This is a genomic window from Saccharopolyspora sp. NPDC045839 (assembly GCF_056431645.1).
The window spans coordinates 1-183337 of the sequence record NZ_JBWKKH010000009.1 but is presented as its reverse complement, the minus strand read 5'-3'; the positions used below and the strand labels follow the sequence as shown (position 1 = coordinate 183337).

Below are 183337 nucleotides of genomic sequence, written 5' to 3'. Positions count from 1 at the left end.
CTGCCCTTTCTCCCTTTGTTTATGGAGAGGGGGGGCGGAACCCACACCGCAACCCCCCCTTTTTTCTTTTTCTCCCCCCTCCCCCCCCCCCTCTCCCCCCCCCCCCCCCCCCCCCCCCCCCGGTGCCGAGGCCGGCCGGGGGTCGTGGCGGTCAGGAACGCTCAGGCCGCCTGTTCCCGGATCCGGCCGCGGTCAGCCGATGGGGGTTGAAGTGCAGGCGTTGCCGTTCTTGCCGCCATATTTGGTGAAGGAGCCGTTGGCGTTCTTCCCCCAGAAGGTCACGCAGAGCAGCGAGCCGCGCGGGAAGTTCGCGGTGATCTTGAAGGTGTGGTCCTGGTCCCGGTTGGTGGGACCGGTCACCTTGTAAGTACCCGGTCCGAAGATCTCGAAGAATCCGATCTCCGCTGTCACATTCGTGTTCCGCCAAGCCACGATCTCATTGACGCTGTTGCCGGTGCCGTAGGTGGTGTTGCACAGCGTTTGCCCCATGGCGCAGACGCCTTCCTTCGCAGTGACGCCGCTCGTGCTCGCCGCGGCAGGCGCGGCCAGCACCAACGCGGTGGCGGCGACAGCGACTACGCCTCGCGCTGCCCGTCCGGTGATACTCATGAGCATTCCCCTTCACAGACTGCCGGGGTCCGGCCGATCCGGACCCGCCATCCACACACGCCCGGCGCGGCGACACCGTTGGCCACCAACACCCACATCCACCCAACGGAGTGACAGACTTGCGCCACGGCCGACTGGCACACGCGACGAGGCCGAACCCTGACTAATGCTGATCAGCCGATATAGGGCTCAACACGCTGCTGCAAGCCGTGTTCGATGCGGAGGCGGTTGGCCTGGCCGATGTTGAGCGCGGCGATGTCGGCGGGGGCAATCCAGTGGACCTCTGTGCTTTCGCTGCTGGTGCGGGGTGTTCCGCCGACGGGGCGGGCGCGGAAGCAGAGGGAGAACTCCTGGCGGACTTCTCCGTCGTCGTAGGCGATGACGTGGCCGGGGTCGGAGTAGACGCCGATCAGCCCGGTGATCGCGATGTCGATGCCGGTTTCTTCCGCCGTCTCGCGGACCGCTGCCTGCGCCACCGGAGCGCCGGGGTCGTTGTAGTAGTCGCGTTTCGGCACGTCAGCGTGTCTACCACCGCGACGGAAGCCACTCCTGCGCGTCGTGGCTGATCCAGGCTGGCGCGGGGCCATCGACACCCCCGTTCACCACCAGCAGCGACCACAGTGGACTGCGGGTCAGCGGCCGGGTGCTTCGCAGGCCTGCTTCAGGGCGGCGGCCTCGGACTCGACGAACCGGCGGATGCGGCCCGCCACCACCGGCGTGAGCAGCCAGGCGAAACCGCCGGTGAAGTCGATCCGCAACCGCACCTCGCTGCCCGAGTCGGTGGCCTCGATCCGGTGCGCGGCGACCATCCGCCCACCCCCGAACCGGGTCGCCCAGTCGAACGAAACCCCCGGCTCTACCGCGACGACGTCCCAACGGCCGCTATCCCACCGATCCGGCAAAACCTCGCCGCGAGATCAGGAGAGCTCGCAAAGCAGCGCCGCGGCTGGCTGAGCAGAGGGCGCAGCTGGCCAGGGGCGGCGCCTGGCGCTACGCGTCGATCCGTGTCGGATCCTTGCCTGCGATCCGGATTGCGGTCAAGCCGCCGCCCTCCCTCTGGTAGCACACGTACAACGTGTACTGGCCAGCTTCGGCAACGTTGTCTTGTGCCCACGCAATTGCTTGGTGCACGTCGCACCCTGTGAGCTCATAGGAGTAGTTCCACCAGCCGACCCGTTCCGGAGGAACGTGGACATTGGGGAAGGGCTGCGACCACAGGTGCACCCGAAAGACAGGATGATCATCCTCGCTCGTCACATCCCGCTCATCTACGGGCCTAATCTCCATGATCGCAGCCTCCCTGCGTTAGGGCGTGGTCACGGGCACCAGCGGGGTGTCCCCGTTGCCGATCGGCCCCTGAATCGGAGCGACGAAACCCGCTTCATATCCACCTGTGTACCAGCCAGAACCCAACACAGGCGGTTGCCCTTGCGCCGGCGTGTAATAAGTTGCCTCCCCGGGTACCGGAACCCGTTGGGTCTGGCTGGACACCGAACGCGGTTCAACTGGCCCGGGCGGGGGTGGCGGCCCGGCCGGATCTCCAGGCACGAACCCGAGGACGCCGTTGACGTGAACGTCCGGGGGCGCTCCTTGCCCATCGCATTTCACCCGAACCTTGAACAGCACACTCCCCGCCCGAGGCGGCGGAGAGTAGTGCGGGTATTCGAGACTGCTGCTGCATGCGACATCGGCCGTTCCGCTGGTGTCGCCGACGACGGACACCAAGTGGCCATCCGCATCGTAGGTTCGTAGCACGTACGTGGTGGTGTCCTGGTCTGCTGACGCGATCCCGCTGGATAGCAGCAGCCCGACTCCGGCGGCCAGCGCGGCACGACGAATCTTTGTGAACATGCCACAGGAAATTAGCGATCTTCGCTAGAAATTCACTAAACGCATTGCGTGCTACCGCCGCAGGACGCTTAAAGCGATCGACGCTCGGCGGTGGTCGCGGGGGTTGGTTGTGCTGAATCCGGACGCGCTGTTGTTCCACCAGATCACGGTCCAGCCCGATGTCAGCACCGGCACCTACGGTGATCAGCACAGCCCACCGATCACCGTCCGACCGCAGGTCGAAGACGCTGGCGTGGAGGCGCACGACGTGCGGAAGATCGCCGGTCGCGCGTCACTGACCACAACTCAGCGGTACCTGCACACCAGCCACGAGTCGGTCACGGACGCCAGCGCTTTGCTGCCGAAGCACCTCCGGCGGTCCACAGATGGTCCACAACTCTGCGCAGCCCGAGTCACTGGCCAAGCCGTCCGCAGAACGACCAAAAGGCCGATTACCTGGAATTTCTCCCCGGTAACCGGCCCTCTGAATTGGGTGGAGCTGACGGGATTCGAACCCGTGACCCCTTGACTGCCAGTCAAGTGCGCTACCAGCTGCGCCACAGCCCCTTGTTCTGTTTTTCCGAGGTGTTCGGTTCGTTTCCGCCCCGCTCATCTCGTGTGTCATAACAGTACAACAGGCTCCGGAGGGGTTTTCAGGGGGGTCCCCCCTGTTGGATCTACCCACGGGCTCGGTCGAGCTGCTACACCGTGGGTCGTGGCGACAGCACAGCGCGTGCATCCTCCGCTGGTGGCTCCCGAGGCCGAGGGTGTGACCCCCGAGCAACGCCGTGAGCTGCAGGAACGACGGTTGCGGCAGTTGGTCGACCGCCTGTTGGCCGCCGGGGGCCTGCAGGCCGGGCGGCTTCGGGAGCGCGGCGTCTCGGCCGGCTCCGACGTGCGGCTCGAAGACCTGCACCGGTTGCCGCTCGTCTCGAAGCAGGACTTCTGGGATCAATACCCGTTCGGGCTTCGCGCGGCGGCCGAGGACGACATCGTCTGCGTGCACGGCACGTCCGGCACGATGGGCCGCCCGACTCTGGTGCCCTACACGGCGCATGACATCGAGGTGTGGACGCAGGTCATGGCTCGGGCACTGGGCGGCGCCGGCGTGACGCGGCGCAGCGTCGTGCACTGCGCGTACGGGTACGGCCTGTTCACCGGCGGACTCGGCGTGCATCACGGGGCGACGCGGCTGGGCGCGACGGTGCTCCCGGTGTCCAGCGGCGCGACCGATCGGCAGCTGCGGTTGTTGCTCGATCTGCGTCCTGATGTGCTGTGCTGCACACCGTCGTACGCGACCTACCTCGGCGAGGCGCTCGCGTCGACCGGGATCACCGCCGATCAGTTGTCGCTGCGGGTGGGCTTGTTCGGTGCCGAGCCCTGGACCGAGGAGATGCGGCAGGGCATCGAGGGGCTCCTGGGGTTGCGTGCGCTCAACGTCTACGGGCTCGCCGAGGTGATCGGGCCGGGCGTCGCCTGCGAGTCGATGGACTCCGGGGGCTTGCTGAACATCGCCGAGGACCACTTCTTCCCCGAGGTCGTCGGCCCGGACGGGGAGCCGCTGCCCGACGGCGAGGTCGGCGAGCTGGTGTTCACGACGTTGACGAAGTCCGGCACCCCGCTGCTGCGCTACCGGACCGGTGATGTGGCGTCGCTGAGCGGGCCCGCCCCCGGTTCGCCGCGGACGCTGCGCCGGATGAGCCGGGTGCTGGGGCGCACCGACGACATGGTGGTCATCCGCGGTGTCAACGTGTTCCCGTCGGAGATCGAGGCCGTGCTGCTGGCCGATCGGCGGGTGGCGCCGCACTACCTGATCGTCGAGGACCGCCGGGACCGGTCGCGCCCGGAGCTGCGGGTCGCGGTCGAGCCGCGGGATCCGAACGGCGACACCGAGCTCCTGGCGATCGAGCTGGCGGCCGCGCTGCTCGCCCGGCTCGACATCGCGTGCATCGTCCGGGTGCTCGACCACGTGCCGCGGGTCGCCACCGGCAAGGCGCAACGCCTGGTTCGGTGGGAGCACGGGGTCAGCCCGCTACCCGGCATCGAGTGAGCGCAGGGTCCGTGCCGCCACCCGCAGGTCCGCGACGAACCCCTGGTACATCGCCTCCCTGTCGTCGGAGCGGAGGATCGCCGACGGGTGGATCGTGGCGAGCACGTGGGCGTCGCGGTCCGGGAGGTCCAGCACGGTGCCGCGATCCTTCGTGATGCGGAACGAGGTGCCCAGCATCGCCTGCGCGGCGGTCGCCCCGAGGCAGATCACCAGCCGAGGCGCGACGACCCGCAGTTCGGCATCCAGCCACGGGCGGCACGCGTTGACCTCGGTCTGGGACGGCTTCCGGTGGATTCGCCGCTTCCCGCTGGTGCGCTCGAACTTGAAGTGCTTGGTGGTGTTGGTGACGTAGACGTCGTCGCGCCGGATGCCGGCCTCCGCCAGCGCGCGGTCCAGCATCCCGCCCGCAGGCCCGACGAACGGCACGCCCCGCCGGTCTTCCTGATCACCGGGTTGCTCGCCGATCACCACGACCTCCGCCGTCTCCGGGCCGGCGCCGAACACGGCCTGGGTCGCGTCGCGGTAGAGGCCGCAGCCCTGGCAGTCCTGAACCGCTTTCCGTAGGCCGGGCAACCGGGCCCGGGACGGGACGAACTCCTCGGCGCCGGGCACGGGGTCAGACGGCGTGGCCGTGGGGTTTCGGCAGGCCGCGGGTGTTGGCCGCCTTGACGAACTCGGCGCGGGGATCGTGCAGTTCGCCGAGCGCGACGACCTGGCGGCGGAACGGCAGTTCCAGCAGCCAGTCGCCGAGGATGCGCGCCTTGTGGGACGCGGTCGGCATCTTCGCGAGGTGGTAGGTGCGGTGCAGCAACCACGCCGGGAAGCCCTTGAGCTTGACCCCGTGGACCTCGGCGGCGCCCTGGAACAGGCCGAGCCCGGCCACCGATCCCGCGTACTTGTGCTTGTAGTTGACGAGTGGTTCGCCGCGCAGCATCGCGAGGAGGTTGTCCGCCAGCACCTTGGCCTGGCGGACCGCGTGCTGCGCCGACGGGCTGCACAGGACGTCCGGGTCGCTGCTGGTCAGGTCCGGCACCGCGGCGCAATCACCGGCCGAGAACACGTTGTGGGTGCCGCGGACCTGCAGCTTCGCCGTGCATTCGAGGCGGCCCTTGGCGTCCCTCGGCAGGTCGCTGTCCTCCAGCATCGGGTGCGGCTTGACGCCCGCCGTCCACACCAGGGTGTCGGTGTCGAACTCGTCTCCGTCGGAGAGCACCGCATGTCCGTCCACGAAGGACTTCGCGGTGGTGTTCAGCTTCACCTCGATGCCGCGTTCTTCCAGCCGCTGCCTGGTGTACTCGCTCATCGGCGGGCTGACCTCGGGCATGATCCGGCCCATCGCCTCCACCAGCACCCAGCGCATGTCGCCCGCCGAGACCTGCGGGTAGCTGCGGATCGCGTAGCGGGCCATGCTCTCCAGCTCGGCCATCGCCTCGATGCCCGCGTAGCCGCCGCCGACGAACATGAACGTCAGCAGCCGCCGGCGGAGCCGCTCGTCGGTCGTGCTCGCGGCGATGTCCAATCTGGACAGCACGTGGTTGCGGAGGAAGATCGCCTCGCCGATGGTCTTGAACCCGACGCCCTGCTCGGCCAGGCCGGGTATGGGCAGCGCCCGCGAGATCGACCCCGGGACCACCACCAGCATGTCGTAGCCGAAGCGCTCGACGGTGCCGTCGCCGAGGGTCGCGGTCAGCTGCTGGGTGGCGTGATCGATGGCGGAGACCTGCGCGGTCAGCACCTCGCACCGGCGCAGCGCCTCCCGCAGCGGCACCACGACGTGCCGCGGTTCGAGCGAGCCGGCCGCGGCCTCGGGCAGGAACGGCTGGTAGGTCATGTGCGGCTGGGTGTCGATCACCGTGACCTTGGCCTCGCCGGGCTTCATCTTCCGCTGCAGGCGCAGCGCGAGCGTCAGGCCGACGTGTCCGCCGCCGACGATCACGACACGTGGTTCAGGCATTTTGCGGCTCTCCTCTCGCACCGGATCGGGTGCGGCGGGGATCCACCTCGCGCTCCGGGTGCCGCCGCAGGTACTCCTGTTCGAGCTCGAAGGTGCGCGCCGTGTGCTCCCGCAACGAGTCCGGCGAGCCGTGCAGGAAGGTGTCGTTGCGGGTCGTGTGCAGGTGGCGGAGCTCCTGCAGCAGCAGTTCCTCGCTCAGCTCGAAGCCGGGGATTCCGGTTGTCGTGCTCATGTCGTCCTCCCGCATCGCAGGCACGCACGGATCACGACGCCGCGGGATCGACGTCACTGCCGGGATACCCATCGGTCCGCGGCCGGACACCTGCCCCATCGTTCCCCCAGCCTGCGGCGCGGCAGAGCGTTCGGCGACTCGAACCCGAGCGGGTGGCGGCGGCGTTTTCGCGCGAAACCGTCACCGGCCACGCCTGGCGCGCGCCGGTTTCGCGCGAAAACGCCGCGCAGAGCCGGCGGCTACGCCGCGTCGGCGGCCGGGGCGGGACGGGGCGCGGCGGACGGGCGGGTTTCGGGGGCGCCGATCCAGGCCACCAGGCCGAGGACCGCGGTGAAGCCGGTGACGGCGAACGCCGCCTGGTAGGACACCGTGTCGGCGAGGACTCCGGCGATCAGCGGGCCGAGGATCGCGCCGAAGTCGGCGGACATCTGGAACGCGGCCAGCACCGGCCCGCCCTTGCCCTTCGCACCGACGATGTCGGCGACCGCCGCGTTCTGCGCCGGGTTGAGGATTCCGGCGCCCATGCCCGCGATCAGCGAGGCGGCGAGGAACCACGGGACGGAGTCGGTGAAGCCCAGCGACGCGGTGGCCAGGCCGGATACCAGGAGCCCGACGAGCACCAGCGGTTTGCGGCCGCGCTTGTCGGCCATCCGGCCCGACAGCAGCAGCACCGCGGCGTTTCCGACGGCGAACACGGAAAGCGCGACGCCGGCCATCGACTGGGTGGAGCGCAGCGCCTCGACCACGAACAGCGGCACGAGCGCGATGCGGACGCCGTAAACGGCCCAGCCGTTGCTGAAGTTCGACAGCATGGCCGCCCGGTAGGCACGCTGGCCCAGCGCCTGGCGGACCGTCATCGACGGTGCTCCGTTGTCGGGCTGCGGTGCGGCGAGCGTCGACTTCCGCAGCAGCAGCCAGCCGATGAACGCCGCGATGAACAACGCGATCCCGTAGGTGATGAACGGCAGGCGCAGCGAGTAGCCGACCATGACGCCGCCGATGATCGGCCCGGAGACGTTGCCCAGCAGGAAGCTCGTCGCCCACACGCCGGAAGCGCGGCCGCGCAGGTGCGGCGGGGCGAGGCGGACCAGCAGCGCCACGGCCGACACCGTGAACATCGTCGAACCGGTGCCGCCGAGCGCGCGGAAGATCAGCAGCTGCCAGTAGGAACCCGCGAACGCGCAGGCGGCGGTGCTGATGCCGACGATGGTGATGCCCCACACGTAGATCGAGCGCTCGCCGAAGAACGACACCAGGCGGCCGCTGACCGGCGCGAAGGCCAGCCGCATCAGGGCGAACGCACTGATCACGAAGGAGGCGGCGGTGACGCCGACGTCGAAGCTGGTGGCGAACGTCGGCAGCGCGGGCGCGACGATGCCCATGCCGACGGCGACGATGAAGCTGCCGACGACGAGGATCCAGATCTCGCGAGGTAAGGAGCTGATGCCGGCGTCGCCGCTGTCGACGGATTCGGTGGTCTCGTCCGCCGTGACCGGGCTGCTCGACACCGTTCCTCCCAAGTGTTTAGGCAAACTAAGGGAAGCAGCGCACTGCGGCGCGGTCAATCGAGTTACCGCGCCGCAGCCACTGTTTCGTCAGTGTTAACGCCTGCCCCGCACCGCTATTCCGGGTGAGCGGCGCACATCACAGGAGTTCGTCGACCCGGCGCGCGTAGGCGGTCACGCCGTAGACCACCTCGAAACCGCAGGCCTCGGCGAACCGCTCGGCCGTGCCGCCTTCTTCGGTGTGCGCCGCGACCAGCAGCGATCCCCGCTCGCGCAGCTCGTCGACGACGTCGGCGACCAGCTCCCGGCCCACGCCGCGGCGCCGGCGACCGGGTCGCACGATCACCTGCTCGACCAGGCCGATGCCGCGCTCGATGAAACCCTGCGCGAACCCGGCGATGCGGTCGGCGCCGGGATCGTCGACGACGCGCAGCACGCAGCGCGGGTCGTCGATCCGGTGCCCGAGGTTGCGCAGCAGCTGGCGCTCGCCCGCCTCGGAGAGCTCGGCGTCGTCGGCGATCAGGTCCACGATCGCGGGCAGATCGCGATCTTCGGCCGGGCGCGCTTCGCCCCTGGCGTACTGGCGAACCCGGTGCAGCATCGCCACGAGTTCTTCCACCGCACGCCATCCGGCGTCGTCGGCGATGCCCTCGATCTCCGCGACGGTGGTCGGCGATGCGTAGACGACGGCCTCGTCGCGGCCCGCCTCGGCGAAGACCTGCTCCAGTTCCAGCAGGGTTCCGGCGACCTCGGCGAGCGTTCCCCACAGCGCGCACGCGTGGTTGGCGGTCGGCAGCGGGTTGTCCTGGTTGAGCACCACGGTCGCGGCGCCCACTCGTGTGCGCAGGCCGTACCGCACGATGGCCGAGGCCAGCCTCGCGGTCTCGACGAGCCCGGCGAGATCGCGGGCCTGGCGCGGGTCGAGCAGAGCTTCGTCGTCAGGGTCGTGCAACGGATCCACGCATTCATTGTCCCCGCTCCATTCGACGCAGCGCGCAGTCGGACCGTTGAGGCAGGATGGAGTGCTGTGAGCACGCCCACCGAACTCGCCGACGAGCTGCTGTCCGTCATGTTCGACGCCGACCCGGTCAGCGCGACGCTTTACGGGATCCGGGACCGCGACGACCGGCTGCCGAGCATTTCCGCGGAAGCCGAGCTGGCACTGCGCACGCGCGCCGAGGACATCCGCGTGCGCGCGATGGCCGTCGACACCTCGCACGCCGACCTGGAGCAACGGCTGACGATCGCGGTGGTCGTGCAGCAGGCTCAGGCGCTGGTCGACGAGTTCGACGCCCGCCCCGCCGAGTACACCGTGATCGGGAACCTGTTCGCGCCGGTCGCGGGCCTGCTGTTCCACCTGGGCCAGGTGCCGGTGGCCGACGCCGGGCAGGGCGAGGACTTCCTGCGGCGGTTGCGGCGGATCCCCGAGTTCACCGCATCCGCAGCGCAACGGCTCCGCGACGGGATCGCCGCCGGACGCGTCCCGGTGCGGCCGCTCGTGGACAACGCGATCGAGCACCTCGACGACTACCTCGCCACGCCCGAAGCCGATCCGCTGCTGACCCCGAAGCTGCCCGAACCGGCCCTCGAAGCCGAGCGCAAGCGCCTGCTCGCCGATGCGGTGCACCCGGCGCTGCGGCAGTACCGGAACGTGCTCGCCGAGGAGATCGCCCCGCACGCCCGCCCCGCCGACGAGCCCGGGCTGTGCTGGATCAACGGCGGCCGCGAGACCTACCGGCGGCTGGTGCACGCCCAGACCACCACCGATCGCACCCCGCAGGAGCTCCACGAGACCGGACGGGCCCACCTCGCGTCGTTGCGCGGCGAGGTCAGCGAGCTCGGCGCGAGGATCTGGGGCGAAGCCGAATTCGACGCGGTGTTGCGCCGCCTGCAATCCGATCCGGAGCTGTACTGGCGCGACGGCGAGGAGATGCTGGCCGCGGCGCGCGAGGCGATCAGCCGGGCCGAAGCCGTTGCGCCGCAGTGGTTCGGGCTGCTGGCGAGCCAGCCGTGCGAGGTGCGGCCGGTGCCGGGCACCGCGTCGGACAGCACGCCGATCGGCTTCTACATCTCGCCCGCGCTCGACGGGTCGCGGCCGGGCGTGTACTTCGCGAACACCCAGGGGGCCGAGCAGCGGCCCCGCTTCGCCGCCGAGGTGATCGCCTTCCACGAGGTCGTGCCCGGCCACCACCTGCAGCTCGGCCTGGCCCAGGAACGCACCGATCTCCCGCTGCTGCGCAGGCTGGTCGGCATCACCGCCTACAGCGAGGGCTGGGGCCTCTACACCGAGCGGCTGGCCGACGAGATGGGGCTGTACTCCGGCGACCTGGCGCGGCTGGGCATGGTCGTGCAGGACCTGCTGCGGGCCGCCCGGCTGGTGGTCGACACCGGGCTGCACGAGTTCGGCTGGAGCCAGCAGCAGGCGCTCGACTTCATGCTCTCGCACACCACGTCGTCCCCGCTGGAAGCCGCGTCCGAGGTCGACCGCTACATCAGCATTCCCGGCCAGGCGCTGTCGTACCTGGTCGGGCGGTTGGAGATCGAGCGGATCCGGGACGCCGCCCGCGACCGGCTCGGCGACGCCTTCGACATCCGCCGCTTCCACGACGCGATCCTGCGGCACGGCGCGCTTCCGCTGTCCACGCTGGACGTTCTGGTCCGCGAGGAGCTCGCCTGACGGCTCCTGCGACATCCAGGTGATCCCGCCCGAGGGCGCCCGAAAACGACACGCAACGCATTAATGTCGATACCGAGCGTGCTCTTACCGTGGTCGACCCTCGGCGGCTCCGGCCGCCGACCGGGGGCGGGTTTCCCATCGGATGCCGGAGGCGTCATGAGCGACGATCTCGATTTCCGCGCTCGTGCCGGCCGTCCGGCCGTGGGTGCCCCGCGAGATTTGGAGGCGCCGTGACCGGGACCTTCCACCACCGCCAGGAGAGACTGCGCCGCGAGGCCGAGGCGGAACTGCGCGACAGGCTCCTGCCGACCTGGCAGAACCGGGTGCTGCAGCGGTTCGCGGTGGAGCGCGACAACGGCTGGTACCCGCTGCTCAACCAGTTCGCGCCGCACACCCCGGCCAATCGCCCCGATGCCGTGCTGGTCGGGCCGACCGGGGTGCTGGTGATCCTGCTGCGCGAGGCCGAACCGGGCTGGGAGGACTCGCGGGCGGCGTTCCTGTGGATCGCGGAACTGCTGGCCGGGGCGTCGATCGGGCCGGGTGTGCTGACCGAGTCCGCGGCCCGGACGGTGGTCGTGCATCCCGTCGACCACCAGGGCCGCCGCGGGCACACCGGCGAGCACCTCGCGATCACCGAGGCCGAGCTGGACCGGATCCTGGGGCGCGGCGACGAGGTGCTCACGGCCGCGGATGCGCTGGCGATCGCCCGGCACCTGGACAGCCGCACCTTCGACCTGACGCCGATCATGTGGAACCCGAAGCGGATCCCGCAGCAGCGCGGGCCGGGCCAAACGGGCTCCGCGGGCCTGTTCGACGTGCGGGACCTGCGTCGCGAGCGCGTCGAGCACGCCCTGGACCGGCCGTTCCGGGACTGGCGGATCTTCCTGGACGACGCCCAGCACGGCGCGGTGCGCCGGCACTACTCCGGTCCGGCGCGGATCACCGGCCCGGCGGGCACCGGCAAGTCCGTGCTGGCCCTGCACCGGTTGGCCTACCTGGCGCGGCGGAGCACCGGGCCGCTGCTGTTCACCACGCACCTGAGCAACCTGCCGAAGATCGCCGAGACGCAGTTCCGGTCGCTGGCCCCGCACCTCGCGTCGCGCATCGAGTTCACCCACCTGCACGCCTGGGCACGGGATTTCCTGGAGGAACGCGGCCGGGCCGCCGACGTCGACGAACCGCAGGTGGAGCAGGCCCTGGAAGCGGTGTGGCAGCGGGCCGAGCTGGCCACTCCGCTGCGGAACTTCCGGGCCGCGCGCGGCTACTGGAAGGACGAGATCGACCGGGTGATCAAGGGCCGCGGCATCCGGTCGCTGGAGGCCTACCGGGCGGTGCCGCGCAAGGGCCGCGGCGCGAACCTGCCCGCCGAATTCCGGGCCCACGTCTGGCAGTTCTACTGCGAGTACGAGCGCGCGCTGGGCGAGCGGGGCGTGTCCGACCACAACGACGTGCTGATGCGGGCGCTGGCAGAGCTCGAACGCAGCCCGCTGCCCCGGCAGTACACCGCGGTGGTCGTCGACGAGGTCCAGGACCTGACCCTGATCGGGCTGCGGCTGGTGCACGCGATCAGCGGCGACGGGCCGAACCAGCTGCTGCTCGTCGGCGACGGCCAGCAGCAGGTGTACGCCGGCGGCTGGCGGCTGTCCGAGGCCGGGATCTCGTTGCAGGGGCGCGGCGAGATCCTGCGGCGCAACTACCGCAACCGCACCGCGATCGTCGAGCAGGCCGGGGAGCTCGACGCGGTCAACCGGTTCGACGACCTCGACGGCGGCCCGACCGTCCCGCTGCGCTCAGCGCTGCCGGTGCTGCGCGGCGGGCGGGTCGTCGAGTGGCGGGGCGACGACCAGGACGATGCGCTGGTGTCCGCGCTCCGGCGGCTCGACGACGACACCGCCGCGGCCGTGCTCACCCGCACCAACGGCGCCGCCGAGCACTGGGAACGGGTGTTGCGCGCGGCGGGTTTCGCGGTCCGGCCGCTGGACCGCTGGGACGGCCGGGAGTCCGGGCCGATCCACGTCGGCACCGTGCACCGCGCCAAGGGCACCGAGTTCCGCAGCGTGTTCCTGCCCGACGAGCGGTCGCTGTCCGGCGGCTACCGGGAGGAGCGCGAGGCGCTGGACCGGCAACGCCTGGTCGCCCTGACACGAGCCCGCGACTTCCTGTGGATCGGCACCGTCGCGTCGTGAGTGCCGAGTCCGGTTCTTACCGGTTTCAGCGCTCGCGATCGGCTTGCGCCAGGCGCACGATCGCCGCGGCGGCCGACGACGGCAGGGTGCCCCAGCGCTCGGCGGCGTGGCCGGTGAAGGCCTCGCGGAGCTCGTCGCCCAGGGCTTTGCCCTCGTCGGTCAGGCTCAGCCGGCTGATCCGGCGGTCGCTGCGATCCGCCACGCGCGTCAGCAGGCTGCGCCGCTCCAGCCGGTCGACCATGCCGGTGATGTTGGTCTTGTCGCAGCCGAGCAGGGCCGCGAGCTCGCCGAAGGACGGCGTGCGGTCCTTGAGCAGGCACAGCAGCTCGACCTGTTGCGGTGTCAGCCCGAAGCGGCGAGCGATGGCCGCGTAGAGCCCGCGCAATTCGCGGTGCAGGGCCATCAGGGCGCGCGAGAAGTCCGGGTCCATCCGCGCAGATTATCCCGAAATGTTGACAAGATCGACAAATTTAGTTAATGATCTCGACTAACGACTATCTCTACCAATGGAGGAGAACGTGGACGGGGTAGCCCTGGTCACCGGGAGCTCGCGCGGCATCGGCCGGGCCATCGCCGAACGGCTCGGCGCCGACGGCATGGGCGTGGTCGTCAACTACCGGTCCGACCGGGCCGCCGCCGCCGAGGTCGTCGCCAAGATCGAAGCCGCCGGCGGGCGGGCGACGGCGGCCCAGGCCGACGTCACCGACCCGGCCCAGCTGCGCGCCCTCTTCGACGCCGCGGAACAGCACTTCGGCGGCCTCGACGTCCTGGTGAACAACGTCGGCACCGCCCGCTTCTCGCCCATCGCCGAGGCGACCGACGACGACTTCGACGTGCTGTTCGGCACCAACGCCCGCGCCACCTTCATCGCCCTGCGGGAGGCGGCGAACCGGCTGCGCGACGGCGGCCGGATCGTGGTGATCTCCAGCGGCGTCACCGCGGTGAACCGGCCCGGCACCGGCCTCTACGGCGCCGCCAAGGCGGCCGGCGACCAGCTGGTCCGGGTGCTGGCGAAGGAACTGGGGCCGCGCCGGATCACCGTGAACAGCGTGTGCCCCGGCGCGACCCGAACGGATGCGCTGGCCGCGATCCAGCCCGAGTCGGCCATCGAGAGGATGGCGGCGGAAACGCCGCTGGGCCGCATCGCCGAGCCCGGCGACATCGCCGACATCGCGGCGTTCCTGGCCTCCGACGACAGCCGCTGGGTCACGGGCCAGGTGATCCACGCGGGCGGCGGCACCTTCTGAGCCGTCCAGCCGTGCGGGTCGTGGCCGCTCGCTCACGACGTCAGCGCAGGTTTCCGGCGCCCATCGGGGAGAACTCGCGCAGCGCCCGGTCCACCCGGGTCAGGGTGTCGGCGTGCAGGCCGATCCGGGCCGCTTCGAGGTTCTCGGTGATGTGCGCGGGCGTCCGCGATCCGGGAATCGGCACCACGGCCGGATCCTGGTGCAGCAGCCAGGAAAGCGCGAGCTGACCGGGCGAGATGCCCAGTTCCGCGGCCAGCGATCGGATCGGCGCGTAGCGGTCGTTGTTGGCGGCCAGGTGCGCCGCGTCGAAGCGCGGGATGTTGCGCCGGAAGTCGCCCTCGGAGACCTCCCGGACCGTGCCGGCGAGGAACCCGCTGCCCAGCGGGCTCCACGCCACCACGCCCACCCCCAGCTCGCGGGCGGTGGCGAGCAGGTCCGCGTCGATCGGCTGCCACATCGACCACTGGGTCTGCACCGCGGCGACCGGGTGCACGGCGTGCGCCCGGCGCAGCTGATCCGCATCCACATTGGACAGACCGAGGTGCCGGACCAGCCCGTCCCGGATCAGCTCGGCGACCGCGCCCACGGTGTCCTCGATCGGCACGACCGGATCCGGGAAGTGCGGGTAGTACAGGTCGATCCGGTCGGTACCGAGGTTGGCGAGGCTCTGCTCGGCGTAGCCGCGGACGTGCTTCGGCTCGGCGTTCACCGCCAGCTCGCCGAAGGCGTAGTTCACCGGGAACCGGTGCGACTCCGCGCCCTCCGGGATCCGGAAGCCGAACTTCGTCGCGATCACGACGTCGTCGCGGCGGCCGCGCACGGTCTCGCCGATGATGCGCTCGTTGTGCCCGTCCGCGCCGTAGCCGTCGCTGGTGTCGATGAACGTGGTGCCCGCGTCAAGGGCGTGACGCAGCGCCCGGACCGCCCGGTCGTCGTCGATCTCGCCGTACATGCCGGGCGACAGCACCATCGCGCCGAATCCGATGGCCGAAACGTCGAGGCCGCCCAGGGTCCGGGCGGGAAGTTCTCCAGTCATGGCAACGATCTTCCGGCCGATCCGGCACGATGTCGAAGATCCGCTGCTATAACCGATCGTTATGGACGCCCACCTGCGCCACCTGCGGTACTTCCTGGCGGTGGCCGAGGAACTGCACTTCACCCGGGCCGCGCAACGGCTCTTCGTCTCGCAGCCCGCGCTGTCGAAGCAGATCCGGGTGCTCGAACGCGAGCTCGGCTTCGACCTCTTCGAGCGCCGATCGCGCGACGTGGTGCTCACCCCGCAAGGCGAAGCGCTGCTGCCCGGAGCCACCGCGACGGTCGCCGAGTGGGAACGCGCGCAGCAAGCCGCACGAGAAGCCGCGGAGCAGCGCGAACTGGTCGTCGGCATGCAGACCGCCGTCGGTCGCGGCCTGCAGCGCCGGGCGATGCGCCGGTTCGGCGAGCAGATGCCGGACTGCCGCGTGGTGCTGCGGCTCGTGGACTGGACGGACCCGACCGCGGGACTCGCGGACGGCAGCTCCGACGTCGCGTTCGTCTGGCGGCCGGTGCAACCGCGCGACATCAGCACCCGGACGTTGTTCAGCGAGCGGCGGGTGATCGCCCTGCCGGACGACCACGCGCTGGCGGGCAAGGCGGAAATCCCGTTCGCCGACCTGCTCGACGAACCGTTCGTCGCGCTCCCTCCGGAAGCGGCCGAGCTCCGCGACTTCTGGCTGGCCACCGATGCCCGGCAGGGCCGCGCGCCGGTGATCGGCGCGGTCGCGGAGGCGGCGGACGAGGTGTTCGAGGCCATCGCGGCGGGGCTGGGCGTGGTGCTCCTCGCGGAGGGCAACGCGGAGCTCTACGCCCGCCCCGGCATCACCACGCGGCCGGTCGCCGGGTTGTCCCCGGCGGAACTCGCCATCGCCTGGCGCGCCGAAGACACGCGCCCGGTGGTCCGGGCGTTCCTCGCGGCCCTGGCAGATGAGCCGCCGCGCTCGGATTCCTCGCAATTTTAGGCGAAATCGGAAACCACAGAGCAGCCCCGACTCCGGCAGCGTTGTCCGATTTTGCCTAAAACTGGGAGTTTTTCGCGCCCACTGGGTGGGATCGCGGGCCGCGGCAGGAACTGTCCGGCGCCGGGCGACGTCTCCCAGAACGTCGATCCTCGCTTAGGAGAACTGGTGACCTCTGCCCCGCCGGCCCCGCAGGCCCAGGCGACCGACAAGCCCCAGCCCGGGCGCCTGTCACGCAACGCCGCGTTCTGGACCCTCGCCGCCACGCTGCTCGCCTTCATGTGCGCCGCCGCGGCCCCGTCCCCGCTCTACTCCGTCTACCAAGCCGAATGGCACTTCTCCGCGATCACGCTCACCGTGGTCTTCGCGGTCTACGCGATCGCGCTCCTCGCTGCGCTCGTCACCGTCGGCGCCCTGTCCGACCACATCGGTCGCCGCCCGACGCTGCTCGCCGCGCTCGCCATCCAGGCCGTCGCCATGCTCGCGTTCATCACCGCCGACAGCAGCGGCTGGCTGCTCGCGGCACGCGTCTTGCAGGGCCTCGCAACGGGTTTGGCGACCGGCGCGACCAGCGCCTGCCTGGTCGACCTCCGCCCGAAGCCGGCCCCGCTGATCAACACCGCCACCCCGGGCATCGGCCTCGGCGCCGGCGCGATCGGTTCGGGCCTGCTCGTCGAGTACGCGCCCGCCCCGACCACGCTGGTCTACGTGCTGCTCCTCGCGGCGTGCGCGGTGGCCGCCGTCGGCATCGCGCTGATGCCCGAGACGTCGCCGCGACGGCCCGGTGCGCTGGCTTCGCTGCGGCCCAGGATCGGCGTGCCCGCCGACGCGCGCGGCCGGTTCCTCACCGTGGTGCCGATCCTGATCACCACCTGGTCGATGACCGGTTTCTACATGTCGCTGGGCCCGTCCCTGGCCATCGAACTGCTGGGCATCACCAACCATCTGGTGGGCGGCTTCGTGGTCTGCTGCCTGATGGGCACGAGCGCGATCGGATCGGTCGTCTTCCGCAGCGTCGCCCCGCGCACCGCGATCATCGCCGGCGTGCCGACGCTGCTGGTGGGTCTGGCCGGCACCCTCGCCGCGCTGGCCACGATCTCGGCGCCGTTGTTCTTCGGCAGCACGGTGATCACCGGATTCGGCTTCGGCGCCGCGTTCCTCGGCGCGTTCGGCGGCGTGTCCCGGCTGGCTGCGCCGGACAGCCGCGCGGCCCTGTTCGCGACGGTGTACACGGTCAACTACTCGGCTTTCAGCCTCCCGGCGGTGGCGGCGGGCATCGCCGTGACGTGGGTCGGGCTGGGCGTGACCGCCAACGCGTACGCGATCGCAGTCGCGGTGGTGGCCGCCATCGGCCTGCTCGCCGCTCTGCGGACCGAGCGCTGACCGGGGGATCTTCCAGGCGGGGGCTTGATGCCCGGGAACCCCGGCGCCGCACCGGTTGGGCGGCGAAGGAGAAGCTGCCGACCGCCTCGAACCGCGTCTTAGCCGCGGGGGTGGCCGCGCCGCTGATCGACATCGCGATCGGCCTGGCCCTCGGCTTCCCCTCCGCGCTGTGCCGGCTCGTCGTCCTGACCGCCCGCCTCATCGCCCGGCGCCGGCAGCTCCGGCCTCAGCTCGCCGGCAGCCGGTTGGCGTAGATCGCGATGCTGCCGATCAGCAGCAGGACGACCATCGAGAGCAGGCCCACCACCGTGCTCCCGGTGGCGTCCTTGACGAAGCCGATCAGCGTCGGGCTGATGAACCCGCCGAGCAGACCGATGCTGTTGATCAGCGCGATCCCGCCGGCCGCCGCCGTGCCCTTCAGGTAGGTCGACGGCATCGCCCAGAACACCGTGTACGACGCCCACATGCACGCCGTGGCGACGATGATGGCGATCAGCGAAACGACGAAGCTGCTGGCCGTGAAGGCCGCGACAGCGAGCGCGATCGCGCTGATCAGCGCGGTGATCGAGCTGTGCAGCCGGCGCTCGCCGGTGCGATCCGAACGCCGCCCCAGCACGATCATCAGCACGATCGCGAACGCGTACGGCAGCGCCGAGTAGAGGCCGATCGTGACGGTGTCGGTGAGCCCGTTCTCCTTGAGGATCGTCGGCAGCCAGAAGCTCACCGCGTACAGGCCGCTGATCAGGCAGAAGTAGCCGACCGCCAGGGCGTAGACGCGCGGATCGCGCAGCACCTGCCGGAAGCTGTGCGTCCCCTTGTCCCGGTCCACCGCGAGGTCCCGGCGCAGCAGTTCCTTCTCCTCGGCGCTGAGCCACGTCGCCTGGTCCGGGGTATCGACCAGCGTCAGCCAGACGACGACCGCGAGCACCACGCACGGCAGGCCTTCCAGCAGGAACATCCACTGCCAACCGTGCAATCCGGCGACGCCCTCGAAGTGGGTGATCAGCCACGAGGAGACCGGGCCGCCGAGCATCGAGCCGATCGGGCCGGGCAGCATCAGCAGCCCCATCGCCGCCGCCATCCGCGCCGGCGGGTACCAGTAGGTGAGGTAGAAGATGATGCCGGGCGCGAAGCCGGCCTCGAACACGCCGAGCAGGAAGCGCAAGACGTAGAACGACGTCGCGTCGCTGACGAACATCATCGCCGCCGAGGTGAGCCCCCAGAGGACCATGATGCGGAAGATCGTCTTGCGGGTGCCGATCTTCGCCAGCAGCAGGTTGCTGGGCACCTCGAAGATCACGTAGCCGAGGAAGAAGATCCCGGCTGCCAGCCCGTAGACCGACTCGCTGATCCCGACGTCCTCCTGCATCTGCAGCTTGGCGAACCCGATGTTGACGCGGTCCAGGTAGGCGAACGTGTAGCAGAGGATGAGCAGCGGCAGGATCCGCCAGCCCACCCGCCGGTACAGGGCGTCGGGCGCCACGGCGGTGTTGGTCATGGTTGCTCCGTGCGGTTGCGGTGGCGACCGAAGACCGGTTCGCCGGGTAGACGGTCGAGTTGGATCTGCTCGTCGCGGACCACGAAGGTGCCGCCCACGAGCACGTGGTCGATCCCGGTGGAGGGCCGGACCTGGGTTGCGGTGGCGCCGCTGGCGATCGCGCCGGGGTCGAACACCACGATGTCGGCGTCGGCGCCGACCTGGATCCGGCCCTTGCGCTTCATCGCGGGCGCCGCGGCTTCGAGGATCTGCGCCGGCAGCAGGGTGCAGCGCCGGACGGCTTCGGCCAGCGACAGCACGCCGAGCTCGCGGACCAGCCAGCCGAAGGTCCGCGCGTAGCAGCCGACGCTGCGCGGATGCGTGAAGACGTCGTCGGCGACCGGCCAGGTGTCACCGGCCCGCCCCGCCAACGGCACCGCGTCCGAAGCGATCGCGGTGTCGGCGAACAGCAACGAGCGCTGCAGCGTCGCCAGGTCCGCCGGATCGGTTTCGTCGAGCCAGTCGAAGAGGATCAGCGCGCCGGGATCGGATTCCCGCAGCTCCGCCAGCCGCGCGGCGTCCGCGACGCGCTCCCCCGTGGCCAGGCAGAGGATGTTCTTCGGCACCATCCCGAGCCGGTGCAGCAGCTCGGGCGCCAGGAACGCCGCACCGATCACCGTCGACGCCGAGCCGTACGGGTAGGCCTCGGTGGTGACCTGCAGGCCGTATCCCCTGGCGCGGTCCACCGCGCCCGCGATGTCGTCGATCATCCGGTTCGACGTGCTGTTGATGTGGCACATGTGCATGTGCGCGCCGGTCCCGGCCGCCGCCGCGATCACCTCCAGCGCGCCTTCCAGCGAGGTCCCGGGCTCCTCGGTGGAGATGAACCGGGTGTGGGTGAACGTCGGCACGCCGAGCCGCGCGGCCAGCGAGGCCACCGCGAAGTACTCGTCGCGGCCCGAGTCGGGCGCGTAGCCGACGAGCACCCCGATGCCGAGGGCGCCGTCGTGGATCTGCTCCTCCAGCAGGTCCAGCACCCGCGCCACATCGCGGGCACCGGCGGGCCGACGCCAGTTCGGCGCGCCCTGGTGCTTCGAGAACATGCCGAACGACGTGCCCAGCGCAGCGTCGTCGAGCAGCCGCATCCGGGCCAGCGCCCAGCCCGCGGAGTAGCCGAAGTTGATCGGCCGCCCTTCGGCGGTCGCCTCGGCGTAGGCGGTCCGGACCGGCAGCGCACCGGCTTCCAGCTCCAGCGCCGTGGTCACGCCGTCGAGGGCCTGCAACCGCAGCCCGGTGACCGTCTGCGCGTGGCTGTGCATGTCGATGAAGCCCGGCGCGAGCACGCGGCCGGAGACGTCGACGACCGCATCGCCGGTCAGCCGGGACGCCGAGACCGCCGCAATCCGGCCGCCGCTGATGCCGACGTCGCGCACCTCGTCCAGGCCGGTCTCCGGGTCGATCACCCGCGCACCCGCCAGGACCAGTTCGAATCGCTGCTCGCCGCTCACCATGCGATGCAGCGTGGGGAAACCTCGTCACAACAACCGCAGAACGATGGATATCTCCGTGAGGTGCGGCTTGAATGTCGGAAAACGACGCCGCCGTCATCCGGCTGTCACGCGCGAGGAGGTCGCCCGGTGCTGGACGAAGTGGATCTCGCGCTGGTGGACGCCCTGCAGATCAACCCGCGAGCGAGCTGGACCGCGCTGGCGGAGGTGCTGGAGCTGGCGCCGATCACGCTGGCGCGCCGCTGGCAGCGGCTCACCGACGCCGGCGCCGCCTGGATCACCGTGGCGCTGGGCAACAGCTCGGCGAAGGGCGCGACCATCGAGTTCGCCTGCGCGCCCGGCACCGAGCTGCGGGTCGCCGAGCAGCTCGCCGAACTGCCGCACGCGATCACGGTCGGCGTGACCACCGGCGAGTACCAGGTCTTCGCGCTCGTCATGGCGCCGACGCTGGGCGCGATCTCCAACGTGCTGCTGCGGACCCTGCCGGTGCCGGCGGAGGTCACCAAGGTCCGCAGCCACGTCTTCGGCAGCACCTTCGGCGGCATCATCTGGCGGCTCGGCGTGATGAACCGGAGCCAGGCCGAGCAGGTCCGCGAAGCGGTCGGGCCGAGGCCGCGCGAGATCCGGCCGTTCGGCGCCGCCGACCGGGCCCTGTTCCTGGCGCTCGGCCACGACGGCAGGCGCAGCTACGCGAGCCTGGCGGCAGAGCTGAACACCTCGCCGCAGGCGGTGAAGCGCCGCCTCGACCGGCTCCGCCGCCACGGCGACATCGCGTTCCGCTGCGACGTGGCCCGGCCGCTGGCGGGCTGGCACGCGATGGCGCTGCTGTGGCTGGCGGTTCCGGACACGGAGGTGCAGCGCATCGGCAAGTCCCTCGGCGGCTGGCCGGAAACCCGGCACTGCGCGGCGGTCGCGAGCCCGGCGAACATGGGCCTGATCGTGGGCCTGCGCTCGCTGAACCACCTGGACGACCTGCTGATCCGGATCGCCCACGACCACCCCGACGCCAAGGTGGTGGACCGGAAGCTGGTCCTGCGCACGACCAAGGTCCACGGCCGGATCCTCGACGACGAGGGCCGGAGCACCAGGGTCGTCCCGGTGGACCCCTGGGCGGCCCTCCCGACCTGACGGGGCCGTGAGTCCTTTGGGCGGCTATGGCAACCCAAAAGACTCACGGGTCGACCGACAGCGTCAACCCGTGCTCATGCGCGTAGATGACCGCGTGCACCCGGGTTCGCAGACCGAGCTTGGCGAGGATCCGCGCGACGTGCGTTTTGACCGTGCCCTCCTCGATCCACAACGCTCGGGCGATCTCGCCGTTGCTCGACCCGCGCGCGACCTGCAGCAGCACTTCGCGTTCCCGTGCGGTCAGCCGGGCGAGATCCGGGCTGGCCGGCTGCGGGGAAAGCCGCGCGAAGCGGCGGACCAGCCGCCCGGTGACCTGCGGATCGATCAGGCCCTGGCCGCGGGCGGCAGCGCGCACGGCGTCGACGAGCAGCTGCGGATTGTTGTCCTTGAGCAGGAATCCGGTGGCGCCGACCCGCAACGCCTCGAAGAGGTACTCGTCCAGGTCGAAGGTCGTCAGCGCGATGACCGCCGGAACGTGCGCGGCATCCGGCGCGGTGAGCGTCCGGATGACGGCGATCCCGTCCAGCCTGGGCATCCGGATGTCGACAACGGCGACGTCGGGTCGGCGGGATCGCGCCTGCCGGATCGCCTCGGCGCCATCGGCGGCCTCGGCGACCACCCGCACACCCGGCGTCGTGTCGAGGACGAGCCGCAGCGCGGACCGCACCGCCGCCTGGTCATCGGCGATCAGCACCCGAATCGTCACCGCGTCGCCCTCTCCGTCGGCAGCGTCGCCCGAACCAGCCAACCGTGCGGCTGCCGGAGCGTGATCAGCAGGCTGCCACCGAGCAGGTGCGCGCGTTCCCGCATGCCGCGAATGCCGTGTCCCTCGGCCGCGAGGTCACGCGACGGGCCATCGTCCCCGACCGCGATCGTGACCTCCTCGGCCGCGTACCCGATCTCCACCCTGATCCCGTCGGCGCGGGCATGCCGGACGGCGTTGGTCAGCGCTTCCTGGGCCAGCCGGTAGCCACCGTGCTCGACCAGCGGCGGCAGTGCGGTGACCGCGCCGTGCCGGACAACGGTGATCGGGCACTCCGATGTGGACAACCGATCGGCCAACGCCTCGACGTCGTCCAGGGCGGAGCCACTGGGGTTGTCCTCGCGCAGCGTCTCCAACAGCTCGCGAACCTCCCCCAAAGCGGCTGCGGCGAGGGAATCGACCGTGTCGAAAGCGGTGCCCGCGGCGGGCGGGAGGTCGCGCAGTGCGTAGACCGCGGAACCGACCTGCATCCGGATGGCCGTCAGGTGGTGCCCCACCGCGTCGTGCACCTCGCGGGCGATCCGGCCGCGCTCCTCGGCCATCGCCCGGCTCGCTTCCGCTCGATGCAGCCGGGCCGCCTGCTCGGCGCGTTCCCCGTGCAACCGCATCGCGTAGCCGACCGCCACCGGAGCGATCCCGGTGATCACCGCTTCGGCGAACAACTCAGTGCCGAACTGCCCGGCGGGCAGCACCGACGCGCACATCAACAGCCAGCCCACGGACGTCGCGAACACCGGCGCAACGCGCTGCGGACGGTTGTAGGCGGCCGAGCAGAACGCGATCATCGCCACGGGCTTCCCGGACCAACCCGGCAACGACGATCCGGCCAGCACGACGACAGCTGCGACGACGGCGACGGACAGCGGCAGCCTGCGGCGCAATGCCAGCGGTGCCGCCACAGCGAGGCTGAAACCAGCAACCTCGAACACCGGCGCCGTGCCCTGCCACATCGCCGCAGCGGCCACGACCACGGCAGCTACGCCGGCCAGCACGGTGTCTTGCGTCGTCGGGCCGAGACGACGCCACAAACGCCCTGGGGGCGAGGCCGACAGCCCCGCCCCCGACATGCGCACGCTCATCGGACGTTTGTAGCCGATCAAGCGGCCGAGCAGTGCGCGTCTGGAGGCGGCAGCTCACCGGCGGTCAGGTAGCGGTGCACGTGGTCCCGTACGCACCGGTTCCCGCTCAGGTAGAGCGCGTGGTTCCCTTCCGCGGGGAGGTACCGGGCACCAGGCAGCTGCGATGCCACGAGCCGGCCGTGTTCTGGCGGGGCGCCACCATCGTTGCTGCCGTTGGCGATCAGGACCGGTGGCAAGCCCGGTGCCGGCTGAAGCGGGTGCGGCGGGAAGCTGCCGGTGCGCGGCAGCCCGGCGCACCTGCCGACAGTTGTCCAGAGCATGCCCCAACCCAACCGCGGTGCCACCTCGGCGCGAAGCCTGGCCTCGGCGCGCTTCATCTCGCCGTAGCCGGTGGGGTATGCGAGATCCGCGCACGACGCGATCCCCATCAACGCCGCCCCGGGCACGTCGGGTTGCGGAGGCGGCGCCGATGGCGGAGCGAACGCGGTCGCATCGCCGGCGTCCGCAGCGGCCAGGGCGGTCGCCAACGCGGGCCAGTTGTCCTCCCGACGCACCTTCTCCCCGGTCGACGCGACGATCCGTTCGGCACCGACGACGACGTCCGGGCCGGCCCCGGGAGCGGGGATCGGCTCCCGCCCGGCCTCGGCGAGCAGGGTGTCCCATGTGGACAGAACATCCCGGTCCGCCAGCGCGCAGCCGGATTCCGCCTGGCACCAATCGGCGAACCGCCGCAGGTTGTTCTCGAGCGTCGCAGCCTTGGGCGCGACCCAGTCGTACAGCTCGCGGCTGATGTGCTCGCCCACGCTGTCCAGGTACATCCGCCCGACGTGCCCGCCGAACAGCTCCGCATACGCCTGGCCGTACATGGTGCCGTAGGAGTTGCCGAAGTAGTTGAGCTCGGGCTCGCCCAACGCCACGCGGATGGCGTCCAGATCGTGGGCCACCTGCCAGGAGTTGAGGTTGTCGCGCAGCGGGCCCATCGCGGGTTCGCAGGCCTCGGCGAAGCGGCGGTCGGCCAGCGCGTACTCCCCGTAAGCCTCGCGGTCCGGGGGCGGCAACTCCGCCGCGAACGGCATCGGCTCCGGGCACGTCACACCGCTGCTCTCCCCCATGCCCCGGGGATCGAAGAGCACCACATCGAACCAGGCGGTCAACTCGTCGAGCTGGCGTTGCACGGCAGGCAAGGCGAAGAGCACCGGGTTCGGCCCGCCGGGGTTGACCACCAGCGTGCCGAGCTTGGTCGCCTGATCGCGGGCGGGAAGCTTCCCCAACCCGATCTCGATCTGCGCTCCCCCGGGCTGCGACCAATCCGCGGGAACGGCGATCTCGCCGCACCGCAGACCGTCGAAGCAGTCCCGCCAGGCGACGGAATCCCCGCTCGCAGGTGGCGGCTGCGCCGACGCCGAACCCACCACCAGCCCGCCGAGCACGGCGACGGCACCGAGCAAACTCGCGATCTTCGTCTTCATGCCGCTCAGCCTGGTCGCCCGAGCCGCGGCCGGTCGTCAGCCTTCCGGCAGATCTTCCTCCCCGCCAATGGCTTCCGCCTGGACAGACCCTCGGCCAGCCGGCTCAGGTCTCGTCGGCGACGCCAAGTTCGTAGGCGTGCAGGGTGTCGATGAACATCCGCCGCTGCTCCGGCGTCAGCGGTGCGAGCGCGTTGTGCCATGCCGCGGCGCCGCGGGCCAGCCAGCCGTCGATCGCGGGCAGCATCTCGTCGGTGATGCTGACGATCCGGCGTCGCCGGTCCGCCTCGTCCTCCCGCCGCTCCAGGACGCCTTTGCGGCTCAGCTCGCCGACCATCAGGCTCACCGTCGTCGGCGCCACTTCCAGCCTGGTCGCCAGCTCGTTCACCGTCATCGGCCCGTCGAAGAGCAGGTAGGACAGCAGCGAGAGGTGCCGCGGCGCAAGCGCGAGCGACTGGAGCTCGTCGGGGATCCGCAGCCTCTTGGCGCGCCCGACCAGCCGCGGCATGAGCAGCAGCAGCGCCCGGATCGCATCGTCGACACCCGGATCACGGTCCTTCGTTGACATCAACCACGTCCAACCAATACCTTTGTCTACAAAGAAGCTTTGTTTTCAAAGCAAATCTTCTCCTCCGTCGATGCTACGACGACCGAAGAGGCCGACCATGCCGCACTTCACCGTGAAACTGCACGAAGAGATGCTCGACGAGAGCACCGAGCGCAAGCTCATCGAAGCCCTGACCAATGCGGCGACCGAGGTGTACGGGGAGAACTTCCGGCCGCTGGTGGTCGTGGAACTGTTCGGAATCCCCCGCCACCGCTGGGGTTCCGGCGGAGCGCCGGCGACGCGGGAGGCGGCGCAGATCACCCTGAACATGCGCGAAGCGGGCCTGACCCGCCTCGACCCGGCGATGCTGATCACGTCGATAACGGACGCGGCAACGGAGGTGTTCGGCGCCCAGATCCGGGAAGACGTGACCGTCCACCTGGTCGGCGTCCCCCCAGAACGCTCGGGAGCCGACGGCGAGGTCGCCTGACGGCGGCCATATCGGCGCTGCGATCCATCTCCGCACACCTTCGACTGCGGCCGGAGCAAACGACGACCACCCCGCCCAGTAGACGCGCGGAGCCGTCCCCAAGACCAGCCCCCGGACACACCGGATGTCCCGAACTACGCAGCCCGAACGGCCTCGAATCCGGTCAGCATGGCGTCGAGCTGGAGGCGAGTACGCAAAAGTGATCACCGGCAACCAGACCGGAAACGCTCCACGCTGGTCGGTGACCAGACCGGAAACGCACCACGGGCGCAACTCCACTGAACGGCCGAGACAGAACGCCGACGCCCAACCAAACAGGGAACACCCCAAAGACACGACCCCACCAAAAGGGCAAGACAGGGAGCTGGTCGGGGACCAGGCCGGGAACGCTCCCTCCGCAAGGAGCCCTCGAAAGACGCCCCTCGCACCGTGGGGGGCTTGGGGGGCTCGGCCCCCCAAAATGATCCGAAAACGAGGAGAGGCGAGCGCTCCACGCGAGCACTCGCCTCCCACCGAAGTGGAGGTGCCGGGAATCGAACCCGGGTCCTCCGTCGCCTCACCAAGACTTCTCCGTGCGCAGTCCGCTGTGTCTCTGCTCGGCTTCACCGGTCCCGCGAACTAGCCGGTGTGACAAGCCCAGTCGCTGTTCGATGTCCCACCAGGTCCCGCGACCGGACCTGGCGGTTAGAGCCTCCTAGCTGATGCCGGATCCCGGGTCGGAGGCAATCCCGGTCCGACAGAGTCGCTCCTCGCTCAGGCGGCGAGGGCGAACTCGCGCTGACTCTTGTCGGCGCTTATTCGATTGCGGCGACGCTCACGGTGGCCTCCCGCCTACACCGGCACGCTTCCCTTGGATCAACGTACGGAGTCGAAACCGTTCACCCCCTTGCAGCCGGCTCGTCTTTCGAACCGGTGTACACCAGCATAACGCCTCGCGCCCCGGCGATCATTCCCATATCCCTTAAACGATCAAGTCCCGAGCCCGAGCAGCCGGGACGGCGTGCCGTAGAGCACGGCGCGCAGGAAGTCCGCGCCGAGGCGATCGTCGGCTTCGGCCCAGCTCGCGATGGCCGCGAGCTGTTCGGCGTACGGGTACGGGATGTTCGGGAAGTCGGTGCCCAGCACGATCCGGTCGGGGTGGGCGGCCAGCCTCGCCGGCCAGTCCGCGGGCAACGGCGCGATCCGTTCGGTGAAGGCGACGCCGATCATCGTGGTGTCGAGGTGCACGCCCGGATAGCGGTCCACGAGGTCCAGCGCCACCCCGTAGTCGGGCATGCCCGCGTGCGCCAGCACCGCGAGCAGCCGCGGGTGGCGCCGCAGCACGCCTTCGAACACGTCGAGCCCGGTGTGCTCGCCCTTCAGCGGGCCGTCGCCGCAGTGCACCACGGCCGGCACGCCCGCATCGGCGAGCAGTCCCCACGCCGCATCGAGCAACTCGTCGCGCGGGTCGAAGGCACCGACCTGGACGTGCACCTTCACGCACCGCGCCCCCGCGTCGAGCGCTTTGGCCAGGTAGTCCGCGACGTCGGGTTCCGGGAAGATCGTCGCCGTCGGCACCGCGTCGGGCGTGCGCCCGGCGAAGTCGATCGCCCAGTCGGTCAGCCAGGCCGCCATGTCCGACCGGTGCGCGTAGACCAGCGGCGCGAAGGTCGTCACCCCGAGATCGCGGAGCGCCTGGATCCGGGCCTCCTCCGCGTACCGGTAGTGGATCGGCCATTCGAAGCCGTAGTTCGTGCGCGCCTCGTCGAAGTAGGCCCAGACCTTGCTCAGGACCCGTTCCGGCAGGAAGTGCGTGTGGATGTCGACCAGCCCGGGCAGCCCCAGCTCGGCCACCCAGGCGGGCACATCCGCGTCGCTGCGCGGCGGCACTACCGCATGCCCTTGCGAGCTCGACCGATCGCCTTCTGCATCTCGCGATCCGCGTCGCGCTTGGCCAGGTCCTGCCGCTTGTCGTGGGCCTTCTTGCCTCGTGCGAGGGCGAGTTCGACCTTCGCCTTCCCGTCGCTGAAGTACAGCGTCATCGGGATCAGGCTCAGCCCGCTCTCCTTGATCTTGCCGATCAGCCGGAGGATCTCGTGCTTGTGCAGCAGCAGCTTGCGGGACCGGCGCGGCTCGTGGTTGGTCCACGTGCCCTCGGTGTACTCCGGGATGTGCACGTTGCGCAGCCAGACCTCGCCGTCGTCGACGGTGGCGAAGCCGTCGACGAGCTGCGCCTTGCCCTGCCGCAGGCTCTTGACCTCGGTGCCGGTCAGCACGATGCCGGTTTCGTAGGTGTCCAGCACCGCCCAGTCGTGCCGCGCCTTGCGGTTCTGCGCGATGACCTTGCGGCCGCGTTCCTTCACCATACGAACAACTCTAGCTTTCGTGTCACGTGACTTTCGGTGCCGCAGCCTGCAACGCAGGCCGCGGCACCGGTAATCCCGCTACAGCCGGACGTACAGGCGGAGCGTCACGTAGCCGGTGATGGCCGAGACGGCCGCCGCGACGAGGAGCAGGATCGGCGAGATCAGCGCGATGTCGCCCCACTCGACGTTGGGGATGATGCCCGTGCCGAACACCGGCGACATGACCCGGTCGATGAAGGCGGCCTTGGAGATCAGCAGGCCGCCGATGGCCAGGACCGCGCCGATGAGGCCGGAGACCACGGCCTCCAGGAGGAACGGCAGCTGCGTGTACCAGCGGGTGGCGCCGACGAGGCGCATGATGCCGGTCTCGGTGCGCCGGGTGAACGCCGACAGCTGGATGGTGTTGGAGATCAGCAGCAGCGCGGCGAGCGCCTGCACCAGCGCGATCGAGAACGTCGCGTTGCGGATCCCGTTGAGCACATCGAACAGCCGGTTCAGGTACTCGGCCTGGTCGACGACGCTGTCCACGCCGGGCCGCCCGCTGAACTGCTGCTGCAGCGCCGGGAAGCGCTCCTGGTCGGACAGCTTGACGCGCAGCGAGGCGGGCATCGCCTCGGCGCGGGCCACGTCGCGCAGTTCGGGCTGCGACTCGAAGACCTTGTTGAAGTTCTCGAACGCCTTCTGCCGGTCCTCGTACTTCACCGACTCGACGCCCGGGACGCGATTGAGGTCGGCCATGATGTTCGCGCACGGCTGCTGGCTGCAGTCCTTGTCGTTGGCGCTGACGTCATCGGTCATGAACACCACGACCTCGACGCGGTCCTGGTAGGTCTCCTGCATCTTGTCGATCATCCGGACCACGAGGAGACCACCGCCGAGCAGGCCGACCGAGATGGCGGTCGTCAGGATCATCGCGATGGTCATCGTCACGTTGCGCCGAAGGCCGTTGACGACCTCGCTGAATACGAAGCTCGCGCGCATCTTGTGTCAGCTTTCCTGCCGGTCGGGGGTGGTGTCCTCAGGTGCGGGTCGACCGCCGTCTGGGCTAAGTCGTGTTTTGTGAGCGGCGGTAGCCGCTTGCGGTGTGGGACTCAACTCGCACCGCCGCGGGTTCTCAGATGCCTCCTCGCGAGGACAGCCCCGACGTGGTGAATTGGCATTCATGATGTCGGGGATCCCACAGCGAGGGGGCATCTGAGGTTCCGCCACCCGCACCGCTACGCAAACCAATTTCGAAACACTCTCTAGCGGCCGACGCCGTAAACGCCGCGGGCGTCGTCGCGGATGACCCGGCCGAGGCTGAGCTCGACGACGCGGCGTCGCATCGAGTCGACGATGGAGTGGTCGTGGGTGGCCATGACGACCGTGGTGCCGGTGCGGTTGATCCGCTCCAGCAGCAGCATGATGTCCTGGCTGGTGTCGGGGTCGAGGTTCCCGGTGGGCTCGTCGCAGAGCAGCACCAGCGGCCGGTTGACGAACGCCCGCGCGATCGCCACGCGCTGCTGCTCACCACCGGAGAGTTCGTGGGGCATCCGGTCGGCCTTGCCCTCGAGCCCCACCAGCTGCAGCACCTGCGGCACCACGCGGCGGATGTCGTTGCGGGGCTTGCCGATCACTTCCAGCGCGAAGGCGACGTTCTCCGCGACGGTCTTGTTGTTCAGCAGCCGGAAGTCCTGGAACACGCAGCCGATGCGCTGGCGCAGCCGCGGGACGCGGCGCCGCGGCAGCTTGGCGACGTTCCAGTCGGCGACGAAGACCTGACCGCGGGTGGGCACGTCCTCGCGCAGCAGCAGTCGCATGAACGTCGACTTGCCGGACCCGGAGGGCCCGATGAGGAACACGAACTCGCCCTTTTCGATGCCCACCGAGACATCGTCGAGAGCGGGCCTGGTCGACGTCTTGTACGTCTTGGACACGTGCTCAAGGCGGATCACGGGGCGTGAGTTTACCTGCGACCGTTAGGGGGACATCACTCACCCGGACCGGCGGCGGAACCGCCGGTCACCTGCGACTTCGTCGCCGGTCAGGGCATTGGCGCGCGGTGCAGGTCAGGCCACGCTCTGCTGCTGGCGGCGCCAGCGGATGCCGGCCTCCAGGAACCCGTCGATGTCGCCGTCGAGCACCGCGTCGGGGTTGCCGACCTCGTGCTCGGTGCGCAGGTCCTTGACCATCTGGTACGGGTGCAGCACGTAGGACCGCATCTGGTTGCCCCAGCTCGACCCGCTGTCCTTGAGGGCGTCCAGCTCGGCGCGCTCCTCTTCCTTCTTGCGGGCCAGCAGCTTGGACTGGAGCACGCGCATCGCGGCGGCCTTGTTCTGCAGCTGCGACTTCTCGTTCTGGCAGGACACCACGATGCCGGTCGGGATGTGCGTGATGCGCACGGCGGAGTCGGTGGTGTTCACGCTCTGGCCGCCGGGGCCGGAGGAGCGGAAGACGTCGACGCGGATGTCCTTCTCCGGAATGTCGACGTGGTCGGTCTCCTCCACGACCGGCAGCACCTCGACGCCGGCGAAGGAGGTCTGCCGGCGCCCCTGGTTGTCGAACGGCGAGATGCGCACCAGCCGGTGCGTGCCCTGCTCGACGGAGAGCGTGCCGTAGGCGTAGGGGGCGTTGACCCGGAACGTCGCCGACTTCAGTCCGGCCTCTTCGGCGTAGGAGGTGTCGTAGACCTCGGCCGGGTAGGAGTGCCGCTCGGCCCATCGCAGGTACATGCGCATCAGCATCTCGGCGAAGTCGGCCGCGTCGACGCCGCCGGCCTCGGCGCGGATGGTCACCATCGCCTCGCGCGGGTCGTACTCGCCGGAGAGCAGGGTGCGCACCTCGAGGGCTTCGAGGTCCTTCCGGAGGCGGTCCTGCTCGTCGTCGGCCTCGGACAGCCCGGCCGGGTCGCCTTCGTCCTCGCTGAGCTCGTAGAGCACTTCGAGGTCTTCGACGCGCTGCCGCAGTTCGGTGATCTTGCGCAGTTCGGCCTGCCGGTGCACCAGCTGGCTGCTGACCCGCTGCGCGTGCTCGACGTCGTCCCACAGATCCGGCTTGGCGGCCTCGGCCTCGAGCTCGGCGATTTTGGCGCGCAGGGCGTCCAGATCCATCACGCTCTCGATGCCTTCGAGGGTGTTGGACAGTTCCTTGAGCGAGGCAGCGACGTCGGGATTCACAGTGCTCAGCGTACTTCACCGGACACGGGCCGCCCACGAGGACGGCCCGTGTCCGGTCATGAGCGGTTTTGGCCGTTGTGGCGACCGCCACCGCTCAGGACTGTTCTGTCCCGGGTGGTTCAGTCCGGAATCGAGTCCAGCAGCTTGATGATCGCCCGGTTGTAGGACACGGTGAAGTCCGCGGCGGCCTTCTCGTACGGGTCGGTCGCGGCCTTGGCGGCGTTCTTCGCCTCGTCCATCTTCACCGCGTACTGGGCACGGGCCGCCTCGACCAGCCCGGAGCGCTGCTTCGGGGTCAGGGAACCCGAGTAGACCAGGCGGAGAATCAGCGGGCTGCGGACGTTGTCCGGCCCGGGCTCGGTGTTCAGCCACGACTTGAAGGCGCGCTTGCCGGCGGCCGTGATCGCGTACTGCTGGCTGGAGCGCGGACCCTGCTTGCCGAGGCGCAGCAGGCCGGCGTCGGTCAGCGCGGGCAGCTCGCGGTAAACCTGGCTGCGGGTCACGCTGAAGAACCCTCCGAAGCGCTCGGTAGCGGCCGCAACCAGCTGGCCACCGGTCTTCGGACCTTCGTGCAGTAGTCCCAACAGGGCAGCGGATGTCGCATTCAGCTCGGTCACATCTGCCACGGTGCCATGCCACCGCTTCGCTGTCCACAGTGGTCCCCAGTTCTGTCCACAGTGGTTGCAGTGGACTGGTCCAAGTGGACGAACGGTTGCGCCATTGGCGCGCGCTCCGGACGACTGGCGAAGCGGCGGCCTCGGACACGGGGCGCACACGCGGGCGGCCGAGCGTCCGCACACATTGCGACGAGCATTCCCCGGGTTCGCCTGGATGGGGGGTCTTCCTGGCGCAATGAGGTGCTATCACGCTCTGGAGCTGCCCAACTACGACAGGTGACACGCACCCTGCACTTGGCCGACCAGTCGGCGGCCGATGAGGGGCCCGTTCAGGAGGTGCGGAGCGTGCATCGCAGTTGGTTGCGTACCAAGGTCAACGAGAGCAAGACCAGGGTGACCAACAAGGTCACCGAGCAAGCGAAGCGAGCCAAGGCACTGGTGCCCATGCAGAGAGAGGGCGAAGCCGACGCCTGCATCGTCTGCGGCCGAGCGATGCGCCCGACGAACACGGTCCGGGGAGATGGCCGGGTCTGCTCCCCGGCGTGCGCCCGCCAATGGGCCAAAGGCCTCTCATAGGAGAAACGACCCGACCAAAACGGAAAGCCCCCGACCGAAGTCGGGGGCTTTCCGTTCGAATAGTAGCGGGGACAGGATTCGAACCTGCGACCTCTGGGTTATGAGCCCAGCGAGCTACCGAGCTGCTCCACCCCGCGCCGTGTGCGTTTTTCTGTTGTACGGAGTACTTTACACACCCCGAAAAAGCCCCGAACAAGGGGGGTCCCCAAACCCCAAAACCCCCACCCCACCAGCCAAAACCCCAAAAACCCCAGCAGCGCGACAGCGGAGAGCCAGCAGAGGACCAACGACCACCGAACACCCCCAACCGCCGAGCCTCAACGCAACGCAGAGCCCCAACGCAAGAGCCCCAGCCCATGTCTCCACCCCCAGCCCCGCACCAGAACCAAAGGGCTGGTCCGGAATCCAGGCCGGGAACGCTCCCCGAGCAAGGAGCCGACGAAAAGCGACCACCGCACCGTGGGGGCCTACGGGGGCTCGGCCCCCGTATGGGAATTAAGACAACGAAAAAGAAGCCCCCCGACGAAGTCGGAGGGCTTCTGACCATTCGAATGGTAGCGGGGACAGGATTCGAACCTGCGACCTCTGGGTTATGAGCCCAGCGAGCTACCGAGCTGCTCCACCCCGCGTCGTTGTGTCACCAACTTTACGGGGTGATGAACCGTAGTGCAAATCCCCTGGGCTCAGAAGTGACGCACGTCATTTGCACTCGATCGGACGCCGGAAAAACGACGGGCGGGGACCGCCTGCGCGATCCCCGCCCCTGGTTGCCGTTGCCGATCAGCCGCCGGTGCCCTGCGCCTGCTCGAAGCGCTTGATCGCGTCGTCGAGCTGCTGGTAGGCCGAGCCGAGGTCGGCGAAGTTGCCGGACTGCTGGGCCGCGCGGACGTGCTCCAGGGCCGCCCGGATGTCGGTGACCGCCTGGGACAGCTGGGGGCTGCCGGGAGTCTCCGGCGGGGGCTGCTGGTTCTGGCCCGACGGCGGCTGCTGGCCGTTCTGACCCGGGTTCGTGGCCTGCCCGGCACCCGAACCGAACACCTGCTCCAGCGCCCCGGCCAGGGTCTCGGAGAAGCCGACCTTGCCGCCGAAGGACACCAGCACTCGGGCCAGCTGCGGATAGGAGTTCTGCTCGTTGCGCTGGATGTAGATCGGTTCGACGTACAGCAGGCCGCCGGCGACCGGGAGGGTCAGCAGGTTGCCGAAGATCGCGGTCACGTTCGGGTTGTTGAACAGCGTCCGGTTCTCGGTGACCGCCGGGGTCGACTCCATCTGGTTCTGGACCTGGTTCGGGCCCGGTGTCGAGTTGTTGGTCGGCAGCCGCAGCACCGTGAGCTTGCCGTAGTTGTCCTGTTCGGAGGACGCCGACACCCACGCCGCCAGGTTCTCGCGGCGCAGCGCGGTGAGGGCGCTGGTCAGCTGGAACTGCGGCTGGCCCTGCTCACCGACCTGGGCGAGCACGTAGTACGGGGGCTGCTGCCCCTCGGCGTTGGCGGCGCTGCCGCGGCCGGTCGGGTCGGACGGCACCTGCCAGAAGGTCTGGTTCGAGAAGAAGTCGCCCGGGTTGTCGACGTGGTACTGGGTGAGCAGCGTGCGCTGCACCTTGAAGATGTCCTCCGGGTACCGGAAGTGGTCGCGCAGCTCAGGGGTGATCTCGCTGGCTGGCTTGACCACGCCGGGGAAGACGCCTTCCCAGGCCTTGAGCACCGGGTCCTTGTCGTCGACCGAGTAGAGGTCCACGGAGCCGTCGTAGGCGTCGACGGTCGCCTTCACCGAGTTGCGGATGTAGTTGATCTGCTGGTTGGGCTGCCGCTCGACGCCGGTGAGGGTGTCGTTGGTGGCCTCGCCGAGCTCGGTCAGCTCCGCGTACGGGTAGTTGTTCAGCGTGGTGTAGCCGTCGACGATCCACTTGATCTTGCCGCCGACCACGGCCGGGTACGGGTCGCCATCGAGCTTGAGCCACGGCGCGACCTTCTGCACCCGCTCCCGCGGGTTCCGCTCGTAGATGATCTTCGAGTCATCGCCGATCGCGCCGCTGAACAGGAAGTTCCGCTCGCCGTAGTAGGCGGCGAACACCAGGCGCTGGAACAGGTTGCCGACCGGGACACCGCCCGTGCCGGTGTAGGTGTACTGCTGCTGGTCGGTGTCGTACTCGCGGGGCGCCTCGCCCGGGTTGCCACCGACGATCGCGTAGTCGTTGCGGCCCACCAGCTCGCCGTAGTACACGCGCGGCTGCTCGACCGGGATCGCGCCCTGGCCGTTGTTGGCCACGTCGCTGATCTGGAACACCGGGTAGCCGCCCTGGGTGGCGCCTTCCTTGAACGTGGAGTCGACCCGGTCGGCCGGCGCGGCGACGAAACCGTTGCCGTGCGTGTAGACGGTGTGCCGGTTGATCCAGTTCTGCTGGTTCACGGCCAGGCCGTCGGTGTTGATCTCGCGCAACGCCACCAGGTAGTCGCGCAGCTGGCCGTTGGCGTCCCGGTACCGGTCGACGTCCAGCTTGTCGGTGAACCCGTAGAAGTTGTACTGCTGGGTCAGCTGGGTGAACGTCGGGGCCAGCACGTTCGGGTCGAGCAACCGGATGTTCGGGATGGTGCCCTTGTCCGCGGCGACCTCGGCCGGCTGCAGCTGGGTGCGGCCCGGGTAGTCGACGAACTGGACGTTGGGCTCGCCGATGTTGAAGGCCGCCTTCGTCGCCTCGAGGTTGCGCTCGATCGACTGCGCCTCCCGCTCGTTCGCGTTGGGGCGCACCGAGAACTGCTCCATCAGCGCCGGCCACACCGCGCCGACCACCACGCTGGAGAGCACCAGCAGCACCGTGGCCAGGGCCGGGATCTGCAGGTTCTTCAGGAAGATCACCGCGAAGAACGCGATCGCGCAGAACACCGCGATGCACATCAGGATCAGCTTCGCCGGCATCACCGCGTTCAGGTCGGTGTAGCTGGCACCGGTGAACAGCGGGTTGCGCTGCGACAGCAGCAGGTCGTAGCGGTCCAGGAAGTAGTCGACCGCCTTCAACAGCACGAACAGGCCCGCCAGCACGGCCAGCTGGACCCGCGCCGGCATGGACAGCTGCCCGGAGCGGCCGGCCAGCCGGATGCCGCCGAAGATGTAGTGCGTGATCAGCGCGCCGATGAAGGACACGGTGATCGCGATGAACGCCCACGACAGCAGGAAGCGCCAGAACGGCAGCTCGAAGGTGTAGAAGCTGATGTCCTTGCCGAACTCGGGGTCGACCTGCCCGAACGGCACGCTGTTGAGGAACAGCTGGAGGGTCTGCCAGTCGGCCTGCGCGGCGAGCCCGCCGATCACGCCCACCACGATCGGCAGCCCGAGCCCGAAGAGCCGGGAGCGCTCGGTGGCCACGGTGCGGTACCGGGCCAGCGGGTCGTCGGGACCGCTGACCGGCACGAACACCGGCCGGTTGCGGAAGGCCAGCCACAGGTTCAGGGCCAGCACGCCACCGAGGAAGACCGCCGCGGCCACCCCCAGTCCGGCGCGGGACAGCAGCTGGGTGGTGAAGACCTGCCGGTAGTTGACCTCACCGAACCACAGCCAGTCCACGTAGGTGCCCAGCATTCGCGATCCGGCGATCAGGGCGACCAGCACGATGCCGCCGAGGATCAGCAGGATCCGGCTTCTCCGGGACAGTTTCGGCATTCCTACCGGGGGCCGCATGGCCACAACGCACGCTCCTGGTGACGATCAGCAGGCCTGGACGGTACCGGTGGTTCGGCCGCCCTCGTGATGTTCAACTCTACGACCCCTTCGTGAAGTTCCTGGAAGCGGCTTCGCGAACTGGATTAAGCGGACATCTTTCGCAGGTCATCGGATCGGCCGGCGGCGGCCGCCCGGCCCGGCGGTGCGACCATGGCGGCATGCCACCGGAGACCCCCGAGGACCTGGCCGCGGCGCTGCCGTCGGCCGCTCGCGAGATCGAGGAGTTCGTCCACGCCGCGGGCTGGGACCAGCCCAGCCAGGTGTTCGCCCTCGTACCCACCAACCAGCTGCTGGCCGCCGAACCCGGGCTGGCCGACCAGCTCGACCCGGCCGCGGCGCTGACCCCGATCGCGCAGGAAGCGCTGCCCGCCGAAGACCTCGCCGAGGCGTTGAGCGGCATCGCGTGGCCGGAGCAGGTGGCCGGCTGCGCGGTGGTGCAGGAGATCGTGGTGCTGCCGCCGGAGGCGGAGGCCGAGCTGCCCGGCGACAGCGAGCGGGACCGGCAGATCGCCGCCGAACACCCGGACCGCCACGAGGCCCGGCTGGTCGCGGCGGTGCTGCGCGACGGTGGCGAGGCATGCGTGATGCGCCTGCGCGTGTCCGATCCGGAGGCCGGTGGCGAGCTCATCCAGGACCCGTCGCTGGCCCCGAACCTGCTCACCGCGCTCCACGCCACCTTCGCGGACTGACCGGTTCGCGGTGGAGGTCGGCGTGCCGGTCTCCACCGCGAACGCCGCCGCGGATCAGCAGCTGGCGGGGACCTGGCCGCCGCGCAGGGCGTCGAGGGCCTTGGTCGCGTCGTCGAGGTTCGCGATCTTGGCGAGCTGCAGCCCCTCCGGCGCCTGGGTCTTGGCCTCGGCGCAATTGCCGGCCGGAACGAGGAAGGTCGTCGCGCCCGCTTCGCGGGCCTTGACCATCTTGAACGGGATGCCGCCGATCGGGCCCACCTCGCCGGTCGGGCTGATCTCGCCGGTGCCCGCGATGAACTGACCGCCGTTGAGCTCGCCCGGCGTCAGCTTGTCGATGATCGCCAGGGTGAACATCAGCCCCGCGGACGGGCCGCCCACATCGGCCAGGCTGATCTTGATGTCGAAGTTGACGTCCGGCCGCTCGATCGCGGCCACGCCCAGGAAGCCCTGCGGGTCGGTGCCCGGGTTCGGGCCCAGCTGCACGCTCGCGACCTGCTCGGGCTGGTCGGTGTGGCGGAACCGGATCTCCACCCGGTCGCCGGGCTTGGTGCCTACCAGCGCCGCCTTTAACGAGGCCGGATCGGTGACCGGCTTGCCGTTGGCGGCCAGCAGGTGATCGCCGGGCTCCAGGACGCCGTCCGCCGGGCTGCCCTTGACGATCTCGCCGACCAGGACCTTCATCGGGTAGCCGAGGTAGCGCAGGGCCGCGGTCTCGGCGGTGGTCTGCGAATCGCTGAAGGCCTTGGTGTTCTCCTGCTCGATCTCCTGCTCGGATTTGTCCGGCGGGAAGTACAGCTCGCGCGGCGCCAGCGCGTACCGGCCGCTCACCCACAGCCCCAACGCGCCGAACAGGGACAGCTGATCGGTCACCGACACCGTCGTCATGTTCAGGTGCCCGCCGGTCGGGAAGGTCTGCTGCCCGTCGATGCCGATCACGGGGACGTTCCCGTCCATCCCGAGGGTGTCGTAGGTCGGCCCCGGCCCGAGCGCCACGTACGGCACCCGGACGAACGCGCCGAGCAGACCGAAGGCGACTACCAGTACGACACTTGTCAGCAGCGTCCACGTACGGCGGTTCACGAGGTGACAGCGTACGTGTTCGCGTCCAGCGAGCTCCGGACACCTTCTGTGAGGTGGCGAAGGCCGCGTACCGTGGAACTATGACCAACTTGCCGTTCGGGTTCAGCTCGCAGGACCCCGACGATCCCGACAAGGGCGACTCGTCGCAAGGCCGCTCTGAGGGCGGCGCCGGTGGCTCCGGGGACCTTCCCGGTTTCGGCTTCGGCGGCATGCCCGGACCGGGCGGCATGCCGAATTTCGACATCGGCCAGCTCGGCCAGATGTTGACCCAACTCGGCCAGGCGCTCAGCCACTCCGGCAGTGGCGGCTCCGGGCCGGTGAACTACGAGCTCGCCAAGCAACTCGCGGTGCAGCAGCTGCACAACAACCAGCGCACCGAGCGCCCGAGCCAGGACCAGGTCAAGGCGATCGAGGACGCGGTCCGGCTGGCCGAGCTGTGGCTGGACGCCACCACCTCGCTGCCCGCCGGCGTCCGGTCGGTGCAGACCTGGTCGTCGGTGGACTGGGTGGAGAAGACCCTGCCCACCTGGCAACGGCTGTGCGACCCGGTCGCGCAGCGGATGTCCAGCGCCTGGCTGGAGGCGCTGCCGGAGGAGGCGAAGCAGGCCGCGGGCCCGCTGCTGTCGATGCTCGGCCAGATGGGCGGGATGACCTTCGGCTCGCAGCTCGGCAACGGCCTCGCCCAGCTCGGCGGCGAGGTGCTGACCTCCACCGACGTCGGCCTGCCGCTCGCCCCGGCCGGTACCGCGGCGCTGCTGCCCGCGAACATCGAGCGCTTCATCGAGGGCCTGGACCGGCCCATCAGCGAGGCGACCGTGTTCCTCGCCGCCCGCGAGGCCGCGCACCACCGGCTGTTCAGCCACGTCCCGTGGCTCGGCCAGCGGCTGCTGGCGACCGTGGAGGAGTACGCCCGCGGCATCCACATCGACACCTCGGCGCTGGAGGACCTGGCAGGCAAGGTCGATCCGACCAACCCGAGCTCGATGCAGGAGCTGATGGGCTCCGGGATGCTCGAGCCCAAGACCACTCCCGAGCAGCAGGTCGCGCTGAACCGGCTGGAGACGCTGCTCGCGCTGGTCGAGGGCTGGGTCGACGTGGTCGTCGCCGACGCCGTCGGCGACCGGCTGCCGGGCGCCGGCGCGCTGGGCGAAACCGTCCGGCGGCGGCGCGCGACCGGCGGGCCTGCGGAGCAGACCTTCGCCACGCTCATCGGCCTGGAGCTGCGGCCCCGCCGGATGCGGGACGCCGCGAACCTGTGGCGGCTGATGACCGAGCGGCACGGCGTCGAGAGCCGGGACCGGATCTGGGACCACCCCGACCTGCTGCCGGACAGCTCGGACCTGGACGAGCCGCTGGACTTCGCCGACCGCTGGGGCTCGGGCTCCGCGGACCTGGACGACCCGATCGCCGCGATCCGCCGCGCCGAGGCCGACGAGGCGACGAAGTCCGACGACGAGGGCGACGACTCGCCGAAGCGCGACGAGAACTGACCGAGCGCGGACGGGGCACTTCCGGACTCCCGGAGGTGCCCCTCGTCATGTGCGGGCTTCGGCCTCTTCCGCGTCGTCGTCCAGCCCGATGCCGAGCTGGGCGGCCGCGGACACCCCCTCCAGGTAGCCGATGGCCCGCTCGGTCTTCGGGTAGCGGCGCACCCACTTCCAGAAGTCGGCCCCGTGGCCGGGCACCAGCAGGTGCGCGAGCTCGTGCACGAGCACGTAATCGAGCACCCAACCGGGTACATCTCGGAGCCGCTGACTCACCCGAATGGTGGCATCGCTGGGCGTGCAGGAAGCCCACCTCGTGCGCATCGGTGGCACCCACCGAACGCCCTGCGGTTGCGCCCTGCCGTCGAGGTACTTCGCGGACAGCTCGCGGCACCGCTGGAGCAGTGCTTCGTCGGATTCCCGCGCGGGCGAGCGCCGACGCGTCTCGCTGCGTTGCAGGCGGCTGAGCATGTCCGCCACCCAGCGCTTTTCCTCCGCGCGGGTCATCCGCGCCGGGAGAAGCACCACGATCTTGTCACCGTCGCGATAGGCGCTCACCGTCTGTCGGCGGCGCTTGCTGCGGCGCACCTCGACCTGGGGTTCAGCCACGGGAGTGGACCTTAGCGAGTGCTCCCGACAAACGGCCCGCGCTGTGAGCCGGACCTCAGCGCCTACGCATCGTGATCCCCTTAGGGATTACTCCATTAAGTCGAACATGCGATGCTCGTAATGCATGCATGTCGAATGGCCCACATGTACCGTTCCCCCAGCCGCCCGGAGGTGGGCAGAAGAGCCAGCAACGACGCTGGATCACGACATGAAGGAGGGGAGCCGTGGCCGAGACGTACAACGGCTACTGCGTGAAGTGCCGGGAGAAGCGCGACTTTTCCGGTGAGGTCTCGGAGACCAACGGTCGCCGAATGGCGAAGGGCACCTGCCCGGTCTGCGGCACCAAGATGACCCGCATCCTCGGCAAGGCGTGACCGGGCACGGGTGGGCCGCCGCTCGGGCCGCCCACCCGCCCGCATCTCCGACGCATCGCTCCGGCGTTCGACATCGCACCCGCCGCGCCGGAGCGTAGGGGGATACATCCGTGCTCAGCTCGGCCCGGAGGGCTGACGAGCAGGCTTGTTCGCCCTTGTCCGGCGGAACCGCGAATGCGACCGGTGGCGCAACCCTGACGTCCAACACGTCGATCACACCCCAAGGCGCCGCAGGGAACCTCTAGCATGTGACTGGGTTTCTCGATTTCGAAAACGTCTTCGGACATCGAGAGGGTTTTCCTGCGCGCACCAAGGAGAATTCGTGGCCGACATTCCCCGCCGGGCGGCACACCGCACCGCGAAGCTCGCCAGCCTGCCGCTCGGTGTCGCCGGACGCCTGGCCGCCGGGTGGGGGAAGCGGCTCACCGGGCAGAATCCGGCAGAGATCAGCGCCGAGGTGTCGGCCAAGACCGCGGAGCAGGTGTTCGCGGTCCTAGGCCAGCTCAAGGGCGGCGCGATGAAGTTCGGCCAGGCGCTGAGCGTGTTCGAGGCCGCCGTGCCGGACGAGATGGCCGGCCCGTACCGCGAGGCGCTGACGAAGCTGCAATCCGCCGCGCCGCCGATGCCCGCGAGCAGCGTGCACCGGGTGCTCACCGAGCAGCTGGGCTCCGCCTGGCGGAAGCGGTTCGCCGAGTTCGACGACGTCCCCGCCGCGGCGGCGAGCATCGGGCAGGTGCACCGGGCGACCTGGCACGACGGCCGCGAGGTCGCGGTCAAGGTCCAGTACCCGGGCGCGGACGAGGCGCTGCGCTCAGACCTGCGCCAGCTGATCCGCTTCTCCCGCCTCTTCCAGTCGCTGGCCCCCGGCGCCGAGGTCAAGCCGCTGCTCGCGGAACTCCAGGACCGGATGGTCGAGGAGCTCGACTACCGCACCGAGGCCGACAACCAGCGGGCTTTCGCCAAGGCGTTCCGGGACGACGATGCCGTCCTGATTCCGGCTGTGATCGCCAGCGCCCCGAAGGTGGTCGTCACGGAGTGGGTGACGGGCAAGGCGTACGCCCAGATCATCGCCGACGGGGAACAGGAGGAGCGCGACGCGGCGGGGCGGCTGCTCGCCGAGTTCCACTACTCCGCACCCGCCCGGGCCGGCCTGCTGCACGCCGACCCGCATCCCGGCAACTTCATGCTGATGCCGGACGGCAGGCTCTGCGTGATCGACTTCGGCGCGGTCTCCCGGCTGCCCGACGGCGTGCCCGCGACGTTCGGCCGCATGGTCCGGCTCGCCCTGGAGGACAAGTCCGCCGAGCTGCTGGAATTGCTGCGCGCGGAGCGGTTCGTGCAGGGCGACCGGGAGATCCAGGCCGAGGACGTGCTGGCCTACCTGGCGCCGTTCGTGGACCCGGTCCGCGCGCCGACGTTCCACTTCACCCGGCGCTGGTTGCAGCGCCAGGCCGAGCGGGTCGGCGACCTGCGCAGCCCGGACTTCCGGACGGGGCGGTCGCTGAACCTCCCGCCGGACTACCTGCTGATCCACCGGGTCACGCTGGGTGCCACCGGGATCCTCTGCCAGCTCGACGCCGAGGTCGGCGCCCGCGACATCATCGCCCGGTGGCAGCCGGGCTTCTCCGACTGATCGCCCACCGGCGGCCCGCGGCCCGGATGGGCCTCAGCTCGCCGGCCGGGTGCCGAGGTGGACCGTGTTCGCCGTCAGGTAGTACACGTCGTCGCGGTTTCCGGCGTAGTGCTCGCCGGATTCGTCGAGCAGCTCGTCCAGCGCCGCCAGGTCTTGCGGCCCGACGCGGTTCTCCGCGTCCCTGCGGAGGAACTGCAACCGGCGGAGCACCGCCTGCAGGGCGACTCCGGACACCGGAGCCGGGCGGTCCACGAGGTAGCTCCACGACCGCACGTCGGCCAGGCCCGCCTCGGACAGTGCCTTGCCCCACCCCATCGGCATCCGGACCGTGCCGGTCATCTCCGCCCGCATCTGCCGGAACCAGTCCTGGCGGGCGGCGGTCAACCGGGCTTCCAGCCCCGGCTCGGCGAGGCCGACGTCCGGCGGCAGCACCTTCGTTTCGAGCCCGAACTCGACGATCGCCAGCCGCCCGCCCGGGCGTACCAGGTTCGCCAATCGGCGCACGCCGGCCAGCTGGTCGGGCAGGTGGTGCACGACGAACGCCGCGACGACCACGTCGGCCTGCGCGGAAGCCCCCGCCTTCTCGATGGCCTCCGCGAGCGAGTCGTCGGCGGCGTCCGCCTGGACGGCGTGGACCTCGACCCGGTCGGAGACCTGCTTGACGCGGGCTTCCGCCGCCGCGAGCAGTTGCGGCGCCGTGTCCACGACGGTCAGCGCTCCGCCGGCATCCGCCAGCTCCGCCGCGAACGCCGCCGCCGTTCCGCCCGCTCCGGCACCGACCTCGATCACGGTGCGATCGGTCGGGCGCAGCAGCTTCGCGGCGAGTTCGGCGATCTCCGGCGCGTTCAGCTCATCGCCGTCCCGGAGCCGCTGCAGGTGCTCGTCCCAGTCGATGTTGTCGTGCGAGTGTCCAGCCACGAGGCATCACGATACGGGCAATGCCCCGGCCGGTGCTCTGTGTTGTCAAGGTGCGCGAGCGCTCGAGCGCATCGAGTCTCGTCCTGCGCAAGGGATTCCGGTCGCCGGGGCCGCGGACTTCCCGACCGGCGGACGCGGCCGGGAAGCCCGCATGGGACGGCCCCTGGAATCTGTTGCGGTGCAAGGTGGTTCAGCACCGCCATCGAGTACTACCGAGCCGATCCCGGGCGGCTCACGGACATCGGGACGCCTGCTGCGCGCGGCGACCGGCGTAGTCGGCGAGCCAGCGCCACCAGCGACCGGCCGTGATCTCCCGGGCCAACCGATGTCGGTGCGCTTCGTCGATCAGCTCGTTACTTCGTATCCGGGACAGGTCCTCGGGCATGAACATCCTTACCTCGCTCTTGATCCGGTTTCCGGTGATGGGGTCGATGGTTCGGTGGTACGTCATGCCGCTCGCTCCTGACCTCGCCGTGCGGGCCGGCCCGCGGCCGGGGTGTCTGCGGGCAGCGGGTGCTTGCGCGGACGGCCGCGCGGACGCTTGCGGGCGACCACCGCGCCGCGCTCGAAGATCTCGCCACCCCAGACGCCCCACGGCTCGCCGCGGGACAGCGCGCCGGCCAGGCACTCGGCCTTGATCGGGCAGTCGGCGCACAGCGACTTGGCCTGGTCCAGCTCCCGCGGGTTCTCGGCGAACCACAGGTCGGGGTCCTGGCGGCAGGGCAGTCGGCTTTCGAGCGTCGCGGGGCTGCCGAACAGGCCGGCCACGGTGTCCTCGTCTGCCAGCAAGCCCTCGCTCGAGCTGGATATCGGCACACTCGCGGTCAACATGAAACTTCCTCCAGTAGTCGATCGACGGCAGGTTGTGAATGAAGGAAAAACGGGAACGACAAGAAGGCCGCGGACCCGTTGCGGGTCCGCGGCCTTCGAGAAGCCTGAGAGACGTTCCTAGATCAGTGGATCGAGGAATCGCCTACGAACGGACCGGCATGGGTCGACAACGGTCTGCGGAACCGCACGGAACCAACGCGGCTTGAACTCACGACCATTGCCAGCTTCGTACTCGGCAGCAGCTGGGATTGGCGCGAAAGTGCCGCGGGACAGCGCGATGGCCCCGGCCATGAGGTGGCGCGGGGTGCTCGACATCAGAATCGTGGACACCAAGGCCACCTCCCTTCGGGGTTCAGGGCCGTGGTTTCTTCCAACCACGGCTCGCGCTCTTGCAGATTATTGGCACCACCGTGCCGGTCGCAACGTATTTTTCGAAGAATCCGCTCGATCGTCTGAAAAACCCGTACGACCAGGCATTTCAGCGCATGTCGCGGCGGTCACCCTGGGTCAGCGCGAGCACGTCGGAGCCGAACTTCTGCAGCTTCGAGGCCCCGATCCCGGAGATGCCGACCAACGCGGTCTCGTCCAGCGGCCGCTGCTCGGCGATCGCGGTCAGCGTCGCGTCGGTGAACACCACGTACGCGGGCACCTTCAGCTGCCGGGCCCGCTCGCTGCGCCACGCCTTCAACTGCGACAGCAGATCTTCGTCCACATCAGACGGGCAGTCCGCGCAGCGACCGAGCTTGATGTCCATCGTGCCCGTCAGGACGACGTTGCAGATGCGGCAATGCGGCTTCGCGGCCTTCGCGGGTCGTGACAGCAGCTCGCGCTGCTTGACCTTGTTGGGCAGCGCCGCCGGATGTTCGTCCGGCACCAGGCTGTACAGGAAGCGGCTGCGCCGGCGGTAGCGGCGGCCACCGGCGCGTGCCAGCGCCCACGACAGGGAGAGGTGCTCGCGGGCGCGGGTGACCCCGACGTAGAGCAGGCGGCGTTCCTCCTCGACGGCCGCGTCGGTGTCGGCGTGCATGATCGGCAGGGTTCCCTCGACCAGACCCACCAGGAACACCGCGTCCCATTCGAGGCCCTTCGCCGCGTGCAGCGAGGCCAGGGTGACGCCCTCGACGGTCGGCGGATGCTGGGACTCGGCACGCGCGTCGAGCTCCGCGACGTAGCGCGCCAGCCCGGCGTCGGGCTCCGCGGCGGCCAACTCCTCTGCGAGCTCCACCAGCGCGATCAGCGACTCCCACCGCTCGCGCGCGGCACCACCGGCAGGAGGCTCGTCGGTCAGGCCGACTTCGCGGAGCACGGAACGGACGGTCGCGGGCAGGTCCTCCTCATCGGCGCCGTGCGCGATCGCGGTGCGCAGCGTGGCCATCGCCTGCCGCACCTCCGCCCGCGCGAAGAACCGTTCGCCACCGCGCACCTGGTAGGGGATCTCGGCGTCGGACAGCGCCTTCTCGTAGACCTCCGACTGCGCGTTGACCCGGAACAGCACCGCGATCTCCGACAGCGCGATGCCTCGCTTGGCCAGCTGAGCGATCTTGCGCGCGATCGCCTCGGCCTCGTCGGTCTCGTCGTCGTACTCGGCGAAATCCGGCCGGGGACCGTCCGGGCGTTGTCCGACCAGCTTCAGCCGGGTGCCTGCCGGCCGTTCCCGCGCCGCGCCGATTACCTGGTTGGCCAGGCCCACCACCTGCGGCGTCGACCGGTAGTCCCGCTCCAGGCGCACCACGGTCGCCTCCGGGTACTTGCGCGGGAAGCCGATCAGCCACTTCGGCGACGCGCCGGCGAACGAGTAGATCGTCTGGTTCGCGTCGCCCACCACCGTGAGGTCGTCGCGGTTGCCCACCCACGAGTCGAGCACCCGCTGCTGCAGCGGGTTGACGTCCTGGTACTCGTCCACGACGAACGACCGGTACCGGCCGCGGAACTCCTCGGCGATCTCCGGCTGGTCCTCCAGGATCGCCGCGATGTGCAGCAACAGGTCGTCGAAGTCCAGCATCTGCGCCCTGTTCTTGACCTGCTCGTAGGTCGCGAAGGCCTTGCTGAGCTGCTCCGGCAGGACCGGCACCTCCCGACCGGCGGCGGCCGCGGCGGCCGGGTACTGCTCGGGACCGATCAGCGACGACTTGGCCCACTCGATCTCGCCTGCCAGGTCCCGGACGTCCTCCCGCTCGGTGGACATCCCGAGCTTGTTCGCCGCCTGCATGACCAGCCGGAACTTGTTGTCCGCCAGCTGCCACATCTGCGTCTCGTGCACCCGCGGCCAGAAGTAGCGCAGCTGCCGGAAGGCCGCTGCGTGGAAGGTCTGCGCCTGCACGCCGGCCGCGCCGAGCGCGCGCAGCCGGGTGCGCATCTCCCCCGCCGCCCGGGCTGTGAAGGTCACCGCGAGCACCTGCTGCGGCGCGACGAGGCCGCGCTGCACGAGGTAGGCGATGCGATGGGTGATCGTGCGCGTCTTCCCGGTGCCCGCGCCCGCCAGGACGCACACGGGGCCGCGTGGTGCGACGACCGCCTGCCGCTGCTCCGGATCCAAACCTTCCAGGAGTCGCGGCTGCTCGGTCATGCCCGGCATCTTCGCAGACCTGCTCCCCCGTTCGGGGCCACACCCCGGCACCCGCAACCGCGTGTCGGGCGTGATCCGCCGGGGAGAACCGGGCCCGCAACCATGCTGAACTGCGGCGAAAGGCTGCTCAAAAGGACGTGCGGAGCCGGCCGGGAAGGCCCCGGCCGGCTCCTCGCGTCAGTCCTGCCAGGTGGCCCAGCCCTTGATCATGCGGTAGGCGATCGACACGCCCGGCGGCAGGCGCAGGCCGTCGACCGCTGCGCCCTCGGACTCCAGGGCCGCCCGAACCGTGTCGCGGTGCACCCAGCGGGCGTCCTCGATCTCCCCGTCCGCCGGGGTAAGCGGCGCCGACGGGTCCGCGATCGCGGCGAAGCCCAGCATCAGCGACCGCGGGAACGGCCACGGCTGGCTGCCGAGGTAGCGGACGTCCGAGACCTCCACTCCGACCTCCTCCGCGATCTCGCGCGAGACGCAGGCCTCCAGCGACTCACCGGCCTCGACGAAACCGGCGAGCACCGAGTACCGCTCCGGCGGCCAGATCGGCTGGCGGGCCAGCAGGACGCGGTCCGCGCCGTCGTGCACCAGGCAGATGACAGCCGGATCGGTGCGCGGGTACTCCTCGCGGTCGCAGCCCGTGCAACGCCGGGCCCACCCCGCGCGGACCCGCGTCGTCGCCGCGCCGCACACCGCGCAGTAGCGGGCGTTGTCATGCCAGCCGAGGAGGCCGACAGCGGTGGTGAACAGCCCGGCGTCGGTGTCGTTGAGCAGACCGCCGCCGGTGCGCAGGTCCCGCCAGTCGTCCTGGGCTCCGTCGTGCTCGCTGCGCAACGCCCAGTAGCTGATCTCGTCCTCGACGCCGAGCAGGACGGCGTTGGGGACCGGGCCTGCACCGAAGTCCGTCGCGGGATGCACCACGAGCCGCGAATCCTGGCCGATCCGGGTGCGCCCCTTGGCGTCCACCAGCACGACCCGTCCGGTCGCCCACAGCTGGGCGCCGCCGTCCGGGGCGTCCCGCAGCGTCTCCCTGCGGTCCACTGTGGACCTGGAGAGCAGGGGCGCGGAATCCAGCTGGAAACCCGCCCCCGCCAACACCTCGGTAGTCATCTGCCCGCCTCACCATCTAACCGAGTCATGGCAGCACCACTCCCCCGAGCAGCCGCAGCTGGTCGGCGAGCTTGTCCGCGTCGCCGACGACCACTCCGGTGAAGGACGTGGGCGCGAACAACCGGGCCGCCTCGGCCACCTGCTCGACGGTGACCGCCCGCAACCGCTCGGGGTGCGCGACCAGCCAATCCTGCGCCAGCCCCGCCGTGGCCAGCGCGGCGAGTGTGGACGCCATCCCGGCCTGCGAAGCGGTGGAGGTGAGCAGGCTGCCGATGGCGTACTGCCGGGCAGACTCCACCTCCGACTCGGTCGGCGGCACCAGCGCCAGCCTCGCCAGCTCGTACCGGGTCTCCAGCAGCGCGGCCGCGGTGACCTCGCTGGCGGTGTCGGCGTCGACGAGGACCGTGCCGTTGCCCCGGGTGAACTCGAACGACGAGTGCGCGCCGTAGGTGTAGCCCTTGTCCTCGCGGATGTTCTCCACCAACCGCGAGGAGAAGTAGCCGCCGAAGACCAGGTTCGCGACCTGCAGCGCCGGGTACTGCGGGTCCGTGCGCGGCAGCGCCTGCGCGGAGAAGCGCAGCTGCGACTGCACCGCGCCGGGCCGGTGCACCAGCCGCACGTCACCACCGTGGACCACGGGCAACGACGGGAGTTCGCGCGCGCTGTCCTCGGACTGCCAGTCCGCCAGGTTGCGCGCGACGGCCGCCACCGCCTGATCCGGGTCGATGTCGCCGACCAGCACCAGCACCGAGCCGCGCGGCAGCACCGACTCGCGGTGCAAGGCCCGGACCTCCTCGGCGGTGACCTCGGCGACGTCCTCGGCCGCCGGCACCTCGCGGACGAACGGGTGGTCGCCGTAGCGGTGTCGCTGCAGCTCCTCGCGGGCGATCACCCGCGGCTGCGATCGCGCGACGGCGATCCGCTCGACCAGCCGGGCGCGCTCCCCCTCGACCTCCTCGTCGCGGTACACCGCGCCGGTCAGCGCGTCGGCGAGCACGTCGAGCAGGGTGTCCAGCCCGGTGGCCAGCGCGTCACCGGTGATGCTGAGCCGCTCCGGGTCGACGACCGAGCTCAGGTCGGCGCCCACCGCGGCCAGGTCGGTGTCCACCTGCACCCGGTTGCGGCGCTCCGTGCCGGTCAGCAGCGTCTCGGCCAGCAGCTCGGCGCGGGCCGGGTGCTTCTGGTCCTCGCCGGCGAACGGGATCCGCAGGCGCAGTTCGACCATCGGGACCACGCCGTGCCGGGCGGCGATCACCCGCAGGCCGTTGTCCAGCACGGTGTCCACGACGGCCGGTGCGCGGCCGGTGCGGGGCTCGCCGAGCGGCGGCAGCGGGCGCGGGCCGAGCTCGGTGCGGCCGATCTCCTCGGCGCTGCGGTGCGTTGCGCGGGTCATGCCGCACCTCCTGTCGCGTTCTCGTCACCTGCGGGTTCGATCTCCAGCACCGCTCGCGCGTCCGACCGCAACGCCTTCGCAGCCGCCGCGACGTCCTCCGTGCGGACCTCGCCGATCCGCTTCGGCAGCTCGGAGATCAGCTCCGCGCGGCCGTGCAGCAACTCGGCGCTGCCCAGGTCGAGGGTCCGGGTGACCACCCGGTCGTGCCCCCGGTACAGGCTGGCGGCCCAGCGCGCCGTGACGCGGGACAGCTCGTCCTCGGTGGGGCCGTCGGCGGCCAGCTTCTCCAGCTCCTCGTCGACCGCTCCGATCACCCGGTCGAGGCCGACCTCCGGCGTGTGGATCGCGGTCACGGTGAAGGTGTCCGGATCGCGGGCGTCCAGCGGGGAGCCCATCAGACCGCAGCCGGCGTGCACGTCCACCACCAGCGAGTCCTGGTAGACCAGGCGCTGCTGCAGGCGGGCGGCGTCGCCGTCGGACAAGATCGCCGCGAGCACCACGTTCGCCAGGTAGGCGTCGAGCTCGCCGACCGGGTCGGGCAGGCGGTAGCCCAGCGCGACGGCGGGCAGCGGCGCGTGCGGGTCGGTGTGCTTGCCGCGCAGCTCGCCCGACGGGAACGGCTCGCCGAACGACGGCCGCGGCGCGACGTCGCGCGCCGGCACGTCGCCGAAGTGCTTGTTGATCAGATCGATGGTGTGCTCGACGTCGAGGTCTCCGCTGACGGTCAGCACCGCGTTGCCCGGCGCGTAGTACGTGTCGAAGAACGCGGCGCAGTCCTCGACGGTCGCCTGTTCCAGGTCGGTGAAGTCGCCGTAGCCGTTGTGGGCGTTGGCGAAGGTCGAGTACAGCACCGGCGGCAGCAAGATCCACGGGAAGCCGCCGTAGGGGCGGTTGAGGACGTTGAGGCGGATCTCCTCCTTGACCACGTCCACCTGGTTGCGCAGGTTCTCCTCGGTGATCTTCGGCGCCCGCATCCGGTCCGCTTCGAGGAACAACGCCCGCTCCAGGGCCGCCGACGGCAGCACCTGGTAGTAGTCGGTGTAGTCCTGGTGCGTCGAACCGTTGAAGGTGCCGCCGGAGCCCTGCACGTGCCGGAAGTGCGCGAGCTTCTCCAAGCTCTCGCTGCCTTGGAACATCAAATGCTCGAAGAGGTGGGCGAAACCGGTGCGCCCTTCCGGTTCCGAGCGGAAGCCCACGTCGTAGTGCACGCTGACACCGACCACAGGGGCCTGGCCCGACGACGCTTGGCCCGCCGCCGAGTCCGGTGCCAACACCACGCGCAGCCCATTGGGCAAAGTAACGCGATGTAGCTGGGGTTCGACCATGCCATGCAGCCTACGTGCGGACTGTCAAGCCGTGGGCGCCCCCTTCGCCACTCTTCGGCGTGTCGTGATCACCCGGCGTAGGTGGCGAAATCCCGGCGCGCAGCATCCAGCAGCGGTCGAGCGGTCCCCGCCTGTTCGGGCGCGGTCAGCGGACCTGGGCGATGAGGGAATCGATCTCGGCGCCGATCGTGCGCGCGTCGGCCGGCAGGATCGCGAAGACCTGCCCGCCGGAGCTGCCGCGCTCGACCCGGTTCAGGTAGCGGCCGTCCGGCTCGTTGTCGAACCAGGACACCACCTGGGAACGCTTCCGGCGGCCGTACTGGTCGCGCGTGCTCGCCGAGATCTGGCCGATGCGCGCGTGCGGCGCCTTCCCGATCGCCTCGTAGAGCGCGACCTGCTGGTCGCCGCTGCTGCCGCGGTTCGGGGTGGCCGACTGCATCATGCTGCTCTGGTCGAAGTCGTCGGGCGGAGCCTGCTGCACCAGCGAGCTCTGCGGGACGCGAACCGGCCCCTGACCGCCCGGCTTGGTGGGCGGCAACGTGGCCAGCAGGACCTGCGGCAGCGGGGCTTTCTCGTGAACCTCGACGGTCAGCATGCCGCCGCGCTGCGGATCCTCGCTCGGCGTCTGCACGCCGAGCACGACCCGGTTGCCTTCGGTGAACACCGCGAGCGCCCGCCAGCAGTGATCGGAGCCGACCTGCGGGAACCACAGCGAGTCGACCCACAAGAACGGGTTGGCCAGCGTCTTGAGCGCGGCGACCAGCGGCGGCGCGACCTCGTCGTTGATCACGACGCCGGCGGCGGCCATCCGGTCCAGCTCACCGATCGCGATCTGGCTGAACTGATCGGCGGTGTAACCGAAAGAACGGCTGCTCAACGGCAGGGTCAAGCCGTCGATCTTCAAGTACTTGAGCACGATGTCCAAGTGCACCGGCTGAAGCTGCCACCGCCCCAACACGCCCACTGTCGTTTCTCCCCTTGTGAATTCGCCCGCTGCAAACGTGACCGACCGGTGGTGCCGAGCCCGGCACCACCGGTCAGCACCGGATCATTCGCCGAGCACCGGCGGGGCGGTCTTCGGCATGTCGTTCATCCAGATGTCGTCCTGCTCCTCGAGCCAGGACGGACGCTCGTGCTCCTGGTCCTCGCTGCCCTGGCCGCGCTGACCGGCACCACCCATGCCGCCCATCGCGCCTCGTCCGGCACCGGCACCTCGAGCACCTGCTCCACCGGCCGCACCCGCGCCGGCACCGGCCCCGGCGCCGAGTCCACCGACACCGGCCCGGCCACCAGCGGCCATGCCACCGGCGCCTGCACCACCGGCACCCATGCCGCCGACCATGCCGACACCGCCCGCGCCGCCGCCGGGGAGACCACCACCGGCGCCACCGCCGGGGAGCCCGGTTCCGCCACCGCCGGGAAGGCCGGGCTGACCGGCCCACTGGCTGCCGGTTCCGGACGGCGTGGTGTAGCCGCCACCGGGGATACCGCTACCGATGCCACCGGAGTCGTATCCACTGCCGATCCCGCCGCCGGGGATGCCACCGCCGGGGATCCCGGTTCCACTGCCGGGGATCTTGCCGGGCCCACCGCCCGGCATCCCGCCGCCGGGCCCACCACCGGGACCACCGCCGCCCGGGCCACCGCCCCAGTCCGTGGGCGGCGGCGGGGGCACCGGCGGAGGCTCCTTGGTGTTGCCGTCGGGGCCCTTGTACTGCGGCATCTTGGCGTCGACCTGGGTGAGCGTGGGGCTGTAGACGCGCGCCATCGTCTCCTGCGCGGCCTTCTCAGCCTCCTCCTGCTCTTCCATCTGGCTGAGCGCGTTGATGCCACCGCCGGCGACCCCGAACGGAATCGAAGCGGAAGCGGCCTCACCCCAGCTGAAGCCCTGGGGCTTCTCGACCATCTTGCTGGCCTGACCGGCGGCCTCACCCGCGGCGTGCAGGTTGTTCCCGGTCATCTCGAAGGCATCGGCACTGGCCTTCATCCAGTCGGAAGCAGGCTTGCCGACCTCACGAGCGTTGCCCGCGGCCTCGCCTTCCCAACCCCCGTCAACGATCTTGGCCAGGTCCGTGGCGTAGTTGTTCCCGCGCTCGCGCAGGCCAGTGGCGAGCTTCTTCCACGCCTCGGCGACCTCACCGACCTTGCCCTGGTCGATCGACTCCTGGTTGGTCTTGTAGATCTGCCCATGGCTGAAGCCAGACCAGTTGAGGCACTGCGTGATCGCCGGCGAGTCGTAGCTGTTGACGTTGAGGCCGGAGTTCTGCTGCGCCAGCTGGCTCTGCTGCTGCTGGGCAACGCGGTTGGCCTCTTCGCCGTGCTTCTTGCGCTCCTCTTCCGCAGCGCTCTCCCAGCCGAAGACCCGGGAACCCGCGTTGTCGAGGGTACTGAGAAGTCCCATCACTCCCCCTGCCTGATCACTTCGGAAGTCTCGACGAGATCTGCTCAGCGACCTTCCGGGACTCGCCGCACGCATCGACGGAGTCCCGATCCTCACCTGTCACAGTGACGGTGATCGTGCCCTGAGCGGCGTCAAGGAACGTCGAGCAGATTCCTTGTCCTTGAGAACCCGTCGTGACACCGGTCGCCGCTTTCCGGCCACTGATCTCGAAGGGCGTGATTTCAGCGAAATTGCCCTGCGCTGTGTACTTGTCGAACGTCGTGTCCGGAACCTTGTAAAGCGTGAGGTCCATCTTCGTACCCTTGTAGTTGCACCCCGGCTCGGACTTCAGGGTGTTGTCCGGCTCGCCCGGACCTGCAACTCCTGCGGCTGAGAGGTCGCCAGGCGTGAAGAAGTTGCAGACATCAAAGCTCTCAAGCCCCGGAGCCGCTGCAGCGGAGGTCGTTGGCTCGCCATCACCCGTTCGACCCGGCGATCCGCCAGAACAAGCGGTAAGGCTGAGAAGCGCGACTCCGGCTGCCGTGACGACAACGGTTCGGGAGAGAGTGCTCACTGAATACCTCGCTGGAAGTCCGCGGAGATCTGCTCGTCGGTTGCACGGTAGTCCTTCGCCGCAGCTCGAAACGCGTCCGCCTGCTTCTGGATCTCATCCATGAGCTGCCGGATCAAAGCGGCCGCACCGGCGCTGCCATCGGCTGCCTTGTCAACGAACCGCTGGGCCAGCTGCTGACCGTCCGGATAGTTCCCAAGGCCCTGCAGACGGGTCATCTGGTCAGTCTGCCGCAGCAACTTCTGCAGCTCGTCCTTCTCCTCGTCGCAGCGCTTGGCAGCTTTTTCGGCCACCTCTGGGTCTAGCGACAGCTTGCCCGCGCCGACCTGCTGGTTGATCCACTGCGTCTGGCCGCTGATCGCCTTCAGCCCTTCTTTGGCTGCGGCGAACCCACTTGCGTCTGCGCTTGTCATCCCAGACCCCTCTGGACTCTGCGATCTCCCCCGGAAACGATGAACACTCTAACCTGACGCAGGGGCGTCCGTAACGGTTCCCGACAAACCTGACGCAGCTCCGGCATCACTCGTTCAACCGCAGGTCACGGGGTTGTCACGATCCGGCACCGAGCGATTGCAGACAGCGATCGCACGAAGCATTCAGGCCGAGCCCGGAACCGCATGCGACTTTCGACCTGTTGATCATTCCGGCAGCCGCGAAGCCGATGGGCCGACGATCTTCTCTGCTTCGCCACACGCATCGACCGAGTCGGCGAGGCGCCCGGAGACCCCATAGATCACGACTCCGCCTCCAGCGTCGACAAGCACGTTGCAACCGCCCGTGCTCCCGCCGCCAGGAACGTTCGCCACGGCGGCAGAACGCCCGCCGATCGTCTTCTTGTCGTGCCGCTCCCAGTTTCCGCCCTTTTCAAAGGACGTCACGGTCTGGTCCACGTTCTTCTGGAAAGTGAGCGACATCTGCTGGCCCGGCCAACGACACCCCGGCTCGAAGCTCACCGGCGAGAACTCCTTGCCTTGCGTCAGCAGGCCCCACGAACTCAGCTCCGCAGCGCAGCACACCGGAAGCCGGCGAGGCTTGACCGTCGCGCGGGTCGTGGCCGCCGGCGAGCGGGCGTGGTGTGCCGAGTACGTCGGTCGGCACAGGTTACGCGAGTGAGTTAGCGCTTGACGGTTTCGTTCAGCTTCTCCACCAGTACCGGGAAGTTTTGCCGGAAGTTCTGGAGGTTGGGGGTTTCGTTCGGGGTTCCGTACCAGTAGAGGCTCTGGGTTCCGTCTGCTCCCGGGTTCAGTTCCGCGAACTCCGCTAGCCAGCGGTCCGTTTCTTCCAGGACCACCGCGTACGGCAGCGATCGGGAGAACACCGTCTCGCGGTCCTGCTCCGGCAGGGACTCCGCCGCGGCCTCGTGCAGGTAGCCGCGCAGGCCTCTCACCTGCACCACGAGCGCGCTGCCTCGTCGCGTTCGCGCCGGCATCAGGCGTGCGCTGAACATCATCGCGATGCCGCCGATCAGCACGGCGATCCCCAGCAGTGCTGCTGAGGTCGTCAGCGCCAGTACCGCCGTCAGCGCCGCTCCGCCGATGATCACGCCGAGGCCCGTCCACCAGAAGCGGTTCCGGTCGGCGTCCGGGCGTCGCGCGAACCACTCCTTCTCCACGACCTCCGCGTACAGCGCCGCGCGGACCTCGCTCGCGTCGAGGTCTCGCAATTGGGACAGCCGCACCTCTTGCGCCTGCCCCACGAGGAGGTCGTAGACCGCTCGCTCGAACGGCCGCAGCGAGTCGTCGGCCGGGTTCAGCCGGACGATTCGCCAGTCCTGGCCGGGGAGTTCCTCGATCCACAGGTAGTTGCGGACCGCCAGGTCGATGATCGTCGCCGTCACGTCGACCGGGTCCACCCGCTCGTCGATGACCGTGCCGATCTGGCCCGGCAGCACGCCGTCCGGGGACGCGAACGCGACCGCACCTTGGGAATCGGTCATCAGCACCTCGACCTGGCCCACGTCCGCCGCGAACGCGTGCACGTCCCGGCCGCGGGCGAACCAGACGAGACCGAGGCCGCCGATCAGCAGCAGGCCGATCGCGGCCAGGCCGGCCGCCGTCGCCGGCGTCAGCGAGAACGCCCGCGCCAGGCTGAAGTACTGCTCGGTCACGGCGTTCGCCGGCACCGTGCCCGCCGGGACCTTGAACGTGAGGTCCATCCGGTCACCGGGCTGCAGGCCGTAGGTCACCGCGTGCATCGACTGGGTGTGGGTGATCTCGAACTGGGCGCAGCGGTTCGCGCTGCCCAACGGGCCCGCCAAGCACATGATCTCCTGCGGCACCTTCGGCGACAGCAGCGACACCTCGACGCGGTCCACCGGCACGTTCCAGCCACCGGACACCTGCCAGCGGACGTCCTGCCGGTCACCGGCGTCGGCCACGGCACCGCGAACCGAGTACGTCAGCGTCGAAACCCCGGGCTGCAGCGTCAGATGCAGCTTGTCGGCCTCGGCCTGGATCGCGCCGCCACCGTCGACTAATGCGTCGGAGACCGTGAAGACCCGGTCCGCCCCAGGCCCCGCGGACTGCCGCAGCGGCATCGTGCGCTCGACTTGTTGACCTGCGGGAACGTTGATCCGCTCGGTGACCGAGACCAGGCCGTCGCGCTGCAGCTTGAGATTCACGCTGCTGGAAACCGTGCCGGGCAGCGCATCCACCGGTTGCTCCTGCGCCGCCGCCGTGCTCGGTGCGCCCAACAGCAGTCCGGTCAGGGCGACCACCAGCCCCCGTTTGGTCAACACGGCCCGAACGATAGTCGCCCGTGGCTAAGCTCTGGTCCGCAACGGTGCGATTGATGGTGAGGAAGTCGGGGGGAAATGACTGCTCGGTGGCGGCCAGCCGAACCTGGACCAACAGTCCACATTCGACACTCCGCGAGGAAGACCGCATGACGCAGCCGCCCCCGCCACCACGCGGCCCGCAGCCACCCCGCCAGCCCTGGCCACCGCAGGGCCCGCGCGGCGGGCAACAGCGTCCGGCTCCCCGGCCGCCACAAGGTCCGAGTCCCCAACCGCCACATGGTCGGGGTCCCCGGCCGCCACAAGGCCCGGTCCCCCGGCCGCAGCCGCCGCAACGCCGTCCCCCGCTACCTCCGCCCGGCACGCAACCCCTGCGCCCGCAGCAGGGAGTGCCGATCTTCGACCAGCCGACCCGCCGGATCGCACCACCGCCGGCCGCGCGCCCGTTGCCGCCGCAGACGACCGTGCGGTTGGCACCGCAACGCCCGCCGCAGCCGGTGCCGCACATGCGGCCGCCGCAGCGCAAGAGCAACACCGGTGTCATCGTCGCGCTGGTGCTGGTCGGCGTGGCCCTGCTCGGCGTCGGCACCGTCGGCGCGATGGCCGCCTCGATCACCTCGAGCCGGGCTTCGGACTACAGCAGCACCAGCAGCCGCTCGACGGCGACGAATTCCAGCGAGACCGAGACCTCCACCGGCACGACGACCAGCAGCAGCGAGGAATCCGAGACGTCCACGTCGACCAGCGGCAACGACGACGAGGTCAAACCGGTCTCGGCGCTGGGCGACCACCCGCTCAACATCCCGGGCAACGGCGCGATGAACACCTCGTGCAACCTGCCCCGCTTCAGCACGGACGTCACCTCGCAGGACCGCTTCTACCAGGCCGCGCTGCCCTGCCTGATGGAGGCGTGGGCCCCGGCGCTGGAGAACGCCGACCTGCCGGTCCGGACGCCCACCGTGATCACCACCGGGGACAACATCGAAACGCCCTGCGGGACGCGGCGGTGGAACCAGACCGCGATGTACTGCCCCGGCAACCACACGATCTACATGACCGCGCGCTACTACGCCCAGGTCGAGCAGCGCACCAACGCCGGCGTGTACCTCGGCCAGTTCGCGCACGAGTTCGGCCACGCGCTGCAGGGCATGACCGGGATCAACAGCGCCTACGGCGACGCGTCCTACGACGCGGGCGGCAGCTCCACGTCGGCCGGGCTGGAACTGACCCGGCGCTCCGAGCTGCAGGCGACCTGCTTCGAGGGCATGACGCTGGCGGCGTTGCAGAACGGCGGTGTCAGCAACGACTTCATCTTCCCCGCGCTGGAGGACTCCTCCGATCGCGGCGACGAGCACACCAACGTGCGCGACCACGGCAGCACGTCGACCAACGCCGCTTGGGTGGAGCAGGGGTTCCGGAAGAACCGGATCACGGAGTGCAACACCTGGCTGGCGGCGGCCTCCGACGTCGACTGACGGGGCTCAGTACCGGCGGAGCATCAGCCCGTAGCCGCCGCCGGCGACCGCGGCGAGGGTCAGCAGGATCCAGTTGGCGCGCTGCACCTGGCCTTTCAGCTCGGAGTCGGTCGATCGCGCCGGGCGGACCACGAAGTCCTCGCCCGGGTCGGCGGGCACCTGCACCGGCAGCTGCTGGCCGGGGGCGTGGCCGCAGCCGTCGAACGGCGCTCGCCGCACCACGCCGTCGATCCGGACCTCGACTAGGTCTCGCGCCGACGCGGCGCCGCACGGGCGCGACTCGATGACCGTCGCCGTCGCCGACCGCACCGCCTGCCCGGCCTCCGTCACCAACGGCCACAGCGTCACCGCCGCCACCGCGACCCCGAGCGTTCCGAGGACAAGCAGGATCGGCGCCACCGACGCCGAACCTCGTTGCCTTCCCACGACACCGATATTGGCAGAAAGCCGCACGGTGCCGACCGTCACTCGGGGCAATCGCGGGATCACGCCCGGTTCGCCGGGTTCGGTGCCGCGTCGGGCCCGGCGATTTCGCGCGAAATCGCCGGGTCGCTAGGCGTCCGCGGGTGTCACCTTCTTGACGTAGAGCAGCCGGTCACCGGCCTCGATCGCGTCGGCTTCCGGGGCGTCCACCCGGTAGAGCTGTCCGTCGCGCACCACGCCGAGCACGATGTCCGGGAGGTGCCGCGGCGAGCCGCCGACCTCCTGCGGTTCGACCTCCCGCTCGGCGATCGCCAGGCCCACGTCCGGCGTCAGCAGGTCCTCGAACATCTCCACCACCGACGGCGTCGAGGTCGCCATGCCCAGCAGGCGGCCCGCCGTCTCGCTGGAAACCACCACCGAGTCCGCGCCGGACTGGCGCAGCAGGTGCACGTTCTCGGCCTCCCGCACCGCCGCGACTATCTGCGCCTTCGGCGCGAGCTCCCGCGCGGTCAGGGTGACCAGCACGGCCGTGTCGTCGCGGGCCGGGGCGACCACGATGGCCCGCGCCCGCGGCACGCCCGCCACGCGCAGCACGTCCGAGCGGGTGCCCGAGCCGTTGACGGTGACCAGGCCTTGCGCGGACGCGGTTTCCAGCGATCGCTGGTCGGTGTCGACGACCACGATGCGCCCGGGCTCCGCGCCGTCGCCGAGCAGTGCGGTGACCGCCGAACGGCCCTTGGTTCCGTATCCGATGACGACCACGTGGTCGCGCACCCTGGACCTCCAGCGTTGGATCTTGAAAGCCTGCCGAGAGCGCTCGGTGAGCACTTCCAGTGTGGTACCGACCAGCACGATCAGGAACAGCACCCGCAGCGGCGTGATGACCAGCACGTTCACCAGCCTGGCCTGCGAGGTGACCGGGGTGATGTCGCCGTAGCCGGTGGTGGACAGCGACACCGTCGCGTAGTAGACGGCGTCCAGCAGGTCCAGCTCGCCGCCCGCGGAATCCCGGTAGCCGTCCCGGCCGAAGTACACGATGAGCACCGTGGCGGTCAGCGCGAGCATCGCGCCGATGATCCGGCGGATGATGGAGCGGACCGGGCTGATCGTGCTGCCCGGCATCCGGATCACGCCCACCAGCGCGTGGTCGGGCCGGCTGGTCAGCTCCTCCTCGTCGGTGCGGCCACCGATGAAGGGGTGCGCCAGCCGCTTGGGACTGCGCCGCGTCATGACCCGTGCCCTCCGGCTCCTGCCACGCGACTCGGAAGCGCGTTCTCACCACTCACGGCGCAGAACAGTAACCCTTGACCGCACGCCGGGTGCGATCCGGCACCGGCAGTTCGGCGACGAGTTCTCCTGCAGGCCGGAAGACCTGGTCTGGACTTCACGGTGCCGCGGCTTACCATGCAGCGGTGCAGCAGCTTCAGCACGCGGCGCGCGCCCTGGGATGGGACGGCCAGCTGATCACGGACGTCGAGGTCCTCGGTGCGCGGTTCGCCGCCGTGGCGCGGATCAGGCGCGACGTCCACGAGTGGCGCAGTCTTCACGGCTGGGGGCCGGAGCTCAACCCGGCCTGGTTCCGGTCCTGGTCCGAGCCCTGCACGCACGACCAGGTGCCGGTGGCCGCGGTCGATCTACTCGGGCTGCTGGTGCCGGTGTCCCGCGCCCGCCATGCGCTGCGGGCGTGCGGGACGTTGCTGACGTTGGCGCCGTGCGCAGTCGTGCTGCCCCAGGGCTCCAAGTACAAGCCGTTGCGGATGCTGGAGCTGGACTACTACGGCGTGGGCGTGGTCAACGCCGGTTTCGAGGGCCCGGCCGAGCTGGTGGTCACGCCGGAGGACCGGACCGCGGAGTTCGGTTCGTCGATGTTCGGCCGTTGGCTGCTGGAGGTCCTCTACTCGCGGCTCCTCGAACTCCCCCAGCTCACCGAGAACGCCTGAGCGCAGACGTCAGGCAAGCGGCGGTAGCCGCTTTCTCCTCTCACCATGCCAACGGCGCCGCCGCGGGCTCTCAGACGCCTCCTCCGCACGGGGACTCCGCTAGCCCCTAAGGCGCCAGCCCGGATCGGGTGAAGCCGGCGTTTTCGCGCGAAAACGGCGCTCCGCACGCGTGGCGGGCGCCGGTTTCGCGCGAAAACGGCACCGGAACCACTCCTACGTGGCGGCCCTCGGCCAAATGCCGCGAACCTACGCCAGGACGTATTCGTGCCAGTTGAGCTGCTGCGGGTTCCAGCGCATGCCGCGGCCTTCCTTCAGGGCGCGCAGGGCCTGCATCGTGTGCGGCCAGCGGCGGATCACGTTCGCCAGCGCGACCGGCGTCATCAAGTCGGCCGAGCGCCGGTGGTCGCCCGGGCCCAGCAGCGCGATGCCACCGGGTGTGGAGATGATGTCGGTCAGCGGCGCCTGGCCGGACAGGGCGGCCTGCTCGACGCTGAGGATGCTGTGCGGCTGCAGTTCGCTCGGCCAGCTGTTGCGGTCGATGTCGGCGGCGACCGGCTGGTCGCAGCTGCCGCACTCGCACTTGAACTCGCTGGCCCAGCCGTGCTGCTTCCACGACCACACCGCAGCACCACCGGTGTCCAAATCGGACAGTGCGGCGACGTGCGGCCAGGCCCCGACGACGGCGCTGAGCATCGTCTTCTTCGACGGCCGCGGGTTGCGGCCCGGGCCGTCGAAGGACCAGGTGCCTTCGTCGTTCCGGTGCACCCGCACCAGCGGGGCGCGCATCGCCAGGACGTCGGCGTCGACGTTCACTTCGGATTCCGGTGGCGTGTTGAGCTTCCAGTCCGTGTTCATCGCGGGCATAGTCATCCGCCGCGAACCGCGATCTCAAGCTCCGCCACCCGAACGTGTACTGATCCGGGCGCCGGGCGCGACCCCGGTGACGCCGACATCTCCGCAGGTCAGTGCACGTGAGCATTTTGGGCTGCTATAGCGACACAAAGTGCGCACGGGCCCTGACCAGGCCGAACGGTCACTGCGCCGAGGGCACCGAGGTGATGAGGTTCCGGAGGCCGTTGGCGTCGAGGAGGTCGGCGGGGCGGAGCGTGTAGTCGTGGCGGACGTAGTGGAACGCCGCGCGGACCTTCGACAGCGGCGTGCCGGAGAGCTCCGCCCAGGCCAGCCGGTACGCCGCGAGCTGCACCGACAGCGCCGGGATCTGGTCGCCGCCCGGCACCGCGCCGGTCTTCCAGTCCAGCACCGTCCAGCCGCCGTCGGCGTCGGCGAACACCGCGTCCATCCGGCCGCGCAGCACCACGCCCTCGACCTGGGTCTCGAAGGGCACCTCGACGCGGTGCGGCGTGCGGTCGGCCCAGGAGCCGGCCAGGAACGCCTGCTGCAGGTCGGCGAGCTCCTCGTGCACCGGCGCGGATTCGTCGGCGGCGCCGGGCAGTTCGTCGAAGTCCAGCAGCGCGGTCGAGGTGAACCGGTGCTCCAGCCAGGCGTGGAACGCGGTGCCCCGGCGGGTCATCGGGTTCGGCGGGAACGGCAGCGGGCGGCGCAGCCGCCGGGCTAGGGTGTCGGAATCCTTGGCGAGTTCGACGAGTTGGCTCACCGACAGGTGGTCCGGCAGCCGCACCTGCTCCCGCCGCTGTGCGGCCGCGGCGCGCTCGGCCAGCAGCACGTCGACGTCCCGCGCCCAGCCGTCCTCGTCGTCCTCCGGCTCTGAATCATCCGCAGTGGACATCGCGGCCCGCACGAGCTCCGCGCCTTCGGCCACCGCGACGCGGCGCGGCCCCAGCGGATCGACCGGCCACTCCGCGCAGCGCACGGCGTCGGCGAGCGGGTTCGTCGCGCCCTCATCGGGTTCCGGCGTCCACAGGTCGACGACCCCGGCCCCGGCCTCGCCCAGCACCTCGGCCAGCTGCCGCAGGAAGTCCGACGGCCCCTTCGGCCGGTCGCCGTTCTCGCCCCACCAGTGCCCGGACAGCAGCAACGTCCGCTCCGAACGCGTCACCGCGACGTAGAGCAGCCGCCGCTCCTCGGCGAGCCGGCGCTCCTCGAACTCCTCGTCGTGGATGCCGAGCGCCTCGGTGACCTCCTTGCGGTCCAGCCCGAACAGCCGCTCGACGTCCAGCCGGGGCAGGTCCTGGGCATCGCCGCGGAGTTCGGCGGGCAGTTCGGTGGCCGACCGCAGCCACGACGAGGACTTCCGCTTGCCGGGGAAGACGTCGTTTACCAGGTGCGGCACGGCGACGACCTGCCACTCCAGGCCCTTGGCGGCGTGCACGGTGAGCACCTGGACCCGGTCCTCGGCGACTTCGACCTCGCCGGGTTCCAGGCCGTCCTCGGCTCGTTCGGCCGCTTCCAGGTAGTCCAGCAGCGCGTGCAGCGTGGCCGACGGGCTAGCGGTCGCGAAATCGGTGACGGCGTCGGCGAACGCGTCGAGGTGGATGCGGCCCGCGCCGACGGGTCGCGCCATGCTCTCGATGTCCAGCAACAGCGTCCGCTCGACGTCGGCGACGAGCTCCGGCAACGGCTGGTCCAGGCGGCGCCGCAACGCGGCGAGTTCGCCGCCCAGGCGCCGGATGCGCCGGTAGCCGTCGCCGGAGTAGGGCTTCGCGGCACCGGGATCGTCGAGCGCGTCGACGAGGCCGGCCTGCTCGGCGTTCTCACCCGGCAACGCCGCGGTGACCACAGCGGACGGGTCGGAGGATTCGGGCTCCCCGAACGCCTGCGTCCCGAGCTCCCTCGCGCGGTCCCACAGCGCTGCGATATCGGCCGCTCCCAGGCGCCAGCGCGAGCCGGTGAGCAGCCGCATCGCGGCCGTCCCGGCGAGCGGGTCGACCAGCAGCCGCAGGGCGCTCACGAGGTCGCGGACCTCGGGCTCGTCGAGCAGCCCGCCGAGCCCGACGACCTCGACCGGCAGGCCGCGTTCCCGCAGCGCCGCCGCGATGTCGGACATGTCGGCGCGGCGTCTCACCAGCACCGCAGCGGTCGGCGGCCGGCCCGTTTCGTCCAGCGCCGCCTGCCACTGCGCGGTGACCTGGTCGGCGACCCAGTCGCGTTCGGCCCGCACGTGTTCGCTCAGCGCCAACCGGATGTCGCCGGGATCGGCGCCGTCCCTGGCGCGCAGTTCGTCGACTTCCAGCCCGGTCTTGCGCAGCGGTTCCGAGACCGCGTTGGCGACGTGCAGGACCTCTGCCGGGTTGCGGAAGCTCGTCAGCAGCCCGTACCGGTGCGCCGGGGCCTTGCGGCCGTCGTCGATGCGCGGGAAGTCGGTGGTGAAGCGCGGGAGGTTCGCCGCGCTCGCGCCGCGCCAGCCGTAGATGGCCTGCGCCGGGTCGCCGACGGCCGTGACCGGCAACGGGCGGTCACGGCCGAACAGCGAGCGCAGCAGCACCCGTTGTGCGTGGCCGGTGTCCTGGTACTCGTCCAGCAGGACGGCGCCGTAGCGGGCGCGTTCCCCGTCGACGACTTCGGGATGCTCGGCGGCGAGCAGTGCGGCCAGCGACATCTGGTCGGCGAAGTCCATCGCGCCTTCGCGCCGCTTGCGCTGCGCGTACTCCTCGACCAGCGGCAGCATCGCCACCCGCAAGCGTTGCGCGGCAACGACTTTCACCAGGTCCTGCGGCAGGTTCGCGCGCTGGCCCTTGGCGCGCGGCGCGTTCTCCACCGCGTGGCAGACCTTCTCGGCGTGCGCCCGCAGGTCGTCCGGGCGCACCAGGTGCTCGGCGAGCTCACCGGCCAGCGAAAGCAGGTAGCCGGTGACCGTGGACGGGACCTTGTCGGTGTCGATGTCCTCGGTCCAGGTCGCGACCACGCTGTGCGCGAGCTGCCAGGACGCGGTCTCGGTCAGCAGCCGCGCGCCCGGCTCGACCGGCACCCGCAGGCCGTGCTCGCCGACGAGCCGCCCCGCGTAGGCGTGGTAGGTCAGCACCGTGGGCTCTTCGGTGAGCACCGTGGAGCGCAGCTGCCCGCCCGGATCGACCTCGTCGAGCAGTCCCGATCCGGCGAGCCGGCGCAGCCGGGCGCGCACCCGGTCGGCGAGCTGCCGCGCGGCCTTGCGGGTGAACGTCAGGCCGAGGACGCGTTCCGGCGTAACCAGCCGGTTGGCGACCAGCCACACCACGCGGGCGGCCATCGTCTCGGTCTTCCCCGCGCCCGCACCCGCCACGACCAGTGCCGGTTCGGCGGGCGCAGCGATCACCGCGGCCTGCTCCGGGGTCGGCGGGTGCAACCCGAGCGCCTGCGCGATCCGATGTGGACTGATGGCCGCGGGCCCCGGCTGGTTCGCGGGTGGCCGGCCGTTCATGCGCGGCCCCCGTAGAAGCAGTACCCGATCACTGCGCGACCTGTCTTCCGGCCGGGTGGACGGGACAGCAGGTGCGCGCCGGGCACCGCGCGCAGTCGGAGTTCTCGCTGGCCACGTAGGCCGGCCCCAGGCTGGACGCGGCGGCGTTGTGCACCACGTCGAGCCACACCTCGATCCGCTCGGCGTCCAGGGCCGGCTGGGCGCGTTCGGTGGCCGCGCCCTTCCGGTCGGCCTTCGCGACGTACAGCAGCCGCGCCCCGCCGGGCCCGTCGTTGTCCCCGAACGCGCCCAGCGCGGCGGCCAGCTGGTACACCGCCAGCTGCGGGTGTTCCTCGGCATCGCCCTTGCTGACCGGCGTCTTCCCGGTCTTGACGTCGACCACCACGGGGCGGCCGCCGGCATCGACCTCCAGCCGGTCCACGCGGCCGCGCAACCGCAGCCACGGCCCGCTCTCCCGGCCCGGGACCGTCACGTCCAGGTCCTTCTCCACGCCGATCTGGGTGAGCTCGGCCCGCGATTCCACCAGCCACGTCACGAACGCGTCGAGCATCTTCTCCACGCGCGTGCGCTCCTTGCGAGAGAACCACGGTGCGCCGGCGTCCACGGATTCCCAGGCGTCGTCCAGGGCTTTGTGCAGCTGCGCGGTGTCCGCGCCGTCCGCCGCGGCCTGCACGAGCGCGTGCACGAGGGTGCCGGTGACGGCGGCGAGCTCGGCGGTGTCCTGGCCGCCGTGCCGCTCGACCAGCCAGCGCAGCGGGCACTTGGCCAGGATCTCCACAGTGGACGGTGACACCTTGACCGGATCGTCGCCGGTCACCAGCGGCTCCGCGGTGGAGCTCTCCGGCAGCCCGTACCAGGCGTCCGGGCTGGCGCCCGGCACCCCGGCGTTGGCCAGCCGCGCGAGCTGCGCCGCCGCCCGCTGCCGCCGCGCCGGCTCCGCTTCCGCGTCGCACACCACCCGGCGCAGCTCGCCGACGAGGTCGCCGAGCGCCAAGCCGCGCTCCGGGCGGGCGATCGGTCGCTCCACCGCGTCCGGGTCGCTGACCACGCCCTCCAGCTCGTCGAGGAACCGCGACGGCTGCTCGTCTTCGCCGCGCACGGCGCTGACCAGCAGGTTCCGCCGCGCCCGGCTCGCCGCCACCAGCAGCAGCCGCCGTTCCTCGGCCAGCAGCGGGGCTGTCGCCGACACCCGCTCGGCGTCCACTCCGGACAGCACGTCGACCAGCCGCTCCACGCCGAGCAGCGAGCCGCGCAGCCGCAGGTCGGGCCAAATCCCTTCCTGCACACCGGGAATCGCCACGACCTCCCACTCCCGGCCGCTCGCGGCGTGCGCGGTCAGCACCGACACCGCGTTGTCCCGGGGCGCGGTCGGCGCCAGCGAGCTGCCCGCGATCTGCTGGCTGGTCAGGTAATCCGCGAAACCGGCGACGTCCGCGCCCGGCAGCCGGTCGACGAACTGGGCGGCAGCGTCGAACAACGACACCACGGCGTCGAGGTCGCGATCGGCCTGCGCGCCGGCCGCGCCGTGCCGCTCGGCCTGCGCCACCCACCGCTTCTCCAGGCCGCTGGCCTTCCACACTCGCCACAACGTGTCCTCGACGGTGTGCCCGGCGGCGACGGAGTCGGCCGCGGTGCGCAGCAGTCCCGCGAGGCGGCGGGCCGGTGCCGCGGCGGAGTCTTCGAGCGCGGCGAGCCGGTCGTCGTCCTGCAGCACCTCCACCAGCAGCTCACCGCTGGCCCGGCTACCTCCGGCGGCGAGCTCCAGGCGGCGGAGCCCGCGACGCAGCCGCCGCAGCGCGAGCGGGTCGGCGCCGCCGAGCGGCGAGGCGAGCAGCTCAGCGGCAGCGTCCGGGTCGAGCGCCTGGGGGCGCGCAGCGCAGCGCAGCAGCGTCAGCAGCGGGCGGACCGCGGTGCGCTGCGCCAGCGGCAGGTCGTCGATCGGCAGCGCGATCGGCACGCCGGCCGCCAGCAAGGCGCGGCGCAGCACCGGGAGCGACAGGCCGGTCGAGCGGACCACGACGGCCATGTCCGACCAGGCGATCTCGTCGAGCAGGTGCGCCCGGCGGAGCTGGTCGGCCACCCACGCGGCCTCCTGGGCCTCCGTGGCCAGCAACCGCACCTGGACCGAACCGCTGCGACCGTTCTCGGGCTCCACGAGTTCGCGCTGCGGGCCCGCGCCGGGCAGCCGCGCGGCCAGCCGCTGCACGGCCTCCCGGACGGCCTTGGACATCCGGTGGTCGACGGTGAGCACCTCGGTGTTCGTGCCGTCCGGGTCGGCGTCCAGCAGGCAGCGCGGATCGGCGCCCCGGAAGGAGTACACCGCCTGGTCCGGGTCTCCGGCCAGCACGAACTCGACGGCCGTGTCGCCGAGCCGCCGGGTCAGCCAGTACTGCTGCGGGTCGAGGTGCTGCGCGTCGTCGACGAGGACGTAGCGCACGCGGTCCTGCTCGGCCGCCAGCAGCCCGGGATCGGTGTCGAACGCCAGCAGCGCCGAGCCGACCAGCTCCGCGGCGTCCAGCGCGGGAGCCTGCGCGCCGCCCGCTCCGCGCAGCAGCGTGACCTGCTCGTACTGCCGGGCGAACCGGCCGGCGGCGATCCACTCGGGACGGTTGTGCCGCCGGCCGAGGTTCACCAGCCGCTCGGGGCCCACGCCGCGCTCGGCGGCCCGCAGCAGCAGATCGCGCAGTTCCTCGGCGAACCCGGGAACGGTCAGCGCCGGGCGCAGCGTCTCGGGCCAGTCCCGGGCGCCGCCCTCGACGTCCCCGGCCAGCAGGTCGCGCACCAGCGCGTCCTGGTCCGGGCCGTTGAGCAGCTGCGGGGGCGGTAGCTGCTCGCGCACGGCCTGCAGCCGCAGCACCGCGAATGCGTACGAGTGGACGGTCCGCACCAGCGGTTCGGGCGCGGTCCGCAGGTCGTCCGTGGAACCGGTTAGCAGCCGGGTGATCTCGGTGCGCATCCAGGCCGCCGCGCGCCGGCTGCCGGTCAGCACCAGGACGTTCTCCGGCGACACCCCGCGGTCGCGGATGCGCTCGGCGGCGAGCTGCGCGATCAGCGTGCTCTTGCCGGTCCCGGGCCCGCCCAGGATCCGCAGGAGGCCGTCGCGGTGCGCCAGCGCCCGCTGCCCGGCGGTGTCCCAGACCGTCCGCCGCCGAGCGGGTTCGGCTCGGCGCACGAGTACGGGCGCGGTCGGGGATGGCACGCATCGATGGAATCACGCGCCGACGACAAGGTCGCGCAGGGCTCGCTGGTAGGCGCAGCTCAACGAGGAATTAACAGAACCTTTTGGTGGTATGAACCAATTTCGCCCTCTGGCAGTGTGCTGATCGTCACAGCGCCTCCCCGGCTGTGACCTGCGAAAGCGCGCCCCGAGCGCGATCAACTCCCCCGAAGGAGGAACCGTGAGCAAAGTCCGCAAAGCCCTGCTCGGCTGCGCCGCGGTCGCCGGTGCTCTGACCATCGGCGCGGCGCCCGCACTCAGCGCGGAGACCTCGGCCCCGGCCTCGACCAGCGCAGCGGCACCGGTCGCCGCATCGCCCTACCTCTACATGGGCTGGGGCAACCCGCCCAAGCCCAGCGAGGTGATGAGCGCTACCGGGATCAAGGACTTCACCTTGGCCTTCATCCTCTCCGACGGCGGCTGCAACCCGGCCTGGGACGGCAACCGCCCGCTCGACGCCGACAAGGCCGTCATCGACGAGATCCGGGCCGCCGGCGGCGACGTCGTCCCGTCCATCGGCGGCTGGGCCGGCAACAAGCTCGGCGAGTTCTGCCAGGACGCCCAGTCGCTGGCCGGCGCCTACCAGAAGGTGATCGACGCCTTCGGGCTCAAGGCCATCGACGTCGACATCGAGGCCAGCGAGTTCGAGACCCCGGCCGTGCAGGACCGGGTGCTGGAGGCGCTGAAGATCGTCAAGGAGACCAACCCCGGCGTGCAGACGGTGGTCACCTTCCCGACGCTGGCCAGCGGCCCGAACGACGTGGGCAAGCGAATGATCGGCAAGGCCAACGAGATCGGCGCGAACGTCGACGTGTGGACGCAGATGCCGTTCAACTTCGGCGGTTCGGACATGGCGGCCGACACGATCCAGTCCACCGAGGGCCTGAAGGAGGTGCTCAAGAGCACCTTCGGCTACAGCGACGCGGAGGCCTACGCGCACGCGGGCATCTCGTCGATGAACGGCAAGACCGACGTCGGCGAGACCGTCGACCAGGCCGCGTTCCAGAAGATGGCCGACTACGCCAAGGAGAAGGGCCTCGGCCGCTTCACCTTCTGGGCGCTCAACCGGGACCGCCCGTGCAACGGCGGCGGGCCCTCGGACTCCTGCGGCGGCATCGACCAGCAGCCGTGGGACTTCACCAAGATCGTCGCCGGCTTCCAGGGCTGATACCGGAGCTGAGGCACCGTTCTCGCTGATCAGGTCTCGTGAGCGTTTTGGAGTGCTCTAGCGCTCCAAAGCGCTCACGAGCATCTACCAGCGGAAACGGTGCCTCAGCGCGTTCGGTGTGCGGGTGTTCCGCGGCAGTGCGCTTGGAGTACCTTCTGGCTCGTGGACGAGGAGACCGTGGAGCAGGTGCGGGCCGTGGTGGCGTCGATCCCGCCCGGATCGGTGCTGTCCTACGGAGACGTCGCCGAACTCGCCGGCCTCCGCTCGGCGCGCCTGGTGGGCCGCATCCTCGCCGAGGACGGCGGCGACCTGCCGTGGCACCGCGTCCTGCGCTCCAACGGCACGGTCGCCGACCACCTGCGCCGCCGGCAGCTGGAACTCCTGCGGGCCGAAGGCGTCCTCGCCGACGGAGCCCGCATCGACATGCGCCGATACCGCTGGGGCGCCTGACGAATCCAGCCGGCCTCTCGCGATTCCGGAGCCGGCAACCGCCCGCCCACCGAGACGGCCCCTGTGGATGGTCAGCGCGCGGCGCGCCTCGGGAGTTCGTCCGCGACGAGCCGCACCAGCGATGCGGTGCGGGCGCGGTCCGGCATCGCGTACGGCAGGCCCGCCGCGTCGATCGGCGCCGCCGTGACCGGACCGACGCAGGCGACGAACACCTTGTCGCGCAACGCTTCCCGGAACTCCTCGCCGTGCCCGGTGCGGTCCGCGCGGGCCAGCAGGTTGGTGGCGGCCGGCGCGCTGGTGAACGGCAGCGCATCCACCTCGCCCCGCAGCACCGCGTCGATCAACCGGTCCAATGCGGGCAGGTCCACCGGATCCGTCCACCGGTAGACGGTCACCGGCACGACCTCCGCCCCTGCCGCCTGCAACGCTTCGCGGAACCGCAGCATCGGATCGCCGTGCACCTGGAGCACGACCCGCTTCCCGGCGAGATCGCGCGCCAGCAGGTGCTCCAAGACCTCCGCGGACTCCTCCGACGGCGATGTCCAGGACTCGACCAACCCGGCACCGCGCACCGCGCCGCGACCCTTCGCACCCCGCGCCAGGACCTCGGCCGAACGCAGGTGCGCCAGCAGCCGGTCACCGATGCCGGTGTGCTGCGCCGCCTCGATCCAGCCCCGGAACCCGACACCGGTGACCGCCACCGCGTAGTCGACCGGCGCCGCGAGGACTTCCTCGGTCGCCACGGTCAGCTCGCCGTCCTCGGGCAGCGGCACCGTGTGCATCGCCGCCCCGAAGAGCACGCGAGCACCGCGGCGGCTGAACAACGACCCGATCTCGGCGGCCTTGCGTTCCGCCGTCACGCCGACGGTGAAGCCGCTCAACACTCCCTGCACCGCCCAATCGTCACACAACCCCGGCGCCGGGCAGGGCAACCGGTCAGAGGACTTCGAGGACCATCTGGGAAGCGCGTTCCAGGCCCGTCAGGGTCTGCGACGACGAGCGCGGGTGCAGCGCGTGCACCGAGAGCCGGAACAGCAGGGCCCGCAGCAGGGCCTGCGGCCACTCCGAAAGGTGCGACCAGCGCTCCACGATGGCCGGATCGGCCCCGCCCCACGCCAGGGCGTCGATCACCGCCACCGCCGCGGCCCACTCGGCGGGCCGCCAGTACGGGTTGAAGTCGATGATGCCGGGCGCCACGTCCTCGGCGAACAGCACGTTGCCGAACAGGTCGCCGTGCACCACCTGCGGGCGGAGGTCGACCTCCCGCCGCGACCCGGCGAGCACGTCGTAGAGCCGACCGCCCTTCTCCTGCGGCAGCACGTACTCCTCTTCGCCCCAGGCCATCCGGTCGGCCAGCGCGTAGATGTCCTGCCGCGCCTGCAAGAACCGCGGCCGGGCCAGGAACCGGCTCGCCGAGTGCAGCCGCAGCGACATGGCCACGACGTCGTCGTGCCGCGGCTCGGCCTGGCCTTCGAGGTTCCGGCTGGCCGACCAGCCGGACACCACCCAGCGACCGTCGGTGGAGCGCACCGGGCGGGATACCCGCACGTCGTCGGGTTCCAGCAGGTCCAGCGTCTGCGCCACCCAAGCGGCCTCGGCGGTGTTGGCGGCCGGCTTGAGCACTATCTCGCCGCACCGCCAGGCGACCGCGCCGTCCAGCGGCTCGGGTTCTTCGACGCGCGCGCCGAAGGCCGCGCGCACGTGCGGCGGTGGCGGCTCCGGCGTATGGGTCACGGGCGAGACGCTACCTAAGTGATCGCGATTTCCGTAGCAGGCTCTCCGCGCGCCGCATCCGATCCCGCGATTTCGCGACTACCGTGGTGTCTTTTCGGACGACGAACCCGCCCCGCACCTCGGTGCGGAGCGGGTTCGGGGTTCGACCTAGTACGTCGGCAGGCTCGGGTCGACCTGGTTGGCCCAGCCGAGCACACCGCCGCCGACGTGCACCGCGTCGGAGAATCCCGCCTTGTGCAGCGCCGCCAGCGCCTCCGCCGAACGCCCGCCGGACTTGCAGTGCAGGACGATCTTGCGGTCCTGCGGCAGCTCGGACAGCGCCTCGCCGGAGAGGATGCGGTCCTTCGGGATCAGCTTCGAGCCCTCGATCTTGACGATCTCGTACTCGTGCGGCTCCCGGACGTCGATCAGCTCGAACTTCTCGCCCCGGTCGAACATGTCCTTGAGCTCGCGCGGGGTGATCGTGCTGTTCACCGCCGCCTGCTGGGCGTCGCCGGAGAGCACGCCGCAGAACGCCTCGTAGTCGATCAGCTCGGTGATCGGCGTGGCGTTCGGGTCCTTGCGGATCTTGACCGTGCGGTAGCTCATCTCCAGCGCGTCGTAGATCATCAGGCGGCCCAGCAGGGTCTCGCCGATGCCGGTGATCAGCTTGATGGCCTCGTTGACCATGATCGAGCCGATCGACGCGCACAGCACGCCCAGCACGCCGCCCTCGGCGCAGGACGGCACCATGCCGGGCGGCGGCGGCTCGGGGTACAGGTCGCGGTAGTTCGGGCCGCGCTCCGCCCAGAAGACGCTGGCCTGGCCCTCGAAGCGGAAGATCGACCCCCACACGTACGGCTTGCCGAGCAGCACCGCGGCGTCGTTAACCAGGTAGCGGGTGGCGAAGTTGTCCGTGCCGTCCAGGATCAGGTCGTAGTCGCGGAAGATGTCGAGCGCGTTCTCCGACGTCAGGTGCGTCTGGTGCAGGTTCACCTTGACGAACGGGTTGATCTCGGCGATCGAGTCGCGGGCCGATTCCGCCTTGGGCCGCCCGAGGTCGGACTGCCCGTGGATGACCTGGCGGTGCAGGTTCGACTCGTCGACCTCGTCGAACTCCACGATGCCGAGCGTGCCGACCCCGGCCGCGGCCAGGTACAGCAGCGCCGGGCTGCCGAGTCCGCCGGCGCCGACCACCAGCACCTTGGCGTTCTTCAGCCGCTTCTGCCCGTCCATCCCCACGTCCGGGATGATCAGGTGGCGGCTGTAGCGCGCGACCTCTTCCTTGGTCAGCTCCGACGCCGGTTCGACCAGCGGCGGCAGCGACGATGCGCCGGACATTCCCAGCTCCTCCTCAATGGTCGGTGCCCGCTGCTCTCGGAGCTTGGCAGCGGCACCTCGAGCGTCCCCGAAGGGCACCCGAACAGGGCCTCACGGAATCTGCAACGCAAGACTCCCCGATGGGCTTCCGCAACCCAAACTACTCCCACGATCCGGGACGAAAAGGCCCGCGAAGATCAGCTCAGGCACCGGCGGTCGGGAACGGCCAGGCGTTGTACTTGCAGACGAAGCCGTCGGCGGGGATCTCGGTGCCCTGGTCGGCGATCCTGTTCAGCTCGTGCAGCTCGTTGTTGGACACGCTGAACGACTGCTGCATCATCACCGGCGCCAGCCCGCCCTGCGCCGGGCAGCCGACGTGCTTGTTGCCGAAGACGTGCCCGACCTCGTGGTTGATCGCGTAGCGCTGGTAGTTGCCGATGTCGCCCTCGAACGACACCGCGCCGCGCACCCAGCGGGCGGCGTTGAGGTAGACCATGTCGCCCTTGCGGCAGGAGCTGTCGTAGGGCACGCCGTTGCTGTAGTCGCAGGCCTCGCGCGCGGTCTGCTGGCTGACCAGGATGACCCGGAAGTCCGGCCGCGGGCCGCCGGCGTCCACGCGCTGCAGCGAGATCCCGCCGCCCTGCGGGTTGGTCCAGCTGCGCGGATCGGACAGCGTGGCCTGCACCAGGTTGCCGAACTCGACGTTCGGGTTGCCGATCTGGACGCCGACCTCGATCTCGACGCTGTACCGGTAGAGCCGGCCCGCCCCGATCACCTCGGACGTCCCGGGCAGCACCTGGAACGTGCGTGCGCCGGTCTCCGGGATCGGCCCGCCGGGCGGCAGGTCGGCGGAGAACAGCGCGGGGTTGAAGGTCTGGCCCGGTGGCGCCTCGGTGACGATCGGCTCGGCCGGTTCGTCCGAGGCGATCGGGTCGAGCAGCTCGGTGGCCGAACCGTCCCCGGAGGGCCGGACGGTCTGGAACACGACGAGCGCGCTGATCGCGATCAGCAGCGGCAGCGCGTAGACCCTCCAGCCGTAACGCGCGTGGACTCCCGGGCGGCGCCGCCGGGAGCGCACGTCATCGTCGCGCTCGTCCGCGTCGTCGAAGTCCTCGGGCTCCGGCGCCGGCTCGGAGACGGGATTCCAGGAGGCGGCCAGCGGCTCGCCGCGGCGACGTTCCCCAGAGCCCGTGCGAGTGCTCGTCCGCCCCGCCGGTCGGCGGTCGGACGCGGAGGCACGAGATCGCTGCGGCGGACGATTCACGCTCTAAGCGTGCCACAGGCCCTCCGGCACCTTGAGCAACCACCGGCCACTCCGAGTGACCGCAACATCTGAGGCCACTCGGAGCAATGCGAACCGGTCACCACCGGGAGCCGGCCTGCACCAACCCGAGGAACGCGCGGGCGACCACGCGCGGCCGCTCCATCTGGGCAACGTGGCCCGTTCGTGGCAGCACGAGGAGCCTGCCGCGCGGCAGCAGCATCGCGGTTCGCGGCGCCTTGCGAACGGTCACGACCCGGTCGGCGCTACCCCACACGACCAGCGACGGAGCGACGACCTCGGGCAGCCGTCGCCACAGCGACCGCGCGGGCGGGACGAGCCAGGAGCGCAGCAGCTCCACGGTGGTCCGGCCCAGCGCCGGGCCGGACCACGACAGCCGGCTGCGCTCCTCGAACTCCGCGACCGCCTCGGCGAGCCGGTGCGGCGGCACCGCGTCCGGCTCGGCGAAGCACAGCCGCAGCAGCTGCTCGGCCCGGGCCGCCGGCGGCACCATCGCCAGCTCGCGACGCGTGCGGTTGCCGAGGACCGGCACCATCGCCACCGCGATCCGCGGATCGGAGAGCCGCCGCGGATCCAGCCGCAGGTCGGGCATGGCCGGCGAGATCAGCACCAGCGACGCGACCAGGTCCGGCCGCAGCGCCGCCACCTCGATGGCCACCGCGGCGCCGAAGGAGTTCCCGGACAGGTGCACCGGCCCGGCGTCGAGCTGCTCCAGGAACCGGATCACCACGTCCGCGTTCGCCTGGCGGGTGAAGGCGTACCCCGGCGGCGGCTCGGAATGCCCGAAACCGGGCAGGTCCAGCGCGATGCTGCGCATCCGGCCGGCGAGCAGGCCGGCCAGATCGGTCCAGTTCGTCGACGAGCCGGCCAGCCCGTGCAGGTGCACCGCCGTCGGTGCCAGCGGCGACGGCCCCGGCGTCTCCCGCAGGTGCAGCCGCAGCGGGCCCGAGCGGGTGGTCAGCTCGGCGTGCCGCCCCGGCGGCGGTTTCGCCGCAAGGTCGATCGGCGGCACGCCATCGGCCACCAGCGGTACCCACGTCAGGTCTGATCGGCCTAGCCGGGAACGCCGGCGCGGCGGAGCGGCGGACGTAGTCGTGGTCACACCCACAGCATGGCTGCCCGCCTGAGCCCGGATTTCGCTACCTGCCTCTACCGGCGAGTAGAGTCATGCCCCACTGGGGGCCGGAGGGCCGCCGAGCGCGAGTGGAAGGAATCGGGTGGAGGCGAGGATGACCGAGACCGCGCAGCCGAGCCGAGGTGTCCGGTTGCCCCGCGACGCACGCCGGGCACAGCTGCTCGAGGCGGCTCAGCACGTTTTCGTGCACAACGGCTACCACGCGGCGGCGATGGACGACATCGCGGAGCGCGCGGGAGTCAGCAAACCGGTCCTCTACCAGCACTTCCCGGGCAAGCTGGAGCTCTACCTGGCGCTGCTGGAGACGCACGGCAACGAGCTGGTGCGCCGGGTCCGCGAGGCCATCGCGTCCACGTCGGACAACAAGCTGCGGGTGCGGGCCGCGATCGGCGCGCTGTACGAGTTCGTGGCCGGCGAGGGACAGGCGTTCCGGCTGGTCTTCGAGTCGGACCTGCGCGGCGAGCCGGCCGTGGAGAAGGCCGTGGAGGGCGCCCTGTCCGGGTGCATCGACGCGATCACCGAAGCGGTGACGGCGGACGCCGGGCTGGACGCGGAGCGCGCGCGGCTGCTGGCGGTGGGCCTGGTCGGCCTGAGCCAGGTGACGGCGCGCTACTGGCTGGACGCCCGGGAGACGATCTCCCGCGACGAAGCGGTGAACCTGATGTCCACCCTGGCCTGGAAGGGCCTCGCGGGTTTCCCCCTCCAGAACCCCTGAACCGCAATTTCAATGGAAATCAGAGGTCCGATTTCCATTGAAATTGCGGAGGTTGTCCACAGCCATCGGCGTGTCGCACCCTGACACGCCGATGGCCCGCAAGTTCCATGGAAATCGAAGGTTCGATTTCCATGGAACTTGCGGACGGCCGGGTCAGCGGAGCGTGCGGGTGACGAGGTCCGCGATGCGGGCGGTGACCTCGTCGGCCCTTTCCAGCGGCAGCATGTGCCCGGCGCCGGCGTAGATCAGCAGTTTGGCGTCCGGCAGGGCGTCCGCGATGCGCCGAGCGTGCGAGTGCGGCGTCAGGCGGTCGGCAAGCCCGGACAGCACGACCGTCGGGACCGACCGCAACGCCGCGAGCGCGCCGTGCCGCTCGTGCTCGGCCAGGGCCTGCCGGTAGGCGGCCATGTTCGCCGGGTGACAGCCCGCGACCCAGTCCGCGGTGGCGGCCACGTCGGCGGCCTCGGGGCTCCGGCCGAACAGCAGCCAGCGCATCCCCGGTCGCAGCCAGGACGACTGCGGGACCAGCCGCTTCCCGCGCGAGGCCGCGAGCCGCTTGCGGAACGCCTGCTCGCCCCGGTTGGCGACGGCCGCGACCGGCCGGGGCAGGCCGAGGGTCGGCGCCACCAGGTCGCCGGCCGAGGTCGCCACCAGCGCGACCGCGGCGATCCGCTGCGCGAAGAGCTCCGGGTGCTGCTCGGCGAACGCCATGATCGTCATGCCGCCCATCGAGTGCCCGGCGAGCACGACCGGCCCCTCCGGGACCCGCTCCGCGATCAGCTCCGCCAGGTCGTCCGCGCACTGCCGGATGCTCGCGCTCCCCGGCTGCGCCGGGTCGCTCTCGCCGTGCCCCCGCAGGTCGAACCGCAGGATCCGCAGCTGCGTCCCGGCCGCCTTCGGCAGGCCGTCCGCCACCCGGTCCCAGGTGTGCTTGGTCAGGGCCCACCCGTGCACCAGGACGACGGTGACCGGCGCGTCGGCGGGGCCTTCGTCGACCATCCGCAGCCGGGTTCCGTCGCTGGTCGTGAACTCTTCGGCGGTCATCGTGCGCAAGGTTTCGCCCTTCATCGGATCAGGTTCGCCTTCTTCCACCAGCGCATGCCCGGCTTGCCGACCAGTCCGGCCTCGTCCAGGAACGCCATGATCTTCTCGCCACCCCAGTGCAGGGTGTCCAGGAAGCCGGGGTTGGCCCAGGCCGCCTGGTAGCCGTCGCGCGGCCGGATCCCGACCGCCTTGTAGACGTGCGGATTGATGAGGCTGAGGCAGATGCAGTACGAGACGAGCGCGGTCCAGTACTGGTGGTAGGCGCGCTCGGCGGCGTTGCACTCGGCCATCCGGCGGACGACCTCTTCGCGGGCGAAGGTGACGTGCCGGGCCTCTTCGAGCACGTGGATGCGGTTGACCATGCGGACCAGCGGCTGGACGTCCTCGTCGTACATCTGGTCACGCTGGAAGCGGTCCAGGATCTCTTCCGCCACCAGGATCGACGCGTAGGCGGAGGGGCCGCGCAGCACGGCGGGCAGGATCCGGCCGCCGCGGTGCAGCAGCGGCAGCGGCCCGTAGGCGGGCGCGCCGATGCGGTCGACGGCCTTGGCGAACATGGTGGAGTGCCGGCATTCGTCGGCGACCTCGGTGAGCGCGTACTGGGCGTGGTTGGTGCGCGGGTCGGAGTTGTAGAACTCCTTGAGCAGCATCTGCATGAGCAGCACCTCGAACCACAGGCCGTTCGAGGCGATGCTGGCGAACTCGTGCTTGGTCAGCTCGATGCGCTGTTCCTCGCTGAGCCGGTCCCAGAGGTGCGTGCCGTAGAGCGAGCTGCGCTTGAACGGGATGTAGGGCTTGCCGTCGGCCAGCGGCGCGTCCCAGTCGACGTCGACCTCGGGGTCGTAGCTGTTCCGGGCGGACGAATTCAGCAGCCGTGCGGCCGTCTTCTCGCGGTCGTTGACCTGCAGGGCCCTGCTCATCCGGCGATCACCCTCTCGGCATCGAGATTGCATGTTACTTCCAGTAACAGTTACCTTGGGTAGCGTGAGCCACATCTCTCGCCCTGTCAAGGCGGTCACACCGGAGAAGGCCCGCGGCGACGCGCGCCGGGAGCGCTGGCGCGAGCACCGCCAGGCCCGCCGCGCCGAGTTCGTCGAAGCCGCGGTGCGCGCCATCAGCAAGCACGGCGCCGAGGTCGGAATGGACGAGATCGCCGCCGAGGCCGGCGTCAGCAAGCCGGTGCTCTACCGGCACTTCAGCGACAAGAGCGACCTCTACGTCGCGGTCGGCGAATGGGGCACCGAGCTGCTGATGCAGCGGCTGCGGCCGCTGTTCCACGAGGGAGGCACGCCCAACCAGCGCATCCGCCGCCTGCTCGACGCCTACCTCGGCACCATCGAGCAGTACCCGGAGCTGTACCGGTTCGTCGTGCAGCGCACCTTCGCGGACCGGCCGGTGCGCTCCGACCCGGTGTCGGCGGAGAAGACGGTGATCGCGAACTCGCTGTCCCGCATCCTCGGCGAATACCTGCGGGCGCTGGGCCTGGACTCCGGTGGCGTCGAGCCCTGGAGCCACGGCCTGGTGGGCATGGTGCAGGCCAGCGGCGACTGGTGGCTGGAGCGGCAGTCGATGAGCCGCAGCGACCTCACCGACTACCTGGCGCAGATCATCTGGTTCGCCATCGACGGCGTGCTGCGCTCGGCCGGCCTGGTGATCGACCCCGACGAACCGCTGGACCTCGGCAACGACCTGCGCCTGGTGCCCGGCGAACACGAAACGCCCGAAGACGAGGAGGACGTGGACCATGGCTGACCACGAGCACGACGAGGACGACTACCGCGGCCCGGCCACGCTCCTGGCCGACGAGCGGGAGCTGGCGGTCGAGGTGGTCCTGCGCGGGCACTTCCAGCCCATCGACGGCCGCTTCCACTGGTACGGGCGCCTGTCCGCACACCAGGACGTGGACGAGTTCGCCGACCGCCGCAAGAAGAATGTGGTGTTGCGCACACCGGCGGGCGAGGCGACGGGCACCCTCTCCGACCAGGATCCCTGGGGCCGCTACCGGATCACCGGCACCGGCCGCCCGCCCTTCGAGATCCCCGCCGAACTGGACTGACGCAAAGCGCGAGGGGCACCTCGGCCGAGTTCGGCCGGGGTGCCCCTCGCGCGAAAAACCCAGGTCAGCTCACGCCGAAGCCGACGCGCGGCGGCGTCGCCGGGCCGATCTCCACGTAGGCGACCTTGGTCGACGGGACGATGATCCGCCGCCCCTTCTCATCGGTCAGCGCCAGCACGCCTTCTGCGTTCTTCAGCGCGTCGGCGACCAGCGACTCGACCTCTTCCGGGGACTGTCCGCTGACGACCGTGAGCTCGCGCGGGCTGTCCACGACGCCGATCTTGACCTCCACGCCGAACCTCCGTTGGCCACTCGAATCCGTTGGGATGTGGCAAGGCTATCCCAGGTCCCGCCTTGATCGGCGGATCCTCGCGACCCCACCGAACGAGGTCCTGCACGGAAACCTGTTTTCGCCTTTGCACCGGCGAAGCCGCTCAGCCCACCTGCGCAGCTCGCACCGCCACGGGTTCTCAGGCGTCGCCTGGCGACGACAGCCCCGACACGTCGTATCGGCCATCCGTCCGCCACCCGAAACGAGCCCGGGAACGGGTCATCAGCCCAGGCCCAGGCGGGCCATCCGCTTGGTGTGGTTGTTCTGCAGCCTCCGGAACATCGCCGCGATGCCGGTGAGGTCGCCCGAGCCCTTGATGATCAGTTCCGCCAGCGCGTCGCGCTCGGCGACCACCCGCTGCGCCTGCGTCATCGCCTCGCCCAGCAGTCGCCGCCCCCACAGCGTCAGCTTGTCCCGCAGCTTGCGGTCGTCCTCGCAGGCCGCCTGCACCTCGCGTTCGGCGAACGCCGAGTGGCCGGTGTCGGCGAGCACGGTCAGCACCAGCTCCCGCGTGGCGGGGTCCAGCCACTCCGCGACCTCGCGGTAGAAATCGGCCGCCAGCCCGTCGCCGACGTAGGCCTTGACCAGTGATTCCAGCCACGAATGCGGCGCGGTGGACTCGTTGAACGCCTCGAACGGAGCCACGAACGGCTGCATGACCTCGTCGACCGCCACCCCGCGGCCTGCCAGGTGCTCCTCCAGCTGCCGGTAGTGGCCGATCTCCGCGGCCGCCATGCTGGCCAGCGCCGCGCGGCCGGTCAGCGTGGGTGCGGTGCGCGCGTCCTCGGCGAGCCGGTCGAAGGCCGACAGCTCTCCGAAGGCCAGCGCCGCGAGCAGATCCACGACACCCTCGGAGTAACGCTCGTCACTTTCACCGCGCTGGTCAGCCTCGTTCATGGCTGCGAGCCTAACCGGCGGCACGCCCGAGTTATACGCGCCACGGTGAGAACGGCCGACCAACAGGTATCCTCGGACATCGGAGGAGCATCGGCGTCCGACGGCACAGTCGGCGGCACAGCCGGCGGCCCGGTCGTGAAGACCGCGGTGCCGGCTCCCCGAACGTCACGGTCTGGGCGACTCCCGTCCGAGCGGGACGGGCCCCGGGACCACAGCCTGCGTGTACGCGGCCCGAGCGAAATCGCTCGTCGGCCTTGGCGCACGCGACGCCGAGAAGAACGAACCAACAGCGGCTCAGCCGCTGAGCGAACAAGGGCGCGCACCATCACGTCGGTGACCACGAGCACGAAGAGCGGCCGCAAGCAGCGAGCCGCCGTGCCGGGAGGACGTCGCCACGGATCGGCCCGAACCGGGACGCATGCGCGCAGGTACCGAGAGAGGCGATCATTCTGACGTTCACCAACAGCCAGGCCCCCGACGGCCTCGAAGATCGCAATGGGGGCGCCAGCCCCACCATCGCGGACGACACGCAGCTCGAGCACCGCGAGTCCGGTGCACCCGAAGCCGCGGATGCCCCGCACCTGAAAGCCGGCAACCCGGACGCTCCGACCTTCGCCGAGCTCGATGTGCACCCGGACATCGTCCGCGCGCTGCACGAAGCCGGCATCGAGCGCACCTTCGCCATCCAGGAACTGACCCTGCCGCTGGCGATGCAGGGCGAGGACCTGATCGGTCAAGCCCGCACCGGCACCGGCAAGACCCTCGGCTTCGGCGTCCCGCTGCTGCACCGCCTGCAGGTGCCCGGCGACGGCACCCCGCAGGTGCTCGTCGTGGTGCCGACCCGCGAGCTGTGCCTGCAGGTCACCCGCGACCTCACCGACGCGGGCAAGCACCTGGGCGTGCGCACCGTCGCCGTCTACGGCGGCCGCCCCTACGAGGAGCAGATCTCCGCACTCCGCAAGGGCGTCGACGTGGTCATCGGCACCCCGGGCCGCCTGCTCGACCTGGCCGAACAGCGCCACCTGGTGCTCGGCAAGGTCCGCGGGCTGGTGCTCGACGAGGCCGACGAGATGCTCGACCTCGGCTTCCTGCCGGACATCGAGCGCATCTTGCGCATGGTTCCCGAGCAGCGGCAGACGATGCTGTTCTCGGCCACCATGCCGGGCCCGATCCTGACCCTGGCCCGCACGTTCATGACGCAGCCGACCCACATCCGGGCCGAGCAGGCCGACGAGAGCGCGGTGCACGAGCGCACCCGGCAGTTCATCTACCGGGCGCACGCGATGGACAAGGGCGAACTGATCGCGAAGGCCCTGCAGGCCACCGACCGCGGCCTGGCGATGATCTTCAGCCGGACCAAGCGGACGGCGCAGAAGCTCGCCGACGAGCTCACCGAGCGCGGCTTCGCGGCCGGCGCGGTGCACGGCGACCTCGGGCAGGGCGCGCGCGAGAAGGCGCTGCGCGCGTTCCGCTCCGGCAAGGTCGACATCCTGGTGGCCACCGACGTCGCGGCCCGCGGCATCGACGTCGCCGGCGTGACCCACGTGATCAACCTGCAGTGCCCGGACGACGAGAAGACCTACGTGCACCGCATCGGCCGCACCGGCCGGGCCGGTCGCGAAGGCGTCGCGATCACCCTCGTCGACTGGGACGAAGAGCCCCGCTGGAAGCTGATCAGCGAAACGCTGGGCCTGGGCAAGCCGGAGCCGGTCGAGACCTACTCGACCTCGCCGCACCTGTTCACCGACCTCGACATCCCGACGGACGTCACCGGTCGGCTGCCGCTGTCCAAGCGCACCCGCGCCGGACTGGATGCCGAGCCCGAGGCGCAGGGCGAGACGCAGGGCGAGGCCAAGCGGCCGCGCCGCAACCGGCGGCGCACCCGCGGCGGCGCGGACCAGCACCAGGGCGAAGCCGAGAGCGGTGCCCGCCAGGACAGCGACGCCGAGACCCGGCCCGCCCGACGCCGGCAGCGCCGGCGTACCCGCAGCGGTGCCGAAACCGCGGTGCAGCAGCCGGAAGCGCCCGCCGCGGGAGGCGAAACCGACGCCGGTGAGCGGCCGCGCCGTCGGCGCCGCAGGCGTCACTCGGGCGAGCCGGCCGGCGAAGCCGGCGACACGGCGCGCAGCGGCAACGCCGAAGGCGGCGCCGCGTAGCAGCAGGCGAGACCCGTGAGCCGGGAGGCTCGCGGGTCGAACTCCAGGCGGTGTCCGCAACTCCTGCAGGGGCCGCCACCCGCACCGCCACGCAAGGCGAGTCCGGCGACAGGCTCTAAGCTCGGCGCAGGAACAGCCAGGCGATCGAGGAGTGACTGTGGTCCGGCCGGAGCGGCGCACGAGAACCGACCTCGCCGTGGTGGCGCTGATCGTCGTGGCCGTGCTCGCCGGTAGCGTCGTGCTCTGGTTCAACAGCGACGCACGCGCCACCGTGTCCGAACCCGCCGCCCAGCCGATTCCGGAACTTCCCGCAGCCACCGCCGTGCCGGAGACGCTGTCCGAGGCGTGGCGCGCGACCAGCCCGGTCACTCCGGTGCCGGTCGTCGCCGGGGCCGGGGTGGTCACCGGGGCGGGCAACGAGGTGAGCGGCCACGACCCGCTGACCGGTCAGGTCGCCTGGCGCTACGCCCGCGACATTCCACTGTGCACGGTCGGCGCGGAGTGGAACCGCGCGATCGCGGTCTACCGCAAGTCCGAGAACTGCAGCGAGGTCACCTCGCTGCGCGGGGCCACCGGGGTGCGCGGGCCGCAGCGCAATGCCGACGCCGAGTTCGGCACCCAACTGCTCGGCGACGGCACCTACCTGACGGCCACCGGGAAGCGCTCCTTCGAGTCCTGGCGCTCGGACCTGGTGCGCACCCAGCAGTTCGGCATGCCGCCCGCGGTGAAGAACCCGGACAACAACATGAAGCGCCCGGACTGCACCTACTCCTCGATCGCGGTGGGAGGCGAGCGGGTGGGGGCCGTCGAGGCGTGCCCCCGCGAGCAGGGCCGGATCACTGTCCTGAAGGCCCACCCCGAGGATGACGAGAAGCCGGAGGAGATCTTCAGCGTCGTCCTCGGCAGCGAGTCGGCGGGGGTCATCGCGGTCAACGACAAGCACGTCGCGGTGGTCCTCCGGGACCGCTCCGAGGTCGTGGTCTACAACAACGACGGCGCGGTGGAGAACACCTTCCCGGTGCGCGTCGGCACTCCCGACCTCCGGGCGAACGTGCAGGTCGAGTCGACCTCGAAGGGCCACCGGATCTACTGGCACACCGGCACCGACACGGTCGCGCTGGACCCGGAAACCCTCGCTCCACTGTGGACTACGCCGGACACGCTCGGCCCGGGCGTCGGATTCGGCGGGAAGCTGCTGGTACCGGTGCCCGAGGGCCTGGCGGTCCTGGACGCACCGACCGGCAACCGCGAGCGGGTGATCCCGGTGGACCGCGCCGGCTACACCGGCCCGGTCCAGCTCAACGCGGTGGGCCCGGTTCTCCTGGAACAGCGCGGCGACGCGCTCGTCGCCCTGCGCTGAACCGACGGCGCGAAAAGTCCTTGTCCCCCAACGGAGACACGAACGCCCGTCAGGCCCACCACCAGAACCACAACGAGCCGAACACGACCACGAGGACGCCGCAGGCCGCCAAGCCGCCGCGCGCGTCGTTGCGCCGGTCCGCGATCGCCTGCAGCACCAGGCCGATCAGCGACGCCACCAGTTGAGCGATCACCGCGGCCGGCCCGGGGCCTTCCTGCCCCTGGTTCGTCGCCCAGAACTGCACCGCCACCAGCACGAGTGCGAGCAGCAGGAAGCCGGCCGCCAACGCGCCGGTGAGGCCGCGGAGCGCGGAACCGGCCCGGCTGGGCGGCGTCGGCCGGCTCAGGGAATGCCGACCGCGCGGTCGCTGCGGCGGCAGCTCGTCGGATCCTGGCAGGCGCCGCGTACGGGGCGGCCGCGGTCGTTGCGAAGCGGGTGTGCGCATCGGCCCGTCCTCAGGTCGCATGCTCGTCAATCCCCCAGCAAAGCCCACGGCGGCAGGCTCGGCGCCGCCTGCCTGCCCTCCTCGCAATGCGCCCGGAAGTCGCACCACGAGCAGTGCGGTCCGGTTCGCACCGGGAACATCGCCTGCGGATCGGCACCGAGCTCGAACGCGTCGGTCGCGGCCTGGAGTTCCCCCGCGAGCTGCTCGGCGCGATCCTGCAGCGCGGCGAGCGATTCCGCGGTGTGATCCCAACCCGCGACGGTCCCGGTCGGCAAGTGGTGCAACTCGACCCGCCGGCACGGCCGGCGCAGCGTCTTGCGCGCTGCCAACGCGTACAGCCCGAGCGCCAGCGACTGCCGCGCATCGTCGACTCGCAGTCCGTGCCGCCCGGTCTTGTAGTCGACGACGACGATTTCGCCGTGCCGGTCGTCGATCCGGTCCACCCGGCCCTCGGCGATGATCGACCCCATCGGCGCGGACACCCAACGCTCCACCGCGAGCGGCACGACGTCGGGCGCCAGCTGCTCGACGTACGAGCCGACCCACTCCTGCGCCCGGCGCCGGTAGTCGCCCGCCTGCTCCGGGTTCGCGAAGCCGTCGGATTTCCAGTACTCGCGCACCAACACGGCGGCGCGCTCCGGGCTGCGCTGATCCGCTCGCAGCTCGAAGTACGCGCGCAGAGCGTTGTGCACGACGGCGCCCAGCGTGGCGTTCGCCCAAGCACCGGCGCGCGACGGCGCCGGCCGGTCCAGGTACGTCATGCGGTACTTCCGGGGGCACTTCGCCCAGGTCGCGAGCCTGGCCGGCGTGACCCGCACCAGCTTGCTGGGAATTCCTTCTAGACCGAGCTGCCCCTGCACGCCCCCACAGTACGCAGTTTCCCCGCTACCCGGCCGTTCCGCCCCGATCAGCCGATGACCTTGCTGCCGCTGCACCGCTCCACCAGCCGATCCAACGAGTCGGGCGGAGTCGTCTCCTGGCCGATCCGGATCGTCTTGTTCGTGCCGTGGTAGTCGCTGCTGCCGGTGGGGATCAGAGCCAGCTCGGCGGCCAGCCCGCGCAGCCGCGTCCGGGTCTCGGCGTCGTGGTCGGGGTGGTCGATCTCGATCCCGGCGAGCCCGCGCCCGGCGAGCTCGGCCACGATGTCGGCGGTCACGATCGGCCCCCGCGCGGTCGCGAAGGGGTGCGCCAGCACCGTCGCGCCGCCGGCCTCGGCGATCATCTCGATCGCGCGGTGCACGGGCGTGTCGGTGCGCGGGAGGTAGTAGCTGCCGCGGCCACCGAGGTACTTGGCGAAGGCCTCGTCGACGCTGGCGACCGTCCCGGCGTTGACGAGCGCGCGGGCCAGGTGCGGGCGCCCGCCCGGCGAGTCGGGCGGCAGGCCGGCCATGAGCTCGTCCGGGTCGACCGGGAAACCGTCGGCGGCCATGTGCTGCGCCATCTGGTAGAGCCGCTCCCGGCGCTCAGCGCGCAGCCGCGACTGCTCCCGCACGAGCGCGGTGGAGTTCGGGTCGAACAGGTACGCCAGCAGGTGCACGGTGATGTTCCGGCCGTCCTCGCCCGGACACGAGCAGGACAGCTCGGCGCCCGGAACCAGCCGGAACCGGCCGGGCTCCGCGAGATCGCGCACGGCCCGCTCGGCCGCCGCCCATCCCGCGGTGGTGTCGTGGTCGGTGATCGCGATCGCGTCCAGGCCGGCGGCGAGCGCCGTCGCCACCAGCTCTGCCGGCGTATCGGTCCCGTCGGACTCGGTGGAATGCGTGTGCAGGTCGATTCGCACACCCACCAGTGTGACCGATGGTCCGACCGCAGGCCGAACCAACACCCGTCCGGCCGACCCGGGCGCCGCCGCGCCGGGCCGACCGGATCGGTCAGAGCTTCGCCGCTTTCCGCTTGCCCACCGCGGCGCGCCGCGCCTTGAGCATGGAGAAGCGGTCCTGCTGCTGGCCCTTCTTGTCACCGAAGACGAGCGCCGAGATCGCGTCCTCGACCTCGGTCGGGTTCGGCACGTAGTCGATGCGGTTCAGGGCCTGGATCTGACCGGCCGACTCGACCACGAGAGTGCCGTACCCGAAGAGGCGGCCCATCAGCGTGCGAGCGAACGTCAGGTCCGTGACCTTGGTGATCGGCATCATCGCCACGTTGGTGGTGAAGATGCCGGTGGTGATCAGGAACCGCTTGTCGGTCACGACGATGCGTTCCACGTACCAGTCCAGCACCTGGTACGCGAAGCGGATCAAGATGATCAGCCCCACGTACCAGAGGATGTTCTGGACCAGCCCACCGCTGCCCTCGGGCACCAGGTAGGACACCATCACCAGACCCACCAGCAAGCCGGTCGCCTCGAAGAGGTCCCACACCAGGACCGCCCAGTGACGCCGAACGCGGATCACCCGGCGTTCACTGTCCAGCAGGTATTCGTCGGGGTCCCTAGGAGCGAACACGGCACCCGCCTCCTGCGGCTCGCGCTTTACTGGAAGAGGTTCTGCATGAAGGTGATGACGGCCTCAGCTGCTCCCCGGAGACTGCCCAGGATGCCGTTGATGACACCACTGGCTTCCACTGGCGCGGAAAACAGGAAGAACAGGAGGAATGCAACTCCGGCCCACGTGAGGATTTTCTTCATGTTCACTGTGACGCACCCCGTCCGAAATGCCCTTGAGTAGCGCAGGCGCCTGCTGATCCGTTGTACCGCACTCCGCCGCTTTACGGCAGCTTTGTACCGCACTTGGGTCAGTCGTTTCCGGGCAGCCCCGGATCAACTACCCTCCGTGGCGATGATCGTATCGGAGAATCCTGTGATCCGCTGCGTCGGCGCGATAATTCACCACCCGGACGGCCGGTTGCTGCTGGTCAAACGTGCACATGAACCCGGGAAGGGGAAGTGGTCCCTACCGGGTGGCCGAGTCGAGCCCGGCGAGACCGACCATTCGGCGGTACAGCGCGAAGTCCGCGAAGAAACGGGACTCTCCGTCACCGTCGGTGAGCTCGTCGGCCGAATCTTCCGGCCCGCGGCGCACGGCGCCTACGAGATCCTGGATTACTCCTGCCGGAGTAATGAACAGGAGCTTTCCGCTGGTGACGACGCCGCCGATGCGATCTGGGCGGACAGTGCGACTTTCGCCACACTGGACCGCGACGGAGCCCTGACCGAAGGCCTCGCCGAGATCCTGCGCTCCTGGAATAGTTTACCCCGCAACGAGTGACGGCTGAAATACGACCGGGGAACGCCGCCGCGGTCCCGTCACGACCCGCCGAGAGGCGAGGTTCGGGTCGAACACGGATCCGGATGCGATTCACTCAATCCGCCCAATTCACCCGTTTCATGCATTGCGGTTCCGGCGGGTTGTGACCTCGAATGCGAGCCGTTGCCATCGGTCCACTCGGACGGAGTATCGTGTCGGGTTGGCTGACTCATGACCACCACGTCGGTGGATGACCTTCTGGAGGTGAGGGATCGTGGACAGCAGTGCCGATAGCGCGCTTCCGTGCAGTACCAACAGCATCCCCGCCGGAAGGGCCAGCCGCTAGGCCTTCGCCCGTCAGGGCCGGCAGGGATGCGCGAGCAGCGGGCGGAGCCCGCGAAGCACGCCACCCACGCAGCTCTCACCCGGAGCCCCGTCCGCCGGGGAGCTGCGCCCGGACCTTGGAGGTCGCCGTGCCCAACCTGCCCTCGCTCGGCCTGCGCAACCGGAACAACCGCGCGCCCCAGCCGCTCATCCGCAGCGCCGCCCCCGTCTCCGCGTACGTCGTCGACTGCGCGATCTACGACGAGGGACGCCGCGTCGAAGGTTCGTGGAACCACTCCGACGCCATCGAGGAGGTGCGGCGGCGCGGTTCCGGCTTCGTCTGGATCGGGCTGCACGAGCCCACCGAAGAGCAGATCAACGGCATCGCCGAGACCTTCGGCCTGCACGAGCTGGCCGTCGAGGACGCCGTGCACGCGCACCAGCGCCCGAAGCTGGAGCGCTACGACAACACGTTGTTCATGGTGCTGAAGACGGTCCGCTACACCGACACCGAGACGCGGTCGGCGACCAGCGAGATCGTCGACACCGGCGAGCTGATGGTGTTCCTGGGCCGCGACTTCGTCATCACGGTGCGGCACGGCAAGCACGCGGGGCTGGCCGAGGTGCGCAGCCAGCTGGAGGCCGACCCGGAGCAGCTCGCGCTGGGCCCATCGGCGGTGCTGCACGGCGTCGCCGACCACGTGGTGGACACGTACCTGGAGGTCACCGAGGCCATCCAGGACGACATCGACGAGATCGAGGCCGAGGTCTTCGAGCCGGGCACCAAGATCGACGCCGAGCACATCTACCTGATGAAGCGCGAAGTCATGGAGCTGCGCCGCGCGGTGCAGCCGCTGACCAAGCCGATGCAGCGGCTCGCCGAGGGCTACACGCCGATGGTCGCCGACGAGGTGCGGTCCTACTTCCGCAACGTCGAGGACCACCTGGCGAGGGTGTCCGAGATGGTGGGGGCCTTCGACGAGCTGCTGACCACCCTGGTGGACGCGACCCTGGCCAAGATCACGCTCCAGCAGAACACCGACATGCGCAAGATCTCGGCGTGGGTCGCGATCGTCTCGACGCCGACCATGATCGCTGGGATCTACGGCATGAACTTCGACTTCATGCCCGAGACGAACTGGACCTTCGGGTATCCCCTGGCCCTCATGGTGATGCTCGGCGCCTGCATGGTCCTCTTCAAGATCTTCCGGCGGAACAAGTGGCTGTGATCGCATTTCGTAACGAATTCCGCGCCGCCGGCGATATGCCGTGCGGGGTCACTTCGCGTCCCGTCATCGCCGACTGGACGCCGTTCCGCTTGTCTTTCACCACCGTCCGTTCTCATCGGTCGGCGCGAGCGCGTGAGGAGGTTGTCATGCACCGTCTTCCGCAGCACCAGGGGCGGGTCCGGCATCGGCTCCTCACCGGCCCGGTCCCCCGGCGAAATCCCGTGTCGCGTCGGGAGATCGCCGAGAAGTTGTTCCGGCACACTGCTTGGGTGCAGCGAAAACCCGGCGCGATGTGGGACGCGGTTCCCGCCGCGCCGCGCGCCGTCGCGCGCTGACGCCTGCCGGGACCACCGCGGGCCGCATCGTGAAAAACGAATCTCCGTCAGATCTTCGTTTCTTTCACGTTGGGAGGCACCGCCATGACTCGCTTGGCCGCCAACAAGCTGACCCTCCTGGTCGCCCTGATCATGGGGTGGATCGTCACCCTGTTCGTGCTCATCGCAAGCCAGGTCTAACGCCCCGTGCCCGGCCATCCACTATGGACTGAATCCGGCACGCCCGGCCGGTAACCGGATTCGGCGAAATGATCCGGCGGCGTCGTCGCGCCGCGGTTACAACACTCCCACCCATCGTCGCGATGCTGGGAGTGATCGCAGATGTCGCTGGTCGAACGGATGTTGTCGTGCGGGGCCGCCGTCCCGCTTCTCCTGCTCTGCGCTGGGCCGCCGCTGCAGGCGGCCCAGCGGACGCCGGCGGAGCAGCGAATACTCGAACTCACCAATGCCGAACGGGCCCGGGCCGGATGCCCGCCGGTGCGCCTGAACGGCGACCTGACCCGGGCGGCCGCCGGGCACAGCACGGACATGGCGCACCGGAACTTCTTCGGGCACACCGGAAGCGACGGCCGCAGCCCGGTGGATCGCACCCGGTCCGAGGGGTTCCCGGGCGGCTACGTCGGCGAGAACATCGCGGCCGGCCGCGAGACCGCCGACGGCGCCTTCCGCCAGTGGATGGAAGCCGTCCCGCATCGGGACAACATCCTCGACTGCACGTTCACCGACCTCGGCGTGGGCCACGCGGCGACCGGGCACAGCCGCTACCACCACTACTGGACCCAAGAGCTCGGCAGTCCCTGACCTCCCTGCCGCAATTTCAATGGAAATCGAAGGTCTGATTTCCATTGAAATTGCGGCAAAACCAACCCCGTCGGGTGACGCACCTCGGTCGGGTGGGGTCGGGTGGGGTCAGGTGAGGGTTCGGCCTGTGGCCGGGTCGAAGAGGTGGATCTTGTCCGGGTCGAACCAGACCGTCAGGGGCCGGCTCTCCCTCGCCGCCGATTCGACCGAGAGGCGGGTGACCACCTGGCCCTCGGCCGTGGGCACCTCGGTGCTGCCGCTGTCGGCCGCCAGCTCGTCCAGCTCCGCCGTGCTCGCCCGTCCACCGTGGAGGGTGAAGTACACGTACTTGTCCGAGCCCATCTCCTCCACCACGTCCACCTCGCCGGTGAACGTCCCGCCCGCTGCGCGGGCCGAGTCGTCGAGCAGCGCCGCGTCCTCGAAGTGCTCCGGGCGAATGCCCAGCACCAGTTCGCGCGGTGCGTCCGCGGACTCCAGCGCGGTGCGGATCCGGTCGCTCAGCGGGATGTCGCCCAGCGGGCCGCGCAGCACGCCGTCGGCCACCTCGACCGGCACGAAGTTCATCGCGGGCGAGCCGATGAAGCCCGCGACGAACAGGTTCGCCGGGTGCTCGTAGAGGTTTTGCGGCGCGCCGACCTGCTGCACCACGCCGCCGCGCAGGACCACGACCCGGTCGCCGAGGGTCATCGCCTCGGTCTGGTCGTGCGTGACGTAGACCGTCGTGGTGCCCAGCCGCTTCTGCAGCTTCGACACCGAGGTCCGCATCTGCACCCGCAGCTTCGCGTCCAAATTGGACAGTGGCTCGTCCATCAGGAACGCCTTGGGGCTGCGCACGATCGCCCGCCCCATCGCGACCCGCTGCCGCTGCCCGCCGGAGAGGTTCGCGGGCTTGCGGTCCAGGTGCTTGGTGAGATCGAGGATCTTGGCGGCCTCCTCGACCTTCTGCCGCACCGTCGCCGAATCCACCTTGGCCAGCCGCAGCGGGAACGCCATGTTCTCGAACACCGTCATGTGCGGGTACAGCGCGTAGGACTGGAACACCATGGCGATGTCGCGGTCCTTGGGCGCGCGCTCGTTCATCCGCTCCCCGCCGATGCGCAGTTCGCCGCCGCTGATGTCCTCCAGCCCCGCGATCATGTTCAGCGTGGTGGACTTCCCGCAGCCGGAGGGGCCGACCAGGATCACGAACTCGCCGTCCGCGATCTCCAGGTTCACCTCGTTGACCGCCAGCGCCCCGTCCGGGTAGCGCTTGGTCACCTTGTCCAGCACGATCTCGGCCACTTGGTTACCCCTTCACTGCGCCGGAGGTCAGTCCGGACACGATGCGACGCTGGAAGAACAGCACGAACACGATGATCGGAATGGTGATCACCACCGCGGCCGCGGAGATCGACCCCGTCGGGTCCTCGAACTGCGAGTCGCCGGTGAAGAACTGCAGCGCCACCGGCGCGGTGCGGGAGTTCTCCGTCGAGGTCAGCGAGATCGCGAACAGGAAGTCGTTCCAGCAGAAGATGAACACCAGGATGGCGGTGGTGAACACGCCTGGCGCGGCCAGCGGCGCGATCACCTTCGCGAAGGCCTGCCCCGGCGTGGCGCCGTCCATCTTGGCCGCCTTCTCCAGCTCCCACGGGATCTCCCGGAAGAACGCCGACAGCGTGTAGATGGCCAGCGGCAGCGAGAAGGTGATGTACGGCAGGATCAGCCCCGGCCAGGTGTCGAACAGGCCCAGCGCCCGCTCGATCTCGAACAGCGGCGACACCAGCGACACCTGCGGGAACATCGCGATCAGCAGCGAGGCGCCGACCAGCACCCGCTTGCCGGGGAAGTCCAGCCGGGCGATCGCGTAGGCGGCCATGGTGCCCAGCACCACGGCGATGGCGGTCGCGATCAGCGCGATGCCGATCGAGTTCAGCAGCGCGCGGGTGAACTCGCTGGTGGCGAAGATCGCCGCGTAGTTCTCCAGGGTCCACTCGCGCGGGATCAGGTTGCCGTCGGAGAGCGTCGCCGGCGTCTTGAACGACAGCGACAGGATCCACAGCACCGGCACCAGCGCGTACACCAGCACGATGATGTTGAGCAGCCCCCACTTGGTCTTCCGCGCGGGGGTCTCGGCCCCGCCGACGCCGGCCATCAGCGCCTCCCCTTGTCGTCGCTACCGGGCGCGGCCGCGCCGAAGAGCTTCACGAACATCCACGCGATGATCGCGACCGCGATGAAGATCAGGACCGACATGGTCGAGCCGATGCCCAGGTTCAGGCCCTTGATCAGGTTGTTGTAGGCGAGCACGGACACCGACGAGGTGTCTTGCGCACCGGAGGTGAGCACCACGATGTTGTCGAAGACGCGGAACGCGTCGAGGGTGCGGAACAGCAGCGCGACCAGGATGGCCGGCTTCATCACCGGCAGCATCACCTTCACGAACCGCTGCCACGGCCCGGCGCCGTCCATCGCCGCCGCCTTGAGCAGGTCGTCGGGCACCAGTGCCAGACCCGCCATCAGCAGCAGCGCCATGAACGGCGTGGTCTTCCAGATCTCCGCCAGGATCACGATGGCCAGCGCGCTGGCGTGCTCGGTCAGCGGCGCGCCGCCCGGCGTGATCGCGTTGGCCAGGTAGCCGGTGTCGGGCGTCCACGCGTAGCGCCAGCTGAAGGCCGCGACGACGGTGACGATGCCGTACGGGATGAGGGTCACGGTGCGCACCAGGCCGCGGCCGACCAGCGCCCGGTGCATGACCAGCGCGAGCCCCATGCCGAGGGCGAACTCGATCGCCACCGAGACGACGGTGACCAGGATCGTCACCCAGAACGCGCTCCACCAGTAGCCGTTGCCGAGCACCGTGATGTAGTTGTCCAGCCCGACGAACTCGCGCTGGTCCGGGTACTTGAGGTCGAAGCGCTGGAACGACAGCCACAGCGCGTAGAGGATCGGCCAGCCGGTGACGGCGAGCATCACCAGCGCGGCCGGGGCGCACAGCAGCCAGCCGAGCTTGCGTTCGGCCTTCTTGCCCTCGCTGATCGCTCCCTTGCCGCTGGACACCGCGACGGGGTCCTTTTGACTCGTCTGCGCCATCACGGCATCACTCCCTTGGAATCCAAGGCGTTCTGCACCTCGGCGCGCATCCGATCCGCGGTGCTCCGCGGGTCGATCTCCGCGATCGGGGCGAGCATGTTGGACAACACCGTGGAGACGTTCTGCGCGGCCGGCGTCACCGGTCGCACGCCCGGGTCCTTGAGCGCTTCCAGGATGGTGTCCCGCATCGGGTATTCGGCGGCGACCTCGGGATCCGAGTAGACGGACTCGATCGTGGGCGGCACGCCGTCGTTGATGGCGGAGAACTTCTGGTTCTCCGGGCTGCGCAGGCACTTCGTCGCCTCGAAGGCCAGGTCCGGCTTGGTCGAGTAGCTGCTGACCGCGTAGTTGGCGCCGCCGATGGTGGACTTGCTCGGCACCCCCGGCTGCAGGCCGGGCAGTCGCGCCCAGCCGACGTTGCCCGCCAGCTCGGGCTTGTTCTCCTGCATCGACGGGTAGACGAACGGCCAGTTCAGCTGGAAGGCGGCCTGGCCGGTCTCGAACTCCTGCCGGGCGTCGTCCTCCTTGGCGTTGTTCATCGACGGGCTGGTGACGCCCGCCGTGCCGAGGTCGCGCAGCGCCTGCAACGCCTGCACCGCGCCCTCGTCGATCACGGCGCGCTTGCCGTCATCGGAGATGATGTGCCCGCCCGCCGACTGCACGAGCGTGTTGAAGTGCACGTACAGGCCCTCGTACTGCGCGCCGGTGAGCGAGATCCAGTGCGGCTTGCCCTCCTGCTTCAGGCGCTGGGCGGTCGAGATCATCTCGCCCCACGTCTTCGGCGGCTCGGGCACCAGGTCCTTGCGGTACCAGAGCAGCTGCACGTTGGTGTTCTTCGGCGCCGCGTAGAGCTTGCCCTCCCAGGTGGCCGTCTCCAGCGGCCCCCGCAGCGTGTCGCGCTCGGCTTCCGCCTTGTTCTGGCCGGTCCACTCCCGGATCCACTTGGCCTCGGCGAACTCGCCGGTCCAGGAGACGTCCAGGTAGAGGATGTCCATGCCGGTGTCGCCGGCGGCCAGCCGGCGCACCATCTGCTCGCGCTGGCCATCGGCGTCGCGGGGCAGCTTGTGGTAGACGATCTGGTACCGCCCGCCTGACTCGGCGTTGCAGCGGTCCACGTTCTGCTGCAGGTTCTCCTCGGGCGCGCTGTAGAGGTTCACGGTGTTCGCGCCGGAGGCCGGTGCGCAGGCGGTCAGCGCGGACGCGCACACCAGCGACGCGCCCAGCACTGCCGCTGCACGGGTGCGGCGAACTCTCACGGTCGGTCCTTCCAGTTGCCGGTCGCAGCCGCGACCCGGCACTGGGGTGCCCACGCTTCGTCGCCTGCCACCACCGGCGGTGAGCCGGTGTTGGCAAGCTAGGCGTCTTGATCAGTCAAGGCAAGGGCAGCGTGCCCCTTGTTGCTAATACGTGAATGTGGGCAAAAAGGGACGTCGGAGCGCTGCGCCAAAGGCCACATCCCAATGCGGTAATCGTAGGCAGTCGTCTGGCCCGAACGCTGGCATCGCCGCCTCAACGGCTGGTGCGCAGCCATCGAGCCCTGGCGAACCCAGTGGTCGCGATGGCCCACGCGACCACCCAGACCGCTCCGACCGCGAGCGCCGCGTACGTGGACCAACCGGCCGCGGGCGGCCCGAGGGCCGGCACGATGCCGAAGGCGCGCAGCGAGAACCCGATCACGCCCGCTGCCATCACCGCGACGCCGAGCCACGACACCGCGACGAGCATCCAACGGACGACCGCGGCCTTCGCGAGGGTGCGCCATGCGAGCAGCAGGGCGCAGATCGCGGTGACCAGCCCGACGGCCGCATTGCCCAACTGCGCGAGCGCGATCTGCTCGGGTTGCCAAGCGATGTACGACGGCGGCGGGGCGGGGAACCCGTGGATGCCGAGTTCCGCGCGAATCGCGAGAACGACTTTCGAGGCGGTGTACGCGAGAGCGCCCGCACATGCGATCAGGGCTGCGGCGGTCTGTCGTTTCATGCCTCGAATGCTCGCGATGCGCGCCTCGCCGATCTTCCCGCCGAGGAACGAACCGCCTCCCTCCGGAGAGGGAAGTCCCCGAAAGAGGCGGACCCCAGGCCCCTCACGGGTCCTGGGGTCCGCCGGAAGTCGTGAGCGGCCCTGCCAGACCACTCACGATCACTGCGTCGATGGCGGGCGCATGGCGAGTTTGGCGAGCAGGTCCCGGCCCTGTTCCGCGTGCCGCGGCTGGGCCAGCACGTCGTAGCGGCCCGCGACCAGCTGGCTGGCCGAGGAGAAGTCCCGGCGACCGCGGGTCGAGGCGTAGCCGACCGCCGCGGAGACCAGCCCGAACACGATACCCGCGCCCAGACCGACCAGCACCGGGCCGAACCAGCTGCCCTGCGGCGTGAACAGGCCCAGGATCAGGCCGACGAACAGGCCGAACCAGGCTCCGGAGGCCGCGCCCCCGCCCAGCACCCGACCCCAGGTGAGCCGGCCGGTGACGCGCTCGACGAGCATCAGGTCGACGCCGACGATGGTCACCTCCTGGACCGGGAAGTCGCTGTCCGCCAGGTGGTCGACGGCGCGCTGCGCCTCTTCGTAGGTGCCGTAGGAACCGATCGGCCAGCCGCTCGGCGGGGTGGGCAGGTTGGGTGTGCCCGGCGCCGACCGGCCGGAGCCGGTGAACGGATTGGACACCGCTGACACCTCCGTTGGATTGCTGCCATGACGGGGACCGCGGGAGCCGGGCGAGCCCGATTCCGGCGTATTGTCCCCTCCCCCATCAGGCTACCCCGTGGAGTCTCCCGGAGATCATGTCCATCCGAGCGGTTCCGCGCATCCGCAGACCGGTCACCGGGCCGCCTCCCGCCGGACGACCGCGAACGTCAGCGCCGCGCACCCCAGCGCGGCCAGCGCCAGGAGCACGAGGCCCCAGGTGTAGTCGCCCGCCGTGCCGTAGATCGCGCCCATCACCAGCGGCGGGAAGAATCCGCCCAGGCCGCCCGCGGCACCCACCAGGCCGGTCACCGCGCCGACCTCGTCGGGCGGCGCCAGCTTGGCGACCAGCGCGAACACCGCACCCGCGCCGGCCCCGAGCACCGCGGCCAGCCCGAGGAAGGCGATCGTGCCGAACGGGACCAGCGGCAGTTCGAAGGCCGCCAGGGCCGCGAACGCCACGGCGAGCGAGCAGGCGGTGCCGAGCACGTCGGCCGGGTGCACGCGGTCGCAGAGCCAGCCGCCGATCGGCCGGGCCACCACGGCCAGCACCACGAATCCCGCCGTGCGCATCGAGGCGTCGCTCGCGCTGAGGTCGTAGGCGGACTTGAGGTAGGTGGGCAGGTAGACGCTGAACGCCACGAACCCGCCGAAGGTCAGCGCGTACAGCACCGACAGCTCCCAGGTCGCCGCCAGCCGCAGGGTTTCCACGGTGCGGTGGAACGCCGAACCCGGCGGCACCACTCGACCGGCCGGATCGCCGAGCAGCGTCCACGCCAGCACCGCCACCACGACCAGCGCCACCGACACGACCAGGAACGGCGCCAGCTGCCCGAACGCGGCGGTCAGCGGCAGCGTGGTGAACGAGGCGATCGCCGTGCCACCGGTGCCGACGCCGAAGACGCCGAGCGCCATGCCGCGGTTCTGGGGCGGGAACCAGGCGTTGACCGCCGGGACGCCGACGGCGAAGGTGGTGCCGCCGAGGCCGAGCAGCACGCCGCCGATCATCAGCACCGGCAGCGAATCGGGGAACAGCCCGACCAGCAGCACCGGGATGATCGTCAGCAGGCTGATCAGGGTGAACATCGGCCGGGCGCCGTGGCGGTCGGTGAGCGAGCCGACCGGGATGCGGCCGACGGAGCCGATGATCACCGGCAGCGCCACCAGGATCGCCTGGGTGAACGGCGCCAGCCCCAGCCGCTGGCCGATGCCCGGCGCCAGCGGGCTGAGCAGCGCCCACGCCCAGAAGTTGATCATGAAGGCGAGCGTCGAGACCGCCAGGACGACCCACTTCCTCGCCGACGCGACCGCGAACCCGGCGAAGGCCGGCGCGGGATGACTGACCACGGCTGACACCTCCGCTCGCCTGCGCCGATCGGATGCGTCCCGCCGAGTTGCACATCCCTCCGATCGGCCCAATCGTCGAGTTTGCGTGTCTCGACCACGGGCTGCGACTCGAAACGCGCAGCCACCTCGGCCACCGACGACAGCCCCGCGAAGGAGCCAGCCGATGGCGAACCGCCCGGATGCGGGCACCGATGGACCGGTGTCCGACCTCCTGCTGAGAACCCGCAAGCTGCTGTCCCCCGGCAAGGTCTCGGCCGATCTGCGCAGCATCGAGCTCGTCGGCGGGCGCGACGGCGACGTCTTCTACCGGGACCGCTGGAGCCACGACAAGGTGGTCCGCTCCACGCACGGCGTGAACTGCACCGGCTCGTGCTCGTGGCAGGTCTACGTCAAGGACGGGATCATCACCTGGGAGGCGCAGCAGACCGACTACCCCTCCGCCGGCCCGGATTCGCCGGAGTACGAGCCGCGCGGCTGCCCGCGCGGGGCGGCGTTCTCCTGGTACACCTACTCGCCCACCCGGCTGCGCTACCCGTACGTGCGCGGGGTGCTGCTGGAGCTGTACCGGCGGGCCAAGGCCGCCACCGGCGACCCGGTGCTCGCCTGGCAGTCCATCATGGACGATCCGGAGGCGCGGCGGAGCTACCAGCGGGCGCGCGGCAAGGGCGGGCTGGTGCGGGCCGACTGGGACGAGGTCGTGGAGCTCGTCGCCGCCGCGCACGTGCACACCATCCGCAGGCACGGCCCGGACCGGATCGCCGGGTTCTCCCCGATCCCGGCGATGTCGATGGTCTCGCACGCCGCGGGCGCTCGGTTCATCTCGCTGATCGGCGGCACCATGCTGTCGTTCTACGACTGGTACGCCGACCTGCCGGTCGCCTCGCCGCAGGTGTTCGGCGACCAGACCGACGTGCCCGAGTCCGCGGACTGGTGGAACTCCGCGTACCTGATGATGTGGGGTTCCAACGTCCCGGTGACCCGCACCCCGGACGCGCACTTCATGACCGAGGCGCGGTACCGCGGCCAGAAGGTCGTGGTGGTGTCGCCGGACTACGCCGACAACGTGAAGTTCGCCGACACCTGGCTGTCGCCGCAGCCGGGCACCGACGGCGCGCTGGCGATGGCCATGGGGCACGTGATCCTGCGGGACTTCTTCGTGCAGCGGCAGGCACCGCGCTTCGCCGACTACGTGCGCCGCTACACCGACCTGCCGTTCCTGGTTTCGTTGCGGGACAACGGCGCGGCGCTGGTGCCGGACAAGTTCCTCACCGCGGCCGATCTCGGCGCGCCCGGCGATCACGACCGGTTCAAGCCGGTGCTCGTCGACGAGCGCACCGGCCGCGAGCACGTGCCCGGCGGAAGCCTGGGATTCCGCTTCGGCGAAGGGGAAACCGGCCGCTGGAACCTGGATCTCGGCGAGGTGCGACCGCAGCTGAGCCTGCTCGGCCACGCCGCCGCCGAGCCGGTCGCGGTGGAGCTGCCGAGGTTCGACGTGCCCGACGAGCGCGGGGCCCGGCTGCGCCGCGGCGTCCCGGCGATCCGCGTCGGGGACCGCCTGGTGACCACGGTGTTCGACCTGGTGCTGGCCAACTACGGGGTGGCCCGGCCGGGACTGCCCGGGGACTGGCCGAGCGGCCTCGACGACCCGAAGCCGCACACCCCGGCGTGGCAGGAGGAGATCACCGGGGTGCCCGCCGCGCAGGTGACCCGGGTGGCCCGCGAATTCGCCCGCAACGCCGAGGAATCCGGCGGCCGGTCGATGATCCTGATGGGCGCGGGCACCAACCACTGGTTCCACTCCGACACGATCTACCGGGCGTTCCTGGCGCTGGTGACGCTGACCGGTTGCCAGGGGGTCAACGGCGGCGGCTGGGCGCACTACGTCGGCCAGGAGAAGTGCCGCCCGGTCACCGGTTGGGCGCAGCTGGCCGGGGCGCTGGACTGGGCGCGGCCACCGCGCCAGATGATCGGCACCGCGTTCTGGTACCTCGCCACCGACCAGTGGCGCTACGACGCGCTGGGCGCCGACGAGCTGATCCACCCGCTCGGCCCGGGCCGGTTGTGGGGCGCGGCGATGGCCGACTGCATCGCCCGGTCGGCGCGGATGGGCTGGATGCCGTCGTACCCGACGTTCGACCGCAACCCGCTCGACCTGGTGGATTCGGCCCGCGCGGCCGGGATGGAGCCCGCCGACCACGTGATCGACGAGCTGCGCGCCGGGCGGCTGCGCTTCGCCTGCACCGACCCGGACGCCGAGCAGAACTGGCCGCGGATCGTCACGGTGTGGCGGGCGAACCTGCTGGGCTCGTCGGCGAAGGGCAACGAGTACTTCCTGAAGCACCTGCTCGGCACCGATTCCGCGCTGCGGGCCGAGGAAGCCCCGCCGAACCGGCGGCCGCACGACGTCCGGTGGCATCCGAAGGCGCCGGAGGGAAAGCTGGACCTGCTGGTATCGCTGGACTTCCGGATGACCAGCACCGGCCTGTGCAGCGACGTGCTGCTGCCCGCCGCCACCTGGTACGAGAAGCACGACCTGTCCTCGACGGACATGCACCCGTTCGTCCACGCGTTCACCCCGGCGATCGCGCCGCCGTGGCAGACCCGCAGCGACTTCGCCGCATTCCACGCCGTGGCCCGCAAGTTCTCCGAGCTCGCCGCGACGCACCTGGGCATCCGCGAGGACCTGGTCGCCGCGCCGCTGCTGCACGACACCCCGGACGAGCTCGCGACGCCCGGCGGCGTGGTGCGGGACTGGGGCCGCGACGAGGTGGACCCGGTTCCGGGCGTCACGATGCCGAAGCTGATCGTGGTGCGGCGCGACTACCCGGCGGTGGCGGAGAAGATGGCCGCCCTCGGGCCGCTGGTGGACCGGCTCGGCGTGGGCAACAAGGGCTGGACGGTCATCCCGGACCAGGAGGTCGAGCGGCTGCGGCGCAGCAACGGCACCGTGCAGGACGGGGTCGCCGCCGGGCGGCCGTCGCTGGCGCGGGACGTGGACGCGTGCGAGGCGATCCTCGCGCTGTCCGGCACGACCAACGGCCGGATCGCGGTCGCCGGCTTCCGGGTGCTGGAGGAGCGCACCGGCGTCCGGCTGGCCGACCTGGCGCTGGACAACGAGGGCAAGCAGGTCACCTTCGCCGACACGCAGGCGCGCCCGGTGCCGGTGATCACCTCGCCCGAATGGAGCGGCAGCGAGCACGGCGGCCGCCGCTACACCGCATTCGCGATCAACGTCGAACGCCTCAAGCCCTGGCACACCCTGACCGGCCGCCAGCACTTCTACCTGGACCACGACTGGATGCAGGAGCTCGGCGAGGCGCTGCCGGTGTACCGGCCGCCGCTGAACATGCACCGGTTGTTCGGCGAGCCCGAGGAAGCCGGCGGTACCGCGGTCTCGGTGCGCTACCTGACGCCGCACTCGAAGTGGTCGATCCACTCCGAGTACCAGGACAACCTGCTGATGCTCGCGCTGTCGCGCGGCGGACCGGACCTGTGGATGAGCCCGGCCGACGCGGAGCTGATCGGGGTGCGCGACAACGACTGGATCGAGGCGGTCAACCGCAACGGCGTGGTCGTCGCGCGGGCCGTGGTGTCGCAGAAGATGCCGCGGGGAACGGTGTACATGTACCACGCCAAGGACCGGGTGGTGGACGTGCCGAAGTCCGAGATCTCCGGGCTGCGCGGCGGGATCCACAACTCGCTGACCCGGCTGCTGCTCAAGCCCACCCACCTCATCGGCGGCTACGCCCAGCTGTCCTTCGCGTTCAACTACCTGGGCCCGACCGGGAACCAGCGCGACGAGGTCACGGTCATCCGCCGCCGGAGCCAGACGGTGGAGTACTGACGCGGAGCGTCGAGGAGGAGTACTGATGCGCGTGATGGCACAGCTGGCGATGGTGATGAACCTGGACAAGTGCATCGGCTGCCACACCTGCTCGGTCACCTGCAAGCAGGCGTGGACCAACCGCGGCGGCGTCGAGTACGTCTGGTTCAACAACGTGGAAACCCGCCCCGGGCAGGGATATCCGCGCACCTACGAGGACCAGCAGCGGTGGCGCGGCGGGTGGCGGCTGACCCGCGGCGGCCGGTTGAAGCTGCGCGGCGGCGGGCGGTTCAAGCGGCTGCTGTCGCTGTTCGCCAACCCGAAGCTGCCCGCCATCCAGGACTACTACGAGCCCTGGACCTACGACTACGACAACCTGATCTCCGCGCCGCTGAGCGACCAGACGCCGGTGGCCCGGCCCCGGTCGCTGATCTCCGGCGAGCCGACGAAGATCTCCTGGAGCGCCAACTGGGACGACAGCCTGGCCGGCTCGCCGGAGCTCACGCGGCAGGACCCGGTGCTGCGCAAGCTCTCCGACGAGGTCAAGCAGTCCTTCGAAGAGACCTTCATGTTCTTCCTGCCGCGGATCTGCGAGCACTGCCTCAACCCGTCCTGCGTCGCGTCCTGCCCGTCGGGCGCGATGTACAAGCGGTCCGAGGACGGCATCGTGCTCGTCGACCAGGAGCAGTGCCGGGGCTGGCGGATGTGCGTCACCGGCTGCCCGTACAAGAAGGTGTACTTCAACCACCGCACCGGCAAGGCCGAGAAGTGCACGCTCTGCTACCCGCGGATGGAGGTCGGGCTCCCTACGGTGTGCTCGGAGACCTGCGTGGGCCGCCTGCGCTACCTCGGGGTGGTGCTCTACGACGCCGACCGCGTGCTCGAAGCGGCGTCGGTGGACGACGAGCACCAGCTGTACCCGGCGCACCTGGAGGTGCTGCTCGACCCGAACGACCCGGAGGTGCTCACCGCGGCGCGCCGCGCCGGCATCCCGCCGGACTGGATCGACGCCGCGCAACGCTCCCCGGTCCACGCGCTCATCAAGGACTTCCGGGTGGCGCTGCCGCTGCATCCGGAGTTCCGCACCATGCCGATGGTCTGGTACGTCCCGCCGCTGTCGCCGGTGGTGGACAAGCTGGCGGAGACCGGCCACGACGGCGAGGACGTGGGCAACATCTTCGGCGCCATCGACGCCCTGCGGATCCCCGTCGAGTACCTGGCGGAACTGTTCACCGCGGGCGACGTGCGGCCGGTGACCGAGTCGCTGCGCAAGCTGGGCGCGATGCGCTCGTACATGCGCGACATCAACCTCGGCCGCCCGCCGAACCCGGCCATCCCGGAGGCCGCCGGGCTCGACGTCGAGCAGGTCCAGCGGATGTACCGGCTGCTCGCGCTGGCGAAGTACGAGGAGCGCTACGTGATCCCGCAGGCGCACGCCGAACTCGCGGGACAGCTCGACGAGCCCGGCTGCTCGCTGGACTACGAGGGCGGGCCGGGCATGTACGCGTCGGGGCCGTTCGGGGAGTCCTCCGGCCAACCGGTGCCGATGTCGGTGGAGAACTTCCACCTGCTCAAGCAGCGGCAGAGCGCGGAGCACTTCACCGCGCCGGACGGCTCGCGCCGCGTGAACCTGCTCAACTGGGACGGGCGCGGCACGCCCGAGGGCCTGTTCCCGCGCAACGACGAGGACAGCTGATGGGCTTCGACCGCTCCCGCGCTCTCACGCACCGCATCGCGGCATACCTGCTGGCCTATCCGGACGAGCCGCTGCGCGCGCTGCTGCCGCAGCTGCGGGAGGCCGGTGCGGAACTCCCGGCGCAGTACGGCGCGCCGCTCCGCGAACTGCTCGACCACCTGGACGCGAAGCCGCTGCTGGCGGCGCAGCAGCACTACGTCGAGACCTTCGACCTGCGGCGGCGCTGCTGCCAGTACCTGAGCTACTGGTCGACCGGCGACACCCGCAACCGGGGGCGCGCCATCGCGGACTTCAAGCGCATCTACCGGTCCGCCGGCGTGCTGCCGCCCGACGACGAGCTGCCCGACCACCTCACGGTGGTGCTGGAGTTCGCGGCCACGACCGATCAGGAACTGGGCACCGCGCTGCTGGTCAACCACCACGCCGGGCTCGCGCTGCTGGCCGAGGCCCTGCACGGCCAGGGCACGGTGTACGCGCGCGGGGTCGACGCCGTGCTGGCCACGTTGCCCGCGCCGACGCCGGCGGTGCTGCGGGCGGCCGAGCGCATCGCCGCGACCGGGCCGCCCCAGGAATCCGTGGGCATGGCGGGGCCGTTGCTGCCCTTCCCCACCAGCAGCCCCGAAACCGAGGAGACGGGAGTCCGCCGATGAGCACCTGGGACGTGCTGCTGTGGGGCGCCGCGCCGTACGTGACGATCGCGGTCCTGCTGGTCGGCTCGATCTGGCGCTTCCGGTACGACCGGCTCGGCTGGACCACCCGGTCCTCGCAGCTGCTCGAATCGCGGCTGCTGCGGTTCGCCAGCCCCCTGTTCCACTTCGGACTGCTGGTGGTGATCGTCGGCCACGCGATCGGGCTGCTGATCCCGGAGTCCTGGACCGCCGCGCTCGGCGTCTCCGAGCTCCTCTACCACCTGGTGGCGGTCGGCCTCGGCGCGCTGGCCGGCATCTGCACGCTGGTGGGGGTCGCGCTGCTGATCTACCGGCGGCGCCGCAACGGCCCGGTGTTCTCCGCGACGACCGTCAACGACAAGGCGATGTACCTGGTGCTGGTCGGGGCGATCGTGCTCGGGTTGCTGACCACGGTGCTGGCCAACGGCATCACCGAGGGCTACGACTACCGCGCCACGATCTCGCCGTGGTTCCGCAGCATCTTCGTCCTGCAGCCCGACGTGGCGCTGATGGTGGACGTGCCCTGGCCGTTCAAGGCGCACATCCTGGTGGGGATGCTGCTGTTCGCGCTGTTCCCGTTCACCCGGCTGGTGCACGCCTTCAGCGGTTTCGCCGCGGTGCGCTACCTGTTCCGGCCCTACGTCGTCTACCGCAGCCGGGCCGAGGCGCGACCCCGCCGCGGCTGGGAGCCCGTCGGGGTGCCCGGCCAGCGCCGCGGCAAGCACGACGCCCCGCGCCCGACCCGGAAGCACTGAGGTTTTTCCAACCTCGTTTTGCATTGCGGTGCGGGTAGCGGCCCCCCTGCGGGAGTTACAGCGTCCGCCTGGTCTGTGGGTGCCCAGCCTTATGTATGCCAATACACGGCGGCTGGGCCGTCCTCGCCAGGCGAACGCTGAGAACCCGCGGCGGCGCAAGCGTCGCAGGTGGGCTATGCGCCTGCGGCGCATGCGACACCCCACCGACGTGCGGCTTTGCGGCCCGCGGCTGCGGGCCGACCAGGATGAAAAACGCTCACTGAAACCCGACCCCGCTCAGGCCGGATCGGAAACCTCGGCCCGGGGCGCCTTCGCCCGCGGCGCCGCCTTCGGCGCGAAACCGGCACGTCGCCTGGGCCGCGGCGCGAGGACGTCGACGGTGCCGACCAGGATCATGTGGGCGTAGGCGGTGAGGCCCGTCGCCAGGACGATCCAGCCTCCGCCGCTGAAGGCGTTCGGCTCGTACGACCACAGGATTCCGACGAACACCAGCAGCGTCAGCACCGACGCACCGACGCGGGCGGCGGTGCGGTAGGCCACCGCTGCGGGCCAGGTCAGCAGCGCCGCGACCAGCGCAAGCCCGAGGGGGCCGAGCCGGAATCCGGTGGTGAACAGCCAGAACTCGGCCGCCATCAGCACCACCGCGATGAACACCGTGGGCAGCCAGCGCGCCAAGCCGCGACCGAAGCGGTGCACCAGGCGCCACCCCGACCACACGGCGAAGACCGCGGCGAACAGCATCGCCGGCAACGCGCCGGGCCCGAAGGACGTGCCCGAAAGGTCGGCCACGACCAGCCAGTTCCCGGGCACGCCGCCGAACCAGCCGAAGCCGTCCGCGCACCCGACGTCCACGCCGGTGCCGGAATCCGAGCAGGCCACGGCCAGGGCGCGCATCGGCGATTCCGCCGAACCCGGCGAGTAGGGGCCGTCCGATACGACGAACGAGCTCTCGAACGCCGAGTCGTGCTGCTCGGCGGACAGGACCTGCGTCCCGGGCATCGCCCCCATCCCGACGCCGGTGAACGCCACAGCGCTCGCCGCCAGGAAGCCCAGCAACGCGGCGCGGCGCGGCGCGGCGACGGCGTACACGACCGCCATCAGCAGCGGCTTGATCAGCGTCATCGCCCGACGCCCCAGCCAGGGCAGCACGCCGCGCCCGGAGGGGCGGACGGCCCGGTAGGCGAGCAGCCCGAAGCGCGTCGCCATCGACAGCGCCCGCGGCTCGCCGAGGTCGGCGAACCGCTGGCGGCCGACGTCGTAGCGCTCCACCTGGCCGGACAGCTGCGCGGGCGCGGGCACCGGCGGCTCGGCACCGCTTTCCGGGTCGGCCCCGGAAGAAACGGTTTGGACGAAGGGGATCTCCTCCGCCGCGATAGTCCACTGCAGACGTTCGGTGAGCAGCCGCTGGGTCTCGGTCAGCGAATGCTCGTCGTCCGGGGCGGCGAACAGCGCGTCGAGCTCGGCGCGCACCTCGCCCGCGTGGCGCGCCCACACCTCGGCGAGGAATCCGCGCCACTGCTTGGCCTGCTCCTCGTCGAGCTCCCCGAGCTCCGCCGTCGTCGGGCGGGAGACGATCGCCTGCAGCGCGTCGCCGAGCTCCTCCGAGCCGCTGTGGCGCCGGGCCAGCCGAGTCGGGTCGGCGAGCAACCTGACCAGCGCGGCGGCGGAGTCCATCCGCCCCCACATCCAGTCGTTCGCCCGCCACTTCGCGGACAGGAACGCGCCGAAGTTGCCCACGTCCAGACCGCGGATCTTGTCGGCGATCCGCAGCGGCACGTCCTCGCCGCGCCGCAGGGCGTCGAACGGCAGCGGGCTCTGCTCGTCGCTGACCACGCGCAGCAGGTTGATCCGCGATCCCGGGACGCGCCCGACGTCCAGCGGCGCGGTGAGCACCACCAGCTGCCGCAACGTCTCTGCCCGCCGATCGCTGCGCTCCAGCAGCGCGTAGCCGAGCTGCTGGGGCTCGTCGATCCGCTCGCGGGGCGGGGCTGCCGCGGCCAGCCGGTCGGCGACCCGGTGCAGCACCGCGTGCGCCTCCGCGACCGCGTCCACCCCGGCGGCGTCCGGGACCGCGTCCGCACCGGACGATTCCACAATGGACATGAGTTCGCGGGCGAACTCGGCGAGGTCGTCGTGGAAGTCCTCGCCCGCCTCGATCGCACGCAACACCTCGCCCAGCAGCGGCTGGATCGGGGACGGCAAGGCGTGCTGCAGCCTGGTGCGACGGCGCTGCACGCGCTGCACCCACTCGTCGAGCTCGGTCGTCTCGACGATCGGTTCCAGCTTCGCGCCGTTGATCCAGTACTGGTCGGCGTGCCCCTCCAGCACCTCGCCGAAGCTCCGCAGCCGGTAGAGCACGGACTTGCAGCGCCCGATCTCGCGGCTCTCCGGCGCCCAGCGCTCGATGTCCCAAGCCCAGCCGAGGCATTCCTGCACAGCGGTGAGCAGGCCGCGCGCATCGTCGAAGACGCGCGTGGTGGCGTCGCTGCCGAGCCCGGCCGACAGCCGGTGCGCGAGCTGCGTTCTCGCCTGCGCCGACCACTCCGCCAGCGGATCCCCGACCACCGGCGGCAGCAGCTTGCCGTCCTCGACGCCCGCGGGCTCGGTGAGCAGCCGGTACACCGCCTGGGCGTCCAGCTCCGCGCGAACCACCGCGTGATCGGGCAGGACCGCGCCGACCTGCTGCGCCAGCACCGCCGCCCGCTCGGCATCCGGCGCGGCCCGCAGCGGCGCGTACAAAGCCTTGCGACGCAAGGCGGTTCGCGCGACCAAGCGGTTGTGCTCGTCCAGCGCGTCGAGGTCCGCGAGCAGCGATTCCTGGGACAGCCGGGTCCGCAGGGCCGTCGCGGTCACCGGCACGGCGAACCCGGGCTCGCGGCGTTGTTCGCGCGAGGCAACGGGATCCGGGTTCAGGTAGAGCAGCCACCGGTGCGTCGGCCGGTTCGCCGGCGCGGCCGAGATCGCATCGATCGCCGCCGTCACCGGGATGTTGTCCAGCACGCCGCCGTCGATCACCCGGAACGGCGGGAGCAGCGGATCGGCGACCGTTTCGGAGAACAGCCCGATCATGTTCGGCTCGCCGTCCGGTGGTTCGCCGAGCGACGAGCGCACCTGCGCGGGCTCGAAGGCGAACGGGAACGACGACGTCGAGCGGGCGGCGTGGGCGAGCCGCAGCACGGTGGGCGCGAAATCGTCGCCCGCGCCGAAGTCCGACAGCGGATCGCCCGCCCTGCCCTGGTGCCGGAACCGGAACGACGCGGTGCGCCGCTCCTGCAGCATCGGCCCGGACCGGCCGTCGAAGCGCCGCTCCAAGATCGGGTCCAGCAGGGTGGCGGTCAGCAGCAGGTCGGCGCGGTTGCCGGGGTGCTCCGCCGCCGCGGGCACGTTGTCGGTGATGACCTCGGCGAGCTCGGCGCGGAAGTAGCGGTCGCCCTCCAACAGCGACGGCGGGCGGTGCTGCCAGAACTTCGGCACCGGCCGGGACATGGCCTCCACGTCCCCCAACCGCACCCACACCTCGCGCATCCGGTCGAAGGGCATCCCGTAGACCAGCGTCGCGGACAGCAACGTCGCGTTGAGGCCGCCGGCCGAGGCCCCGGCGAGCACGTCGACCGCGACCGCGTCGTAGCCGGACAGCTTCGCCAGCGACGCCCACGGATGGGTGCCCGTCGAATCGTCGTCCGCCGGTGCCCGCGAATCCGCCACGGCCTCGCGGAGCCGGTTGATCTCGGCGACCGCGCCGCCGATCCACACGGCCATGCTCGCGCCGCCGCGCATGGCCAGCGCCAAGCGCAGTTCCTGCTCGTTCTCCGCTGCCGCGGTGGCCACCTCGGAGCCCGCCCTCTCGATCGACGCCTGCGGATCTCACCCGGAACCTACCGCGACTGCCGCCACGGCCGATCTCCAACAAGCGAACTCAACCCGTCCGCCACCGCACCGAGCCCCGGACGGCGCATCACCACCACCCGCCAGGCGCCTCCCCGGCAGGCGCGGGATCGCGAGCACTTCGCATCGCCACAGCGACTGTTCGGGAGTGGCGGCGACAGGCGGGCTCACGCCGCTGAAGCAGCAAAGCCATTCGAGGGTCGCGCGTTCGAGTTGTGGTGGCGTTTTCGCGCGAAACCGGCGCCCGCCCCGCCTACCGAACGCCGGTTTCGCGCGAAAACGGCGCCCACACGCCTACCGAACGACGCTTTCGCGTGAAAGCGGCGCTCGCGACCGGCGCCGCCGCGATCAGGATTCCGGTGGGGTCCAGCGATCGGTCCGGGTCATGCCCGCCGCGCGGCCCTTGCCCGAGATCACCAGCGCCATCTTCCGGGACGCCTCGTCGATCATCTCGTCGCCCAGCATCGCCGCGCCGCGCTTCCCGCCGGCCGCCGAGGTGTGCCACTCGTAGGCGTCCAGGATGTTCTCGGCGTGGTCGTAATCCTCCTGCCGCGGCGAGAAGAGCTCGTTGACCGCGTCCACCTGGGCCGGGTGCAGCACCCACTTGCCGTCGAAGCCCAGCGCCGCCGACCTGCCGCCCACCGCACGCAGCCCGTCGACGTCCTTGATCTGCAGGTACGGCCCGTCGATCGCCTGCACCCCGGCCGCGCGGGCCGCGACCAGGATGCGCATCAGGATGTAGTGGTAGGCGTCGCCGACGTCGTAGCCGGGCGGCTGGTGACCGACGACCAGCGACCGCATGTTGATCGACGCCATGAAGTCGGCAGGCCCGTAGACCAGCGCCGTCACCCGCGGCGAGGCGGCGGCGATCGCGTCCACCTCGACCAGGCCGCGGGCGTCCTCGATCTGCGGCTCGATGCCGATCCGGCCGACCTCCAGCCCGGTGGCGCGCTCGATCTGCGTCAGCGTCAGGTCCAGCCAGCGCACGTGCTCCGGGGTGCTCACCTTCGGCAGGACGATCGAGTCGAGCTCGGCGCCCGCGCCCTCCACGACGGTCACGACGTCCTGGTAGGTCCACTCGGTGTCCAGCGCGTTGACCCGCACCGAGCGGATCTTCTCGCCCCAGCCGCCCTCGTTGAGCGCGCCGACGATCCGGTCCCGCGCCTCGGCCTTCGCCAGCGGCGCGACCGCGTCCTCGAGGTCCAGGAAGAACTGGTCGGCGGCCAGCCCGCGCGCCTTGTCGATCATCTTCGCGCTGGAGCCCGGCACCGCCAGGCAGCTCCGCCGGGCACGTCGACCGTCCACGTTGTCCTCCTCTGGCCTCGCGAGTCGTTGCGTGTGTACCACGCACCCCACCGCCGGAACCGGACAAGTGCCCGGCGGCACAGGGCCGATCTTCGGGCGGCGGGCGACCGGAAGAGTGCATAGCCTGAGCCACGTGGCAGCCGCGACCAGGGTTTTCGCGGCCCGGATGGCCGGCTTGTCGGTGTTCGGGCCCGACGGCGAATCGATCGGCCGGGTGCGCGACGTCGTCGCGGGGCTCAGCGTCCGGCGGCAGCCGCCGCGCGTCCTCGGCCTGGTCGTCGAGCTGCCCACCCGGCGCCGGATCTTCGTACCCATGCTGCGGGTCACCCGGGTCGAGCCGAGCGCGGTGACGCTGGCGACCGGCACGGTGAACCTGCGGCACTTCCACCAGCGCCCCAACGAGCTCCTGGTGCTCGGCCAGCTGCTGGACGCCCGGGTCGTCATCGACTCCACCCATGCGCCCGCGGTCCTGGTGGACGTCGCGATGGAGCAGATCCGCACCCGCGACTGGCAGCTGGCCAAGCTCGCGGTCCGGGAGCGCACCGGGCGGCTCGGCCGGCGCGGCCCGACGCAGGTGCTGGACTGGGGCCAGGTCACCGGTCTGGCGGTCGCGGAGCTGACCGGCAAGCCGCAGGGCGTGCAGCAGCTGCTCGCCATGTTCGACACGATGCGCGCCGTCGACGTCGCGAGCACCCTGCACGAGCTGCCGACCAAGCGCCGCTACGAGGTGGCCGAGGCGCTGGACGACGAGCGGCTCGCCGACGTCGTCGAGGAACTGCCCGAGGAAGACCAGAAGGACCTGCTGGAACACCTGGACGACGAGCGCGCGGCGGACGTGCTGGAGGCGATGAACCCGGACGACGCCGCCGACCTGCTCGCCGAACTGTCCGAAGTGGACACGGAACGGCTGCTCGGGCTGATGGCGCCGGAGGAATCCGCGCCGGTCAAGCGGCTGATGGCGTACTCGTCCGACACCGCGGGCGGCCTGATGACGCCGGAGCCGATCGTGGTCGGGCCGGACGCGACCATCGCCGAGGCGCTGGCGATGGCGCGCAACCCCGACCTGCCGGTGGCGCTGGCCAGCCTGGTGTTCGTCTGCCGCCCGCCGTCGGCCACGCCGACCGGCCGCTACCTGGGCTGCGTGCACATCCAGCGGCTGCTCCGCGAGCCACCGTCGACCCTGGTCGCCGGCGCGCTGGACACCGACCTGGCGAGCCTCCCGGCCAGCGCCTCGCTGACCGACGTCACCCGCTACTTCGCCGCCTACAACCTGGTGTGCGGGCCGGTGCTGGACGACGAGGAACACCTCATCGGCGCGGTCACCGTCGACGACGTGCTCGACCACCTGCTGCCGGAGAACTGGCGGGAGAGCGGGCTTCCCGGACCGGAGCCCGGCCCCACCGACCGGCCGACGAACCGGGAGGCGCACTGATGCCCGAACTGCTGACCCGCCGTCGACTCGACCAGCCCCGCCCGCCGCACCGGTTCACGGTCTCCTTCGACCCGGAGCTCTTCGGACAGGTCTCGGAGCGGATCGCCCGGTTCCTCGGCACCGGCAAGTTCCTGTTCTGGATGACCGTGTTCGTGATCGCCTGGATCGCGGTGAACCTGTTCGCGGTCGGGCTGCAGTGGGACCCGTACCCGTTCATCCTGCTCAACCTGGCCTTCTCCACCCAGGCCTCGTACGCCGCGCCGCTGATCCTGCTCGCGCAGAACCGCCAGGACGACCGGGACCGGGTCTCGCTGGAGGAAGACCGGGCGCGGGCGGCCCAGACCAAGGCGGACACGGACTACCTGGCCCGCGAGCTCGCCGCGCTGCGCCTGGCGGTCGGCGAGGTCGCCACCCGCGACTACCTGCGCAGCGAACTGGACCGGCTCCGCGAAGAGCTCCCGGGCCTGAAGAGCGAGGCGGAGAAGCGCCGAGCCCGCACAGCCCACGGAGACGCCTGACACCCAGGATTTCCCAATTTTAGGCAAAATCGGGATCCCGCCGAGGCGAAAACCGGGATCAGGCCGGGTCGAGGTCGGCGAAGAGGGCGACGATCGCCGGAGCCGTGACCTCGTGGGCCGCGTACTCCTCGCGGGTGCACCAGGCGAGCTCCGCGATCTCGGCCGCCGGCTCCGGGGCACCGTCCAGCTCGCCCGTGTAGCAGCTGAGCTCGACCTGCACCCCGTCTCCCTGCCCGACCGCGTCGGTGACGTAGCGGCCGAGGAAGTCCGCCCCCACCAGACCGACACCGAGCTCCTCCCGCACCTCCCGGTGCAGCGCCTGCACCTCGGTCTCGCCCGGGTCGATCTTGCCGCCGGGCAGGTAGAACGCGGCCTGGTAGTCGGCGCGGACCAGCAGCAACCGCCGGTCCACGAACCGCACCAGGCCGACCGCGCGGATCAGTCGTTCGGGAGCCGTGGGGTTCGCATCGTGCACGCCCTCATGCTTGCGCACGCTGCCCCGGCGGCGACGGCACACCCCCGTCGGCCAGCCGCTCGCAGGTGCGCATCAGCGCCTCCAGCTCCCCCGCGGTGGCGGACAGGAAGTACCGCGCCACGCCGGTGCGATGCGTCGACGCCGCCAGCTGCAACCGTGCTTCGCCACGTTCGGTGATCACGGCCTGGACCCCGCGCCCGTCCGAATCGACCCGGACGCGACGCACCAGCCCGAGCCGTTCGAGGCGGTCCACGAGCCTGGTCACGCCGGAGCGCGACAGCAGCACGACATCCGCGAGTTCGGTCATCCGGAGCCGCTGCTCCGGGGATTCTGCCAGCGCTTCGAGGACGTCGTAGGCGGCGAGCGTGAGCCGTTGCTCGGCGATCAGGTCGCCCTCCAGGCAGCGCGTGACCCTGGCGTGCGCGCGGAGGAAACTGCGGTACGCCAACAATTCACTTCGAGTCGGTAATCGATCAAGAGCCGTCTCGGCCACGAAGATTGATATTACGGACCGCGTTCGCCTGACTGCGCAGCGCCCCCGAACAAGAATCGCGTTCTGTCCCGTCCGCCCCACTGACCAGCGCGATGCCACGGCCCGCAGCCCTGTCCGCGCCGGGCTACCGGTCCGTAGCATGGGATTGTCAACAACGGGGTGTGAGAGCCTTCGAGGCTGGCGCCCAGCGAAGCGACCACCGACCACGTCCGCAACAGCTTGCCGAGGTAACCGTGACCAGTACGCAGTCCGCGCCCACCGAGGACGCCGTCCGGAAGGCCCTCAGCCAGGTCGAGGACCCGGAGATCCGCCGGCCGATCACCGACCTGGGCATGGTCAAGAGCGTGTCCATCGGCCCCGACGGCGATGTTGCGGTCGAGGTGTACCTGACGGTCCAGGGCTGCCCGATGCGGGAAACGATCACGCGGCGGGTGACCGATGCCGTGTCCGCCGTCGAAGGCGTCGCCTCGGTGCAGGTCGAGCTCGACGTGATGAGCGACGAGCAGCGCACCGAGCTGCGCAAGATGCTCCGCGGCAGCGCCGAGGAACCGCGCATCCCGTTCGCCGAGCCCGGCTCGATGACGCGCGTCTACTGCGTGGCATCCGGCAAGGGCGGGGTCGGCAAGTCCAGCGTGACGGTCAACCTCGCGGTGGCGATGGCCAAGCGCGGCCTGTCGGTCGGCGTGGTCGACGCCGACATCTACGGCCACTCGGTGCCGCGGATGCTGGGCGCGGGCGGCAAGCCCACCCAGGTGGAGAAGATGATCATGCCGCCGCAGGCGCACGGCGTGAAGGTCATCTCCATCGGCATGTTCACCCCCGGCAACACCCCGGTGGTCTGGCGCGGGCCGATGCTGCACCGCGCGCTGCAGCAGTTCCTGTCCGACGTCTTCTGGGGCGACCTGGACGTCCTGCTGCTCGACCTGCCGCCCGGCACGGGTGACGTGGCACTGTCCACCGCCCAGCTGATCCCGAACGCGGAGATCCTGGTCGTCACCACCCCGCAGCAGGCCGCGGCCGAGGTCGCGGAGCGGGCCGGGGCGATCGCCATGCAGACGCGGCAGCGGCTGGCCGGCGTGGTGGAGAACATGTCCTGGATGGAGCTGCCGGACGGCCAGCGCATGGAGGTCTTCGGCTCCGGCGGCGGCCGGCTGGTCGCGGAGTCGCTGAGCCGCTCGATCGGCTCGGACGTGCCGCTGCTCGGCCAGGTGCCGCTGGACCCGCGCCTACGCGAAGCCGGCGACAACGGCACCCCGCTGGTCCTGGAAGCCCCCGACTCGCCCGCGGCGGTGGTCCTCAACGACATCGCCAAGCGCCTGTCCACCCGGGCCCGCGGCCTCGCGGGCAAGCTCCTCTCCGTCTCGCCCGCCTGACGCTCCGGCCGACGTCGTTCCGCAATTTCAATGGAAATCGAAGATCCGATTTCCATTGAAATTGCGGATCATCACCCCATCGGGGGTACTCCGGTCGAGGTCGAGGTCGAGGTCGAGGTCGAGGTCGAGGTCGAGGTCGAGGTCGAGGTCGAGAGAGGGCCGACACCTCGAGAGGCGGATGTCCGGGACCAGGCGGAGGCGGGTGTCCGGGGTCAGGCGCGTTTGGCGACTGCGAGGAGGCCCGGGCCCGTGGGGAGCGTGACCGGGACCAGGTTCTCGTCGGTCTGGATGGCCCGGACCAGGTCGCGCAGCGCCAGGGCCAGCGCGCTCCGGGCGTCCGGGCTGGCCAGCTGGACGCCCGCGAACACGATCACGCCGCCCGGGCGCAGCAGGCGGACGCCGAGCTCCAGGTACCTCGGGTAGTCCGTGGTCGCGATGCCCACCGACACCAGGTCGTAGCCGCCCTCCGTGAGCCGCGGCATCAGGTCGACCGCGCGGCCGGCGATCAGCCGCGTCCGGCCGGTCGGCACGCCCGCCTCCCGCAGCGTCGCGCGCGCCGTCCGCTGCGCGGCCGCATCCGCGTCGATCGACGTCAGCACGCCGTCCGGCATCATGCCCTGGAGCAGCCACAACGCGCTCTCGCCCGAGCCGGTGCCGACCTCCACGACGGCCTTGGCCCGCAACGCCGCCGCCAGGAAGCGCAGCAAGTGCAGCGACGACGCCCCGACCGAGGTGTCCGTCGGCGCGCCGGATCGCACCTGGTTCCGGCCCACGGGCCCGGCACCCACCGGCGTCTCGGGTATCACAACGCGAAAGGTTATCGACGTTGCCCGCCGCAGTGACCCGGGCGGCCGACATCGTTAGGGGGCCGTTTCCGGCGGGCCGGCGGTGCGACGCGCATCACGTCAAGTTCTCAGCCTGTTCTCAGGCGTCTTTAATCGCTACCTCACCAGGGCATACGAGAGTAGACACGTCATAACCGACACCCATCGGCGTCTCCTTGACGACACCGCCGGGAACAACGGAGGCGACATGCTCGTTCTTGGAGATGCAACCGCACAGGAGGTGGCTTCTCGCCCAATGGCAACACAGCCGATGAGTGTGGCCCCCAGTGTCCAACAGAGCACCATCTCGCCCGCCGCGGAAGAGGTCAACTGGACCCCTCCGACGTGGGACGAGGTGGTCCGGCAGCACGCAGACCGGGTCTACCGGTTGGCGTACCGCCTGACCGGCAACCAGCACGACGCAGAGGACCTGACCCAGGAGACCTTCATCCGGGTGTTCCGGTCGCTGGCGTCGTACAAGCCGGGAACGTTCGAGGGCTGGCTGCACCGGATCACCACGAACCTGTTCCTCGACATGGCCCGCCGCAGGTCCCGCCTGCGCATGGAGGGCCTGCCCGAGGACACCGACCGGTTGCCCGGCGGTGGCCCGAGCCCTGAGCAGGTCTTCAACGACACCCACCTCGACCCCGACCTGCAGACGGCGCTGGACGAACTGCCGCCGGAGTTCCGGGCGGCAGTGGTGCTCTGCGACGTCGAGGGGCTCTCCTACGAGGAGATCGGCGCCACCTTGGGCGTGAAGCTGGGTACTGTGCGCAGCAGGATTCACCGCGGGCGCCAGATGTTGAAGGCCACCTTGGAAGCTCGCCGCGAGCATGCCCGGGAGGTTTGACGAATGACGGTTTTGCGTGGGTGGGGACTGCCGGAGCAGCACCTCGCGCTGGACGCGATCGTCGCGTTGGTGGACGGCGAGCTGAGCCCGAGCGCCCATGATCGCGCCGTCTCCCACCTGGCCCACTGCCCCGCGTGCACCGCGGACGCCGCCGCCCAGCGGCAGGCCCGCGCCGCGGTTCGGGCGGCCGGGACGCCGTCGATCTCGCCGAAGTTCCTGCAAGCCCTGCAGGCCATCCCGGCGCACGCAGAACTGCCCAGCCAGCCGGACGGCCTCGCGCTGACCGAGGACGGCCAGCTGGTCGCCGTGACCCGCCCGGACCGCGGGAAGCGGTTCGGCGACGGAGCGGCGCTCGGATCCTCGCGGCCGCTCGGCGGCAGCCAGCAACCCTTCGGCAGCGTGCCCCCTTTTGCCGGTGATGCCGCGACGGCACCTGCGCGGCGGGTCGGCCGCCGCACCCGGCAGGGAGCCGGCGTGGTGTTCTCCGGCCTGGTGCTGGGCGCGCTCGCGCTGATGAACCTGCCGACCGACGACGACGGCCAGCCGGTACCGGGCGTACCGAGCCCGCTGCCCGGCGGCGCGTTCACCAACGCCGTCATCCCGGCGTCGGCTCGCGAAGACCTGCCCGGCGACCCGTCCTCCGGTCAGCAGCCCTCGTCCGAGGTTCCCGTTCCGAGCACCTCGGCGAGCGCGCCGCCGGGGAACTGATCCGGCCGGACGACTTCGCCCGCTCCCACACGAACTTCACCCGTCGCCCGGCAAAATGGGCACACCGGCGGTGCGTCCACATGCCGGTGGCACGGGCTCCTCGCCCGTGTGATCCACTCGAACGGACGAGTTCCGACCGCATGCCCGGGGAGCGATGAGCGACCAGCCAGGAACGCCCGCACAGGGCCCCGACGCCGACCATCAGCGCCGGGATCAGCCCGAAGCAGGCCAGCAGGGTCCCAACGGACGGCCAGCCCAACCCGTGCATCCGTGGCAGGGCGCGGCCGGCCCCGCCCGCGGAGTGCCGGCCGCGCCGGACCGCCCCATGCGAAACGGCCAGGCATCCCCGCCCCGCCTCGCACCGCGCCCGCTGCAGCGCCCCTCCGTCGACCCGTCGCAGAGCTCGACGTTCGGCCGCCCGAAGGGCGTGACCGGCAGCTTCGACCCGAACCGGCGCGACGTCCCGGCGCGCGGCATCGAGCAGGGTCCGCCCCCGCCGGAAGCGCTGTCCAAGGCGTTCGGCCGCCCGCGGGCCAGCAGCGAGAAGCTCCAGCGCGCGCCCGGCGAGCAGCCGATGACGCCCGAGCCGGCCGATGAGCCGGCGCTGTGGAACTCCGGCGAGAGCGATCCGTGGCGCAATCCCGCCGCAGGCGCGGTGATCGGCCCACCCGCGCTCGGCGAGGAGCAGGAGGAGAAGCCCGAGAGCACCGAAACCGGTCCGCTGCTCAGCGCCCGCGAAGTGCTGTTCGGCCGCCGGGTGCACCCGCGCGCGCTCGTGATCCTCGCCGTGGTCGCCCTGCTCGTCGGGCTGGCCGGCGGGCTGCTCGGCCGGATCACCGCCGAGGAGGGCAATCCGCTCACCAATCCCGACGTCACCCTGGCCGAGGTGGAGCAGGGCAAGGAGCGACCGAAGGGCACCGTCGCCGCGGTGGCGCAGCGCGTGGTCCCCGCCGTCGTGTCGATCGAGGTGCGCGTCGGCGCGCAGGGCGGCAGCGGCTCCGGGGTCGTCATCGACGGCAACGGCTACGTGGTCACCAACAACCACGTCATCTCGATGGCCGCCGACACCCCGGGCGCGCTGGTCTCCACGGTCTTCCACGACGGCACCCGGGTGCCCGCCCGGATCGTCGGCCGCGACGTCAAGACCGACCTGGCGGTGATCAAGGTCGAGGTGTCCAACCCGACGGTCGCCCAGCTCGGCCGCTCCGACGAGCTGGCGGTCGGCGACGAGGTGATCGCCATCGGCTCGCCGCTGGGCCTGGCGGGCACCGTGACCACCGGCATCGTCAGCTCGGTGCACCGCCCGATGCGGCTGGCCGGCGAGGGCACCGACACCAACGCGGTCATCGACGCGATCCAGACCGACGCCGCGATCAACCCCGGCAACTCCGGCGGCGCCCTGGTCGACGGCAACGGCGCGGTGGTCGGCATCAACAGCGCGATCCGGACGCTCGGGGCCGGCGGCGAAGGCGGCTCGATCGGGCTCGGCTTCGCGATCCCGATCGACGACGTCCGGCGCATCGCCGAGGAGCTGATCCGAACCGGCAACGTGCAGCACGCCGATCTCGGCGTCAACGCCAAGTCGGTCAGCGACGGGCTCGCCGACGGCGCCCAGGTGCAGAACGTGCAGGACGGCAGCGCCGCGGCGGCGGCCGGGATCGCCGAGGGCGACGTGATCATCCGGGTCGGCGAGCGCAAGGTGGCCGGCGCCGACGAGCTGATCGTGGCCGTCGACCGGCACCAGGTCGGCGAGCGGGTGCCGGTCGCCGTGGTGCGGCAAGGCCGCGAGCTGGTGCTCGACGTGACCCTGCGGTGAACGGCGGGTTCCGCCTGGTCCGGCCGGGCGGGAAGTTTCGCGGTTTTGCCAGCGGCACGACGCCCCCCGGGGGACAGGCTTCGTGGTCGTGAGTACTTTGGACTGCTGTCGCGATCCAAGGTACTCACGACCTCGGTGACCAGCGGAAACCGCGCACCGCGGAACCCCGGGAATGCCATGCCGTCGCAAGGGCCGCACCGCTTGCGGCTCGGCGAGCCGAACGAGCAGCTAACAGTTCGTGAAGGCGGCGTGCTGGGCCAGTTCGCCCTCCTGCCCGGATCACCCGGTCGGTACCCTGGGGATGCGTTGGCAGCGCGCGGTGCTGGTCCGCGAGCCGTGGAGGACCCGGAGGTAGTCGAGAGGTGTTCGAAAGCGTCGGCTGGCTCGAGATCCTGGTCCTCGTCGTGGCCGGGCTGTTCATCCTCGGCCCGGAGCGCCTGCCGCAAGGCGCGGCGTGGCTGGGCCGGACCGTCCGCCAGGTCAAGGAGTACGCGACCGGAGCCCGCGAGCAGATCAAGTCCGAGCTCGGCCCGGAGTTCGACGAACTGCGCAAACCGCTGGAAGACCTGCGCGGCATCCGCAACTTCAACCCGCGCACGGCCGTGACCAAGCACCTCTTCGACGGGGAGAACCCGCTCGACGGCCTCAACGGCAACGGCAGCAACGGGCACCAGGCGAAGCCGGCCGACCCGCCCAAGCCCGAGCAGCGCCCGCTCGCGCCGGGCGAGCGCCCGCCGTACGACTCCGACGCGACCTGATCAGACCTCGACCGCGACGCGCTTGGGTGCCGTGCGGACGAGCCACGCCCCGGCCGCCGCCACCGCCAGCCAGCAGCACAGCAGGACGGTCATCCCGGACCAGCCCCACGAGCCGTAGGCCGCGCCGCCCAGCACTCCGCCCACGCTGCTGCCGCCGTAGTAGGCGAACTGGTACAGCGCGGACGCCTGACCACGGGCCGATGCCGATGCCCGCGCCCCGACCCATCCGCTCGCCACCGAGTGCGCGGCGAAGAATCCGCCGGTGAACACGACCAGGCCCACCACGATCATCAGCAGGCTGTCGGCGAGCATCAGCAGCAGACCTAGCACCGTCACCGCCAGGCCGGCGAGCAGCACCTGGATGCGTCCCCAGCGATCGGCGGCGCGACCGGCGAGCGTGGAGGTGACCGTTCCTGCGGCGTAGGCGAGGAACGCGAGCGCTGCGAGCGCCGGCGGCACCAGCAGCGGCGGTGCGGCGAGGCGGAAGCCGAGCACGTTGTAGACGGTGACGAAGGCGCCCATGCCAAGCGCGGCGACCAGGTACGGCGCGTAGAGCACCGGGTCGCTGAGCGCGGCGCGCAGGCCGCCGAGCAGCGGGCGCCAGCGCAGCGGTTGCCGCTGGTGATTGCGTTCGGCCGGCAGCAGCACCACGAACAGCACCGTGCACACTCCGGCGAGCACAGCCACCGCCAGGAGTCCGCCGTGCCAGCCGGCGAAGTCGCCGACCACGCCGCCCAGCAGCCGGCCACCCATGCCGCCGATGGTGGTGCCCGCGACGTAGAGCCCCATCGTCGTGCCCAGCTGCTCGCCGCCGGTCTCGTCGGCCAGGTATGCGGCCGCGACCGCGGCCAGGCCGGCGATCGCCGCACCCTGCACCAGGCGAACGGCAACGAGCACCGGGAAGAACGGCACCCACGGCAGCAGCAAGCCCAGGACCTCGGCGGTCAGCAAGGCGGCGATCATCGTGCGGCGACGGCCGACCGCTTCCGACAGCGTGCCGAGCGGGATCGCCGCGACGGCCAGCCCGAGCGTGCTCGCCGAGATGAGCAGCGCCGCCGTGCCCGGGTTCAGCGCGAAGACCTCGGCAAGCTGTGGCAGCACCGGCTGCGGCGCGTAGAGCAGCGCGAACATCGCCAGCGCGCCGAGCAGCAGGGCGATGCGGATCTTGCGGATGCGGGCCGGGTCGACTGCGTTCACGTGCTCGAACGTAAGTAGCCCTGACTAATGCGTCCAATGTCGTAATGCCGCATGATTGATGCGGTGGTGAATGAATCAGCCGGGCCGGACGACCCGTCGCAGCTAGCGGCCCACCTCGCCCCGTCGCTCGCCCTGCTGCGCGCGGTCGCAGCCGAGGGCCATCTCACACGAGCAGCGGAGTCCCTGGGCGTCCCGCAGCCGACGGTCAGCCGCGCGCTGGCCAAGCTGGGCGATCGACTCGGCACGCCGGTGATCGTGCGGCAGGGTCGCGGCATCCACCTGACCCGTGCCGGAGCCCTGCTCGCGGCGGCCGCCGAAGACGCGATGCGTGGGCTGGAGGCCGGCTGCCGGGCCGTGATCGAGGAGATCGACCCCGACCGGGGCCAGGTGACGTTCGGGTTCCAGCACACGATGGGCAGCACGCTGGTGCCGCCGCTGCTGCGCGAGTTCCGCGACGTGCACCCGAACGTGCGGTTCGGGCTCGTGCAGGGGCCGCGCAACAGCATGCTCGCGCGCGCCTGGTCGGGCGAGATCGACCTCTGCGTCGTCTCGCCGCTGCCGGAGCACGATCCTCATTGGGAAACCGCACCGCTCCGGGAGGAGCCGCTGGTCGCGGTGCTGTTCGCGCGGCACCGGCTGGCCCGGCGCCGCAGGCTGCGGCTGGCCGAGCTCGCCGGGGACGACTTCGTGGCGACCCGCCCCGGCTACGGACTCCGGCAGATCTTCGCGGGCCTGGCCGAACGCGCCGGTTTCGAGCCGCGGTTGGCCTTCGAGAGCGAAGAGGTCGACACGGTGCGCGGGCTGGTCGCCGCCGGGCTCGGCGTGGCGCTGCTGCCACCGGGCGACAACGGCCCGGCGCCGGGCACGGTCGAGGTACCGCTGGATCCACCGGCGCACCGCACGATCGGCCTGGCCTGGCCGGCGGGCCGGACGCTTCCGCCGGCGGTCCGCACCTTCCGCGACTTCACCCTGCGCAATTTCAATGGAAATCGAAGGTCCGATTTCCATTGAAATTGCGGAAGTTGTCCACAGCCACCGGTGTGTCGTGGCCCGACACGCCGTGGTTCCGCGGTTTCAATTGAAACTGCGGAACCACTCGCCACCCCGAGCGATCACCCCGAAGAGATCCTCTGAGAGATCACTCCGAGGGCATCGTTCGAGGGATCAGTTCGAGAAGCTTGCGGCGAGGGCGACGAGGCTTCGGGCCGCGAAGCCCGTGCCTCCCGACACCACCTCCGCGTAGTCCTTGTCCGCCCGGGCCGGGCCCGCGATGTCCAGGTGCGCCCACGGCAAGCCGCCCGTGAACTCGCGCAGGAACAGCGCCGCCGTGATGCCGCCGGGGCCCGGCGGCGTCTGCTTCACGTCCGCGAGCCGGCCCTTCACGTCTTCCGCGTGGTCCTCCAGCAGCGGCATCCGCCACCAGGCCTCGCCGACCCGCTGCCCGGCCTCCCGGACGCGATCGGCCAGCTCGCCGTCGGTGGCGAACAGCCCGCCGGTGCGCAGGCCCAGGGCGACCTTCATCGCGCCGGTCAGCGTCGCGACGTCCACCAGCAGGTCCGGCTCCAGCCGGTCCACCGCGTAGGCGAGGGCGTCGGCGAGCACCATGCGGCCTTCGGCGTCGGTGTTGCCGACCTCCGTCGTGGTGCCGCCGTAGTGCCGGACGATGTCGCCGGGCCGGTACGCGCTGCCGGACACGTGGTTCTCCGCCGACGGCACCAGGCCGGTCACCCGGACCGGCAGCTCCAGCCGGGCGATGGTCAGCAGCGCGCCGATCACCGCCGCGCCGCCGGACATGTCGGTGCGCATCAGGTGCATGCCCTCGGCGGGCTTGATCGAGATGCCGCCGGTGTCGAAGGTGATGCCCTTGCCGACCAGCACCAGGTGCGGGCCCTCGACGTCCTTCGGCCGGTAGGTCAGCTCCAGCAGCCGGGGCGGCCGCGACGAACCGCCCCCGACCGCGAGGATCCCGCCGAAACCGTTGTCGGCCAGCCACTTCTCGTCCCGCACCACGGCGGTCAGGTCCGGCACGTCGGCGGCCAGCTCGGCGGCGACGCCGGTGAACCAGGCCGGGTCCTTGATGTTCGAGGGAGCGTTGGCGAGATCGCGGGCCAGCGCGGTGGCCGCCGCCAGCTCGCGGGTGCGCCGGACCTGCTCGCCCAGCGCCGCCACGTCGGCGCCTTCCGGCGCCACCAGCAAGACCTTCCGCAGACGCGGCGGGGTCGGCTTGGCGGTCACCCGGAACCGGTACCCGCCCAGCGCCAAGCCCAGCGTCAGCGCCGAAACCGCTTCGCCGTCGACGTCGTCCGGCAGCCGGATCTGGAGGTAGTCCGCGTCGGAGGCGTCCCCGAGGTCGCCGACCTCGTCGTCGGACTCCGCCGCCTGGTCCAGCCTCGCGCGCAGCGCGCGTGCGAGCGCCGCCCCGGCGCTGCGCCACTTCACCGGCTCGCCCGAGCCGACACCCACGACCCAGCCGACGCCACCCGACGGCAGGGGCAGCGCGCGGACGTCACCGGCCGACGAGGAAGCGCCTACGGCCTGCAGCACCGCGATGTCCACATCGAACGGTTCGGCTGCCGCCGCCAGGTCCGGGCCCGACTCGCCGTCGAAGACCGCGACCGCGCCCGGCACGCCGTCCCGCCACTGCCGCACGACGTCCACTTCGACCAGTGACGTCGGGATGGCGGGCAGCGCCGGGTCCGCGTCGCGGACCGGCTGGGCGGAGCGGAACACTGAAGAACCGGACACGAGAAGACCTTCCTGCACGGCTGGCCGCGCGCATTCGACTGCCTGCCCTCGAAACGGCGGAGCCGGAACGAGTTCAACGACAGCTGTAGAAGTTACCGTCCTCGCACGTCCGGTCACGATGCGCGCCCGAACGAAGGCCCCCGGACGATCACGGGGGCGGGGCGAGGACTTGCCTGCCATCGACGACGGCCCCGGTGCCACCCATGGCACCGGGGCCCGACCGCGGCGAAGAAGCTCGCCACTCGTCGTCGACTCGATTTCGTTGTCGCCTCGGGCGTTGGGGCAGCGCCGCTACCCCGACCGCCGACCGGCGGCCTCAGCCGGTGGCCGACTCCAGGGCGTCGCCCAGGTTCTTGGCCTCCTCGACCGACATCTCGACGACGAGCCGCCCACCACCCTCAAGCGGGACGCGCATCACGATGCCGCGTCCCTCCTTAGTCACCTCGAGGGGACCGTCACCGGTCCGGGGCTTCATGGCCGCCATAGCGTGCTCCCTCCGTGAACTCTTCCCCCGCTGGTCGCCACAACCAGCTCGGGTCCTCCCCCATTCTCCCCCATCCCGAGGCGGGGACGAAACCGAACCGATCAACTCGTGTCGCCCGTGCGCTGGTCGAATGCCCGCGGGGGCTGGCAGACTCACGTCCCGTGCGGGCTGTTCCGGTGCATTCCGGCGCGACCGTCGGCGCCTCCGGGCCGACGGTCCGCGCCCGGCGCCGGGCCGGCCCCCGCGGCGCTCGACCACTACCCGGGCGACCAGCCACAACACTGTCTACTCGGGACTTCGCGCGACCCCCGGAGTCCACTTTGGAAAGTCGAGCGGCGATCTCGCGACCCGCCACAACGGACCGCAGGAAGAGGAGTGCGAAGTGACCGACGTGCTGCTGACCGAGGACACCGCAGGTGTGCGCCTGCTCACGCTGAACCGGCCCGAGTCGTTCAACTCGCTCGACGTCGAGCTCAAGCAGGCCCTGATCACCGCGCTGCGGGAAGCCGCCGCCGACGACTCGGTGCGCGCGCTGGTGATCACCGGCGCGGGGAAGGCGTTCTGCGCGGGCCAGGACCTCAAGGAGCACGTCGCGCTGCTGAACTCCGGCGACCCGGCGCCGCTGAACACGGTCGAAGAGCACTACAACCCGATCATCCGCGCCGTGACGAGCATGCCGAAGCCCGTGATCGCCGCGGTCAACGGCACCGCCGCCGGGGCGGGCGCGTCGCTGGCCTACGCGTGCGATCTGCGGGTGGCCGCGGCGAACGCGAAGTTCCTGATGGCCTTCGCCAACGTCGGGCTGTCGACGGACTCCGGCGCGTCGTGGACGCTGCCGAGGCTGATCGGCTACGGCCGGGCGATGGAACTGCTGCTGCTGGCCGAGCCGGTGGCCGCCGAGGAGGCGCTGCGGATCGGCATGGTGAACCGGGTCGTCGACGCCGGTGAAGCCGTCGCGGCGGCCACCGAGCTGGCCAAGCGGATGGCGGCCGGGCCGACCAGCGCCTACGCCCGGATCAAGGAGGCGATGCTGGCGGCGGCAGCCGAGGGCCTGGCCGAGGCGCTCGCCGTGGAGGCGGGAGCGCAGGCGGAGGCCGGGGCGACGGCCGACCACCGGGAGGCCGTCGCGGCGTTCGTCGAGAAGCGAACCCCCCACTTCACCGGTCACTGAGGCGCCCCTGGGTCGTGAGTGTTTTGGACTGCTATAACGCTCCAAAACACTCACGACCCGTGACCAGCGGAAACGTCCTTCTGCGCGCCGACAGGCGGCAAGGGCCGGTGGTGCCCAGCACGTCGCGGGGCCGAGGTACGCGACGGCCGCGGCACCGAATCAGCCGGTTCCCCCGCCGCCCGAATAGCCGCGGCAGAACGCCGCGAAAGCAGTCAGCGACCGGCGCATGCCCCAGACGAAGGCCGGCCGCACCACCGGCCAGACCAGCGCGCCGCCGGGCGGCAGCACCAGCCGTTCCCACCACAGGAACGTCGACGCCGCATTGCCGCACCGGACCACGTCGAACCCGCCGTCGCCGACGATCAGCCGCCCGCGGTGGCGCACCCGGCAGGTTTGCGGCGGTCGCCATTCGACGATCTCCATCCGGTCCACGACGCCGAACCCGCGGAAGCCGGTGACCGCCACCAGCTGCGCGCCGGGCCCGTCGGGGCCGCCGAGCGCGTGCACCTCGGTGCCCAGCATCCACTCGCCCTGCCGCGCCCAGTCCGTCGCCGCCGCCCACACCACCTCGGGCCGCGCCTCGACCGGCACGCTCAGCCGCAGCTCGACCGGGCGCACCGGTCAGCCCTCCGGCTCGTCGGGGCGCCCGGCCCGGGCCTCCTGCAGCTGCTCGCCCGCGGCGTCGAGCTGCCGCTCCAGGACCGCGATCCGGCCGTGCAGTTCGTCGAGTTCACCGGCGAGGCGCTCCAGCGCCCAGTCCACCTCCGACGCCTTGTAACCGCGGAGGACCTGCTGGAACCGCAACGCGCGCACGTCGGCGCCCTCGATGTCGGCCGGGGGCAGGCGGGTCGGGGTCGAGCCCGGCGGCAGCGGCGCGAGCTGCTCGCCGCGGCCGAAGACCAGCGAAGCCAGCAGGTAGGCCACCGCAGCGACCGCGAGCACCACGAACAGGTAGATGAGCGCACTAGCCACGGTCGTCAATCGTGGCACGAACGGCGAACCGCCGCGGCCACGGTCAGGTCTTGGCGGGCGCGGCCTCGAGCACGCCCTCGATGGCGGAGGTGAACTCGCGCCAGGCGCGGCGCTCGTTCTGCAGCGTCTGCACGCCGGTCTGGGTCAGGCGGTAGGTGCGGCGCTGCCGCCCGCCGACGGTGCTCCAGGTGCTCTGCACGTAGCCGGCGCGCTCCAGTCTGCGCAGCGCCGGATATACCGTCCCGGTGGGCAGATCAAGGGCGCCGCCGCTGCGTTCCTGCAGCGCCTCGATGATCGCGTAACCATGCAAGGCCCTGCCGTCGAGCGTGGCCAGCAGAAGGGCGTCCAGGTGGCCGCGGAGCGCATCAGCCTTCACAAGTAGCGACTCTACGGTCATTTGCGACCACTGTCACCGGCCTTGCGCAAGAGGACCTAGGTCCTTTCGCGATCCGGACTCCGAATGACGTCCATCACAGTGCGCCGTTCGGGTGGCGCAAACCCGAAAATCCGTTGACAGCACTCGATTCCCGCCACACTGCGGAGTCGGACGTACCGGGCGAGCGATCAGGAGCCGATTGCCGTGTCCAACGACAGCGCCCAGGAAACCACCGGTGCTTCGCGACTCGACGCCGAGACGACCTTCGCCCCGCGACAGCAGGCCCTCGACCAACTCCGCTCGTACCTCGCGATGCTCGTCGACGTGATCGACCAGCACCCGGAGGCGAGCATGGAGCGGGACGAGGCGCACTGGCGGCTGGACGAGCTCGTCGACGAGCTGGCCAGGACGCCGCCGAGCCCGCCGCGCGTCCAGTCCCGGTGGCTGCGGCTCGTCCCGGTGCTCCGGGAGGTCCGCCCGGACGTGCCGATCGCGATCCTCACCCAGCTGCTCAATCGGGCCGTCGGCGACCTCTGAACCGCTCACCGCCTCGTGAGTGCTGATACCGGTTCTTACCGGATCGAGCGCTCACGAAGCCTCAGGCGAAGGCGCGGAGGACCTGGTCCGGCGGGTGGGTGCCCGCGATGGCCGCGACCATCTCGACCGTCCGGCGGGTCTCCAGCACGTGGTGCGCGCGGAAGATCCGGGCGCCGCCCCAGGCCGCGATCGCGGTGGCCGCCAGCGTGCCCTCCAGGCGCTCCGTCACCTCCGCGCCCAGCGTCTCGCCGATGAAGTCCTTGTTGGACAACGCCATCAGCACCGGCCACCCGGTGGCCACCAGCTCCCCGACCCGCCGCAGCAGCGCCAGGCCGTGCCAGGTGTTCTTGCCGAAGTCGTGGGTCGGGTCGATCAGCACGCCGTGCGCGGGCACCCCGAGCCGCACCATCCGCTCGGCCCGCTCGACGAGTTCGGCCGTCACCTCGGCGACCACGTCGGCGTAGCGGGGCCGGTACGGGTCGGTGCGCGGCGGCAGGCCGCCGGTGTGCGAGCACACCACGCCGACGCCGAACTCGGCCGCCACCTCGGCGAGCAGCGGATCGGCGCCCGCCCAGGTGTCGTTGAGCAGGTCCGCCCCGGCCTCGCACACCTGCCGGGCCACGTCGTGCCGCCAGGTGTCGACGCTGATCACCAGGTCCGGGTGGCGTTCCCGGACCGCGGCGACGAACGGCACCACCCGCTCGATCTCCTCGGCGGCGTCCACCGTCTCGCCCTGAGCTCCGGCGCGGACCCCGCCGATGTCGATGATGTCCGCGCCGTCGGCGACGGCCCGGTCCACGGCGGTGGTGGCCGCATCGGCGGCGAAGGTCCGCCCCCGGTCGAAGAACGAGTCGCGGGTGCGGTTGACGATCGCCATCACCAGCGGTCGGTCCTGGGGCATGTCCTTGTCGCGGAACCGGAGAGCCTGCACAACCCCAGATCCTGGCACGCCACCGGCGGTGGGAGGTACACGGACCGGCTTGCGCAGCGGTGCGGGTGGCGGCCCCCCTGCGGGAGTTACAGACGCCGTCTGGACTCCGGGATCCCCGACTTATGTATGACCAGTACACGGCGCTGGGGACTGGCCTCGCCCAGTAGCCCTGAAGGGCGGGCGCAGCCTGAGAACCCGCGGCGGTGCAAGCTGCGAGGGTGGGCAAAGAGAAAGCGGCTGATGCCGCTTGCCTGACGCCTACCTGCAGTTATGCGTATCGCAGCCTCCCGGGTTCAGTTCGGGAGACTCACAGCGGCGCAGGCGTCGAGCGCCTCGTCGACGTCGGTGGCCACCGTGAGCGCGTCCAGCGAGTGCCGGGTGGCGAATCCGGTGTCCACCAGGCCGTGCAGCCAGTCCAGCAGGCCGCGGTAGTGGCCGTCCGGGTCGAGCAGCACGACCGGCTTGGCGTGCATGCCGATGTAGCGGGCGGTCCAGATCTCGAACAGCTCCTCGCAGGTGCCGATGCCGCCGGGCAGCGCGAGGAACGCCGTCGCGTGCGCGTCCATCAGGCCCTTGCGCTCCCGCATCGTGTCCACGACCAGCAGCTCGTCGGCATCGGTGTCGGCGACCTCGAGGTCCACCAGGGCTCGCGGGATGACGCCGATGGTCCGGCCGCCGCCGGCCCGCGTCGCCCGGGCGACCTCGCCCATCATCGACACGCGCCCGCCACCGGAGACCAGCGACCAGCCGCGCTTGGCGATCTTGGTGCCCACCTCCGCCGCCAGGTCCAGGTGTTGCTGCGGCACCGGGCGCGACGCGCAGTAGACGCAGACGGCGACGTCCACAGTGGTCTCCTCGGGCTCAACGCTGCTCAATGAGTGGCCTCCCACGCCTCGTACGCCTCCTGCACGATGCTGACCGCGTCGTCGATGTCGTCGGTGAGGTGCAGCAGCGCGAGGTCCTTGTCCCCGATCTTGCCCGCCGCGTGCATGCTGTCGCGGATCCAGTCGTACAGGCCCTGCCAGTAGGACTTGCCGAACAGCACCACCGGGAACTTGGTGACCTTCTTCGTCTGCACCAGGGTCAGCGACTCGAACAGCTCGTCCATGGTGCCGAAGCCACCGGGCAGGCAGACGAACGCCTGCGCGTACTTGATGAACATCGTCTTGCGGACGAAGAAGTAGCGGAAGTTGACGCCCAGGTCCACCCACGGGTTGAGGCCCTGCTCGAACGGCAGCTCGATGCCCAGCCCGATGGACAGCCCGCCGGCCTCCGACGCGCCGCGGTTGACGGCCTCCATCGCGCCCGGGCCGCCGCCGGTGATCACCGCGCAACCGATCTTGGCCAGCGCCGCGCCGAGCTCGACGCCGGTGGCGTACTCCGGATGCTCCCGCGGCGTCCGCGCCGAACCGAACACGGTCACCGCGCGCGGCACCTCGGCGAGCGCGCCGAAGCCCTCCACGAACTCGGACTGGATGCGCATCACCCGCCACGGATCGGTGTGCACCCAGTCCGACGGGCCACGCGAGTCCAGCAGCCGCTGGTCGGTGGTGGTGGGTTCGCGCAACCTCGACCGGCGCAGCACCACGGGTCCGCGTTGCTTCTCCTGGGGGCGCTCCGAGCCGTTCGGCTCACCCCACGGGCCTTCGATCGTCATGTGGTCGAGAGTACGCACGGGCGCTCGGCCGCCGACGCCTGCCCGGCCACTGCGCCGAGTGGGGAAATGCCTGTTCACGAGGGATTCACACGAGCGTGCGGCGGCGTACGATACGAAGAAAAGATCTAGTGGTGCCGGCGATGCCGGCCGTGCACACCACGCAGATCACCCGATCTACGCAGGCGCCGGAGACGGGTCGCCGGGCAAGGCCAGAAGTCGAGCCCGGGAGCCAGCCATGCTCATCGAACTGCTGATCCTCATCATCGCCCTGGGTGTTGTCTACGTCGCCGCGAGCGTCAAGGTCATCAAGCAGTACGAGCGCGGCGTGGTGTTCCGCTTCGGCCGCCTGCAGGAGCTGACCCGCGGGCCCGGGCTGACCACGATCGTCCCGGTGATGGACCGGATTCGGAAGGTCAACCTGCAGATCGTCACCATGCCGGTGCCCGCCCAGGAGGGCATCACCCGCGACAACGTGACCGTCCGGGTGGACGCGGTGGTGTACTTCCGCGTCGAGGACCCGGCACGCGCGATCGTCAACGTCGAGGACTACCTGTTCGCCGTCGGCCAGGTCGCGCAGACCTCGCTGCGTTCGATCATCGGCAAGAGCGACCTGGACGACCTGCTGTCCAACCGCGAGCGGCTCAACCAGGGCCTGGAGCTGATGATCGACAGCCCGGCGCTGGGCTGGGGCGTGCACATCGACCGGGTGGAGATCAAGGACGTCTCGCTGCCGGAATCCATGAAGCGCTCGATCGCGCGCCAGGCCGAAGCGGAACGCGAGCGGCGTTCGCGAGTCATCGCGGCGGACGGCGAGTTCCAGGCGTCCCGCAAGCTCGCCGACGCGGCCCACGTCATGGCCGACACCCCGGCCGCGCTCCAGCTCCGCCTGCTGGAAACGGTCGTCGAGGTGGCGGCGGAGAAGAACTCGACCCTGGTGCTGCCGTTCCCGGTCGAACTCCTCCAGTTCGTCGACACCGCGAAGCGCATCGGCGCGACGGGCGAAGCCCCGAGCGAAGCGCCGGCGGAGCTCACCGACGCGGAGCGCGAAGCAGCGGAGCTCACCGACGCGGAGCGCCAAGCAGCGGAACTCCCCGCAGCGGAGCCGGCGGCGGAGCTGCCGCGGCAACGCGAGGGCACGGCCGCCGACGGCAGGAGGCCGCGCGACGCGGAGCGCTCGGAGAGCGACGAGGAGTCGATGCTGGGCATCGCCTGACCGCGCGCAGCGTGGGCGTCAGGCGAAGAAGCGGCGGAGGACGTCGGTGCAGTGGCGGATCTCCGCGGTCGCCACGTGCTCCTGCTTCGTGTGGGCGAGGGTCGGCGAGCCCGGGCCGAAGTTCACCGCCGGGAGACCCCGGGCCGCGAACCGCGCCACGTCGGTCCAGCCGAGCTTCGCGACCGGCTCCGACCCCGACGCCTCGACCAGCTGCGCCGCCGCCGGCGAGGTCAGGCCGGGCAGGGCACCCGCGGCGCCGTCGGTCACCGCGACATCGAAGCCGTCGAAGACCTCGCGCAGGTGCGCTTCGGCCTCCGCCGGCGACTTGTCCGGGGCGAACCGGTGGTTCACCGTCACCACGCACGAGTCCGGCACCACGTTGCCCGCGACACCGCCCTCGATCCGCACCGCCTGCAGACCCTCGCGGAACTGCAGGCCGTCGATCACCGGGTTGCGCGGCGTGTACTCGACCAGCCGCTGCAGCACCGGCTGCGCGGCGTGGATCGCGTTGACGCCCATCCACGCGCGGGCCGTGTGCGCGCGGGCGCCGGTGGTGCGCACCTCCACCCGCATCGTGCCCTGGCAACCTGCCTCGATCGCCGCGTTCGACGGCTCGCACACCACCGCCAGATCGCCGGCCAGCCACTCCGGCAGCTCCCGCTCGATCCGGTTGAGGCCGTTGCGCTCGGCTTCCACCTCTTCGCAGTCGTAGAACACGAACGTCAGGTCGTGCCGCGGTTCCGGGAGCGTCGCGGCGAGGTGCAGCATGACCGCGTCGCCGCCCTTCATGTCGACCGTGCCGCAGCCGTGCAGGACCTCCTCGGCGCCCGAACCGGTGCGCCGCACCGGGAGGTTGTCGTTGATCGGCACGGTGTCCAGGTGCCCGGCGAGCACCACTCGCGAGTCCCGCCCGAGGTTCGTGCGCGCCAGCACGGCGTCGCCGTTGCGCACCACTTCGAGGTGCGGCGCCTGGTCGCGCAGCGCCTTCTCCACCGCATCGGCGATGGCCTTCTCCCCGCCGGAGACGCTGGGGATGTCCACCAGCGCGGCGGTGAGCTCGACGGGGTCAGCGGTGAGATCCAACGACGCAGTCACGCCACGGAGGCTACCCGGACGCCCGAATAGCGGTGGGACCAGCGGTTCGGGCTCGTGAACAGGTGGGAAACGGATCCGCGCAACCACCATCCGAGCCGTGATCATCACGCTAGGCTTCCGCCGCTGGAGGTGGGGCATGGATTACACGGTCGATCCCGATGCACTCAGGAAGGCCGGCGCGAGCGCGAAGTCGGCGGGCGAGCAGGCCGGGCAGGTGAAGCTGGGGCCGCCGGCCGAGGACATCGCCGAGGCGATGCCCGGCAGCAAGTCCGAGGGGGCGTCGACGCAGGTCGCGCAGAGCTGGGACAAGGCGATGAAGTCCTGGAGCCAGGCCGCCGCGCAACACGGCGAATCGCTGACCGCGAGCGCCGACGGGTACCAGCAGTCCGACGAGTCGAGTGCGGCGGACATCGACCGCGTCGGCACGCAGGCCGGGAGATAGGCAGCGACATGGTGTCCTTCGCCGACGTGCGCCGCTGGAAGCCGGAGGGCCTCGACGCCGTCCACAACGACCTCGGAAAACGCCGCGACGACCTCGTCAACCTGCAGGACGAGCTGGACGGCGCGAAGAATCCGGAGGGCTGGAGCGGCAAAGCCGCCGACGGCTCCGCGAAGCAGCACGAGAAGCTGATGTCGGACATGCGCTCGCTGGTGGCCGAGGTCGCCACCGTGCGGGTCGCGGTGGCCGCGGCGGCCGACGACGTCGCCAGGATCAAGCAGCAGATCGAGCAGGCCGACCACGAGGCGCGGGCCAACGGCTTCGAGATCACCGAGGAAGGCGGCGTCCGCGACGTCAAGCCGCCCCAGGACGTGCCGGAAGACCAGCTTGAGCAGGTCAAGCAGCAGCGCATCCAGGTCCGCGACAAGCTCGTCGAGACGATCGAGAAGATCCTCGACGACGCCGAGAAGGCCGACGCCGAACTCGCCAAGGCGCTGACCTCCGCGGAGCAGGACAAGATCGAGCCCGGCAAGGGCGGCTCCCTGGCCGACGCCGCGAGCACCGACGACATCCAGGCCCTCACCGCCTCCGCCGGGAAACCGAAGGACGATTCGCCGAAGGCGGCGGCGGAGTGGTGGAAGTCGCTGTCCGACGAGCAGCGCGCGGCGCTGCGGGAGAACCCGCCCGAATGGCTGGGCAACCGCGACGGCATCCCCGCCGAGGTCCGCGACGAGGCCAACCGCGGCCGCATCGACGACGTGCGCAACGACCTCGAACACCAGAAGAGGCGGCTGGAGCAGGGCGGCGTTTCCGAGGACGAGAAGGAAAAGCTGCAGCAGGTCAACGACAAGATCAAGTCGCTGGACGAGGTCGAGAAGACCATCGCCAAGGAGGACCCGCCGCGCCAGCTGCTGGTCCTCGACAGCAGCGGCGAGCGGATGAAGGCCGCCGTCGGGGTGGGCAACGTCGACACGGCCGACCACGTCTCGGTGTACACGCCCGGCTACCTGACCACCGTCCAGGACAGCCTCGGCAGCTACGACTCGAAGATGCAGGAACTGGTCAAGGAGTCGAAGGCCGAGCTCCTCCGCAACGGCAAGGACGACAGCGTCGCCGCGGTGGCCTGGCTCGGCTACGAAGCCCCGCAGAAGTCCGAGGACACGGACGTGTTCGGCGACTCGGTGATCAGCTCCAGCTCCGCCCGGGAGGGCGGCGAGAAGCTGAACGACTTCTACAAGGGGATCAACGAGTCCCGGGACACCGACCCGCACCTGACCGCGATCGGCCACTCCTACGGCTCCACCACCACCGGCTACGCCCTGCAGGGCGGCGGACACGGCGTCGACGACGCGATCATCTTCGGCTCCCCCGGCGTCGGCACCAACGACATCGAGGACCTGCACGTCCCCGAGGGCCACGCCTACCGGCTGGAGGCCAAGGACGACCAGGTCGCGGACTTCGCCCGGTTCGGCGGCGACCCGTCCCACATGGACGGCTTCAAGGACCTGTCCACCGAGAAGTCGAACGAGGGCAAGGGCGTCGAGGGCCACAGCGACTACCTGGACACCGAAACCACCAGCCAGCACAACATGGCCTCGGTGGTCGCGGGCCTCCCGGACAACACCGTGGCGGGCAAGACCAACGGCGTCGGGGATGTGATCTCCTACGTCCCGCACCAGGCCCAGGAAGCCGGCTCCGCGATCTACGACTTCGGCGAGAAGACGGTGTCCGGCGCCAAGGACCTGGGCGAGAAGACGGTATCCGGCATCAAGGACTTCTTCTCATGAGAAAGCTCGTCCTGTTCGTCCTCTGCGCTCTGCTCGCCACCGGTTGCGCGAGCGGACCCGAACCGTCCGACGGGGGAAACGTGACAGACCCGCTCAGCATGTTGCGGCAGCGACCGTCCATGGAAGAGATCACCGCCCGCTACGAGGAGATGCAGCAGAAGCTGCGGGACCGGCTGTCCGCCGACCTCGGCCTGGCGGCGCCCTGGATCAACAAGGGCGACCCCGGCCAGGCCGCCTGCCAGGGCAAGGAGCTCTCGCACGTCGACGGCGCCGAGCAGCACAGCCTGGACACCTGGGCCTACGAGGGCAACATCCCGGACGCCCAGTGGGAGCGGGCGCAGCAGATCGGGATCGACGTGACCAAGGAGTACGGCTTCAAGGAGCTGGAGATCGTGGTCAACCGGCCCGGCGACCACAAGGTCGAGATGCGCGACGAATTCGGCGCGCAGCTGCAGTTCGGCACCAAGGTGAACACGATCCTGAGCCTGCGCACCGGCTGCCACCTCCTCCAGTCCGCCAAGGGCTGATCCCGGTACCGGCCGCGGGTGTCGCGTTGGCAACGGGGCCGCTGCCGCTTGACCCGTGTCGAATTGCTCGGTCACTGCGGGGACCGAGGGCCACAGCAGCTACTTCGCGCCGGACAGCACGAGCCAGTACAACATGAGCACGGTGGTCGCCGGATTGCCGGATCGGGCGGTCAAGGACGACGGCCGCGGGATCGGCGACGTGATCTCCGGCATGATCTCCTGAGGCGACCGCCGCCAGCACCCGACCGTACGGGGGAATCGTGGACGACCCGCGCAACCTGCTCCGCCAGCGCCCCAGCATCGAGGAGATCAGCGAGCGCTACGAACAGATGCAGCAGCGGCTGCTGGACCGGCTCAACATCGAGGTCGGGCCGCTGAAGTGGGCGGTGTCGGACCCGGTCAGCCGGGCCGGCTGCACCGAGTTCCCGGACGTCCACGAGGCGGAGAGCCGGGTCCTGGAGTCGTGGCGGGCGCCGGGCAACCTGCCCGACTCGGACTGGCCGCTCGCGGTGGAGATCGTCCAGGAGATCACCGCCGAGTACGGCTTCGGCGAGCCCGAGATCATCGTGAACCGCAGCGGCGACCACGAGATCATCGGCAACGACCAGTACGGCGCGGTCTACCAGTTCGGCACCGCCGCCAACACGGTCCTGATGATCACCACCGGCTGCCACCTGCTCGCCGCCGCCAAGGGCTGACGCCGTTCTCGCGCGAAAACGGCGCGGCACCCGGTCGGCGGCACCCGTGGCGGCCACCCCTGCGGACCTCCGCCACCTGCGCCGATTACCGTTTCAGGTATGAGTGCACAGTCTCCCGACCCGCAGACCACGGGCGCCCACGGCGTCGGCCTGGCCACCGTGACCGACGACGGCACGGTGCTGGACACCTGGTTCCCGACCGTCAAGCTCGGCGAGCCGGGCCGGTCCGGCAGCACGCGGCTGTCCGCCGAGGAGGCGGCCGAGTCCCTCGGCGAGGCCGGGGCCGCCCTGCTCGGGCGGGACGAGGCCCGTGGCGTCGAGGTCGTCGCGGTGCGCACCGAGATCGGCCGCCTCTCCGACGAAGCGGTCGACGCGCACGACATCTACCTGCGCCTGCACCTGCTGTCGCACCGCCTGGTCCGCCCGCACGGCCAGAACCTGGACGGCATGTTCGGCCTGCTCGCCAACGTCGTGTGGACCAACCACGGCCCGTGCCCGGTGGAGGGCTTCGAGGCGACCCGGCTGCGGCTGCGGGCGCGCGGCCCGGTCACCGTCTACAGCGTCGACAAGTTCCCGCGCATGGTCGACTACGTCGTGCCGTCCGGGGTCCGCATCGGCGACGCCGACCGGGTCCGGCTGGGCGCGCACCTCGCCAGCGGCACCACCGTGATGCACGAGGGCTTCGTCAACTTCAACGCCGGCACGCTGGGCGCGTCGATGGTGGAGGGCCGGATCTCGGCGGGCGTCGTCGTCGGCGACGGCTCGGACGTCGGGGGCGGCGGCTCGATCATGGGCACCCTCTCCGGCGGCGGCAAGGAGGTCATCTCCATCGGCGAGCGCTGCCTGATCGGCGCCAACGGCGGGGTGGGCATCTCGCTGGGCGACGACTGCGTAGTGGAGGCGGGCCTGTACATCACGGCGGGCACGAAGGTGACGCTGCCGGACGGCACCATCACCAAGGCGCTGGAGCTGTCCGGCTCGGACGGCCTGCTGTACCGCCGCAACTCCACCACCGGCACGATCGAGGTCACCGCCCGGACCGGCGGCAAGGTCGAGCTGAACGCGGCGCTGCACGCCAACGACTGACCCGGGGACGGCGAAAAGGGCACCTCCGGCCGGGGGTGCCCTTCGCGCTTCCTGCGGGCGGGATCCGCTGGATGGACGAGGCGGCGGCCGGGGCGGCCGGTTTTATCATGGGCAATGGCCATCAGCCGGCAACGACGAGACCTCACCGGTGTCGTCGACCTGCCCGCCGAGCCCCGCACGGCTGACCGGCGGGCGCCGCTCGCCGAGCACATCAGGGCCGGGCTGGACGCCCGGCTGCGCGCCCTGATCTCGCACGACCCCGGCACCCGGCACGGCGAAGATCCCGAGGAACTGCACCAGATGCGGGTCTCGGTGCGCCGGATGCGGGCGATGCTGCTGTCGGGTCGGCGGTTCCTGGACCGGGACTGGTCGGAGCCGTTGCGCGCGGAGCTGGGCTGGTTGGGCAGGGCCCTCGGCCCGGTTCGCGATCTCGACGTGCTGCTGGAGCGGCTGCGCGCGGAGAGCGCCGATCTCCCGGCCGACGAACGCGCCGCGGCGGCCCGGCTGATCTCCGGCCTGGAGGCCGAGCACGGCCTGGCCAGGGTGGAGATGCTCGCGGCGCTGGACAGCGACCGCTACCTCGCCCTGCTCCGCTCGATCTCGGACTCGCTCCGCGCCGGACTGCCGACACCGGAGTCCGATGTGGACACCGAACGCGAGTTGCGCAGGCTGGTCCTCGGCCAGTTCCGCAAGGTCCGGAAATCCGTTGCACGACTGCCAGAAGCGCCCGCCGACGACGAGCTGCACGCGCTGCGCATTCGGGGCAAGCGAGTGCGCTACACGGCGGAACTGGCGCAACCGGCGTTCGGCAAGCCGATGCAGCAGCTGATCAAGGCGGCGAAGCAGTTCCAGGACGTGCTCGGAGAGCACCAGGACGCCTGCGTGGCCGAAGAACGCGTTCGCGGCCTCCTGCGCGACTTCGGCGAGAACGTCGACGCCGCGGTCGCATTCGTGGCGGGCCGCTTGGTGGAGCGGGAGCAGGCGCGCAAAGCGGAGCGCCGCACCCAGTGGTGGCGGGCGTGGGAAGCACTCGACGCCGCAGCCGCAGCGATCTGAAGGTGCCCGGGCAAGAGCCCGTGAGTGGTTTGGCGCGCTACAGCACCCCAAACCGCTCGCGGGCTTCTACCAGCGGTAGCGGTCCGGCAGCCGGATCATTCGCTCAGGCGCTTGGCCGTCGCAGCGATGCGCTCGTCCGACGCGGTCAGGGCGATGCGGACGTGGCGCTCCCCTGCCGGGCCGTAGAAGGTGCCCGGCGCCACGAGAATTCCCCGCTGCGCCAACCACTCCACCGTCTGCCACGCATCGTCGCCGCGGGTCGCCCACAGGTACAGGCCCGCCTGCGAGTGTTCGATTCGGAACCCCGCCGCCTCCAGCGCGGGCCGCAACACCGCCCGCCGCGCCGCGTAGAGCTCGCGCTGCACACCCACGTGCGCGTCATCGCTCAGCGCGGCGGTGATCGCCTCCTGCACCGGCCGGGGGACGATCATCCCCGCGTGCTTGCGCAGCTCCAGCAGGCCCCGCACCAGGTCCGGATCACCGGTGAAGAACCCGGCGCGATACCCCGCCAGGTTCGAGGACTTCGAAAGCGAGTGCACGGCCAGCACGCCGCGGAAGTCGGAGCTCACCGAGGGGTGCAGCACCGAAACCGGCTCGGCGTCCCACCCGAGCGCGAGGTAGCACTCGTCCGAGGCGACGACCGCGCCGAGCTCCCGCGCCGCCCGCACCGAGTCGGCGAGCTGCTGGGCGTCCAGCACCCGGCCGGTCGGGTTGGACGGGGAGTTCAGCCACAGCAGCCGGGTACCGGCCGGCGGCAGCTCGCCGGGCGCGAGCCGGACCACCTCGGCGCCGGCGATCTTCGCGCCGACCTCGTAGGTCGGGTACGCCAGCTCCGGGATCGCGACGATGTCGCCGGGCCGGACGCCGAGCAACGTCGGCAACCAGGCCACCAGTTCCTTCGAGCCGATGGTCGGCACCACCGCGTCCGGCTCCAGGCCGGAAACGCCGTAGCGCCGCTCCATCGAGGCGACGGCGGCCTCCCGGAGCTCCGGGGTTCCGTGCGTGGCCGGGTAGCCCGGCTGATCGGCCACCGCCGACAGGGCCCGCCGCAGGTTCTCCGGCACCGGGTCGACCGGCGTGCCGACCGACAGGTTGACGATGCCGTCCGGGTGCGACCGGGCCGTCTCGGTCTGGGACGCCAGCGAATCCCACGGGAAGTCCGGCAGCTGCGGGCCCCGGAGCCCGGGCGCCGCAGCACCCGGGCCGGTCGCGGAACTCATTCGCCCTGCGGGGGCAGGCTGGTGACGGGCTCGACGTCCTTGTTGACCTTGCCCACCTTCGCCGCACCGCCCGGCGAGCCGAGCTCGTCGAAGAAGTCCACGTTCGCCTTGGTGTAAGCGGCCCACTCCTCCGGCACGTCGTCCTCGTAGTAGATGGCCTCCACCGGGCAGACCGGTTCGCAGGCACCGCAGTCGACGCACTCATCGGGGTGGATGTAGAGCATCCGCCCGCCCTCGTAGATGCAATCGACAGGGCATTCCTCGATGCATGCCTTGTCGAGCACGTCGACGCAGGGCTCGGCGATCACGTAGGTCACGGTTGCTCTCCTGCTCGAAGCGTTGTCCTACTCGCGCTCAGGAACCTCCTGAGGCGACTGCTGACAGTATCTCTCTTACCCACCCTGGACACGTAACTGGTCCCACAGCGCGAGAGCCGGACCGACTCTACGACGCCGGGGTTAACGCCGTAAACCATTGCGCCGCAACCATTGCGCGCCGAGCCGCCCCACCTTGCGCAGGGCAGATCTTTCTCCCAGGTAGCCGCCCACGACGCCGACGACCGGGACGCTGCCGATCAACTCGTGGTAGAAGCGCCCCTGCGGCCGCTTGTCGAGTTCCGAATCGATCTCCCACAGCGCACGTGCCATTCGCCACACCGTGCGCACGACGGCCTTCGGCGTCGCCCGGCCGTGCTCGCGCCGCGCGGCGTCGAGGTCCTCGGTGAGCTCCGAGACCCGCTCGTCGTCCTCGGCGCGCCCGGCCGCCAGCTCGTCCGACAACTCGCGCCCCAGCAGCACCTCGGCGATCAGCTGCACCTTGACGGCCCGATCGGTCACGCCGTGCTCGGCGGCGATGGCGCACAGCACCAGGCCCTGGCCGGTGATGCCCAGCGCGTTGCGGATCGGCAGCCGCGACGTGATGACGCCGCCGAACCGGGGCAGCCCGGCGACCAGCGCGAGGAACCGCCCGACCCGGGAGGCCCACCAGTCGCAGCGCTGCTCGACGGACATCGCGTCCCACGCGGAACTTCCCGGCACCTGCATCCCGTCCAGCTGCCGCAGGACCTTCCGCAACGCCCCGTCTGCGTCGAGATCGCCGGACCGACCGCGCAGCCGCAGCGGATCGGACTCCCGCAACGCGTCCAGCACCGGCGCGGTCGCCCGCACGAACGGCCGCAGCACCGCCGCGATCCGCTCGTCGGTCAGCACCTCAGCCATGGCGCTTCGCGTTCTTGCCCAGCACGATTCCGAGCATCATCGCACTGGGCAGGGCGCCGCCACCGATCAGCAGCAGGGCGCGCCAGTCGTTGAGCAGCACGATGTCGCCGCCCGGCCCGAACAGACCGAACACGAAAACCGTCGCGAACCACACCAGCAACGGGGCCCCGGCGATCCGGCGCCGCGGCGAGATCCGCGCGGCCTCGGCCACCAGCAGCGGCGTGGTCACCACCGCCAGCGCGGCGGTGACCGGGAACTGCACGGAGCCGATGTAGGACGGGAGGAACAACAACTCGATCAACGCCAGCAGAAGGGCATTGAGCAGCAGAAACCCGAGCAGCACGCGGTCGCGAGCGGTCAACGGTCGCCCACCGGCTCGGTTCCGCTCACCCCGAGCCCGCCGAAGAGATCGGCCTGGCAGCCCTGCGGATCACCCGTCGCCAGCACGTAGTGCTCGGTCGTCACGATCGGCTGAGCGACGCCGTTGGACAGCGCGTACGCCGCCACGCCCTCGCCGTTGTGCCACTGATCCAGCCACACCTTCACCTGCGTGCCGTGCGCTCGCAGGGCGCTGATCTTCGCCGGCAGGTGCTCGGAGACGTCGACGACCGTGGTGATCGATTCGTCCTCGACGCTGGCCAGCTCGTGCGGTTCGGGCAGCTCGAAGGGCATGTCCGCGGCCTCCGCCAGCCTGGCGAGCCCCTTCGCGAGCTCGTCGCGGGACGGGACCGCGTAGAACACCCGCTGGACGTCGGGAACCTTCGCGGCCGCCGCGACGGTCACCTCGTGAGCCCGGACGTGGTCCGGATGGCCGTAGCCACCGTCGGCCGCGTAGCTCACGACGACCTGCGGCTTCACCTCCCGCAGCACGGCTTCCAGCGCATCGGTCTGCTCCTGCAGGTCACCGACGGCGAAGGCGCGCGGGTGCGCGTCGGGCAGCGCGCCCGCCTGACCGGGCTGCTCCCAGAGCATCCCCGAGTCGCGCCAGCGGCCGATGCCGCCGAGGAACCGGTGATCGGCCACCCGCAGCGCGGCGCAGGCCGAGCGCAGCTCGCCCACGCGGTAGCCGCCGAGCTGGTCGGCCTGGTCCGAAACCAGGCCGCGCAGGCTCTCGGGGATGACCTCGCCCTCCTCGCCGAGGGTGCAGGTCACCACCACCACCTGCACGCCGCGGGCGGCGTAGCGGGCGATCGTCCCGCCGGTCCAGAGGGTTTCGTCGTCTGGGTGCGCGTGTACCAGCAGCAACCTCGGTGGGGCCGTCAGCGTCACCGGTCCAGCCTAATCTGCGACGCACACCACACTGCGCACGGTAGCCGCATTACCCCGAACGCCCGATTCGGCGCGCCGCGAACGGCGCACCCCGATCGCGGCAATCTCCCCGCTCCGATCCGCCCACGAGCCGAACGGATCGACGGTCTCGCAGCTCAGCGGCAGCATGTCCGCTGGGTGGCCACGTCTCGGGAATTAATAGCCGTCGTTATCGGCAGGCGTTCCGATCCACTTGGCAGCGGTCGAGAACGGCCCGGCCAGGCCGTTGCCGGCCTCGACCCCGGTGGCCTCCCGGCGCAGCGCCATCACCTGGGCCTGCTGGTACAGCGGGAGCGCGACCGCGTCGCGCCACAGCACCGGCTCGACGACCGCCGAGGCCTCCGGGAACGGCACCTGCCCGGTCAGCGCCGCGTCGATCGTCGGCTGCAGCAGCTCGTCGCAGAAGCCGGCGTCGTTGTACGGGAACGGCTGCTCGCTGTCCGCGGCCACGCCTGGGCAACCGTACGAGGAGGCCATCATCGCCGCCGGATCACCGCCGGCCGGGCGAGGCGCGATCGCCATGTCCACCGAGCCCGCCCCGCCGGATTCCCCGGACCGCGGATTGGCCGACAGCATCTCGCCGAACAGCTGATCACCGGTCGGCGTCACCACGGTCGCCTGGATCCCCTGCTCCCGCAGCTGCTGCGCGGTCGCCTCGGCGACCCGGATGTAGGACTCGTGCTCGAACGGCGCCGCGATGACGAGGTTCAGCGGTCGCCCGTCCCGCAGCCACGCCCCGCCGCTGCGGTGGTACCCGGCCTCGCCGAGCAGCCGCTCGACCTGCGCGGGATCGGGCCGGTTCGGCAACCCCTGTTCGGTCGGCGTGTAACCGCGCTCGGACGGGGCGAGCACCTGAGCGTGCGCCTGCAGCTGATCCGCGGGCCCGCCGCCGGTGCCCGCCTCGATCAGCGCGGGCCGGTCGAGGGCCGCGAGAACCGCCCGGCGCACCTTGACGTCCGCCAGCTCGCGGCTGTCGTGCCGCAGCAGCACCTCCATGGTGGCCGGGCGAGGCACGGTGATCAGCTGCACCGCGTCACCGAGGTCCCGCAGCGACTGCAGGGCGGCCCGGTCCGCGCCGAACACGGCGAGGTGGCTGTCTCCGCTGCGCAACGCCTCGACCTGGCGCGCCCTGTCGAGCGCGCGCAGCACGATCCGGTCCGACTGCGCGGGCGGACCCCAGTAGCGGTCGTTGCGCTCCAGGATGATCTCGCCGCGGTCCAGGTCGATCTGCCGGATCGCGAACGGGCCGCCGGAGGCCGGGTAGCCGTCGTCGAGCACCGTCGCCCAGCCGCGCGGCGCGTCCCTGAGCAGGTGCGCGGGCAGCAGGTTGTTGAACAGCGTCTGCCAGCCGGGGAACGGCTTGGCGAAGGTCACGTCGACCGTCTTGCCACCCTGCCGCGACGCGACGTCGTCGATCAGCTGGTAACCGGCCGGATCGGACACGCCGGGCTGGGAACGCAGCTGCTCCCACAGGTAGACGAAGTCCTCGGCGGCGATCGGCGCGCCGTCGGACCAGTTGGCCTCCCGCCGGATCCGGTAGCGGACGGTGAACTTCTCCGCGTCCGGCACCAACTCGGCCGATTCCATCAGCGTGCCGTCCAGCTGCAGGTTGCCGTCGGCCCCCGGGCGGAACACCGACGGCAGCATCAGGCTGGCCAGCGCCGAACTCGTCGGCGACAGGTCGGCGAGGGTGTGCGGGTTGAACCCGCCCTCGAGCTCGTCGACACCGACGACGACCTCCACCGGCATCGGCTGCGTCGGCGGCGCGCTGGTCGGCGGGGCCTGCGTCGGGGTTTGCGGTTGCGGCACCAGCGGCGGCGGGGGCGCATTCGTGCAGGCAGCCACCACGCTGACGGTGGTCAGCAGCAGGGAGACCACTGCCAGTGGGCGGCGTCGACCCTGGGACACGCCGGACCTCCCCTCACGTCTGCTCCCCCGAACACCCCGGCCCACCCGGGGCGGCTCGCACGTGCGGAAGACGCGCGAGAGCCCTCCATGGTTCCTGCCGTCGCCGAAATGATCGACACCGGGGTCACGGCCCAGTGTGCTAGCCGACGTCCCGCGCTGCGCGCGATTCGGCGAAATCCCCGGTCACGCCGAGGATGAGCGCGAGCTGACTCGACGGCGGCCGCTGTTCGAGCCGCCGCCGAGACCGCCGCACGATGTCGGGAATCCCACAACGAGCACAGACCGGGCGCTCGGTTGTCGCAACCGGCACCGCCACGGGTTCTCAGACGCCTCCTCGCGAGGACAGCCCCGACGTTGTGAATTTGCCATTCATGACGTCTGGGATCCCTCAGCGAGAAGGCGTCTTCGAACTCAGTTGACGCCGTTGTCGCGGGCCTTGGCGCGGGAGCGCTCGCGGGCGCGGGTCGTGCTGTCCAGGACCATCTTGCGCACCCGGATCGCCGACGGGCCGACCTCGACGCACTCGTCGCCGGAGCAGAACTCCAGCGCCTCCTCCAGCGCGAGCGTCCGCGGCTTGGCCAGCCGCTCCAGCTCGTCCGCGGTGGAGGACCGCATGTTGGTGAGCTTCTTCTCCTTGGTGATGTTCACGTCGAGGTCCTCGGCGCGCGGGTTCTCCCCGACCACCATGCCCTCGTAGACCTCGCTGCCCGGCTCCACGAAGAAGCTGCCGCGGTCGGCCAGCTGGATCAGCGCGTAGGTCGTCGCCGAGCCCGCCCGGTCGGCCACCAGCGAGCCGGTGTGCCGGGTGCGCAGCTCGCCCACCCACGGGAAGTAGCCCTCGAACACGTGGTTGGCGATGCCGGTGCCACGGGTCTCGGTGAGGAACTCGGTGCGGAACCCGATCAGGCCGCGGGCCGGGACCACGTACTCCAGCTTGATGCGGCCGGTGCCGTGCCCGTCCATGGTCTCCATCCGGCCCTTGCGCCCGGCCAGCAGCTGGGTGACCGCGCCGAGGTGCTCCTCGGGGGCGTCGATGGTCAGCCGCTCGAACGGCTCGCACAGCTGGCCGTCGATGGTCCGGGTGACCACCTGCGGCTTGCCGACGGTGAGCTCGAAGCCCTCCCGGCGCATGGTCTCCACCAGGATGGCCAGCGCCAGCTCGCCGCGGCCCTGCACCTCCCAGGCGTCCGGCCGCTCGGTGGGCAGCACCTTCATGCTGACGTTGCCGATCAGCTCGGCGTCCAGCCGGTTCTTGACCTGCCGCGCGGTGACCTTGGTGCCGCCGTTGCGGCCGGTCAGCGGCGAGGTGTTGACGCCGATGGTCATCGAGATCGCCGGGTCGTCGACGGTGATCCGGGCCAGCGGCTCGGGGGCGTCGGGGTCGGCGAGGGTGTCGCCGATGGTGATGTCCGGGATACCGGCGATGGCGACCAGGTCGCCCGCGGACGCCTCGCTGCACGGCACCCGGTCGAGGTTCTCGGTGATCAGCAGCTCGGTCAGCCGGACCTTCTCGACGGTGCCGTCGGCGCGGCACCAGCCGACGGTCTGGCCCTTGCGCAAGGTGCCGGAGTGGATCCGGCACAGCGCGATCCGGCCGAGGAACGAGGACGCGTCGAGGTTCGTCACCAGCGCGCGCAGCGGGGCCTCGGTGTCCGCGGTCGGCGCGGGCACGTGCTTGAGCAGCACCTCGAACAGCGCGCTGAGGTCTTCCTCGTCGGGCAGCCCGCCGTCCACCGGCTGGGCCAGCGACGCCCGGCCGGCGCGCGCGGAGGCGTAGACGACCGGCAGGTCCAGGATCGCCTCCATGTCGAGCTCGACCTCACCGTCGAGCTCGCTGGCCAGTTCCAGCAGCAGGTCGTGGGCCTCCTCGACGACCTCGGCGCAGCGAGCGTCCGGGCGGTCGACCTTGTTCACGACCAGGATCACCGGCAGCCCGGCGGCCAGCGTCTTGCGCAGCACGAACCGGGTCTGCGGCAGCGGACCCTCGCTGGCGTCGACCAGCAGCAGCACCCCGTCCACCATCGACAGGGCGCGCTCGACCTCGCCGCCGAAGTCGGCGTGGCCGGGGGTGTCCACCACGTTGATGGTCACCGGGCCGGCGTCGGTCTCCCGACGGACCGCGGTGTTCTTCGCGAGGATCGTGATGCCCTTCTCGCGCTCCAGGTCGTTGGAGTCCATCACGCGGTCGACGAGCTCGGCGCGCTCGGAGAAGGCACCGGACTGCCGCAGCATGGCATCCACCAGGGTGGTCTTGCCGTGGTCGACGTGGGCAACGATGGCGACGTTGCGCAGATCACTGCGAATGGGGGCGGCGACGCTGGTGGCGGACACGCGGGTACTCCTGGATCGGCGCAGATGGGCGCGGCGGGGTTCGTCGACTTGGTCCGGGTGCGGGACGATCCGCAAGGCACCGTGCCGCGGCTCCACTGCGCCGCAGCTGCGGAGCTGATCGGGCGCCACCGCCCGGGGCGGAGGCGCGCACGTCGACGCGCGGCTCCTCCCAGGGTAGTGCAACCTCGTGCGGGACCGGCCGCCGCGTGCTCAGCGCAACACTCGGGGCCGGCGCCCAACATCAAGTTCGCCATTTCAGGTTAGGTTCGCCTAGCCTGTGCCCAACCCCGTCTCGGCACCGAAAGAACACACCGTGGGCAAAGGCACCATCAAGGTCAAGAAGAAATGCTGTCGGTCGCGACCGCCCTGCAAGAGCTGCCCCATCGTGGTCCTGCGCGACCTGCTGCGCGAGGCCAAGGCGGAAGAGGTCAAGAAAACGCAAAAAAAGGTCAAGAAAGCGGCAAAGAAGAAATAGCGCGAATTGATCTCACCGCGGCACCCGCCGCGGTTGCGAGGTGGCCTCGGGGCTACTTGTGGGCGACCGTGGACAACGGGTCGGCGTACTTCGCCAACTCGGGGATCGTCCGCAGCGCGGTGAACTCGATGACCTCGTAGCGAGCCATCTTGTGCAGCGCGAACGGGTCCGTCGCGAGGATCGCGTCGAGCCTGCCGCGGGACATCGCCCTGGCGATGATCACCCCGCCGCTGCGCGGGTGGCGGTGGCCGGCGGCGATGAAGTCACCGGCATCGTAATGCTGGGTTACCCATTCGTAGTGATCTACCAGTTGGCCGTCGATATCCGATTCTGGCGCGGTGTATTGCAGCAGCACTACAAACATTCTTTCACGGTAGCCCTTCCACTTGACCGCTGCCGATCACCAAGCGGTAACATTGCCGCGTGCGCGCAATGTCGAACATGTGGTGGGCCGTCCGAGGGCGGCCCAGCAGCGTCGTGCACTGACACGCAGACCACCGGCCGCCCCTCCGGGCGGCCGAGCGGTGCGAGGTCGATCCCGGTGCCAGCGGCCCAGGACCCCAGGAGAGACCAATGACCCGCCTGTCCGGGATCACCCCGTCCGGCCACGTCCAGCTGGGCAACTACCTCGGCGCCGTGCGGCGGTGGGCCGCCGAGCGCGAACCTGCGGACCTGTTCTTCGTCTCCGACCTGCACGCCATGACCACGTCGCACCGGCCGCAGCGGCTGCGCGCGCTCACCCGCGAGCAGTTCGCGGTGCTGCTCGCGGCGGGCATCGACCCGGATTCGCTGTTCGTGCAGTCGGATCTGGCGGGCGAGTTGGGGACGCTGAACTGGATCCTGGAATGCACCTGCTCCTACGGCGAAGCCGCCCGGATGGTCCAGTTCAAGGAGCGGGGCGCCGGGCAGGAGTCGGTGCGGGTGGGTCTGCTGACCTACCCGGTGCTGATGGCCGCCGACATCCTGCTGCAGGGCGCCACCCAGGTGCCGGTCGGCAGCGACCAGGACCAGCACGTCGAGCTGGCCCGCACGCTCGCCCGCCGGTTCAACGCCAACTACGGCGACGTGTTCACCGTCCCGGAGGCCGTGGTGCCCAAGACGGCGGCGCGGATCCGGGACCTCGCCGACCCGGCGCGCAAGATGGAGAAGTCCAACCAGCAGTCCCCCGGCGTGGTCTTCGTGCTCGACGAGCCGGACGTCATCCGCCGCAAGTTCCGCCGCGCGGTCACCGACGGCCTCGACGAGGTGCGGTACGACCCGGACGGCCGGCCAGGGGTGGCGAACCTCCTGGAGATCCTCGCCGCCTGCAACGACACGAGCCCTTACGCCGCAACGGAATCGGCGAGCACCTACGCGGAGCTCAAGGATGCGGTGGCCGACGCCGTGATCGAGGAGCTGCGACCGGTGCGCGAACGCGCCCGGGAGCTGCTGGAGGACGCGTCGGAGCTGGACCGCATCCGGGCGCACGGAGCGAAGCGGGCGAGCGAGCGGGCGCAGCCGCGGCTGCAGGCCGCGTTGCGCGTGACCGGCCTGCGCTGATCCGCCGGAGCACGGGGCGCCCGCGACCTGGCCACTTGGCCGCGGGCGCCCCACACTACCTGCGCATTCGTTCACCAGTTCGAGTGGATCACCTGGCGAACAATGGATCAGTGTCGGCAACCTGGGCTCATGGGTACTGCGATGGAAGGCAACACTGCGTTCTTGGTCGAGAGGAGTGCTGCCGTGGCTGCACCATCGTTCGACCCGCACGCCCCGTTCGATCCGCTCGTTGATCTAGACGGGTTGTGGACGCCCGAGCTTGCCGAAAGGTACCTACCGATTCCGGGGATGCCCCCGGCTAAGTACGAGTGCCTGGACGGGAAGCTGATAGTGAGCCCCTACGAAGGTTCGGCGAATGTCTACGCAGCGGATGAGCTCTACCTCCGGATGCGTACGCCTGCACGTCGCCTCGGCGGCAATGCCTACACCACGCTGAACGTCGAGATGCCAAGAATTTCGTCGATGCGGTGGGCACAACCCGACTTCGCCGTGCTTCGTGAACCAGCACGTGGACGCGTCTGGATCTCACCCGAAGCCGTCCTGCTCATCGGTGAGTGCGTGTCGAGGTCGAGCCGCCGGAACGACTACGTGGACCAACCTGCTGAATACGCCAAGGCGGGCATTCCATACTTCATGCGAGTTGACATCGCCAGGGAACGCGAGCGCGTTTCGGTGGAGCTGCTGCGCTTGGAAGACGGCATTTACCGCGATCACGCCAAAGCGCTGGACGGCCAGACCTTTGAGACCGAGCTGCCGTTCCCGCTGTCGTTCGATCCCATCGAGCTCCTGGAGCTTTAGGCCCCGACCAGCAGGCTTCGGAGGGAGTGGACGAGGACCCGGTCGGCGTCGAGCCAGTCGAGCCCGGCCAGTTCGTCCGCCGCCACCCAGCGGACTTCGCTGTGCTCCACGGCTTTCGGGGTCGCCGTCGGGTCGGCGAGTTCGGCCGCGTGGATGCGCAGGAGCATGCCGTTGCTGAGCGGGACGTCCGTGCCGACGCGTCCGGTCGGGCGGACTTCGACGGCGAGCTCTTCCTGACACTCCCGGACGACCGCGGCGGATTCGTCCTCGCCCGGCTCGACCCGGCCGCCGGGCAGCTCCCAGCGGCCCGCGTCCGGGGCGGGGTAGCTGCGCTGCTGCGCCAGCAACCGTCCCTTGTGGACGATTGCGGTGCCGACGACGATCGGGCGGGTCGCCCAGGATTCGGCGAGCTCCCGCGCGCCGGCGATGCGCGAGGCCAGCACGTCCAGCGCGAACCGGCGGACGACGGCGACGTCGACGAGCCGCCCCAGCGGACCGAACGGCGTCGTCCAGTGCAGCGAGTCGGTGAGCAGCGTCCGGGGGCCGACCTCGGCGAGCACCGACTCGTGGCGCAACTCCGGCAGCGGGCCGGAGATCAGCACGGAACTCATCGCGTCGGCATCGGCGCGCACGACTCGAGTGGTCAGATCGACGGGAAGGCGGGCGATCTTGGTGTGGAAGACGATCTCATCGCCGGGCACGAGCAACGCGGCCGGACGGGTGGCGGCGCGGCCGCTGACGCCCAGGGCCGCGAGTCCGACCTCGGCGGTCCGGGTGTGCCGCAGGGCGGCCCCCACCGTGGCCACCGGCGCCTCGATCAGTCCCGTGCTCCGCAAAACCGACACGTGCAGACATCTTGCCCCACCCGGTCGGGTCAACCACCACCGCCTGGTCGGAGGCCGTACCGGCGGGGAGCGCGACGAGCACGACCGCGTCGCGGCGGCATCCGAGCGCCGACGGTTCCCGCGATCGGCACCGCCGCGGGGTGCGTCGGCTCAGCTGTCGGCCGCGTACCTCGGCCAGCGCGCCACGACGCGAGCGCCGCCGTCCGGCGACTCCGCGGCGCGGACCGTTCCGCCGCGACGGCGCACCGCCTCGGCCGCGAGGGCGAGTCCGAGCCCGGCTCCGCCGGTGCTGCGCGCTCGGTCCGATTCGACCCGGTGGAACCGGTCGAACACCCGCTCGCGGTGCTCGACCGGAATCCCGGGGCCGTCGTCGTCCACCACCAACCGCACCCAACCGACCCTGGAGGAGCCCATGCCATCAGCGAACACTGAGACCCGCACCAAGGTGCGCGTGTAGCGCAACGCGTTGCCGACGATGTTGTCCAGCACCGTCGACAGCTCCGCCGGATCGGCGAGGACCAGCACCGGCCGGGCCGGGACCTCGACCTCGATCCGCGGCCCGAGGCCGTGTGAGCCCGGCAGCTCGAGCCGGTTGGCGGCGGCCCGCACCGCCGTGCCGATGTCGACCGGCTGCCCCGGGGCGGCCGTGCCGCGCTCGGCCCTCGCCAACGCGAGCAGGCTCTCCACCAGCACCGACAGGCGCTGCGCCTCGTGCGCGATGTCCTGCAGGGTCTCGTGGGCGAGCTCCGGGTCCGGGTGCATCACGGCGACCTCGGCCTGAGCGCGGATCGACGCGACCGGGTTGCGCAGCTCGTGCGCGGCGTCGCCGGTGAACCGCCGCAGCCGTTCCGTGTCGGCGTCGCGGCGGGCGAGCATCGTGTTGAGCTCCTCGGCGAGGGCACGGATCTCGTCGACGGCCGCGGGCACCGGCAGCCGCTCTCCCTCGGGCAGCCCGGCGGCGGCGACCCGCATCCGTTCGACCGGACGCAGCGAACGGCGCACCACGAGCCAGGTGGCGAGCCCGACGAGCGCGGCGGCGAGGATGGAGCCGAAGCCGAGCAGCCGGCCGGTCTTGCCCGCGGTGTCGGTGAACCCGACCAGTCGCGCCCCGGTCGCGACGAGCAGCGGGCGGCCGGTCTGATCGGGCACGACGACGCCGCGCCACCGGTGCAGTTCGGCGGGCGGCTCGAAGTCGATCACGCCGTCGCCGGCGCGCAGCTCGTCGATCTGCCAGCCTTGCAGGCTCGACTCGGGCAGCCCGTCCAGCGGAGCGCCCGAGGTGTCCAGGACCCGGATGTCGGGGGCGGCGACGGCGGCGGGCGAGACGCCGGCGGCCAGCCGGTTCGCAGTCGCGGTGGCGGTGCGCTGCAGGTCGGCGTCGACGGAGTCGATCAGCAGCCAGCTGACGACGCCGGTGCTCACGTGCGCGACCACGCCGAGTCCGATCAACGCCACGACGGCGGCCACCACGCTGGTGCGGAACTGGATGGTGCGGCGGTGCCACCACCTGCGCAGGCGCATCATCATGCCGGTTCGGCGCAGACCCGGTAGCCCTGACCGCGCACGGTCTGCACCAGTTCCCCGGCGCCGGCCGCGGCGAGCTTGCGGCGCAGGTAACCGACGTAGACCTCGACGACGTTGCGGGTGACGAACTGCTCCTCGCCCCAGACCATCCGCAGCAGGTCGTCCTTGGGCACCACGGCCTCCGGGTGGCTGGCCAGCGCGACCAGCAGTCCGTACTCCCTCGGCGAGAGGGCGATCGACTCGCCCGCCCAGCGAACCTCGCGGGCGGCGCGGTCGATCTCCAGGTCGCCGACCCGCAGGCTCACCTGCCGTCCGGCGGTTTCGCGCCGCCGCAGCAACGCGCGCACCTGCGCGACCAGCACCAGGAAGGAGAAGGGTTTGACCAGGTAACCGTCCGCACCGAGATCCAGCCCGTCGGCCTGATCGACCTCGCCGTTCTTCGCCGAGATCAACAGCACCGGGGTGGTCACGTCGTCGGCGCGCATCCGCTCCAGCACCCGGTAGCCGGACAGGCCGGGCAACATCACGTCCAGCACCACGACGTCGAAGGCACCGGTCAGGGCCAGGCGCAGGGCGTCGATGCCGTCGGCCGCGATGGTCACGTCCATGCCCTCGGCGGACAGCCCGCGGCGCAGCGCGGCACGAACTCCCGGCTCGTCGTCCACCACCAACACCCGCGGCACCATGGCCCAAGCATGCCGATCCGCCGGCCACGGCGGCAGGGAAATCTCAGTCGGTTCTCAGTTGAGAGCTTCTTTCTCAGGTGGATCTCAGCCTCGGACCGGCTCGGGGCGCCGCTGCCGATCGCCCGCGCGGTTGTCGTCGGCGGCGCGCCGAAGCCGGCAAAGCGAATCGATCACGGAAGCCGAATCGGCGGGAACGGCCGGAAAGACCGATTCCCGCGATCACCGCCCGGATCCGGTCGGCCGCACCGGGTGATGGACCGGACCCGGCGCATTGTGATGCTGGTCGCCATCCGACCGGACGGCTAACGCCGGGAGAACCACCTGCGAAATACGGCGCCCCCGGCGTGTCCGAGGCGCCCTCCGGGGCCGCCCGGCACCGGCGAAACCCATGGCCAAACGCGGTTCGACGACATGATCAAGCGTTGCGAAAGTAGCAAGAGCCGGCAACGTTTGAACCGTCACCGACGACCCGGGTCTTGACATATCGACCCAGCACATGGCGGCTTGACAGCCTCCACCGCGTCGGTCAGGGTCGATGCGATCGATTGACTGATCAATCAGTCGCAGGTCGAAACGCAACGCCAGCGGGGCGCTGTCGAGAGGCTCCAGCGCCGCCCCAGCGGCCGCATCACCGGCGCCAGTCCGCGCCGACGGGTGCCGCGCCCCGCGAGACACAGGAGGTTCCGCCGGATGCCGAGCAGAGGACAGTCGAACGCCGACCCCAGTCGCCGCGACTTCCTCCGGTACGTCGCGGTGGGCGCCGGCGCAGTGGGCGCGGGCGCCGTCATCAGCGGGTGCGCGGGCGGCGCGGTGCGAAAGGCACCGATCCCCTCCGGCCCGCCGCAGTACGGCGGTCGGCTGCGGGTCGGCATCGTCGGCGGGTCCAGCAAGGACACCCTGGACGCGCACGCCACCGTGACCCACCCGGACCAGGCACGCATCTTCCAGCTCTACGACACGCTGCTCCGGTTCGACTCCGACTACCAGGTCCAGCCCGCGCTGGCCGAATCCGTCGAGTCCGATCCGCAGGCGCTGACCTGGACCATCCGGCTGCGCGAGGGCGTCGAGTTCCACAACGGCAAGACCCTCGCCGCCGAGGACGTGATCCACACCCTCCGCCGGATCGCCGACCCGGCGGACCCGAAGAACGGCGCCGTGGGGCTGAGTTCCCTGGACCTCAACGCCATGCAGGCGCTGGACCAGCGCACCGTCCGGCTGACGCTGTCCCGCCCGGACGTCACGCTGCCCGACCAGTTCGCCGAGTACGCCAACGGCATCGTCCCGGTCGGCTACGACCCGAACCGGCCGGTCGGCTGCGGCCCGTTCGCCTACGACTCCTTCGAACCCGGCCAGCAGAGCCTGTTCACCAAGAACCGCAACTACTGGAGCGACGGCGAGCCGTACGTGGACGAGGTCGTGATCATCGACTTCCCGGACGACACGGCCCGGATCAACGCGCTGCTCGGCGGCCAGGTCGACGCCATCGACCAGGTGCCGCTGGGGCTGCTGCGGGTGCTGGACGCCGACCCGAACCTCCGGCTGCTGGAATCCCAGACCGGCTCGTGGGTGCCGTTCACCATGCGGGTGGACCGGCCACCGTTCGACGACGTCCGGGTGCGGCAGGCGTTCCGGCTCGTCGTGGACCGCGAGCAGATGATCAAGCAGGTGCTCGGCGGCCACGGCACGATCGGCAACGACATCTACTCGCCGGCCGATCCGCTGTACAACTCGGCGCTGCCGCAACGCGGCCGTGACGTGGCCAAGGCCCGCCAGCTGCTGCGCGAGGCGGGCCGGGAGAACCTGACCGTCGAGCTGGTGACGTCGCCCGTCGCGGCCGGTGTGGTGGAGGCGGCGCAGGTGTTCGCCCAGCAGGCCGCCGACGCCGGGATCACCGTCAACATCCGCCGGGTCGATTCCGGCGAGTTCTTCGGCGACATGTACCTGTCCTGGGACTTCGCACAGGACTTCTGGTTCACCCGGAACTTCCTGGCGCAGGCGGGTTCCGGCAGCCTGCCCGACTCGCCGTACAACGAGACCCACTGGAACCACCCGGAATTCAACGATCTGGTGTACCAGGCGCGGGCCACCACCGATCCGGCGCGCCGCAAGGAGCTCATCGCGCGCGCCCAGCAGATCGAGTGGGAGAGCGGTGGATACATCGTCTGGGGCTTCCCGAACCAGCTGGACGCGCACAGCGTCCGGGTCGTCGGGCTCGAACCGGACAAGAGCGGCGCACCGTTGAACTCCTACGGTTTCCGCCACGCGTGGCTGGCGAAGTGAGGGCGGACCGATGACTCGAATGCTGGTCAAGCGAATCCTGCTCGGCGTGGTCATCCTGTGGGCCGTGTCGGTGGTGGTCTTCCTCGCCACCCAGGCGCTGCCCGGGGACGCCGCCCGCGCCATCCTGGGCCGCGAGGCGACTCCGGAGCGGCTGGCCGCGCTGCGCGCGCAGCTGCACCTCGACGAGCCGATGTGGGTGCAGTACTTCTCGTGGCTGGGCAACATCTTCCGGCTCGACCTCGGCACGTCCTACGCCAACGGCATGCCGGTGGCCGAGCTGCTGGGCTCCCGGCTGAACAACTCGCTGGCGCTGATGCTGTGCTCCACGGTGATCAGCGTGCCGCTGTCCATCCTGGTCGGCACCTACAGCGCGCTGCGCCGCGACAAGGCCTTCGACCACACGACCTCGGTGGTCAGCCTGGTGCTGGCCTCGCTGCCGGAGTTCGTGGTCGGCATCGTGCTGGTGCTGGTCTTCTCCACCGGGGCGCTCAACCTGCTGCCCGCCGTGTACGTCATGACCGGCACGGGTTCGGCCTGGAGCGATCCGACGCAGCTGGTGCTGCCGACGCTGACGATGGTGCTCGCGGTTTCGCCGTACATCGTGCGCATCATGCGGGCGACCATGATCGAGGTGCTGGAGAGCGAGTTCGTGCAGCAGGCCCGGTTGAAGGGGCTGCCGGAGCGCACGGTGATCCTGCGGCACGCGCTGCCGAACTCGATCGGCCCGGTGGCCCAGGTGATCGCGCTGCAGCTGGCGTGGCTGGCCGGTGGCGTGGTCATCGTCGAGTTCCTGTTCCGCTTCCCCGGTATCGGGTTCGCGCTGGTGGACGCGGTGAACAACCGCGATCTGCCGGTGGTGCAGACGCTGACGCTGGCCATCGCCGCCGTGTACATCGTCGTGAACCTGCTGGCCGACGTGGTGAGTCTGGCCGCCAATCCGAAGGTGAGGTCCGCCGCGCGATGACCACGACTGCGCAGACCGAGGAAACCCGAGCGACTCCCGCCCCGGCCGTGCCGCGCGCGGTCGGCGCGTGGCGGGCGGCGCTGCGCCTGCCACGCACCAAGATCGGCCTGGCGCTGTCGATCCTGGTGGTGCTGACCGCGATCGTCGGGCCGCTGCTCGCGCCGCACGGTGCCACCGAGTTCGTGGACACGCCGTTCTCCGATCCGACGGCGACCTCGTGGTTCGGCACCGACAACCTGGGCCGCGACGTTCTCACTCGGTTCCTCCACGGTGGACAGACGCTGCTCGTGCTGGCGGTGCTGGCCACGCTGCTCGGCGTCGGGCTCGGCTCGCTGCTGGGCATGTACGCCGGCTACCGCCGCGGCTGGTTGGACGAGGTGTTGATGCGCTTCGGCGACATCGCGCTGGCCTTCCCGCAGGTGGTGCTGGCGCTGCTGTTCGTCAGCGTCGTCGGCCCGGAGCTGTGGCTGCTGGTGCTGGTCGTCGGCGGCAGCCACCTGCCGCGGGTGATGCGCGTGGTGCGGGCGGCGACGCTTTCGGTCGCCGAGCGCGACTTCGTCAAGTCGGCGGAGGCGATCGGGCTGTCCCGGGTTCGCATCCTGCTCGGCGAGATCCTGCCGAACGTCACCGGAACCGTGCTGGTGGAGCTCGGGCTGCGGCTGAACTACTCGATCGGCCTGGTCGCCGGGCTGAGCTTCCTGGGCCTGGGCCTGCAGCCGCCGACGGCGGACTGGGGCCTGATGATCAACGAGAACCGGATCGCGCTGACGGTGCAGCCGTGGGCGGTGGCGCTGCCGGTGATCGCCATCGCGGTGCTGACGATCGGCACCAACCTGGTGGCGGACGGCCTGGCGCGCTCGGTCGCGGGCGTCGACCGAGGCATCGAGAAGGCCCGCTGATGCCACCGCCGACCTGCGATCCGCAATTTCCATTGAAATCGAAGGTCCGATTTCCATTGAAATTGCGGGAGATCCCGGACCACGACCTGTCGCCGACCCGTTGGGGGTGCCGATGACCACCGCTGCTCTGGACGCCACCGGACTGGAGATCCGGGGCGTGCCCTCGGAAGCCGCCATCGTCGCCGACGTGAGCTTCACCCTGGCGCCGGGCGAGATCCTCGGCCTGATCGGTGAATCCGGCTCCGGCAAGACCACGCTCGGCCTGGCGATGCTGCGCTACTGCAAGCGCGGCACCCGGATCGCCGACGGCCGCATCCTCGTCGGCGACACCGATCTCACCGCACTGCCGCCGAAGCGGGCCGCCGCGCTGCGCGGCCGACGGGTCGCGTACATCCCGCAGTCACCGGGCTCGGCGCTGAACCCGGCACTGCGCCTGCACACTCAGCTCGCGGAGGGCGTGCACGACGTCTCCGGCGAAGCGGCGAAGCGGCGGATCAAGCAGGTGCTGACCGAGGTCGCGCTGCCCGATGACGACGACTTCCTGAGCCGGTACCCGCACCAGCTCTCCGGCGGTCAGCAGCAGCGCATCGCGATCGCGATGGCCTTCGTCGGCCGCCCGGAGGTCGTGGTGCTGGACGAGCCGACCACGGGCCTGGACGTGACCACCCAGAAGCGGGTGCTGACCACGATCCGCGAGATGTGCGAGCGGCACGGGACGGCGGGCGTGTACATCTCGCACGACATGGCGGTGGTCGCGGAGCTGGCCGACCGCATCGCGGTGATGTACTCGGGTCGGATCGTGGAGACCGGCCCGACCGCCGAGGTGCTGAACGAGCCGCGCCACCACTACACGGCGGGCCTGGTGCTCGCGGTGCCGGACCTGGACGGCGAGCGGGCGATGCAGGCCATCGACGGCCAAGCTCCGTCGCCGCTGAGCCGCCCGGACGGCTGCGCGTTCGCGCCGCGCTGCGCCGCCGCGACCGACGAATGCCGCGCCGAGGTGCCACCGGTGCAGGAGGTCTCCCCCGGCCACGAAATCCGCTGCCTGCAGCCGCGCTCCGGGCGTCTCGTGGCACCGGATCGCGCGTCGGAATCCGTCCCGGACGAGGCGAAACCGGTTCTCGAGATCCGCAACATCCGGGCCTGGTACACCGATTCCCCCGTGCTGCAGGACGTTTCGCTGAGCGTGTCGCCGGGCTCCTGCCTCGCGCTGCTGGGCGAGTCGGGCAGCGGCAAGACCACGCTCTCGCGCTGCCTGGCCGGCCTGCACCCGAAGCACGAGGGCTCGGTCCTGCTGCACGGCGAGGAGCTGGCGGCCGGCAGCGGCAAGCGCACCCGCGAGCAGCGGCGACAGGTGCAGTACGTGTTCCAGAACCCGTACGAGTCGCTGAACCCGCGACGCCGGGTCCGCGACCTGGTGGCGCAGCCGATCTCGGTGCTCGGCGGGGATTCCGGCGGCAAGAGCACGTCGGAGCGGGTCATCGAGGCGTTGGAGCTCGCCGCGCTGCGACCGGACATCGCCGAGCGCTACCCCGACCAGCTCAGCGGCGGCGAGCGGCAGCGGGTGGCGATCGCGCGCGCCCTGGTCACCCGGCCCGAGGTGCTGATCTGCGACGAGATCACCTCCGCGCTGGACGTCTCGGTGCAGTCGGCGATCGTCGACCTGCTCCGGGACCTGCGGGAGAAGATGGGGCTGGCTCTGGTGTTCGTCACGCACAACATCGCGCTGGTGCGCAACATCGCGCAGCGGGTCGCGATCCTGCAGAACGGGCGCATCGTCGAGCAGGCGCCGGCCGAAGAGCTGTTCGCCGCGCCGCAGCACGACTACACCCGGTCGCTGTTGAGCGACGCGCCCAACTTCCAGCTGGAGGCGAAGAACTGATGTCGGTCGCAGCGGGTTTCGAGCGGGTTGCCGAGGAGTTCGCCGAGGTGGTGGCGGCCGATGCGGCGGGTGCGGCGTTCGCCGTCTTCCGCGACGGCGAGCAGATCCTCGACCTGCAGGCCGGGCACCGCGACCAGGCGGCCACCGAGCCGATGACGACCGACACCCTGATGCCGGTGTTCTCCGGCACCAAGGGCATCGTCGCCACCGGCGTCGCCCTGCTGGTCGACGGCGGCGCGCTGGACCCGGACGCGCCGGTGGTCCGGTACTGGCCGGAGTTCGGCGCGGCGGGCAAGCAGGACGTCCTGGTCCGGCAGCTGCTCTCGCACTCGGCGGGGTTGCCGTACCCGGCGAAGCCGGTCACCCGCGAGGCCGCGATGGACAACCGGGCGATGGCCGGGCTGCTGGCCGCGCAGGCTCCACTGTGGCCGGTCGGGACGACCACCGCCTACCACGCGCTGACCTTCGGCTGGCTGGCGGCGGAGCTGATCCGGCGGGTCGACGGGCGGGAGGTCGGCGAGTACCTGCGCGCCGAGGTCGCTGAGCGGGTTCCGGCCGACTTCTGGCTGGGGCTGCCCGAGGCCGAGTGGCCGCGCACCGGGCGGCGCTGGCGGGCGGCCGACTACCAGGTGGCGAACCGGCTGAACACGCCGGAGGCCCTGGCCTACCGCGACAAGGTCTACGGGAATCCGCCCACGCTGCTGGGCGGTGACGCGCCCTGGAACACCCCGGCATGGTGGGTCGGCGGCAGCCCGGGCGGCGGTGCGATGGCGTCCGCTCGCGGCATGGCCGCGGTGTACTCGGCGCTGGTGACCGGCGAGCTCGTCGGCGGCCGGACGCTCGAGAGGATCCGCCGGGAGGAGAGCCGGGGCACCGATCCGGGCACCGGCCGGCCGCTGGCCTTCGGCCTGGGCTACGAGCTGCAGGACTCGATCGAGACCTACGGCCCGGAGGCCACGGGATTCGGCCACAGCGGGGCGGGCGGTTCGCTGTTCGGCTGCTGGCCGCGCCTGGGCGTGGCGTTCGCCTTCAGCCCGTGCCTGATGCGAACGGAGGGTTTCGACAACCGTTCGCACCGCCTCCTGACCGCGCTGCACGCCTGCCTGTAGGGCCTGGTTCCGCGCCGTTTTCGCGCGAAACCGGCGTTCGCCACGCTGCCGGATGCCGTTTTCGCGCGAAACCGCCACCCCACGGGGCCCCAAGCGGCACCCCGCAGCTGTCCGGCTAAATCGGTTGGCCGGGCCGATACGCTCGGGGGATGGAGTTCGAGGTGGACGATTCGCGGGCCAGGGTCGATCGCGACGCGGTGTGGGAATTCCTTTCCACGCAGGCGTATTGGGGCAAGTGGCGCAAGCGGGCGGATCTCGACAAGCAGATCGAGCTGGCCTGGCGCGTCGTCGGCGCCTACCGGAAGCCGGACGGCGGGCTGATCGGCTTCGCACGCGCGTTCTCCGACGGGGTGGGCATGGCGTACCTGGCCGACGTGTTCGTCCTCCCGGAGGCGCGCGGCCACGGCATCGGCAAGGCCCTGGTGCAGGGCATGATCGAGGACGGCCCCGGCCGCGATTTCCGCTGGATGCTGCACACCGACGACGCGCACGGCCTCTACCGCGGCTACGGCTTCACCGATCCGGACAGCACCTACTTGGAGCGTCCGCGACGCGTCCAGTGAGCGACGCCGGGTGGAGGTCGGAGCGCCGAACCTCCACCATGTCGGTATGACGGAACTGCTCACCGATAACCAGGTCGCCGATGCGCTCCAGCACCTGCCGGAGTGGACCCAGTCCGGCGTCAAGCTGACCCGCACCGTCGAGTTCGGCAACTTCCCGCAGGCGATCCAGGCGGTGAACCGGATCGCCGAAATTGCCGAGAGCGAGAACCACCACCCGGACATGGACATCCGCTGGCGCACCGTGACGTTCTACTGCACCACCCACTCGAAGGGCGGCATCACGGCCAACGACACGTCGCTGGCCCAGGAGATCGACAACGTCGTGGAGCAGCTCAGGTCCTGAGCTGCTCAGCCGATCTCCCCGGCGAGGTCGGCGGCCTCGAAGGCGCATCCCCAGGACAGCGCGACGCCGCAACCGCCGTGGCCGTAGTTGTGGATGATCCGCGCGCCTTCGTAGTGCTCGACCTCCACCCGCACCGATTCCCGGCCGGGCCGCAGCCCGACCAGTTCCGCGAGCACTTCGGCGTCGGCCAGCCGCGGCTCCACCGCGGCGCACCGGCGCCGGATGCCCTCGCTGTCCTCGCGGCGGGGCGTGCAGTTCCAGTCCTGCTCGCCTGCGACGCCGCCGAGCACGACGCGGTCGCCGTGCGGCATGTACGAGGTGAACTCGCCGGAGTCGCTGAGCTCGATGAAGTACTCGTCGATCCCCGGGTTGCGCACCACGACGTGCTGGCCGCGGACCGGGTGGACGCCGGGGTCGCCGACGAGTTCCCGCGCGCCGACGCCGGTGCAGTTGACCACCGTCGCGGATTCGGCGACCGCCTCGGCCAGCGAGGGAACGGGGCTGAGCTGCAGGTCACCGCCGGCGTCGCGGAACCGGGCGACCAGGTGGTCGAGGTAGCGCGGCATGTCGATCAGCGGCACGGTCGCGCGGTAGCCGCTGACGAACCCGTCCGGCAGTTCCTCGGGTGTGCAGGGGCGCAGGTCGGGGATCAGTCTCGCCTCGGGCGGGACCGAGTCGCCGAGGTCGAACCGCGCCGCCATCCGCCCCGCGGCCAGGTGCACGCCCGAGTCCTCGTCGCGGGCGAGCGCGGTGAACTCGGCGTGGGACCGGGTCACCCAGTACAGCACCCGATCGGCGGGCCGCAGCATCGCCGGGCCCCACATCGCGCCCGCGACCGCGGAAGTGGTGTCCTGCGGCCGGTCGGCGGTGCGGATGCGCACACGCCGGCCCGCCTCGGCGAGGACGACCCCGGTGGTCAGGCCCTGCACGCCCGCGCCGATCACCAGTACCGGATCTGCGGTCATCTTCGACACGCTAGCAGTCAACCGGCGAACTCGACGGCCTCGAACGCGCCGCCCGGCTCAGGCGTCGACCACGTCGTGCTCGACGCGGACGCGCCTGCGGGCACCGGCCTGGTGGAAGCCGCAACGCTGCTGCTCAGGCCGCCCAAGCCCTCGACGCGCTCGCGCTGGATCCGGGCCAGACCCTGCTGGGTTGCCGGGTCGGCCGGCCGCTTCGCCGTGGAGCTCCCAGCGGCTCGTGGCCTGCGAGTGGTCGCAACGGCCTCGCCACAGGACGAGCCAACGGTCGCGTAGCGGCCACGAGCATGTTCTCCATCAACGCCGACGCCAGCCTCACCTACGCCGTCGACGGGAAGGAACTTGCCTGGATCAACGTCGACGACCTCGACCTCGAGAACGATCTGCCCGGCATGCCGGCCGAACTGCGCGCAGCGTTCGAGGCGGCCGGCACCGTCGAACACGACTACCTCGATCCTGGCGAACCCGACTACGACATCTGCATGCGCGCTATCTGCGCTCTCGCCGGCCTGCGATGCACGGTCGAAGACCTGCGTCGAATCCCGCTACTGGCCACACCGTTCGGCTGACCCCGCGCAAGTGGCCGGGTCAGCCGAACCGCGGTCAGAGCGAAGCTCAGCCCAGGAAGTCCTGGATCGCCGCGAGCCACGGTTTCGGGCTCTCCGCGCCGATGAGGTGCCCGGAGTCGACCTCGACCAGCCGCGCGCCGGGGATCTTCGCGGCGAGCTCGCCGGAGTGGTGCGGCGGCACCAGGGTGTCCCGGGTGGTCGCGACGACCAGCGTCGGCACGGAGATCTTCGGCAGGTCGGCGCGGACGTCGACGGTGCGCAGCAGGTCGAGGTGATCGCCGGTGCCGACCGGCACGCCGTCGGCGGTGCCTCGGAACACCTCGTCCCAGTCTTCGATGGAGTTCAGCGCCGCCGGGCTGAAGCAGTTCAGCAGCACGAATCGCGCGAGCGTGTCCCGGTCCGGGCCGTCGAGCAGCTGCTGCCAGAGGTCCAGGTTGAGCCGGAAGTGCCGGTCGGCGGCGGCGAATCCGGCAGTGAGCACCAGCGACGTGACGCGCTCCGGGTATCGCACGGCCGCCCGGACGGCGACCGTCGTGCCCATCGAATAGCCCAGCACGCCAAAGGTTTCCACGCCCGCATCGACCGCCGACGCGACGACCTCGTCGACGAGCCGGTCCAGTTCGAGCGGCTGCTCGGCCTTCGGCGTCCCACCCGAGCCCGGGTAGTCCGGCGCGACGACGGTGCGCTTCCCGGCGAGCTCGTCGATGAACGGGAAGTTCGCCGCGGCCGACCCACCCGCGCCGTGGGCCAGCAACAACCCGGGCCCGGAACCACGCACCTCAACGGACAGAGACATCGATTTTTCCTTTCGCATCAACCGTTCGCCGAACACCGGTGGCCGACAACGCGGCCAGCGCGGCGAGAATTCCGATCCCGATGAGCCAGTACGGTCCAGCACCGCCGTCGAGCACCCGGCCACCGATCCACGCACCGCCGGCGTTGCCGAGGTTGAACGCCGAGGTGTTCACCGCGACCGTCAGGGTCGGCGCGCCCGCTGCCGCAGCGAACGCCCGGGCCTGCAACGCCGGGATCAGCGCGCAGCTCACCGCCCCGAGCACGAACACCCCCACCGCCGCAGCCACCGGATCCCGCACGACCAGGCCGAAAACCCCGAGCACGACGGCCATTCCGGCGAGCAGCCCGCGAACCGAACCCCACGGCCGCAGGTCCGCCAACCGGCCGCCCACCAGGTTCCCCAGCAGGCCGCCCACGCCGAACGCCATCAGCAGCCAGGCCACCGACCCGGCCCCGAAACCGGAGACGCCGGTGAGGATCGTGGCGATGTAGGTGTACGGCGTGAAGAGGGCGATCTGCGTGAGCACGGTGACCACGACGACCACGAGCACCTCGCGACTGCCCAGCGCCCTGATCTCCGCCCGCACCGAAGAGGTCCCGGCCGCCCGCGACGACGGCACGGCGACCGCGACGACCACCGTGGCGACCAGGCTCAACGCGGCGATCGCCCAGAACGTGGCGCGCCAACCGAGCTCGTGGCCGATGAACGTGCCCAGCGGCGCGCCGAGCACGGTCGCCAGGTTGAGCCCGGCGCTCACCACCGCAATCGCCCAACCGCGACGCTCCTCGCCCACCACCGACACGGCCTGCACCAGACCGACGGCGAAGAAGGTCGAGTGCACGAGCGCCGCGAGCACCCGAGCGATCATCACCAGCCCGAAGGCGCCGGCGACCGCAGCCAGCACGTTGCCCGCGGTGAACATGACGATCAGGCCGACGAGCAGCGCTTTCCGCGGCAGCCGCGTGGTCGCGGCGGTGACCACCGGCCCGGCCACCGCGACCGTCAGCGCGTAGCCGGTGACGAGCAGGCCAGTCGTACCGACCGACACGCGCAGGTCCGCCGCGATGTCCGGCAGGACGCCGATCACCGCGTACTCGGCGGATCCCACGGCGAACACGCAGGCCATCAGCGCCACCAGGGCCCACCCACTTCGCTGGCTTCGCATGCCACCGACGCTAGAGTTTGACAGTGATGTCAGAGTCAACGACGCGTGAGCCGGATCTCATGAAGATCGGCGAGCTGTCCCGCCGGAGCGGCGTCAGCCAGCGCCGGCTGCGCTACTACGAACAGCAGGGCCTGCTCACCTCGGAACGAGCGCCGAGCGGCTACCGCTACTACCGCGAGGAAGCGGTGACGGTCGTCGCGCAGATCCGGAACCTGCTGGCGGCGGGCCTGAACACGGAGATGATCCGCACGGTCCTGCCCTGCGCGAGGGGCGAGCTACCGGTCCTCGAACCGTGCCCGAACCTCGTGGCCACCCTCCGAACCCAACTGGCGGCGATAGACGACCGCCTGACGTGCCTCCAACAAACCAGGACGGCCCTCGCCACCTACCTCGTAGCCACCGATCGGTAACCAAGCTCCTGGCGTAGCTCGTGGCCCCGACTCGCTACCGTGGACCATGACCACGCTGCCCGACTGGATGCGCCCAGGACGGTCAAGCTCCGCAAGTACGCCGACGCGGGCATCCGGCACTACTGGTACGTCGAGGACGCATCAGCGGCAGTGCACGTCCACGAACTCGACGGGCCGACCGGCATCTGCGCCCCGGCAGGCATCTTCCGCGGTGCCCTCCAGCGGCCGGTGCCGTTCGAGATCAGCATCGACTTGGACCGGCTAACCCCGCGCCACCAGCGCTAACAGCGAAGTCGGCGTTGTTCGTCGAGCGTCCGGTCAGGCCTTCGGTCGGCGTTCGTTGCCGCTTGTAGTTGCCGGTCACCTTCGCGAGGAGCAGCTGGTCGGACTCCTCGCTGACGCCGAGCGACGCGATCAAGCGCTGCGCGCGAGCGCCGGAGACCGTCGCCACGACGCGGCCGCCCCCGGCTCACCCGCACGCTTCCGGACTTCGTCACCGCGTACGCGAAGGGGTCGTCTTCCAGGCCCACTTCCCGCTCCCCGAGGTCAGACGTTGAAGCGGAACTCCACGACGTCGCCGTCGGTCATGACGTAGTCCTTGCCCTCCATGCGGACCTTGCCCGCGGACTTGGCCTCCGCCATCGTGCCCGCCGCGGTCAGGTCGTCGAAGGAGACGATCTCCGCCTTGATGAAGCCGCGCTCGAAGTCGGTGTGGATCACCCCGGCCGCCTGCGGCGCCGTCCAGCCCTGGCGGATCGTCCAGGCCCGCGCCTCCTTCGGCCCGGCCGTCAGGTAGGTCTGCAAGCCCAGCGTGTGGAAGCCGGCGCGGGCCAGCGCGTTCAGGCCCGGCTCCGGCTGGCCGATCGATTCCAGCAGCTCGCGCTGGGACTCCTCGTCCAGCTCCTTGAGCTCCGCCTCGACCTTGGCGTCCAGGAACACCGCGTCGCCGGGCGCGACCAGGTCGCGCAGTTCCTTCTGCTTGGCCTCGTCGGCCAGCACGCCCTCGTCCGCGTTGAACACGTAGAGGAACGGCTTGGTGGTCAGCAGGTTGAGCTCGCGCAGGTCCGGCGTGTCCTTGCCCAGGCCCGCGGCGAACAGGGTCTGGCCGGAGTCGAGGATCTCCTTGGCCTGCTGGGCGATCTCCAGGGCCGGCCGCTTGTCCTTGTGGGTGCGGGCTTCCTTCTCCAGCCGCGGCAGCGCCTTGTCCAGGGTCTGCAGGTCGGCCAGGATCAGCTCGGTGTTGATCGTCTCGATGTCGCTGGACGGGTCCACCCGGCCGTCGACGTGCACCACGTCGGGGTCGTCGAAGACGCGGATGACCTGGCAGATCGCGTCGGCCTCGCGGATGTTGGCGAGGAACTTGTTGCCCAGCCCCTGCCCCTCGGAGGCACCCTTGACCAGGCCCGCGATGTCGACGAACGACACCGTGGCGGGCACCGTCTTCGCCGAGCCGAAGACCTCGGCGAGCTTGTCCAGCCGCTCGTCCGGCAGCGGCACCACACCGACGTTCGGCTCGATGGTGGCGAACGGGTAGTTCGCCGCGAGGGCGTCGTTGCTGGTCAACGCGTTGAACAGGGTGGACTTGCCGACGTTGGGCAGCCCGACGATTCCGAGGGTGAGACTCACACCCCGAAGTCTAGGTGCTCGCTCGCGGCGGCATCGGGGCCGGTCGCGCGGGGGTGCGCGGATGCACAGCCGGGGTGCACCCGCGCCCCGCGTCGTCAGTTGTCGTCCTGCTCGCCGCCCTGCTGGTCGTCGCCGTCCTGCTGGTCGCCCTGCTGCTGGTCGTCGCCGTCCTGCTGCTGCTCCTGCTGCTGTTCCGGGGCGGGCGCTGGGTCGTTGCACCCGGCCGTGACCACTAGGGCGAGCGCGGCGCCCGCAGCGGCGCCGAGGACCTTGAAGCCACGCCTGGTGCTGATCTTCGATTGAGCCATGCCGCGACGATAGGGATGAAACGCGCAAAATGCACCCACCTCGATCGAAATCCCCCGCGCGGGGGAGGCGGCCCCAGCCCGGGCGGGAGGTTCGCGGGCCGGGAGATCCCGAGCATTACCGGTGAGTTCAGCCGAGCCACCAGGAGCACAGATGCTCAAGCCGAGCCGGACGGCGCTGATCGCGTCGGTCCTGACCTTCCTCGCCTTCGAATCACGGCACTTCCTGCCGCGCGACCGCATCCTCTTCGAGCTGCCGAGCTGGGCGACACCGCTGGCCGCAGCGGCCGGCGTGCTCGGCGCAGCACTGCTGATGTCGCCGCTGCGAGCCCGCCGCGCGATCGTCGCGGTCAACGGCGTGGCCGTGATGCTGCTGCTCTGGGCAGCCGGCGGCATCCTGTTCGACCTGTTGCGGCTGTTCGGCCTGATGGGCTTCGCACCGGACTGGCCGCTGTTCGCCACCCGCGCCTTCGCGCTGACGAGCGCGATCCTGCTGTTCCGCGCGACGGTCCTGCGGGTCCGGGCGCTCGCCGGCGCTTGCGGCCGCTGCGGCGGCCCGGCCGCACCACCGCCGCGCTGGCTCGGATACCTCGGGGTCCTGTTCGCGCTGCCCTATCCGGTGATCAAGACCAACTGGGCGCTGGGCGGCACGATCGGGCTGGACTACCCGGACCCGGCCAGGGACGGGTTCACCAGCGGGTGGCTGGTCGTGCCCGCCGCACTGGTCGGCATCGTGCTCTCGCTGGCCCTCGTGCACCGGTGGGGGCGGATCTGGCCGCGCTGGGTCCCCGGCCTGGCGGGTCGCCCGACTCCGCGCGGCCTGCTGCTCTTCGGCGGCTGGTTCGGCGCCGGGCTGCTCTTCACGATGGGCCCGACCGGCTTCGCCGACGTGATCGCCGACCTGATCTCCGGCACGTCGTCGGGAAACCCGATCGCCGGGATGCACTACTGGCCCGGGGCGCTGTTCTACGTGAGCTGGATGTGCTGGGCGCTGGTGCTCGGGCCGTCCGTCTACCTGTACCAGCGGGCGACGCGCCGCAAGCCGTGCGGAACCTGCGCTCGCGTGCCGGCCGCGCGGGGATGATGTGGCCATGCCGTCCCGCCTGATCGGACCGTTCACCGCGCGAGCCACGTACCGCCGGTGGGTGCACCTGATCCTCGGGGCCGTCCTGGCCGTCCCGTACCTGGCGGTGGCCTGGATGGTGCTCGGGCCGCTGCTGGGCCCCGGCATCGGGCCTGGCCTACCGCCTGTCGTGGTCGGCATCGCACAGGGCGCGTTCGTCGTGCTCGCCGTGGTGGCCACCGGGTTGCTGCCGGCGACGCGGTCGCTGTCGGGAGCCGCCGCGAAGGCGCTGCTCGGGCTGCCAGAGACGAGCACCGCCGTCACCTGGCCGGACCGGTGGCGGACCGTCTGCTGGCTCGTCGTCCACCTGGTGCTCGGCTCCGGTGTCGGCCTGCTGACGCTGATCGTGCCGCCGTTCATCCTGGTCCTGCTCGCCGATCCGCTGCTGAACCTGCCGCCCGAGCTCACCGGCATCCCGCTGTACCGGGCGCTCGGCGTCGGGCAGTGGTGGGCACCGCTGGCCGGCGCGGGCCTGATCGTCGCGGGCTTCCACCTGGTCGCGGCGGTCGGCGCGGCGCCGGCCCGGCTCGCTCCGGCATTGCTGGGCCCGTCCGAGCACGAGCGGCTGCGGCGGCAGGTCGAGGAGCTGTCCGAACGGAACCGGATCGCCTCCGAGCTGCACGACTCGGTCGGGCACGTGCTGAACGTCGTTGCGCTGCAAGCGAGTGCGGCGAACCGGGTGCTGGACAGCGACCCCGTCTTCGCCCGGGAGGCGCTCGCGGTGATCGCGGATTCGACGCGAACCGCCCTCGCCGACCTGGATCGCGCGCTGGGCAGCCTGCGATCCTCCACTTCGGACGAATTGGGCCTGGCCGACCTCGACGACCTGGTCCGCTCCACCGAGCTCGCAGGTCTGGCGGTGCGCCTCAAAATCCGGGGCGACCCGAGCTCGGTCCCGCCGCAGGTCGGCCGTGAGACCTACCGCGCGTTGCGCGAGGGTCTCTCCAACGCCTTGCGCCACGCGGGCCGGGCGGAGGCCGCGGTGCGGATCACCATCGGCCCCGGTGCACTGGAGCTGGAGATCACCAACCCCCTGGGTTCGGCGTCAACTCCCGGCCACGGCTTGGGCCTGAGCGGCATCAAGCGCCGCGCGAAGGCCCTCGGCGGCCACGCCGAAGGCGCCGCGCACGGCGACGACTGGCGGCTCCGCGTCCGTCTCCCCTGGTAGAACACTGTCCGCACTGGTACACGCCCGTCGCGGGGCGCGGCGCAATACGCTCGGCGGCGTGAGCGAAGCCACGACCGTGCTGGTCGTCGACGACGAGCCGCTGATCCGTTCCGGGCTGCGGGCCCTCATCGATGCCGAGCCCGACCTGACGGTCGTCGGGGAGGCCGCCGACGGCGCCGAGGTCGTCCCGCTGGTGCGGCGGCTGCGGCCGGACGTCGTGCTGATGGACGTCCGGATGCCCGGCGTCGACGGGATCCAGGCCACCACCGCGATCCTGGATTCGGTGCCGGAACCGCCGCGCATCGTCGTGATCACCACCTTCGAGCACGACGACCACGTCTACGGCGCGCTGCGCGCCGGCGCGACCGGGTTCCTGCTCAAGCGCTGCCGGCCCGAGGAACTCGCGCAGGCCATCCGGATCGCGGCACGCGGCGAATCGCTGCTGTTCCCGGCCGCGATCCGCCGGCTGGCCGCGCCGCACCGCGCGAGCCGCCCGCAGGTCGAGCTCACCGAGCGGGAAGCCGAGGTCCTCCGCCTGGTGGCGCGCGGGATGTCCAACGGCGAGATCGCCGCCGAGCTGTTCATCGGCGTGCAGACCGTCAAGACCCACGTCGGCAACGTGCTGGCGAAACTCGGCGCCCGGGACCGCACGCAAGCGGTCGTGTTCGCCTACGAATCGGGCTTCATCAGCGTGTCCGATTCCCGCTAGTACCGGCTTGGGTCCGCTGGCACCATCGAAGACATGCTGGTGGGAACCGAGGAAGCACTCCGGGCCGTGGCCTCGCGCGATGCACGTTTCGACGGCTGCTTCATCCATGCCGTGCGCACCACGCGCATCTACTGCCGCCCGTCGTGCCCGGCGCGCACCCCCAAACCCGACAACAGCCTGTTCTTCCCGACGGCCGCCGCCGCGCAAGCCGCCGGCTTCCGCGCCTGCCGCCGATGCCTGCCGGACGCGGTGCCGGGGTCGCCGGAGTGGAACCTGCGCGCCGATCTCGCCGGCCGCGCCATGCGGCTGATCAGCGACGGCGTCGTGGACCGCTGCGGTGTGCGCGGGCTCGCCGACCAGCTCGGCTACTCGGAACGGCACCTGACCAGGGTGCTCACCGCCGAACTCGGCGCCGGGCCGCTCGGGTTGGCACGGGCGCACCGCGCGCACTCGGCGCGGATCCTGATCGAGACCACCACGATCCCGTTCGGCGACGTGGCGTTCGCGGCCGGTTTCTCGAGCCTGCGCCAGTTCAACGACACGCTGCGCGAGGTTTTCGGCGTGACCCCGACGGAGATGCGCGGCCGCGCGCAGCGGCGCAGCGAGGTCCGCGGCAGCGCCGGTGCCGTCCAGCTGCGCCTGCCGTTCCGGGCTCCCTGCGACGTGGCCGGCGTGCTGCGGTTCCTCGGTGAACGAGCACTGTTCGGCCTGGAAGATGCCGGGCCGGACCGCTACACGCGTGCGCTGCGCCTGCCGTACGGCACCGGGATCGCCACGCTCCGACCGCACGAGAAGTACGTCGCGTGCACGCTGCGGCTCACGGACCTGCGCGATCTCGGCAGCGCGGTGTCCCGGCTGCGGCGCCTGCTCGACCTCGACGCCGACCCGGCCGCGATCGGCGAAGCGCTCGGCGCCGACCCGGTGCTGCGGCCGGCCGTCGCGCAGACGCCCGGGGTTCGGGTGCCGGGCAGCGTCGACGGGCTGGAGGTCCTGGTCCGCGCCGTGATCGGCCAGCAGATCTCGGTGGCGGCGGCGCGCAAGACGACGGAGCGGCTCGTCACCGCGCTGGGCGAGCCGCTGGCCCACCCTGAGGGCGTGGTGACGACGCTCTTCCCGACGCCGGAGGTTCTGGCGGAGCGAGCGCTGGAGGTCCTGCCCGGGCCGCGGCGGCGGGCGGAAACCGTCCGCGCTGTCGCGGCGGCCGTCGCCGACGGAAGCCTCGCGTTGCACACCGGACGCGACGAAGCCGAGCTGCGGGAAGACCTGGAGAGCATCTGCGGCATCGGCCCGTGGACGTCGAGCTACGTCGCCATGCGCGTGCTGGGCTCGCCCGATGTGCTGCTGACCGGTGATCTCGCGCTGCGACGGGGCGCGGGAGCCCTCGGGCTGTCCGAAGACCCGGCGGCGATCGAAGCGCATGCGCGGCGCTGGAGCCCGTGGCGCTCCTACGCCGGAGTGCTCCTGTGGGAGGCGGCGGCCAGCGGCACGCCGCAGTTGCAGCTCGCTTCGTGACCCGGCCACCGCAGGAACATTGGAGAGAAGCATGATCACATGGTCCACTGAGGACACTCCGGCGGGCCCGTTCACCGCCGTGGTCGACGCCGACGGTGCCGTCCTCGCCTCCGGCTGGACGGCCCGCCTGGACGAGCTCGTGCCGCTGGTGTCCCGCGAGCTCCTGCCCGAAACACCGCGCGAAGCAACGGATCTCGGCGCGGTCACCCGCGCGATCCGCGACTACCACGCCGGCGATCTACGCGCGGTCGACGCGATTCCGGTGCGGCAGCGCTCCGGGGAGTTCCTCGAACACGCCTGGCAGGTGCTGCGGAAGGTCCCGGCCGGTGAACCCGTGAGCTACTCGGAACTGGCTGCGCTGGCGGGCCGGCCCCAAGCGTTCCGAGCGGCGGCAGCGGCCTGCGCCCGCAACGCGGCGGCGCTGTTCGTGCCGTGCCACCGGGTGCTGCGCAGCGACGGCTCCCTGGGCGGATTCCGCTGGGGCTTCCCGGCCAAGCGCTGGCTCCTCGACCACGAGACCACCGCCTGACCGGCCCGGAAGGTTTCCAATTTTGCCTAAAATTGGAAACTCACCCCGCAGGCACCCAGGAGATGCGCATCTCCGATCTCGCCCACGGGTCATCCCGTGCCCGCGGACGATTTCGCGCGAAATCACCGCTACGCGTGAGGACGGGGTGGCGATTTCGCGCGAAATCACCACCGGTGCGAGCACCGGATACCTCGGGGCGAACTTGGCCGAGCTTCCCGGTTGACAGTTTCAATTGAAACTGCCAACCGCCCGGTACAGGGGTGGCGAAGAGCGCGGTCCCAATTTTGCCTGAAACTGGGCGGAAGCGCGGTGTCCGGGACGGTCAGGTCTGGAGTTCCAGGGTCGAGCCGTCGCGGGACTTGCGGACGCGGAGGCGCACCGAGATCCGTTGGCGCATCTCCTCGACGTGGGACACGAGGCCGACGACCCGGCCGCCGGCCCGCAGGTCGTCGAGGGTGTCCATCACCAGGTCGAGGGTGTCGGCGTCGAGCGTTCCGAACCCCTCGTCGATGAACAACGTGTCCAGCAGCGCGCCGCCGGTCTCGGCGGCGACCACATCGGCCAGCCCGAGCGCCAGCGACAGCGAGGCGAGGAACGACTCGCCGCCGGAGAGCGTCTTCGCGGGCCGGACCTTCCCGGAGTAGTCGTCGAGCACGTCCAGTCCGAGCCCGCCACGGGTGCCCCGCGCCCCGGCCGCATCGGAATGCACGAACGAGTACCGGCCGCCGCTCATCCGCTGCAGCCGCCGGGTGGCCGCGATGGCCACCTCCTCCAACCGCGCGGCCAGCACGTACGCGCGCAGCGACATCTTCCGCGCGTTCTGCCCGCGTCCGTTGACCACGTCCGCCAACGCCTCCAGCTCGGCGTGCTCCGCCAACGCCGGCCCGAGCTCCGCCCACGCTCCGCGCAGCCGCTCCGCGAGCTGCGCGATATCGCGCTGCCGCTGCTCGGCGCGATGCGCCAACGCAGCCGAGCGCTCCGCCGCTTCGCGGGCTACGACGGCCGCCTCGGTGGCCTCTTCGAGGCGGACCTCGGCGTCTGCGTCCACGCCGAACAGCTCCGCGCTCGCCAGCGCTGCGCGGGCGCCTGCGGCGCGTTCTTCGACCTCGGCGAGCGCCTCGGCGAGCTGGGCGATCCGGTCGTCGCCGCGTTCGGCGGCCAACGCAGCTGCCGCGTTGTCGAAACCCGCCGCGGTGGCGGCCTCGGCCAGGGCGGTTTCCTGTTCGGCGAGGCGGTGTTCGGCGTCGTCCCTGCTCGTCCGGGCTGCGGCGAGTTGTTCGAGGCGGGCGGCGATGTCCAGCAGGTGCGTTCGCCGGTCGGCGATGTTCGGGAAGTCGCCGCGCCCTTCGCGCAGCCTGGCCTCGCGTTCGTCCACTGTGGTCGCAAGCGATGCCTGTTCGCTGCGGGACGCCGCGACTCGGGTTCGCACATTCGACAGCTGCTCGTTCAGGCGCTCGGTGGATTCTTCGAGCTCAGCCAGGTTCTTGGTGCGTTGCGGTAGTTCCGCGGCGGTTTTCTGGAGCGCGTCGCGCTCGGCTCTGAGCTCGGCGAGTTCGGCGGCGAGGTCCGCCTCGGTGTGATCTCCGAGGCGTTCTGCCAGGTTGTCGACGTGCTGTTGGGCTCGTTGCGCTTCTGCCGTGGCCTTTTCCCGCCGGGTGGCGGCGCGCTGCTCCGCGGTTTGGGCGTTGTCCTCGTCCTCTGCCCGCACCGGGGCGTCGACCGGTTCGCCGGGCGCGGGGTGTTCCGCCGAGCCGCAGACGGGGCACGGTTCGCCGGGCGACAGCCGGACCGCGAGTTCGGCGGCCATCCCGGCGAGCCGGCGGGCCCGGAGATCTTGCAGCAGGTCGCGGGCCTGCTGGTGGGCGTCGATGGCCTGCCGCGCGCGGGCCGTCGCCGACGCGAGTTCCTTTTGCGCGCCGGGCAGTTCCCGCGCGGTCCGCAGCAGCGCGGCGACCTCGGTGCCGCGCGCCTGCACGGTTTCCAGTCGCAGTTCCGCGTGCTTCGCGTCTTCGACCTGCTGCCGCGCGGTGCCGATGCGGTCGGGCAGGGTGGCCTGCTGCCCGACGAGCTCGGTTTCCAGGGCCTCGTCCGCTGCCAGCCGATCGGCTAGGGAGGCGAGCTTCTGCCGGTCGGTTTCCTGTTGCTGCGCCTCGGGAATCAGGTGCGCGAGACCACCCGCCTCCTCCCGCCTGGTGCCCGCGAGCGAACGCAGTTCGGCCAGCGGTGTTTCGGCGTCCAGCTCGCAGCTCGCGGCTGCAGTGGCCACCGCAGCCCGTGCTTTGTCACGCTCCTGCTCCGCCCGCAGCACAGCATTCCGGGCCGCGAGCACCGGGACGGCGCGTTGCGCCGCTTCCCGCTCTGCGCGCCAAGCGTCGTGCTGGTCCCGTTCTTCGCCGATCGCGGCCAGGGTCGCATTCGCCTGCCGCACCCGGCGGACCTTCTCGGCCAGCTCGCGGCGCTCGGTCAGCTTCGCGTCGGCCACCTCCCGCTCGCGCCGCAGGCGGGAGTGCTCGGCCTGCGTGCCCTCCATCTCGCGAAGGGACCGCTTTTCGATGTCCTCCAACCAGTTCTGCTCGTCCGCGTCGGCATCCGGCTCCGCGCCCGAGACCTGCGAGACGCGCGCGAGCAGCTCGCGGACCCGCTGCGTCTGCTCCTCGACGCCGCGCCCGCGCTCCCGGCGGCGTTCGACGAACCAGCGCTCGACCTCGCCGAACCGCTGGGTCCCGAACAGCTTCTCCAGCAGCTTCTCGCGCTCGGTGGTGTCCGAGCGCAGGAACTTGGCGAACTCGCCCTGCGGCAGCATCACGACCTGGAAGAACTGGTCGACCGTCATGCCCAGCAGGCGTTGCACCGTGCGCCCGACCTCGTCGATGCGCGTCAGGCCCTCCGGCGGCTGCTCGGTGGGCGCGCCGTCGACCCAGGTCAGCGAGGCCTTCGCCTGCTGCGTGGTGTAGCCGTCGCCGCGCTTCTTCGGCCGCTGGTACTCCGGGCTGCGCTCCAGCCGCAGCCGCTGCCCCTGCACCGTCAGCTCCAGCACGACCTTGGTGACGGTGTCGGGCTTCGCGGTGTCGCAGCGCAGCCGCTTGACCTCGCCGCGCGCGCCCGGCACCGAACCGTAGAGCGCGAAGGCGACCGCATCCAGCAGCGTCGTCTTGCCCGCGCCGGTATCGCCGTGCAGCAGGAACAGGCCGTCGCCGCCGAGCCGGTCGAAGTCCACCTCCTGGTGGTCGCGGTACGGGCCGAAAGCGGTGACCTCCAGGCTGTGCAGCCTCATTTCGCCCCCTCCGCCGCGGCGACCGCGCGCAGTGCCTCGTTGAGCAGCGCGCGTTCGGAATCGTTGGGATCGGAGCCCCGGCAGTCGGCCACGAACCTGGCGGCGAGCTCGTGGTCGTCGCGGCCGCGCACGATCTCGGCGTAGTGCAACGGCGCTGTCGCGCGGCCGGTCGCCGGTTTCCACTCCAGGTGCACGGCGTGCGGAAAGCGCTGCTGCAACCGCCGCATCGCCTCCAGCGGGCGCACTTCGTCGGTGAGCGTCGCCGAGAGGTAGCACTCCTCCAACTCGGCGTGCTCCGGCTCGGCGAGCAGGTCCTCCAGCAGCCCCTGGACCGTCGCCAGCCGCCGGGGCACCGGCAGTTCCCTCCGCTCCACGCCGACCAGGCCGTCCGCGTCCAGATCGACCAGCCACACCGACTTGCGGTGCGCCGCTTCGGAGAACGAGTAGGCCAGCGGGCTGCCCGAATAGCGCAGGTGCTCGGCGAGTCGCTGCGGGCCGTGCAGGTGCCCCAGCGCGACGTAGTCGACGCCGTCGAACACCGAGCCCGGCACCTGCTCGACGCCGCCGACCGCGATGGTTCGCTCGGATTCGCTGCTGTCGCCGCCGGTGACGAAGGCGTGCGCCAGCACCACCGAACGAGTCCCTTGTGGACGTCCGGCCAGTTCGGCGCGCACCCGGTTCATCGCTTCGGTGAGCACCGCCGTGTGGCCGCGCGACTCGATCTCGTGGCTGGCCCCGGGCACGTCGGCGCAGGCCTGCAGGGTGTGGCGCGCCGGGTCCGGTTCGAGGTACGGGATGCCGTAGAAGGCGACCGGGCCGTGCCGGTCGTCGATCACCACCGGCTCGTGCAGCCGGGCGATCTGGGTGCGCAGGTGCAGGCCGCCGGCGGCGGCGAACTCGGCGAACGCGCCGACCCGGGCGGCGGAGTCGTGGTTGCCCGAGGTGACCACCAGCTGGGCGCCCGCTTCGCGGATCCTGCCGAGCACCCGGACGCAGGTCTGCACCGCCTCCCCCGACGGCACCGCGCGGTCGTAGAGATCGCCTGCGACCACCACCACGTCGACCTGTTCCTCGACGACCAGGTCGGCCAGCCCGCCCAGGACGGCCTCCTGATCTCCGAGCAGGTCTCGGCCGTGGAACGTCCGTCCCACGTGCCAGTCGGAGGTGTGCAGCACTCGCATGAACCCCAAGCTATCGACGCCCCCACTCGACGTCGCAGACCCCCCACGCCGCTTCGGCGTGTCGTGCACCTTGTGGCGGCTTTCCGCAGGTCAGCGCCCGTGCGCGTTTTGTGCTGCTATGGCGACACAAAACGTGCACGGCACCTGACCAGCGAAAACGGAGCTGACGGCCGGCATCGCGTGCACAGCGTGGCTGTGCGTGATGTTGTCGGGCGGGTCCGCCATCATTTGAGCTGCCACTGCCACTACCGGACGGAGCTCATGTGGGTACCGGCGTCCTGATCACCATCGTCGTCGTGCTGACGCTGTTGGTCGCGGCAGCGCTGATGCTGATCTGGCGGCTGTACACGGACAGTGCACGCCGAGCCGACGAGGCGCTGCGCATGGTCGAGGCCGAGCGCGCCCGCACCGCCGAGCAGCAGGCCGCGCTGCGGCGCTACGAAGTCGCGTTCGCCTCCATCACCGGCCGCGGCGAGCTCGGCGAGCAGGTGCTCGTGGAGACCGCGCGGTCGCTGGGGCTGCGCGAAGGAATCCACTTCACGCTGCAGACCGACCTCGCCGGCGGCGGCTCAGCGCGCCCCGACATGGTGCTGTCCGTGGGCGGCGGGCGCCAGGTCCCGGTGGACGCCAAGGCGAGCCTCGCGGTGTGGGCCGAGGCGATGGAGACCGACGACCCCGAAGAACGCACCGACGCCCTGCGGGTGCACGTCCGCAACATCCGCTCCCGCGCCACCGAGCTCGCGGGCAAGGGCTACCAGAAGTGGGCCGACGCGATCTACGGCTCGATCATGTTCGTGCCGTCCGACGCCGCCGTGATCGCCGCCCTCGACACCGACCCGCAGCTGCTCACCTGGCTGCTGGGCAAGCGAGTCTTCCTCTGCGGGCCAACGGGTTTCGCGGTGCTGGCGTCGGCGTCGATGTTCGCCGCGACGGAACGCACGATCGCCGAGGACATCGAGCAGGTGCGCGCCCACTCGGTCCGCGCCCAGCGCGCGGCGTCCAACGCCGTGGAAGCGGTGAACCTCTCCAGCACGCACCTGCAGCGCTTCGTCTCGGCCCGCCGCCGCGAGCTCGACGCGCTGGAGTCGTTCCGCAGCACGGTCCAGCCGCTGGCCGAAGCCGCGGGCTCCGGCGACGTCGGAACCATCCGACACGACGAAGACGGCCTGGTCAACGGCTCGCTCCCGGCGCGGGAAGGGCTCGATGCGGCGCAGCCGCTCGTCCGGGATCGGGAGACCGAGCGGTTCTGAACCAGTGTCCGCACCGTCGACTTCGAGCCGGATCGAGCGCCTGAATCGTCCATCTCCGCAGGTGGGAGCGCATTTCATCGCTACGCCGCGATTGGCGGCATCCATTTTTGCCTAAAATTGGAACACCACGAGCCCTGGGGGTTGGCTCCCATTTTTAGGCAAAATCGGGAATCCTGGAACCGGAGTTCCGCAGCTCGGAAGGTCAGACGTGGGTCTCGACGAAGGCCGCGACCGTGTCGACGATCAGCGTGTTGTGCGGGCCCCGGCCGAAGCCGTGGTCCAGGCCCTCGTACGGGTGCATCTCCGCCGTGACGCCCAGCTTGCGCAGCTCCCGCGCGAAGTCGAGGCTCTGGTCGAGCGGGACCAGCGAATCCGCCGTGCCCTGCTGGATCAGGAACGGCGGCTCGTCCCCGGAGATGTTCTTGATCGGGCTCGCCGACTCGGCCCGCGCCGGGCACTCCACCGGCATGCAGCCGAGCAGCTGCTTGATCACCCGCCGCGCGTACTCCTGCATCCGCGGATGCGCCGCCTCGGCCTCGGCGCTCGTGTCCGTCGGCCCGAACCAGTCCACCACCGCCCGGACGCCGGTCAGCCCGCCGCCCGGCTTGTCCGGGTCCCCGGTCAGCGCGCCCAGCTGCGACACCAGGTGGCCGCCGGCCGAGGCACCCCACAGCCCGACCCGGTCGGCGTCCAGTTGCCACTCCCCGGCCCGCCCCTGCAGCCAGCGCACGGCATCGGCCACGTCGACCACCTGCGCCGGGTACTGCGCCGCACCGGTCAACCGGTAGTCCACTGTGGCCACCGCGTAGCCGTGTTCCAGCAGGCGCTGCGCCGTCAGCGCCTCCGGCGCGGCGGTGTCGGCGTCCAGCGTGCGAACCCCGGCATCCCAGCCGCCACCGTGCACGTACACGATCAGCGGGGTCGGCGTCTCGCGCTTCGCGGGCAGGAACAGGTCCAGCTTCAACGCGCCGGTGTCTCGCTGCGCGTACACCTGGTCGCGCTGCACGCTGGCCGCGCCGAGGTTGCGGCCTGCGGCGTCGATCCGTGGCGCTTCGTCGGCGTCCGACTCCCGGGAGCAACCGGCCGCGACCAACGTCACCAAGGCGAAACAGGCCGCCAGGACACGCTGAGTCACCGCCATCCGCCCCGCGCCTCCCTGATCTCGCGACAGCTCACCCGAATGACTGAGCTTAACAAGATCAGTGGCGCGTCATTCAATGATCAGTCGCGCTCGTCCGCGGCGCGCTGTTCACCTGCCAGGAAGTGCGCGATCCGCACCGTGGAGTCGTAGAGGTCCCGGTAGTGCCCGAAGTACACGTCGTAGCGCTCGGTGTGCTCCGGGTTCGGCCGGACGGTGCGCGTCACCGGGTTCCAGTCGTCCGGGGCGACGGCGGTGCCGGTGCCGACGCCCGCGAGCAGCGCGTCGCCGTACGCCGCGCCGACCGTCTCGGCCGGGATCTGCTGTTCCTGGCCGGTGATGTCGGAAACGATCTGCGTCCACAGCCCGCCCTGGGTGCCGCCGCCGACGGCGACCAACCTCCGGGCCGTGCCGCCCGCCTCGCCCATCGCCGCCAGGTTGTGGCGGACCCCGAAACCGATGCCCTCCAGCGCGGCCCGGTACAGCTCGGCGCGGCCGTGGCTGGTGGTCAGCCCGGCCAGGATGCCGCGCGCGTCCGGGTCGAAGATCGGCGTCCGCTCACCGGCGAAGTACGGCAGCAGCAACAACCCGCGGCTGCCCGCGGGCACCTTGCTCGCTTCCTCCACGAGCTGGGCGAAATCGCCGTCGACGAGGCCGCGCAGCCATTGCGTCACGGCGCCCGACGTCGCCATCCCGGCGGCCAGCGTGTACGTGTCGGGGAACGCCCCGCAAGTGCCCCAAAGCGCCTGGTGCGGCTGCAGATCGGTGAGCACCTGGACGAAGAACATCGTGGTGCCGTACATCAGCATCACGTCGCCCGGCTCCCGCACGCCGACGCTGGTGGCCTCGGCCCAGGCGTCCACGGTGCCCGCGGTGACCGGCAGCCCTTCCGGCAGCCCGGTCTCGGCCGCCGCCTGCGCCGTCACCCGCCCGACGACCTCGGTCGGCCACGCCAGCTCCGGCAGCGGCAGCCCCGGCGCGACCCGCTGGGCCCAGTCCGCCGACCAGTCGCGGGCCCGCAGGTCGTAGAGCGGATCGCACTGGCTGGCCGAGTGGTGGTCGAGCACGTACCGGCCGGTCAGCCGGTGCACCAGGTAGGAGCTGCACATCAGCAGCATCTCGGTGCGCTCGTAGACCTCCGGCTCGTGCTCGGCCAGCCAGCGGATCTTCGGCCCGACGGCCTGGCTGGACAGCGCCGAGCCGCCCCGGCGCAGGATCTCGTCCGCCCCGAACTCCTCGGTGAGCTCCGCGATCTCCTCGGTCGCGCGGGTGTCCACGCCGTAGAGGATGGCCGGCCGCAGGGGTTTCCCGTCGCCGTCGGCGGGCAGCAGGACGGGGCCGATGCCGCTGACGCCCAAACCGGCGATCTCCCGGCCTTCGGCGGCGGGCACCAGCTCCCGGGCCAGTTCCAGGAAGTCCGCCCACCACACCGATTCCGCGTCGTGCTCCACCCAGCCCGGATGCGGGTAGGAGGTCTCGTGCGGCCGGCTGGCGCGGGCGATGATGCGCCCGTCGGTGGCGACCAGCACCCCCTTGGAACTCGCCGTGCCGATGTCGATCCCGAGCAACACCTTCTCGGCCACCTGCGCGATCCTCCTCGTCAACTCGCACGCCTGGAACACCGGAGACCCCCGACCGCGCCGCTCCCGGGGTGTCCCGGCCCCGGCGCGGTGCGCAATTTCAATGGAAATCGAACCTCCGATTTCCATTGAAATTGCGGGAGTTGTCCACAACCTCCGGCGTGTCGTGGTCCGACACCCCGGAGGCCCGCAGTTTCAATTGGAACTGCACCGGAAGGGGATGTTGTCAGCCCCGGGTCCACTCGTCGAGGCGGACGTCCAGCTGATCCGCCACGGCGCGCAGGGCCGCCCGGTGGTCGCCGGGCACCGCGTGGATGTGGTTCGCGCCGAACTTCGACAGGAACACCTCACCCGGCGCGTCCAGCCGCGCGAACGCGTGCGGCCACTCCGGCGTCGACTGGTTCACCAGCGCCTGGTTGGTCTCGTCGTCGTAGGCCTCGAACTCGCCGAGCATCAGCTGCAGGCGGTACTCGCCGTCCTCGCGGGTCAACCGGCCCAGCGTCATCTGCCCCGGGGCCGCGATGTGCTGCACCGATGCGCCACCGGCCGGGAAGAAGAACACCTCCGGGTAGAAGTTGACCTTCGCCAGGTTCTCCGCCGGGTCGTCGCTGCGGGCCGCGTACCAGGTGGCGTGCTGGCCGGAGTTGCACAGGTCCCAGATGTCGCGGTCGGCGTGGTAGTGCCGCACGTCGGCGAACAGCACCGGGGTGCCTGCCAAGGCCTTGAACAGCTGCATGGTCAGCGCGCCGTCCATGTCCGCCTCGGTGGCGCACACGTGCGGCTCCTTCGGCCCGTTCCAGTCGTACGGGTCGTTCAGGAACGCCTCGGTGACGTCCATGGTCGCGAAGTTCTCGGTCAGCTCCGGCTGCGCCTTGATGCCGGAGAAGTCCAGGTTGCGCTCCGCGATGATGTCCCGGATCGCCTGGTAGGAGCGGATCTGCCGCTCCAGCAGTTCCGGCGTCAGCTTCTTGCCGTCGTAGTGCACGCCCGCCGCGTGCTGCTCGATCCACTCGCGCGCCTTCCTCGCTTCGGCGGGGTCCGCCTTGTCGGCGCGCAGGACCAGCTCGTACTGGTCGATCTCCTCCACGTCGATGCCGAACTTGCGCATCCACTGGTCGGTGTTGGCCACCGCGGTGTTCATGCCCATCGGACGCCCGCCGAACCGGCCGAACGTCGACCCGCGCAGCGACCGCACCGCCGCGGACGCCTTGGCGTGCACGCCGATCTTCTCGACCAGCTCGGCGTCGTCCGGCGCCCCCCAGGCACGGGTGTGGCGGCGGCCGATCTGGTCCAGCGCGCCGCCCGCGGCGAGCATGCCGACGAGGCCCGGTTCGGTCGGATCGGTGCTGGCCACCAGCACCAGCGGGCTGCGGGTGGCGTCCGCGGCGAGCATGGTGAAGTGCGGGAACGTCCACACCGAGTAGTAGAAGACGGTGACGTCGACGTCGGCCGCGGCCACCTTGCGGGCCACCGAGGTGGCGAGCGCGTTGGTCGCGACCAGGTCGTCGCCCACCACCACGTCGTGTCCGGCGGCTTGCAGCGACCGGACCAGGGAATCCTGTTTGGACCGGATGAAATCCGCGATGCGGGCGTGGACGTGGTCACGACCGTCGGAAATGCTGACGACGCCGATGCGAGCCACAGTTCCTCCCAAGTTCACTGACAGGCGGCGTTGACTGCTGGAGAACCGGCGGCGAGGAGCACGACGGTGGGCGCCACCGGTGAACTCCCTGCGGATCGCCTGACCGGGAAAGCCCGCCGCTGGAATTGCCGAGAAGACGGGCGAGCAATCGTTTTCTCGGACGCTATTCTGGCATGACACGGGCTGTCAAGGCAGGTAGCCCGCCATCACTCGGCTAGCGGGCACACTAGGAGGAGCCGTGGCGACGATCAGTGATGTGGCAACCCGCGCCGGGGTGTCCACTGCGACCGTTTCACGTGCGCTCAACGGCAAGAGCACCGTCGATCCGGCGCTGGCCGCGCGGGTGCTCTCGGCCGCCGCGGAGCTGGGCTACCGGCCCAACGGCCCGGCCCGCAACCTGCGCAAGCAGGAGACCGCGGTGCTGGCCCTGATCATCTCCGACGTGGAGAACCCGTTCTTCACCGCGATCGCCCGCGGTGTCGAGGACGTGGCGCACGCCGCGGGTTACTCGGTGGTGCTGTGCAACTCCGACGACGAGCCGGACAAAGAGCACGAGTACGTCGACGTCGCCCTGCAGGAGCGGGTGGCCGGGGTGCTGCTGTCGCCGACCGGGCGCGGCGACAGCGCCGAGCTGCTCAGCCGCAACAACACGCCGGTGGTGGCGGTGGACCGGCCGCTGCCGAACTCGGCAGGCGACACGGTGCTGGTCGACACCAGGCTCGCCGCCGAGGAGGCGACCGTGCACCTGGCGGAGCAGGGCTACCGGCGCATCGGCTGCCTCACCGGCCCCAGCGGCGTGCTGACCGCGGACGACCGGCTCGCCGGCTACCAGGACGGGCTGCGCGCAGCGAAGCTGCCGGCCCCCGCGGCGCTGGTGCGACGCTCGGAGTTCAAGGCGCCCGGGGCGAAGCAGGCGGCGCGATCGCTGCTGACCCAGGACGATCCGCCGGACGCGGTCCTCGTGGCGAACAGCATGATGGCGGTCGGCGTCCTGGAGACGTGCGCCGAACTGGGCCTGCGCCCCGGCAGGGACATCGGCGTGGTCGCCTTCGACGACGCGCCGTGGGCGACGCTGCTGGACCCGCCGCTGACCGTCGTGGCCCAGCCCGCCTACGACATGGGCGCGGTCGCCGCCCAGCTGCTGCTGGACCGGATCAGCGGGGAACGCACCGACACGGCCACCACCACCCTGTCCGCCCACCTGGTCACCCGGGGCAGCAGCACCCGCCCGTGACGCCGCGGAGGCGAACGGACCGCTCACCTCATTAGGAGGCGCAAACGGTCCGTTCACCCCAACAGCACGAAAGAGCGAACGGACCGTTCACCTCGTTAGGAGGCGCAAACGGTCCGTTCGCTCGCTCCGGGGCTCAGCCGTTGCGCTGGTGCTGGCGGACGACCTCGTCCACCACCTGCTGGACGTCCGCCGGCCGTTCGCCGTCGCCCTGGCCCGTGGTCTCCGGGGTGCCCAACTCCGGAGTCCCGGGTTCCGGCGGGGCGGTCGACGACGGCGGGGTGCTGGTCTCCGGGGTGCCCAACTCCGGAGTCCCGGGTTCCGGCGGGGCGGTCGACGACGGCGGGGTGCTGGTCTCCGGCGGCGACGACGGAGCAGCCGGCTGCGTCTCCGGCGGCCGGGCAGGCGCCGGGGGTGCGATCGGCAGCTGGCGACCCGGCACGCGGCCGCCGTACCAGTACGTCGTCGAGCTGTAGTCGCCCGGCTCGTCGTTGACCGGCCCGTGCTCGACCCCTGCCCGCAGGCCGGTGCGGAACGGCACCGCGTCGTTGATCATGATCCGGTAGGCGCCGGTGCAGTCGAACCGGCAGCCGTCGGCGCCGATCTCGTGCGACGGGTTGCCGACGTGCGGCATCGTGAACGTGGTGCCGTCCCGGAAGTACCAGCCGGACTCGTAGAAGTCCTCGGTACCGGTGCCGTGCCACGCCGGCTCGGCGGAGCCGTCGACGTAGAACCGCTCGTCGCCCTCCAGGTAGTTGCGCTGGTTCACGGCGGCGTGCGTGCCGAGCGAGTGCGGTTGGTCGCTGCGCACCGCCGCGCCCGGCGGGATCAGCCCGCGCATGGTGTGCGTGACGCCGTAGAAGGTGCCCGCCCCGCTGGTGTTCAGGAACGTCCAGTCCCTGCCGGGCACGGTGTTCCCCCGCAGGTGGGTGGCGTGGAAGTACCCGGTGTTGCCGCCCACCTCCGCCGGCGCGCTGGTGACCTCGGCGGTCGCGCCGGTGATCGGGATCCCGCCGCCGTTGACCACCTCGACCACCGCGTTCTGCGCGAACGGCATCGGCCACCAGGACGTGTACCAGCCGTCCAGCCCCGGGTCGACCGAGGTCATCAGGCTGCGCACGTCGTACTCGCCGAGACCGGTGCCGAAGAACTCGCCGATCGGCGCGTCCACAGTGGTCTGGCCGTCGAAGGTGATGCGGATCCGCGCGGTGGACAGCACCTCGTCGGAGGCCGCGACCTGGCCGGGATCGTTGGGGTAGCGGGCGATGAGCTTGGACCGGGCGAAGACCTCGTTGTCGATGCGGTAGCCGTGGGCGCTCTGCTCGCCGGGGTGGTCCGGCCCGAGGTCGAGCACGTCGGTGCGCACCCACTCGCCGCCCACCTTGCTGTGCACGTCGTAGCGGAACTCGTTGACGTCCAGGGCGGACGACACGAAGCGGCTGGAGACCTGCACCTCGGACTTGCCCGCGGTCAGTTCGGCGGGCACCTCGAGGAACTCCAAGCCCCACTGGCCGGGCCGCGCCGGGCCGCCGCGCCACTGCCCGACCGGCCTGCCGTCCACGAACACGTCGGCGACCTGGTCGGCGATCTGCGCGTCGTACCGCCGGATCAGCCGGATGCCCTGGTTGTTCGGGTCCACGCGCATGGTGAACCGGCTGCCGCCGGCCTGCCCGAAGGCGTAGCCGTCGTCGACCGCCTGCGGGCTGCCCACCACCTGCGGCAGCCGCACGCGGAGCCGGGAGATCTGCTGCGGCCCGGTCAGCCGGGCGATCGTGGTCGAGGAACCCGGCGTCAGGTCGAAGTCCTTGCGGGTCGGGGTGGCGCCGGAGGCGGCGGGCTTCGGGTCGGCGACGCCGAAGCGGCGCAACCGGTCGAGCACGTCCCGGGCGGAATCGTGCGGGTTGAAGGTCTGCACGCCGTCCGCGTTGGGGAACGCCCGGTAGGAGACGTGGTAGAAGTACGGGTTGTGCTGGACGGTCACCCGCATCGACTTGCGGTACGGCATCGGCACCTTGATGAAGACGCCGCCGGCGGCGTCTCCGGCGCCGGCCACCAGCGGCCACGAGAACGGCGCGCCCACCCGCCCGTTGACCACGTCGACCAGCGGTGCGTTCAGGATCACCCGGCCGTCGAGTTCGATCACGATGTTGCCGGTCGCCGTGACGTCGCCCCAGGGTTCGCGGGTGGACCAGATCGAGGTGATCTCCCCCGCGCCGTCGTGTTCGGCGATCACGCACCCGCGGTCGGTGATCCGCAGGCAGGAGTAGGTCCCCCGGAATCCGTCGTTGTTCCCACCGGTGCGGTCGAAGCTGGAGGCCTGGAACGACTTCTCGTCGCCGCGCAGCTGGGCCGTCGCACCGAGGTTCCGGTACGTGTCCCAGCCGACCGGCCCCCTGGCCGGCGCGGCCGGCTGCGCGTCCGCGCGGACCGGGCCGAATCCGGCGTCCGCGACCACGGCGGCCGCGGCCAGCGAAGCGATTCCGAGGTAGGCGCCGAGCCGGCGGGCGCGCCGACGACCATTTCCCGGCGGCGTTGCTGAGCGGTCTCTCATCGTGCTCGCCCCTCCCCGCGCGCCACTATCCACTGCGGATGGTGGCGGACGCTGTTTCCGATGGTGGTGCGCGACTGAATGGATTTTCGTCCGGCTCCGGGGTTGAAAGATCACTCGCGCATTGAGCGCAGCGTAAGAAGGAGATCTCCGCGAAGCCAACCGATACGGGCGGTGTCGAAGAATCCGCGAAGCGAATTCACTCAATAAGATGGTTACCGGGCGCGCGGGCTCCGGCAACCACCATCCAGGTGTATTGGGATTTTCACGAGAAAAGTCTTACCGGCAATGAGGTGATCTCAGTGGAATGGGGAGTGGGGTCTTGAGGTGGTGTGTGTCGGGGGTGTGAGGAGAGTGGGCGTGGGGTCCTGGTAGAAGAGGTCTCACCACAAGATCGTCTTCCGGAGAGCCAGGACCCCACGTGATCACCTATCGTGCCACGCTTGATGTCGCCGACGAACTCGCCCACTACCTCAGCCGCCTGCTGGCCCAGGAACGCCGCCGACGTCAAACCCCGCGCGGCCGACGGGCTTTGACCCCGTTCAAGCAGGCTGTGCTGGGGTTGCGGTGGTTCCGGGACCGCACCGCGATCCCGGCTTTGGCCCGGGACAACACGATCTCGCGGGCGACCGGCTACCGCTACATCGACGAGGTCATCGACGTACTCGCCAAACAAGCCCCCGACCTGCACGAAACACTCAGGAAAGCAGCCGAGGCGGGCGA

170 protein-coding genes, 3 tRNA genes, 1 other RNA gene and 1 pseudogene are annotated in these 183337 nt (G+C 70.8%); 70 read left to right on the top strand and 105 right to left on the bottom strand.

Going from position 1 to position 183337, the window contains the following annotated elements; all coding sequences use genetic code 11:
• Positions 1 to 192: 192 nt before the first annotated feature.
• From AC07EQ_RS15720 to AC07EQ_RS15705, 4 genes are all read right to left on the bottom strand, one after another.
• A complete protein-coding gene (locus AC07EQ_RS15720; protein ID WP_478388635.1) occupies positions 193 to 609 on the bottom strand; it encodes a hypothetical protein in 417 nt (138 codons plus the stop codon).
• 173 nt (positions 610 to 782) lie between these two features.
• A complete protein-coding gene (locus tag AC07EQ_RS15715) occupies positions 783 to 1124 on the bottom strand; it encodes an NUDIX hydrolase (RefSeq protein ID WP_478388634.1) in 342 nt (113 codons plus the stop codon).
• A 117-nt stretch (positions 1125 to 1241) separates the two neighbouring features.
• Positions 1242 to 1511, bottom strand: a complete 270-nt coding sequence (locus tag AC07EQ_RS15710) for an SRPBCC family protein (RefSeq protein WP_478388633.1) — start codon at positions 1509 to 1511, stop codon at positions 1242 to 1244.
• 1422 nt (positions 1512 to 2933) lie between these two features.
• Positions 2934 to 3006: transfer RNA gene (locus AC07EQ_RS15705), tRNA-Ala, on the bottom strand.
• A gap of 148 nt (positions 3007 to 3154) precedes the next feature.
• Between AC07EQ_RS15705 and AC07EQ_RS15700 the strand changes: the two genes are divergently transcribed.
• Entirely contained in the window at positions 3155 to 4489 is a 1335-nt protein-coding gene (locus AC07EQ_RS15700; RefSeq protein WP_478388632.1) for a phenylacetate--CoA ligase family protein, read from the top strand.
• Here AC07EQ_RS15700 and AC07EQ_RS15695 read toward each other — a convergent pair.
• The 5 genes from AC07EQ_RS15695 to AC07EQ_RS15675 all read right to left on the bottom strand — a co-directional run bounded on the left by AC07EQ_RS15695 (position 4472) and on the right by AC07EQ_RS15675 (position 9141).
• Complete coding sequence (locus tag AC07EQ_RS15695) at positions 4472 to 5101, bottom strand: UdgX family uracil-DNA binding protein (RefSeq protein WP_478388631.1); 630 nt, start codon at positions 5099 to 5101, stop codon at positions 4472 to 4474. The two genes, AC07EQ_RS15700 and AC07EQ_RS15695, sit on opposite strands and share 18 nt — an antisense overlap.
• A gap of 4 nt (positions 5102 to 5105) precedes the next feature.
• Complete coding sequence (locus tag AC07EQ_RS15690; protein ID WP_478388630.1) at positions 5106 to 6443, bottom strand: NAD(P)/FAD-dependent oxidoreductase; 1338 nt, start codon at positions 6441 to 6443, stop codon at positions 5106 to 5108.
• Positions 6436 to 6675: a DUF6158 family protein gene (locus AC07EQ_RS15685; RefSeq protein WP_478388629.1), complete on the bottom strand. Its 240-nt coding sequence runs from the start codon at positions 6673 to 6675 to the stop codon at positions 6436 to 6438. The genes AC07EQ_RS15690 and AC07EQ_RS15685 overlap by 8 nt, the downstream gene beginning before the upstream one ends.
• 239 nt (positions 6676 to 6914) lie before the next feature.
• The gene (locus AC07EQ_RS15680; protein WP_478388628.1) at positions 6915 to 8183 is read right to left on the bottom strand and encodes an MFS transporter; all 1269 of its coding nucleotides are present in this window, start codon (positions 8181 to 8183) and stop codon (positions 6915 to 6917) included.
• Positions 8184 to 8319: 136 nt separating this feature from the next.
• Positions 8320 to 9141 carry a GNAT family N-acetyltransferase gene (locus AC07EQ_RS15675; protein WP_478388627.1) on the bottom strand — a complete coding sequence of 274 codons (822 nt, stop codon included), beginning with the start codon at positions 9139 to 9141 and terminating at the stop codon, positions 8320 to 8322.
• A 66-nt stretch (positions 9142 to 9207) separates the two neighbouring features.
• Between AC07EQ_RS15675 and AC07EQ_RS15670 the strand changes: the two genes are divergently transcribed.
• The gene (locus AC07EQ_RS15670; RefSeq protein WP_478388626.1) at positions 9208 to 10857 is read left to right on the top strand and encodes a DUF885 domain-containing protein; all 1650 of its coding nucleotides are present in this window, start codon (positions 9208 to 9210) and stop codon (positions 10855 to 10857) included.
• Between the two features lie 230 nt (positions 10858 to 11087).
• The gene (locus AC07EQ_RS15665) at positions 11088 to 13043 is read left to right on the top strand and encodes a UvrD-helicase domain-containing protein (RefSeq protein WP_478388625.1); all 1956 of its coding nucleotides are present in this window, start codon (positions 11088 to 11090) and stop codon (positions 13041 to 13043) included.
• A gap of 25 nt (positions 13044 to 13068) precedes the next feature.
• On the opposite strand, the gene AC07EQ_RS15660 is transcribed toward AC07EQ_RS15665, so the two are convergent.
• On the bottom strand, positions 13069 to 13473 hold the full coding sequence (locus AC07EQ_RS15660) for a MarR family winged helix-turn-helix transcriptional regulator (RefSeq protein WP_478388624.1): 405 nt from the start codon (positions 13471 to 13473) through the stop codon (positions 13069 to 13071).
• Positions 13474 to 13549: 76 nt separating this feature from the next.
• Here AC07EQ_RS15660 and AC07EQ_RS15655 point away from each other — a divergent pair, with 76 nt between their 5' ends.
• On the top strand, positions 13550 to 14290 hold the full coding sequence (locus AC07EQ_RS15655; protein WP_478388623.1) for an SDR family oxidoreductase: 741 nt from the start codon (positions 13550 to 13552) through the stop codon (positions 14288 to 14290).
• Positions 14291 to 14330: 40 nt separating this feature from the next.
• Here the strand turns inward: AC07EQ_RS15655 and AC07EQ_RS15650 are convergent, their stop codons facing one another.
• A complete protein-coding gene (locus AC07EQ_RS15650) occupies positions 14331 to 15326 on the bottom strand; it encodes an aldo/keto reductase (RefSeq protein ID WP_478388622.1) in 996 nt (331 codons plus the stop codon).
• A gap of 61 nt (positions 15327 to 15387) precedes the next feature.
• On the opposite strand from AC07EQ_RS15650, the gene AC07EQ_RS15645 reads away from it, so the two are divergent.
• The 3 genes from AC07EQ_RS15645 (at position 15388) to AC07EQ_RS15635 (ending at position 17921) form a co-directional block, all read left to right on the top strand.
• Positions 15388 to 16287 carry a LysR substrate-binding domain-containing protein gene (locus AC07EQ_RS15645; protein WP_478388621.1) on the top strand — a complete coding sequence of 300 codons (900 nt, stop codon included), beginning with the start codon at positions 15388 to 15390 and terminating at the stop codon, positions 16285 to 16287.
• A 165-nt stretch (positions 16288 to 16452) separates the two neighbouring features.
• Positions 16453 to 17667 carry an MFS transporter gene (locus AC07EQ_RS15640; protein WP_478388620.1) on the top strand — a complete coding sequence of 405 codons (1215 nt, stop codon included), beginning with the start codon at positions 16453 to 16455 and terminating at the stop codon, positions 17665 to 17667.
• 110 nt (positions 17668 to 17777) lie between these two features.
• Positions 17778 to 17921 carry a hypothetical protein gene (locus tag AC07EQ_RS15635; RefSeq protein WP_478388619.1) on the top strand — a complete coding sequence of 48 codons (144 nt, stop codon included), beginning with the start codon at positions 17778 to 17780 and terminating at the stop codon, positions 17919 to 17921.
• On the opposite strand, the gene AC07EQ_RS15630 is transcribed toward AC07EQ_RS15635, so the two are convergent.
• Both AC07EQ_RS15630 and AC07EQ_RS15625 read right to left on the bottom strand, forming a co-directional pair.
• Complete coding sequence (locus tag AC07EQ_RS15630) at positions 17894 to 19165, bottom strand: MFS transporter (RefSeq protein WP_478388618.1); 1272 nt, start codon at positions 19163 to 19165, stop codon at positions 17894 to 17896. The genes AC07EQ_RS15635 and AC07EQ_RS15630 overlap by 28 nt on opposite strands.
• Complete coding sequence (locus tag AC07EQ_RS15625; protein ID WP_478388617.1) at positions 19162 to 20655, bottom strand: amidohydrolase family protein; 1494 nt, start codon at positions 20653 to 20655, stop codon at positions 19162 to 19164. The genes AC07EQ_RS15630 and AC07EQ_RS15625 overlap by 4 nt, the downstream gene beginning before the upstream one ends.
• 126 nt (positions 20656 to 20781) lie before the next feature.
• Here AC07EQ_RS15625 and AC07EQ_RS15620 point away from each other — a divergent pair, with 126 nt between their 5' ends.
• The gene (locus tag AC07EQ_RS15620) at positions 20782 to 21780 is read left to right on the top strand and encodes an Lrp/AsnC family transcriptional regulator (RefSeq protein WP_478388616.1); all 999 of its coding nucleotides are present in this window, start codon (positions 20782 to 20784) and stop codon (positions 21778 to 21780) included.
• A gap of 43 nt (positions 21781 to 21823) precedes the next feature.
• Here the strand turns inward: AC07EQ_RS15620 and AC07EQ_RS15615 are convergent, their stop codons facing one another.
• The 4 genes from AC07EQ_RS15615 to AC07EQ_RS15600 form a co-directional block, all read right to left on the bottom strand.
• Positions 21824 to 22486, bottom strand: a complete 663-nt coding sequence (locus AC07EQ_RS15615) for a response regulator (protein WP_478388615.1) — start codon at positions 22484 to 22486, stop codon at positions 21824 to 21826.
• Complete coding sequence (locus AC07EQ_RS15610) at positions 22483 to 23622, bottom strand: sensor histidine kinase (RefSeq protein WP_478388614.1); 1140 nt, start codon at positions 23620 to 23622, stop codon at positions 22483 to 22485. Before AC07EQ_RS15610 ends, AC07EQ_RS15615 begins: the two co-directional genes overlap by 4 nt.
• Positions 23623 to 23639: 17 nt before the next feature.
• The gene (locus AC07EQ_RS15605; protein WP_478388613.1) at positions 23640 to 25091 is read right to left on the bottom strand and encodes an alpha/beta fold hydrolase; all 1452 of its coding nucleotides are present in this window, start codon (positions 25089 to 25091) and stop codon (positions 23640 to 23642) included.
• A 103-nt stretch (positions 25092 to 25194) separates the two neighbouring features.
• Entirely contained in the window at positions 25195 to 25656 is a 462-nt protein-coding gene (locus AC07EQ_RS15600) for a MarR family winged helix-turn-helix transcriptional regulator (RefSeq protein ID WP_478388612.1), read from the bottom strand.
• Positions 25657 to 25753: 97 nt separating this feature from the next.
• Between AC07EQ_RS15600 and AC07EQ_RS15595 the strand changes: the two genes are divergently transcribed.
• Complete coding sequence (locus AC07EQ_RS15595) at positions 25754 to 26125, top strand: tautomerase family protein (RefSeq protein WP_478388611.1); 372 nt, start codon at positions 25754 to 25756, stop codon at positions 26123 to 26125.
• 515 nt (positions 26126 to 26640) lie between these two features.
• Here AC07EQ_RS15595 and ssrA read toward each other — a convergent pair.
• From ssrA to AC07EQ_RS15560, 7 genes are all read right to left on the bottom strand, one after another.
• Positions 26641 to 27011: a transfer-messenger RNA gene (gene ssrA, locus AC07EQ_RS15590) on the bottom strand.
• 83 nt (positions 27012 to 27094) lie between these two features.
• Positions 27095 to 27994 (bottom strand): amidohydrolase family protein, encoded by a 900-nt coding sequence (locus AC07EQ_RS15585; protein ID WP_478388610.1) that lies wholly within the window; start codon positions 27992 to 27994, stop codon positions 27095 to 27097.
• Complete coding sequence (gene smpB, locus AC07EQ_RS15580; protein ID WP_132482298.1) at positions 27994 to 28470, bottom strand: SsrA-binding protein SmpB; 477 nt, start codon at positions 28468 to 28470, stop codon at positions 27994 to 27996. The genes AC07EQ_RS15585 and smpB overlap by 1 nt, the downstream gene beginning before the upstream one ends.
• 78 nt (positions 28471 to 28548) lie before the next feature.
• Positions 28549 to 29451 carry a permease-like cell division protein FtsX gene (ftsX, locus tag AC07EQ_RS15575; protein ID WP_478388609.1) on the bottom strand — a complete coding sequence of 301 codons (903 nt, stop codon included), beginning with the start codon at positions 29449 to 29451 and terminating at the stop codon, positions 28549 to 28551.
• Between the two features lie 263 nt (positions 29452 to 29714).
• Positions 29715 to 30404 (bottom strand): cell division ATP-binding protein FtsE, encoded by a 690-nt coding sequence (gene ftsE, locus AC07EQ_RS15570; RefSeq protein WP_093262250.1) that lies wholly within the window; start codon positions 30402 to 30404, stop codon positions 29715 to 29717.
• 114 nt (positions 30405 to 30518) lie between these two features.
• On the bottom strand, positions 30519 to 31625 hold the full coding sequence (gene prfB, locus AC07EQ_RS15565) for a peptide chain release factor 2 (protein WP_478388608.1): 1107 nt from the start codon (positions 31623 to 31625) through the stop codon (positions 30519 to 30521).
• Positions 31626 to 31744: 119 nt separating this feature from the next.
• Positions 31745 to 32242 (bottom strand): PadR family transcriptional regulator, encoded by a 498-nt coding sequence (locus tag AC07EQ_RS15560; protein ID WP_165968011.1) that lies wholly within the window; start codon positions 32240 to 32242, stop codon positions 31745 to 31747.
• A 276-nt stretch (positions 32243 to 32518) separates the two neighbouring features.
• On the opposite strand from AC07EQ_RS15560, the gene AC07EQ_RS15555 reads away from it, so the two are divergent.
• Complete coding sequence (locus tag AC07EQ_RS15555; RefSeq protein ID WP_452618312.1) at positions 32519 to 32818, top strand: hypothetical protein; 300 nt, start codon at positions 32519 to 32521, stop codon at positions 32816 to 32818.
• Positions 32819 to 32881: 63 nt separating this feature from the next.
• Here the strand turns inward: AC07EQ_RS15555 and AC07EQ_RS15550 are convergent.
• From AC07EQ_RS15550 to AC07EQ_RS15540, 3 genes are all read right to left on the bottom strand, one after another.
• A tRNA-Met gene (locus AC07EQ_RS15550) sits at positions 32882 to 32955 on the bottom strand.
• Between the two features lie 415 nt (positions 32956 to 33370).
• A tRNA-Met gene (locus tag AC07EQ_RS15545) sits at positions 33371 to 33447 on the bottom strand.
• 151 nt (positions 33448 to 33598) lie between these two features.
• Entirely contained in the window at positions 33599 to 36493 is a 2895-nt protein-coding gene (locus AC07EQ_RS15540) for a UPF0182 family protein (protein WP_478388727.1), read from the bottom strand.
• 200 nt (positions 36494 to 36693) lie between these two features.
• Here AC07EQ_RS15540 and AC07EQ_RS15535 point away from each other — a divergent pair, with 200 nt between their 5' ends.
• Positions 36694 to 37224, top strand: coding sequence for a PPA1309 family protein (locus AC07EQ_RS15535; RefSeq protein ID WP_478388607.1), 531 nt, complete (start codon positions 36694 to 36696; stop codon positions 37222 to 37224).
• A 54-nt stretch (positions 37225 to 37278) separates the two neighbouring features.
• Here the strand turns inward: AC07EQ_RS15535 and AC07EQ_RS15530 are convergent, their stop codons facing one another.
• Positions 37279 to 38304, bottom strand: coding sequence for a YlbL family protein (locus tag AC07EQ_RS15530; protein WP_478388606.1), 1026 nt, complete (start codon positions 38302 to 38304; stop codon positions 37279 to 37281).
• Positions 38305 to 38384: 80 nt separating this feature from the next.
• Between AC07EQ_RS15530 and AC07EQ_RS15525 the strand changes: the two genes are divergently transcribed.
• Entirely contained in the window at positions 38385 to 39794 is a 1410-nt protein-coding gene (locus tag AC07EQ_RS15525) for a zinc-dependent metalloprotease (RefSeq protein WP_478388605.1), read from the top strand.
• A gap of 45 nt (positions 39795 to 39839) precedes the next feature.
• On the opposite strand, the gene AC07EQ_RS15520 is transcribed toward AC07EQ_RS15525, so the two are convergent.
• Positions 39840 to 40397 carry a M48 metallopeptidase family protein gene (locus tag AC07EQ_RS15520; RefSeq protein ID WP_478388604.1) on the bottom strand — a complete coding sequence of 186 codons (558 nt, stop codon included), beginning with the start codon at positions 40395 to 40397 and terminating at the stop codon, positions 39840 to 39842.
• A gap of 224 nt (positions 40398 to 40621) precedes the next feature.
• Here AC07EQ_RS15520 and AC07EQ_RS15515 point away from each other — a divergent pair, with 224 nt between their 5' ends.
• Together AC07EQ_RS15515 and AC07EQ_RS15510 are read left to right on the top strand one after the other, a co-directional pair.
• The gene (locus AC07EQ_RS15515; RefSeq protein WP_010693945.1) at positions 40622 to 40771 is read left to right on the top strand and encodes a DUF5679 domain-containing protein; all 150 of its coding nucleotides are present in this window, start codon (positions 40622 to 40624) and stop codon (positions 40769 to 40771) included.
• A gap of 322 nt (positions 40772 to 41093) precedes the next feature.
• Complete coding sequence (locus AC07EQ_RS15510; protein ID WP_478388603.1) at positions 41094 to 42404, top strand: ABC1 kinase family protein; 1311 nt, start codon at positions 41094 to 41096, stop codon at positions 42402 to 42404.
• Between the two features lie 33 nt (positions 42405 to 42437).
• On the opposite strand, the gene AC07EQ_RS15505 is transcribed toward AC07EQ_RS15510, so the two are convergent.
• The 13 genes from AC07EQ_RS15505 to AC07EQ_RS15445 all read right to left on the bottom strand — a co-directional run bounded on the left by AC07EQ_RS15505 (position 42438) and on the right by AC07EQ_RS15445 (position 56229).
• A complete protein-coding gene (locus tag AC07EQ_RS15505; RefSeq protein ID WP_478388602.1) occupies positions 42438 to 43322 on the bottom strand; it encodes a methyltransferase in 885 nt (294 codons plus the stop codon).
• Positions 43323 to 43554: 232 nt separating this feature from the next.
• The gene (locus AC07EQ_RS15500) at positions 43555 to 43773 is read right to left on the bottom strand and encodes a hypothetical protein (protein ID WP_478388601.1); all 219 of its coding nucleotides are present in this window, start codon (positions 43771 to 43773) and stop codon (positions 43555 to 43557) included.
• On the bottom strand, positions 43770 to 44153 hold the full coding sequence (locus AC07EQ_RS15495) for a WhiB family transcriptional regulator (protein WP_478388600.1): 384 nt from the start codon (positions 44151 to 44153) through the stop codon (positions 43770 to 43772). Before AC07EQ_RS15495 ends, AC07EQ_RS15500 begins: the two co-directional genes overlap by 4 nt.
• A 478-nt stretch (positions 44154 to 44631) precedes the next feature.
• Positions 44632 to 46719 carry an ATP-dependent DNA helicase UvrD2 gene (locus AC07EQ_RS15490; protein ID WP_478388599.1) on the bottom strand — a complete coding sequence of 696 codons (2088 nt, stop codon included), beginning with the start codon at positions 46717 to 46719 and terminating at the stop codon, positions 44632 to 44634.
• A 177-nt stretch (positions 46720 to 46896) separates the two neighbouring features.
• Positions 46897 to 47823, bottom strand: a complete 927-nt coding sequence (gene nudC / locus AC07EQ_RS15485; protein WP_478388598.1) for an NAD(+) diphosphatase — start codon at positions 47821 to 47823, stop codon at positions 46897 to 46899.
• Positions 47824 to 47848: 25 nt separating this feature from the next.
• Entirely contained in the window at positions 47849 to 49216 is a 1368-nt protein-coding gene (locus AC07EQ_RS15480; protein WP_478388597.1) for a M16 family metallopeptidase, read from the bottom strand.
• Positions 49213 to 50541 (bottom strand): M16 family metallopeptidase, encoded by a 1329-nt coding sequence (locus AC07EQ_RS15475; protein ID WP_478388596.1) that lies wholly within the window; start codon positions 50539 to 50541, stop codon positions 49213 to 49215. Before AC07EQ_RS15475 ends, AC07EQ_RS15480 begins: the two co-directional genes overlap by 4 nt.
• Positions 50542 to 50686: 145 nt before the next feature.
• Entirely contained in the window at positions 50687 to 51472 is a 786-nt protein-coding gene (locus tag AC07EQ_RS15470) for an ESX secretion-associated protein EspG (RefSeq protein WP_478388595.1), read from the bottom strand.
• A gap of 117 nt (positions 51473 to 51589) precedes the next feature.
• Complete coding sequence (locus AC07EQ_RS15465) at positions 51590 to 52942, bottom strand: PPE domain-containing protein (protein WP_478388594.1); 1353 nt, start codon at positions 52940 to 52942, stop codon at positions 51590 to 51592.
• A gap of 16 nt (positions 52943 to 52958) precedes the next feature.
• Entirely contained in the window at positions 52959 to 53495 is a 537-nt protein-coding gene (locus tag AC07EQ_RS15460) for a DUF3558 family protein (RefSeq protein WP_478388593.1), read from the bottom strand.
• On the bottom strand, positions 53492 to 53905 hold the full coding sequence (locus AC07EQ_RS15455; protein ID WP_478388592.1) for a hypothetical protein: 414 nt from the start codon (positions 53903 to 53905) through the stop codon (positions 53492 to 53494). The genes AC07EQ_RS15460 and AC07EQ_RS15455 overlap by 4 nt, the downstream gene beginning before the upstream one ends.
• A 225-nt stretch (positions 53906 to 54130) precedes the next feature.
• Positions 54131 to 54508, bottom strand: coding sequence for a DUF3558 family protein (locus tag AC07EQ_RS15450; protein WP_478388591.1), 378 nt, complete (start codon positions 54506 to 54508; stop codon positions 54131 to 54133).
• A gap of 98 nt (positions 54509 to 54606) precedes the next feature.
• Positions 54607 to 56229: a DUF2207 domain-containing protein gene (locus AC07EQ_RS15445; RefSeq protein WP_478388590.1), complete on the bottom strand. Its 1623-nt coding sequence runs from the start codon at positions 56227 to 56229 to the stop codon at positions 54607 to 54609.
• Positions 56230 to 56615: 386 nt separating this feature from the next.
• On the opposite strand from AC07EQ_RS15445, the gene AC07EQ_RS15440 reads away from it, so the two are divergent.
• Entirely contained in the window at positions 56616 to 57701 is a 1086-nt protein-coding gene (locus tag AC07EQ_RS15440) for a neutral zinc metallopeptidase (protein WP_478388589.1), read from the top strand.
• Between the two features lie 6 nt (positions 57702 to 57707).
• Here the strand turns inward: AC07EQ_RS15440 and AC07EQ_RS15435 are convergent, their stop codons facing one another.
• Together AC07EQ_RS15435 and AC07EQ_RS15430 are read right to left on the bottom strand one after the other, a co-directional pair.
• Positions 57708 to 58127, bottom strand: coding sequence for a hypothetical protein (locus AC07EQ_RS15435; RefSeq protein WP_478388588.1), 420 nt, complete (start codon positions 58125 to 58127; stop codon positions 57708 to 57710).
• A 126-nt stretch (positions 58128 to 58253) separates the two neighbouring features.
• Positions 58254 to 59246: a potassium channel family protein gene (locus tag AC07EQ_RS15430; RefSeq protein WP_478388726.1), complete on the bottom strand. Its 993-nt coding sequence runs from the start codon at positions 59244 to 59246 to the stop codon at positions 58254 to 58256.
• 290 nt (positions 59247 to 59536) lie between these two features.
• On the opposite strand from AC07EQ_RS15430, the gene AC07EQ_RS15425 reads away from it, so the two are divergent.
• Entirely contained in the window at positions 59537 to 60064 is a 528-nt protein-coding gene (locus AC07EQ_RS15425) for a hypothetical protein (protein WP_478388587.1), read from the top strand.
• A gap of 246 nt (positions 60065 to 60310) precedes the next feature.
• Here the strand turns inward: AC07EQ_RS15425 and AC07EQ_RS15420 are convergent, their stop codons facing one another.
• The 3 genes from AC07EQ_RS15420 to AC07EQ_RS15410 all read right to left on the bottom strand — a co-directional run bounded on the left by AC07EQ_RS15420 (position 60311) and on the right by AC07EQ_RS15410 (position 67578).
• The gene (locus AC07EQ_RS15420; protein WP_235883438.1) at positions 60311 to 60919 is read right to left on the bottom strand and encodes a hypothetical protein; all 609 of its coding nucleotides are present in this window, start codon (positions 60917 to 60919) and stop codon (positions 60311 to 60313) included.
• Between the two features lie 178 nt (positions 60920 to 61097).
• On the bottom strand, positions 61098 to 64379 hold the full coding sequence (locus tag AC07EQ_RS15415; protein WP_478388586.1) for an ATP-dependent helicase: 3282 nt from the start codon (positions 64377 to 64379) through the stop codon (positions 61098 to 61100).
• Positions 64380 to 64407: 28 nt separating this feature from the next.
• Positions 64408 to 67578: an ATP-dependent helicase gene (locus AC07EQ_RS15410; protein WP_478388585.1), complete on the bottom strand. Its 3171-nt coding sequence runs from the start codon at positions 67576 to 67578 to the stop codon at positions 64408 to 64410.
• 199 nt (positions 67579 to 67777) lie between these two features.
• On the opposite strand from AC07EQ_RS15410, the gene AC07EQ_RS15405 reads away from it, so the two are divergent.
• Both AC07EQ_RS15405 and AC07EQ_RS15400 read left to right on the top strand, forming a co-directional pair.
• Positions 67778 to 68764, top strand: a complete 987-nt coding sequence (locus AC07EQ_RS15405) for a chitinase (RefSeq protein WP_478388584.1) — start codon at positions 67778 to 67780, stop codon at positions 68762 to 68764.
• 162 nt (positions 68765 to 68926) lie between these two features.
• Entirely contained in the window at positions 68927 to 69214 is a 288-nt protein-coding gene (locus tag AC07EQ_RS15400; RefSeq protein WP_132483254.1) for an MGMT family protein, read from the top strand.
• A 71-nt stretch (positions 69215 to 69285) separates the two neighbouring features.
• Here AC07EQ_RS15400 and AC07EQ_RS15395 read toward each other — a convergent pair whose 3' ends face one another.
• From AC07EQ_RS15395 to AC07EQ_RS15375, 5 genes are all read right to left on the bottom strand, one after another.
• A complete protein-coding gene (locus AC07EQ_RS15395; protein ID WP_478388583.1) occupies positions 69286 to 70107 on the bottom strand; it encodes a uroporphyrinogen-III synthase in 822 nt (273 codons plus the stop codon).
• Between the two features lie 43 nt (positions 70108 to 70150).
• Positions 70151 to 70948: a TIGR02569 family protein gene (locus tag AC07EQ_RS15390; protein ID WP_132483250.1), complete on the bottom strand. Its 798-nt coding sequence runs from the start codon at positions 70946 to 70948 to the stop codon at positions 70151 to 70153.
• 147 nt (positions 70949 to 71095) lie between these two features.
• Entirely contained in the window at positions 71096 to 72268 is a 1173-nt protein-coding gene (gene moeZ, locus AC07EQ_RS15385; protein ID WP_363815001.1) for an adenylyltransferase/sulfurtransferase MoeZ, read from the bottom strand.
• 181 nt (positions 72269 to 72449) lie between these two features.
• The gene (locus tag AC07EQ_RS15380) at positions 72450 to 73511 is read right to left on the bottom strand and encodes a DUF3152 domain-containing protein (RefSeq protein ID WP_478388582.1); all 1062 of its coding nucleotides are present in this window, start codon (positions 73509 to 73511) and stop codon (positions 72450 to 72452) included.
• 97 nt (positions 73512 to 73608) lie between these two features.
• Positions 73609 to 74631 (bottom strand): alpha/beta fold hydrolase, encoded by a 1023-nt coding sequence (locus AC07EQ_RS15375; RefSeq protein ID WP_478388581.1) that lies wholly within the window; start codon positions 74629 to 74631, stop codon positions 73609 to 73611.
• Positions 74632 to 74758: 127 nt separating this feature from the next.
• Here AC07EQ_RS15375 and AC07EQ_RS15370 point away from each other — a divergent pair, with 127 nt between their 5' ends.
• Positions 74759 to 75379 (top strand): TetR/AcrR family transcriptional regulator, encoded by a 621-nt coding sequence (locus tag AC07EQ_RS15370; protein WP_132483244.1) that lies wholly within the window; start codon positions 74759 to 74761, stop codon positions 75377 to 75379.
• Positions 75380 to 75532: 153 nt separating this feature from the next.
• On the opposite strand, the gene AC07EQ_RS15365 is transcribed toward AC07EQ_RS15370, so the two are convergent.
• Entirely contained in the window at positions 75533 to 76447 is a 915-nt protein-coding gene (locus AC07EQ_RS15365; protein WP_478388580.1) for an alpha/beta fold hydrolase, read from the bottom strand.
• Entirely contained in the window at positions 76444 to 77343 is a 900-nt protein-coding gene (locus tag AC07EQ_RS15360) for an AurF N-oxygenase family protein (RefSeq protein ID WP_132483242.1), read from the bottom strand. Before AC07EQ_RS15360 ends, AC07EQ_RS15365 begins: the two co-directional genes overlap by 4 nt.
• A gap of 64 nt (positions 77344 to 77407) precedes the next feature.
• Between AC07EQ_RS15360 and AC07EQ_RS15355 the strand changes: the two genes are divergently transcribed.
• A complete protein-coding gene (locus tag AC07EQ_RS15355; RefSeq protein ID WP_478388579.1) occupies positions 77408 to 78175 on the top strand; it encodes a TetR/AcrR family transcriptional regulator in 768 nt (255 codons plus the stop codon).
• Positions 78168 to 78479: a DUF4873 domain-containing protein gene (locus tag AC07EQ_RS15350; protein ID WP_478388578.1), complete on the top strand. Its 312-nt coding sequence runs from the start codon at positions 78168 to 78170 to the stop codon at positions 78477 to 78479. The genes AC07EQ_RS15355 and AC07EQ_RS15350 overlap by 8 nt, the downstream gene beginning before the upstream one ends.
• 64 nt (positions 78480 to 78543) lie before the next feature.
• On the opposite strand, the gene AC07EQ_RS15345 is transcribed toward AC07EQ_RS15350, so the two are convergent.
• Positions 78544 to 78771 carry a DUF3107 domain-containing protein gene (locus AC07EQ_RS15345; protein WP_132483236.1) on the bottom strand — a complete coding sequence of 76 codons (228 nt, stop codon included), beginning with the start codon at positions 78769 to 78771 and terminating at the stop codon, positions 78544 to 78546.
• Between the two features lie 261 nt (positions 78772 to 79032).
• Entirely contained in the window at positions 79033 to 79707 is a 675-nt protein-coding gene (locus tag AC07EQ_RS15340) for a ferritin-like fold-containing protein (RefSeq protein ID WP_093262317.1), read from the bottom strand.
• Positions 79708 to 80222: 515 nt separating this feature from the next.
• Here AC07EQ_RS15340 and AC07EQ_RS15335 point away from each other — a divergent pair.
• Positions 80223 to 81863 (top strand): DEAD/DEAH box helicase, encoded by a 1641-nt coding sequence (locus tag AC07EQ_RS15335; protein WP_478388725.1) that lies wholly within the window; start codon positions 80223 to 80225, stop codon positions 81861 to 81863.
• A 151-nt stretch (positions 81864 to 82014) separates the two neighbouring features.
• Positions 82015 to 83223 carry an Rv3212 family protein gene (locus AC07EQ_RS15330; protein WP_478388577.1) on the top strand — a complete coding sequence of 403 codons (1209 nt, stop codon included), beginning with the start codon at positions 82015 to 82017 and terminating at the stop codon, positions 83221 to 83223.
• A gap of 49 nt (positions 83224 to 83272) precedes the next feature.
• Here the strand turns inward: AC07EQ_RS15330 and AC07EQ_RS15325 are convergent, their stop codons facing one another.
• The 5 genes from AC07EQ_RS15325 to AC07EQ_RS15305 form a co-directional block, all read right to left on the bottom strand.
• On the bottom strand, positions 83273 to 83668 hold the full coding sequence (locus tag AC07EQ_RS15325; RefSeq protein ID WP_478388576.1) for a hypothetical protein: 396 nt from the start codon (positions 83666 to 83668) through the stop codon (positions 83273 to 83275).
• 26 nt (positions 83669 to 83694) lie between these two features.
• Positions 83695 to 84528 carry a RecB family exonuclease gene (locus tag AC07EQ_RS15320; protein WP_478388575.1) on the bottom strand — a complete coding sequence of 278 codons (834 nt, stop codon included), beginning with the start codon at positions 84526 to 84528 and terminating at the stop codon, positions 83695 to 83697.
• 47 nt (positions 84529 to 84575) lie between these two features.
• Positions 84576 to 85457: a PHP domain-containing protein gene (locus AC07EQ_RS15315; protein WP_478388724.1), complete on the bottom strand. Its 882-nt coding sequence runs from the start codon at positions 85455 to 85457 to the stop codon at positions 84576 to 84578.
• An 82-nt stretch (positions 85458 to 85539) separates the two neighbouring features.
• On the bottom strand, positions 85540 to 86112 hold the full coding sequence (locus tag AC07EQ_RS15310) for a PH domain-containing protein (RefSeq protein ID WP_132483228.1): 573 nt from the start codon (positions 86110 to 86112) through the stop codon (positions 85540 to 85542).
• Between the two features lie 26 nt (positions 86113 to 86138).
• Positions 86139 to 86300, bottom strand: a complete 162-nt coding sequence (locus AC07EQ_RS15305; RefSeq protein WP_165968041.1) for a hypothetical protein — start codon at positions 86298 to 86300, stop codon at positions 86139 to 86141.
• Between the two features lie 145 nt (positions 86301 to 86445).
• On the opposite strand from AC07EQ_RS15305, the gene AC07EQ_RS15300 reads away from it, so the two are divergent.
• From AC07EQ_RS15300 to AC07EQ_RS15285, 4 genes are all read left to right on the top strand, one after another.
• Positions 86446 to 86874 carry an NUDIX domain-containing protein gene (locus tag AC07EQ_RS15300; RefSeq protein ID WP_478388723.1) on the top strand — a complete coding sequence of 143 codons (429 nt, stop codon included), beginning with the start codon at positions 86446 to 86448 and terminating at the stop codon, positions 86872 to 86874.
• 452 nt (positions 86875 to 87326) lie between these two features.
• A complete protein-coding gene (corA, locus tag AC07EQ_RS15295) occupies positions 87327 to 88406 on the top strand; it encodes a magnesium/cobalt transporter CorA (RefSeq protein WP_132483226.1) in 1080 nt (359 codons plus the stop codon).
• Between the two features lie 146 nt (positions 88407 to 88552).
• On the top strand, positions 88553 to 88741 hold the full coding sequence (locus tag AC07EQ_RS15290) for a hypothetical protein (protein ID WP_478388574.1): 189 nt from the start codon (positions 88553 to 88555) through the stop codon (positions 88739 to 88741).
• Positions 88742 to 89062: 321 nt separating this feature from the next.
• Positions 89063 to 89542: a CAP domain-containing protein gene (locus AC07EQ_RS15285; protein WP_478388573.1), complete on the top strand. Its 480-nt coding sequence runs from the start codon at positions 89063 to 89065 to the stop codon at positions 89540 to 89542.
• A gap of 108 nt (positions 89543 to 89650) precedes the next feature.
• Here AC07EQ_RS15285 and AC07EQ_RS15280 read toward each other — a convergent pair whose 3' ends face one another.
• From AC07EQ_RS15280 to AC07EQ_RS15250, 7 genes are all read right to left on the bottom strand, one after another.
• The gene (locus AC07EQ_RS15280) at positions 89651 to 90823 is read right to left on the bottom strand and encodes an ABC transporter ATP-binding protein (protein ID WP_478388572.1); all 1173 of its coding nucleotides are present in this window, start codon (positions 90821 to 90823) and stop codon (positions 89651 to 89653) included.
• A gap of 4 nt (positions 90824 to 90827) precedes the next feature.
• A complete protein-coding gene (locus AC07EQ_RS15275) occupies positions 90828 to 91673 on the bottom strand; it encodes a carbohydrate ABC transporter permease (RefSeq protein WP_478388571.1) in 846 nt (281 codons plus the stop codon).
• Complete coding sequence (locus AC07EQ_RS15270; protein WP_478388570.1) at positions 91673 to 92611, bottom strand: carbohydrate ABC transporter permease; 939 nt, start codon at positions 92609 to 92611, stop codon at positions 91673 to 91675. Before AC07EQ_RS15270 ends, AC07EQ_RS15275 begins: the two co-directional genes overlap by 1 nt.
• Positions 92611 to 93867 carry an ABC transporter substrate-binding protein gene (locus AC07EQ_RS15265; RefSeq protein ID WP_478388569.1) on the bottom strand — a complete coding sequence of 419 codons (1257 nt, stop codon included), beginning with the start codon at positions 93865 to 93867 and terminating at the stop codon, positions 92611 to 92613. The genes AC07EQ_RS15270 and AC07EQ_RS15265 overlap by 1 nt, the downstream gene beginning before the upstream one ends.
• Positions 93868 to 94120: 253 nt before the next feature.
• Complete coding sequence (locus tag AC07EQ_RS15260) at positions 94121 to 94591, bottom strand: hypothetical protein (protein ID WP_478388568.1); 471 nt, start codon at positions 94589 to 94591, stop codon at positions 94121 to 94123.
• Between the two features lie 159 nt (positions 94592 to 94750).
• Positions 94751 to 95272: a general stress protein gene (locus AC07EQ_RS15255; protein ID WP_358581887.1), complete on the bottom strand. Its 522-nt coding sequence runs from the start codon at positions 95270 to 95272 to the stop codon at positions 94751 to 94753.
• Positions 95273 to 95425: 153 nt separating this feature from the next.
• Positions 95426 to 96637 carry an MFS transporter gene (locus AC07EQ_RS15250; protein WP_478388567.1) on the bottom strand — a complete coding sequence of 404 codons (1212 nt, stop codon included), beginning with the start codon at positions 96635 to 96637 and terminating at the stop codon, positions 95426 to 95428.
• Positions 96638 to 96800: 163 nt separating this feature from the next.
• Here AC07EQ_RS15250 and AC07EQ_RS15245 point away from each other — a divergent pair, with 163 nt between their 5' ends.
• The 4 genes from AC07EQ_RS15245 to narI are packed head-to-tail and all read left to right on the top strand — an operon-like array spanning position 96801 to position 103579.
• Entirely contained in the window at positions 96801 to 100481 is a 3681-nt protein-coding gene (locus AC07EQ_RS15245; protein WP_478388566.1) for a nitrate reductase subunit alpha, read from the top strand.
• Positions 100482 to 100506: 25 nt separating this feature from the next.
• Positions 100507 to 102156: a nitrate reductase subunit beta gene (narH, locus tag AC07EQ_RS15240; RefSeq protein ID WP_478388565.1), complete on the top strand. Its 1650-nt coding sequence runs from the start codon at positions 100507 to 100509 to the stop codon at positions 102154 to 102156.
• Positions 102156 to 102806, top strand: coding sequence for a nitrate reductase molybdenum cofactor assembly chaperone (gene narJ, locus AC07EQ_RS15235; protein WP_478388564.1), 651 nt, complete (start codon positions 102156 to 102158; stop codon positions 102804 to 102806). Before narH ends, narJ begins: the two co-directional genes overlap by 1 nt.
• Positions 102803 to 103579, top strand: a complete 777-nt coding sequence (narI, locus tag AC07EQ_RS15230) for a respiratory nitrate reductase subunit gamma (protein WP_478388563.1) — start codon at positions 102803 to 102805, stop codon at positions 103577 to 103579. The genes narJ and narI overlap by 4 nt, the downstream gene beginning before the upstream one ends.
• Before the next feature lie 276 nt (positions 103580 to 103855).
• Here the strand turns inward: narI and AC07EQ_RS15225 are convergent, their stop codons facing one another.
• Both AC07EQ_RS15225 and AC07EQ_RS15220 read right to left on the bottom strand, forming a co-directional pair.
• Complete coding sequence (locus tag AC07EQ_RS15225; RefSeq protein ID WP_478388562.1) at positions 103856 to 107407, bottom strand: patatin-like protein; 3552 nt, start codon at positions 107405 to 107407, stop codon at positions 103856 to 103858.
• Between the two features lie 405 nt (positions 107408 to 107812).
• Complete coding sequence (locus tag AC07EQ_RS15220; RefSeq protein WP_478388561.1) at positions 107813 to 108769, bottom strand: HpcH/HpaI aldolase/citrate lyase family protein; 957 nt, start codon at positions 108767 to 108769, stop codon at positions 107813 to 107815.
• A 133-nt stretch (positions 108770 to 108902) separates the two neighbouring features.
• Here AC07EQ_RS15220 and AC07EQ_RS15215 point away from each other — a divergent pair, with 133 nt between their 5' ends.
• A complete protein-coding gene (locus tag AC07EQ_RS15215) occupies positions 108903 to 110201 on the top strand; it encodes a magnesium transporter MgtE N-terminal domain-containing protein (protein WP_478388560.1) in 1299 nt (432 codons plus the stop codon).
• Positions 110201 to 110719, top strand: a complete 519-nt coding sequence (locus AC07EQ_RS15210; protein ID WP_478388559.1) for a DUF1003 domain-containing protein — start codon at positions 110201 to 110203, stop codon at positions 110717 to 110719. Before AC07EQ_RS15215 ends, AC07EQ_RS15210 begins: the two co-directional genes overlap by 1 nt.
• Positions 110720 to 110777: 58 nt before the next feature.
• On the opposite strand, the gene AC07EQ_RS15205 is transcribed toward AC07EQ_RS15210, so the two are convergent.
• Positions 110778 to 111194: an NUDIX hydrolase gene (locus AC07EQ_RS15205; protein ID WP_478388558.1), complete on the bottom strand. Its 417-nt coding sequence runs from the start codon at positions 111192 to 111194 to the stop codon at positions 110778 to 110780.
• 4 nt (positions 111195 to 111198) lie between these two features.
• The gene (locus tag AC07EQ_RS15200) at positions 111199 to 111645 is read right to left on the bottom strand and encodes a MarR family winged helix-turn-helix transcriptional regulator (RefSeq protein WP_478388722.1); all 447 of its coding nucleotides are present in this window, start codon (positions 111643 to 111645) and stop codon (positions 111199 to 111201) included.
• Between the two features lie 275 nt (positions 111646 to 111920).
• Here AC07EQ_RS15200 and AC07EQ_RS15195 point away from each other — a divergent pair, with 275 nt between their 5' ends.
• The gene (locus AC07EQ_RS15195; protein ID WP_478388557.1) at positions 111921 to 113060 is read left to right on the top strand and encodes an Mrp/NBP35 family ATP-binding protein; all 1140 of its coding nucleotides are present in this window, start codon (positions 111921 to 111923) and stop codon (positions 113058 to 113060) included.
• Positions 113061 to 113272: 212 nt separating this feature from the next.
• Here the strand turns inward: AC07EQ_RS15195 and AC07EQ_RS15190 are convergent, their stop codons facing one another.
• Positions 113273 to 113833 (bottom strand): O-methyltransferase, encoded by a 561-nt coding sequence (locus AC07EQ_RS15190; protein WP_478388556.1) that lies wholly within the window; start codon positions 113831 to 113833, stop codon positions 113273 to 113275.
• Positions 113834 to 114140: 307 nt separating this feature from the next.
• Between AC07EQ_RS15190 and sigE the strand changes: the two genes are divergently transcribed.
• The 4 genes from sigE to tatB all read left to right on the top strand — a co-directional run bounded on the left by sigE (position 114141) and on the right by tatB (position 118016).
• Positions 114141 to 114734 (top strand): RNA polymerase sigma factor SigE, encoded by a 594-nt coding sequence (gene sigE / locus AC07EQ_RS15185; protein WP_478388555.1) that lies wholly within the window; start codon positions 114141 to 114143, stop codon positions 114732 to 114734.
• Between the two features lie 3 nt (positions 114735 to 114737).
• Positions 114738 to 115442, top strand: coding sequence for a zf-HC2 domain-containing protein (locus AC07EQ_RS15180; RefSeq protein WP_478388554.1), 705 nt, complete (start codon positions 114738 to 114740; stop codon positions 115440 to 115442).
• Positions 115443 to 115767: 325 nt separating this feature from the next.
• Positions 115768 to 117258, top strand: a complete 1491-nt coding sequence (locus AC07EQ_RS15175) for a S1C family serine protease (RefSeq protein ID WP_478388553.1) — start codon at positions 115768 to 115770, stop codon at positions 117256 to 117258.
• Positions 117259 to 117620: 362 nt separating this feature from the next.
• A complete protein-coding gene (gene tatB / locus AC07EQ_RS15170) occupies positions 117621 to 118016 on the top strand; it encodes a Sec-independent protein translocase protein TatB (protein ID WP_132483196.1) in 396 nt (131 codons plus the stop codon).
• On the opposite strand, the gene AC07EQ_RS15165 is transcribed toward tatB, so the two are convergent.
• Positions 118017 to 119213, bottom strand: coding sequence for an MFS transporter (locus AC07EQ_RS15165; protein WP_478388552.1), 1197 nt, complete (start codon positions 119211 to 119213; stop codon positions 118017 to 118019).
• A gap of 63 nt (positions 119214 to 119276) precedes the next feature.
• Here AC07EQ_RS15165 and AC07EQ_RS15160 point away from each other — a divergent pair, with 63 nt between their 5' ends.
• Positions 119277 to 120224 (top strand): LysR substrate-binding domain-containing protein, encoded by a 948-nt coding sequence (locus tag AC07EQ_RS15160; RefSeq protein ID WP_478388551.1) that lies wholly within the window; start codon positions 119277 to 119279, stop codon positions 120222 to 120224.
• A gap of 153 nt (positions 120225 to 120377) precedes the next feature.
• Here the strand turns inward: AC07EQ_RS15160 and AC07EQ_RS15155 are convergent, their stop codons facing one another.
• Together AC07EQ_RS15155 and AC07EQ_RS15150 are read right to left on the bottom strand one after the other, a co-directional pair.
• The gene (locus AC07EQ_RS15155; protein ID WP_478388550.1) at positions 120378 to 121958 is read right to left on the bottom strand and encodes a leucyl aminopeptidase; all 1581 of its coding nucleotides are present in this window, start codon (positions 121956 to 121958) and stop codon (positions 120378 to 120380) included.
• Between the two features lie 316 nt (positions 121959 to 122274).
• Positions 122275 to 122442, bottom strand: coding sequence for a DUF3117 domain-containing protein (locus AC07EQ_RS15150; protein ID WP_009949794.1), 168 nt, complete (start codon positions 122440 to 122442; stop codon positions 122275 to 122277).
• A gap of 382 nt (positions 122443 to 122824) precedes the next feature.
• Here AC07EQ_RS15150 and AC07EQ_RS15145 point away from each other — a divergent pair, with 382 nt between their 5' ends.
• On the top strand, positions 122825 to 123613 hold the full coding sequence (locus AC07EQ_RS15145) for an enoyl-CoA hydratase (RefSeq protein ID WP_452614804.1): 789 nt from the start codon (positions 122825 to 122827) through the stop codon (positions 123611 to 123613).
• A 159-nt stretch (positions 123614 to 123772) separates the two neighbouring features.
• Here the strand turns inward: AC07EQ_RS15145 and AC07EQ_RS15140 are convergent, their stop codons facing one another.
• From AC07EQ_RS15140 to AC07EQ_RS15130, 3 genes are read right to left on the bottom strand one after another with little or no spacing between them, the layout of a single operon-like run.
• On the bottom strand, positions 123773 to 124231 hold the full coding sequence (locus AC07EQ_RS15140; RefSeq protein WP_478388549.1) for an SRPBCC family protein: 459 nt from the start codon (positions 124229 to 124231) through the stop codon (positions 123773 to 123775).
• A 3-nt stretch (positions 124232 to 124234) separates the two neighbouring features.
• A complete protein-coding gene (locus AC07EQ_RS15135) occupies positions 124235 to 124585 on the bottom strand; it encodes a DivIVA domain-containing protein (RefSeq protein WP_358575057.1) in 351 nt (116 codons plus the stop codon).
• 43 nt (positions 124586 to 124628) lie between these two features.
• Entirely contained in the window at positions 124629 to 124961 is a 333-nt protein-coding gene (locus tag AC07EQ_RS15130; protein ID WP_093273407.1) for a PadR family transcriptional regulator, read from the bottom strand.
• A 204-nt stretch (positions 124962 to 125165) separates the two neighbouring features.
• On the opposite strand from AC07EQ_RS15130, the gene AC07EQ_RS15125 reads away from it, so the two are divergent.
• Positions 125166 to 125498 carry a hypothetical protein gene (locus tag AC07EQ_RS15125; protein WP_478388548.1) on the top strand — a complete coding sequence of 111 codons (333 nt, stop codon included), beginning with the start codon at positions 125166 to 125168 and terminating at the stop codon, positions 125496 to 125498.
• A 61-nt stretch (positions 125499 to 125559) separates the two neighbouring features.
• Here the strand turns inward: AC07EQ_RS15125 and folP are convergent, their stop codons facing one another.
• From folP to AC07EQ_RS15110, 3 genes are all read right to left on the bottom strand, one after another.
• On the bottom strand, positions 125560 to 126399 hold the full coding sequence (folP, locus tag AC07EQ_RS15120) for a dihydropteroate synthase (protein WP_478388721.1): 840 nt from the start codon (positions 126397 to 126399) through the stop codon (positions 125560 to 125562).
• 323 nt (positions 126400 to 126722) lie between these two features.
• On the bottom strand, positions 126723 to 127304 hold the full coding sequence (locus AC07EQ_RS15115) for an LOG family protein (protein WP_478388547.1): 582 nt from the start codon (positions 127302 to 127304) through the stop codon (positions 126723 to 126725).
• A complete protein-coding gene (locus AC07EQ_RS15110) occupies positions 127301 to 128086 on the bottom strand; it encodes an LOG family protein (protein ID WP_358575061.1) in 786 nt (261 codons plus the stop codon). Before AC07EQ_RS15110 ends, AC07EQ_RS15115 begins: the two co-directional genes overlap by 4 nt.
• A 235-nt stretch (positions 128087 to 128321) precedes the next feature.
• On the opposite strand from AC07EQ_RS15110, the gene AC07EQ_RS15105 reads away from it, so the two are divergent.
• The gene (locus AC07EQ_RS15105) at positions 128322 to 129299 is read left to right on the top strand and encodes a slipin family protein (RefSeq protein WP_478388546.1); all 978 of its coding nucleotides are present in this window, start codon (positions 128322 to 128324) and stop codon (positions 129297 to 129299) included.
• Positions 129300 to 129317: 18 nt separating this feature from the next.
• On the opposite strand, the gene dapE is transcribed toward AC07EQ_RS15105, so the two are convergent.
• Positions 129318 to 130394 (bottom strand): succinyl-diaminopimelate desuccinylase, encoded by a 1077-nt coding sequence (dapE, locus tag AC07EQ_RS15100; protein WP_478388545.1) that lies wholly within the window; start codon positions 130392 to 130394, stop codon positions 129318 to 129320.
• Between the two features lie 136 nt (positions 130395 to 130530).
• Here dapE and AC07EQ_RS15095 point away from each other — a divergent pair, with 136 nt between their 5' ends.
• From AC07EQ_RS15095 to AC07EQ_RS15065, 7 genes are all read left to right on the top strand, one after another.
• Positions 130531 to 130836 carry a hypothetical protein gene (locus AC07EQ_RS15095; protein ID WP_478388544.1) on the top strand — a complete coding sequence of 102 codons (306 nt, stop codon included), beginning with the start codon at positions 130531 to 130533 and terminating at the stop codon, positions 130834 to 130836.
• 8 nt (positions 130837 to 130844) lie between these two features.
• A complete protein-coding gene (locus AC07EQ_RS15090; protein WP_478388543.1) occupies positions 130845 to 132620 on the top strand; it encodes an alpha/beta hydrolase in 1776 nt (591 codons plus the stop codon).
• Positions 132617 to 133147 (top strand): LppA family lipoprotein, encoded by a 531-nt coding sequence (locus tag AC07EQ_RS15085; protein WP_478388542.1) that lies wholly within the window; start codon positions 132617 to 132619, stop codon positions 133145 to 133147. Before AC07EQ_RS15090 ends, AC07EQ_RS15085 begins: the two co-directional genes overlap by 4 nt.
• A gap of 55 nt (positions 133148 to 133202) precedes the next feature.
• On the top strand, positions 133203 to 133370 hold the full coding sequence (locus AC07EQ_RS15080) for a hypothetical protein (protein WP_478388541.1): 168 nt from the start codon (positions 133203 to 133205) through the stop codon (positions 133368 to 133370).
• Between the two features lie 37 nt (positions 133371 to 133407).
• Positions 133408 to 133845: an LppA family lipoprotein gene (locus AC07EQ_RS15075; RefSeq protein WP_478388540.1), complete on the top strand. Its 438-nt coding sequence runs from the start codon at positions 133408 to 133410 to the stop codon at positions 133843 to 133845.
• A 99-nt stretch (positions 133846 to 133944) separates the two neighbouring features.
• Positions 133945 to 134931, top strand: coding sequence for a 2,3,4,5-tetrahydropyridine-2,6-dicarboxylate N-succinyltransferase (gene dapD, locus AC07EQ_RS15070; protein ID WP_397526192.1), 987 nt, complete (start codon positions 133945 to 133947; stop codon positions 134929 to 134931).
• 114 nt (positions 134932 to 135045) lie between these two features.
• Positions 135046 to 135987, top strand: a complete 942-nt coding sequence (locus AC07EQ_RS15065) for a CHAD domain-containing protein (protein ID WP_478388539.1) — start codon at positions 135046 to 135048, stop codon at positions 135985 to 135987.
• A gap of 95 nt (positions 135988 to 136082) precedes the next feature.
• On the opposite strand, the gene dapC is transcribed toward AC07EQ_RS15065, so the two are convergent.
• The 7 genes from dapC to typA all read right to left on the bottom strand — a co-directional run bounded on the left by dapC (position 136083) and on the right by typA (position 143971).
• Positions 136083 to 137207, bottom strand: coding sequence for a succinyldiaminopimelate transaminase (gene dapC, locus AC07EQ_RS15060; protein WP_478388538.1), 1125 nt, complete (start codon positions 137205 to 137207; stop codon positions 136083 to 136085).
• The gene (gene fdxA / locus AC07EQ_RS15055) at positions 137204 to 137524 is read right to left on the bottom strand and encodes a ferredoxin (protein ID WP_093273442.1); all 321 of its coding nucleotides are present in this window, start codon (positions 137522 to 137524) and stop codon (positions 137204 to 137206) included. The genes dapC and fdxA overlap by 4 nt, the downstream gene beginning before the upstream one ends.
• A gap of 141 nt (positions 137525 to 137665) precedes the next feature.
• Positions 137666 to 138424: a hypothetical protein gene (locus AC07EQ_RS15050; RefSeq protein WP_397526189.1), complete on the bottom strand. Its 759-nt coding sequence runs from the start codon at positions 138422 to 138424 to the stop codon at positions 137666 to 137668.
• Positions 138417 to 138785, bottom strand: coding sequence for a hypothetical protein (locus tag AC07EQ_RS15045; protein WP_132483156.1), 369 nt, complete (start codon positions 138783 to 138785; stop codon positions 138417 to 138419). Before AC07EQ_RS15045 ends, AC07EQ_RS15050 begins: the two co-directional genes overlap by 8 nt.
• Positions 138782 to 139693 (bottom strand): N-acetyl-1-D-myo-inositol-2-amino-2-deoxy-alpha-D-glucopyranoside deacetylase, encoded by a 912-nt coding sequence (gene mshB / locus AC07EQ_RS15040; protein ID WP_478388537.1) that lies wholly within the window; start codon positions 139691 to 139693, stop codon positions 138782 to 138784. Before mshB ends, AC07EQ_RS15045 begins: the two co-directional genes overlap by 4 nt.
• 195 nt (positions 139694 to 139888) lie before the next feature.
• Positions 139889 to 141640 (bottom strand): ABC transporter family substrate-binding protein, encoded by a 1752-nt coding sequence (locus tag AC07EQ_RS15035; protein ID WP_478388536.1) that lies wholly within the window; start codon positions 141638 to 141640, stop codon positions 139889 to 139891.
• 411 nt (positions 141641 to 142051) lie between these two features.
• Positions 142052 to 143971 carry a translational GTPase TypA gene (typA, locus tag AC07EQ_RS15030; protein WP_478388535.1) on the bottom strand — a complete coding sequence of 640 codons (1920 nt, stop codon included), beginning with the start codon at positions 143969 to 143971 and terminating at the stop codon, positions 142052 to 142054.
• Between the two features lie 277 nt (positions 143972 to 144248).
• Here typA and AC07EQ_RS15025 point away from each other — a divergent pair, with 277 nt between their 5' ends.
• Positions 144249 to 144446 carry a hypothetical protein gene (locus AC07EQ_RS15025; RefSeq protein ID WP_478388534.1) on the top strand — a complete coding sequence of 66 codons (198 nt, stop codon included), beginning with the start codon at positions 144249 to 144251 and terminating at the stop codon, positions 144444 to 144446.
• A gap of 52 nt (positions 144447 to 144498) precedes the next feature.
• On the opposite strand, the gene AC07EQ_RS15020 is transcribed toward AC07EQ_RS15025, so the two are convergent.
• The gene (locus tag AC07EQ_RS15020) at positions 144499 to 144810 is read right to left on the bottom strand and encodes a YciI family protein (RefSeq protein WP_478388533.1); all 312 of its coding nucleotides are present in this window, start codon (positions 144808 to 144810) and stop codon (positions 144499 to 144501) included.
• A gap of 209 nt (positions 144811 to 145019) precedes the next feature.
• On the opposite strand from AC07EQ_RS15020, the gene trpS reads away from it, so the two are divergent.
• Together trpS and AC07EQ_RS15010 are read left to right on the top strand one after the other, a co-directional pair.
• Positions 145020 to 145985, top strand: a complete 966-nt coding sequence (gene trpS / locus AC07EQ_RS15015) for a tryptophan--tRNA ligase (protein WP_478388532.1) — start codon at positions 145020 to 145022, stop codon at positions 145983 to 145985.
• A 129-nt stretch (positions 145986 to 146114) separates the two neighbouring features.
• Positions 146115 to 146783: a Uma2 family endonuclease gene (locus AC07EQ_RS15010; protein WP_478388531.1), complete on the top strand. Its 669-nt coding sequence runs from the start codon at positions 146115 to 146117 to the stop codon at positions 146781 to 146783.
• On the opposite strand, the gene AC07EQ_RS15005 is transcribed toward AC07EQ_RS15010, so the two are convergent.
• From AC07EQ_RS15005 to AC07EQ_RS14995, 3 genes are all read right to left on the bottom strand, one after another.
• Positions 146780 to 147628 (bottom strand): NUDIX domain-containing protein, encoded by an 849-nt coding sequence (locus tag AC07EQ_RS15005; RefSeq protein ID WP_478388530.1) that lies wholly within the window; start codon positions 147626 to 147628, stop codon positions 146780 to 146782. The two genes, AC07EQ_RS15010 and AC07EQ_RS15005, sit on opposite strands and share 4 nt — an antisense overlap.
• Positions 147629 to 147778: 150 nt before the next feature.
• Positions 147779 to 149155 (bottom strand): sensor histidine kinase, encoded by a 1377-nt coding sequence (locus AC07EQ_RS15000; protein ID WP_478388529.1) that lies wholly within the window; start codon positions 149153 to 149155, stop codon positions 147779 to 147781.
• Positions 149152 to 149838 (bottom strand): response regulator transcription factor, encoded by a 687-nt coding sequence (locus AC07EQ_RS14995; protein ID WP_358575088.1) that lies wholly within the window; start codon positions 149836 to 149838, stop codon positions 149152 to 149154. Before AC07EQ_RS14995 ends, AC07EQ_RS15000 begins: the two co-directional genes overlap by 4 nt.
• A gap of 690 nt (positions 149839 to 150528) precedes the next feature.
• Here AC07EQ_RS14995 and AC07EQ_RS14990 point away from each other — a divergent pair.
• From AC07EQ_RS14990 to AC07EQ_RS14960, 7 genes are all read left to right on the top strand, one after another.
• Positions 150529 to 152118, top strand: a complete 1590-nt coding sequence (locus AC07EQ_RS14990; protein ID WP_478388528.1) for an ABC transporter substrate-binding protein — start codon at positions 150529 to 150531, stop codon at positions 152116 to 152118.
• Between the two features lie 10 nt (positions 152119 to 152128).
• Positions 152129 to 153082: an ABC transporter permease gene (locus tag AC07EQ_RS14985; RefSeq protein ID WP_478388527.1), complete on the top strand. Its 954-nt coding sequence runs from the start codon at positions 152129 to 152131 to the stop codon at positions 153080 to 153082.
• A complete protein-coding gene (locus tag AC07EQ_RS14980; RefSeq protein WP_358575092.1) occupies positions 153079 to 153981 on the top strand; it encodes an ABC transporter permease in 903 nt (300 codons plus the stop codon). Before AC07EQ_RS14985 ends, AC07EQ_RS14980 begins: the two co-directional genes overlap by 4 nt.
• 112 nt (positions 153982 to 154093) lie before the next feature.
• Positions 154094 to 155863, top strand: a complete 1770-nt coding sequence (locus tag AC07EQ_RS14975) for an ABC transporter ATP-binding protein (protein WP_478388526.1) — start codon at positions 154094 to 154096, stop codon at positions 155861 to 155863.
• Positions 155863 to 156972: a serine hydrolase domain-containing protein gene (locus AC07EQ_RS14970; RefSeq protein ID WP_478388525.1), complete on the top strand. Its 1110-nt coding sequence runs from the start codon at positions 155863 to 155865 to the stop codon at positions 156970 to 156972. Before AC07EQ_RS14975 ends, AC07EQ_RS14970 begins: the two co-directional genes overlap by 1 nt.
• 149 nt (positions 156973 to 157121) lie before the next feature.
• The gene (locus AC07EQ_RS14965; RefSeq protein ID WP_478388524.1) at positions 157122 to 157535 is read left to right on the top strand and encodes a GNAT family N-acetyltransferase; all 414 of its coding nucleotides are present in this window, start codon (positions 157122 to 157124) and stop codon (positions 157533 to 157535) included.
• 46 nt (positions 157536 to 157581) lie between these two features.
• The gene (locus AC07EQ_RS14960; RefSeq protein WP_478388523.1) at positions 157582 to 157878 is read left to right on the top strand and encodes a 4a-hydroxytetrahydrobiopterin dehydratase; all 297 of its coding nucleotides are present in this window, start codon (positions 157582 to 157584) and stop codon (positions 157876 to 157878) included.
• A gap of 5 nt (positions 157879 to 157883) precedes the next feature.
• Here the strand turns inward: AC07EQ_RS14960 and AC07EQ_RS14955 are convergent, their stop codons facing one another.
• Positions 157884 to 158843, bottom strand: coding sequence for an FAD-dependent oxidoreductase (locus tag AC07EQ_RS14955; RefSeq protein ID WP_478388522.1), 960 nt, complete (start codon positions 158841 to 158843; stop codon positions 157884 to 157886).
• A 302-nt stretch (positions 158844 to 159145) separates the two neighbouring features.
• Here AC07EQ_RS14955 and AC07EQ_RS14950 point away from each other — a divergent pair, with 302 nt between their 5' ends.
• On the top strand, positions 159146 to 159427 hold the full coding sequence (locus tag AC07EQ_RS14950) for a hypothetical protein (RefSeq protein WP_478388521.1): 282 nt from the start codon (positions 159146 to 159148) through the stop codon (positions 159425 to 159427).
• A 46-nt stretch (positions 159428 to 159473) separates the two neighbouring features.
• Here AC07EQ_RS14950 and AC07EQ_RS14945 read toward each other — a convergent pair whose 3' ends face one another.
• Both AC07EQ_RS14945 and AC07EQ_RS14940 read right to left on the bottom strand, forming a co-directional pair.
• Entirely contained in the window at positions 159474 to 160223 is a 750-nt protein-coding gene (locus AC07EQ_RS14945; protein ID WP_478388520.1) for an alpha/beta fold hydrolase, read from the bottom strand.
• Complete coding sequence (locus AC07EQ_RS14940) at positions 160207 to 161388, bottom strand: MFS transporter (RefSeq protein WP_478388519.1); 1182 nt, start codon at positions 161386 to 161388, stop codon at positions 160207 to 160209. Before AC07EQ_RS14940 ends, AC07EQ_RS14945 begins: the two co-directional genes overlap by 17 nt.
• A gap of 59 nt (positions 161389 to 161447) precedes the next feature.
• On the opposite strand from AC07EQ_RS14940, the gene AC07EQ_RS14935 reads away from it, so the two are divergent.
• Both AC07EQ_RS14935 and AC07EQ_RS14930 read left to right on the top strand, forming a co-directional pair.
• Positions 161448 to 161798: a MerR family transcriptional regulator gene (locus AC07EQ_RS14935; RefSeq protein ID WP_478388720.1), complete on the top strand. Its 351-nt coding sequence runs from the start codon at positions 161448 to 161450 to the stop codon at positions 161796 to 161798.
• Positions 161799 to 161837: 39 nt separating this feature from the next.
• Positions 161838 to 162083 carry a hypothetical protein gene (locus AC07EQ_RS14930; RefSeq protein WP_478388518.1) on the top strand — a complete coding sequence of 82 codons (246 nt, stop codon included), beginning with the start codon at positions 161838 to 161840 and terminating at the stop codon, positions 162081 to 162083.
• A gap of 261 nt (positions 162084 to 162344) precedes the next feature.
• Here the strand turns inward: AC07EQ_RS14930 and ychF are convergent, their stop codons facing one another.
• Positions 162345 to 163424, bottom strand: a complete 1080-nt coding sequence (ychF, locus tag AC07EQ_RS14925; RefSeq protein WP_478388517.1) for a redox-regulated ATPase YchF — start codon at positions 163422 to 163424, stop codon at positions 162345 to 162347.
• Positions 163425 to 163519: 95 nt separating this feature from the next.
• Positions 163520 to 163732 (bottom strand): hypothetical protein, encoded by a 213-nt coding sequence (locus tag AC07EQ_RS14920; protein ID WP_478388516.1) that lies wholly within the window; start codon positions 163730 to 163732, stop codon positions 163520 to 163522.
• A gap of 151 nt (positions 163733 to 163883) precedes the next feature.
• Between AC07EQ_RS14920 and AC07EQ_RS14915 the strand changes: the two genes are divergently transcribed.
• From AC07EQ_RS14915 to AC07EQ_RS14895, 5 genes are read left to right on the top strand one after another with little or no spacing between them, the layout of a single operon-like run.
• Positions 163884 to 164813 carry a hypothetical protein gene (locus AC07EQ_RS14915; protein WP_478388515.1) on the top strand — a complete coding sequence of 310 codons (930 nt, stop codon included), beginning with the start codon at positions 163884 to 163886 and terminating at the stop codon, positions 164811 to 164813.
• A gap of 7 nt (positions 164814 to 164820) precedes the next feature.
• On the top strand, positions 164821 to 166020 hold the full coding sequence (locus AC07EQ_RS14910; protein ID WP_478388514.1) for a sensor histidine kinase: 1200 nt from the start codon (positions 164821 to 164823) through the stop codon (positions 166018 to 166020).
• Between the two features lie 58 nt (positions 166021 to 166078).
• Positions 166079 to 166729: a response regulator gene (locus AC07EQ_RS14905; RefSeq protein ID WP_478388513.1), complete on the top strand. Its 651-nt coding sequence runs from the start codon at positions 166079 to 166081 to the stop codon at positions 166727 to 166729.
• A gap of 33 nt (positions 166730 to 166762) precedes the next feature.
• A complete protein-coding gene (locus AC07EQ_RS14900; RefSeq protein WP_478388512.1) occupies positions 166763 to 168241 on the top strand; it encodes an AlkA N-terminal domain-containing protein in 1479 nt (492 codons plus the stop codon).
• Positions 168242 to 168272: 31 nt separating this feature from the next.
• Positions 168273 to 168770, top strand: a complete 498-nt coding sequence (locus AC07EQ_RS14895; RefSeq protein ID WP_478388511.1) for a methylated-DNA--[protein]-cysteine S-methyltransferase — start codon at positions 168273 to 168275, stop codon at positions 168768 to 168770.
• A gap of 322 nt (positions 168771 to 169092) precedes the next feature.
• Here AC07EQ_RS14895 and AC07EQ_RS14890 read toward each other — a convergent pair whose 3' ends face one another.
• The gene (locus AC07EQ_RS14890) at positions 169093 to 172044 is read right to left on the bottom strand and encodes an AAA family ATPase (protein ID WP_478388510.1); all 2952 of its coding nucleotides are present in this window, start codon (positions 172042 to 172044) and stop codon (positions 169093 to 169095) included.
• On the bottom strand, positions 172041 to 173225 hold the full coding sequence (locus tag AC07EQ_RS14885; RefSeq protein WP_478388509.1) for an exonuclease SbcCD subunit D: 1185 nt from the start codon (positions 173223 to 173225) through the stop codon (positions 172041 to 172043). Before AC07EQ_RS14885 ends, AC07EQ_RS14890 begins: the two co-directional genes overlap by 4 nt.
• A gap of 263 nt (positions 173226 to 173488) precedes the next feature.
• Between AC07EQ_RS14885 and AC07EQ_RS14880 the strand changes: the two genes are divergently transcribed.
• On the top strand, positions 173489 to 174475 hold the full coding sequence (locus AC07EQ_RS14880; protein WP_132483106.1) for a DNA recombination protein RmuC: 987 nt from the start codon (positions 173489 to 173491) through the stop codon (positions 174473 to 174475).
• A 202-nt stretch (positions 174476 to 174677) separates the two neighbouring features.
• Here AC07EQ_RS14880 and AC07EQ_RS14875 read toward each other — a convergent pair whose 3' ends face one another.
• The 3 genes from AC07EQ_RS14875 to AC07EQ_RS14865 form a co-directional block, all read right to left on the bottom strand.
• Positions 174678 to 175616, bottom strand: a complete 939-nt coding sequence (locus AC07EQ_RS14875) for an alpha/beta hydrolase fold domain-containing protein (RefSeq protein WP_478388508.1) — start codon at positions 175614 to 175616, stop codon at positions 174678 to 174680.
• A gap of 80 nt (positions 175617 to 175696) precedes the next feature.
• The gene (locus AC07EQ_RS14870; protein ID WP_478388507.1) at positions 175697 to 177196 is read right to left on the bottom strand and encodes an FGGY-family carbohydrate kinase; all 1500 of its coding nucleotides are present in this window, start codon (positions 177194 to 177196) and stop codon (positions 175697 to 175699) included.
• 223 nt (positions 177197 to 177419) lie between these two features.
• The gene (locus AC07EQ_RS14865) at positions 177420 to 178835 is read right to left on the bottom strand and encodes an L-fucose/L-arabinose isomerase family protein (RefSeq protein WP_478388506.1); all 1416 of its coding nucleotides are present in this window, start codon (positions 178833 to 178835) and stop codon (positions 177420 to 177422) included.
• Between the two features lie 238 nt (positions 178836 to 179073).
• Between AC07EQ_RS14865 and AC07EQ_RS14860 the strand changes: the two genes are divergently transcribed.
• Complete coding sequence (locus AC07EQ_RS14860) at positions 179074 to 180069, top strand: LacI family DNA-binding transcriptional regulator (protein WP_478388505.1); 996 nt, start codon at positions 179074 to 179076, stop codon at positions 180067 to 180069.
• Between the two features lie 133 nt (positions 180070 to 180202).
• Here AC07EQ_RS14860 and AC07EQ_RS14855 read toward each other — a convergent pair whose 3' ends face one another.
• Positions 180203 to 182617 carry a glycoside hydrolase family 172 protein gene (locus AC07EQ_RS14855; RefSeq protein ID WP_478388504.1) on the bottom strand — a complete coding sequence of 805 codons (2415 nt, stop codon included), beginning with the start codon at positions 182615 to 182617 and terminating at the stop codon, positions 180203 to 180205.
• A 418-nt stretch (positions 182618 to 183035) separates the two neighbouring features.
• Between AC07EQ_RS14855 and AC07EQ_RS14850 the strand changes: the two are divergent.
• A pseudogene (locus AC07EQ_RS14850) lies at positions 183036 to 183337 on the top strand (IS5/IS1182 family transposase); the annotation flags it as partial.

Bases quoted from the DNA above. Each gene is read 5' to 3' on its own strand.
- AC07EQ_RS15630 (WP_478388618.1), bottom strand. From the start codon at position 19,165: ATGACCAACACCGCCGTGGCGCCCGACGCCCTGTACCGGCGGGTGGGC.
- AC07EQ_RS15690 (WP_478388630.1), bottom strand. From the start codon at position 6,443: ATGCCTGAACCACGTGTCGTGATCGTCGGCGGCGGACACGTCGGCCTG.
- AC07EQ_RS14910 (WP_478388514.1), top strand. From the start codon at position 164,821: ATGCCGTCCCGCCTGATCGGACCGTTCACCGCGCGAGCCACGTACCGC.
- trpS (WP_478388532.1), top strand. From the start codon at position 145,020: ATGACCCGCCTGTCCGGGATCACCCCGTCCGGCCACGTCCAGCTGGGC.
- folP (WP_478388721.1), bottom strand. From the start codon at position 126,399: ATGCCCCAGGACCGACCGCTGGTGATGGCGATCGTCAACCGCACCCGC.
- AC07EQ_RS15180 (WP_478388554.1), top strand. From the start codon at position 114,738: ATGACGGTTTTGCGTGGGTGGGGACTGCCGGAGCAGCACCTCGCGCTG.
- AC07EQ_RS14855 (WP_478388504.1), bottom strand. From the start codon at position 182,617: ATGAGAGACCGCTCAGCAACGCCGCCGGGAAATGGTCGTCGGCGCGCC.
- AC07EQ_RS14970 (WP_478388525.1), top strand. From the start codon at position 155,863: ATGTCGGTCGCAGCGGGTTTCGAGCGGGTTGCCGAGGAGTTCGCCGAG.
- AC07EQ_RS15370 (WP_132483244.1), top strand. From the start codon at position 74,759: ATGACCGAGACCGCGCAGCCGAGCCGAGGTGTCCGGTTGCCCCGCGAC.
- AC07EQ_RS15210 (WP_478388559.1), top strand. From the start codon at position 110,201: ATGCCCGAACTGCTGACCCGCCGTCGACTCGACCAGCCCCGCCCGCCG.
- AC07EQ_RS15595 (WP_478388611.1), top strand. From the start codon at position 25,754: ATGCCGCACTTCACCGTGAAACTGCACGAAGAGATGCTCGACGAGAGC.
- ftsX (WP_478388609.1), bottom strand. From the start codon at position 29,451: ATGCGCGCGAGCTTCGTATTCAGCGAGGTCGTCAACGGCCTTCGGCGC.
- smpB (WP_132482298.1), bottom strand. From the start codon at position 28,470: ATGGTGAAGGAACGCGGCCGCAAGGTCATCGCGCAGAACCGCAAGGCG.
- AC07EQ_RS15020 (WP_478388533.1), bottom strand. From the start codon at position 144,810: ATGTTTGTAGTGCTGCTGCAATACACCGCGCCAGAATCGGATATCGAC.
- AC07EQ_RS15350 (WP_478388578.1), top strand. From the start codon at position 78,168: ATGGCTGACCACGAGCACGACGAGGACGACTACCGCGGCCCGGCCACG.
- AC07EQ_RS15150 (WP_009949794.1), bottom strand. From the start codon at position 122,442: ATGGCGGCCATGAAGCCCCGGACCGGTGACGGTCCCCTCGAGGTGACT.
- AC07EQ_RS14985 (WP_478388527.1), top strand. From the start codon at position 152,129: ATGACTCGAATGCTGGTCAAGCGAATCCTGCTCGGCGTGGTCATCCTG.
- AC07EQ_RS15465 (WP_478388594.1), bottom strand. From the start codon at position 52,942: ATGGGACTTCTCAGTACCCTCGACAACGCGGGTTCCCGGGTCTTCGGC.
- moeZ (WP_363815001.1), bottom strand. From the start codon at position 72,268: ATGTCCGGCGCATCGTCGCTGCCGCCGCTGGTCGAACCGGCGTCGGAG.
- AC07EQ_RS14875 (WP_478388508.1), bottom strand. From the start codon at position 175,616: ATGGCGGTGACTCAGCGTGTCCTGGCGGCCTGTTTCGCCTTGGTGACG.
- AC07EQ_RS14895 (WP_478388511.1), top strand. From the start codon at position 168,273: ATGATCACATGGTCCACTGAGGACACTCCGGCGGGCCCGTTCACCGCC.
- AC07EQ_RS15360 (WP_132483242.1), bottom strand. From the start codon at position 77,343: ATGAGCAGGGCCCTGCAGGTCAACGACCGCGAGAAGACGGCCGCACGG.
- AC07EQ_RS15270 (WP_478388570.1), bottom strand. From the start codon at position 92,611: ATGGCGCAGACGAGTCAAAAGGACCCCGTCGCGGTGTCCAGCGGCAAG.
- AC07EQ_RS14885 (WP_478388509.1), bottom strand. From the start codon at position 173,225: ATGCGAGTGCTGCACACCTCCGACTGGCACGTGGGACGGACGTTCCAC.
- AC07EQ_RS15290 (WP_478388574.1), top strand. From the start codon at position 88,553: ATGCACCGTCTTCCGCAGCACCAGGGGCGGGTCCGGCATCGGCTCCTC.
- AC07EQ_RS15340 (WP_093262317.1), bottom strand. From the start codon at position 79,707: ATGAACGAGGCTGACCAGCGCGGTGAAAGTGACGAGCGTTACTCCGAG.
- AC07EQ_RS15275 (WP_478388571.1), bottom strand. From the start codon at position 91,673: ATGGCCGGCGTCGGCGGGGCCGAGACCCCCGCGCGGAAGACCAAGTGG.
- AC07EQ_RS15650 (WP_478388622.1), bottom strand. From the start codon at position 15,326: ATGACTGGAGAACTTCCCGCCCGGACCCTGGGCGGCCTCGACGTTTCG.
- AC07EQ_RS15685 (WP_478388629.1), bottom strand. From the start codon at position 6,675: ATGAGCACGACAACCGGAATCCCCGGCTTCGAGCTGAGCGAGGAACTG.
- AC07EQ_RS15430 (WP_478388726.1), bottom strand. From the start codon at position 59,246: ATGCCGGGCAGCACGATCAGCCCGGTCCGCTCCATCATCCGCCGGATC.
- AC07EQ_RS14890 (WP_478388510.1), bottom strand. From the start codon at position 172,044: ATGAGGCTGCACAGCCTGGAGGTCACCGCTTTCGGCCCGTACCGCGAC.
- AC07EQ_RS15050 (WP_397526189.1), bottom strand. From the start codon at position 138,424: ATGGCTGAGGTGCTGACCGACGAGCGGATCGCGGCGGTGCTGCGGCCG.
- AC07EQ_RS14955 (WP_478388522.1), bottom strand. From the start codon at position 158,843: ATGACCGCAGATCCGGTACTGGTGATCGGCGCGGGCGTGCAGGGCCTG.
- AC07EQ_RS15175 (WP_478388553.1), top strand. From the start codon at position 115,768: ATGCGAAACGGCCAGGCATCCCCGCCCCGCCTCGCACCGCGCCCGCTG.
- dapC (WP_478388538.1), bottom strand. From the start codon at position 137,207: ATGAGTTCCGCGACCGGCCCGGGTGCTGCGGCGCCCGGGCTCCGGGGC.
- AC07EQ_RS15095 (WP_478388544.1), top strand. From the start codon at position 130,531: ATGGATTACACGGTCGATCCCGATGCACTCAGGAAGGCCGGCGCGAGC.
- AC07EQ_RS15500 (WP_478388601.1), bottom strand. From the start codon at position 43,773: ATGACGTACCACCGAACCATCGACCCCATCACCGGAAACCGGATCAAG.
- AC07EQ_RS15110 (WP_358575061.1), bottom strand. From the start codon at position 128,086: ATGACGATCGAAGGCCCGTGGGGTGAGCCGAACGGCTCGGAGCGCCCC.
- AC07EQ_RS15065 (WP_478388539.1), top strand. From the start codon at position 135,046: ATGGCCATCAGCCGGCAACGACGAGACCTCACCGGTGTCGTCGACCTG.
- AC07EQ_RS15480 (WP_478388597.1), bottom strand. From the start codon at position 49,216: ATGACCCGCGCAACGCACCGCAGCGCCGAGGAGATCGGCCGCACCGAG.
- AC07EQ_RS14980 (WP_358575092.1), top strand. From the start codon at position 153,079: ATGACCACGACTGCGCAGACCGAGGAAACCCGAGCGACTCCCGCCCCG.
- dapD (WP_397526192.1), top strand. From the start codon at position 133,945: ATGAGTGCACAGTCTCCCGACCCGCAGACCACGGGCGCCCACGGCGTC.
- AC07EQ_RS15525 (WP_478388605.1), top strand. From the start codon at position 38,385: ATGACCAACTTGCCGTTCGGGTTCAGCTCGCAGGACCCCGACGATCCC.
- AC07EQ_RS14935 (WP_478388720.1), top strand. From the start codon at position 161,448: ATGAAGATCGGCGAGCTGTCCCGCCGGAGCGGCGTCAGCCAGCGCCGG.
- AC07EQ_RS15610 (WP_478388614.1), bottom strand. From the start codon at position 23,622: ATGAGCGTGCGCATGTCGGGGGCGGGGCTGTCGGCCTCGCCCCCAGGG.
- AC07EQ_RS15455 (WP_478388592.1), bottom strand. From the start codon at position 53,905: ATGACAAGCGCAGACGCAAGTGGGTTCGCCGCAGCCAAAGAAGGGCTG.
- AC07EQ_RS15625 (WP_478388617.1), bottom strand. From the start codon at position 20,655: ATGGTGAGCGGCGAGCAGCGATTCGAACTGGTCCTGGCGGGTGCGCGG.
- AC07EQ_RS15260 (WP_478388568.1), bottom strand. From the start codon at position 94,591: ATGAAACGACAGACCGCCGCAGCCCTGATCGCATGTGCGGGCGCTCTC.
- AC07EQ_RS15645 (WP_478388621.1), top strand. From the start codon at position 15,388: ATGGACGCCCACCTGCGCCACCTGCGGTACTTCCTGGCGGTGGCCGAG.
- AC07EQ_RS15105 (WP_478388546.1), top strand. From the start codon at position 128,322: ATGCTCATCGAACTGCTGATCCTCATCATCGCCCTGGGTGTTGTCTAC.
- AC07EQ_RS14995 (WP_358575088.1), bottom strand. From the start codon at position 149,838: ATGGTGCCGCGGGTGTTGGTGGTGGACGACGAGCCGGGAGTTCGTGCC.
- narH (WP_478388565.1), top strand. From the start codon at position 100,507: ATGCGCGTGATGGCACAGCTGGCGATGGTGATGAACCTGGACAAGTGC.
- AC07EQ_RS15490 (WP_478388599.1), bottom strand. From the start codon at position 46,719: ATGACCGAGCAGCCGCGACTCCTGGAAGGTTTGGATCCGGAGCAGCGG.
- AC07EQ_RS15655 (WP_478388623.1), top strand. From the start codon at position 13,550: ATGGAGGAGAACGTGGACGGGGTAGCCCTGGTCACCGGGAGCTCGCGC.
- AC07EQ_RS14940 (WP_478388519.1), bottom strand. From the start codon at position 161,388: ATGCGAAGCCAGCGAAGTGGGTGGGCCCTGGTGGCGCTGATGGCCTGC.
- narJ (WP_478388564.1), top strand. From the start codon at position 102,156: ATGGGCTTCGACCGCTCCCGCGCTCTCACGCACCGCATCGCGGCATAC.
- nudC (WP_478388598.1), bottom strand. From the start codon at position 47,823: ATGACTACCGAGGTGTTGGCGGGGGCGGGTTTCCAGCTGGATTCCGCG.
- AC07EQ_RS15605 (WP_478388613.1), bottom strand. From the start codon at position 25,091: ATGAAGACGAAGATCGCGAGTTTGCTCGGTGCCGTCGCCGTGCTCGGC.
- sigE (WP_478388555.1), top strand. From the start codon at position 114,141: ATGGCAACACAGCCGATGAGTGTGGCCCCCAGTGTCCAACAGAGCACC.
- AC07EQ_RS14945 (WP_478388520.1), bottom strand. From the start codon at position 160,223: ATGTCTCTGTCCGTTGAGGTGCGTGGTTCCGGGCCCGGGTTGTTGCTG.
- AC07EQ_RS14950 (WP_478388521.1), top strand. From the start codon at position 159,146: ATGTTCTCCATCAACGCCGACGCCAGCCTCACCTACGCCGTCGACGGG.
- AC07EQ_RS15285 (WP_478388573.1), top strand. From the start codon at position 89,063: ATGTCGCTGGTCGAACGGATGTTGTCGTGCGGGGCCGCCGTCCCGCTT.
- AC07EQ_RS15420 (WP_235883438.1), bottom strand. From the start codon at position 60,919: ATGAACACGGACTGGAAGCTCAACACGCCACCGGAATCCGAAGTGAAC.
- AC07EQ_RS15660 (WP_478388624.1), bottom strand. From the start codon at position 13,473: ATGGACCCGGACTTCTCGCGCGCCCTGATGGCCCTGCACCGCGAATTG.
- narI (WP_478388563.1), top strand. From the start codon at position 102,803: ATGAGCACCTGGGACGTGCTGCTGTGGGGCGCCGCGCCGTACGTGACG.
- AC07EQ_RS14900 (WP_478388512.1), top strand. From the start codon at position 166,763: ATGCTGGTGGGAACCGAGGAAGCACTCCGGGCCGTGGCCTCGCGCGAT.
- AC07EQ_RS14990 (WP_478388528.1), top strand. From the start codon at position 150,529: ATGCCGAGCAGAGGACAGTCGAACGCCGACCCCAGTCGCCGCGACTTC.
- AC07EQ_RS15495 (WP_478388600.1), bottom strand. From the start codon at position 44,153: ATGTTGACCGCGAGTGTGCCGATATCCAGCTCGAGCGAGGGCTTGCTG.
- AC07EQ_RS15090 (WP_478388543.1), top strand. From the start codon at position 130,845: ATGGTGTCCTTCGCCGACGTGCGCCGCTGGAAGCCGGAGGGCCTCGAC.
- AC07EQ_RS15540 (WP_478388727.1), bottom strand. From the start codon at position 36,493: ATGCGGCCCCCGGTAGGAATGCCGAAACTGTCCCGGAGAAGCCGGATC.
- AC07EQ_RS14915 (WP_478388515.1), top strand. From the start codon at position 163,884: ATGCTCAAGCCGAGCCGGACGGCGCTGATCGCGTCGGTCCTGACCTTC.
- AC07EQ_RS15600 (WP_478388612.1), bottom strand. From the start codon at position 25,656: ATGTCAACGAAGGACCGTGATCCGGGTGTCGACGATGCGATCCGGGCG.
- AC07EQ_RS14965 (WP_478388524.1), top strand. From the start codon at position 157,122: ATGGAGTTCGAGGTGGACGATTCGCGGGCCAGGGTCGATCGCGACGCG.
- AC07EQ_RS14975 (WP_478388526.1), top strand. From the start codon at position 154,094: ATGACCACCGCTGCTCTGGACGCCACCGGACTGGAGATCCGGGGCGTG.
- AC07EQ_RS15415 (WP_478388586.1), bottom strand. From the start codon at position 64,379: ATGAACGGCCGGCCACCCGCGAACCAGCCGGGGCCCGCGGCCATCAGT.
- AC07EQ_RS15300 (WP_478388723.1), top strand. From the start codon at position 86,446: ATGATCGTATCGGAGAATCCTGTGATCCGCTGCGTCGGCGCGATAATT.
- AC07EQ_RS15720 (WP_478388635.1), bottom strand. From the start codon at position 609: ATGAGTATCACCGGACGGGCAGCGCGAGGCGTAGTCGCTGTCGCCGCC.
- AC07EQ_RS15475 (WP_478388596.1), bottom strand. From the start codon at position 50,541: ATGGTCGAACCCCAGCTACATCGCGTTACTTTGCCCAATGGGCTGCGC.
- AC07EQ_RS15000 (WP_478388529.1), bottom strand. From the start codon at position 149,155: ATGATGATGCGCCTGCGCAGGTGGTGGCACCGCCGCACCATCCAGTTC.
- AC07EQ_RS14920 (WP_478388516.1), bottom strand. From the start codon at position 163,732: ATGGCTCAATCGAAGATCAGCACCAGGCGTGGCTTCAAGGTCCTCGGC.
- AC07EQ_RS14960 (WP_478388523.1), top strand. From the start codon at position 157,582: ATGACGGAACTGCTCACCGATAACCAGGTCGCCGATGCGCTCCAGCAC.
- AC07EQ_RS15365 (WP_478388580.1), bottom strand. From the start codon at position 76,447: ATGAAGGGCGAAACCTTGCGCACGATGACCGCCGAAGAGTTCACGACC.
- AC07EQ_RS15010 (WP_478388531.1), top strand. From the start codon at position 146,115: ATGGGTACTGCGATGGAAGGCAACACTGCGTTCTTGGTCGAGAGGAGT.
- AC07EQ_RS15245 (WP_478388566.1), top strand. From the start codon at position 96,801: ATGGCGAACCGCCCGGATGCGGGCACCGATGGACCGGTGTCCGACCTC.
- AC07EQ_RS15085 (WP_478388542.1), top strand. From the start codon at position 132,617: ATGAGAAAGCTCGTCCTGTTCGTCCTCTGCGCTCTGCTCGCCACCGGT.
- AC07EQ_RS15535 (WP_478388607.1), top strand. From the start codon at position 36,694: ATGCCACCGGAGACCCCCGAGGACCTGGCCGCGGCGCTGCCGTCGGCC.
- AC07EQ_RS15325 (WP_478388576.1), bottom strand. From the start codon at position 83,668: ATGCGCACACCCGCTTCGCAACGACCGCGGCCGCCCCGTACGCGGCGC.